The sequence below is a fragment of the Roseovarius amoyensis genome (assembly GCF_003260265.1).
Classification (GTDB): Bacteria; Pseudomonadota; Alphaproteobacteria; order Rhodobacterales; family Rhodobacteraceae; genus Roseovarius; species Roseovarius amoyensis.
The window spans coordinates 1-225371 of record NZ_QITQ01000001.1 but is presented as its reverse complement, the minus strand read 5'-3'; the positions used below and the strand labels follow the sequence as shown (position 1 = coordinate 225371).

Here is a 225371-nt window from a genome sequence, read left to right as displayed (position 1 = left end):
GGTGGTGACGCGCTCGGGCGAGCTGATGACGCTGGCCGCGTCGGAGCTGAACCTGCGTTATCGCGGTTCCGACCTGCCCGCCGGCGCGGTCGTGACTGAGGCCGTGTTCGAGGGGCCTGCCGGCGACCCGGATGCGCTGGAGCGGAAAATGGCCGACCAGTTGGCGCGCCGCGACGCCACCCAGCCCACGCGCGACCGCTCGGCCGGGTCGACCTTTCGCAACCCGGCCGGCCATTCCAGCACCGGGCGCGCCGACGACAGCCACGATCTGAAGGCGTGGAAGCTGATCGACGACGCCGGGCTGCGCGGCGCAAGGCAGGGCGGCGCGCAGATGAGCGAGAAACACCCCAACTTTCTGATCAACACCGGCACCGCCACCGCCGCCGATCTGGAGGGGCTGGGCGAGCAGGTGAGAAAAAAGGTTTTTCAATCGAGTGGAATAACGCTAGATTGGGAAATCATGAGGGTCGGTGAACCGGCCCCTGTCAGCCAATAAGGCGAAAGCACTGAAAAGGGCCGGAAAACGGCCCGGGACATTGAGGCACCAAGGTGGGTATGTCGAGCAGGACACCCCCGAAAGTGGCGGTCATCATGGGCGGCCCGTCGGCCGAGCGCGAAGTGTCGCTCTCGACGGGGCGCGAATGCGCCGCCGCATTGCGGGAAGCGGGACTGGACGTGACCGAGGTCGACGCCGGGCGCGACCTTGTTGCGCGCCTCACCGACCTTGCGCCCGATGTTGTCTTTAATGCGCTGCATGGCCGCTGGGGCGAGGATGGCTGCGTGCAGGGGCTGCTGGAATGGATGGGGCTGCCCTATACCCATTCGGGCGTCCTGGCCTCGGCTCTGGCAATGGACAAGCAGCGATCCAAGGCTGCCTTTGCCGATGCCGGGCTGCCGGTGGTGGAAAGCCTGATCGCCCCGGCCGAAGAGGTGCGCGCACGTCACGTCATGTCGCCGCCCTATGTGGTCAAGCCCAACAACGAGGGCTCCTCCGTCGGGGTCTATATCGTGCATGACGCCGCCGATGCCCCGCCGCGCCTGTCGGACAAGATGCCGGACCAGGTGATGGTCGAGGCCTACGCGCCGGGGCGCGAGCTGACCGCTTCGGTGATGGGTGACAGGGCGCTGACGGTGACCGATATCCTGACCGACGGCTGGTACAACTACGACGCCAAGTACAGCGTCGGCGGGTCGCGCCATGTGGTGCCCGCCCAGGTCCCCGACGAGATTTTCGCCGCCTGCATGGATTACGCGCTGCGGGCGCATGAGGTGCTTGGCTGTCGCGGGCTTTCGCGCACCGATTTTCGCTGGGACGAGGCCCGCGGCCTTGACGGGCTGGTGGTGCTGGAACTGAACACCCAGCCCGGCATGACGCCCACCTCGCTGAGCCCCGAACAGGCGCAGGCAGAGGGCATTTCGTTTCCCGATCTGTGTCGCTGGCTGGTGGAGGATGCCTCGTGCAACCGCTGAAGCACCGCCCGGATCCGGCGCCATCGCGGCTGGCCTATCGGCTGGAGCGGCTGATGCTGACGCCGCTCTTTCGCCGGGGACTGAAGGTCGGGCTGCCCTTTGCGCTGGCTTTTGCGGCCGGAGCAGTGGTTCTGGGCGACGCGGACCGGCAGGAACGGATCGTCGCGGCGATCGGCGATCTGCGCCGCCAGATCGAGACGCGGCCGGAATTCATGGTGCAACTGCTGGAAATCGAAGGCGCCAGCGACGCGGTCGAGGCCGAAATCCGCGAGATATTTCCCTATGACCTGCCCGCCAGCTCGTTCGAGATCGACCTCGATTATCTGCGCGAGGCGATCACGGGCCTGCCGGCGGTGGCCGACTCCGAGCTGCGCATCCGCCGCGGCGGGGTGCTGGCTGCGCAGGTGCGCGAGCGGGTGCCGGTGGCGCTGTGGCGCGATCGCGACGGGCTGAAACTGGTCGACAGGCACGGCGCGGTGGTTGCGACGCTTGCCGGGACCGAGGCCAGGCCCGCCCTGCCGCTGGTGGCGGGCGAGGGCGCAAATGCCGACATTCCCGGCGCGCTGGCGATCCTGGATGCAGCGGCGCCCCTGGGCACACGGGTCGTCGGGCTGGTGCGGATGGGAGAGCGGCGCTGGGACGTGGTGCTGCAGGACGACGCCCACATCATGCTGCCCGAGACCGACCCGGTGCGCGCGCTCGAACGGGTGATCGTGCTGAATGAGGTGCATGATGTGCTGGAACGGGACGTGGTGGCGGTCGACATGCGTCTGCCCGCCCGTCCGACGGTAAGAATGAAGGCGTACGCCGTCGATGAATGGTGGCGCGCGACGCAGATGATGGCAGGGGATAGCGAACGATGATCGAGCTTTACGATTCCCAACGGGCGATGCGGAACATGCGCAAGGCGGCGATCCAGCGGGGTGTTGTGGCGGTGCTGGATGTGGGCACATCCAAGATCGCCTGCCTGGTGTTGCGCTTTGACGGTTCCGAGCGGCTGCGCGAGGCCGACGGCATCGGCACAATGGCCGGGCAGGCGGGGTTCCGGGTGGTGGGCGCGGCGACGACGCGTTCGCGCGGGGTCCGCTTTGGCGAGGTCGCGGCGATGGCCGAGACCGAGCGCGCGATCCGCACCGCGGTGCAGGCGGCGCAAAAGATGGCCGGTATCCGCGTCGATCATGTCATCGCCTGTTTCTCAGGCGCGGCGCCGCGATCCTACGGGCTGGCCGGACAGGTGGAGGTCGCTGACAGCACCGTCAGCGAATACGACATCAGCCGGGTGCTGAGCGCCTGCGAGGTGCCCGATTACGGCGAGGGGCGCGAGGTGCTGCACGCCCAGCCGGTGAATTTCGCGCTGGATCACCGGACCGGGCTCTCGGATCCGCGCGGGCAGATCGGGCAGGTGCTGTCGACCGACCTGCACATGCTGACGGTCGATGCCGCGGCGGTGCAGAACCTGGCCCATTGCGTCAAGCGCTGCGATCTGGAACTCGCCGGTCTGGCATCGTCGGCCTATGTTTCGGGTATCTCGGCGCTGGTCGAGGACGAACAGGAACTGGGCGCGGCCTGCATCGACCTTGGCGGCGGGTCTTCCGGGATCTCGATTTTCATCAAGAAACACATGATCTATGCCGACAGCGTGCGCATGGGCGGCGAACACGTCACCGGCGACATCTCGATGGGGCTGCAGGTGCCTCGCAGCGTGGCCGAGCGGATCAAGACCTTCTATGGCGGTGCCGTGGCCACCGGCATGGACGACCGCGAGATGATCGAGATCGGCGGCGAGACCGGCGACTGGGAACATGACCGGCGCCGCATTTCGCGTGCCGAACTGATCGGCATCATGCGCCCGCGGCTGGAGGAAATACTGGAAGAGGTGCGCGCGCGCCTGGACGCGGCCGGTTTCGGCTGTCTGTCCAGCCAGCAGATCGTGCTGACCGGCGGCGGCAGCCAGGTGCCCGGCCTTGACGGGCTGGCCAGCCGTATCCTGGGCCAGCAGGTGCGGTTGGGCCGACCGCTGCGCGTGCACGGGCTGCCCCAGGCGGCGACCGGTCCGGGCTTTGCCAGCGCGGTCGGGATGTGCCTGTTCGCGGCCAACCCGCAGGATGAATGGTGGGACTTCGACCTCCCCGTCGACCGGTATCCGGCGCGCTCGCTCAGGCGGGCGGTGAAATGGTTCAAGGACAACTGGTGACCGCAATATGTACGCGCGTCGGCGAAATCCCGCGAAAATCGGCCTGAAACCGGCCATATTTTGTGTGTTTTCGGTGTTTTTTGGGTGACGAAAGGCGTTGTAAACGCTAGGATCGGTCCCACAGAGGCGCAAAAGCCCGGGGATCACGGGCAGCAACAAGCAGGCGGACAGAGCGATGACATTGAACCTCACGATGCCAGGTCATGAAGATCTGAAACCCCGGATCACCGTTTTCGGTGTTGGCGGCGCGGGCGGAAACGCGGTCAACAACATGATCGAGAAACGGCTGGACGGGGTCGACTTTGTTGTCGCCAATACCGACGCACAGGCGCTGAGCCAGTCGAACGCGCCGGCCCGCATCCAGCTGGGCGTCAAGGTGACCGAGGGGCTGGGCGCAGGCGCCAAGCCGTCGATCGGCGCCGCCGCGGCGGAAGAGAACATCGAACAGATCGTCGATCACCTGGCCGGGGCGCATATGTGTTTCATCACCGCCGGGATGGGCGGCGGCACCGGCACGGGTGCTGCACCGATCATCGCCCAGGCCGCGCGCGAACTGGGCGTGCTGACCGTCGGCGTGGTGACCAAGCCGTTCCAGTTCGAGGGCGGCAAGCGGATGCACCAGGCCGAGGACGGCGTCGATGCGTTGCAGAAGGTGGTCGATACGCTGATCATCATTCCCAACCAGAACCTGTTCCGCCTCGCCAATGAAAAGACCACCTTTACCGAGGCCTTCAGCATGGCTGACGACGTTCTGTACCAAGGCGTCAAGGGTGTGACCGATCTGATGGTGCGCCCGGGCCTGATCAACCTCGATTTCGCCGACGTCCGCGCGGTGATGGACGAGATGGGCAAGGCGATGATGGGCACCGGCGAGGATGGGGGCGAAAGCCGCGCGATCCAGGCGGCCGAAAAGGCCATTGCCAACCCGCTGCTGGACGAAATCAGCCTGCAGGGCGCCAGGGGCGTGCTGATCAACATCACCGGCGGGCACGACCTGACCCTGTTCGAACTGGATGAGGCCGCCAACCGCATCCGCGAAGAGGTGGATCCAGAGGCCAACATCATCGTCGGTTCGACGCTCGACCCCGAGATGGAAGGCGTGATGCGTGTCAGCGTCGTCGCCACCGGTATCGACGCCCGCAACGTGCACAGCGACGTTCCGGTTCCGCGCCGGTCCCTGAAAGAGCCGCTGAAACCGGCACGCGAACAGATGGTCACCGCACCGGAAGCCGCCGCCGAGGCCGAGCAGGAGACACCCGCTGTTGCCGCCTCGACCGAGAGCGAACCGACTCTTTTCACCGGCTTCGATCCGCAAAGTGCGGCTGCCGAAGATCAGATGGAAGACATCTTTGAGGCTGGCGAAGAAGCCGCCGTCCAGGATGACGGGGTTCCCCCGCCCGCCTATCAGCCCGCCGCCTACCAGGACGACGCGCAATATGTCGAGGAAACCGACGAGCGCGAAGTCTTTGTGGCGCCGCGTCCGGCCCCGCTGGGCGAGCCGTCGGCGGATGCGCTGGCCCGGTTGCAGGCTGCCGTTGGGCGCCAGCCGCAGGCGGCCGAGCCCGCCTCCGCGCCGCGCGAAACCCAGGCCGCGCAGCCGGCTGACCGTCCGCTTTCACGCATCAACTCGTTGCTCCACCGGATGACCGGCAGCAGCGGCGACAGCGCGGCCCAAGCCCCGCGTCCGGTTCGCCAGCAGCCGACCCTGCAGGCCCGCGAAGTGCGGCCTGAACTGGCGGATGACGATGATGAACAAATCGAAATTCCGGCTTTCCTGAGGCGGCAGGCAAACTGAATTTTCGAATTTAGACCGAAGAAAGGGCCGCTGAAATGTGGCCCTTTTTTCTTTGTATTCAGGATTTTGGACAATACCGCAGGGGGCGTGCGCGGATTTTTGCCGGTCTTGTGTGGGGGATGTTTCAGGACGTTGCAAAGATTGAGTTGTTAATTGCGTCCGGGAAAATTAGACAAAATCGTAACAAATGGCCCGCGAGGCGCATACCGGCATGAGTGCCGGCGCGACAGCCGGTCGCCGCCCCGTTTCGGACCGAACCCGCACTGCTTAGCGAGGAACGTCTTGCAGACAACGATCAGATCTTCAGTCCGCTTCGACGGCGTCGGCCTGCACTCGGGCGCGCCGTCGCGGGCAGTGATTCGGCCCGCCGGGCCCGGTTTCGGTATCGTATTTCGCCGCACCGACCTGGGCGTCGGGGCAGGCGACATTCCCGCCCGCTGGGACATGGTCGACCAGTCGCCGCTGTGCACGCGTCTGATCAACGGGAAAGGCGCCGATATTTCGACGGTCGAGCACCTGATGGCGGCGCTGGTGGGCTGCGGGGTGCACAACGCCCTCATCGAGGTGACGGGTCCAGAAATTCCGATCATGGACGGCAGCGCCTCGGGTTTCGTGCGCGCCATCCTGTCGGCGGGGCTGCAGGTTTCGACCGCGCCGGTGCGTGCGCTTCGCGTGCTCAAACCGGTCGAGGTGCGTCGCGGCGCCGCGATGGCGCGGCTGTCACCGCATGAAACGCTGCTGATCGAATTCAGCATAGATTTCGAGGATGCCGCCATTGGCAGCCAGCGCAAGCTGCTGAACATGTCGAATGGCAGCTTCGTGCGCGAACTCTCCACTAGCCGCACCTTCTGCCGCAAGGCCGATGTCGATGCGATGCTGGCCAACGGTCTGGCGCAGGGCGGCAATCCGGGTGAAAACGCGGTGGTGTTCGATGGCGATCGGGTGCTCAGCCCCGGCGGCCTGCGTCACGCGGATGAACCGGTGCGCCACAAGATGCTGGATGCGCTGGGCGATCTGGGCCTTGCTGGGCTGCCTGTGCTTGGCCACTACGAGGGCCGGCGTGCCGGTCACGCCCTGACCAACGATCTGTTGCGCGCGCTTTTCGCCGATGTCGACGCCTGTGAAATCGTCGAGTGCGACGCCGAAATGGCGGCGCGTTTGCCCGGTGCAGGCGTTCATGCCGGCGAAATTCCCGAGGTCGCCTGAAACGGTGACCACGAAAGCGGCCAAAGAGATTTTGCATCACGGATTTATATGCTAGGACCGGGCGCAACGCCGGGGTATCGTTCGGCATATCGAAATTGGGTGGGTGTGTGATGATGACGGCCAGGTTGCGTTGCGGGCTCGTTTTCGTGCTGCTGGCGGGGGTCGCCCTGACGGGTTGCTCTGGCGCCGACAGTGTCGATCGCGGCGACGTGAATTACGAAAAATACACCGCCAAGCAGATCTACGAGCGCGGCGAATACGATCTGGCTCGGAATGCCCCCGACAGGGCCGCGAACGTCTTTGCCGAGGTCGAAAGGCTGTACCCCTATTCGGATTGGGCCAAGCGGGCGCTGATCATGCAGTCCTTTGCCTATCACGAGGCCAAGGATTACGAGAGCAGCCGCGCCGCCGCGCAGCGGTTCGTCGATTTCTATCCCACCGACGAAGATGCCGCTTATGCCCAGTACCTGGTGGCGCTCAGCTATTACGACCAGATCGACGAGGTCGGCCGCGACCAGCGCCTTACCTTTGAGGCGCTGCAGGCCCTGCGCGAGGTGATCGAGCGTTACCCCGACAGCGAATACGCCAATGCCGCCAAGCTCAAATTTGACCTGGCCTTTGACCACCTTGCGTCAAAGGAGATGGAGGTCGGGCGCTACTATCTCAAGCGCGATCACTTTACCGCTGCCATCAACCGTTTCCGCGTGGTGGTCGAGGATTTCCAGACCACAACCCACACCGCCGAGGCGCTGCACCGTCTGGTCGAGGCGTATCTTTCGCTGGGCCTGACCAACGAGGCGCGCACCGCCGGGGCGATCCTGGGCTACAACTTCCGTGGGACCGAGTGGTACGAGGACAGCTACAAGCTGTTGACCGGGCGTGGCCTGACGCTGGAAGCGGTCGGGGACAACTGGCTGCGGCAGGTTTATCGGCAAATGCTCAAGGGCCGGTGGCTGTAGAAACCGGCGGCCTTTCCGCCGCCTGACGGATTGTCCTGATGCTGCGCGCCCTCGATATCCGTGACATCCTGATCATCGACCGGCTGGAACTGGGGTTCCAGCCGGGGCTGAACGTCCTGACGGGAGAAACCGGCGCGGGCAAGTCGATTCTGCTGGATGCGCTAGGGTTCGTCCTGGGCTGGCGCGGGCGCGCCGACCTGGTGCGCCAGGACGCCGACGAAGGCGAGGTGGTGGCCGAGTTCGACCTGCCCCACGGTCATCCGGCGCGCGACGTCCTGGCCGATGCCGGTTTGCCGGTGGACGATACGCTTTTGCTGCGGCGGGTGAATGCGCGCGAGGGGCGCAAGACGGCCTGGGTCAACGATCGCCGTGCCTCGGGCGAGGTGCTGCGCCGCCTTTCCGACACGCTGGTTGAACTGCACGGCCAGCAGGATGACCGCGGCCTGCTGAACCCGCGCGGGCACCGGGCGCTGCTGGATGCGTTCGGCGGGCTGGCGGATGAACGCGCGGCGGGGCGCGCGGCATGGGCCGCGCTGCGCGAGGCGCGACAGGGGCTGGCGGCTGCCGAGGCCGCGCTGGAAAAGGCCCGCGCCGACGAGGATTTCCTGCGCCACGCGGTGGCGGAACTGGACCAGTTGGCGCCAGAGCCGGGCGAGGAAGACGTGCTGGATCGCCGCCGCCGCATGATGCAAGCCGCCGCGCGCATCCGCGATGATGTGGCCCGCGCCCATGCTGCGCTGGGGGCGGACGGGGCCGAGGGCGCGGCGGGCGATGCGATGCGCTGGCTCGAAGGGGCGGCGGAGAGCGCCGAGGGTGCGCTTGACGAACCCATCGCCGCCATCGGCCGGGCACTGGTGGAAATCGACGAGGCGGCAAGCGGCGTGGCGCGCTTCATCGAGGCGCTGACCTTTGACCCGGTCGAGCTGGAAACAACCGAGGAGCGGTTGTTCGCCATCCGCGCACTGGCGCGCAAGCATGGCGTCGCGCCGGATGATCTGGCGGGGCTGGCCGACGATCTGCGCGCGCGCCTGGCGGCGGTCGAGCGGGGCGAAAGCGACATCAATGAGTGGCGCCGCGCAGTGGCCTCGGCAGAGGCGGATTATGACGCTACGGCCGCGGTGCTGAGCACGGCCCGTACCGAGGCCGCCGTCCGGCTGGACGCCGCCATGGCGGCGGAGCTGGCGCCGCTGAAGATGGAGCGCGCGGTTTTCGAAACCCGGTTTGAAGAGGTAGAGCCGGGACCCGAGGGGCGCGATGGCGTCACCTTTTCCGTCGCCACCAATCCCGGAGCGCCGGCGGGGCCGCTGAACCGCATTGCCTCTGGCGGGGAACTCAGCCGTTTTCTGCTGGCGCTCAAGGTCTGCCTGCGCGGCGAGGATGCCGGGGTGACGATGATCTTTGACGAGATCGACCGCGGCGTTGGCGGTGCGACCGCCGATGCCGTGGGCCGTCGGCTGGAACGGCTGGCCGAGGGCGGGCAGGTGCTGGTCGTGACCCATTCACCGCAGGTGGCCGCGCGGGCCACTCATCATTGGCAGGTGGCCAAGCAGGTCGAAGATGGCAAGACGCTGTCGCGCGTGGTGCCGCTGACCGGCCCGGCGCGGGTAGACGAGATCGCCCGCATGCTGGCCGGTGACGTTGTCACCGACGAGGCCCGCGCGGCGGCTGAAAAGCTGATGGCGGGATAGACCCATGGCGCGCGGTCTGGGGGCCGGGACCCTCTATTTCGCGGCGGTCCTTTCCCTCGGGTTCGTGCTGGGTACGCTGCGGGTGCTGGTTCTGCTGCCCCGGATGGGTGAGGTGGCGGCGGTGGCGGTCGAATTGCCGGTGATGCTGGCGCTGAGCTGGTTCATCGCCGGTGCGCTGGTCCGCCGGTGCCGCGTGCCGGCGCGGGCAGGTGCGCGGCTGATCATGGGGGGCGTGGCGCTGGTGTTGTTGCTGCTGGCCGAGGCGGTGTTGGGGGTGCTGGGTTTCGGGCAGAGCCTGGCGCAGCACCTTGGGCACTACCTTACCCTGGCGGGCGCACTCGGGCTGGCGGGGCAGGGGGGGGTGGCCTGATTCCGTGGCTGCGGCTACGGGCGCACTGTTGATAACTACAGTGTTGAGATCGCTTTATTGAAAGCAAAGGCCAGCCGAAGCCTTTTCAACATCTCGGGGCGATGACGGGCAAAACGCCATGCGCTCAGTTCCGCGGCGGCGTCATCTTGCCGGGGTTCATGATGCCGTCGGGGTCGAGCGCGGCTTTCACCTGACCCATCAGCGCCCAGGCGGGCCCGTGTTCGCGCTTCATGTACGGCAGCTTGCCGACCCCGATCCCGTGTTCGCCGGACACCGTGCCGCCCAGTGACAGCGCCAGGTCCACCAGCCGGTTCGAGGCGTCGATCACCTTTTGCTCTTCGCGGGCATCTTCGGGGTCAAAGATCAGTACCGCGTGGAAATTGCCGTCGCCGACATGGCCCAGGATCGGGCCGTCGATGCCGGCGCTTTCCAGATCGGTGCGGCACGCCTCGACCGCCTCGGCCAGGCGCGAGATCGGCACGCAGATGTCGGTGACCAGCGACCGCGCACCGGGGCGCATCGCCATGATCGCGTGAAAGGCGTTGTGCCGCACCGCCCAAAGCGTATTGCGGTCCTCGGTCTTGGTCGCCCAGTCAAAGCGCGCGCCGCTATGATCGGCGGCGATCGCGCCAAACACCTCGGCCTGTTCGGCGACGCCAGTCTCGGACCCGTGAAATTCCAGCAGCAGGTGCGGCTTTTCCGGCAGGTTCATGCCGGCATAGGCGTTGACCGCGCGCACGGTCGCGGCATCCACCAGTTCGATCCGCGCCATCGGCACGCCCATCTGGATGGTGTCGATCACGCAGTTCACGGCATCGGCGGCGGTGTCAAAGGCACAGACCGCGGCCGAGATCGCCTCGGGGATGCCGCGCAGGCGCAGCGTAAGTTCGGTGATCAGCCCAAGCGTGCCCTCGGACCCGACGAAAAGCGCCGTCAGGTCATAGCCGGCGGCGGTCTTGCGCGCGGCGGTGCCGGTGCGGATGACCTGGCCGGTGGCGGTGACCACCTCCAGCCCCATGACATTGTCGCGCATGGTGCCATAGCGCACGGCGGTGGTGCCGCTGGCGCGGGTCGAGGCCATGCCGCCGAGCGATGCGTTGGCACCGGGATCGACCGGAAAGAAAAGGCCGGTCGCGCGCAGTTCGTCGTTCAGCGCCTCGCGCGTCACGCCGGGTTGCACGCGCGCATGCATGTCGGCCTGCGACACCTCGAGAACGCGGTTCATGCGGGTGAAATCGACGCAGACCCCGCCCTGGAACGCCTGTGCCTGACCTTCGAGCGAGGTGCCCGTGCCCCAGCCCACCACCGGACAGCGATGGGCGGCGCAGATGCGCATCAGCGCGGCCACCTCTTCGGTGGTCTCGGGATAGGCCACCGCATCGGGCGGGGCGAGCGGAAAATGGGTCTCGGACGCGCCGTGCTGGGCCAGTTCGGTCTTGGAGCACGCCAGCCGTTGGCCTAAAAGGGAGGACAACTTGCCAATCGCAGCCTGGATCGTCATGCAAACCCCTTTCCCCGGTTCAGGATTCAAGACTAGAGCATGCGGCGGGGCGGGGAAAGCGGCGGCTCAGAAAATCCGTTTCCACAAATGAAACAATCCATGCGCAGATTCCTGATTGTTCAGCATAAGGCCGGAATGCGTTCGGTGCGTGCCGGCTGGGTACTGTTTCGTGCTCACTGGGCCAGGCAAGTGCGGTTCTGGCTGATCGCGCTGATGGTCGGGATCGCGTCAGGGTTTGCCGCGCTCCTGTTCCGCAAGGCGATCGCGGCGCTGGAACGCTTTGCCTATGGCGCGGGCGACATGGCCCATGTGCACAGCGCGGCCGAGGTCCTGCCCTGGTACTGGGTGCTGATCGTGCCCATTTTGGGCGGGCTGGCGGTGGGGATCATCCTGCACTACTTCACCCCTGACGCGCGCGCACGCACGGTGACCGAGGTGATCGAGGGTGCGGCGCTGTATGAGGGCCGGGTCGAGGGGCGGGCGGGGCTGGCGTCCATCGCGTCGTCAATCATCACCCTGGGCAGCGGCGGCTCCAGCGGGCGCGAGGGGCCGGTGGTGCACATGGCCAGCGTGATCGCATCCTGGGTCAGCAACCGCATCAAGGCCGATGGCGTCACCGGGCGCGACCTGTTGGGGTGCGCGGTGGCGGCGGCGGTGTCGGCGTCGTTCAACGCGCCGATTGCCGGCGCGCTGTTCGCGCTCGAAGTGGTGCTGCGGCATTTCGCGTTGCACGCCTTTGCCCCCATCGTCATCGCCAGCGTCGCGGGAACCGTCATCAACCGGCTGGAATTCGGCGACGTGACCGAGTTCGCGCTGCCCGCCGCGACCGCGTTGCAATTTTATGCCGAACTGCCCGCGTTCCTGCTGCTGGGCGTCGTTTGCGGGTTGGTGGCCGGCGCGCTGATGCATTCGATGCTGTTTGCCGAGGACATGGCCAGCTATTTCCAGCGGCGGGTGCGAATGCCGCGCTGGCTGCGGCCGGCGGCGGCGGGGGCGTTACTGGGGCTGATCGCGATCTGGTTTCCGCACATCATCGGGGTCGGATACGAGACAACCTCGCGGGCGCTCACCGGGTCGCTGCTCCTGCACGAGGCGTTTGTCTTTGCCGTGGTGAAGGTGGTGGCGGTCGCGATCACCATTGGCGGGCGCATGGGGGGCGGGGTGTTTTCGCCCTCGTTGATGGTGGGGGCGTTGACCGGGCTGGCATTCGGGCTGATTGCCACCGGGATTTTCCCTGACGTTTCCGGCGCGCATACGCTCTATGCGCTGGCGGGCATGGGCGCTGTGGCGGCGGCTGTCCTGGGGGCGCCGATTTCCACGACGCTGATCGTGTTCGAGCTGACCGGCGACTGGCAGACCGGGCTGGCGGTGATGGTGGCGGTGTCGATCTCGACCGCACTGGGCGCGCAGCTTGTGCATCGTTCCTATTTTCTGACCCAGCTCGAACGCCGCGGCGTACGGCTGGCGGCAGGGCCACAGGCCTATCTGCTGGCGATGTTCAGGGCCAGGGATGTCATGCGCCCGCTGGGCAGCGAGCGCGGCGCGCCCGAGGACCGCTGTTGGGAGATGATCGAGGAGGGCACCTATATTGACGGCAGCGCCACGCTGGAATCCGTAATGCCCGGGTTCGAGCGCAGCGGCTCGGCCTATATCCCGGTGGTCAGCTTGTCGGGTGCAGGCGCGCCGCCCGAATTGCTGGGCGCGCTATTTCATGTCGATGCGCTGCGCACCTACAATCGCGCGCTGGCGGCGGTTTCGCACGAGGAACACAGCTAGGGCGCGGTAGCTGGCCTCAGATCGTGATGGCCAGTCGCTTTTCGCGCCGGATTACCAGCCCGATCGAGACGACCGCGCCGATGGCGGTGGTGAGCATGAGTTCCAGCAGCGGAAACGCGCCCGAGCTGGGGGTCAGCATCACACCCGCCAGCGCCGACAGGCCGGCGCCAAGCCCGATCATCAGCGCGCCCGACAGGCCCGAGGCAGTACCGGCAAGATGCGGGCGCACCGACAGCGCCCCGGCGGTGGCGTTGGGGATGACCATGCCGTTGCCCAGCCCGACCAGGGTCATCAGCCCGAAAAAGGTGAAAGACGACCCATGGCCGGCGTAGAAAAGCGTGAGGTTGATGCCGATGCCGGCGACGTTGATCAGCGTGCCCCACAGCACCATGTGGTTGACGCCGATACGGACCGAAAACCGCCCCGACAGGAAGTTGCCCAGGAAATACCCTACGGCCGGCGCGCCGAAAAACAGCCCGAACGTCGCCGGGTCGAGCCCGAAAACATGATCGCCTACATAGGGCCCGCCGCCGAGATAGGCAAAGAATGCGCCCGACGACAGCCCCAGTGTCATCGAATAGCCCCAGAAACGGGGCGAGGTGAACAGCTCGGGAAAGTCGCGCGCCTGCGGGCCGGCCCCGCCACGGCTGCGCGGTGCGGTTTCGCCCAGGTCGGCCCAGGTCAGCCACAGCACCACCGCGCCGGCCACAAGCAGCGCCCAGAAACTGGCCTGCCAGCCGAATGCCGCATCAAGCGCGCCGCCGATCGCCGGGCCGACCATAGGCGCCACCGCCATGCCCATGGTGACATATCCGATCATCGACGCGGCCTGTGCCTCGGGCACCATGTCGCGGACGATGGCCCGTGACAGCGCCATGGCGGTGACGATGCTGGCCTGCATCATGCGGAACGCCAGGAAAACCCAGATATTGCCGGCAGCAAGACAGCCGAGCGTCGCCACAATGAACACCGCCAGCCCGCCCAACAGCACCGGGCGCCGCCCATAGCGGTCGGAAATCGCGCCGATGAACAGCTGCATCACTGCGTTGACCGCCAGGTAAAGCGCAACCGAAAGCTGTATTACCCGGTAATCGGTGCCGAAATGGGCGGTCATCGCCGGCAGCGAGGGCAGAAAGATGTTCATGGCCAGCGCCGCCAGCGCCGCCAAAAGGATCAGCGTGACGATATGCGGGGGGCTCTTGCGGTTGAGGAAGCGCCGCCGCGGGGTAGGGGTCGGTACGGTGGTCATCCGCGGCACTCTAGCGGCTGCGCCGGTCCTGTCCATCGGCGTGCACGGCGCACTCGACTGTGCGTGGATGCACGAAAACTGCCGGGCGGCGATGCCGGTTTGTTTGCAATTATTCATTTCGCGCGGGCTTGTCTGCTAAAGATTTGCAAATTTGCGGGATTCTGCTTTGTATCTGTCGGCTCTGGCTTTAGTTTCCGGCCAGATTGCGAAGGGGAGAGCCATGAAAGATATTCTGCAGGTGCTCGAGGACCGCCGCCATGAGGCCCGCCTCGGCGGCGGACAAAAGCGGATCGACGCCCAGCACGCCAAGGGAAAGCTGACCGCGCGCGAACGTGTCGACCTGCTGCTTGACGAGGGCAGCTTTGAAGAATTCGACATGTTCAAGACCCACCGCTGCACCGATTTCGGGATGGAAGAGCAAAAGCTCTACGGCGATGGCGTGATCACCGGGTGGGGCACGGTAAATGGCCGCCAGGTCTATGTATTCGCGCAGGATTTCACCGTTCTGGGCGGATCGGTCAGTGCCACCCACGCGCAGAAAATCTGCAAGATCATGGACATGGCGATGCAGAACGGCGCGCCCGTGATCGGGCTGAACGATTCGGGCGGCGCCCGCATCCAGGAAGGGGTCGACAGCCTTGCCGGTTATGGCGAGGTGTTCCAGCGCAATATCGAGGCGTCGGGCGTCATCCCCCAGATCAGCGTCATCATGGGGCCCTGCGCCGGCGGCGCGGTCTATTCGCCAGCGATGACCGACTTTATCTTCATGGTGCGGGATTCGTCCTATATGTTCGTGACTGGTCCCGATGTGGTGAAAACCGTCACCAACGAACAGGTCACGGCCGAGGAACTGGGCGGCGCCAGCACCCACACGCGCAAGAGCTCGGTCGCCGACGCGGCGTTTGAAAACGATGTCGAGGCGCTGGCAGAGGTCCGCCGCCTGGTTGATTTCCTGCCGCTCAACAACCGCGAAAAGCCGCCGGTTCGCCCCTTCTTCGACAGCCCCGAGCGGATCGAACCCAGCCTTGATACGCTGGTGCCCGATAACGCCAACACGCCCTATGACATGAAAGAGCTGATCGTAAAGCTGGCTGACGAGGGCGACTTTTACGAACTGCAGGCGGAGTTTGCGGGCAACATCATCACCGGCTTCATCCGGCTGGAGGGGCGTACCGTGGGGGTCGTGGCCAACCAGCCGATGGTGCTGGCCGGCTGTCTGGATATCGACAGCTCGCGCAAGGCGGCGCGATTCGTGCGCTTCTGCGACGCTTTCGAGATTCCGATCCTGACGCTGGTCGATGTGCCCGGCTTCCTGCCCGGCACCAGCCAGGAATATGGCGGCGTGATCAAACATGGCGCAAAGCTGCTGTTCGCCTATGGCGAGGCGACGGTGCCGAAGGTCACGGTGATTACCCGCAAGGCCTATGGCGGGGCCTATGACGTGATGTCGTCCAAGCACCTGCGCGGCGATTTCAACTATGCCTGGCCGACAGCGGAAATCGCGGTGATGGGCGCCAAGGGGGCGACCGAGATCCTGTATCGCAGCGAATTGGGCGATCCTGAAAAGATCGCGCAGCGGGCCCAGGATTACGAGGATCGCTTTGCCAACCCCTTTGTCGCCGCCGAACGCGGTTTCATCGACGAGGTGATCCAGCCCCACGGCACGCGGCGGCGGCTCTGCCGCGCCTTTGCGTCGCTGCGCAAAAAGGCGCATTCCGGCCCGTGGAAGAAACACGACAACATTCCGCTGTAAGGCCGGCGGGGTGCGGGGCAGGTCCCCGCACCGCCGGGAGAAGTCGGATAGATGAAAGGCTGCGGTGAGGGGATGCACGCGACATCTGGACATAGGCTGACGGGGGGCGGTGCGGCCATGATGGCCGTGTCCATGTCCGGCGTGGTCGCGGCGGAACCGGGGCGCGTGGCGCTGCCATCGGGGCTGGAGGCCATGCTGCAGGAGACCATCCGCGAAGAGGGGCCGGTGCTGCGGTTTCGGTACGTGGCTGCGGGGTTCGACGCGGCCGCGCCTCTGGACGAGGTCGCGGCCGACCTGGAGCATCTGTGTGCCGCCGACGCCGCCAAAAGGGCGGCCGCTGAAGGGATGAGCGCGGCGCGGCTGGTCGTCTCTCTGGCAGACAAACCGTCGGAATTCGGCCGCTTCAACCCGGATGTAAGGCAGGTTTTCGAGGCTTACCGGCTCGAAAACGGCATCTGTATCTGGGAGGCTTTTTGATGCGTACACAATATCTTGCGGCGCGACTCTCATGTGCGCGCGTGTTTGAGGCTTTGGAGTCACATTTCCCCGGCATGGATGTGGATAAGTACCAAAAAATCGGTGAGTCCCGTATCCTAGGGCGCGGTTGCAAAAAAGCGGCCGCAACGGTGGGAGCAGTGCAGGTGGGGCAGCCTGCGCACCGCCGCAATGTGTACACATACAGGAGACTTCAATGTCGAAAACCGTCACGAGCATACTTGCGCTTGGCCTTGTGGCCATGGTCACTGCCTGCGGCCAGCAGCAGCAGCAAGAGGAATTCGTCGTGGTCGAGCCCGAACCGATTTCGGTCGAGCCCGTCTATACCGGCAAGTACAAGTAATCCCGCAAGGGATCTCGCGGGGCGGGCCCCAGGGCCCGCCTCCACCGCCGCGCGGCGCCCCTATGGCGGAGGGCGCGCACCATGCTGAAGCATCGCGGCTTTCCCGGACGCCTGGCCAGCACCGATTTCCAGTTCACCATCCGACGCGCCAACCCCAAGGGGGCGACGCCGATCATCCGGCGCGAACGCTTCGCCGACCGCAGGCCGGCTGACCGGCGTGCCGATACCGCCTTTGTCCGTGCCCTGTGGGAACATTTCGGCGATCAGCCGTTCGAGCGCGGCAACCTTGATGCCGGGCGGCTGAGCTGGCTGTTCGGGCGCGAGGTAAAGCCCGCCGAGGACCCGTTCGACCCCGCTGATTACGGTGCGCTGCTGGTGCTGGACGTGGACGCGGCGCGCGCATCCTTCCCGGATGTCTTTGACGTCGAGCCGGGCCAATGACCCGCGCGGCCGGTCAGATGATTGCGATGGGCAGGTCTTTGCCGAAGCCGTGCACAATTGCGCGGAATGCAGCCGATCGGGGATGCGTGCGGCGCCGGCGCTTGGCTGCGCGGGCCATGGCGTGCAGCGTTAATGACGTAGTGGTGGCCCTCCCCCAAAGGGCCGGGGCACCAGAAGCCCCTACCGTTACCCTTCCCCTCATGGGCGGTTCTGCGCCGTGTTGCGCAGACCGCCCTTTTTTTTCGTTCCCCGGTTTGGCCGGCGACAGGGCGCGCGCATGGGCGCCACGGCCCGTCGCGGTGTGTGACCGGGTATCCACAATAAGGAGCAGTCGATGTTCAAGAAAATCCTGATCGCCAACCGGGGTGAGATTGCCTGCCGCGTGATCAAGACCGCGCGCAAGATGGGTATCAGTACCGTGGCGGTGCATTCCGAGGCCGACAAGAACGCGCTGCATGTTCAGATGGCCGACGAGGCGGTGCATATCGGCCCGCCGCCGGCCAATGAAAGCTATATCGTCATCGACAAGGTGATGGCCGCGATTCGCGAAACCGGCGCCGAGGCCGTGCATCCGGGCTATGGCTTCTTGTCCGAAAACCCCAAATTCGCCGACGCGCTGGAGGCCGCAGGCGTGGCATTCATCGGCCCGCCCAAGAACGCGATCGAGGCGATGGGCGACAAGATCACGTCGAAAAAGATTGCGCAGGAGGCGGATGTCAGCACCGTGCCGGGCTATATGGGCCTGATCGCCGATGCCGACGAGGCGGTGAAGATCAGCGGCGAGGTCGGCTATCCGGTGATGATCAAGGCCAGCGCCGGCGGCGGCGGCAAGGGCATGCGCGTCGCCTGGAACGACGAAGAGGCGCGCGAGGGGTTCCAGAGCTCCAAGAACGAGGCGGCCAGCAGTTTTGGCGATGACCGCATCTTTATCGAGAAATTCGTCACCCAGCCGCGTCATATCGAAATTCAGGTTCTGTGCGACAGCCACGGCAACGGCATCTACCTGGGCGAGCGGGAATGCTCGATCCAGCGGCGGAACCAGAAGGTGATCGAAGAGGCGCCCAGCCCCTTCCTGGACGAGGCGACCCGCAAGGCGATGGGCGAACAGGCCGTGGCCCTGGCGCAGGCGGTGGGCTATGCCAGCGCCGGCACGGTCGAATTCATCGTCGATGGCGACAAGAACTTCTATTTCCTCGAAATGAACACGCGCCTGCAGGTCGAACATCCGGTGACGGAACTGATCACCGGGGTGGACCTGGTCGAACAGATGATCCGCGTTGCGGCGGGTGAAAAGCTGTCGATCACGCAAGGCGACGTAAAGCTGACCGGCTGGGCCATGGAAAGCCGGCTTTACGCCGAAGACCCCTATCGCAACTTCCTGCCGTCGATCGGGCGACTTTCGCGCTATCGTCCCCCGGCCGAGGTGGCGGCCGGCCCCCTGTTGACGGCGGGCAAGTGGCAGGATGACGCCCAACCCGGCGAAACCGCAGTCAGGAACGACACCGGGGTCTATGAGGGTGGCGAGATCAGCATGTATTACGACCCGATGATCGCCAAGCTATGCACCTGGGCGCCCGACCGGGCACAGGCGATCGAGGCGATGCGTATCGCGCTCGACAGTTTCGAGATCGAGGGGATCGGCCACAACCTGCCGTTCCTGAGCGCGGTGATGGATCATCCGCGCTTTGTCTCGGGCCAGATCACCACCGCATTTATCGCCGAGGAATACCCCGAGGGGTTCGAGGGCGTGGAACTGGACGACCACACGCTGCGGCGCATCGCGGCAAGTTGCGCAGCGATGCACCGGGTGGCCGAGATCCGGCGCTCGCGGATTTCGGGGCGCATGGACAACCACGAACGCCATGTCGGCGAGGATTGGATGGTCAGCCTGCAAGGGCAGAACCACGCGGTGCGCATCAATGCCGACCGCGACGGCGCGACTGTCGCATTCGACGATGGCGGCAAGATGCGTGTCACCAGCGACTGGACGCCGGGCGATCAGCTGGCGGTGCTGGAGGTCGAAGGCACGCCGCTGGTGCTGAAGGTTGGCAAGATCCCCGGCGGTTTTCGCATCCGCTCGCGCGGTGCCGATCTGAAGGTGCATGTGCGCACCCTGCGCCAGGCCGAACTGGCCGCATTGATGCCCGAAAAGGCGCCGCCGGACACCTCGAAGATGCTGCTCTGCCCGATGCCGGGCCTGATCGTCAACGTCGCCGTGGAAGAGGGCCAGGAAGTGCAGGAAGGCCAGGCGCTGTGCACCGTCGAGGCGATGAAGATGGAAAACATCCTGCGTGCCGAACGCCGCTCCGTGGTGACCAAGATCAACGCCGGCCCCGGCGACAGCCTGGCGGTCGATGACGTGATCATGGAGTTCGAGTGAGGCGATGATGGCGCGCCCCGCCCCTGTTTCGCGGATTGCCCTGGCCGGCGCGGCGCTTGGCCTGCTGGCCGGGTGCGCGCGCGAGGACGAGTCGGCGATGCGGGCGCGTCTGGATCAGTGGTTTGCACTGGGCGAAACCGTGGCCTTTGCGACGCGGGGCGACTGTGCCGCCGGTGTCTTTGTGCTGCAGGGCGATGCCATCGCCGCGGCGATGCCGGTGGCGGGATCTGTTGGCGGGATGTTGCGTGCGCTGAACGGGCGCGGGCGGGCGCTGCTGGACGATCCCGTTCAGCCGCCCGACGCCGCGCTGGTCGAGATTGCCAATGCAAGCCGCGCCACCGGCCAGGCCATGCGCCGCGCGGCGCTGGAGGCGCGCGATTGCATGGATGATGGGGCGCTGGCGGCGGTCCATGCCGGGCTGACCGCCCCCGGTGCGATGCTGGCCTATGACGGGCAGAGCGGCACCGTGATGGTGATCGACCGTGCGGCGGGACGCCTGATTGCGCTGATGGGGGCGGGATGATGGGCGCGGTTTCAGCTATCGCCGAGCCGGTCGCGGATTTCCTGCTGGCGCAGCGGCATCTTGTCGATGACGCGGCTGATCTCGCGCACCGACCAGGGCGCCGGTTTGCGGAGGTAAACCGAGCCGTCCTTGCCGATCAGGGTCAGCATAAAGCCTCGCGGCCGCAGATTTTTGCGCAGGGCGCTGCCCGCGCGCGGGTCGGTGTCGGTCAGCACCACCACGTCGCGGCTCGCCAGTGCCTCCAGCCGGTCGGTGATGTATTGCATCTGCTGGATGTAGCGCGGGTCGTTGGGGCTGTCGGCAAAGACCACCAGCGGGCGTTTGAGCCAGATGAAATCCTCCAGCGTGGCGCTTTCGCCGGGCAGGATGATGTCGTCGGCCGCAACCCCGTTTTCGGCCTGCACGGCCGGGGCGGGGCCGAGCGCGGCAAGGATCGTCACGATGAGTATGGCGAGAATTTTGTTCATGGGTACTCCGTTGCGCCAAGATATAGGCCGCGGGGCACAAGATGCGAAGGCGCAATGGCGCTGACGGGCGAAAAAAAGGCGCCCGTCGCGCGGCGCAAGGGATGACGGAAGGACAAGTCAATGGCACCCAAGACAGACAAATGGCGTGAACTGGCAGAGGCCGAACTGCGCGGCCGCCCGCTGGAGGAACTGACCTGGAAGACGCTGGAGGGCATCGACGTCCGCCCGCTTTATACCGAGGAAGATACCAAGGGGCTGGATCACCTGGGCACCATCCCGGGCGAGGCGCCCTTTACCCGCGGGGTCAAGGCCACGATGTATGCCGGCCGACCCTGGACCATCAGGCAATATGCCGGGTTTTCCACGGCGGAGGAATCCAACGCCTTTTACCGCCGCAACCTGGCGGCGGGGCAGCAGGGGGTGTCGGTCGCCTTCGACCTGGCGACGCACCGCGGCTATGACAGCGACCACCCCCGCGTGGTGGGCGATGTGGGCAAGGCGGGCGTGGCCATCGACAGCGTCGAGGACATGAAGATCCTGTTTGACGGCATCCCGCTGGACAAGGTGTCGGTGTCGATGACCATGAACGGCGCCGTGATCCCGGTGCTGGCAAGTTTCATCGTCGCGGGCGAGGAACAGGGGCATGACCGTTCGGTGCTGTCGGGCACGATCCAGAACGACATCCTCAAGGAGTTCATGGTCCGCAACACCTATATCTATCCGCCCGAGCCGAGCATGCGGATGGTGGCCGACATCATCGAATTCACGGCAAACGAAATGCCGAAATTCAACTCGATCTCGATTTCGGGCTACCACATGCAGGAGGCGGGCGCGAACCTGGTGCAGGAGCTGGCCTTTACCCTTGCCGACGGGCGCGAATACGTGCGCACCGCGATCGCGCGGGGAATGAATGTGGACAAGTTTGCCGGGCGGCTGAGCTTTTTCTTTGCCATCGGCATGAACTTCTTCATGGAGGCGGCCAAGCTGCGCGCCGCGCGGCTGTTGTGGCACCGGGTGATGAGCGAGTTCGAGCCAAAGAACCCGCGCTCGATGATGTTGCGCACCCACTGCCAGACCTCGGGCGTCAGCCTGCAGGAACAGGACCCCTATAACAACGTTATTCGCACTGCCTATGAGGCGATGAGCGCGGTTCTGGGCGGCACGCAGTCGCTGCATACCAACGCGCTGGACGAGGCCATCGCCCTGCCCACCGATTTCAGCGCGCGGATCGCCCGCAACACCCAGCTGATCCTGCAGGAAGAAACCGGCGTGACCCATGCCGTCGATCCGCTGGCGGGGTCCTATTACGTCGAGAGCCTGACTAACGAGCTGGCCGAAAAGGCCTGGGCGCTGATGGAAGAGGTCGAGACGATGGGCGGCATGACCAAGGCTGTCGAAAGCGGCATGCCCAAGCTGCGGATCGAGGAAACCGCCGCCACCCGCCAGGCAATGATCGACCGGGGCGAAGAGGTGATCGTCGGCGTCAACAAGTACCGCAAGGAAAGCGAAGACCCCATCGACATCCTGGAAGTTGACAACAACGCTGTGCGCAAGAGCCAGATCGAGCGGCTGAAAAAGATCCGCGCCGAGCGCGACGAGGCAAGGTGCGAGGCGGCGCTGAACGAGCTGACGCAGCGCGCAAACGAGGGTGGCAACCTGCTTGAAGCGGCGATCGTGGCCGCGCGGGCGCGTGCGAGCGTAGGAGAGATTTCGATGGCGATGGAAAAGGTTTTCGGGCGCCACCGCGCCGAGGTGAAAACGCTGGCGGGTGTATACGGCGCCGCCTACGAAGGCGATGACGGTTTCGCCGATATCCAGAAGGCGGTCGAGACCTTCGCCGAGGAAGAGGGGCGGCGCCCGCGCATGCTGGTCGTCAAGATGGGCCAGGACGGGCACGACCGCGGCGCCAAGGTGATCGCCACCGCGTTCGCCGATATCGGGTTCGACGTCGATGTCGGCCCGCTTTTCCAGACGCCCGAAGAGGCGGCGCAGGACGCCATCGACAACGACGTGCACGTGATCGGCATCTCGTCGCAGGCGGCGGGGCACAAGACGCTGGCGCCGCAGCTGATCGAGGCGCTCAAGGCGCGCGATGCCGGCGACATCATCGTCATCTGCGGCGGCGTCATTCCGCAGCAGGATTACGACTACCTGACAAAGGCCGGCGTAAAGGCGATCTTCGGACCGGGCACCAATATCCCGACGGCGGCCAAGAATGTGCTGGACCTGATCCGCAAGGCGCGCGGCTAAGGCCGGCCGGGGCGGGGGCGCTGCCCCCGTCGCGCATATCGGCCGGAAAGGTGAAAGGCCGGGCATGGAAAGACGCAGGGCAATCGCAATCGGAATGGGGGCCGGGGTGCTGTGGGCCGTTGCTGTGCTGACCGTGGGCGCGATCTGGGTCAGGCTGCCGGTCTTTGCGCTGATGCCCACGATCATGACCGCCTTTCTGGCGCCGGGGCTGGTGATGGCAGCGATGGTCGGGCGGCTGGCGCAAAGGCGGTTCTTCGACGATGCCATCATCGACGGCGGGCCGCTGACCGGCGCGGCCGAGATTGACCGCCGCGTGCTGGTCAACACCACCGAACAATTGGTGCTGGCGATTTGCATCTGGCCGGCGGCGGCGGTGATGCTGGGCGAATACGGCCCTGGCGTGATCGTGACGCTGGGGGTGGCCTTTGCGCTGGCGCGGGTGGCGTTCTGGGCGGGCTATCACCTGGCACCGCCGCTCAGGGCGTTCGGCTTTGCGGCCAGTTTCTATCCCACGGTGCTGGTCGCGCTGTGGGCGCTTTGGGAGGTTGCGACATGACCCTGACGCTCGATCATTTGGCGGTGGCGGCGCAGACGCTGGAGGAAGGCACCGAGGCGGTCGAGGCGGCGCTGGGCGTTGCCCTGCAACCGGGCGGGCAGCACGCGCATTTCGGCACCCACAACCGGCTGCTGCGGCTGGCGGACGGGCTGTACCTGGAGGTGATCGCCACCGACCCGGACGCCCCCGCACCGGCATTCCCGCGCTGGTTCGACCTTGACCGCTTTGCCGGGCGCCCGCGCCCGCAGGCATGGATATGCCGGACCGACGATCTGGACGGGCTTATCGCCGCCCATCCAGGGGCCGGGCAGGCGGTGGCGCTGGCGCGTGGCGATCTGCGCTGGCGCATGGCGGTGCCTGATACCGGCGTTCTGCCCTATGACAACGCCTTTCCGGCGGTGATCGAGTGGCAGGGCGAGGCGCACCCGGCGGCAAGGCTGGCTGCGTCAGGCTGTGCGCTGCGCCGACTGGTGGTGGCCCACCCCGAGGCGGCGGCGCTGGGCGCGCTGCTGGGGCCAGAGCTGCGCGACGCAAGGGTAGTGTTCGAGCCCGGCGCCCCGGCGCTGAGGGCCGAAATCGACACGCCCAACGGGTTGCGTGTGCTGGAATGAGGGTGCGCCAAGCCATCCCCGCTGATTCCGGCGCCATTGCCGATATCTGGAACGGCTATATCCGGGATGCCGCCGTCACCTTTACCGATATTGAAAAAACCACCGAGGGCCTTACCGCGGACATCGCCGGGCGGCAGCAGGACGGGCTTTACCTTGTGGCGGAAAAGGATGGCGCGGTGCTGGGCTTTGCCACCGCGGGCACGTTTCGTGGCGGGCCCGGCTACAGGCACACGCTGGAAATCACCGTGCATGTGGCGCCGGATGCGCGCGGGCGCGGCGCGGGCCGGGCGCTGGTGACGGCGCTGGAGGATGCAGCGCGCAAGGCCGGCGCGCATGTGCTGGTGGCGGGTGTCAGCGGCGAAAACGCGGATGCGATCGCCTTTCACGCCCGGCTGGGCTTTACCCAGGTCGGGCGGTTGGCGCAGGTCGGGCGCAAGTTCGGGCGCTGGATGGATCTGGTCTTGATGCAGAAAATTCTCTGAAGCGGTCTCTGTCGCGCTGACAAGGTCGGGCGAAGCGGATAGCGTATCGGCCATGTCGATCTGGACCCGCATATCCGAGGCGCTGTCAGCCCTTGCCCAGGGCGAGCCGCTGAGCGCCGTCTTCGAACGCCTGCGCACCCCGCCCGAGCGCAGCGTCGCCTTTACCATCGCGGTGATCGCCCTTGGCGCCAAGATGGCCAAGGCCGACGGGCTGGTCACCCGCGACGAGGTGACAGCGTTCCGCGAGGTGTTCCAGATCGCCAGCAAAGACGAGGCCGGCGCGGCGCGGGTGTTCAACCTCGCACGTCAGGATGTCGCCGGGTATGACGACTATGCGCGCCGCATAAAGACGATGTTCGGCGACGATACCGGCACGCTGAGCGACCTGATGGAGGGACTGTTCCACATCGCGGTGGCCGATGGCATCTATCACCCCGACGAAGACCGATTTCTGGCCAGCGTGGCCGATATATTCGGGCTGAGCGAGGCGCAGTTTCGCGCCACGCGCGCGCGATTCGTGCCCGATGCGCAGCCTGATCCCTACAGTGTGCTGGGGGTGGACCCCGACACGCCGTTGGATGATATCCGCAAGGCCTGGCGGCGGCAGGTGCTGGACAGTCACCCTGACAAGATGATCGCTCGCGGCGTGCCCAGAGAGGCGGTGAAACTGGCCGAGCGGCGGATCATCGACCTCAACCGCGCCTGGGAGGAAATCGCCGGGGAGGAGGGCTGAGCCATGCGCCTGGCCACCTATAACGTCGAATGGTTCGACTCGCTTTTCGACGATACCGGCGATGTGCTGGATGATGACGGCCCCTCTGGCCGACAGGGGGTGTCGCGCACCGATCAGCTTGCGGCGCTGGGCATCGTCTTTTCCGCACTGGATGCCGATGCGGTGATGGTGATCGAGGCGCCGGGGCATAACGGCCGGCGGGCGACGGTGCCGGCGCTGGAAAATTTCGCGCGGCTGATGGGGCTCAGGGCGCGGCGGGCGCTGGTCGGGTTTCAGAACGACACCCAGCAGGAAATCGCGCTGCTTTACGACCCTGACAGGCTGCGGTGCCGGCATGACCCGCAGGGCGCGCCCACCGGGCAAAAGGGCGCAACCGACGCGCCGCGTTTTGACGGGGTGTTCCGGATCGATCTGGATATTGACGCGACCGAGGATCTGGTGCGTTTTTCCAAGCCGCCGCTGGAAATCGCCGCCGAGACTGCCGGCGGCGTGACGTTCCGGATCATCGGGGCGCATCTGAAATCAAAGGCCCCGCACGGGGCGCGCAACCACGACGAGATCATGCGCATGGCCATCGCCAACCGGCGCAAGCAGCAGGCGCAGGCGGTGTGGCTGCGGCGGCGCATCGTGCAGTATCTCGAGGCGGGTGAGAACCTGATCGTGATGGGCGATCTGAATGATGGTCCCGGGCTGGACGAATACGAGCGCCTGTTCGGCCGCTCGTCGGTCGAGATCGTGATGGGCGAGGGGGCCGATGATGAGCATCCCCTCTACGATCCGCACGCCCGGCGGGCGGTGACGCGGCGGGTGGGCGCGGTCAACACCACGGCGCGGTTCTATATCGCGTCAGAGGGGCGTTATCTGCAGGCGCTGCTGGACTACATCATGATTTCCGAAGGGTTGCGCGAGCTTCGGCCGCGCTGGCGGATATGGCACCCTTATGACGATCCGGCCTGTCTGCGCGTGCCGGAGTTGCGCGATGCGCTGATCGCCGCGTCGGATCATTTCCCGGTGACGCTGGACCTGGACCTGGCTTGACAGCCGTCTGGAAAGGGGACCGTTTCCCGTGTCTTTGTGCGATTTTGGCCCCGGCACAACACGCAGGCTTAAATTTTGCGCATGACGGGCTATATTGGCAGGCATGACACGGATCCTGTTCGCCTTGCCCCTGATGGCTGTCCTCGCCGCCCCCGCCGCCGCGCAGGAGGAGGGGGACGAGGCGCCTTCGCTGATGGAGCGGGGGGTCGAGATGTTCATGGAGGGGCTGCGGCAGGAGATGGGGCCGGCGCTGGAAGATCTGCAAGGCATGGCCAAAGAGGTCGGCCCGGCGCTGGGTGAGTTCCTGGGCGAGATGGGGCCGGCGCTGGCCGAGGTGCTGGGCAAAATCGACGATCTGAGCAATTACCAGATGCCCGAGATGCTGCCCAATGGCGATATCATCATTCGCCGCAAGACGCCGCTTGACCCCGAAACCGACCCTGCGCCGAATCCCGATGCGGAGTCAGAGCCCGAGCCGGGCGACAGTATCGAGCTGTAATCAGCGCGGCAGCTTGACCACAGGTTCGGCCTGAAGGGTGGCGCAGAGCGAACGAAAACGCGCCTCGGCCACCTCTCCGAACAATGGGCCGGCCTCGGCCGACAGGCGCAGTTCCAGCTGTTTTTTCTTGGGGAACCAGCGCAATTCGCCAAGGCTTGCGTCGCGCATGGGCAGCAGCATGGCGGCGAAACGCATCGCCTTTCCCAGCACCTCGGCCTGCCATTCGTCGGTTGGCGTCACGAGCGAGTTGAGATCGGCGAAACGCGTGCCTTCGCGGCTGTTGGAGTAGCGGTGCAGCAGCGCCAGCCCCAGAAACACCCGCTCGGAATGCTTGAGCCCGCCCAGGTTGGCGCGGGTGGCGTTGTCGAAACAATCCTCGGCGCGGTAGTCGGGGTGCGCGCGCCAGCTGACATCGTGCAACAGGCACGCCGCCTTGATGATACGCCGGCGCTCGGGCCCGACATTGCGAAAAAGCGGCAAGATGAATGCATACACCACCTTGCCGAAGCCCGGAACGCGGGCATCGCGCGATTCGGCGAATGCGCAGGCCTCTATCAGCGGGTCGCGGTCGCGCAGGCGCTGGGGCATCTGGCCGTAAAGCAGCCCCTCGCGGATACCATAGCTGGATACGGCGATATCGCGCGGCTTGAAGGTCTTGACCACCTCGCGCAGCACCTCGGCGGCATAGGGCACCAGCGCGATCCGGTTGGATGATACGCCGGATCGGGCGCGCAGGGTCTCGATGTCGTTCTTTTCGATGTACTTGACCGTTTCGCGCACCGATTTCGGGCTCATCCGGTATTCGTGCAGCACATGCAGCGGGTATTCGCGGCGGGCCATGTCGATCTTGGCGATGGCGCGCCAGGACCCGCCGACCAGGAACAGGCGGTTGCGCTGTTCGCCAAGCTGATAGCGGATCGCCGCCAGACGTTCGCGGATCAGCGCGCGGCGAGCCTTGTGCCCGCCCTTGATGTCGCACAGCTTGAGCGGGCCCAGCGGCGTGCTGACCCGCCGCCCGACAGTGCCGGCGTCGATCTCGGCCAGCTCCATCGACGCGCCGCCGATGTCGCAGACCAGCCCGTAGGACCCCGGCCAGCCCAGCAGAACCCCCTGGGCTGAAAGCCGGGCCTCTTCTTCGCCGTCGATGGTCCAGATGCGGATGCCGGTTTCGCGGCGGACCTCGTTGCAGAAGTCCTGGCCGTCCTCGGCCTCGCGTACGGCGGCGGTGGCGACCGCTGTCAGCGGGCCGGTGCCGATGCCCTCGGCCAGCAGGTGAAAGCGACGCATCGCCGCCAGGGCGCGCGCGCGCCCCTCGGGGTTGAGCCGCCCGGTAACCGCCAGCCCCTTGCCCAGCGCGCACATGATCTTTTCGTTGAAGAAATAGGCCGGGCTGCGCGCGGCGCCGTCAAACACGACCATCCGCACCGAGTTGGAGCCTATGTCGACCACGCCGACGCGGTTAAGCCCTTGCGCCGACGCCTCGTCAAACAGGGGGCGCCCGAACGGGCCCCATTCCTGATCGTCCGGATCGTTGCTGCGGTCCATCTGACCCTCGGGTTCCTAGCAGGCCCTTAATGCGACACCGGGGCGGGCGGGTCAATCGGTGCAGGCATCGGGATCGCTTCAGACCGGCGGCTTGCCCTTGATAGCCCTCATCAGCATGGCGACGACGAAAAGCACCAGGAAGATGACAAAGATGACCTTGGCTATCCCGGCGGAGGCGGCTGCGATGCCGCCAAAGCCCAGAACGCCCGCGATGATGGCGACGACGAGAAATGTCAGTGCCCATCCAAGCATGGAGAACCTCCTATCGTTATGGCACAGGATATAAGGTCTCTGTCCCCGGATTTCACGGCAGACGCTGAAAACAGACGTTTTCCGCCGGTGTCAGTCGCCCGTGTGGGTCAGTTTCGGCACATCTGCTGCCCCGGCAGAGCCACGACCCGACAATGACGGGTTTTCCATGAAAAAGCGGTGGCAGCTGAAAGCGAACTCGCCCTCGGGCCATTCGGCGCGGCGGAAACTGCCGTCGGACTCCATCACCCAGCTCTGGGCGATGTCGGCCATGTTGGCGGCCATGATCTGGCTGACGATCTGGGCCTTGACGGTGGCGTTCCTGATCTCGACCAGGGTTTCGACCCGGCGGTTGAGGTTGCGTTCCATCCAGTCGGCCGAACTGATGAAGACGCGCGCGCCGCGCGATGGCAGCCCGGCACCATTGCCGAAACAGACGATGCGGGAATGTTCCAAAAACCGCCCGACGATCGACTTGACGCGGATGTTTTCCGACAATCCCGTGATGCCCGGGCGCAGCCCGCAGATGCCACGCACGACCAGATTGATGCGCACGCCCGCCTGACTGGCGGCATAAAGCGCGTCGATCACGTCGGGGTCGATCAGTGCGTTCATCTTGGCCCAGATCGCGGCGGGCCGTCCCTCTGCCGCGTGGGTGGCTTCGGCCCCGATCATCTCGAGCAGCCGATCCTTGAGCCAGTGCGGCGAGATCGACAGGTTCTCCAGCCGCTCGGGCAGGGCATAACCGGAAAGGTAATTGAACACCTTGGTGGCGTCGCGCCCCAGCGCCGCATCGCAGGTGAACAGGCTGAGGTCGGTATAGATGCGGGCGGTGATGGGGTGATAGTTGCCGGTGCCGAAATGGGTATAGGTCACCAGTCTGTCGCCCTCGCGCCGGACGACGGTGGAAATCTTGGCGTGGGTCTTCCAGTCGATGAAGCCATAGACCACATGCGCGCCTGCCCGTTCCAGCCGCCGCGACTGGCGGATGTTGGCGGCCTCGTCGAAGCGGGCCTTGAGTTCGACCAGCGCGGTGACCGACTTGCCATCCTCGGCCGCCTCGCACAGCGCGCCCACGACCGGAGAGTTTTCCGACGTGCGGTAAAGCGTCTGCTTGATCGCCACCACGTCGGGGTCGCGCGCCGCCTGGGTCAGGAACCGCACCACCATGTCGAAGGTTTCGTAGGGGTGGTGCAGCAGCATGTCCTTTTGCCGGATGGCGGCGAACATGTCGCCGTCATGGTCCTGCACGCGTTCGGGCACGCGGGAGGTAAAGACAGGCCACAGCAGGTCGGGCCGGTTTTCGAGCACCAGTTCCTTGAGGTTGGCAACGCCGATCATGCCGTCGATCTCGACCACCTCTTCGGGGCGGACGTGCAGCTCGCGCATGATGGTGGCGCGCAGCCCTTCGGGCGCGCCGGCGGAAATCTTGAGGCGCACCACCTCGCCGCGGCGGCGGCGCTTGAGCGCGACCTCGAATTCGCGCACCAGGTCCTCGGCCTCTTCCTCGACCTCCAGGTCGCTGTCGCGCAGCACCCTGAAGGTGCAGTGGGCCAGGCAGCGATAGCCCGGAAAGAGGCTGTCGAGATGCAAGAGCAGCATCTCTTCCATCGGCAGGGCGCGGTGGGTGCCCTCGGCAGAGGGCAGGGTGATGAAACGGTCGATCTGGTGCGGGATCGGCAGCAGGGCGCGCAGCGCGCGGCGGTCCGACTTGCGTTCAAGTTGCAGCGCCAGGCAGAAACCCAGGTTGGGAATGAACGGAAAGGGGTGCGCGGGGTCGATCGCCAGCGGCGAGAGCACCGGAAAGACCCGGTCGAGAAACGCCTGGGCCAGGAATTCGCGATCCTCTTTCGTCAACCCGTCGCGGGTGAGGATGGCGATGCCGGCCTCTTCCATCTCGCTGCGCAGGGCGGCAAAGGTTTCCTGCTGGCTGTGCAGCAGGCGGCGGGCGTTTTCGTCGATCAGTATCAGTTGTTCGGCCGGTGTCAGCCCGTCGGCGCCCGGTGTGGTGCGCCCCTCGCGCGCCAGTTCGCGCAGACCGGCGACGCGGACGTTGTAGAATTCGTCCAGGTTGGTGGCCGAGATCGACAGGAACCGCAGACGTTCCAGCAACGGCACGCGCAGGTTCTGCGCCTCTTCCAGAACCCGCCAGTTGAAGCCCAGCCAGCTGAGTTCACGGTTGTAGAACCGCCCCGGACCGTTCTTGTCGAGGTCGGGCAGGTCCACCGGCTGTGGCATGTTGGAGTTCAGAAAATCTGCGGTTTCCATATCGGCCCTGGTCAAGAATAGCTGAAATGCGACTGCGAACGGTAAAATTCAAGGTGCCGCTCATGCACCCTACTCGTCCAGCACTTCGCGGGCCAGTGCGGGTGTGATAGCCCGGCCTTGTTCCAGTGCCAAGGCGTCAAGCCGGGCGACGATCTGGCGTGCGGCGGCAAAGGAGCGTTCGATCCGGCGCGCCAGGTAGGGCACGGTGGCGGGGCTGGGGGAAATCTGGCGGTCGGTGAACAGCTTGGTCAGCACCGCCGCCAGCAGCGCGTCGTCGGGGGGCGCGATGCGCGCCAGCGCCGTGGCTTGCATGCGGCTGGCCAGATCGGGCAGGACAAGTGGCCAGCGCCGGGGCGGCAGCGTGGCGGTGAACAGCGCCGCGTGCCCCTCGGCCAGCACCAAGTTGTGCAGATGAAAGAGCACGGTTTCCAGCGCCTTGTCACCGGCGATGCGGTCGCAATCCTCGACCGCCACCGGCGCGGCGGCGAGCGTGGGGATGTCGGCCTCGTTCAGCGTTTGGGCCGACACGATCGTGGCCCCGCTCAGCCCCGCCCAGACATGGGTAAGGTGGGTCTTGCCGGCGCCTTCGGGCCCGGTCAGCACCAGCTTGCGCTGGGGCCAGTCGCGCCATCCCTCGATCATCGCCAGCGCCGCCGCGTTGGCCTCGGAGACGAAAAAATCGCCACGGCCACGCGCCTCTCGCACGGGCAGATCAAAGCTCAGCTGCCGGGGCATGTGTTTTTGCCTTCAGAATTCGCAGGTGAACGGTGGCCGTTCCGCGGGTTGTCTGGCCTGGTGGTTCGTGGCGCCACGCAGGTTCGCGCCCGGCCCCGAGGGAGGGCGCGGCGACATGCGCGCATTGCCGAGGTCGGGCGATCCACGTCGAAAGATGCGCAAGGCGGAAGACAATTCGCGCCCGCCCTGGGGGGCGGGGTCGGGCGCGAACCGGATCGCGGGCGATCCGGGGGGCCGATGCATCCCGGTTCTTTGAAGCTCAGCTGCCGGGGCATCAGTCAGTGTCTATTCCGTCTGCGCCGCGATACAGGCGGCTGTCTTTGTATTGCGCGACGGCAAAGCGCGTGAGCACGCCTAGCGCGGCGGCGACCGGCACCGCCACCAGCATGCCGACAAAGCCAAAGAGCGCCCCGAACACGGCCAGTGCGAAGATCAGCCAGACCGGGTGCAGCCCGACCGAATTGCCCACCAGCTTGGGCGTCAGTATGTTGCCCTCGACCACCTGGCCCAGCACGAAGATGCCGCCCACCAGCCCGATGCTGACCCAGTCGCCCCAGAACTGGAACAATGCCAGGCCAATGGCCAGCACACCGCCCACCAGCGCCCCGACATAGGGAATAAAGGTGATCAGCCCCGCCACGGCCCCCACCACAAGGCCGAATTGCAGCCCCACCAGCATCAGCGCCACGGCGTAATAGGTGCCCAGGATCAGGGACACCGTACCCATGCCGCGAATGAAGCTGGCAAGCGTTTCATCTATCTCATGTGCCAGTCGGCGGATCATCGGCGCGTGTTCGCGCGGCAGCAGCGTGTCGATCTCGGCGATCATGCGGTCCCAGTCGTAAAGCAGGTAGAACGCCACCACCGGCACGATCACGAACAGCAACACCACATTGACCACCGAAGCGGCCGAACTCACCACCCCTTCGAGCAGGGTCACACCCTTGTCCTGGACCGTTTCGCCAAGCGTGATCAGCGATTTGCGCAGGGTCGAGTCCTCGTTGACCAGTTCGGGGAACCGTTCGGTCAGAAAGTTCTGCAGATCACCCAGCAGCCGGGGCACCACGTTGAACAGGTTCACTGTCTGCTCCACCAGCGTCGGGATCACCAGCAGCGCCATGATGACAAAAATCATCAGCGCCATCAGCGTGATCAGCGTGACGGCGACGGCGCGGGTGCAGCCCATTCGCTCCAGCCGGTCGGCGACGGGGTCGAGAAAATAGGCGATGGCGCCGCCCAGCACGAAGGGCAGGATGACATCGCCGAGATACCACAACGTGATCAGGAATACGGCCGCGGCGATGCCCCAGTATTTCAGTTGCGTGCCAACTGGTAGTGTCATGCGTGCCCCGCGCGATGTGACAATGAGACTTGTCGCCCATGCCGGCATCCGTTGCAAGGCTTGGAAACCGCTCGTGCGCCGGTTGGCAAGCCCGCTTGACTGCTTGTCTCACCCCGCGCGAGCGCCTAAACGGAAGCCCAACGCCATTTTGTCACGAGGTTCGCCGCCATGCGCCTGTCCCGCTATTTCCTGCCTGTGCTCAAGGAAACGCCCGCCGAGGCACAGATCGTCAGCCACCGGCTGATGCTGCGCGCGGGCATGATCAAGCAGGCCAGCGCAGGCATCTATTCGTGGTTGCCGATGGGCTTCAAGGTGTTGCGCAAGCTTGAAAACATCGTGCACGAGGAACAGGTGCGCGCGGGCCATATCCCGATGCTGATGCCGACGCTGCAATCGGCCGATCTGTGGCGCGAATCCGGCCGTTATGACGACTACGGCGAAGAGATGCTGCGCATCACCGACCGCCATGGGCGTGACATGCTCTATGGGCCGACTAACGAAGAGCTGATCACGGACATCTTCCGCTCTCACGTGTCGAGCTACAAGGACCTGCCCAAGACGCTTTATCACATCCAGTGGAAATTCCGCGACGAGATCCGCCCGCGTTTCGGCGTGATGCGGGGCCGCGAGTTCCTGATGAAGGACGGCTACAATTTCGACCTCACCAAGGAAGACGCGCTGCACGCCTACAACCGCCACCTTGTCAGCTATCTGCGCACCTATGAACGCATGGGGTTGCAGGCGATCCCGATGCGCGCCGATGGCGGGCCGATCGGGGGCGATTACACCCATGAATTCCTGGTGCTGGCCGAAACGGGCGAGTCGGAAGTGTTCTATGACAGCGAAGTCACCGATCTGACCTTTGGCGACCGCGGGATCGACTATGACGATCACGCTCAGTGTCAGGCGGTTCTAGAAGAATTCACCTCGCGTTATGCCCGCACCGACGAAACCCATGACGAGGCGGTGTTCAACGAGAATGTGCCCGAGGCCCGCCGCCGTCAGGCGCGCGGTATCGAGGTGGGGCAGATATTCTATTTCGGTACCAAGTATTCCGAACCGATGGGCGCCACCGTGCAGGGCCCCGACGGCAAGCCGGTACCGGTGCACATGGGCAGCCACGGCATCGGCGTCAGCCGCCTGGTGGGCGCGATCATCGAGGCCAGCCATGACGAGCGTGGTATCATCTGGCCCGAGGGGGTGACGCCCTTCCATGCCGGGATTGTCAACCTCAAGCAGGGTGATGCCGGCACCGACGCGGCCTGCGAAGAGATCTATCGCGCGCTTGCTGCCCGCGGGCTGGAACCGCTGTATGACGATACCGAGGACCGCGCCGGCGCCAAGTTCGCCACCATGGACCTGATCGGCCTTCCCTGGCGCGTTACCGTCGGGCCGCGGGGGCTGAAGACCGGCGTGGTCGAGCTGACCAGCCGCAGGACCGGCGAAAGCGAAGAGTTGTCGCCAGAGGCGGCGGTTGCGCGGCTGGCGGAAATCTATGCCCCGCACCAGGCCGGCTCAGCCCCCGTCTGAGCGCGGGCGATGTGCGCGTTACGCTTGGATGCCGATGGCACTGCCTTGCAGGTGTGGAATAGCCCTCGCGCTTGACCCCGGGGCGGATAAGTCGCAGTGTCCGCCGCAAAATTCGACCTGAGGAGCCGTCGTGGCAGCCACTCCCGCCCCGTTTGCCCGTTTCGAATGGATGATCGCCTGGCGCTATCTGCGCGCGCGGCGTGCCGAGGGCGGTGTCAGCACGATGACATGGATCAGCCTGGTCGGCATTACCCTGGCGGTGTTCGCGCTGATCGCGACGCTGGCGGTGCGATCGGGCTTTCGGGCCGAGTTCGTCGACACCATCCTGGGCGCCAACGCCCATGTAACCCTCTATAACGCCGGCACTGTCGATGACCAGACCGGGCGCATTGATCGCACCATCGTCGATTATGACGCCATGGCGGAACGCGTGCGCGCCGTGCCGGGGGTGGTACGGGCCGCGCCGCTGATCAAGGGGCAGGTGATGGCCAGCGCACGCGAGCGCAACGCCGGGGTCGAGGTGTTTGGCATCGCGCCCGATGATCTGCGCACCATCCCGCGCATCGCCGACCCCACCACTGCGGTCGGCGATATCGGGGCGTTCGCGTCGGGCATCGCCATCGGTTCGGGCGTGGCGCGCGAGCTGAACGTGGGTATCGGCGACCGCATCAAGCTGATCTCGCCCAATGGTGCCAAGACGGCGTTCGGCACCAGCCCGCGCATCAACGCTTACGAGGTGGTCTATATCTTTTCGGCCGGGCGCTATGACATCGACCGCGTGCGCGTCTATCTGCCCTTTGCCGAGGCGCAGAGCTTTTTCAACCGCGAGGGGCGCGCCGACGAGCTGGAAGTAATGGTCAAAACGCCAGAGACGGTGGACGAGATGACGCCGGCGCTGTTGGCGGCGGCGGGCGAGCGGGCGCAGGTCTGGACCTGGCGCGATGCCTCTGGCGGGTTCCTGCGCGCGCTCGAGGTCGAGGACAATGTGATGTTCGTGATCCTGTCGATCCTGGTGCTGATCGCGGCGATGAACATCACCTCGGGGCTGATCATGCTGGTCAAGAACAAGGGCCGCGATATCGGCATCCTGCGCACGATGGGGCTGACCGAAGGGTCGATCATGCGGGTGTTCTTTATCTGCGGCGCCTTTACCGGTGTCATCGGCACTTTGCTTGGCGTGGTTCTGGGGTGTCTCTTTGCGATTTATATCGACCCGATCTTTTCCTTCGTGAACGTGTTGATGGGCGGGCAGGTGTGGGATCCGTCGATCCGGGGCATCTATAACCTGCCGGCCAAGCTGGAGCTGCCGGATGTGCTGTCGGCGGTGATGCTGTCGCTTGGGCTCAGCTTTGTCGTCACGCTCTTTCCGGCGCGGCGGGCGGCGCGGCTCGATCCGGTTGAGGCGCTGCGCTATGAGTGAGCCGATGCTGCGTCTTGAGGGGATCGAGAAGATCTATAACAAGGGCAACACCGGCGAGGTGCAGGTGCTGCGCGGCGCAGGCCTGCAGGTGGCCGCGGGCGAGATGGTGGCGCTGGTGGCGCCCTCGGGCGCGGGCAAGTCGACGCTGCTGCATATCGCCGGGCTGCTTGATACCGCCGATGCCGGGCAGGTCGCCATCGGCGGGGCCGAGATGACCGGCCTTTCCGACCGCCGCCGCACCATCGTGCGCCGCCGCGAGGTCGGGTTCGTCTACCAGTTTCACCACCTGCTGCCCGAATTCACCGCCCGTGAAAACGTCATGCTGCCGCAACTGGCCAACGGCACGTCGCGGGCGCAGGCGGCGGCGCGGGCGGACGATCTGCTGACCCGGGTGGGTGTGGCAGAGCGCGCAGGGCACAGGCCCTCGGCGATGTCGGGGGGGGAACAACAGCGCGTGGCGTTTTGCCGGGCGCTGGCCAATTCGCCCCGGCTGCTGTTGGCGGACGAACCGACGGGGAACCTTGATCCGGCGACGTCGGACCGGGTTTTCGGCACGTTGGTGGAACTGGTGCGCGACACCGGGTTGGCGGCGCTGATCGCCACCCACAACCTGGAACTGGCTGCGCGCATGGATCGGGTTGTCAGGCTGCAGGACGGGCTGGTGGTGGCGGCCTGAGCGCAGGCCATGGCGCGGGCTTTTTTCCGAAATGTTGAACCGGCACGCGCCGGATGGGCGATTGACCCCCGGACCCCGGCCCGCCAATCTGGCTGGAACGTGGCAAGGGGAGGTGCGCCATGCAGGTGACGTTGCAGGAGATCAAGACGACAGTGGCGCGCGCGCTGGTCCGCCACGGTGCGGCGGAATGGGTGGCGTCAGAGGTTGCCGACGCCGTGGCCGAGGCCGAGGGGCTGGGGAACCGCATTTGCGGGCTCTACTACCTTGAAAGCTATTGCAAGCAACTGCGCTCGGGCCGGGTTAAGGGTGATGTCGAACCGGACGTGACCCGCCCCCGCTCGGGCGCGGTGGCGGCGGATGCGCGGTTCGGCTTTGCGCAGCCGGCCTTTGCCCGCGCCTGGCCGCAGGCGATCGAGGCGGCGCGCGACTGCGGCGTGGCAAGCCTGGCCATCGCGCATGCCCATACCTGTACCAGCCTTGGCTATTTCACCGCCCGGATCGCGCGGGAGGGGATGATCGCGCTGGGGGTCACCAACGCCACGCCGGTGGTGGCGCCGCCGGGCGGGCGGACACGGGTGATCGGCACCAACCCGATCTCTTTCGCCGTGCCGGACGGGCAGGGCGGGGTGGCGATGCTGTTTGACCAGTCGACCACGGAGGTGGCGCTGGGCAAGGTCACCATGGCCAAGGCGGCGGGTGAGGTCATCCCCGAAGGCTGGGCAGTGGATGCCGAGGCGAACCCGACGACCGACCCCGAGACAGCGCTGGCCGGATCGCTGCTGAGCACCGGCGGCCACAAGGGCTGGGGCTTTGGCCTGATGGCCGAATTGCTGGCCGCCGGCATGACCGGCAGCCGGGCCGGGCCGGATATCGGCCCGTTCAGGGCGGTCGAGGGCGCGCCGCACGACATCGGCGACTATTACCTGCTGATAGACCCGTCCCTGTCGGACGCATTCCAAGCCCGTTTCGCACGGGTGGCGGGCGTCGTGGCGCAGGACGAGGGCGCGCGCATCCCCGGTGCAGGGCGCCGGCCCGCCGACCCTGTCACGCCCGACCCTGATGCCTGGGCGCAGGCGGTGGCGCTGGCGGGCGGGTAGGGTTTCAGTCGCTGCGCTTTGCGGCCTTGATCATCTTGCGGCTTTCCGAGGCGGTGAAGCCGTCGATCAGGATGGTCCGGCCGCGCCGGATGGCGAGCTTTACCTTGTGTAGTTCGGCTGCGCTGAGGCGCTCGAATTCCTCGGGCGTGAAGCGGCGCGGGACGAAGTCGGTCGGGTTGTGTTCCTCGGTTTCCTGGGCCAGCACGGCGGCTGCGGGCAGGGCGGTAAGCCCGGCCCAGGCCAGCAGCATGCGGCGGGTAGGGTGCTTGGGCATGGCGGATATCCTCGGTGTGCGGGTGTTCCCGACAGAAATGGGATCGAATCGGCCTGGCTTCAATAGTGCCTGTGTGGGCCGGTTCAGACCTTTTGGGTCAGGAAAACCCCTGCCGTCACCAGCGCGATACCGCCGGTGCGCGTCAGCGACAGCGGTGAAATCTGTGCACCGAAAAACCCGAAATGGTCGATTATGGCGGCGCTGATGACTTGGCCCAGCAGCACGAAGAAGACGGCGTTTCCGACCCCGAAATGCGGCGCGATAAAGGTGATCGACAGCACGTAGAACGCCACCAGCAGTCCGGCCAGAAACAGATGCTTCGGCGCGCCGATTGCGCCCCGTACCGCCGTTGGACCAGTCAACGCAAGCGCCAGCAGGGTGGCGGCAAGCGCTACCACGAAGAGGATAGCAGCCGCAGCCACCGGAGAGCCGAGCCGCACACCCAGCGCGGCATTGAGCGCGGCAAGAACGGGAATGCCAATACCGGCTGCAAGCATGACGAGGGCGTAAGTGGTGTTTACGGGCATCGGGAATCCTGTTGGGTGGTGGTATGCGGCGCAAGATGACATGCTGCGGAGCAATGATCCAGATCAATGTGTGTGTGCTTCGGGCGTGGTGGTGTGGTGGCGCGCGGTCGCGTGGCCGTGGGTATCATGACTTGCAACAGTACGGATTACGGGCATGACGAGAACAAGTGCGGCAATCCTGTTGGGCGCGGCGATGATGGCGGTGCCCGCGATGGCGGCGGATGTCGAGGCCGGGCGTGAAACCTATTGGCGCTATTGTTCGGCCTGTCATGGCGAAATGGCTGAGGGCAACGGGCCGATGAACCCGGTGCTGATGATAAAGCCGGTCGACCTGACAGTGCTGAAGGCCGGGAACGGCGGTATCTTTCCGCTCGACCGGGTGATTGCGCGCATCGACGGGCGCGACCCGCTGGTTTCGCATGGCAGCGAGATGCCGGTTTACGGAGATTTCTTTCACGAAGGCGGACGCGAAACCGTCGAGGCCGAGGACGGCACCCGCGTGACCACCAGTGGCGCAGTGGCCGACCTGGTGGCCTATCTGCGCACCATCCAGGCGCATTGAACGGGGTCTGCTGAACGCAGGCTGACAACCGCCTGTCAACCCGGCGAAAGGGCCGCGCGCAACGCGCGCCGTCCTGAGCCGTAATTAACCTTGCATCCCTAATTCCCCGTTTTCGCCGGCGGCGTGCGCTCCGGCCGGATCATTGTGATGGCGTTCGGGCATGTCTTTGGCCCGGATGCGGAAAGGGGATGCGATGAACAAGGCAATCACCGACGGTATCGAATTCATGCCGCCGGCTTTCGCGGACGGGCTCGACGCCTGGTCGAGCGGCGACGGAACGCCGGGCTCGGACACCTACGAGGGGTCGCTCGACGCGGCGTTCGTGCCTTCGGATGCCGATTTCGGCGGCGCGCTGGAACTGCTCAAGACGCAGGCGACGATGAAGCTGCGCTATATGGGGCAGACGCCGATCCTGCCGGGCTGCTATCTGCGCATCTGCGCGCGGGTCAAGGCGGTAAGCGGCGCGATGCCGGATGTGCGCATCGCGGGCTGGGCCGGGGGCGCGGGCGATGTTCATGTGTCGGGGCTGATCGAGACAGGGCCCGAGGTGACGCTGACCGCCTATGGCGACGTGGTCGAGGTCAGCGCCATCGTCGGATCGGGTGCGCGCGGGGGGGTCGACATGCCCTGGGGCACCGGGCCGATCTATGGGCATTTCGGGATTGACCTGACCGGGCCGGCCGGCGGCGTGGTGCGCATCGACGATATCGAGATCGAGGATGTGACGCAGCTTTTCCTGCGCGACATGATCGGCGCGGTCGATGTGCGCGATTTCGGCGCCGTGGGGGATGGCGTTGCCGACGACCACGCCGCCTTTGTCGCCGCCGATGCCGCCGCCGCGGGGCGCGATGTGCTGGTACCCGAAGGCAGCTATTTCCTGGGCGACAGCGTGACGCTGCAATCGCGGACGCGCTTTGTCGGCACCGTGACGATGCCTGACGACAAGGTGTTGACCCTGATGCGGGATTTCGGCCTGCCGGCCTATGCGGCCGCCTTTGGCGATGCTGCGCTGGGTTTTCGCAAGGCGTTTCAGTCGCTGATCAGCAGCCCGCACCATGTGGAGCTGGACATGGAGGGGATGAAGATCGACCTGCGCGAGCCGATCGACCTGGCCACTGCCGCACCCAATGTCAGCGCATTCGCGCAGCGCCGGGTGATCAGCAACGGGCAGTTCTCGGTCGTGGCCGGTTCCAACTGGGATACCGAGAGCGTGTCCTCGCAGGCCAGCTATAGCGCCTCGAAACCCTTTGAGCTGAACAGCGTCGCCAATGTCGCCAACATCCCCGTGGGCGCGCTGGTCGAGGGGAGCGGCGTGGGCCGCGAGGTCTATGTGCGATCCAGGAACGTCGCCGCAGAAACCATCGAGCTGAGCCGCCCGCTGTATGATGCCGAGGGAACCCAGACGTTCACGTTCCACCGGTTCAAGTACATGCTGGACTTCAGCGGTTTCGACAAGATCTCGAAATTTACGCTGTCCAACCTCGATTTCCTGTGCCGCAACGAATGCAACGGGGTGATGCTGGCCACGCGCGGGGTCAGCTTTCACATCCGCGACTGCTGGTTTACGGGACCGCGTGACCGCGGCGTCACCAGCCCCGGCGAGGGCTGCCAGGGCATGATGGTGGACCGCTGCCAGTTTCTGTCCGAAGAGCAAAGCGTGCTGGTCCCCGCGCGCCAGTCGGTCGGGCTGAACACCAACGGAAACGACGTCAAGATCCGCGACAACCGCTGCGCCTATTTCCGGTATTTCGCGGTGATCGGCGGCACCAGTTCGGTGATATCGGGCAACCACATCTTTCAGGGCGATGCCGCAGATCCGGGGCCGCGTTCGGCCGGGCTGGTGATGGCGCATACCAATTCACGTGCCACCATCACCGGCAACTACATCGACAACTGTTCGATCGAGTGGACCAACGAGCACGACGAGGCGCCGGATTTCGCCAGCGAATTCTCGTTCAGCCAGATGAGCATCACCAACAACAACTTCCTGTCGCAAAGCTCGGCCCCGTCGTTCAACTACATCCTGATCAAGCCCTATGGCCCGGGGCATTTCATCACCGGGCTGAACGTCACCGGCAACAGTTTCCGGCTGATCGACGGCAATATCGACCGGGTCGAGGGGATCGACACCAGCTTTGCCGAACTCGACTACAGCCGGTTCAAGAATATCGTCTTTGCCGGAAATGCCTTCAACAACGTCAACCACCCGGTGGAAAGCCCGCTGGCGCTGCGCCACACCGAAGCCAGCGCATCGTCGACCTGGGTGGTCGAGGCCGACCCGTCGCTGCCGTTCGATGCCTGGGCGCGGACGGTGGAATCGGTCACGCCCGAGGGGGCGATCCGCACCAGCGGCGGGGCGGTGCATTACGGCATGCCCTATTGCGAGGTGCAGCAGGGCCCTGAAAATGACCAAGTGCACCTGCGCTGGGCCGAGCCGGTCAAGGGCACGGTCGTGGTGCGCCTGCGCATCGACAACCCGGTCTGAGCGGGGTCAGAACCCTTGCCACAAACCGATGCTCAGCCGGGTGTCGGAGGTGTTCACCACCCCCGCCGTCACCCCCAGCAGCAGGTGACGGCCGGGGCCTGCTGCAAACGCATAGGCCGGCGCGATCTTGACATAAGGTGAACGGTCCGAGGGCGCGGCCATCTGTAGCTGAACCAGCCACTTGTTGCCGCGCCCGTTTTCGGCGCCCAGGGTAAGGTCGGTCTCGATCCGGCCGGCGCCATCTTCGTCAAAGATCGCGGCGCGGCTTTCGAGCGCCATCCATGCCGGGCGGCCGGTCAGCGAAAACCCCCGCCCGGCCGAGATGCCGGCGCGCAGCGCCGCGTGGTCGTCGACCACGCCGACCCCGATTTCCCAGGCGCGGGGGGTGTCCGGCCCGCCCCCGCCGAAGGGGCGGCGCAGGAACAGCACCGCCTTGTCGAGACTGTCCTCGGAATGCCCCAGGTCCAGGCCCAGGACGCGCCCGGCCCCGATCCCCCGTTCGCCGTAGAGCGTGGCGTAATGACCGGTGCCTTCGGTGGGATCGGCCTCGATGCCGAGGCTGAGATGCCCCTCTCCGGCGGCCAGCGGCCAGGGACCTGCCGCCGCCGGGCCGGTCCACAGCCAAAGCAAGAGCAACAGCGCCGCACGCAGCATTCTGGCATTCCTCCCCGGCCGCAGCCTGCGCCCGGATTGGTAAACGAGTGGTTAACAAGCGGTCGCCCCCTGCGCCAGTGTCACGCGTTGCCCGCGCCGCGCAAGGTGATAGGCTGGACCCACAAGGAGGACCGCCCATGCCAACCATCAACCAGTCACACAGCTGCCAGACCATCATCGCCACCTTCGACACCAGCCCGCTGACCTGCCAGGACCTGTTGGAGGCGCTGCTGTCGGCCTATGAGGAATTCATTTCGAAACAGCCCGGGTTCATCTCGGCGGCGCTGCATGTCAACGACGCCCAGACCCGGATCGCCAACTATTCGCAATGGCAGCGGCGCGAGGATTATCAGGCGATGCTCAGGACCGATGAAATGCGCAAGCGCAACCGTGTGATCAACGAGATGTGCAAGAGCTTCGAGCCAGTGATGTACGACATCGTGGTGACCTTCGGTTGAGCAAGGACCAGCAGGACGAGACCGATCCGCAGGCGGAACTGTGCGCCGAGTTGCAGGCCCTGCGGGCAGAGTTGGTGCGCCTGAACGGACACCGGTTCCTGCGCCTGCACGCCTCGGTTCCGAAGATGCTGGCGTTCAACCTTGCCCGCGGGCTGGCCTTTGGCCTTGGCACGGTGTTGGGGGCCTCGGTCCTGCTGTCGCTGGTGGCATGGTTCCTTAGTCAGGTCGAGTTCCTGCCGATTATCGGCGAATGGGCGGCCGAGATCGTTCGGCAGATGCAATCGGCGGCCGGGAATTAGCGCAAGATCCGGGTCGCCGGAGAGGGGCAGCCGTGTCACAGAGCGGGTCATGACAAGCCCGACCATCACCCCCGTTGCCGCCGCCATGATGCTGGCGCTCGCCTCGCTCTGGGGCGGGTCGTTCTTTTTTGCCGCCGTGGCGCTGACCGAGGTGCCGCCGATGACCATCGCCCTGTTCCGGGTGGGGCTCGCGCTGCCGATGATGCTGGTCATCATCCGGCTGCGCGGTGTCGCCATTTCGCGTGCCTTGCGTGTCTGGGCCGCCTGGCTGGTGATGGGGGCGCTCAACAACGCGATACCGTTCTCGTTGATCTTCTGGGGGCAGACCCGGATAGACAGCGGGCTGGCGGCGATCCTGAACGGCACCACGGCGGTGTTTGCCGCCGTGGTCGCGGCGGTCTTTCTGCGTGACGAGCCGCTGACGGCCAGAAAGCTGGGCGGTGCCGGGCTGGGGCTGGCCGGGGTGGCGGTGATCATCGGGCCCGACCTGCTGCGTGGGCTGGACCTGACGGACCTGGCGCAGCTTGCGGTGCTGGGGGCGGCGCTCAGCTATGCTTTTGCCGGGGTCTGGGCGCGGCGCACCCTGGCGGATCAGCCGGCGGACGCCAATGCCCTTGGCATGCTGGCCGGCAGCACGGTGCTGTTGATCCCGGTGGTGCTGGCGGTCGACGGCGTGCCGTCGCTCGACCTGGCCGCGCCGGTCTGGGCGGCGCTGCTGGCGCTGGCGTTTCTGTCAACGGCGCTGGCCTATATGCTTTACTTCGGCATCCTGGCCCGGGCGGGCGCGGCAAACCTGCTGCTGGTGACACTGCTGATCCCGCCGGTGGCGGTGATCCTCGGGGCCGTTTTCCTGGATGAGCGGCTGTCGCCCGGTGCGATTTACGGGTTCGGGCTGATTGCCACCGGGCTGCTGGTGACCGACGGGCGCGTGGCGGCCCGGTTGCGCAGGGGCTGATTTGGGTCAATGTGTGGCGTGCCGGTTTATGACATAATCGCTTTGTTCAGATTTCAGGAGACGTCCAGATGTACAAACATATTCTCGTTCCCGTTTCTTTCGACGAAGGCCGCGACGCCGCCGGCGCAATTGCCGTGGCGCGTCTGCTGGCCGGCGACAAGGGGCGCATCACGATCCTGCATGTGCTCGAACAGATACCCTCTTACGCGATTTCCTACATGCCGCAGGAATACCTGACGGAAAGCCGCATCGCGATCGAAAAGGAACTGTCCGACATGGCCGGCGAAATGCCGAACGCCAAGGGGGTGGTCGTCGATGGCCATTCAGGACGCACGATCCTGGACTGGGCTGATGACAACGACGTTGACTGTATCGTCATCGCCAGCCATCGCCCGGGTATGCAAAACCTGCTGCTGGGCAGCACCGCCACCCAGGTCGTGCGCCACGCAAAATGCGCGGTGCATGTGATTCGCTGAGCGGCGGATGCGAAAGGAACGGGTGATGTTTTCACGCAGGATGATTGCCGCTGCGCTGGCGGCGGTGCTGGCCGGTGCCCTGCCGGCCGCGGCGCAGGAACTGATCGGCAGCTACACCGCCTATATCGGGCAGGCCGATCTGCACAATTCCAAGGGCGCGTGGCTGACGGAGCCTTGGCAGGTGCTGCGCCAGGACCGGGCCAACTACCACCGCTTTGGCGTCGCCCAGAACGGTGATGAATGGGACCCGTTCTTTGGCAACATCGACAACCGCGCCGCGATGGAGCGGATGATCATGAACGGCCGGATCGACCCCGGTGCGCGGCGCAACCTGTTGCAGGGTGGTGCGACGGTGTTCGTGCGCATCTATGGCTCTGGCGGGGTGGGGCGCTACGTGAACGTGACGGTGGCGCGCTGAGCACGCTCAGCGACCGCGCCAGATACGATAGCGATAGACGACAATCGCCACCCCCTCGCGCAGCCACAGCCGGCAGAGTTTCAGCCACCCGACCCCGTCGGCGTGCGGGCAGGAAAGGGTAAACGACAGCCCCGCCGCCCGCGCCACCATCGCCGCGCGCGGGGCGTGAAAGCGGTCGGTCACCAGGCAGACGCGCGTGATCTTGTGTTTGCGCAGGATCGGCAGGCTGAGACGGATATTTTCGGCGGTGGTGGCGGCACATGGCTCGACCAGGATGGCGCTGTCAGGCACGCCGGCCTTGATGCAGAGCTGGCGGATCAACTCCGCCTCGGTGGGCGAGGCGCCGGGCGGGCCGCCGCTGGCGAGGATCAGCCGCACCCGGCCTTGATCATATAGATGCGCGGCATGCAGCGCCCGGCGCCGCAGCGCCGCCGAGGGCCGCCCATCGGCATGCGCCGCTGCCCCCAGTACCAATGCCGCATCGGCAGTATCATCGACCGTGTTCCCCGTCATCGCACGAACCTAGCAGCGCGCAAGATGCAGACAAGCGCCGGCGGCAGGAAGGCGCGCCGCCCGAAAATCGGCGGGTTTGCCAAGTGCCGCACGATTTCCGTGCCGCGGGGTGCGATTTTGCCCGTGCGCGTGCTTGACGGGGCAATGCGGCGCGCATAAGAAGCGCATCACGCTCGGGCCAAGGTTCGGGCTGGCAGCGGGCGGTTGTAGCTCAGTTGGTTAGAGTACCGGCCTGTCACGCCGGGGGTCGCGGGTTCGAGTCCCGTCAACCGCGCCACCGCTGCCCAGGATATGATTGTGCGGTTGTAGCTCAGTTGGTTAGAGTACCGGCCTGTCACGCCGGGGGTCGCGGGTTCGAGTCCCGTCAACCGCGCCACTTTCCAGAAAATCCACATATTCCCTGCTCAGGGGTTTCCCGTGTCAATGCGGGCCAAGGAACCCGGCCAGCGCTGTCGTTGTCGCCTCGGGCGCGGTGTCGGGGAAGAAATGCTTGCGCCATCGCCCCCTGCGCACCGAAAGGTACCAGCGTGGGGCAGGTGACCTGCTGTCCCTGGCCGGCGAAAAGCCGTGCAGCAGCAACAGCGGCGGCCCGTTCCCGCCGGTGCTATAGCCGATTTCGATGCCGTCCAGCGTGGCGGTGCGGTCGGTGAAGCCGGGTATGTTCATCGGGATGCGGGCACGGCACTGCCGCTTACCAGCCGATATAATCCGTGAATTCGCCCAGTGCGGCTTCCCATCTCTGCATCAGCCGTTCGAAGGCGGGGCCGGTCATGCCGTCCATTCCGGCGACGAAATGCACGATATATGGGTCGGTCTCGTCGTCTAGATAGACCCGCCCCACCAGCTTGTTCTGGTTCCAGCTGTTGACCGAATCCATCGACATGCCGTCGTCCATGTCGAAACCGGCGCTGAACATCACGTCCTGGCAGGCGCGGTTGTTCTCGCAGCCGTAGAACATGATCCGATAATTCCATCCCGACGCGGCGCTCTCGATCATCGGGTCGCCGTCGCTGTCGGTGGTCACATCGGCGCGATAGCCGTTCTTGAGCAGGGCCGCTGCGATGCTTTCGGGATAGGCCGCAGAAACCGTCTGGGCCGAGGCCAAGGTTGTGGTGGCGAGCATCACAGCGGCAATAAGGAACGTGTTCTTCAGGGCCAACGGAATATCCTTTCGATAACAAGTGCGCCCGCGAGGATGCCGGCGGGCGCCGCCAGCTTAGGTTCGGCGGCTCAGCGAATCAAGCACACGCACCCAGCTGCGCATCCCCTTGTGAAAGCTCTCGACGTTGTATTTTTCGTTCGGGCTGTGGATCGCGTCATCCTCTTGCGCGAAACCGATCAGCATCGATTCAAGGCCGAGAATATCCTTGAAATGCCGCGTCACCGGGATCGACCCGCCCATCCCGGCAAAGACCGCCTCGCGGCCCCATTCATCGGACAGGGCCTGGCGGGCACGCTCGAACTCGGGGCGCGAGATGTCCATCACCGCTGCGGGCGATCCGTCCAGGTCGTTGTCCCACGTCACCCGTGCATCCACCGGCAGGCGCGCCTCGACATGGGCGCGCAGGCGTTCGCGCACGGCGTCGGGGTCCATGTCGCCCACCAGCCGGCAGGTCAGCTTGCAATGGGCCTCGGCCGGGATCACCGTCTTGCTGCCGGCGCCCTGATAGCCGCCCCAAAGCCCGTTGATTTCCAGCGTCGGACGCGCCCATTGCTGCACCAGCGTGGAATAGCCTTCTTCGCCGTGCGGGCGGCTGAGCCCGACAGAACCAAGATAGCTTTCCTCGTCGAAGCCGCAGTTCTGCCATTGGCGCAGCAATTCGTCGGGCACCTCCTCGACGCCCTCGTAAAAGCCTTCGATGGCCACCCGGCCGGTTTCGTCGTGGAAGGACGCGATGATGCGTGCGATCTCTTTCAGCGGGTTCAGCGCCGGGCCGCCGTAATGGCCCGAATGCAGGTCGATGCGTGGCCCGTGCAGGGTGAATTCATCCTTGAGCATTCCGCGCAGCTGCGACGCGATCGACGGCACACCCGGCGCCACCATCGAGGTGTCGCAGACCAGCGCGATATCGGCTGACAGCTCTTTGGCGTTGTCCTTGAGAAAGGGAATCAGCGAGGGCGAACCCGATTCCTCTTCGCCTTCGAAAAAGAACGTCAGTTGGCAGGGCAGGGTGCCGTTGACCTCTTTCCAGGCGCGGCAGGCCTCGACAAAGGTCATCAACTGGCCCTTGTCATCGGACGCGCCGCGCGCCCGGATCACCTGGCCGTTCTTTTCCGTGTCCTGCAGCACCGGCTCGAACGGGTCGGTTTCCCACAGATCCAGCGGGTCGACGGGCTGAACGTCGTAATGGCCGTAAAACAGCAGGTGCGGCCCGTCGCCCGGCACATGGCCCACCACCATCGGATGGCCCGGCGTGTCGCGCCGCTCTGCCGCGATGCCGATGCTGCGCAGATCGTTCACCAGCCAGTCGGCGGCCTGCAGGCAGGCGTCCTTGTGGGCCGGGTCGGTAGAAATCGACGGGATGCGCAGGAACGCCATCAGACGGTCCAGCGCGGGGGTGAGTTGGTCGTCTATGCGGCTCAGAACGGCGTCGGCGGTCATGTCGCGCTCCCTGCAGGATGATTGATTTCGGGGGCAAGCTATCAGCCGGCGCGCTACTGTCCAGAAGCTTGACCTAGGTCAAGGATGGCAAGCGCGACAATTTGTACCTTTGGCCCTGTTGGACCCCGGTCCGGATTGCACTGCGGGCGCGGCGGCTTTATCAAGGCCCCGTATTCCTGCAACAAGCACCGATCCCGCCGCCCGAGGCGGGGCATGTCATCGGGGCAGGGGACGTAAGGGCCGGATGCGGCCAAGGACGGCCAAGGAGGGCACGGACGTGGACTATAACGCCAAGCTGGACGAAGCGATTGCCCGGTTGCATGAGGAAGGCCGTTACCGGACCTTCATCGACATCGAACGCAAGCGCGGGCAGTTTCCGCACGCCACCTGGCGCCGCCCTGACGGCACCGAGCAGCCGATCACCGTATGGTGCGGCAACGATTACCTGGGCATGGGCCAGCATCCCGTGGTCCTTGAGGCGATGCACGAAGCGATCGACGCCACCGGCGCCGGCTCGGGCGGCACCCGCAACATTTCCGGCACGACCGTCTATCACAAGCGGCTCGAGGCAGAGCTTGCCGACCTGCACGGCAAGGAGGCGGCGCTGCTCTTTACCTCGGCCTACATCGCCAACGACGCCACGTTGTCGACGCTGCCCAAGCTGTTTCCGGGGCTGATCATCTATTCGGACGAGTTGAACCACGCCTCGATGATCGAAGGCGTGCGCCGCAATGGCGGCGCCAAGCGCGTTTTCCGCCACAACGATGTCGAGCATCTGCGCGAGCTGATGGCGGCTGACGATCCCGCCGCGCCCAAACTGGTCGCCTTTGAAAGCGTCTATTCGATGGACGGCGATTTCGGACCTATCGAGGCGATCTGCGACGCCGCCGACGAATTCGGCGCGTTGACCTATATTGACGAGGTCCACGCCGTCGGCATGTACGGCCCCCGCGGCGCTGGCGTGGCCGAGCGCGACCGCCTGATGCACCGGCTGGACATCATCAACGCAACCCTTGCAAAAGCCTTTGGTGTGATGGGCGGATATATCGCCGCAAGCGAGAAAATGTGTGACGCCATAAGGTCTTATGCGCCGGGTTTCATCTTTACCACGTCGTTGCCGCCCGCCGTTGCGGCTGGTGCCGCCGCCAGCGTGGCGCATCTCAAGCGCGATCAGGAGCGGCGCGATCTGCAACAGACCCAGGCCCGAATTCTCAAGACCCGGCTCAAGGGGATGGGCCTGCCGCTGATCGACCACGGCAGCCATATCGTGCCGGTGATCGTCGGCGACCCGGTCCATACCAAGCAGCTTTCCGACATGCTGCTCGAAGGCTATGGTATCTATGTCCAGCCGATCAATTTCCCCACCGTTCCCCGCGGCACCGAGCGGCTGCGCTTTACCCCGTCGCCGGTGCATGGACCGGACGAGATGGACAAGCTCGTTCGCGCCATGGACGAACTCTGGAGCCGCTGCGCGCTGAATCGTGCCGAACTGAGCGCCTGAATCCCGCCCCGCGTGCAAAGAAAGTTGCACTGTGGTAGGTTATCGCAAACAAAAGGGCGGGAACCGAATCACGGTTCGGTTGCAGGCGACGGGAAGCAAGGGGCAGGGTGCGCATGGCCATACGCCGCTGGAGATCGGCTGATACCCATGTAGAAACGGACAAGCCACGCGGCTTTGACGGCTACGATCTGCGCCTGGGCGACCTCATGCGCGGCGAACGCGCGACCATGGGCAAGTCTCTGCTGGACGTCGAACGCGAGATCCGCATTCGCGCCACCTATATCGCCGCAATTGAAAACGCCGATCCCGATGCCTTTGATACCCCCGGTTTCATTCCCGGTTACGTGCGGTCCTACGCGCGTTATCTCGGTATGGACCCGGATGACGCCTTTGCCGCGTTCTGCGCTGAATGCGGTTTCTCGGTGGCGCATGGCATGTCGGCGGGTGCGTCGAGCAACCGCAAGCCCGCGCCGCGCACCAAGCGGGCGACCGGGCGGGGCGCTGATCCGCTGATTTCCCCCGCGACGCCATTCCTGCCTGCCCGTGAAAGCCTGCTCAGCCGGGTCGAGCCGGGCGCGTTGGGCTCGGCCCTGGTGCTGTTGACGCTGATCGCCGGCATTGGCTATGGCGGCTGGAGCGTGATCAACGAAATCCAGCGCGTGCAGGTCGCGCCGGTCGAAAACACCCCCGACGTGCTGACCGATCTCGACCCGCTTGACGGGGTGGCGGCCACCGCCGGCTTGGCGGATGATCCGCTGCGCGGCGGCGTTACACTGGCCGGCGTCGACGCATTCGAGGGCAATGACGGTGACGGGCTTGAACGGCTCTATCGGCCCGAGGCGCTGGACATGCCGGTGATGGTGGCGCGCGATGCGCCGATCTCGACCCTCGATCCGTCCGAGATCGGAACCTTCAGCGCCAGCCTGCCCGATATTCCGCGAACCGACCGCAGTGCTATCGAAACCGCCATCGCCAGCGCCGTGAGCGGCGAAGAACCGGCAACCCCGCCCAAGGTGGTGGCCGACCCGCCGCCCGGCGTGCGCATTGTCGCGGTACGTCCGGCCTGGGTCCGGGTCAGCGATGCCGGCGGCGCCGTCGTGTTCGAGGGCATCCTGAATGGCGGCGATACCTACGACGTGCCCGCGACCGAGGAGCCGCCAGCGCTGCGCGTGGGCGAATCGGGTGCGATCTATTTCCAGGTGGCGGGGCAGCATTACGGCCCGGTCGGGCCCAAGGGCTCGGTCACCTCGGGGCTGGCGCTGGATGCCGAGGCGCTGACCGGGCGTTACGAGGTCGCCGATATCAGCGATGACCGCGACCTCGAAAGCTATGTCGCCTCGTTGGAACAGGGCGTCGCCAGCGAATAGCGCGGTCCGGGCGGAGCACGATCAGCAATCCCCATGCATATTGAACCGGCCGGTGATTGCCGTTCCGGCCCGCTGGCCCTATCTTGCCCCTGCAGAACCAGACCGCATCCCACCCAACCAGCGGAACCAGCCCCATGTCGCACAATCCCATCCGTCCCTGGCGCAATATTACCCGCCGCAAGAGCCGCCGGATCATGGTCGGGTCGGTGCCGGTGGGGGGCGATGCGCCGATCAGCGTGCAAACCATGACCAACACGCTGACCACCGACGTCGCCGCAACCGTGGCGCAGGTGCAGGCGGCAGCCGATGCCGGTGCGGATATCGTTCGCATCTCGGTGCCCGACGAGGCCAGTTCAAAGGCGCTGCGCGAGATCGTGCGCGAAAGCCCGGTGCCGATCGTGGCCGACATACATTTCCATTATCGCCGCGGCATCGAGGCAGCCGAGGCCGGTGCCGCCTGCCTGCGCATCAACCCCGGCAACATCGGCAGCGAGGACCGCGTGCGCGAGGTGATCGCGGCGGCGCGCGATCATGGCTGTTCGATGCGCATCGGGGTCAACGCCGGCAGTCTGGAAAAGCACCTGCTGGAACAATATGGCGAGCCCTGCCCGGATGCGATGGTCGCCTCGGGGATGGAGCATATGCGCATCCTGCAGGACAATGATTTCCACGACTTCAAGATTTCGGTAAAGGCGTCCGACGTGTTCATGGCCGCCGCCGCCTATAGCGAATTGGCCGACCGCTGCGACGCGCCAATCCACCTCGGCATTACCGAGGCCGGCGGGCTGATGTCGGGCACCATCAAGTCGGCGATCGGGCTGGGCAACCTGTTGTGGATGGGCATCGGTGACACCATCCGCGTCAGCCTGTCCGCCGATCCGGTCGAAGAGGTGCGAGTGGGCTATGAGATCCTGAAATCGCTGGGCCTGCGGCATCGTGGGGTCAACATCATCTCGTGCCCGTCCTGCGCGCGCCAGGGGTTCGACGTGATCCGCACGGTTGAGGCGCTGGAAAAGCGTCTGGAACACATCAAGACCCCGATGAGCCTGTCAATTATCGGCTGCGTGGTGAACGGCCCCGGCGAGGCGCTGATGACCGATGTCGGCTTCACCGGCGGCGGGGCCGGCAGCGGCATGGTTTATCTGGCGGGCAAGGCCAGCCACAAGATGAACAACGAGCAGATGATCGACCATATCGTCGAGGCGGTTGAAAAGCGTGCGGCCGAGATCGAGGCCGGAAACGCCGAACGTCCAGCGGCGGAATAGGGGCGGCCGGAGGCTGCCTGGCGTTGCTACCGGGCAAAAGCGCCGGGGTGTTTACCCTACCGGGCGAGATACCCCTCAAGCACGATGGCCGGCATGTGCCCGCGCAGCATCATGTCCTCGAACACGTAGGATGGCGCGATGTCCAATTCCAGCGCCTGAGCCAGCGCCGCGTCGGCGTCGATGTCTAACAGCGTCACGCGCAGGTCGTGGGTTTCGGCCAGCGCGCGCAGATCGGCCTCGGCGCGGGCGCAGTCGGGGCAGTCGGCAGCGGTAAACAACGCCACTGTCACCGCCGCGTCCGGGGTGCCGAAACCGGGCCGGTCGGGCGAAAACAGATCATCCCGATGCGCGGCCAGGTCGGCCAGGTCGGCCTCGATATGTTCGGCATAGATGTCCCCGGCCTCAACGGCCGGCGTGGAAATGGCGATCAGGTCCACCCCGGCCAGCAGCTCTGGCAGGCCGGCCAGAATTTCGACCATCTCGTCATGCAGTATCTCGCGGTCGGCCGGGCCGAGATTGGACAGCAGCCCGCTCGCCGTGCCAGCGCCGGCCCCGGCAGCGCCCGGCCCCCAAAGGCCGACCGCTGTTGCCAGGGCGGCGGCAATACCCGTCTTGCGCATAGTTCAGCCGTCGGCGCGGACTTGTTCTGCCAGCTCTTCCATCGCCTCGAGCGGCAGATAACCCCGCAATACGCGATCCTCCATCACAAAGGACGGCGTGCCCGAAATACCCAGGTCGCGGGCCAGGCGGTGGTTTTCGGCGATCACCTGGTTCACTTCGTCACTGTCCATCTGTGCCATGATCGCCTCGGTATCCAGCCCCAGCGTGTCGCCAAGGCGGCGCAGCGCGCCCTCGTCGAGCTCGCCGCTGAAGGCCATCAGCGCGTCATGCACCGCCTCATAGGCATTGGCGCCGGAATGCTGCAGCGTGGCGATGGCAAAGCGCGACGACAAGACGGAATCTTCGCCCAGGATCGGGAACTCCTTGACGACAAGCCGGATATTGCCGTCGCTTTCCAGCAGTTCCGCCACCTCGGGCGCGGCCCGGCGGCAATAGCCACAGCGGTAATCCATGAATTCCACCAGGGTGATGTCGCCCTCGGGATTGCCGCCGACCCAGGAATTCTGGTCATCGAAAAGCGCGGCCTCGTTGGCGGCGATCAGCGCGGTGTCGCCCTGCGCCTGTGCTTCGGCCTGGCGGCGTTCGAGCACGGCCACCGCCTCCATGATCACCTCGGGGTTTTCCAGCAGGTAGGCGCGGACCTCGGTGCGGAATGCCTGGCGTTCGGCATCGGTCATGCCGGCAAGGTCAAGCGCCTGTGCGGGCACGGCAAGGGCTGCCGTGGTGGCCAGTGCGGCCAATGCGGTTGCAAGCGGGCGTTTCATCTGTCGTGTCTCCATCTCTATTTGCGTTTCTTGCTGTCCTTTGCCGCGCGTTCGGATGCGGCCAGCACGTCCTGTGCCCGCCGCCAGCCGGTCGATCCCTGCGGCAGCAGGTCCGACGCGCGTTTGGCATGAATGCCGGCATCCCCCATCCGCCCGGTCATGGCATAGCGTTCGGCGGTGACCAGCGAGGCCATGCCGCGCTTGCCCTGCTTGGCATAGGCCTGGGCCAGATCGCGCAGCACGCGCGGATTGCGCCCGTCGCGGGCGTGGGCCTGTTCGAGGTATTTCACTGCATCTGACGTCTGGTTTACGGCCAGCAGCGCGCGGCCATAAGACCCCAGGATCAGCGCGTTCTTCGGCGCCATCCGCACGGCGCTGGCATAGACTGCTGCGGCTTGGGAAAAGCGGCGGCTTTCGAACAGGATCTGGCCTTTCAGTTCCAGGAAATAGGGGTCGTCGGGGCGGATCGCCAGCGCGCGGTCGATGGCGGCGGTGGCGCGGGTGACGTCGGATTGCCGGTGATAGGCAACCGCCTGGCGCATGGCGGCGATGTCGTCGTGCCCCGATTCGCCGATACGGGCCAGCGTCCATTTCGGGGCCCGCTGGAACGCCGACAGCTTGCCCTTGGCGCGCTGGTACCAGTAATCCGACGCGGCATCCGGTGTGGCCTGCTCCCGGTATCCCGCCGCCAACCGTTCGAGAACGCGGTAGCGGTCGCGCGACAGCGGGTGCGTGCGCGCATAAGGGTCCTGGCGGCCGACGCTCAGCAGTTCCTGGCCGCGAAAGATGTCCATCACCTCGACCATGCCCTGCGGGTCGACCCCGGCAGAGGCGAGATAGCGCATGCCGCTCTGGTCGGCGGCGTTTTCCTCGGACCTTGTGTGCACGAAGAACATACGCTGCGCGGTGCCTGCCGCCCCCAGCGCGCCGGCGGTGGCGATCCCGCCCTCGCCGGTGGCGACCGCCGCCGCCGCCGCCAGTGCCGCGCCGATACCGGCGGCGGTGCGGGCGTTGCGCATGTTGATCGGGCGCCGGGTCAGGTGGCCGTTGGTAATATGCGCGGCCTCGTGCGCGATCACCGCCTGCAGCATGGCGGCGCGGCTCATCTTGAGCAGCAGGCCGGAATGAACAAAGATATGGTTCCGGTCGACGACAAAGGCATTGAGGGTGCGATCATCGACCACCAGGATATCGACACGCGTCGCTCCCAACCCCGCGGCCTTGAGCACCGGCTGCGCCAGCCGGTCGAGCGCATACTCGATATCCGGGTCGCGCAGCAGCGAAATCGCCCGCGCCGGACCTGCCAGCGCGACCGCCAGCACCGCCGCGGACAGAAGAAATCGCAGAACATGCATTGACGCGGCGTCTCGTTTGAGGGCAACCCGGGGAAACATCTGGCGCAGTCTAGGAAGAAAATCATGCGGAACTCAAGCAGGTCGCGCGTCGATCCCTTTATCGTGATGGACGTGATGGAAGCCGCCCGCCGGGCCGAGGCCGATGGCCGCCGGATCATCCACATGGAAGTGGGCCAGCCGGGCACCCCCGCGCCCGAGGGCGCGCGCGCCGCCCTTGCCCGCGAAATGGCGGCTGGATCGCTGGGATATACCGTGGCGCTGGGCCTGCCGGCGCTGAGGGCCCGCATCGCCCGGCTCTATGGGGACTGGTACAATGTCGATCTTGACCCCGCGCGGGTGGTTGTCACCGCCGGGTCATCGGGGGCGTTCATCCTGGCCTTCACGGCGCTCTTTGACAGCGGCGAACGGGTGGGCATCGGGCGGCCCGGCTACCCCAGCTATCGTCAGATCCTGCACGCGCTGGGGCTGACGCCGGTCGAGATCGAGACCTCGGCGGAAAACCGCTATCAGCCGGTGCCGGGTGACCTGGCCGGGCTGGACCTGGCCGGGCTGATGGTGGCCAGCCCCGCCAACCCGACCGGTACGATGCTGGACCGCGACGCGCTGGCAGCGCTGATCGGGGCAGCGGATGATACCGGCGCGGCCTTTATCAGCGACGAAATCTATCATGGTGTCGAATACGAGCAAAAGGCGGTCACCGCCCTGCAGGTCACAGATGATGCCTATGTCATCAACTCGTTTTCCAAATACTTCTCGATGACAGGCTGGCGCGTGGGCTGGATGGTAGTGCCCGAGGCCCATGTGCGCGTGATCGAACGGCTGGCGCAGAACCTCTTTATCTGCCCCTCGCATGCCGGGCAGGTGGCGGCGCTGGCGGCGCTGGACTGCGGTGAGGAACTGGATACGAACCTGCAGGTCTATCGCGCCAACCGCAAGCTGATGCTCGAGGGGCTGCCGGCGGCGGGGTTCACCCGCATCGCCCCGCCGGACGGGGCGTTTTACGTCTATGCCGATGTCAGCGACATGACCGATGACAGCCGCGCGCTGGCGGCCGAGATACTGGACAAGGCCGGGGTGGCAGTGACGCCGGGGCTGGATTTCGACCCCGTTCGCGGCAAGACCACGCTGCGCTTTTCCTATGCCGCTTCGACCGAGGATATCGAGGAAGGCCTGGCGCGGCTAAAGGCATTCATGGCGCGTTAGGCGGGCAGGGGGTGTGCCACAGCGCCCCGGATCATCAAATTCTGCAGCGTAAATTGCCCCGTGCCTGACTTAGGCAAGAGAGGGAGCTATCCTCTTTGATCATCTTTGACCGGCGTGCGCCGGGAAAGCCAATGCAATACGGCTTTGTGGAGAGCTTTCACGGGCGCGTGCGGGACGGGCTTTTCAATGAGACCATGTTCCGCAACCTGGCCCACGCGCGGATCGCGATGACCGCATGGGCAACTGGCTACGTAAGTCCTGAACAAAACACGCCCCGGCAAACCCGGTGCGATTCAGCCTCAAGCCGGGTTCTCTTGACAAGACCGGTTGGCGTTATTGCGCTTGCTCCTGACAGGTCGCGCCCTCCGCCGATGCGGCGATCGGGCGCGCAATTATCCGGGCCGGCGCGCCATCCGCCCCGGCAATGTTGAGCGCGGCACAAACAAGTTCCACCGTCTTGCCGCGCAGTGGGGCCAGGTTGGTGATATGTTCAACGATCAGAACACCATGTTGCAAAAGCCGTTTGTGGATTGGAAAATCAAACTCGACGGGCCGTTTTCTGACCGGCAGTTCCGGCGTGGGCAAGTCCAGCGCCACCAGCCTGACGCGCTGTGCCAGTAGCCAGTCGGCGCACTCAAGGCTGAGCGCGGGGTGATCATTGTCATAGGCGTCACTGCCTGCGCGATTGTGCCAGCCGGTATCAAGCACCAGCGCATCGCCCGGCGCAAGGCGTCCCTCCAGCCCGGCAAGGTGATGCGGTTCGATCGACCTGGCCCCGTTCGGCAGCGTCACAGGCCAGACAATACCGCGCCCGCAAAGAAGGTTGAGCGGAATATCCTCCATTGCGGGGCCATCAAGAAAGAAATGCCGCGGCGAATCGATATGGGTGCCGATATGCACGACCATCTGCATCTCCGTGACATTGAGCGGATCGTCCGGCATGCGGCGGATCAGATCGAAAGCCGGCGCGGGAAAGGACGGCACGCGCGGCACATCGGTCGACAGGGGGTGAGACAGATCAACCCAGTCGCCGACTGGCTGCATCGGTTGCCGTGCGGGCAGATTCTGCCAGCCCTTCCAGCCGGCAACGGGAGTAGTGGGGCAGTCGCACATGGTTCAGCTCCTGGTCCGGGTGGATTGTTGACCGTCATCAGCCCCACGCAAAAGTGCGCTGATCCTGTGCAGGTCCGGGGCGTCGGGCAGGGCCATGATGGCCTGTGCCAAGTCTTCGGCCTGTTGTGGGGGCAGGGTGCGGGCGGTGTTGCGGCGATACTTGTTCAGCAACTCAGCATCGCTGAGCGGGTTGCGGGGGTCGCCCTTTGGGTAATCGAGCCCAGCCTCATGGATTTCACCGTCTTGCATGTGGACGCTGACCCGCGCCGGGAACTTTTCGGGATAAAGCGCAGTCAGGTTGTCATCAGCGATGATCTCAACCCGGTTCATCAACTGGCGGAGCGCGCTGTCGCGGAATCTGTCGGGCTGAAATTGTGCCTGCGTCACCTGCCCGTCACTCAGGGCGGCGGCGACGCAATAGGGTACTGAAAGGCGGGCCGCCATCGCGGAGTCCACATTGGTGCTGGAGAAATGGGTTTTGACCGTCGCGTAGGTTCGGACCCGGACAGCGGCAATGGCATCGGGCGACGGCGCATTGCGTGTCACAATGTCCAGCGAGGCACCGATGGGGGAATGGCTGGCCAGGATAGAGGGATAGTATTTGAACCCGTTTTCAAGAATTTCCCAGTCATGCCCCAATCCGCGCGTCAGGGCCTCTGGCCGGGGATCGGCGCTGAAGGCGGCCAGATAGCCCTTTGGATGACCCAGACTATCGGGCGGGCTGCTGAGGTCAAGCGCGGCCATACGCGCCGACAGGATGCCGTTCAGCCCGGCCTTGCCGGGGTGAATGGACTTGGTATCGGAGCCGGTTTCGAAGAACGTATTCAGTCCGGCAGCCTGCGTGGCCGCGTGGCCAAGTGCCGTTTCGGTCTGCGCGGCGTCCAGCCCCATTGCGCGGCTTGCGGCGGCGGCGGCGCCGAAGGTGCCGTTGGTGGCGGTTGAATGCCAAAACCTGTAATGCGTGGGCATCACCGCCATGCCGATACGCGCGGCCACCTCGTAACCGGCGATCATCGCGGTGATCAACTGTGGCCCGCTGCCACCGGCCTGTTCGGTGGCGGCAAGCGCGGCTGGCGCAACGACCGAGCCCACATGGATCAGCGCGCGTTTGTGGGTGTCATCGTAATCGGTGGCGTTGATCAGAATGCCATTGGCCAGAGCGGCAAGCGCGGGATCGGAGGGTGCGCCGCCTATTATGCTGGCTGAACCACTGGCATGAAACCCTGCCACAAGCTGCATCGCGCGGTTGGCCTTGGCGGGGTCTTCGGCGTGGGCAGAAATGGCGCAGCCCACGGCATCCAGCAGAAACCGGCACGCCTGATGCACCGCCTCGGGCGGCAGATCGTCAAAGCGCATATTGGCCACAAAGGCAGACAGCTGTGCAGTGGGAGTCGTAATCATTGGGTGCAGTCCTTTTCTGTCGGGCGGCGCGCCGCACAAGACTTGTGTCGCAATCACCGTGCCGTTTCCTGCGGTGCCGGGCTGGATAGCTGCAATATGTTGTCAAATTGCATGATTGACATATTGTCGGACAATATGGCCACTTCTCGCCCGACAAGGAGGATTCGATGCCACAGGCCCTGCCGCTAAACCGTGACAACGTGACCCTGAGCGCCCGGCTTGTTTTGGCCATGCGCGACGCCATTGTTGACGGTGATCTGGCCCCTGGCCAAAACCTGAGCGAACGCGCCCTGTGCGACATGTTCGGCGTCAGCCGCAGCCTTGTGCGCGAGGCCCTCAAGGCGCTGGCCGCCGAAGACCTTATTGTTCATGTCCCGCACAAGGGGCCAATGGTGGCGCGACTTGACAGCAAGCAGGCACAGGACCTGTACCGCGTGCGCGGCGCGATCGAGGGGCTGGCTTGTGTCGAGTTTATCGCGAACGCCACCCCCGACGAACGCCGAGAGCTGACACAGATCACTGACCGTCTGGCACAACTGGTGGCCGATGAGGTCTCGGAGCGGGCAATAGTGGCGGCCAAGAACGATTTCTACAGCTGCCTGATCACAGGCACCCGAAACCAGGCACTTGCCAAGATTTTCACCCAGCTAAACAACCGTGTCGTTCTGCTGCGTCGAAGGTCCCTGGCGCAAAAGGGGCGGCTGCCGAAAATGCTGAAGGAAATCCAAGACATTGTCGCGGCCATCGACCGAGGTGACGCCGCCGCTGCCCGCCACCTGGCCGAGGCGCATGTCGCCTCTGCAGCGCAGGCGGCGGATGACAGTTTTGCCGATCTGAACAACCACACCAATCCATGAAAGGATACTGCAATGGACAAGGCAACATATGAAAAGGGCCTTGAGGTTCGCCGGGCGACCTTGGGCGACGAATATGTCGACAAGGCGCTGGCCAATGCCGACGATTTCGGCCGCGATTATCAGGATCTGGTGACAACCTATTGCTGGGGCGAGATATGGGGCCGCGAGGGCCTGGATCGCAAGACGCGCTCGACCATCAATATCGCGATGATCGCATCGCTGAACCGTCAGCACGAACTGGCGGCCCATATTCGCGGGGCGATCAACAACGGGCTGACACCCGACGACATCAAGGAAATTCTGCTGCAGGTCGGCATCTATGCCGGGGTTCCGGCAATGGTCGACAGTTTCCGCGTCGCGCGCACCGTTCTGGGAGAGATGAATGAAATCTGAGATCGGCACAAAGCTGGGCTTCGTGGGAATCGGGACCATGGGTGCGCCTATGGTTCAGTGTCTGGTGCGGGCGGGCTATCGCCCGTTGCTGTTCGATATCAACCACGAGGCCGCGCAAAACGTGGCGGTCGAAACTGGGCTTGAGGTGATCGACAGCCTGCCAAATCTGGGCCGCGCCTGTGATATCGTCATCCTGATGCTGCCGCATTCGGGTATCGTGCGCCGGGTCTGTCTGGGGGAGGGCGCGGACGCGCCCGGCCTGATTGACGGGCTCAGGCCGGGCGCGATCATCGTTGATATGAGTTCATCTGACCCGATGGAAACTCGCAAGCTGGCCCCGGATCTGGCGCAGGCCGGGATCACCTTGCTGGATGCGCCGGTATCGGGTGGGCTGCGCAAGGCGATCGCGGGCACGCTGAGCATTCTACTGGGCGGTGACGATAGCGCCGCCGTGCGCCGCGTGACACCCATTCTGGAGACGATGGGCACGGCGGTGCTGACGGGGCCTCTGGCCTCTGGGCATGCGTCGAAGGCGCTGAACAACTATGTCTCGGCCGCCGGTCTGGCCGCCGCCTGCGAGGCACTGATCGTGGGACGCAGGTTTGGCCTGAACCCGGAAACGCTGGTCGATGTGCTGAATGTCTCGACCGGGCGGAACAATTCGACCGAGAACAAGCTGAAGCAATTCGTGCTGAACGGGGCGTTCCGCGAGGCTGGTTTCGCGCTGGGGCTGATGGCAAAGGATGTGGCGCTGGCCAAATCCCTGTCGAACGATCTGGGCCTTGATCTGCCGTGCCTGGACAAGGTCAGTGGCCTTTGGTCCGATGCTCGCGTGCATCTGGACAAGGAGGCCGACCATACCGAGATATTCAGCTATCTCGAAACGCTGGCGGAGCGCGATGGCGGCTGATCTGACCCGGTGGGTCGCGCGCGCGGCGGCGGACCCGGTTCTGGCCTGGCACTGTCGCGGCCTGTCGCTGCGGTTGTGCCTGCGCTGCGGGCCGGTCACTGCGGGGCTCTTGCTGTGTGATGAACCCCGGCCCCTTGCCGGCGATGACCTTCGGAACCCGGATATCGCCATAACGGGCGATACGGCGGGGTTTGACCGGTTGATGCGGCCCGACCCGCCGCCGGGCAGCCATTCGTTCGGGGCGCTGTTGCGCCATGACACCGGCCTGGCGATTACCGCCCAGCCGGTGCCGCAGGCACAGGCGCTGGCGGCACTTGAGCGATTGGTCGAACTGGCGCGGCCCGAACGGGCCGATCCTGCGGGGCACGGGTTTGCCCATGATCCTGCCACGGTGACCGGGCGGCGCGCGATGCTGCGCCGTGGCAGCGGGGCCAGGGCGATGTTGCACTGGATCGAGGCAGGAAACAGCGGGCCGACGGTGGTGTTTCTGCACACCGCCGGGGCGGACAGCCGGCAATACCTGCACCAGCTGGCCGATACCGAATTGCAGGGGCGCTATCGCATGATGGCCTTTGACCTGCCATGGCATGGGATGTCCTCGGGCGAGGATGGCCGCGAGACGACTGTTGGATATCGCCTGACCGAGGCCGCCTATCTGGACTGGTGCGTTACCTTTATCGAGCAGGTGGCGGGCGGGCCTGTCATTCTTGCAGGCTGTTCGATGGGCGCGACAATGGCGCTGACCGTGACGGCCCGGCGCCCCGATCTGGTGCGCGGCTGCATCGCGCTTGAGGCGCCGATGACGGCACCGGGCCGGCGCAGCGACCTGTTGACCGATGCGCGCATCGCCGACAGCCAGCACAACCCGGCCTATGTGCGCGCGATGCTGGGTCCGGTCTGCCCGCAGACCCAACGCGATGAGGCCTGCGCGATCTATGCACAGGCGCGGCCCGGTGTTTATATGGGCGATCTTTCCTATTACAGCGATGAATACGACGGCGCGAGCATTGCCGCGCCGCTGCGCGCGGCGGACCGTCCGCTGGCGCTGTTGACCGGCAGCTATGATTACTCTGCCTCGCCGGACAACACTCGTGCCCTGTGCCGGGCCATCGGCACGGACAAGGTGTGGTTCAGGGAAATGCAGGGGCTTGGCCATTTCCCGATGATCGAAGACCCAACCGCCTTTCGGCCCCATTTTCTGGCGGCGTTACAGCAGATAGAGAGGGGGCGGCCATGACCATGGTGCCCGAGTACGAGGTCTATGCGATTCAATATGCCCGCGCGATTCGGCCCTCATCGGATTATTTTCTGGGCACCGATCCGCATGAGGGACCAGCGCCGATTTTCTATTATGTCTGGCTGATCCGAAACGCGAACCGTTGCATTCTGGTTGATACCGGGTTTGACGCGCAGCGCGCGCAGGCGCGCGGACGAGAGTTTCAGCAATGCCCGACCGAGGGCTTGCGCAGTCTTGGGGTGGACCCGGCGGAAATCGACACGGTGGTCATCACCCATCTGCATTATGACCATGCGGGAAATCTGAACCTTTTCCCCAACGCGCGCTTTGTCTTGCAGGACGAAGAGATGCGCTTTGCCACCGGGCGGCACATGCGTCACAGCCTGATCCAAGCTCCGTTCGAGTTGTCGGATGTGCTGGACATGGTCACGCATAATTATGCGGGCCGGGTGCGGTTTGTGGATGATGCGCATGACTTGGCAAGGGGAGTGCGCCTGCATCATGTGCCGGGCCATTCGATGGGGCTTCAGGCGGTGACGGTCAACACTCGCCGCGGGCGGCTGTGTCTTGCGTCGGACGCGGCGCATTTCTTTGACAATATCGCGCTTGGCAACCCGTTCCGGATCACCACTCATGTGGCGCAGACACTGGAAGGCCATGACCGCGTGCTGGAGCTTGCCGGCGGCTATGACAGGCTGATCCCCGGCCATGACCCGAAAGTGGCAGAACTGTATCCGGCCCACCCCCGTAACGACCTGATTTTCTTGCTGCATGAGCCACCCGGCCACAGCCCGGCGCCGGCCTGATTGCCGCGTGGGCAGCAGATGGTTCAGGGTTCAAGAATGATCTTGCCGTGCGCGCGCCCCTCTTTCAGGCGTTCGAGCGCCTTTTCAAACTGCGCCAGGGGCAGGGTATCGGCGATCTGCGGCGACAGCTTGCCTTGGGACCAAAGCGCATAGATCTCCTGCTGCACGCGCTGCACCCAGACCGGGGCGCGTTCACGGTAGTCAGACCATTGCAGCCCCGAGACAGTGATATTCTTGACCAGCAGGTAATTGGCCTGGATCGTCGGAATATCGCCCGCCGCAAAACCCACCACTACCAGCCGGCCGCGCCACGCCAGGGCGCGCAGCGCAGCCTTGGTCACCGCGCCGCCCACCGGGTCAATCACGATATCCGCACCATGCCCGTCGGTGGCCGCGCGCACCTGATCGCGCATGCCGTCGCGCAGGTTGTCCATCTCAAGGTCGATCGTGGCGTCACAGCCCGCGGCGCGGGCCAGTTCCGCGTTGCGCGCGCCCTTGACCCCGCCGATGACACAGCCAGCCCCCAGCGCGCGGGCCAGTTGCACGCTGGCTGATCCAACACCGCCCGACGCGCCCAGCACCAGCACCGTGTCGCCGGGTTTCATCGCGGCGTGTTCGATCAGGGCGAAATGCGCCGTCTGATAGACGAGCCCAAGCGCCGCGCCGATGGCAAAGGGCATTTCGGCGGGCATCGGGTGGCAGTTTTGGGCGTTGACTGCGATTTGTTCCGCATAGGTGCCGTATTCGGACTGCATTGCCACATGATCACCCACGCACAGCCCGCTGACATCGGACCCAACCGCCGAAATCACTCCGGTGCCGGCCTTGCCCGGCGAAAAGGGAAGTGGGGGTTTTACCTGGTATTTTCCCTCCATCACCAGGATGTCGGGATAATTTACCTCGGTGGCGCGCAGATCAACGACAACCTCGTGCGCGGCGGGTTGGGGTGTGGGCCGCTCTTCGATCGCGGCCTGCCCGATCGGCCCGAATTCACGAACCAGAACAGCTTTCATTCCATATCTCCTTTGTGGCGGGTGGTTGCCTCGGGGGCCATGTCATTATCGGCGCCAAGCGCCGGGGCGCGGGCGGCGTGCGGCGCGGCGCGAAACTGTCCGACCACCGGCACGGGCAGGGCGATCTGGCGCACACCATCGGTGTTTTCCACCTCGTGGTCCAGCAGGCCGCGGCGTTGGAAATGGGGGTCTTGCAGCGCTTCTTGCAGGGTCTGGACAACCGTGCAGCAGCAATCAGCGCGTTCGAACACGGCGCGCCAGTGATCGGCGGGTTCACCGGCAATGCGGGTGGCAACGGCCTGTGCCGTAGCGTCAGGATCACGCCTGTCGTCGTACAGGTCGGCGGGCAGGCCGATGGCATCGATGAAGACCTGCCAGAATTTCTGCTCGATAGGGGCGGCGGCGACAAAACGGCCATCGCTGGTGGGATAAAGCCGATACCGGGGCGATCCGCCAGTGACCAACGCATCGCCATTGCCTGGCCACTGGCCGGTGGCCTGCCCCTCGCCCAAGGCCCAGTACATGAACGGAAACAGGTTGTCGGACATCGATATGTCCAGGTGTGCGCCCTTGCCGGTCCGGTCGCGGTCGCGCAGGGCCAGCAGGATGTTGAACACCGCCGGATAGGTGCCGCCCGCGATATCGGCGATCAGTGCGGGGGGCAGAACGGGGGCCTGCGGGCCGCCACAGCTGAGAGCCAGAAGACCACTGTCACCGATATAGTTCAGGTCATGCCCGGCGCGGACTGCTTTTGGCCCCGATTGCCCGTAGCCGGTGATCGAACAATAGATGATCCGGGGGTTGATGGCAGCGATATCCTCGTAGCTCAGGCCCAGACGGTCCATGACACCGGGGCGGAACTGTTCAACGATGATATCGGCCTCTTTCAGCAGCGGGACCAGGCGGGCGCGCTGATCCGGGTCTTTCAGGTCCAGCGCCAGCGATTTCTTGCCGCGGTTCAGCATGGCGAAATTGGCGCTGTCCTGACCCCATTTCGGGTCATAATCGCGCATTTCCTCGCCGCGTCCGGGGCGTTCGATCTTGATCACCTCGGCCCCGGCCTCGGCCAGAAACAGGGTGGCCATTGGACCGGGCAGCAGGGTCGAGAAATCCAGAACGCGAATATCCTTGAGAGGTGCCGTCATCGTGTCATGCCCCTGTGCTGTTCCGGCAGATTGCGTGGGCCCGCCCCCCGACAGGGACAGGCCCAATGTTTACAGACGGGTTTTCAGCCATTTTGCCAGAACGCCGACGATGCCTTCGCGGAAGACCAGCACGCAGACGATGAACACCATCCCCTGAATGATCAGCACAAGTGAACCCAGATCGGCCAGATAGTTCTGCATCGCCACGACCACCCCCGCCCCGACAATCGGCCCAAAGATCGAGCCCAGGCCGCCGATCAGGGTCATCAGGACAACCTCGCCGGACATGGTCCAATGCACATCGACCAGCGAGGCCAGATGAAACACCAGCGCCTTGGTGCCGCCTGCAAGCCCCGACAGGGCCGCCGATATGATGAACGTCACCAGCTTGTAGCGCTGTACCTGATACCCGAGCGAGATCATGCGCTGTTCGTTCTCACGGATGCCCTTCAGCACCTCGCCGAAGGGCGAATGGATTACCCGGTATACGAAAAAGATGCCGGCCATGAAGATCGCCGCGACCAGCCAGTAGAACACCCTGTCGGAAGACAGGTCCACAAGGCCGAACAGTGAATTGCGCGGGATGCTCTGCAAGCCATCCTCGCCCCCGGTGATGGGCGATTGCAGGGCATAGAAATACACCATCTGCGCAAAGGCCAGCGTGATCATGGCGAAGTAGATGCCGCGGCTCTTGATCGCCAGAAACCCAAATACCGCCCCCATCACCGCGGCGACCAGGACCGCAAAGCCGATGGCCAGTTCAGGTGGCCAGCCCCAGACCTTGGCGGCATGGCCGGTGGCATAGGCCGCACCGCCAAAGAAGGCCGCGTGCCCGAAGGACAACAAGCCGCCAAAGCCCAGCATCAGGTTGAACGCCATGGCAAACAGCGCAAAACACAGAAATTTCATCACAAAAACCGGATACAGAAACTGCGGCGCAATCACGACGAGTGCAGCGATCAGGGCAAAGACAAACATGTGATGCCGGGCCGTCCGCCTGCGGCCGCCGGTCTTACCCTGCAGCTGCGTCGGGGTTGTTGGTTCGATATGATGCGACATGATTTAGACCTCCCGCCCGAAGATGCCGCTGGGTTTCAGCAGCAGCACAAGCGCCATGATGACGAAAATGATCGTTGTGGACGCCTCGGGGTAGAAAACCTTGGTCAGGCCCTCGACCAGCCCCAGGGAAAACCCCCCGAGGATCGCACCTATGATCGACCCCATGCCGCCGATCACGATGACGGCGAACACCACGATGATGAGGTCGTTGCCCATCACCGGGTTGACCGAATAGACAGGTGCGGCCAACACCCCAGCAAAGGCGGCCAGCGCTACCCCGAACCCGTAGGTCAGCGTGATCAGCATCGGCACATTGATGCCGAAGGCGCTGACCATTTCAGGATTTTCCGTTGCCGCCCGCAGGTAAGAGCCAAGCCGGGTCTTTTCGATCAGGAACCATGTGCCAAAGCACACGATCACAGCCATCACGATGATGAAGGCGCGATAGATGGGCAGGAACATGAAACCCAGATTGATAACGCCGGTCAGTGCCGCCGGTATCGGATAGGGCTTGCCCGATACGCCATAGAAGTTCTGGAACAGCCCGGCGATGACCAGCGTCAGACCAAACGTCAGAAGCAGGCTGTAGAGATGATCGAGTTCATGCAGCGGGCGCAGCAAGGTGCGTTCGATCACCATGCCGATCCCGCCCACGATCAGCGGTGACACCACAAGCGCGGCCCAGAACGGGATGCCCAGATATGTCAGCAGCATCCAAGCAACAAAGGCCCCCATCATGTAAAGCGCACCATGCGCGAAGTTGATGATGTTCAACAGGCCAAAGATCACTGCCAGCCCAAGGCTCAGCACGGCATAGAAGGCCCCGTTGATCAGCCCAAGAAGCACTTGGCCAAACAGCGCCTGCGGCGGAATTCCCAATAGCTCGAACATGACTGATTTCCTTATATGCCAAGATAACCTTGGATCTTGCCCAGGTTGTCCGTGACCTCATCATTGCGGATTTCGTCGATGACGCGGCCTTCCTGAACGATGTAATGGCGGTCTGCGAGTTCGCGGGCGAAATGAAAATTCTGTTCGACCAGCAAAATGGTGAACCCTGCCTTTTTCAGTCGCCGCACGGTACGGCCGATCTGGTGGATGATCACCGGGGCCAGTCCCTCGGTTGGTTCGTCCATCAGCATAAAGCGCGCCCCGGTCCGCAGGATGCGCGCGATCGACAGCATCTGCTGTTCGCCGCCCGACAGCTTGTTGCCGTAACTGTCCAGCCGTTCCTTTAGGTTGGGGAACAGTTCGTAGATTGCGGGCAGCTCAAACCCGCCCTCGGCCACCTTGGGTGGCAAAAGCAGGTTTTCCATCACCGACAGACTGCCGAATATCCCGCGATCATCCGGCACATAGCCCACGCCCATTTTCGCGATGGTTCGCGCAGGCGCGTCGATAAGCTCGCTGCCCTGAAAACGAATGCTGCCGCTGCGGTTCTTGAGCAGGCCCATGATCGCCTTGAGCGTGGTGGTCTTGCCCGCGCCGTTGCGGCCCAGCAGGGTAACAACCTCGCCGGCGTCAACACGCAGGCTCACGTCATGCAGCACGTGGCTTTCGCCGTACCAGCCGTTCAGGCCCGACACCTCAAGCATGGTGCCGGATTGCGAGGCGGGCGCAATGGTGCCGGGGTGTTCAGTCGTATGTGTCATGGGGCTCTCCGATATAGGCCTCGACCACGGCGGGGTTTTGCGACACCGCGGCATAATCGCCCTCGGCCAGGATCGCCCCCTGCGCCAGCACGGTGATCTGGTCCGACAAGGTGGCGACGACAGACAGGTTGTGTTCCACCATCAGAACCGTTCTGGTCTGCGCGACCCGTTTGATCAGTTCAGTGGTGCGTCCGATATCCTCTTGCCCCATCCCGGCCAGAGGTTCATCCAGCAACAGCAGCTGCGGATCCAGCGCCAGCGTGGTCGCGATTTCCAGTGCGCGCTTGCGCCCATAGGGCAGGTCGGCGGCGCGCGCGTGCATGACATTGGCCAATCCGACCTCTTGCAGCAACGCCATGGCTTCGTCCTCAAGCGCGTGCAGGCATTTGACAGAGCGCCAGAAATCGAACGAGGGGCCATGAACGCGCCGTTGCAGGGCCAGTCGCACGTTTTCCAGCACGCTCATGCTGCCGAATACTGCCGAAATCTGGAATGACCTTACCATTCCCTTGCGCGCAATCGTCGCTGGAGACAGGTCGGTCACATCCTGACCTTCATAGGTTATGGTGCCGCTGGTTGGCGTCAGGAACTTGGTCAAAAGGCTGAAACAGGTCGTCTTGCCTGCCCCGTTCGGACCAATCAGTGCGTGTATCGTGTGACGCCGTACAGAAAAGTCCACGTTATCTACGGCTCTTATGCCCCCGAAGACCTTGGTCAAACCCTTGGCCGTGAGAACATAATCAGCCCCGTTTTCATGGCGAGATGTCATGGGATTGATTTCCTTGACCTAAGGCGGCGCCCCGGTGAAAAGGCGCCGCCGGTGTCAGACTGTCAGCCGTTCACAAGAGAGCAGGTGCTCTTTTCAAGCGGCATGTAGGCTTCTTCAGCGGGGATTTCGCGCAGCACGCGGGCCACGTCATCGTCGTTCTGGGCCTCGTCCGGCGCTTTGACCTGTGCCAGATACATCGTGTGCATCATGCGGCCATCTTCGCGAATATAGCCATCATGGGCGAAGAAATCGTTGATCGGATTCTCGCCCATCCACTTGCGTATGGTGGCCGTGTCGTCGGTGCCCGTTGCTTCGACCGCCTTCAGATAGTGGGTGACGGCGGAATAGAACCCGGCATGGATCATCGTGGGCATGCTGCCGTGACGTTCCTTGAACCGCTCAGCAAAGGCGCGGGTTTCATCGTCATGATCCCAGTAGAACCCGGTGGTGTAGGTCAAGCCCTGAGCCACATCCAGCCCAAGTGCGTAGATGTCGGTGAGAAACACCAGCATCCCCGCGATGGTCTGGCCGCCCTGCACAACGCCGAATTCGCTGGCCTGTTTCACGGCCGTACTGAAATCGGTGCCGGCATTGGCAAAGGCCACCACATCCGCACCCGAGGACTGCGCCTGAAGGATGAACGAACTGAAATCGGTGCCCTTGAACGGGTGACGCACGGTGCCCACCACATTGCCGCCAAGTTCCTGCACGACATTGGCGGTGTTTTCTTCAAGAGAATGACCAAAAGCGTAGTCGGCGGTAATGAAATACCATTCGGTCAACCCGCTCTTCACGATGGCGTTGCCGGTGCCGGTGGCCAGCGCGAAGGTGTCATAGACATAGTGAATGCCGGTCTCCGTGCATTCTGCGTTGGTCAGCGCGGTCGATGCCGACCCCGCCGCAATCGTCAGGACAGTCTTTTCCTTGCCGATGTTCTGAATGGCGATCGCAGCGGCCGAGTCGGTGGATTCGATTATCATATCGACGCCGCTCTGATCGATCCATTCCCGCGCCAGGTTCGATGCCACATCAACCCGGTTCTGATAATTGGCCGACAGCAATTCAATCGGCTTGCCGCTCACGGTGCCGCCGAAATCCTCGATCGCCATTTCCGCGGCGACCACTGCGCCCATGCCGCCATTGGCGGAATAGACACCGGTCATATCGACCATGGCGCCGATCTTGACGGTGTCGCCCGATATGTCCTGTGCCGTGGCAAACCCTGTCGACAACGCAAGTGTCGCGGTTATCCCTGTCAATAGTTTCATTCTCTGATCTCCTCCATAGGATCGGATAGTCTCGTGACCGTGTTTAGTTGGCCCACCCAAAACCACGCAACAAGCATGCCATTACCTTCTTCTTTCCAACGAATGCTCCGATTTTCCCTCGGATACAGGCAGGAAATCAGAAATACGGGCACCGATCTTTGCGACTGTGCAGATCAGAAAGTGCGCCCCGCCCAAGCAAATGCCCGCGCCGGGCAGAATGGCGGCCCCGTACGGGGCCGCGCCAGCCATGTTCATTTAACATGGAGTTATTGAGAACAGGATGCGCACGCATGTGTCTTTTTCAAGAACAGCGGCGTGCTCCGGGTCAGGCTGCCTCTAGCGTCAGCGCGATCCCTTGCCCCACGCCGATGCACATTGCGGCCAGTGCGCGCTGCCCGCCTGTCAGGTGCAGTTCAAGCGCCGCAGTGCCTGCCAGCCGCGCGCCCGACATGCCAAGGGGATGCCCCAAGGCAATCGCGCCGCCATTGGGATTGACGCGCGGGTCGTCATCCGCGATTGACAAATCACGCACCGTGGCAAGTGCCTGGCTGGCGAAGGCCTCGTTCAGTTCGATGACATCGAAATCCTTCACCGACAGCCCCAGCCGTGTCATCAGCTTTTTCGATGCGGGCGCGGGGCCAATCCCCATGATGCGCGGTGCGACACCTGTCGTCGCCCCGCCCGTGATACGGGCAAGCGGTGTCAGGCCATACGCTTTGACCGCCGCGCTTGACGCCAGCACCAGCCCTGCCGCCCCGTCATTGACGCCCGAGGCATTGCCCGCTGTCACGGTTCCGCCCTTGCGGAAGGGAGCGGGCAGTTTCGCCAGGCTCTCTGCCGTGGTGCCGGGGCGGGGGTGTTCATCTTGCTCCACGATGCGCGGATCGCCCTTGCGCTGCGGGATGGTGACCGGTGTGATCTCTTGCGCCACCCGCCCGCTGTCAATCGCGGCACCCGCACGCTGTTGCGAGCGCAGTGCGAACGCATCCTGATCTGCGCGGCTGATGACGAACTCCTCCGCCACGTTTTCGGCGGTTTCAGGCATTGAATCGGTGCCATGCGCCTCTTTCATCAGCGGGTTGACGAAGCGCCAGCCGATGGTGGTGTCGAAAATGGCGGTGTTGCGCGAAAAGGCCGTGTCGGCCTTGGGCATGACAAAGGGTGCGCGGCTCATGCTTTCGACGCCGCCCGCGAGGATCAGGTCGGCCTCGCCGGTGCGGATGGCCCGCGCCCCGGCAATCACGGCATCCATGCCCGAGCCGCAAAGGCGGTTGATCGTGGTGCCCGACACCCCCTCGGGCAGCCCCGCCAGCAACAGCGACATGCGCGCAACATTGCGGTTGTCTTCGCCGGCCTGGTTGGCACAGCCGAAAATCACGTCATCTACCGCTGCCCAATCGACTTGTGGGTTGCGGTCCATCAGCGCGCGCAAGGGCACGGCCCCCAGATCATCGGCGCGCACGGCCGATAGGGCACCGCCAAAGCGGCCGATGGGGGTACGGATATAATCGCAGATAAAGGCGTCTTGCATAGTCAACTCCTGTTTGCCGGCTCTGGGCTCGGTGATGCCCCTGATATCACGCAAATCCGGTGCCAGTCACGGGGGGGCAGGGGTCAAACTTCGGGCTGTGCCTGTGCAGCTTTCATGCGGCGGCGCACCGACGAGGGGGGGATGCGCAGCATCCGGCGGTATTTGGCGATCGTCCGGCGCGCGATGGTGATGCCTGAGCGGTCCAGCGCGCTGACGATGGCGTCATCCGACAGGATCGCGTCAGGCCGCTCTGCGTCGATCAGCGCTCTGATTCGGCTACGCACGGCAGCGCCTGACACTTGCCCGCCCCCGCCCGTGGCGGCCAGCCCTTCGGAAAACAGGGACTTAATCGCCACCAGCCCCCGTGGCCCCAGAATATACTTGTTGGCGATAGCTCGGGACACGGTGGATTGATGAACGCCCACCGCATCAGCGATATCGCGCAGGCACAAGGGCCGCAGACTGGCCGCGCCGTGCAGAAAGAAATCGCGCTGCTGCGCGACCAGTTCGGTTGCGACCCGCAGGATGGTCTGGGCGCGCATATCCAGATTGCGCACCAGCAAGGTTGCATCGCGCAGGCAATCGGCGATGAATTTTTTCTCGTACTGTTGACGGGCCTTTGGCCGGAGAAGCGCGTGATACTCGCGATCAACCAGCGCACGCGGCAGAACATCGGGGTTCAGTTCAACCCGAAAACCCCCGTCGCGCGCCCGAGACAGCACAATATCCGGCAACGCCAAAGGCACCGGGGCGCTGTCAAACTGACGGCCCGGCGCCGGGTTCAGTTGTTTCAGCCGGGCAATCATCGCTATGACATCATTCCGGTCACAGCCGCATTTGCGCGCCAGCGCGTCAAAGTCATAGGTTTCGAGCAGGGGCAGATTTGCCAGCAGGCAGGCCCGCTTGTCGGTCAGTTCACTCCGCTCTTGCAGTTGCAGGCGCAGACATTCGGCCAGATCACGGGCCGCCACTCCACACGGGTCGAACTGCTGAATGCGGGCCAGCACCTCAAGCACGGGGCGTTCGGGCAGGCCAAGGGTGCGCGCGATGTCGCTAACGGGGTGACGCAGATAGCCGCTTGGCTCGATCGCCTCGATGATTTCGGCGGCGATCACGCGGTTCTGCGGGCGCCTGAAGGTCAGCATCGCCTGATCCAGCAGATGCTCGCGCAGGGTGACGGGGCGCGCACAGGTTTCTGCGATGTCGGGCAGATCGCCGGATGCGGCCGCCCCTGCGGGGGGCAACGCGGCTGACCGCGCATAGGTGGCCTGCGCCGCCTTGCCGGGCACCGGAAAGCTGAGATCGAGCAGCGGGTTTCTTTCGGCTTCGTCGGCTAGGAATGCGTGCAGGTCCTGACTGTTCATCTGCAATATCTTGATGGACTGGATCGCCTGTTGCGACAGCTTCAGGGTTTGCGTCTGGCGCAGCTGTTGCCCGATCTGAAGTTGCATTGCGTCCTCCCCCGTTGTCGCGCGCGCCTTGGGTGCGTGACCCGCGCCGCGGGATCGACAACATGATAGTCATAATAGTCACTAAGCAAAAACCGTGCCATAGGCGCAGGCCAATTGTCCAACAGCTTCGCGCCATGGGGTGTTGTCAAGGCGGGCGATTTTCGACAGAGTTGTCCGAATTGTGGACATCGCCCGCCTGTCGCCCGGTCGGGAGGTCAGTAGGATTACAGCATGACCCGCGACAAAACGCAAAATGTCAAAGGACTGATCATCGTCGGTGATGATGGGGATGTCATCTTGCAACTGGGCGTGGGGCAGGATCGGCGGCTGATATCGATGGTCAGTGACCCCGACTGGATGACCGAGGCGATGGAACGTCGTATTGTTCCCGCGCTGCTGACGGATGCGCAGTATGTGGTGCTTGTCACGCCGGTTCAGGACGGGCGGCTGGTTTTGTTTTTCGATGCGGTGACGGATACGGTGCTGCGGTTTTTCACGCAGGTCGATTTTGCCTTTGATATCATCGATCACATCCTGAACGATCCCTATGACGCGATGGCCGTCATCGACGCCAAGGCGCGGCTGGTGTTCGTATCGCCCGTGCATGAAAAATTCTTTGGCCTGAAAACCGGCGAAGGCGTGGGCCGGAACGTGCGTGATGTTATTCAGAATACCCGGTTGCATCATGTGGTGCGCACCGGGGTTGCCGAGGTGGGCCAGATACAAAGGATGCGCGACAGCGAACGCGTCGTATCCCGCCACCCGATCAAGCATGACGGGATGGTGATGGGCGCCATCGGGCGCGTGATGTTCAAGGGACCGCAGCAGGTTGAGGCGCTGGCGCGTCGGATCAACGTGCTGGAAAAAGAGATTGCCAGCTATCGCACCGAACGCAAGGCCAGTGAACACGCCGAGGCGTTTCTGAAGGCCATCGTCGGCCAGAGCCCGGCCATCGAGGCGGTGCGCGACCAGATTCGCAAGGTCGCACCGCTGGATATTCCGGTGCTGGTCCAGGGTGAGTCCGGCACCGGCAAGGAACTGGTGGCAAAGGCGCTGCACGCGCTGAGCCCGCGCAGCAAGGGGCGGCTGATCACGGTAAATGCCGCGGCCCTGCCTGCCTCTTTGGTCGAAAGCGAGCTTTTCGGATACGAACCCGGATCGTTCACCGGGGCCGACAGCAAGGGTCGGCTTGGCAAATTCGAACAGGCCGACAGGGGCACTATCTTTCTGGATGAGATCGGGGACATGCCGCTTGAGGTGCAATCCAAGCTGCTGCGCGTGTTGCAGGACAAGATCGTCGAGCGCGTCGGCGGCGAAAACCCGCGGCAGGTCGATTTCCGGCTGATCAGCGCCACAAACCGCGACCTGGAACGCTTTATCGAGCAAGAAAAATTCCGCCTGGACCTGTTCTATCGGATCAGCCCGGTGATCATCAGGATGCCCACCCTGGCTGAACGTATCGAAGACATTCCGCTGTTGCTGGACCATTTCCTGACAGAGCTGTCAGCCCATTACGACCGCCCCATGCCCGAGGTCGAGGATGCGGTGCCTGATTTGATGATGGGGCGAGCCTGGCCGGGCAATGTGCGCGAATTGCACCATGTTATCGAACGCGCCTTTGTCTTTGCCGAGAACGGCTGGCTGCGGGTGGTGGATTTTGAACAAGCCGGCCTTGCCGCGCCGCCCCGCCGCATCGCCACCGCGTCTGCGGCGGCCCCCGACCTGGCCGATGGCGGATCTCTCAAGGATGTTCTGGGCCAACTGGAACACAAGCTGATCGCCGATGCGATGATCCGGTTCAACGGCAACAAGAAAAAGGTGGCCGAACATCTGGGGATCTCGCGCTCGTATCTCTACAAGAAACTGGAAGAGGATTTCGAGGCTTAGGCGTGCCCGCGCTGCGAACGTTATCGCGTACACTTGACCGCACCAGCGACACATGCCGCGCAACACGTGCGTGTGCAGAATTTTTTGCGGCCACTTGCCCCCTGTAAGGCCTTGCTTCTGCGAAATTGGCATGCGGTTTGCGTCACCTTTGTCAGGCTGATTTGGAAAAGGTGAAAATATGGAGAACCGCAATCCTGACGACGCGCGTGACCGGCCCGGTTTACCGTGTGATACGCTGCCGGTCTGGAAGACCGGGCAGGGGTTCAGGTTTCTTGACGGGGTGCGCGTTGTCGATCTGACGACATCCATCGCGGGCCCCTATGCCACGATGCTGTTATCCGATTTCGGCGCCGAGGTGATCAAGGTTGAACGCCCCAGCGGGGATGACGCGCGTCATTGGGGGCCGCCGTTTCTGAACGATACATCGCTGTGGTTTGCGTCGGTCAACCGCAACAAGAAAAGCGTGGCGCTTGATCTGAGTTCGGACGAGGGGCGCGCGCAGCTGATGGATCTGATCCGGTCGGCCGATGTGTTCGTCACCAACCAGCCGCCGGACGTGCAGCGCAAGTTGCGTCTGGATCATGACAGCATTCGCGAGGTGCGCGAGGATGTGGTATTCGTGTCGATCACCGGCTTCGGGCTGAGCGGCCGCCGCGCCGAGCTGACCTGTTACGACCTGATCGCCGAAGGGTATTCCGGCGTCATGGACCTTACCGGGCAAGCCGATGGCCCGCCGCAAAAGATCGGTGCGCCCGCAGCGGACATGCTGGCCGGGCAGGATGCCGCCACGGCCACGATCGCCGCGCTGTTCGACCGCGCACGCACCGGCAAGGGCCGCAAGATTGATGTCAGCCTGGTCGAAAGCATGACGCGGTTTCTCAGTTGCCGCCTGTCAGCCTATCTTGGTTCTGGCGAGGTGCCGCGCCGCTCGGGGGGCACGGATAGCGTGATCGCCGTTTACCAGTCCTTCGACACGGCTGACCGCCCGATGACGCTGGGACTTGGATCCGATGCGATCTGGGCGCGTTTCTGGAAGGCCTTGAACCAACCCGAGTTCGGCGCACGGCCTGAGTTTTCCAGCAATGCAAAACGCCAGGACCAACGCCCGCAGATCGTCGCGCACATTCAGGACATCCTGCGCGAACGGCCCCGCGCCGAATGGCTGGAAATTTTCGCCAAGGCCCGTGTGCCCGCCGGCCCAATCAACAGCCTGGACGAGGTTGCCGCCGATACCGACCTGCAGGATCGCGGCATGTTCTTTACGATTGAGGACGGTGGTAACAGCCTGCTGCCGCAGATCGGCCTGGGTATACAGGTGGACGGTGCGCCTTGTGTTCCGCGCTCGGCTCCGCCGCGCCTTGGCGAACATAACGAAGAGCTTTTACGTCAGCCCGCCGGCGCGTTGAAGGAATAGCCACCGCAGGCCCTATCGGGCCACTGCAACCCGAAATTGACAGGACAGACAGCATGACATTTTCACAGATCACCTACGAAGAAGACGGCCCCATCGGGACGATCACGCTGAACCGACCGGATCATGGCAACATGTTCACCGAAACCATGTGCCATGAAATCCGCGATTGTATCGAGGGCATCCGCCGCGAGACACGCACCCGGGTGATCGTGCTGACCGGCGCAGGGGAAAAGTTCTTTTGCATCGGTGGTCAGAAGGACGGCATGGAAAAGACCCGGCTTTACGCCGGAACTCTGCCCACGCTTGAAATGTACGAGGCCATCGACAAGCTGCAAAAGCCAGTGATTGCCAGTGTCAACGGTTATGCGGTGGGTGGCGGCAATGTCCTGCAGATGGTCTGCGATGTGACCATCGCCAAGCAAAGCGCCATGTTCCGGCAGGTCGGGCCGATGATGGGGTCGTTCGATGCGGGCTATGGCACATGGTATCTGGAGGATCTGGTCGGCAAGAAGCGAGCCAAGGAAATCTGGTATGCGAACCCCAAGATCAGCGCCGAAGAGGCGCGCGTCATGGGGCTGATCAACCGGATTGCCCCGGATGATGAACTGGCCGCGAAAACCCGTGACTTCGCACTTGAGATTGCCGATCGCGGGGCGTTTGCGCTGGCCTCGATCAAGGGGGCTTTCAATGCCCGGCATGGCGGGGTCGGGGGCTTGTCACGCGTCACCCATGATCTGTTGCTCAGCCAGTACCTGGGGACCGAAGAGTCGAAAGAAATGAAGGCCAGTTTCAATGATCGCCGCAAGCCGGACCCGTCGAAGTTCGGCCAGTGACGGAGGAAGGCATGAAACCTTTTCTGACATTGCACGATCCGGCCGCCGCGCGTGCCTTCTACAAGGCCGGGCTTTGGACCGATGACACATTCTACAGCTTGATGGCGCGGCACGCTGACGCCCGCCCTGATGCCATGGCCCTGCGCGACGGGTCCTGCTGGCTGGACTGGCGCACGCTCAAGGCGCGGGTCGATGCGCTGGCGGATGACCTGTATGAACACGGGATTCTAGCGGGCGACCGGGTGTCGCTATGGCTGTCCAACCGGGCCGAGGTGGTCATTGCCTTTCTGGCCTGCTCGCGCGAGGGGATCGCCTGCAACCCTTCACTACACCGCACCTATACCTGCGACGAGATCATTGACCTACTGAACGAACTTCAGGCAAGCGCCGTGATCACCGAGCCAGGATGGGGCGCCGACCGTGCCACGCGAGATTTTGACGCCATGCTGGCCGACCTGCCTTTCGTCAAAAAGGTCTATACGCCTGATAACTTCCCCACGCATATCACGCAGGTCGATCCGGTGCCGCACTCCAACCCCGACAGTGTCGCCTATCTGGCCTTTACCTCGGGCACGACGGGAAAGCCGAAATGCGTGATGCATTCGTCCAACACGCTGCTGGCCAACGCCCGCGATCTGGTGCGCGACTGGCGGCTGACCCATGACGATACGCTGCTGACACTCAGCCCGCTGTCGCATCATATCGCCTGGGTCGCAGTGGCGCAGTGGCTGGTTTGCGGTGCGCAGCTTGTCACCGACGATCCGCCGCCGGGGGTCAGCCGGCTGGACTGGATCATCGAAACCGGCGCCACCTATGTGCTGGGCGTGCCCACCCACGCCATGGATATTCTGGACGAACAAACCCGGCGCGGCATCCCGCAGATCGGACAGGTGCGCATATTCTACATGGCGGGCTCCCCCATCCCCGAGGTGGTGGCGAAAGCCTTTGCTGATCAGGGGATTACCCCGCAGAACATCTATGGCATGACGGAATCCTCCTCTCATCAATACACGCATCCCGACGATCCAAAGGATGTCTGGATTTCCACCTGTGGCCGGGGCGGCCCGGCCTATGAGGTGCGCATCTGGGACCGCGACAATCCCGAAAAAGAGGTGCCTCCAGGTGAAATTGGTGAAATCGGTGGGCGCGGAGCGGCGTTGATGCTGGGCTATTTCGCCAATCAGGCCGCGACCGAGAAAACCTTCAACCGGCACGGGTATCTGATGTCGGGCGATCTGGGATTGTTCGACGCCGCCGGCAACCTGCGGATCGAGGGCCGGGTCAAGGACGTGATCATTCGCGGTGGCCATAACATCTATCCCTCGCAGATCGAGGCCCGCGCCCTGACGCACCCCGACATCAGCAAGGCGGCGGCCTTTCCCGTGCCAGACGACCGGCTGGGCGAAAAGGTGTGCCTGGCCATCATCGGCAACCTGAGCGGGGCGGAGGTGCTGGAGTATCTGGCCACCGAGGGGCTGTCAAAATTCGACATGCCCGAATGGTTCATCGCGCTGGATGAGCTGCCCCTGACGGCCAGTGGCAAGATCCTCAAGCGCGCGCTGACCGAAATGGTCCGTACGGGCGCGATCATGCCCGAGCCCGTGCGTTACGCGGAAAAGAAGGTATCGACCTCATGACAATCGACCTGACCAAAACCGACGACGGCTGCGCGCTGCTTACGCTGAGCCGGCCCAAGGCGATGAATGCGCTGTCCTTTGACATCCTGCGCCGCATCGGTGCAGCGCTTGATGAGGTGGCTGGCTGGCGCGATGTTCGCGCCCTGCTGATCACCGGCGCGGGGGACAAGGCGTTTTGCGCGGGGGCCGATATCAAGGAACTGCGCAACCGGTCCCTGACCGATCAGAAACGCGGCGCCGAACTGGGACAGGCGGTGTTTGCCCGGCTTGACAGGCTGCCGGTTGCGTCGGTTGCCCTGGTCAACGGCTATGCCTTTGGCGGCGGGGCCGAACTGGCGATGGCCTGCACCTTTCGGTTGGCCAGCCCGAACGCGGTGTTCGGCTTGCCCGAAATCAAGCTGGGCCTGATCCCCGGCTATGGCGGCACGCAGCGCCTGCCCCGTCTGGTGGGCGAGGCGCGCGCGCTTGAAATCATCATGACGGGGCGCAACGTGACCGCGGACGAGGCTGAACGCATCGGCCTGATCAATGCGATTGCCGAGGGTGACCTGATACAGGCCGGCCGGGATTTTGCCGGGCGCTTTACCCGCTACAGCCTGCCGGTGCTGGAATGCGCCCGCCGCGCGGTACAACGCGCCGCCGACGCACCCCTGCACGAGGGCCTGCAAACCGAGGCTGAACTGTCCACCCTGGCCTATCGCACCCGCGATGCCGAAGAAGGCATGGCCGCCTTTGAAGGAAAACGCAAACCGGAGTTTCGCGATGAGTAAAGGACAGATCATTGTCACCGGCGCGTCCAAGGGTATCGGCCTCGCCATCGCGCAGCATCTTGAAAGTCGCGGTTTTGCGGTGGTGGGGCTGTCTCGTTCGGGCACGGGTGGTGCGGGCCGCCAAATGCGCTGCGACGTGACCGACGAAGACGCCGTGCGCGAGGTCTTTGCCGAAATCGCGGCGCAGGGGCCGGTGGCCGGGCTGGTCAACAATGCCGGGGTGCATATCGGCAGCGCCACCGCAACCCTGCGTACCGATGATTTCAACAAGACCATGGCGCTGAATGTCACCGCCGTGATGGTCGCTGCACGCGAGGCCTATCCACATCTGCGCGCCAATGGCGGCACGATCGTAAATATCGGCTCGTTCTTCGACAAGATGGGCGTGCCCGACAACCTTGCCTATTGCGCCTCAAAGGCGGCGGTGGCGGCGATGACACGCTGCATGGCGGTGGAATGGGCGCAAGATGGTATTCGCGTCATGACCGTGGCGCCGGGCTATATCGAAACGGACCTGAATCGCGCATTTCTGGCCCGCGACAAGGTGCGCGCATGGTTGCAATCACGCATTCCCACCGGCGGCCCGGGCCAGCCTGCGGATGTGGCCCGGCTGGTGGGCGCGATCTTTGTCGAGGATATCGCCTTTCTGACCGGCGAGACAATCTACATCGACGGCGCGCAAAGGATAAACCACTGATGAAACTGTATGAGAAGGTGCTGTCCGCACGCAACTGGAACGACGAGGAGCGCCAGATCCTGACCCAGGTGCAGCGCATGGTGGACGAGGTGATCGCCCCCAATGCCGAGCATATCGACGAGACCGGTGAATTCCCGTGGAAGAATGTCGAGGCGATCAATGCCTTGGGCCTGAACACGATTTTCATTCCAGAAGAATTCGGCGGGATGCCGATGTCTTACAAGCTGTATCTGGAAATCGTGTCGATCATCTCTGAGGCCTGTGCCTCGACCGGGATTATCTATGCCACGAACTACCATGGCATGAAGCCGCTGATCGACTTTGGAACGGACGAACAGCGCGCGCGCCTTCTGCCCCGCATCGCCCAGGGCGGTATGGGTGCGCTGGCCATCACCGAACCCACCGCCGGATCGGATGCCACGGGTATGAAAACCAAATTCATCCCTGATGGTGACGATATCATCGTCAAGGGTCGCAAGATCTTCATTTCCAACGGCGACGTGGCCGATCTTTACCTTGTGTTCGGAAAATGGGCGGACATCGACGACCCGAAAAAGGCGATCTCTGCGTTGATCATGGAAAAGGGCGCCGACGGGTTCGGCGTGATTTCGAAAGAACGCAAGATGGGTCACAATGGCTCGTCCACCTGTGCGCTGTCCTTCGACAATGTCCGTGTGCCGCGCGCCAACCTCTTGGGCGCGCCGGGCGAAGGGCTCGCGATCTTGCTGGCATCGCTGAACAAATCGCGTCCTTCGGTGGCGGCACACGCGCGCGGCATCGCGCGCGCGGCGTTCCGCGACATGGTCGCTTATGGCAATGACAGGGTGCAATCGGGCAAGGCTGTTCTGGATTTTCAGGGCAACCAGTTCATTCTGGCTGATCTGGCCGCAGAGCTGCTGATGGTAGAGCGCTGGCTGGATTATGTCGCCGAACTGGTCGATGGCGTCGACAACGACTTCGGGCTTGAAGCCTCGGTTGCGAAACTGCGCGCATCGGATTTGGCAATGAAGATGACCACCGAATGCGTCCAGTTTCACGGCGGCTATGGTTATTGCCGCGATTACCGCGCCGAGCGCCTGATGCGCGATGCCAAGATCACGCAAATCTGGGAAGGCACCAACCAGGTTCATCGTCAACTCATCGGAAGGAGCTTCAGAAGCAAATGACCCGAATCAGAAAGGTCGCGGTTTGCGGCGCAGGCGGCACCATGGGTGCGGGTATTGCCCTTGTGGCGGCGCGCAGCGGGTTTGAAACCATTCGCTTTGACCAGTATTCAGAGGCACTGGCCCGGTCGCGAGCAGCGGGGGAAAAGTTCTTTGATAAATCGGTGGAGCGTGGGCGCATGTCTGAAAGCCAGCGCGACGACACGCTGGCCCGTCTGCACGACAGCACCGATCTGGCCGACCTGGCCGATTGCGATCTGGTGATCGAGGCGATCTATGAGAACCTTGAGGTAAAACAGGCCCTGTTCAGAGAGCTGAACGCGATCTGCAAGCCGCAGACGATCTTTGCCTCCAACACCTCGACCCTGTCGATCACCCAGATTGCCAGTGGCTGCGGTCGCGAGGATCGGGTTGTAGGCATGCATTTCTGCCTGCCTGCCGAACTAATGAAGCTGATCGAGATGTCGCGCGGCCTGAACACCTCTGACGAGACGTTTCGCGACGCATGGGCGTGGACCGAAGCCGCCGGGCAGCTTCCGGTGGAAACCCAGGACAAGCCGGGCTTTATCCTGAATGCGCTGCTGGTGCCGTTCAACAATGACGTTATCCGCGCGATCGAGGCGGGGTTGGCCACGCCCGAAGATATCGACACCGCCATCAAAAGCGGGCTGGGTTACAAGATGGGCCCTTGCACTTTGCTGGACCTGATTGGACTGGATACGCAAGTTTTGCTGGGCGAGGCGTTCTATCCGATCACGCTGGATCGCCGCGCCTCGGTGCCGCCTTTGCTGCGCCGGATGGTGGCTGCCGGCAGGCTGGGAAAGAAATCGGGGCAGGGGCTTTTGACCGGGCAAAACCGCCCGCGTGCCGAAACCGCCCCCGATTTCACCGTGGCCTCATCAGGCGAAAGCCGCTCTTTCCCGCCCAGCGATGGGTTTGCGGACCGCGCTGCGGATCAGGGCGATGTAACGGTGCATCTGGGGGGCGGGTATGCCCCCGACCCGTCGAAAATCGCCGTGCTGGTGGAACTGGATACCGAATGTCTTGGCGTTCACACTGGCGAGGATATGGGCCGCGAAGGCTCTAACGTGGTTGGCTTTGCACGCTATCGAAACGGCAATGACGCCCCGTCGAACCTGATCGAACTGGTGCGTCAGCCCGCAACCGACCCCGCCGCGCTGGATGCGGCGCGCGCGATCTTCGAGGTGGCCGGCTTTGACGTGGTGGTCTGTGCCGATCAGCCGGGGCGCATCATCGACCGCCTTGTGCGGCCCAAATACAATGATGCGCTGCGGTTTCTTGATGAGGGGCTGGCCACTGCCGAGGATATGGACAAGACCTGCAAGCTGGGCCTTGGCTATCCTGACGGTCCGATCGAACGGGTCACGCGGGGTGGTCTCGCCCGGCATTTTGACGTGACATCGGCGCTCTATGCCATGACGGGGCTGCCCGGCTATGCGCCCGAGCGCCGTGCCGTGGTGGCCAGCGCCCGTCAGGCGCAGGCCCCTGTCGGCCCTGATTTGGTGAAAGGATAACACCCCATGCCTGCCACAGACTGGAAACGGACCATCGCGGTAATCGGTGCGGGCACGATGGGCGTGGGGATTGCGCAGCTTGCCGCCTCTCACGGCCATATCGTTCTGTTGCATGATGTCGCCCCCGATGCTGCCTGCAAGGCCAAAGCCGGGCTGTCACAGCGGCTGGACAGCCGCGTGGAGCGCGGCAAGATGACAGCCGACGACGCCAAGGCCCTGCTGGATCGCATCCGCCCGGTGGCCGATCTGGCCGATCTGGCCGAGGCCGGTCTGGTGATCGAGGCCATCGTCGAGGATCTGACGGTCAAGCAAAAGGTTTTTGCCGAACTGGAAAAGATCGTCGCCACCGATGCGATACTGGCGACAAACACGTCATCGATTTCGGTGACCTCCATCGCCCGCGTCCTTGCGGCGCCGGGACGGATGGTGGGGATGCATTTTTTCAACCCGGCGCCGGTGATGAAATTGGTCGAGGTCGTGTCGGGCCGGGCCACGGCACCCGAGGTGGCGCAAACGGTGTTCGATCTGGCGGGCAACTGGGGCAAGGTTGCGGTGCACGCTCAATCGACCCCCGGTTTTATCGTGAACCGCGTTGCCCGTCCGTTCTATGCCGAGGCACTGCGCCTTTTTGAAGAAAAGGTTGCCACCCCGGTAATGCTGGATGCGCTGATGACAGAAGGCGGCGGGTTTCGCATGGGGCCATTCGCCCTGATGGACCTGATCGGCAATGATGTGAACTATGCCGTAAGCCAGTCGGTGTTCGAAGCGTTTTACCACGATCCGCGGTTTCGCCCGTCACTGGCGCAGATGGAACTGGTGAACGCGGGGCATCTGGGGCGCAAATCGGGGCGCGGATTTTATGACTATGCCAAAGGCGCCCCCCCACCCGTGGCACAGACCCTGCCCGCCGACCCTGCCCTTGTCCAGCCAGCCCCTATCGACCCCGGTCAGCCCTGCGTGATCGAAGGCACCCATATCATCCAAAGCGACGGGCGGCTTGCACGCGAGATCGCGCGAGACCGGGGCGCGCCGGTGATGGTGCTGGACCTGCTGAACAGCGACGGGCCGGCGCAGCGTCTGGGTTTTGCCATCTCGCCGGATGTGCCGCAGGATGTCGTGGCACGGGTCACAGCTACGTTGCAGGGGCAGGGCACCGCCTGCACTCCGCTGCCTGATTGGCCGGGGCTGGTGGTGATGCGCACCGTTGCGATGCTGGCCAACGAGGGGTTCGAGGCCGTGTTGCAGGGCGTGGCCAGCGAAAGCGACGTTGACACTGCGATGCGGTTCGGCGTGAACTATCCGAATGGGCCGATCGAATGGGCCCGCGAGATTGGCCTTGGCCGGGTTCTGGCGGTGTTGGACAACCTGCACAGCCTGACAGGCGATCCGCGCTATCGTGCCTCTTTGGGGCTACGTATGGCCGCGATGGAGTGACGGGCGGTCCCCGGTCAGTACGTCAATGTCAGCCCAACGCGCTTGCGAGGTTCAGCCGGGCAGGCGGGGTGAATCGTCTCTTCGTCACAGGGCTCATCCTTTGAGTGTCCTGCTCTCCGGTAAACCCGGGGCGGTTCAGGCGTCCTCGACTAGCCCATTGGTGCTAACGTCAGGCAGATCTTGACCTTGCCGAGGGCAGAAAAGGCCTGGGCATGTGCATCAGCTACATCGCTGGATTCGCAAAGGGAATCCATGATGATAGTTGCAACAACACCGCCAGAAGGCGTCGTTTCCGCGCCCCCGGCCTGCAATTCGCCTGCAATTCAGCGCATGAGGTCCCGACATGTCTTTGCGACAACGGCCTCTTCGTTCGTGGCCAGGACCAGCACCTCGACCCCGGATCGCACGGTGCTGATGCGGGTTGCGTGCCGGTCGTTCGCCGCGTCGTCCAACTCGATGCCCAGCCAGCCCAGCCGTTCGCAGATCAGCTTGCGAACCGGCGCCGAATTCTCGCCGATGCCGGCGGTGAATACCAAAGCGTCCAGCCCGCCGATCGCGGGCACGAGCCCGGCCAGGCTGCTGGCGGCGCGATAGCAGAACAGGTCAATCGCTTCCTTCGCGTGCGGGTCGTCGCTGTCTTGCAGAACCTGCATGTCGTTGCTCAGCCCCGAGACGCCCAGCAGGCCGGACTGCTTGTAGAGCAGATGCTCGATTTCCGCCGCCTTCATGCCCCTGGCCTGCATCAGGTACAGCACGACGCCGGGGTCCAGCGCGCCGCAGCGCCGCCCCATCATCAGCCCGTCCAGCGCGGTAAAGCCCATGCTGGTGGCCACGCTTTTGCGGTCCTTCATCGCGCACATGCTGGAGCCGTTGCCGAGATGGGCGACGATCACGCGTCCCGATGCGCGGTTGCCAAGATGCCCTGGCAGGATGCCGGCGATATAGTCGTAGGACAGGCCGTGGAACCCGTAGCGGATGACCCCCTCGTCACTCAGGGCGCGGGGCAGGGCAAAGAGCTGCGCAAGCCGGTCCTGGCTGCGGTGAAAGCTGGTGTCGAAACAGGCGACTTGCGCAACATCCGGGCGCCATTTCGCAACGGCGCGGATCGCCGCGACGTTATGCGGCTGGTGCAGCGGTGCAAGGGGTTCGAGTTCGGCAAGCTGTTGCAGCACCGGCGCGGAAACCAGCGTCGGCCCGGCAAATGCCTGCCCGCCATGGACAACCCGGTGCCCCACCGCCCGAAGCGGCCGGTCGGCGGTATGGGCCGCAAGCCAGGGCAGCAGGAGCGAGATCACCGCCTCGTGGCCGGCCGATACATCCAGCGACGCCAACGCGCCGGCATCCAGCGCCGTGCCGCCCGCGTCGCGGGCGGAAAAGGCTGGCGTCCGCCCGACCCCCGCGACCGCGCCCTTGATCCGCGGGGTCGTGGTTTCCGTGTCGGCGTCGAAGACGGCGAACTTGATGCTCGACGATCCGGCGTTCAGGGCCAGGAACACGCCGCTCATGACATGTCGCCCATCAGCCTGCGGTGGAAAAAGAGCTGCGCCATCGCCGCCGAGGCCAGCCGCGACATGACGCCGTCTGCCCGGCTGGTCAGCACGATCGGGATGCGCGCACCCAGGACGATCCCGGCCGCATCCGCGCCGGCGAGATAGATCAGCTGTTTCGCCACCATGTTTCCCGCCTCCAGGTCCGGAACGATCAGGATATCGGCCTGGCCGGCAACTTCCGAGTGGATGCCTTTTGCCTCGGCGGCCGATCTGGAAACGGCATTATCAAAGGCAAGCGGCCCGTCAAGCGCACCCCCGGTGATCTGGCCCCGGTCCGCCATCTTGCACAGCGCGGCGGCATCGACAGTCGAAGGGATGCTTGCGGTCACGTTCTCGACCGCCGACAGCAACGCGACCCTGGGCAGTTCGATGCCCAGGGCGAGGGCCAGGTCAATGGCGTTCTGAACGATATCGCGCTTGGTTTGCAGGTCGGGAAAGATGTTGATCGCCGCGTCGCTGATCAACAGCGGCTTGGGATAGTCGGGCACGTCAAGCGCAAAGACATGGCTCATCCGGCGTTCGGTGCGCAGGCCGGTTTCCTTGTTCATCACCGGTTTCAGCAATTCATCGGTGTGGATATTGCCCTTCATCAGCATGTCGACCTTGCCCGCGCGCGCCAGCGCAACGGCGGTTTCGGCGGCGGCATGGCTGTGCGGCACGTCGACGATCTCGATCCCGCTCAGGTCGCAGCCGGTCTCAGCGGCGGCGGCCTCGATCTTGGCCCTGGGGCCGACCAGAACGGGCACGATCAACCCCTTGGCCCCGGCCTGAATCGCCCCTTCTAGCGACAGGGAATCGCAGGGGTGAACGACCGCTGTGCGTACTGGCGTCAGCGCGGCGGTGGCCCTGATCAGATCGTTGAACCGCGCCCCCCGTTCATGAATGTGGACCTCGGGCAGGGGAACACGCGGGCGGCGAACCTTTTTCGTCGGGGCGATCACCAGTGCCTGCCCCTCGATGACGGTCTTGCCGTCCTGGTTGATACACTCGCAGTCCAGCGTGACGTGGTGGTGCTTGTCGTTCTTTTCCCTGACCGTCACGCGGATGGTCACCGTATCCCCCACGCCGACCGGCGCGCGAAAGCTGATGCTCTGGTTCAGGTAGATCGTCCCCGGGCCGGGAAGCTCGGTTCCCAGGACGGCGGAAATCAGCGCGCCGCCCCACATGCCGTGGGCGATGACGCGGTGAAACATGTCTGAGCTGGCGTATTCCTGATCGACATGCGCCGGGTTCACGTCGCCGGAGACAGCGGCGAACAGCTCGATGTCCTGGGGGCGGAGCGTGCGGGTCAGCTCGGCCGTGTCGCCGATCTGCAGCTCGTCATAGGTTCTGTTCTCGATGAATTGCATGGATGCCTGCCTTGTCCTGAAATGATGTGCGGCGGATGGGTGTTCCGGTGTTCGTTGCAGCCCCCGAGTGCCGGCCGGATAACGCTGCCTGTGGTCAACGCGCGTATGCGGCTAGGCCTGTACGTGGTAGCCGCCATCGACATAGGCAATGTTGCCTGTGACCTTGCACGACAGATCGCTGACCAATCCGACAGCGATATGTCCCACGTCCTCGATACTGACGAGGCTTCGTTCCGGTGCCCGTTTCTGCGCGGCATCCACCAGTTCGTCGAAATGATCGATGCCCGATCCGGCGCGTGTCCTGAGGGGGCCGGGCGAGATCGCATTCACCCGTATCTGCCTGGGGCCAAGCTCTGCCGCCAGGTAGCGAACGGTCCCCTCCAGCGCGGATTTGACCGGGCCCATGATGTTGTAATGATCGACGACCTTTTCAGCGCCGTAATAGCTCATCGTCAGGATGCTGCCGCCTTTGGGCATCAGGGGGATGGCCAGCCGCGTCATGCGGATCAGCGAATGCACCGATATGTCCATCGCCTGCGCAAAGCCGGCCTTGGAGCATTCGCTGACCGGACCGTGCAGGTCGTTCTTCGGACAGTAGGCGATAGAATGCACGACAAAGTCCAGCACGTCCCATTTCGACCTGATCGCCTCGAACACGGCCTCCATCTGGCCGTCTGCCTCGACATCCAGCGGCAGGAACAGGGAGGCATCCAGTTGCTCTGCCACCGGGGTGACATAGGGCCTGGATTTTTCATTGGCATAGGTAACCGCAACCTCGGCCCCGGCCGCGCGAAAGGCGAAGGCGCAACCGGCGGCAATGGAATGCTCGTTCGCGATGCCGACAACCAGCCCGCGTTTGCCCTTCAGAAGTGCTTCCAGCATGTCTGTCACTCCTGAAAGACATATGTGCCGGGGGCGTCGCAAAGCGGCGCGTATCCCTTTGCCTTCGCTCCGAGAGAGGGCGGCTTGACCGGATCGCCCGACCGTTGCGCCAGCCATCCGACAAGGGCGGGCCACCACGAGCCCTCGGTCGTTTCCGTCTCGGCCAGCCAGGTGTCGGGGTCGGTATAGGGCGCGTCCTTGGTCCTGGACTGGATCCGGTAGTGCCGGCGCGGGTGGCCAGGTTCCGAGACGATGCCGGCATTGTGCCCGCCGCTGGTCAGCACGAATGTCACGTCGGTGTCCGATAGCAGGTTGAACTTGTAGACCGAATGCCACGGCGCGACGTGGTCGCGCTCGGTGCCGACCATGAAGACCGGCGCGCGGATGTCCGAGATCACGACCGGGCGGCCCTCGACCAGATAGCGCCCCTCGGCCAGGTCGTTCTTCAGGAACAGTTTCCGCAGGTATTCCGAATGCATCCTGTAGGGCATCCGCGTGGCGTCTGCATTCCAGGCCATGAGGTCGATCATCTCGGACCGTTCGCCCATCAGGTAGTCATGGATCACCCGCGACCAGATCAGATCGTTGGAACGCAACAACTGAAACGCCCCGGCCATCTGCTTGGTGTCCAGATAGCCCTGGTCCCACATCAGGTCTTCGAGATAGGTCAACTGGCTTTCATTGATGAACAGCGTCAGTTCCCCGGCCTCGGTGAAATCGACCTGTGCCGCCAGCAATGTCATGCTTTGCAGGCGCTCATCCCCGTCCCTTGCCATCGAGGCGGCGGCAATGGACAGCAGCGTGCCGCCAAGGCAATAGCCCAGTGCGTGAACCTTCTGCCCTTTCGTGACCGTGCTCACAGCGTCAAGGGCGTCCATGACGCCCAGGGAAAGATAGTCGTTCATCCCCAGGTCGCGGTCGTCGGTATCGGGGTTCTTCCACGAGACCATGAAGACCGTGAAGCCCTGATCGGTGAGATACCGCACCAGCGAGTTATGTTCGCTGAGGTCGAGGATATAGTATTTCATGATCCAGGCCGGAACGATCAGGATGGGTTCCGGGCGGACCTTGTCGGTGGTCGGCGCGTACTGGATCAGCTCGATCAGGCGGTTGCGGTAGATCACTTTGCCAGGTGCGGTCGCCAAGTTTTCCCCGACCTTGAACGCCTCGGCCCCGACCGGTTGTTGCCCGGTGTTCAACCGCGTCACGTCTTCGACGAAATTCTGCGCGCCGCGCATGAGGTTCCAACCGCCCTCGGCAACGGTCTTGGCAAGAACCTCCGGGTTGGTCAGGGCGAAATTCGAGGGCGAGAACACGTCAAGCACCTGCCGCGCCGCGAAGGTGGCAACGTTTTCGTGCTGCTTGGTCACGCCCTCGACGCCGGTCGTTGCGTTGTGCCACCATTGCTGGTTCAGCAAGAACGCCTGCGACATGACGTTAAAGGGCCATTTCTGCCAGGCTTCGCCCCGGAAACGCCGGTCCTGCGGTAACGGCTCGATGCAGGTTCGGCTGGTTTCGGGATGGGTCGCGCAGAACGTGGCATAGTTGGCGAGTTTCCACGCCTTGCGGCCTGCCTTTTCAAGCAGTTCCAATTGCTTGCCCGGAGCCGACGCAAGATGAAGCGCCCAGTCCGAATAGGTCGCCATCAGGGCGATCGGCGACAGCCCGCCGGTAAGGCGCGCCTGCGCCGCCTTCAGCGACTTGTCCAGGGCCTGTTCCATGGTGACATGCGTGTGCGACGGGTTGTCTGTGCCGTCCGTTTGCGGCGCGCCTGCCTGACCGGCGCGGGCGGCTGCGGCAGGCTTTTTTGCGGTCGGTGGCTTCTGCTGGTGAAGCGAGGTGACGTCCGCCATTGTCCGAATCTTTCCTGAAATGATTACATCTCGATAAATATATGTATTTGAACGGCAGTGATTGACCTGCATCAATCAACACTACGTCAGGCGGTACGAGAGCATACGAAAAGGGGGCGGGCGCCTGCGGTCGCGCACGCATTCCGCTGCCTGTCTGCCGCCCGACTTCGACACTTTGCATGTTCTCCGCCGTCATGCTGCTGGTCATCTTTTCGCAAATTGATGCACGTCAATCATGGACGCATTCAAAAGTTCTAACATTTGCATGGGACGCACCCGCTTGGTGCCGGCCCCTTGGGACCGACACCAAGGCAAACGTAGGGGAGAAAACCAATGCAAGACGACAGCCAACAAGGCCTGAGCCGGGTGGAACATTCAACGGCCCGGTTTCCGACCGCTTACACGATCCTGTTTCTGCTGATCGTGGTGATGGCGGCGCTGACATGGGTCATGCCCGCCGGCCAGTATGACCAGGCCATGAACGAGGCGTTGGGAAAAGACGCCCCGGTGCCCGGAACCTTCCACACGGTCGAGGCCGAACCACAAGGGCTGATCGACGTGCTGCTGGCGCCGATCGCCGGTTTCTATGACCCGTCGGAATACGTTGCCAACGCGATTGACGTGTCGCTGTTCGTCCTGGTGATCGGTGGCTTTCTCGGCGTCGTGAACGCGACGGGCGCGGTGAACACCGGCATCGAGCGGTCCATCGTCGGGCTGAAGGGCCGGGAAAAGTGGATGATCCCGGTGATGATGGCGCTGTTCGCGCTGGGCGGCACGACCTATGGCATGGCCGAAGAAACGCTGGCCTTCTATCCGTTGCTGATCCCGGTGATGATCGCGGCGGGGTATGACGCGGTCACCGGCGTGGCGATCATCATGCTGGGCGCCGGTGTTGGTGTGCTTGGCTCGACGATCAACCCGTTCTCGACCGCCATCGCCTCCAACGCGGCGGGAATTCCCTTTACCCAGGGCATGGGGCTGCGCCTGGCCATTCTCGCACTCAGCTGGCTGGCGGCCGTCATCTTCGTGATGCGCTATGCCGAACGGGTGCGCAAGGATCCGCAGCGCTCGGTCGTGGCGGACAGGAAGGACTCGAACGAGGCGCATTTCCTGCAAGGTCACGACGCCACCCGCATCGCCAGCTTTACCGGCAAGCAAAAGATCATCCTGATCGTGTTCGGCGTGACATTTGCGGTGATGATCTGGGGCGTGTCCTCGCAGGGGTGGTGGATGGCCGAAATGTCGGCGCTGTTCCTGGGGTCCTCCATCCTGATCGGCCTGATCGGCTGGATGGGCGAAAAGACCATGACGACCGCGTTTGTGGACGGCGCCCGCGACCTGTTGGGCGTGGCGCTGGTGATCGGGCTGGCGCGTGGCATCGTCGTCGTCATGGACAACGGCATGATCACGGCCACGATCCTCAATTTCTTCGAGGGAAAGATCACGGGCATGTCGAGCATCGCCTACGTCAACGCCATGTTCGGGACCGAAGCGTTGCTGAGCTTTATCGTGCCCTCGACCTCGGGCCTTGCGGTGTTGTCCATGCCGATCCTTGCGCCGCTGTCGGATTTCGCCGGTGTCGGGCGTGAACTGGCCGTGACCTCGTTTCAGACGGCGATCGGCATCACCAACCTCATCGCTCCGACCTACGCGGTGGTGGTCGGCGGGCTGGCGATCGGCCGCGTGCCCTATGACCGCTGGCTGGTCTTCATCTGGCCGCTGCTGGTTGTCCTGGTGGTTCTGTGCTGCGCCGCGATCAGTATCGCAGCCGCTCTTTGAGAGCCCGGAAAGGAGAAGAAGATGACTGAACGATCGCTCGGAGTTCACTCCGAAACCGGTGTGCTGCGGCAGGTCGTCGTGTGCCGTCCCGGCCTTGCCCACCGCCGCCTGACGCCGCGAAACTGCGAAGAGCTGCTCTTCGACGACGTGTTCTGGGTCAAGCAGGCGCAGAAGGACCACGACGTTTTCGCCGACACGATGCGCGAACAGGGGGCCGAGGTTCTGGACGTCAATGACCTGCTGGCCGAGACGCTGGATATTCCCGACGGGCGGGACTGGGTGCTCGATCACCGGATCACGCCCGACCATATCGGCGTCGGCATGATGTCCGATCTGCGCGCCTGGATGGATGAGCTGCCTGGTGCGCAGCTGGCCGAGTATCTGCTGGGCGGGCTGGCCGCCGATGACCTGCCGTTCAAGCCCTCGGGCCTGTTCGGCAGCTACCTGGGCCAGCATGGCTTTATCCTGCCGCCGCTGCCCAACGCCTTGTTCACCCGTGACAATTCCGCGTGGATCTATGAGGGCGTCACCGTCAACCCGATGCATTGGGCGGCACGGCGCCCCGAAACACTGCTGAACACCGCGATCTACAAGTTCCATCCGAACTTTGCGGGCAGAACGACGGTCCACTGGGGCGACCCGACCGTTGATCACGGGCTGGCGACCCTGGAAGGGGGCGACATCATGCCGGTGGGCAACGGCACGGTTCTGGTCGGCATGGGCGAGCGGTCATCGCCCCAGGGTGTCGGGCAAATGGCTGAGGCGCTTTTCGATACGGGCGCCGCACAACGGGTTCTGGCCTTTGCCATCCCGAAATCGCGGGCGGCGATGCATCTCGATACCGTCTTTACCCTCTGCGGAGGCCCTGTCGTCACGACCTTCAAGGAGGTCGCCGACGAACTGGTCTGCTATGATATTCGCCCGGGCGAGGGGACGGCTCCGCTGCAGTTCCGTCACGACCCGCGCCCGATCTTCGACATCGTGGCCGAGGTGCTTGGCTACAAGAAGCTCGATATCGTGCCCACCGGCGGCGAGACCGAGGAAGAGCGTGCGCGCGAACAGTGGAATGACGGCAACAACGTGCTGGCGCTGCGCCCCGGCGTTGTCATCGGCTACGACCGCAACGACGACACCAACGCCGCCCTCAAGGCCGCAGGCATAGAGGTGCTGGCCATCCCCGGCGCCGAGCTTGGGCGCGGGCGTGGCGGTGGCCATTGCATGAGCTGTCCCACCGTGCGCGACCCGGTCTGACCTGAAAGGCAAACCAGATGGCTTACAACCTGAAAAACAGGCATTTCCTGACCCTGCGGGATTATTCCCCGCGCGAAATCGGCTTTCTGCTGACACTGGCCGCCGACCTGAAGGCGGCGAAATATGCCGGCACCGAGGTGCCAAGGCTGCAGGGCAAGGACATCGCCCTGATATTCGAAAAGGACAGCACCCGCACGCGCGTGGGCTTCGAGGTGGCAGCCTATGACCAGGGCGCACGCGTCACCTATCTGGGGCCGACGGGCACGCATATCGGTCACAAGGAATCGGTCAAGGACACGGCGCGGGTGCTGGGGCGTATCTATGACGCCATCGAATATCGCGGATTTGGTCAGGATGTGGTGGATCAACTGGCGCGCTATTCCGGCGTGCCCGTCTACAACGGGCTGACCGATGAGTTTCACCCGACCCAGATCCTTGCCGATCTGTTGACCATGCGGGAGCATGTCGAAAAGCCCCTGCACCAGGTCGCCTATGCCTTTCTTGGTGATGCGGGTAACAACATGGGCGACAGCCTGCTGATCGGCGGGGCCAAGATGGGCATGGATGTGCGCCTTTGCGCGCCCAGGGCCTGCTGGCCGGCCGACGCCATCATTGACGAGGCGCGCGCGATCGCCGCCGAGACGGGTGCGCGGGTGAACATCACCGAAGATGTCGGCACGGCCGTCAAGGGGGTGGATTTCATCTATACCGATGTCTGGGTGTCGATGGGAGAACCCAAGGAAAAATGGGCCGAGCGCATCAAGCTGCTCAAGCCCTACCAGGTGACGGCGGATGTGATGGCGAAAACCGGCAATTCGCGCGCGCGGTTCATGCATTGCCTGCCGGCGTTCCACAACACCGAGACAACCGTCGGCGCCGAGATCCAGGCCGAGTTCGGGCTGGACGCCATGGAAGTGACCGAAGAGGTGTTCGAAAGCGAGGCCTCGATCGTCTTTGATCAGGCCGAGAACCGGATGCACACCATCAAGGCGGTTCTCGTCGCCACGCTGGGGGCCTGAGATGCTGGTCGTCGCAGCGGTAGGGGGCAATGCGCTGTTGCGGCGGGGGCAACCCCTGACCGCGCAAACGCAGCGCGCCAATGTCAGGATGGCGGCAGAGGCACTGGCGCGGATCGTGCGCGCCGGGCACCAGTTGATCATCACCCACGGCAACGGCCCGCAGGTGGGGTTGCTGGCGCTGCAGGGCGCCGCCTACAAGCCCGACGAGGCCTATCCACTGGATGTGCTGGGGGCCGAGACCGAGGGCATGATCGGCTACCTGATCGAGCAGGAGCTGGAAAACGCGCTCGGCCATGACCACGCGGTTGCAACCCTTCTGACCCAGGTCGTGGTGGATGCGCATGACCCCGCCTTTGCGAGGCCGACCAAGTTCGTCGGCCCCGTCTATTCTAGGGAAGAGGCCGAGGCGCGCGCCAAGGCGGCGGGCTGGACCATCGCGCAGGATGGCAAGTATTGGCGCCGCGTGGTGCCGTCGCCCAGGCCCGTCGAAATTCCCGACCTGCGGCTGGTGCGCCTGCTGCTGGATCAGGGCGTGATCGTGATATGTGCGGGCGGCGGCGGCATCCCGGTGCTGCGCCGGCCCGATGGCAGCATGATCGGCATAGAGGCGGTTATCGACAAGGACGCGGCCAGCGCCCTGCTGGCGGCTGATATCGGCGCCGATGCGCTGCTGCTGCTGACCGATGTCGACGCGGTCTATCAGGACTTCGGCACCGACGCCGCCACGCCATTGCGCCTCCTGACACCGGATGAGGGCTGCGCGCTGGACTTGCCCAAGGGCTCGATGGGCCCCAAGTTGACGGCAGCTTGCGATTTCGCGGAGCTGGGCGGCATCGCGGGCATTGGCCGGCTGGCCGATGCGCTGGCGATCCTCGATGGCACGGCCGGCACCCGCGTGTCCAAACAGGGGTGAGGCAGAGAGGTGAGCACGCAAACCGCGACAGTTGCCGAAACGACCACCGATGGCCGCATTGTCGCCATTCACGGCGGGGTTGTCGACGTGGCCTTCGACGGTGCGGTGCCCCGCATCCATGACCTGCTTTACGCGGGCGATGTGGCGTTGGAGGTGTCGGGCCTTGTCGGCCACGGCGTGGTGCGCGCCATGGCGCTGGCCCCGGTGCGCGGCCTTGGCCTTGGCATGACGGTCCGCGCCACCGGAGGGCCGATCCGGGTACCCGTGGGCGATGGCGTGCTGGGGCGGATGCTGGATGTCTTCGGCGCGCCAATCGACGGCCGCCCCGAACCGGTGGCGGTCGAGCATCGCTCGATCCACCGTCCGCCGCCGGCGCTGAACGACCGCGTCCTGCATTCGCAGATACTGGAAACCGGGATCAAGGCCATCGACCTGCTGTCGCCCATCGAACGGGGCGGCAAGACCGGGCTGTTTGGCGGGGCAGGGGTGGGCAAGACCGTCCTGATCACCGAGCTGATCAACAACACCGTCCAGCACCACAAGGGCGTCAGTCTGTTCTGCGGCATCGGCGAACGCTCGCGCGAGGCAGAGGAACTTTTCCGCGAGATGGGCGAGGCCGGCGTGCGCGACAAGACGGTCATGCTGTTCGGCCAGATGAACGAGGCCCCCGGCGTGCGCTTTCTGGTGGGCAACACCGCGCTGACGATGGCCGAGTATTTCCGCGACGACAAGGGGCAGGACGTGCTGCTGCTGATCGACAACATCTTTCGCTTTGTCCAGGCCGGGTCAGAGGTGTCGGGCCTGCTGGGGCGGATGCCCTCGCGCGTGGGCTATCAGCCGACGCTGGCGACGGAACTGGCCGGGCTGGAGGAACGCATCACCTCGACCCGGCGGGGGGCGATCACCTCGATCCAGGCGGTCTATGTGCCCGCCGACGATTTCACCGACCCGGCGGCGGCGCATATCTTTTCTCACCTGTCGGCCTCGGTCGTGCTGTCGCGCAAACGGGCGAGCGAGGGGCTCTATCCGGCGGTCGATCCGCTGGCGTCGGCCTCGGTGATGCTGACGCCATCGGTCGTGGGCCAACGCCACTATGACATCGCCCGCGCGGTGCGCCGGACGCTGGCCGAATACGAGGAACTGCGCGACATCATCGCCATGCTGGGGCTGGAAGAGCTGTCATCGGCCGACCGCGCCACCGTGGCCCGCGCCCGCCGGCTGGAAAGGTTCCTGACCCAGCCGTTCTATACCACCGGCTCTTTCAGCGGGATGGAGGGCAAGGCGGTGCCGATTGCCGACACCCTGGAAGGCTGTGAAAGGATACTCGAACAGACCCGTTTCGACCTGCCCGAAAGCGCCTATTACATGATCGGCAGCCTGGACGATCTGGAGGCAAAATCATGAGCCTGGCCGCCGATATGAATGTCACCCTGCGCCTGCCGACCCGCACGCTTTTTCAGGGGCGCGCCACGCGGATGACGGCGGTGGCGCCAAACGGGGCGTTCGGGATATTGCCGAACCATGTCGATTTTGTCACCGTGCTCGTTCCCTCGGTGATGACGCTGCGCATGGCCGACGGGTCCGAGGAAATTTTCGGTATCGACGAGGGGTTGCTGGTCAAGAAGGGGCACGAGGTCGCTGTTGCCGCCCTTCGCGGGGTCCGGGGGGACGATCTGGGCAGCCTCAGAGACACCGTCGAGGCAAGTTTCGTCCAGATGGACGAAGAGGAACGCCAGGCCCGCGCCGCCCTGTCGCGGCTTGAGGCGGACATGGTCCGGCGTTTCGCGGAATTGCGAAGGCCGCAGCCATGACAAGAGACCCCGAAAAGCCCGCCGACAAGATCGCGCGCCAGGCAAAGCGGATGAAATCGACCCGCGATCATCCGGGGCCAAGCCCGCTGCGCGGGATCGGCACCTTCGGCATGATCGGCTGGTCCATCGCCGTGCCCACGGTGGGCGGGGCGTTTCTGGGGCTTTGGCTGGACCGGGTGGCGCCGCAGGCGTTTTCCTGGACCATCGCGCTGATCCTGGCCGGGGTTGTGCTGGGTGCCTTCATAGCCGCCGTCTGGATCAGCAAGGAAGGGGGTGACAGATGATTCCTGTCGACTGGACCGCCATGATGGTGGGGCTTGGCGTTGGCCTTGTGATGGGGGCCGTCTATTTCGTCGGGCTGGCCCTTGGCATACGGCTTGTCCTGCGCCGCAACAACCTTGTCGGCCTGCTGTCGCTGAGCGCGGCGTTGCGGATCGCGGCGCTGTTGTGGGTCGGCTGGGTCATCGCCCGGCAGGGCGGGCCCTGGGCCGCGCTGGGATACGCCATCGCGTTCCTTGTCGCGCGCTTTGTCGCCACGACGCTTGCCCGCGCCGGCGCGGATGCAGCGGATGCAAGGGGGGCGTCGTCATGAACCTGTCGCCGGACCAGACCATCATCCTGCATCTCTGGGGCGTGCCCATCAACGCGACCATCTTTTACACCTGGGTCGTGATGGCGCTGCTGACCGTCGTGTCGATGCTGATCACGCACAACCTGCGCCCTGACGTGCCGCCCAACCGCTGGCGTACGACGCTGGAGGTGATCGTTCAGGGCATACAGGGCCAGATCGAGGAAATCGCCCAGGGGCCCTCGCGCCGGCTGCTGTATTTCTCGGGCACGCTGTTTCTGTTCGTGGCGATGTCGAACCTGCTGCTGGTGGTGCCGGGGTTCGAGCCGCCGACATCCTCTCTTTCGACGACGACCGCGCTGGCGATCTCGGTGCTGATCGCGGTGCCGCTTTTCGGGGTCAGCAGCCGGGGCGTCGTCGGGTATCTCAAGACCTATCTGCAGCCGTCTTTCGTGATGCTGCCCTTCAACATCATATCCGAATTCTCGCGCGGCATTTCCCTGGCGATCCGCCTTTACGGAAACATCATGAGCGGCGCGGTAATCGCCGCCATCCTGCTGGGCATCGCGCCCTTCTTCTTTCCGGTGGTGATGGATGTGCTCGGCCTGCTGACCGGCATGATCCAGGCCTACATCTTTGCCATCCTGGCAACGGTCTACATCTCCAGCGCCACCGCCCCCAGAACCCGGAACCAGCACGACAAGGATACACCATGACAGATATTGCCATCATCGCTGCCGTTTCCATCTTTACCGCGGGTCTGACCGTGTCGTTCGGTGCCATCGGTCCGGCACTGGGCGAAGGGCGTGCCAGCGCCACCGCGCTGAGCGCGATCGCGCAACAGCCCGACGCGGCGCCGACCATTTCGCGCACGCTGTTCGTCAGCCTTGCCATGATCGAGTCGACGGCGATCTACTGTTTCGTCGTCGCGATGATCCTGATCTTTGCCAACCCGTTCTGGACCGCCGCGCTGGACGCGGCACAGGCCGCGGGCGGCTGAGCCATGTCGATAGACTGGATCACCGTCGCGGCCCAGATCGCCAACTTTCTGGTGCTGGTCTGGCTGTTGAAGCGGTTCCTCTACCGTCCCATCCTGGATGGCATCGACGCCCGCGAGGCCGAGATCACTGCCCGGATGCAGGAGGCGGCGCAGCAAAAAGCCGAGGCGGCGGCGGTCGAGGCGGAGTACCAGCAAAAGCTGCGCGCCCTGCATGTCGCGCAGTCCGAAATGCAGGAAAAGGTTCGCAAAGAGGCCGAGGCACAGCGCGACGCGTTGCTGGCCGAAGCACAGCAGCGGATGGAGCACGAGCACGAGAACTGGCAGGCCCATCTGGACGATGAGGCGCGCAAATATGCCGCCAGGCTGCATGCCGCCGGGGCCGACGCGCTGTTGTCGCTGACCCGCAAGGCCCTGAGCGACCTCGCGGACGAGACGCTGGAGGCGCGCATGGCGCATCAGCTTGTTCGCAAGATCCGCCCGATGACCGAAGAACTGCGCCGCGCGGCAGGGCAGGCCGGGGCGGCAACGATCACCAGCCGCGACCCCTTGCCGCCGAAGGTGCAAGAGACGCTGACAGCGGACCTGACGGCCCTGTTCCCCGGCACCTCGGTCGGGTTCGAGACCGACACCGAGCAGGCGCCGGGGCTGGTGCTGCGGATGGGGGGTGCGCAAGTGGCCTGGAGCATCGATTCATATATCGACGGGCTCGATGCATTGATCTCTGATCAGCTTGCCAGGGGGGCCGATCTGAAGGTGCAGGGCAATGGGCACTGAGGCGGGCCGCATCGACACCGGCCCAGAGTGGCTGTTGCAGGCGCTGCTTGACAGCCCCGCCCCCGCGCCGCGCGTCAGCGAGATCGGGCAAGTGGCCGAGGTGGCGGATGGCATCGCCATCGTGACCGGCCTGGAACGCGCCCTGTCGGACGAGTTGCTGCGCTTTGAAAGCGGGGTGCAGGGTGTCGTGCTGGACCTGGAGCCGGGGCGCATGGGCGTAGCCCTGCTGGGGGCGTCCGACGGCGTTGCCGTTGGCGAAGGCGTGATGCGCACCCGCAGGGTTGTCAGCACCAGGGTCGGCCCCGGGCTGTTGGGGCGTGTTGTCGGGCCTCTGGGTGATGCGCGCGACGGCAAGGGCGCGATCAAGGCCGAGGCGGTGCGCCCGGTCGAGGCCGAAGCCCCAAAGATACTGGAGCGCAAGGCAATCACGCGCCCGCTGGCCACGGGGATCACGGCGATCGACGCGGCGGTTCCCATCGGGCTGGGCCAGCGGCAACTGGTGATCGGTGACCGCCAGACCGGCAAGACATCGGTGGCGGTGGATGCGATCCTCAACCAGAAATCCACCGACGTGATCTGCATCTACTGCGCCATTGGCCAGCGTGGCGATGCGGTGGCCAAGGTGATCGGCGCGATCCGCGATGGCGGGATGATGCCGCGCACTATCATCATGTCCGCCGGCGACGAGGATGCCGCGGGCCTGGCCTATGTCGCGCCCTATGCGGCGATGACCATGGCCGAGTATTTTGCCGGGCAGGGGCGCGATGTGCTGGTGGTTCTGGATGACCTGACCCATCACGCGCGGTCCTACCGGGAATTGTCGCTGTTGCTGCGCCGCCCGCCGGGGCGCGAGGCGTTCCCCGGCGACATCTTCTATATCCATGCCCGGCTGCTGGAACGCGCCGGTCAGTTCTCCGACGCGGTCGGTGGCGGGTCCATCACCGTGCTGCCGGTCGTCGAGACGCAGGCTGAAAACCTGTCGGCCTATATTCCGACCAACCTCATCTCGATCACCGACGGGCAGATCTATCTGTCGCCCCGTCTAGTTCGCAAGAACCAGTTTCCTGCGGTCGATCTGGGCGTGTCGGTCAGCCGGGTGGGCGGCAAGGCGCAGAGCAAGGCGTTCCGCTCGGTCGCCGGCAATCTGCGCGTAACCCTGTCGCAGTTCGAGGAGTTGGAGGATTTCGCCCGTTTCGGCACCCGCCTTGACGACGCGACGCGCGCGCGGCTGACCCGCGGTGCGGCGGTTCGTGCCTCCCTGCGCCAGCCAGAGCGCGACCCGATCCCGGTAGTCGAACAACTGGCGGTGCTGGTCGCGGCGATGGGGGGGCAGCTCGACGGGTTGGGCGAACACGACACCTTCGCCGTCATGGCGGCCATCAGGAAAGCCGCCGCCGGGGAACTGGGCGACCTGGCGCAGCAAATCGCGCAAGGCGAAAACCTGGACGAAGACGCGCGCGAACGCATGGGGGAAATCGCCCGGCAGGCGCGCGATACAGTGGTGGGGCACGATGGCGCAAACGCTTGAAACGCTTGCCCGGCGTACGGCCAGCATGCAGGGCATCCGCAGCGTGGTTCACACGATGAAAACGCTGTCCGTCATCAACGCCGCCCCCTACGAACACGCGGCCCGCGCCATCGAGGCCTATCACGACACGGTTCTGCTGGGGTTGCACGCCTTCCTGTCGCAATCCGGGCCGATGACCGCGCCCAGGCCCGATGGCGGCGCGCGGGTGATGGTCGTCTTTGGCTCGGATCACGGGCTTTGCGGGAACTACAACGAAACGCTTGCCGCGCATGTCGCGCAGGCTGTCAACGCCGATGACGGTGCGCAAACGACTGTCCTGTGTGTGGGCGCCCAGATGGCGGATGCGCTGGCGGATCAGGGGATCGGCGTCGGAAAGCCGTTCTTTCCCCCTGCCTCGGTTGACGGGATCGGGCGGCTTGCGAACCTTCTCACGCAGAAGCTGGACGAGATCCGGCGCGACAGCCTCGCCCATGACGTGTCTGTCTCACTGGCCTATTTCGCGCGGGGCGAGGGCGGGGCGCAGGCGCCGAAAATTACGGTGCTTTTGCCGCTCGACCCCGCGCTTGTGGCCGAGCTGCAGGCGCGGCCCTGGGCGTCGCGCAGCCTGCCGGGCTTTTCGATGCCGCGTGAAGAGCTGTTCATGTCGCTGGTTCGGGGGCACCTGTTCGCCAGCCTGTTCCGGGCCTCTGCCGAGGCGATGGTTACGGAAAACGCCGCCCGCCTGGCGCTGATGCAGCAAGCGGAAAACTCGGTCGATGACCGGCTGGAAGAGCTGCAATCCGACATGCGCGCCCTGCGTCAGAGCGAGATCACCACCGAACTGCTTGATGTCATAATCGGGTTCGAGGCGCTGAAGAAAAGGGCGTCTCAAGCCGGGGGTGCCGACGGGCAAAAAACACTCGCCGGGCCCTGATGGCGCATGAACCTTGCTGGTTCGCGGTATCAGGCTGCCTGGATCAGGGCGGGCTTGCGCCTTGTCCGGCCGGGTCGCTGATCCGGTATTTTTCCGGGGTCAAAAGCTCGATCAGACCTTTGCGCCTCAGATTGCCGAAGGCGCGGCTTACGGTTTCCGGCGTCAGACCCAGATGGTCTGCGATGTCGCGCCGGCACATCGGCAGGGTGACATGCCCGCCGTTGGGTCTGGAGGCGGCGAATTCGCGCAGGAACTGGTACAGGCGGTCCGTGGCGTTGGTGCTGACGAGGGTAAGCAACTGGCGATCACGGGTTTTGAGAAGGTCTCGAAAATAGGTTCGCAGTTCACTTTGTAGGGCGCAGTTTTCGGATAGTTCACGTTCGAACGTGGCGCAGGGAATGGATTTCACGATCACATGATCTGCGGCCTCAGCGGTGAAATGCCAACGATCAATGTCGGAAAGTCCGAAAAAATCCCCTTTTCTTGAAAAGCGAAAGATCTGTCGGCAGCCATCGGCATTGATGCTGCATCCGCGCACGGTGCCCGAAACGATCATATAGACAGCATTGGCCGGTTCGCCATGCAGCAGGATCGTGCTGTCGGGTTGGAAATGCTGCTCGAATGGCCGCGTGTTGAAAAGCGCGATCAGGTTGCGAAATTTCTGTGCAGCGCTGTCTTCGGCGGCGGCCTTTTCCTTGCCTTGCAGGGGGGACAGGGCGCTGCGATCTGAACTTGCAACCGGTGCCAACGGCCTGCAGTACAGGTGCTTTAGGTCCGAAAACTCCGTCGACTGAAGCGTCAAGGTGTCACTCCTGTTGTTAAACAGGTCGGGTCACGCCCTTTCATGGTGGAACCCGCTCAGGACCAAAGTTATGCTCCATCCACGGCATGACCTGCCGATAACATCACAGCTAGGCGCTGATGCCGGCCCTTGAAAGTGACTCACGGTGAGGGCGAAAAGCCAACGAGGCGCCAAAGCTGCTCAACGCGGACAACGGGTGGGGTGGTGCGATCAGGTTGACGACATCATTGCCCAAGGAAGTGGTCGAGAAACAACTGGCCCGGATCATCGGGAGCAGACAGTTTCGCAATGCCCCGCGCCTGTGCCGTTTCCTGTCATATGTCGTGCAAGAGGGCATCGCCGGGCGTCCGGACCGGCTCAAGGGCTATACGATCGGGTTGGAAGTGTTCGACAAGCCAGAGGATTTCGACCCCCAGACCGATACGATCGTGCGTGTTCAGGCGCGCGCCCTGCGCCAGAAGCTGGAACAGTATTATGCACAGGACGGCCGCGACGACCCGGTGCGCATCACGATTGCCAAGGGTTCTTATGCAGCGGCGTTTTTTCTGTCTTGGGACAGGAAACAGGCGGCGGTTGCGGACGAGCCCGCAACGGCAGTTCCGTCAAACAAGCCGTCCATCGCAGTGCTGCCGTTCGATAATTTCAGCCGGGAGGATGGCTATGACTTCTTTTCCCACGGCCTGACAGAAGAGACCATCGCCAACCTGTCACGATTCAGGGAACTGACCGTTCTTTCCAGGCGGACAACCGCACAGGCAAGGCAGGACAACCTGAGCATACGCCAGATCCATGACCAGTTTCACCCCGACTTTGTTCTTGAGGGCAGTTTCCGTATCGACAGCCAGTTCGTACAGATCACCATCAACCTGGTCGAGACCTCGGGCGGTGAGATAATCCTGACCCAGCATTTCAGCCACGAGGCGACCCCAAAGGCGATGTATGACATACAGGACGAGATGGCCTTGGCCATAGCCGCCCACATCGCCGATCGGTTCGGGCCGCTTGGGCAGTATGCACGGCGCAGCGCGCGAATGGGCCCTTCGCTGAAATGGGATACCTACTGCTGGATATCGCGGTATCACCAGTACGCATTCCAGCTTGCCACTGTGGAACGGCAGGAAATTCACGATGGGCTGCGCAAGGCTCTTGAAAGTGATCCGACCTCATCTGACGCCCATGCCGTTCTGGCCCTGACGACGGTCGATCAGTACCGGATGTCGTTCGACGACAATACCAATATCCGCTTGCTGGATCGCGCTCTCTACAAGGCTGAGAAGGCGGTGGAATACGACCCCGAAAACGCTACAGCCCACATGGCGCTGGCCATCGTGCGGTTCCACCGCCGCGAATTCGACCTTTTCGACGCATCTGCCAGCCGCGCGCTGGCGCTCAACCCCGGCCACCCCGACATATTCGCCATGCTGGGTATCTGTTACTGCATGCGGGCGAAGTGGGATGTCGCCATGCCGCTGATGGACAAGGCCACCGCGATAGGCCCGCCACGGCCGGAATGGTACCATACGGCCAGGGCATTCGGTCTTTTGATGACGCGCTCGGCGCAGGAGGCGGTCGCGGAAATGCACATGGCCCCGTTACCCGGTGCGTTCTTCTATCACTGCCATCTGCTGTGGTTTTTCGTCGAAGCTGGCGACATGGATGCCGCGCAGGCAGAAAAGACGCAGTTGCTGAAGGTGTTGCCGGATTTCGAACGTGTCATACATGCGTCATGTGCAGGCATGGTGCCTGCATGAGACGATGATCACCCGCGCGGTTGCGGCGTGGCGCAAGGCCGGGCTGGATATTTCCCTTTAGGGTGGGCATGCGGGCATGGGGCAGGTGCCGGTTGCGGCCCCCTCGCGGGTTGCAAAGCGCGCATGGCTGATCCAGATCAGACCGCCAGGGCGCGCGGGCGTTTATCCGGTGGCAGAGAAACATGATCAGAGGTTTTCAGTGACACAGAGGCGCCGCACTGACAGCTCAGCGCAGTCCGCGTCGGCGCGCACTCTGCATGACCTGCTGCGTCCTGGCCGCCGGGCGCAGGCGCGTTCGGCGTGGCTGTCGGTGGCGGCACAGCTGATCTGGCCGGTGCAGGCGGCGCTGGTGGCCCATGCCCTGGGCGGGCTGCTGACGGGGGTGGATGTCTCGGCCCTTTGGGCGGGGCTGGGGTTTGCGGCGCTGGGCGGGCTGCGGGTCTGGCTGGGGCTCCTGGCCGAGCAACAGGCCGAGGCCGCGGCGGAAGCCGTCGTTCACACCGCGCGCGCGCGCATCCTGGCGGCCGAGACGGGCCGGGCCGAGGACAGCCCCTTTGGCGGGGCGGGCGCCATTTCGGCCCTTGCGGGTGAAAAGCTGGACATGCTGGCGCCCTATGTCACGCGCTTTGCCCCGGCCAGGGCGCGGGTAATGGTGGTGCCGCTGGTGATATTGGCGCTGGCGCTGTGGCAGTCCTGGGCGGTGGCGCTGGTGCTGGTGGTCGCGGGGCCGCTGATCCCGGTCTTCATGGCGCTGGTGGGGTTCGCCGCCAAGGAGGCGAGCCAGCGCCAGATGGCCGAGATCGGCAGCCTGAACGACATTCTGGTCGAACGCCTGTCCGCCCTCGTCGATATCCGCCTGCTGGGCGCTGAACAGGCGGTCATGGCGGGGTTTGCCGACAAGGCGGGCGATCTGCGCGGCCGCACGATGGCGGTGCTGCGGGTGGCGTTCCTGTCCTCGACGGTGCTGGAACTCTTTGCCGCGATCGGCGTGGCGATGGTGGCGGTCTATGTCGGATTTTCGCTGCTGGGCGCGCTTGAATTCGGCGCATGGGGCGGGGGGCTGAGCGCCCCGGCGGGGATATTCCTGCTGCTGCTGGCGCCGGAGTATTTCCAGCCGCTGCGCGACCTGTCCGCCGCCTGGCACGACAAGGCCGGGGCCGAGGCCGTCGCCGCCGAACTGGCCCAATGGCAGGCGGCCGAAACCGCCAGCCTGCTGGGGCAGGGGGCGGGGGCCGCGCCGCTGGACGGGCCGGCGGGCATATCCCTGCGCGGATGCGTCCTGCCGGGCGGGCGGGTTCTGGACGACATCGACATCGCGCCGGGGGAAAGCGTGGCGCTGGTCGGCCCCAGCGGCGTGGGCAAGACGACCACCCTGCGCCTGATGGCGGGTCTTCTGGCGCCTGAGGGGGGCGGTGTCATCGTGGCTGGTCAGCCGCTTGACGAACGGACAGCGGATGCCTGGCGGGCGCGGATCGGGTGGATGCCGCAAGCGCCGCATTTCCTGAATGCCAGCCTGCTGCACAACCTGACGCTCGGGCGCGATGGCGACCTGGCGAAGGCGCTTGAACAGGCGGCGGTTGCCGATGTGGTGGCGGCGCTGCCCCGGGGGCTGCACACGCGGCTGGGCGAAACCGGCGGTGGGCTGTCGGGGGGCGAGGCGCGCCGCCTGACCCTTGCCCGCGCCATTCATGCCGCGCCCGACGTGATCATCGCGGACGAGCCGACCGCCGATCTTGACCCCGAAACCGCCCGGCTGGTGGCCGAGGGGCTGTTGGCCCAGGCGGCGCAGGGCGCGACGCTGATCGTGGCAACCCATGACAGCGGTCTTGCCGCGCGAATGGACCGGGTCATCCGGCTGGAGGGCGCCGCGTGACCGCGCTGTGGCACATCTTTCGGCTGATCTTGCGGGAACAGCCCGCTGCACTGTGGCGGGGGGCATTGCTCAGCCTGGTGGTGCTGCTGATGGGGGTGGCGCTGCTCGGGCTGTCGGGCTGGTTCATCACTGCCGCCGCCGCTGCCGGGCTGGCGGGGCTGGGGGCGGTGTTCGATGTTTTTCGTCCCTCTGCGATGGTGCGCTTTCTCGCCCTTGGCCGGGCGGCGGCGCGCTATGGTGAACGGGTGCTGACCCACGACGCCACGCTGCGCGCGCTGGAGGTTCTGCGCCTGCGCCTGCTGGCCGGTTTCATGGCGGCGTCCCATGCGCGGATGATCCGCATACGGGGGGCACAGGCGCTGAACCGGCTGACAGCGGATATCGACGCGCTGGACGGCGTGCCGCTGCGCCTGATCCTGCCGGTCACGGCCGGGGTTCTGACCCAGCTGGTGGCTTTTGCCGTGCTGTGGTGGCTGGTGGGGCTGCCGGTCGCCGCATGGATACTGGTTGGCTACGTCGCTGGCACCGCGCTGGTCTTCTGGCGCACGGTCCGGCACACCGCCGCCCTGTCGCGCCGGGCCGAGGCGGCGGCGCAGGCGTTCAGGTCGCGGCTGATCGACCTGGTGCGCGCGCGCAGCGATCTGGCGATCTATGGGCGGCTGGCGGCGCAGGCGCAACATGTCCAGGCGGCGGATGACAGGCGCCGCGACCTGCGCCACCGCCAGGACCGGGCCGAGCGCCGCGCAGGGGCGGCCTTGCAGGCGGTCGGCGCGCTGGTTGCAGGGGGTGCGCTGTGGATCGGGGTTGCCCTGGCACAGGTCGGCGACATCACGCCGGCGCTGGCGGCGTTGGGTTTTTTCGCGGCGCTGGCCCTGGCCGAAACCGTTCTGCCGCTGCGCCGCGCCGCCAGCGACCTTGGCCGCATGATCGAGGCGGCCCGCCGCGTGTCCCGCGATATCGCCACGCCGCTGCCGGCGGCCCGGGCCGCCGGGTCGGCCGAGGGTGATCTGCAGATCGAGGACGTGACCCTGCACCGCCCGATGACCCGAACGCCCATCGTCAGCACCCTGTCGCTGAGCGTCGCGCCGGGCGAGTGCATCGCCATCACCGGCCCCAGCGGCAAGGGCAAGTCGACGCTGCTGCTGGCCGTGGCCGGGCTGCATCCCGTGGCCGCAGGCCGTATCGCCCTGGGCGGCCTGCCGATCACGGACTGGGGCGAAACTGCGCTGCGCCGGCATGTGACCCTGCTGCCCCAGCGCAGCGCCCTGATGGCGGGAACGGTGGCCGAAACATTGCGACTGGCCGCGCCGGAGGCCGGTGATGAAACGCTCTGGCAGGTGCTGGAGGCGGTGCGCCTTGCGCCCGTGCTGCGGGCACGGGATGGGCTGGAGACAAAAATCGGCACGCGCGGCGCGGGGCTGTCGGGCGGCGAGGGCCGCAGGCTGGCGCTGGCCCGCGCCTTGCTGCGCAGGCCGAAGCTGTTGTTGCTGGATGAGCCGACCGAGGGGCTGGACGACCCCACCGCCGGGGCGGTGCTGGAGGGCATCCGAGGGTGGCTGCCACGCGCGGCGATCCTGATTGCCGCGCATCGAGGCGTCGAAAAGGCGTTTGCGGACCGGGTTGTCGGGCTCGAATAAGATTCATGCTGGACGAGCATCTTGACGCAGATCAATGATGGAAGCGGTTCAATGGTATTCATATTCTGAGTAATGAATTTGAAATCGGGGGATTCGTCCCCGATATCAGGAGCAAATCAAATGGAGCTGGGAATCGTCGAGCTGTCGCGCCTGCAATTTGCGATGACAGCCATGTATCACTTCCTCTTCGTGCCGCTGACGCTGGGTCTGTCAATCCTCGTCGCGATCATGGAGACCGTCTATGTCATGACGAACCGCCCGATCTGGCGGCAGATGACCAAGTTCTGGGGCCTGCTGTTCGGGATCAACTTTGCTCTCGGCGTGGCCACGGGCATCACCATGGAATTCCAGTTCGGCATGAACTGGAGCTATTACAGCCACTATGTCGGCGACATCTTCGGTGCGCCGCTGGCGATCGAGGGGCTGATGGCCTTTTTCCTCGAGGCCACTTTTGTGGGGCTGTTCTTCTTCGGATGGGACAAGCTGAGCAAGGTCGCGCACCTGACGGTCGCCTGGCTGGTTGCCATCGGGTCGAACTTTTCCGCGCTCTGGATCCTGATCGCCAATGGCTGGATGCAGAACCCGGTCGGCGCCGAATTCAACCCGATGACCATGCGCATGGAGATGACGGATTTCTTCGAGGTGCTGTTCAACGAGGTGGCGCAGGCGAAATTCGTGCACACTGTCTCGGCGGGTTATGTGACGGCCTCGGTCTTTGTTATAGGCGTGTCGGCCTGGTATCTGCTGCGCGGGCGCCACGTCGAGCTGGCCCGGCGGTCTGTCACCGTGGGGGCGGCCTTTGGGCTGGCGTCCGCGCTGTCGGTCGTGCTGCTGGGGGACGAGTCCGGCTATTCGGCGACCCACAGCCAGAAGATGAAGCTGGCCGCGATCGAGGGTATGTGGGAAACCCACGACGCGCCCGCGCCGTTCAACCTGATCGGCATGCCTGACCAGGAGGCGCGCGAAACCCATTACGCCATTGAAATCCCCTGGGCCATGGGCCTGATCGGCACCCGGTCGCTGACGACCGAGATCCCCGGCATCAATGACCTGGTGGCACAGGCCGAACAGCGCATCAGGTCCGGCATGATCGCCTATGCGGCGCTGCTGGAGGTGCGGGAGCAACGCGATGCCGCCTCGCCCGAGGCGATGGCGACATTCGAGGAACATTCCGCCGATCTGGGCTTTGCCTTTTTGCTCAGGAAATACGTCGACAACCCGCTGGACGCGACAGAGGAACAGATCATCGCGGCTGCCAATGACACCGTGCCGACGGTCTGGCCGCTGTTCTGGGCGTTCCGCCTGATGGTCGCGCTTGGCTTTGGCTTTATCGGGACGATGCTGTATTTCTTCTATCGCGCTTCGTTCAAGGGCATGAACTTTCCCCGCCCGGCGTTGCACCTGGCGGTTTGGATGATCCCCGCGCCCTGGATCGCGGCCGAGCTGGGCTGGTTCGTCGCCGAATTCGGCCGCCAGCCCTGGACGGTGGACGGTGTGCTGCCCACGGCGATGTCGGTCAGCGCGTTGTCGGTGACCGAGGTCACGCTGACCCTGCTGGGTTTCGTGATCTTCTACACCGTCCTGTTCATCATCGAGATGGGCCTGATGCTGAAATACATCCGCAAGGGTCCGTTCGAGGATGTCGAGGAAACCGAGGCCTGGATGACCCGTCATCGGGATATCCTGGCCGGCCGGCGTAATGCCGACGCCACTTCCATGCCTGCGGAGTAAGACAGATGATCCTTCATGAACTCATGAGTTACGACCTGCTGCGCGTCATCTGGTGGGTGCTGCTGGGCGTATTGCTGATCGGCTTTGCCATGACGGACGGCTTTGACATGGGGGTCGGCGCGCTGCTGCCCTTCGTGGGGCGGAGCGATGTCGAACGCCGCGTGGCGATCAACACCGTCGGCCCCGTCTGGGAGGGCAACCAGGTGTGGTTCATCCTGGGCGGCGGCGCGATCTTTGCCGCCTGGCCGCCGCTCTACGCGGTCAGCTTTTCGGGCTTCTACCTGGCGATGTTCGTCGTCCTCGCAGCATTCATCGTGCGGCCGGTAGCGTTCAAGTACCGCTCCAAACGCGAAGACCCGCGCTGGCGCAACGGCTGGGACTGGGCGCTGTTCGCCAGCAGCGCGGTGCCTGCGCTGCTGTTCGGGGTGGCGGTCGGCAACGTCATCCAGGGCGTGCCGTTTCACCTGACCGACGATCTGCACACGATCTACGAAGGCGTCTGGTACATGAAATTCATCGGTCTGCTTGATCCGTTCTCGATCCTGGCCGGTGTCGTGTCGCTGGCCATGCTGGTGATGCATGGCGGCGCGTGGCTGACGCTCAAGGCCGAAGGCGCGGTTCAGCGCCGCGCCCGTGCCTATGGGTCGGTCGCCGCCCTCGTCGCCGTGGGCGCCTATGTGCTGGCCGGTCTGTGGCTGGCGGTGGGAATCGAAGGGTTCCGCACCGTCGGGGATCATGTCGCCAACGGCCCCTCGAACCCGCTGCATTTCGAGGTGGAGCGCACGGCGAGCTGGCTGTCGGCCTATGGCGACCGTCCCTGGATCGCCGTCGCACCGGTGATGGGCATCCTTGGCGGTCTGCTGACCCTTTTGGGGCTGCGGGCGGGGCGCGAGGTCTCGACACTGCTGTTTTCCAAGATGGCGATCCTTGGCGTGATCTCGTCGGTGGGGCTGACGATGTTCCCGTTCATCATGCCGTCCTCCAGCGACCCGCAGTCGTCGCTGACGGTCTGGAACAGTTCCTCGTCGCACCTGACGCTGTTCATCATGCTGGTGATGACGGTGATCTTCATGCCGATGATCATGGCCTACACCGCCTGGGTGTACAAAGTGCTCTGGGGCAAGGTCACCGAGGCCGAGATCACCGACGGCGGCCATTCCTCATACTGACGAAAGGAAGACCCAATGTGGTATTTTGCCTGGCTTCTCGGTCTGCCGCTGGCGGCGATCTTTGCCGTGATGAACGCGATGTGGCTTGAGATAAAAGAGGACGAGCGCGCCATTGCCCACGGTCACGATGCGCCACCCTCTGACCCGCGCGACTGATCCCCGGCCGGTTTGCGGCCCCTGCGGCGGCGGCGCCCTGGCGTTCGCCGCCGTATCCCGTTCCTGCGCACCATTCAGGCAACGCTGTTGCCCTCACTTGCGGGGGTTGTCATAGCTGGCTTGCGGGCCGACCTTTCCCCGCGGCCGGATGCGCCACCCGGCAACCCGTTCGGAGACCCTGATATGGACAAGCAGAAACAGTTTAACTGGACCTTCTGGATCATCGCCGCCCTTGTCTGGCTGGCGCTGCAGGTCTGGCTTGGGTATCGCAGCGTGCTGCCGCTGCAATACAGCGAATTCCTGTCCCACCTGGAAAAGGGCGATATCGCGGAACTGACCGTCACCGAAACCCGGATCGAGGGGCGCTTTGCCGAACCCGTGGACGGCAAGGAGTTCTTCATCGCGCAACGGGTCGACCCGGACTTTGCCGCCGACCTGGAACAGTATGACATTCCCTTTACCGGCGGGTCTGATCAGAACTGGCTGACCGACCTGCTGTCCTGGGTCGTGCCGGTGCTGTTCTTCTTCGGCATGTGGATGCTGCTGACCCGGCGCATGACCGGTGGGCAGGGAATGGGCGGGCTGGTGAACATCGGCAAGTCCAAGGCCAAGGTCTATCTGGAAACCAAGACCGGCGTGACCTTCGATGACGTGGCCGGCGTTGACGAGGCAAAGGCGGAACTGCAGGAAATCGTGTCGTTCCTGCAGGACAAGGAAAAATACGGGCGCCTGGGCGCGCATATCCCCAAGGGTATCCTGCTGGTCGGCCCGCCGGGCACCGGCAAGACCCTGCTGGCGCGTGCGGTTGCGGGTGAGGCCGGCGTTCCGTTCTTTTCCATCTCGGGGTCCGAATTCGTCGAGATGTTCGTGGGTGTCGGCGCGGCACGCGTGCGCGACCTGTTCGAACAGGCACGCAAGGCCGCGCCCTGCATCATCTTCATCGACGAACTCGACGCGCTGGGGCGGGCGCGTTCGGCCGTCTCGGGCTTTGGCGGCGGCGATGAAAAGGAACAGACCCTCAACCAGTTGCTGGCGGAACTCGATGGGTTCGACCCGCGAACCGGTATCGTGCTGCTGGCCGCGACCAACCGTCCCGAGATACTGGATGCCGCCCTGCTGCGGGCGGGCCGCTTTGACCGGCAGGTCGTGGTCGACCGGCCGGAACGCAAGGGGCGTGAGGCGATCCTCAGGGTACATGCGAAAAAGGTCGTGCTGGATGATGACGTCGATCTGGGACAGGTCGCGGCCATCACGCCCGGCTTTACGGGTGCGGACCTCGCCAATCTCGTCAACGAGGCCGCGATCATTGCCACAAGGCGCAATGGCGACAAGGTGACGATGGCCGATCTGACCGCGGCGGTCGAGCGGATCATCGCGGGCGTTGAACGCAAGTCCCGCGTGCTGGGCCCCGAGGAACGCGCGCGCGTTGCGCATCACGAGATGGGGCATGCGCTGGTGGCGGCGAATGTCGATCACGCCGACCCGGTGCACAAGGTTTCGATCATTCCGCGCTCGATCGGGGCGCTTGGCTATACCATGCAGCGCCCGACCGAGGACCGGTTCCTGATCTCGGTGTCGGAACTCAAGGACAGGATGACCGTGCTGATGGCGGGCCGCGCGGCAGAGGACCTGGTCTTCGGCGAGGTTTCCACCGGGGCGTCGGACGACCTGGCCAAGGCGACCGACATTGCGCGGGAATATGTCACCCGCTTCGGGATGGCGCCCGAGATCGGGCAGGCGGTGCTGGAACGCAAGGCGGGGCAATACCTTGATCAGCACGCGCCCGGCATGGCGGCCCGGGACTATTCCGAGGAAACCGCGCGCGAGGTCGACATCGCGATCCGCACGTTGCTGGAAGAGGCCTATGAACGCGCCAAGACTATCCTGACCGAACATGACGCGGAACTGAAGTCCGGCGCGGCGCTGCTGCTGGACCGGGAAACGATCACGCCCGAGGATTTTCCGCCCTTGGTCCGCGCCGGGCAGACGCCCGAACCGGCGGCGGATGGGACCAAGAAAAACGCCGGGTAAGGGCAGGGGGCAGCTGCGCCCCTGCTTGCGCCTGTGGCACGGTCATTTCGTGCCCGAACCACCGGTTTCAAACCCTGGAAAAGCGCACGTCTGTCGTCCCGAGTGCCGCCTCAAGGCCACACTGACCAAGGATGTGTTGCCGCCGCCATAATTTCTCCCAGATATCAGTATATCAACCGCAGGCTTCGAAACGCATGTCAGTGGGTTGACCAAGAAGCATAAGATCAGGAAACGCTAGAAAAAGGCGGCACGAGCAGTGGGTTACAATATCAGCGAGGTTTCTGGTGCTACCGGCGGCGGAAGCAGCAGTCTGGACACGTGGACATTCGACGTCACCCTCAATGGGACTGGGGTTACCACGGTCTCGGGCGATTTCGACGAGATTCCGATCGGCGGAGGCACGGCCAGCGAGGCGAGCGACGGCTATGATTTCTCGGTCACCAGCGGCGGTGCGTATGGCGATCTCACCTTTGACGCGACCACCGGCGAATTCACCTTTGCCATTGACCGGGATGCGGTCTTTGCATCCGGGTCCGACCAGACGGTGGTCATCTCTGTCACCGGCACCGACGGTGGCAACACCGACACCGACACGATCTATATCAACCTGACGATCTGCGTTGCCCGCGGCACCATGATCGAAACCGAAACCGGCCCCGTCCCGGTCGAGGATCTGCGCGCCGGCGACATGGTGAAGACGGTCGACGGCCCGGCCCAGCCGGTGCGCTGGATCGGTTGCAGCAGCGTTTCCCGCGCCAAGCTGGGCGCTGACCCCTCGCTCAGGCCGATCCGCATTGCGGCGGGCGCCTTTGGCAAGGGCCGCCCCGCGCGCGAACTGACTGTGTCGCCCCAACACCGGATCCTTGTGAACGACTGGCGCGCCGAGCTGTTCTTTGGCGAGCGAGAGGTGCTTGTGCCGGCCAAGGGGCTGGTCAACGACACCACCATCCGCATCGACCACGCCGCCGATGGCGTCGATTATTTTCACGTCCTTTTCGACCGTCATGAGATCATGCTGACCGAGGGGCTGCCGACTGAGAGTTTCCACCCCGGCGACTACACCCTGCGCGAGATCGACGGCCCGGCGCGCAACGAGCTTGCCAAGCTCTTTCCGGATATGTTCGAGGGGGACGGCACAATAGACACTGCGCGCATGGCCCTGCGCCCGTGGGAGGGCACGCTATTGCATGATTGCCTGCATGTGCATGGCGCGCCTGATATCCAGGCCGCCGCATGACAGCGCGCCACGACGCAACGGGCCGTGCCCTGCCGGAAAGTGAATGCCCCAGCCCTGAACGCCTGCGGGCCTATGGCGACATGGCGTTCCTGGCTTTTCGCAGCCCCCGGCACGCGCGGATGACGGTGGCCCAGCTGCGCAGCTATCTGGAACCGCCTTTACTGCTGGGGCAGTTCAGGCTGTTTCGTTTCGATGGGGTGGCGCGGGGCATGTATACTTGGGGCCATCTCAGCCCCGATGCCGAGCGGCGGCTGATCACCGGCCAGCAACTGATGCCCGAGGACTGGAACAGCGGTGAGCGGCTCTGGATCGTGGACATCATGGCGCCCTACAAGGGCATGACCTTTTCCATGGTCCGCTGGATCATGGAAAAGGGGCATTTCACCGACAAGGATTTCTTTTTCCGCCGGGTCGGGGACGACAATCGCACCCGCCGTATCGTGCATATCGATTTCCGGCGAAAGGAACTGTCCAAGGTGTATTCCGAGGCCGATTTTCTGAAAGCACCGGACTAGCCCGGCCCGAACCGGCGTCCCGCGCGGCTTTTCGCGCAGACGGCCCGGGCGCGGTTGCCCTTGGCCCTGTCGCGGCTTAAAAACATCGCAGATGCGAACGGGCTTTCTGATCCTTGTCTTGTGCCTGGTCGCGCCTCTGGCGCGGGCGCATCCGCATGTCTTTGTCGATGTCGGGCTGGAACTGCAGACCGACGATCAGGACCGGCTGGCGGGGGTTGAGGTGACATGGGCCTATGACCCGCTTTTCTCGATGTTGATCCTGTCGGATCGCGGGCTGGATGCCGATGGCGACATGGTGCTGGCCGACGACGAAAAGGCGCAATTGCTGGGCTTCGATCTGGCCGACTGGCCAGAGGGGTTCGACGGTGCGCTGTTCGTTGACACGCCCGACGGTCGGTTGGCGCTGGGCGCGCCACGGGCACTGTCGGTCGAGATGCGCGATGACCAGTTGGTGACGCGCCATTTCCGCCCGATTGCCGCACCTGCACCCATGCCCGAACGGCTGCAACTGCGCCCCTATGACCCGTTCTATTACGCAGCGCTGGAACTGGCCGGCGCGGTGCGCCTGCCCGAGGGCTGCACCGGCGAGGTTGCCGAGCCCGACCGCGCGCGGGCCGAGGAAAAGCTCGACAGTCTGACCGAAGCGGATGACGAGTCGATCTTTGACGAGGTCAGGATCGGCATTTTCTTTGCCTACACGTTGGAGGTGACATGCGCACCGCGCTCTTGATTGCCGCGCTGGCGGTGGTGGCCGCCGCCGTTTGGCTGTGGGGCGCGGGCGGGGCCGACTGGGTCGTGGCGCAGGCCACCGAGGGCCAGCGCGCCGCGCAGGAGGCGATGGCGTCGGGGCTGCGCGCGCTCAGGGCGGGTGAGCCCGGCGCGCTGGCTGGCCTGCTGGGCATCTGCTTTTCCTATGGCGTACTGCATGCGGCGGGGCCGGGACATGGCAAGATGCTGATCGGCGGCTACGGCGTGGGCGTGCGGGTGCCGGTGGTGCGGCTGGGCCTGCTGGCGCTGGCGTCCAGCCTGGCGCAGGCCGCGGCGGCGGTGGTGCTGGTCTATGCCGGGGTGCTGGTACTGGGGCTGACGCGCCCGGCAATGACCGGCTTTGCCGACAGGGTGATGGCGCCGGCCAGCTATGGCGCAATCGCGCTGGTGGGGCTGTGGCTGGTGCTGCGCGGGGCACGGCGGCTGTGGCGGGGGCGGGCAGGGGCCACGCATGCCCATAGCCACGCCCATGCCCACGCCCCGGATGCCGACGGCGTGTGCGCCAGTTGCGGCCATCGCCACGGGCCAAGCGTGGAAGAGGCCGCCGCCGTCCGGTCGTGGCGCGACGCGCTGATGCTGGTCGCGGCGGTGGCGGTCAGGCCCTGCACCGGGGCGCTGTTCCTGCTGATCCTGACATGGCGTTTCGGGCTGGTATCGGCGGGCATCGCCGGGGCATTCGCGATGGGGCTGGGCACCGCCACCGTCACCATCGCCGTGGCCATCGCCGCCGTCACCTTTCGCGAGGGGCTGGTCTGGCGGCTGGCGCAGGGCAGCGGCGCCGCCCGTGCGCTGCCGCTGGTCGAGATGGCGGCGGGTGGCCTTGTCGCTGCCATCTCGCTGCAACTGCTGGTGGGCGCGATCTGAGGCTTGCGGCACGCCCGGGCCGGCAGTAGGCCGATGGCATGAAACAGCCGTCTTCATACCGCGACCACGCGCGCGCCACCCTTTACCTTGGCCTGCCGCTGATCGGCAGCCATGTGGCGCAGTTCGCGATCACGCTGACCGACGCGCTGATGCTGGGATGGTATTCGGTCGACGCGCTGGCGGCAGAGGTGCTGGGCGGCACGCTGTTCTTTGTCATCTTCATCATGGGGTCGGGCTTTGCCTTTGCGGTGATGCCGATGGTCGCCTCGGCCCAGGCCGCGGGCGAAGAGGTGCAGGTGCGGCGCGTCACCCGCATGGGCGCGTGGGCGTCGATGCTGTTCGGGCTGGCGGTGCTGCCCATGTTCATCTGGTCAGAGCCGCTGTTCCTGGCCATCGGGCAAGAGGCGGCGGTTTCGGCGCAGGCCGGGCAGTACCTTGGCATCGCCGGTTACGCCATTTTGCCGGCGCTTTTGGTGATGGTGCTGAAATCCTATCTCGCGGCGCTGGAGCGCACGCAGGTGGTGCTGTGGATGACGCTGGCGGCGGTGGGGCTGAACGTGGCCGTCAACTGGTTGCTGATCTTCGGCAACTGGGGTTTTCCCGAGCTGGGCATTCGCGGGGCGGCGATAGCGTCGCTGAGCGTCAACATCGCCTCGGGCATCGCGCTGGCGCTCTATGCAGCGCTCGCCACGCCGGAACACACGCTGTTTCAGCGGGTCTGGCGCCCGGATTGGGAGGCCTTCGGCCGCGTCTTTCGCCTGGGCTGGCCCATCGGCATGACGAACCTGGCCGAGGTCGGGCTGTTCGCCGCCGCCACGGCGATGATGGGCTGGCTGGGCACGCTGCCGCTGGCGGCGCACGGGATCGCGCTGCAGGTGGCCTCGGTCGTGTTCATGGTGCATCTGGGCCTGTCCAACGCCGCCACGGTGCGCGCGGGCCAGGCATTTGGGCGGGGCGACGGGCCGGGGCTGCGCGCGGGCGCGCTGGTGGCGCTGGCGATATCGGGGGCGGTGTCGCTGGTGGCGGTGGTGCTGTTTCTGGCGGTGCCGGAATTCCTGGTCGGCCTCTTTCTTAGCCCGGCCGAGCCCGACCGCGCCGGGGTGATCGCGCTGGGCGTGGGGCTGTTGGCGGCGGCGGCGCTGTTTCAGGTGGTCGATGCGGCGCAGGTGATGGCGCTGGGGCTGTTGCGGGGCGTCCAGGACACAAGCGTCCCCCTGGCCATCGCGGTGTTCAGCTATTGGGGCATTGGCGTGCCGGCCAGCTATGTCCTGGGCTTCATGCTGGGCCTCGGCGGGGTCGGGGTATGGCTGGGGCTGGCGCTGGGGCTGGCCTGTGCCGGCGTGCTGTTGCTGGTGCGTTTCTGGCGCTGGTCGGCGCGAAACGTGGCGGCGCGGGCGGGCTGAACCGCGCCGCGCCTATGTCAAACTTGACCGGGGTCATTCCCGCTCTTCGCCGATGCGGCCGCTGGTCAGGATGTCGCCGACCTCGGGCAGGGCCGCCAGTGCCTCGGGCAGGAGGTCGTCGGTGGCGGGTGCGGGCCCTTCCCATCCGGGGTCGCCGGGGCGGCCCACGACGATGCGGCCGACCATCGCGGCCATCTCGTGCGGGATGCAAAAATAGTCATAGACCCCCGGCACCTTGAGCGTGACCTCGAACGTATCGCCCGGCAACAGGAAATCGCTGTCCCACGGTTCTGCCGCCGCCGGTATCCGGCGCGCGCGGTCATGGTTCGCGGGGTGATAGGCGGTGGCGGTGTGGCTGTTGCCGGGGTCGTTGTTGACAAAGCGCAGCGTGGTTCCCGGCGCCACGGCCAGCCCGCGCGGAGAGAACCAGATGCGTTCGCCGCGCGCGGTGCCGCGCATTTCGATCACCTCGACCGGCCCGGCCTGTGCGGCGCGCCCGATGAGGAGGGTGGCGCAAAGACCACCCCCCAGCGCAAGAAACCGGCGGCGTGCCGGTCTCATTTCGCCAACCGATCTTTGGCGGCGGCGTCGTGATACAGCACCACATGCGCGTGCGGCTTGTCCACGCCGGGGTGGCCGGCGTTGTAGTAGATGTCGACGCCGCTGACGGTGTGCGACCCGACACCCAGCCCGTCATAGGCGGTGCCGTTCTGCAGGTCGGCCAGCGGGGTCATGTAGACGGTGGCCGACAGCCGCCCGTCATGGTCGTAGGCCAGGAACGGGCCGGCGGGCAGGGATGCCGGATCGACGAACAGTGTGCCCAGCCCGGGGATGAATTCGGGCAGCGGCAGCGCATCGCTGACCTGGATGAAGGGCTCGCCCGGAGGCGCGGCTTTCAGGGCCTCTTCGTCATGGGCCAGGGCCGGCGCGGCAACAAGAAGGGCGGCAACAGCCGCCAGCGAGTGGGTAATCCTCATGTCGTGTCCTTTTCCATTGATCAGAGTGCCTTTCAAAGGCGCTCGACCCATTGGATGCAGCAGCACGCAAAAGGTTCCCGGATTTTTCAGTGGGGTGTTCGCGGCCGGGCTCAGCCCTTGGTTTGCCGGATCAGGCGTTCGGCCTTCTTGCGCACCAGCACCGCCCGCAAATCGTGCATCGACAGCAACAGCGCGTCCGTCACCGCCTCTAGCTGGTCATCGGTGGCGCGGGATTGTGCCCAGTGGGCGGTCTGGTTCAGGTGATCGACCGCGCGGCGGATGTCGTCGATATCGCGTTCGGCAAGGACCTGAACCCGTTCATCCATCCATTCCCGGATGGCGGTCATGTCCTGTTCGGTCAGTTCATAGTCACCCTGGGGCTTGATCTGGCCATTGCGGATATTGACCACGGCGATCTGGTCCAACTCGATCCGGCGCTGGCGGTTCTCGGTATCGACGAGAAACACGAAGGCGCCGTTATCGCGCACCCGAAAATAGTATTCCGGCAACTCGTCCGACATGGTTCCCCGTTCAACCGCCCCCGTTTACCTGAGCGCGGCGCAGAAATCGGTGATCCGCGCGCAGGCCTCTTTCAGCGCCGCGTCCGACGTAGCGTAGCTGACGCGGAAGCACGGGGAAAGCCCGAATGCCGCGCCAAAGACCACCGCGACGCCGGCCTCTTCCAGCAGGGCGGTGGCAAAGGCCTCGTCGGTGTCGATGCTGCGGCCCGCCGCGGTCTTACGCCCGATCAGCCCGGCGATGGAGGGAAAGACATAGAACGCCCCCTGCGGGGTGGGGCAGTCGATGCCGTCGATATCGCGCAGGGCCGACAGCACCAGGTCGCGGCGCCGCGCAAAGGTGCGGTTGTTCTCGGCGATGAAATGCTGCGGGCCGGTCAGCGCCTCTATCGCCGCCCACTGGCTGATGGTGCAGGGGTTCGAGGTCGACTGCGACTGCAGCTTGCGTATCGCCGCGATCAACGGCTCAGGCCCGGCGCCATAGCCGATGCGCCAGCCGGTCATGGCATAGGCCTTGGACACGCCGTTCATCGTCAGGGTGCGGTCGATCAGCCCGGGTTCGACCTGCGCGGGGGTACAGAATTCGAACCCGTCATAGGTGAGGCGTTCATAGATGTCGTCGGTCAGCACCCAGACATGGGGGTGCTGCATCAGCACATCGGTCAGCGCCCGCATCGCCGCGCGGTCATAGCCCGCGCCGGTGGGGTTGGAGGGCGAATTCAGGATCACCCAGCGGGTTTTCGGCGTGATCGCCGCATCCAGCGCCCCGGGGTCCAGGCGATAGCCATCCTCGGCCCGGGTGGGCACAATCACCGGCTCGGCCCCGGCAAGGCGCACCATGTCGGGATAGCTGACCCAGTAGGGCGCGGGGATCACCACCTCGTCGCCGGGGTTCAGCGTCGCCATCAGCGCGTTGTAAAGCACCTGTTTGCCACCCGACCCGATCGTGACCTGCGCGGGGGTGTAGTTCAGCCCGTTTTCGCGGTGGAACTTGGCGCAGACCGCCTCTTTCAACTCGATCAGCCCGTCGGCGGCGGTATAGCGGGTGTGGCCATCCTCTATGGCGCGGATACCGGCGGCGCGGATGTTCTCGGGCGTCGGGAAATCGGGCTCGCCCGCGCCGAGGCCGATCACGTCGCGGCCGGCGGCGCGCAGCTCGGCCGCCAGCGCGGTGACCGCCATGGTGGGGGAGGGGCGAACGCGGGAAAGTGTCGCGGAAAGGGGAATCATGTCGCGCTCCGGTTGGAATGCGGACCCTGACCGCCTATAATCGCGGCCCGAGCGCCAGTGTCACATGTCAAACCCGAACGGCCGTAGGTTGTAAAGACCATCCGTGCCAGATCGATACAGAAAGGACGTCCGATGAACGCCGAGACCACAGATGGCTGGTTCGATCCCGATGCAACCACCTTTGGCGATCGCGTCGCCGGTGCGCGCGAACGCGCGGGGATGAGCCAGTCGGAACTGGCCAAGCGGCTGGGTGTGAAACTGAAGACGCTGAAGGGGTGGGAAAACGACCTGAGCGAGCCACGCGCCAACAAGCTGTCGATGATGGCCGGGCTGCTGAATGTTTCGCTTTTGTGGCTGCTGAGCGGCGAGGGCGACGGCCCCACATCCCCCGAGGACGAGGGCGAGCTGTCGCGCGACGTGGCCGATCTGTTGACCGAGATCCGCGATATCCGGGCGCAGTTGTCGCGCTCGACCGACCGGCTGGGCCGGCTGGAAAAATCGCTGCGCCAGCAATTGAAGGAAGAAGCGGTTGCCTGAACCGCACATCGGGGGCGAGAGCGTCGAGAACCGGCTGAAACGGCTGCGCATGCGGTCGATCCGCCGGGGCATCCGCGAGATGGATATGATCCTCGGCCGCTTTTCCGAGATCGCGCTGAGCGACCTCTCGGATGACGAGCTGCGGCTCTATGATGACCTGTTGTCGGAAAACGACCACGATCTTTACCAGTGGGTCACCGGGCAGGCCGCCGCGCCGGACCGTTTTACGGCCCTGATCGACCGCATCGCGCGCATCGCCACCCCGGCGGGCTGAACCGGTATCGGCGGCCCTCGCGGCCGTTTACCCATTCTTGGGCATTTGCAGGCTATCACGGACGTCAAAGCCGAACCTGACGGAGCCGAGAATGAGCCTGCACACCCACCCCGCGCCCCTGGCCGCACCCGTGGCCGAACAACAAAGCTTCATGTCGGGCTACCTGGATGCGCTGGCGCTGGTGGAACGCCTGCATCGCCTGCTGCTGGATGTGATCAAGGATGAATTTGAACGCCTCGGCGTGATCGAGGTTAACGCCGTGCAGGCGCTGCTGTTGTTCAATGTCGGCGAGAACGAGGTTACCGCAGGCGAGCTGAAGACGCGCGGCTATTATCAGGGCAGCAATGTCAGCTACAACCTGAAAAAGCTGGTGGACATGGGCTATATGCACCACCAGCGGTGCGAGATCGACCGCCGCTCGGTGCGGGTGCGGCTGACCGAAAAGGGCCGCAAGGTCCGCGAAATCGTCGCCCGCCTGTTCGCGGGGCATGCCAAGGGTCTGCAGGACAATGGCGTTCTGGGGGTTGACGGGCTGGACCGGATCAACACCTCGCTGCGCCGGGTCGAACGCTATTGGAGTGATCAGATCAGGTATATCTACTGATCGGCGGGGGCAGGGCGGGCATACCCCAGGACGATGTCGTTGACCTCTCGGAACAGTTTGCGCGTCATCGCCTCGCGGAACCCGGCGTAACCGGCCGCCACCACCAGGAATGCGCCGGTTCCGTGCAGAACCTCGGCGGCATAATAGGCCGGCACCCCGGGGTCGCCGTCATAGATCACCAGCCCGTTCACCGTGACCTCGTCCAGGGGAAAGTGGCGGTACGCCTGACGCGGGCCATAGCGATAGTTGTTGATGCCGTCGCCCGATAGGTCGATCACCTGCCGGTCGCAGCGCGGCCCGCGTCCCAGCAGCCCGGAGGCATAGCCCAGCGCCGGGCCGATCGAGGTGGGAAAGTTGCTGTGGCTGCGGACCATGGCGCGCAGCGTTACGGCGGCGCGGTCGATGTCGGCGGGCGTGCGCAGCGCCGTCCAGTCGAGCTGCAGTTTGTGCTGGTGAAAGCCGCTCCACTCAAAGGCCGACAACGCGACATGGCCGCCGGTTCCGGCCAGGATTGCGCGGCGCACATCCGGGTCCAGCAGGGCCGCCGCCAGCCCCGTGCGCTGCAGGTCGTATTCCGCCGCGTCGACCGATGACGATACGTCGAGCGCCAGCACCAGCGCCAATCGGCAGCGCCCGGCGGGCTGGGCCGCCGCCGCGCCCGCCAGCCCCAACACCAGCGCGGCCAGGCAGGTGGCCCGCCTCACCAATGGCCGGTGTTTTCCATGCTTGCCCAAGGTTCCTGCGGCGCCAGCGCGTCGCCCTCTTGCAGCAGTTCGACCGAAATGTTGTCGGGGCTGCGGACAAAGGCCATGCGCCCGTCGCGCGGCGGGCGGTTGATGGTCACGCCGTTGTCCATCAGGTGCTGGCACATGTCATGGATGTTTTCGACCGAATAGGCGAGGTGGCCAAAATGCCGGCTGTCGGATGGCAGCGCATCGTCGCCGTCCCAGTTCCAGGTCAGTTCGACGGGGCATTCCTCCTGCCCCTCGGGCGCCATGAAGATCAGCGAAAAGCGGCCGGCCTCGCTGTCGATGCGGCGGGTTTCCCTGAGCCCCAGGAGCTCGAAAAATCGCATGGTCTTGTCCAGGTCCTTGACCCGGACCATGGTGTGCAGATAGCGCACGCGCATTGGCTCTCTCCTTGTTGACGGTTCGGGTCAGAGGATAGGCGCGGCGCGGGTGTTGTCGAGGCCGCGACGGCCCGCGGGGATCAGAATTCCGAGCGGATGCCAAGTGATACCGCGGTCTGATCGACGTCAAAGCGGCTGATGTTGGACCGGCTGCGTTCGGCCGTCAGCGACAGTTCCGGAACAAAGCCCATATAGCTCCACCCGGAAAAGCTGGCGGTGGCGCCGCCGAACCAGGATTCATCGACCCGCCCGCCGGGCACCGGGGTGATGACCCAGTATTCGTCATAGTCCAGCGTGCTGCGCCCCAGGGTAAAGCTGATGTCGGCCGGTCCGACCGCGCGGCCCATCGCATAGTTCACCTGCGCCGACCATTGCCGCGAGGTGCGGTTGACGCCGTCGCTGTCGACATCGCGATACAGCAGATCGGTGCGCAGCCGCCCGCCCCCGGGCAGCCCCCAGCCCAGCCCGGCAAAGGCCGACCAGACGCTGGCGTCGCGCCCTCCGCCGCTGCTGCGGCCCTGCTGTTCCTCAAGCTGGGTGCCGATGCTGAGGCTCAGCTTTTCGCCCAGCTTCTGCACCCGGCTGACGCCGACCCCGGCGAAATCGTAGAACGGCGAGCGCCCGTACCAGGTCCGCCCGCCATTGACCTCGAACCGCCAATAGCCATCCTTGCCGGGCGCCCACAGATGCGTCAGCCCGATCTGCGCGCGCAGGGACGACAGGTCGCTGCCGCTGATACCCGGCACCGGGTTGTTCAGCCGCACTTCGTTCGACAATACCCGCCCGGTCAGCCGGGTTTCGTGCCCCTCGGCCTGGTGGATGCGGTAGGAGCCGGTCAGATCGGTCTTGGCGACAACGCCCGAAATGGCCTGGGCGCTGGGGCTGAGCGCGCCGATCAGCGGCGAGCCCTCGATCAGGTTGTAGGGGCTGTTGGCGCCGTTGTTGACGTTGTCCGAGGGCGTGACCGAGAACCGCAGGTTAAAGCTGAGCGGGTTGCGATGACGCACGTTGCGGAAGGCGACGACATAGTCGTCGCGGACCTCGTCGCTGGGCGCGTAATGCACCGCGCGGCGCAGCCACAGCTGGGATGGGGTGAATCGCTTGTCGGCAAAGGCCAGCTCTGCCGCCAGTTTCGCCGCCTCGAACCGCTGCACGTCGGTCTTGGCGATGCGATAGGCCGTTGCTGCGGCCTGCTGGCCGGTGCGGTACTGGGCCAGCTGGCCCAACGCGTGCGCGCGGATGAAATGGGCGTGCCCGTTGTCGGGTTCGGCCTTGATCAGCCCCTCTGACAGGGTCAGCGCGGTTTTGGGCTGTCCTTTGGCCAATGCCTGCTGCGCCAGCGCCTGGGCTTGTGGCAGCGACAGGCGCACCGCCGGTTCCTGCGCCGGCTGCTGCGGTTCGGCCGTGGCCGTGCCGGCAGCACCGGCAAGGGCGATCAGACAGACCAGGAGTGCCGGCAGCGCCGCAGCGCGGCGTCGCCGGTTACGGCGTGCCGGCATCGGGATTGACGCTGGCGCAGATAGGCGAACTGCTCGCGATCCCGCACTGGTCGAGCACAAAGATGCCGCTTTCCGCATCTGCTTCGAACCCGAGATTGTCGCCGACTCCGTCGAACTGTTCCAACTGCACGCCACCGGCGACGCTGTCAGCGCTTTCGCCGCCGAAGACGCCGGCGTAGGTGCCGATCTGGGTATGGTCGGTGGCGCCTGACAGCGGATCGCTGATGTCATACTCCACCGTGCCCGCAAAGGTGCCGTCGGCCGTGATATTGGTTGCCATCAGAACGATCGAGGGCAGGTCCGAAATCGGGTTGAGGTTGGTATCCAGAAGCTCGCGGTTGAAGATGTTGCCTTCGACCGAGTTGTCGGCGAAATCGGCATTGATGAAGGCGTCGCCGTGGATGATCAGCGCCTGCGGCACCACCAGTTCGGGGTCGCCAGAAACGGGGGGCAAGAGGTCGCTGCCGTTGGGGTCGCCGACATTGGTGACGCCGATATAGCTGCCGGCATAGGTGACCAGCCCGCTGTCAGAGGTTACCTCAGGCGGGGTATAGGCACCGTCGCGTTCGAAATACGCGCCCATGATCGAGGCGTTGCGTGGGCCGGGGCTGGAAACAACACCGGCACGCGCCGCGCCGCTGGTGCTTTGCCCGGCATAGGCGGTGAAATGCCGGTCGCCCGCATCCTCCTGCACGGTAAAGGCAATATAGCCATCCTGGTCGAGCGTCGGCGCGCGCTGATAGGTGGCGCTGTAGGGCACTTCATCAAGGCTGACACCCTCGACCAGCAGCATACCGGCGCCCGAGTCATACGCGATCCTCGAGACGGCGCCGGCGATGCCGTCGGGTACGGTGATGGCGCTCGTGCCGCCGCCCCCGCCTGTCCCGGTGCCGCCACCCGTGCCGTCATCGTCACTGGCGAACGGGTTGCTGCCGGACGAACACGCCGCAAGAACGGCGCAAACCAGCAGGCCTGCCACTTTTTGTGCCATGATGTTACTGCCCTCAATCGTGTTTTTGTGTTTTGAATGAAATTCAGGGCATTACCGGGCGAAGTCAATGTTTGTGTGGCATCAATGCACGGGAAAGTTGTCGGTGTTGCAGCCTCGCCTATACAGGGTGTCGATGTTTGTAAGATTGCCGTCGCAAGATATAGTGGGCGGCGACTCACTCTTGTGGAAAGGACGACCCAAATGCCCCTCACCCCAGAGCAGCGGGCCGAAATAGAGGCACAGCGTGCCGCCCCCCGGCAGACCCTGCGCGCCGTGTCAGACGGGATGGAGGCGCATCTTTACACCGCCTACCCGGTGCTGGATCACGGCTTTATCCGGGTGATTGACTATATGGGCGACGATGCAGCCATCTGCCAGGCGGCGCGGGTCAGCTATGGCAAGGGCACAAAGTCGGTATCGAACGACGAGGGGCTGATCCGCTACCTGATGCGGCACTGGCATTCGACCCCGTTCGAGATGTGCGAGATCAAGCTGCACGTCAAGCTGCCGGTCTTTGTCGCGCGCCAGTGGATCAGGCACCGCACCGCCAACGTCAACGAATACTCGGCCCGCTATTCGATCCTGGACCGCGAATTCTATATCCCCGCGCCCGAACACATCGCGGCGCAGTCGGAGGTCAACAACCAAGGTCGGGGCGAGACCCTGACAGGGCAAGAGGCCGCGCGCGTGCTGGATATCCTCAAATCCGACGCGGCGCGTTGCTATGACAATTACGAGGCGATGATCAGCCAGGAGGGGCAGCAGGGCCTGGCGCGCGAACTGGCGCGGATGAACCTGCCCGCCAACATCTATACCCAGTGGTACTGGAAGACCGACCTGCACAACCTGCTGCATTTCCTGCGCCTGCGCGCCGATGCGCACGCCCAGTACGAGATCCGCGTCTATGCCGAGGAAATCTGCAAGGTGGTCGCCGACTGGGTGCCGTTCGCCTGGCGCGCATTCGAGGATTACCGCTTGGGCGGCGCGGCGCTGTCGGGCAAGGCGCTGGACTGCGTGCGGCGAATGATCCGGGGCGAAGGGGTGACGCAGGAAAATTCCGGCATGTCCAAGGGGGAATGGCGGGAGTTCCAGCAGATGATCGAGGGGTGAATGTGAAACCCGCCCCGCCCGGCGGCAACGCCGGGCAGCGCCGGCCCGCCCCCCTCGGGGCGGCGCTGTTGGCGGTGGTGGTGAAACAGGCGCAACGCCGGGGCCTTCTGGCGATACAGGCGCGCAGCCCGGCCCCGCCCCGACGGGCCGGCGCTGCCCGGTTTCCCTGATCGGACGTTCCTCCGCCAGACATGGCATCACGCGCTCTCGGCCCTGCGCTTCCCGGCCTTCTGATCGGTCTTTACACCCCGAAACCCTTTGACAGCCGCCCTTCAGCCGGTACCATCCCGGCCAGTGGCCGTTGATACCACCAGACAGTTCAAGAGGTTCCCATGCGTATTCAGACACTTCTCGCCGCTGCCGTTGCCGCCGCCACCGCGTTGCCCGCTCTGGCCGACGGGCCGCGGCTTTACCCGGTGCCCACGACCGAGAATTATTGCCCGGCCGGGCTGCAGCCGGTGTCCATCAACGGCGCGATATGCTGTGGCAAGCCCAATACCAGCGTTACCTGGTACGATATGAAGCGCCACCCGGTGCAGCGCGCCCGTTACACACCCGCCGTGACCTGCGCCGAGGGGCAAAAGGGCTGTAGCTGACCGGCAAGGTCAGTCTGAAAACCCCGTCAAGGCGGCCCGCGTTGCGGATCGCGCCATTTTCCTGCGTATGAGTGGCCGTGGCCGGCGGTGCCGGCCGGGGCGTCAGAGCAGCTTCAGCTCGCCCGCCATCTGCCGCCCGTCGCGCCCGTCCTGCAGCTCGTAACCGATCTTCTGGTCGTCGGCGAGCCCGGTCAGACCGGCGCGTTCCACCGCCGAGATATGCACGAACACGTCCTTGCCGCCATCGTCGGGGGCGATGAACCCGTAACCCTTGCTGGTGTTGAACCACTTCACGGTGCCTGTCGGCATGCCGCACTCCTTCCTTGTCGTCCAGTCCCCGGGTGATGCCGGGCCATACCGCGCCCGGCCCGGGCGGGTCCGGCCTTGCTGTGCCGGAGACAAGCCAGGGAATGACGTGGCAGCCCGATGATTGCATCAGTGATGTAAAAATCAAGCAAAACCGGCGTGATTTATGCCGCGCGACACGGTAAGAGGCAGGCAGGGCAAGGGAATGCTGCGATGATCCTGTATGGGCTAAAGACCTGCGATACCTGCCGTAAGGCATTGAAGTCGCTGCCAAATGCACGGTTTTTGGACGTTCGCGCCGACGGGGTGCCGGACGATGTGCTGGCTGCCGCCCATGCCCGGTTCGGCGCGGCGCTGGTCAACACGCGCTCGACCACGTGGCGGGGGCTGGATGCGGGCGAACGGGCAGAGCTACCGCTCGACCTGATCCGCCGCCACCCGACGCTGATGAAACGACCGCTCATCGTCGATGGCGAGGCGATGCACCTGGGCTGGGGCCCTGATGTGCGCGCCGCGCTGACGGGGCAGCAAGGCTAGGAGGATGGGATGCGAAACGCGGCGTTGCTGCTGGGGGTGATCGGCGGGCTTTTGGCCCTGCTGGTCGGGTTCTTCACCTACGGCTATACAGAGTTCATAGACCGCTATGGCGAGGTGCGCGGACTGGCCGAACAGGTTGACCGTGTGGGCCTGATCCGCGCCGTCAGCTTTGTCGCGCCGCTGCTGGCCATTGCCGGGGGCGGGATGGCCCGGGTGCGCGCGCTGTGGGGCGGTATCCTGATGCTGATCTCGACGGGGCTGATGCTCTACGCGTTCGATTTCGGAGTGTTCACCATGTTCCCGATCGGCATGACGGGGCTGGGCGGCCTGCTGGCCATCGCCGCCGGTCGCCCGGATGAACCCAAGTCGCATTTCTGAGGGGGGTGCGCCTGAAATCCTGAAAAGATTTCGGATTTCTTTCTTTTCAAGAAAGCGGCTGTTTTGCGGATGATAGCAGCCGGTCGAGCGAGGCAGGACCCGCCCCCTTGACCACCAGCACCAGCAGCAGGAACACCCACAACGCCCGCTGATCCAGGATGACGCTGCCGGACGCGGTGTCGAACCATGCCCCGACCGTTGCCGGTTCGGAAATCGCGCCGTGCCCGTAAAGGTCGGTCAGCGTTTGCAGCGCCACAAAGCCGATCATCCCCAAGGCCGACAGCCGCGTCAGCAGGCCCAGCACGATCAGCGCCGGCAGCACGAATTCGGCCCAGGTTCCGGCCGTCACCACCGCCCAGTGAAAGAACGTCAGCTGGCTGGTGTCATAGCCTGCAGAGTCCATCGCGCGCGGAAAAATTTGTGTATAAGCGCCAGCCGAAGGTTGGAAAAGTCCAAGAATTCCGTCACCCAGCTTGGTCTTTGCCGAGGCCCAGTAATAGCCGGTCAGGATCGCGGCAAAGAGGAAACGCGCCAGCGTCGGCAGCAGCCAGTCGACCTGCAAAAGACGGGTGAAAGCGGTGTCGTGGATGGAAATCAGGCGTTGCATGAAATGTCCCCGGCGGGCTGGATTTTGGAAATGGCACTGCCGCCCAGCAACAATGACAGGGCGGGGGCAAGGTCGAAATCTGCCGCCGCACCGGTCGTGCGTTGATGGGCCGTGCCCAGCGTTTCGCCGTTGATCAGCGCGGCGACGAATTCGGCGGTGCCCGCGCCGGTCACCGTCATCAGCGGGTCGAGCGCGGGGCGGGTGATCAGCACGTCTTGTGCGTCGGGCTGTGGCTTGGGGCCGTCTTCCATGTTGAAGGCCCAGATCGCGTGCACAGGCCAGTTCGAGCGCACCAGCCGCACCGCCGGGGCCAGTTCCATCCGCGTGTCGGCCAGTGCCTCGGGCGGGATGCGGGCAAGCTGTTCGGCATCGGCAGGGGCGGCGTCGGCGGCGTGATAGGACAGCCGCAGCGCCTGTTCCAGCCGGGCCACGTCGGGCAGATAGCCCAGGTGCGATAGCGGCTCGAACCCTTCCAGGAAGGTGGGGAAATCGGCGCCGTATTGCATCAGCATCGGCGTGCGCGGCGGGTGGCGGCGCAGGAACACGCCGGCGACCCGTTTGAAATTCTCCTCGCCGATCAGCCGCCGGACGCAGGGAAAGCTCAGCTCCAGCGCCTCGGTCAGGCTGACGGCGACGTTGTTGCGGTAGATGTCAAAGCGCTTGCCGGCAGGGCGCCCGTGCCCGTCGGTCAGCCCCTTTGGCACCGGGCGTTCGGCGTCAAGCAGCGCGTCGTGAAAACCGGATTGATCGACACTCATGCCGGCACCTTGGCCAAGACGTCCAGCGCGGCGCCGGCGCGGGCGGCCTCGGCGGCCAGCACGGGCCAGTCGGGGATATTGGCATCCCATTCGATCAGGATCGGTTTCGGCCCCGAGCGCGCCAGCGTGTGATCAAGCAGCGCCCAGACCGGGTCTGCGACCTTGCGCCCGTGGCTATCGATCAACAGCGGCGCACCGTGGTCGTCGGCGTCGCTGTCATGGCCGCCAAGGTGGATCTCGCCCACCCGTTCCAGCGCGAAGGCGTCGATATAGGCGCGCGCGTCGAGGCCCAGATTGGTGGCTGAGACAAAGACGTTGTTGACGTCCAGCAGCAGCCCGCAACCGGTGCGGCGCGCCACTTCGTCCAGGAAATCGGTTTCCGACCAGGTGCTTTCGGCAAAGGCCAGATAGCTGGACGGATTTTCCAGCAGCATCGGGCGGCCGATGGCCCGTTGCAGCTCGTCGATATGGTCGGCGACGCGGGTCAGCGTGGCGTTGGTATAGGGCAGGGGCAGCAGGTCGTTCAGGAAATGGCCGTCATGGGTGGACCATGCCAGGTGTTCGGAAAAGCTGGCCGGGTTCAGCCAGTCGCACAGGTGGGCAAGCCGCGCCAGGTGGTCGGGGTCAAGCCGCCCTTCGCCGCCGATGGACAGGCCGACGCCGTGGACCGAGATCGGAAAGCGTTCAGCCAGTGCGCGCAGTTGCGCCAGCGGTCGCCCGCCCGCGCCCACATAGTTCTCGGCGTGGATTTCCAGCCACTCGACGGGGCTGGCATCCTCAATGATGGCGGTGAAATGCTGCGGCTTGTAGCCCACGCCGGGGGCGGGTGGCAGCTGGTCGAAAAGGGCTGAACTGTCGGGCATGGCTCACCTGCTGGAACGTGTGGCGGGGCATGTGCGGACGGCGGTGCCGCGCATGCCCCGGTCAGAGTCACATTTGCGGCAGATCGCGGTCGAGCGGCTCGAGGCTGCCCATGCGGTCGCCCGGCAGTTCCATCTCGGCGCAGGTGCCGGCCTCGACCAGCGTCCAGGCGTTGCCCTGGTAATCGACCGTCGAGGTGCCCGCGCAGGTGGTGCCGGCGCCGGCCTTGCAGTCGTTTTCACCGGCCAGCGAGACGCCATAGCATTTTTCCTGCTCGGCGGCGGTGGCGGTGGTCGAATGTGCGGCCAGCGCGGCGGTGACGGCGCCGGCGAGGGCTGCGATTTTCAGCGTGTTGGACATCAGAGGTCTCCCTAAAGAAATGGCTTTCGGTTCCCCTGTCCGGTGGCCGGCGGGTTTGCCCGCACACCCGACCTGGGATGCCCAGAAGGTAGACGTCCACGCCGATCAACTGCGACTCACGAGGACGTGACGCACGCACCTGTCATGTCAGGTCATCTGCGTGAACATGACATCGCATTGAAATAAAATGGAAATATGCCATGATCCGGCAATTCGGCGGCGGAATGTTTCAGTGTTCCGCCGCCGATTGCAACAGATGTTACAGCAGGTCCGGCGGCGTTGCCTCGCGCGCCAGTTCGGCGCTGACGTCGTCGAGAGCACGGACTTCAGTACGTTTCTCGCCCAGGCGGCGCAGGGTGACGGTGCGGTCCTCGACCTCGCGCGCGCCGCAGGCCAGGATGATCGGCACCTTGCCGACCGAATGTTCGCGGACCTTGTAGTTGATCTTTTCGTTGCGGGTGTCGGCCTCGGCCCGCACGCCGGCGGCGACCAGTTTCTCGGTGACTTCGCGCACGTAATCGTCGGCCTCAGACACGATCGAGGCCACCACCACCTGACGCGGGGCCAGCCAGAACGGCAGCTTGCCGGCGTGTTCCTCGATCAATATGCCGATGAAGCGTTCGAAACTGCCCAGCGTGGCGCGGTGCAGCATCACCGGACGATGCTTGGCGCCGTCCTCGCCGATATAGTTGGCATCCAGCCGCTCGGGCAGGACGAAATCGACCTGCAGCGTGCCGCATTGCCAGTCGCGCCCGATGGCGTCGGTCAGCACGAATTCCAGCTTGGGCCCATAGAACGCACCTTCGCCGGGGTTGAGCGTGAATTCGCAGCCCGCGGCGATGGTGGCGGCCTTCAGCGCGGCCTCTGACTTGTCCCAGACTTCGTCCGATCCGGCGCGCTTTTCCGGCCGGTCGGAAAACTTGACGGCGAAATCGGCAAAACCGAGATCGCGGTAGATATCCGACAGGAACGCGATGAAGCGGCGGGTTTCGGCCTCGATCTGGTCTTCGCGGCAAAAGATGTGCGCGTCGTCCTGGGTAAAGCCGCGCACCCGCATCAGCCCGTGCAGCGCACCCGAGGGTTCATAGCGGTTACACGATCCGAATTCGGCCATCCGCAGCGGCAGGTCGCGATAGGATTTGAGCCCCTGATTGTAGATCTGCACATGGCAGGGACAGTTCATCGGCTTGAGCGCGTTGATGGATTTCTCGCGTGCGTGTTCCTCGTCGACCTCGACGATGAACATGTGCTCCTGGTATTTGTCCCAGTGGCCGCTTTGTTCCCACAGCTTGCGGTCGACCACCTGCGGGGTGTTGACCTCGACATAGCCGCCGCGCCGCTGCTGGCGGCGCATGTAATCCTGCAGCATGGTGTAGACGGTCCAGCCCGCCGGGTGCCAGAAGATCTGGCCGGGGGCCTCTTCCTGAAAATGGAACAGATTCATCTCGCGGCCAAGGCGGCGGTGGTCGCGCTTTTCGGCCTCTTCGAGAAAGTTCAGGTATGCCTTGAGCTTGTCACGCCCGGTAAAGGCGACGCCGTAGATGCGTTGCAGCATCTCGCGATCGGAATCTCCGCGCCAGTATGCACCGGCAATCGACATCAGCTTGAAGGCATCCGCCGGCACCTGGCCGGTGTGCTGCAGGTGCGGGCCACGGCACAGGTCCTGCCAGTCGCCGTGCCAGTACATGCGCACGGCCTCGCCCTGGGGGATCGCCTCGACCAGCTCGACCTTGAAGTTCTCGCCGCGCTCCTTGTAGTGGCGGATGGCGCGGTCGCGTTCCCATACCTCGGTCCTGACCGGGTCGCGCGCGGCGATGATCTGTTTCATCCGCGCCTCGATCAGGCCCAGATCCTCGGGCGTAAAGCTTTCTTCGCGGTCAAAGTCGTAATACCAGCCGTTCTCGATCACCGGGCCGATGGTGACCTTGGTGTCGGGCCACAGCTCCTGCACCGCGCGGGCCATGATGTGGGCCAGGTCGTGGCGGATCAGCTCGTTCGCGGGCGCCTCGTCCTTCATCGTGTTGATGGCGATGCTGGCGTCGTGTTCGATGGGCCATTGCAGGTCGAAATGCTGGCCGTCGACATAGGCCGAAATCGCCTTTTTCGCCAGCGAGTTCGAGATCGAGGCGGCCACCTCGGCCGGGGTCACGCCACGGTCGAATTCGCGTGCATTGCCATCGGGAAATGTCAGGGATATCTGGGCCATCGGCCGGTCTCCTCGTCGGTTTGGCGCCCACGGAACGCCCGGTTGCGGGTTTTGGATAACGCCCTATCTGGTCGGTCACGCCAATTTTGTCAACGCGGAAAGGCCCATGGCCGAGAACCGATCCAACCTGACCGAAACCGCCTTCAAGGCCGTCACCGGCGACGGGGCGGCCAAACAAGGCGCGCCAGAGGGTGAGGCGGGCAACTTCTTTCGTCACGTGCTGTCGCTGGCGATGACCAAGAGCGGCGATGGGCTGATCGACCCCAAGCTGGTCCTGTCGTGGCTGCTGACCAATGCCGGCGTGCCCTCGGTTCTGATCGGGCTGCTCGTGCCCATCCGCGAGGCCGGCGCGCTGTTACCGCAGATCGTCATTTCCAACCGGATCATGGCCTGGCAACGGCGCAAATGGGCCTGGGCGGGGGGCAGCGTGGTGCAGGGGCTGGCGGTGGCGGCGATCCTGGGCGCGGCGTTGCTGATGTCGGGCTGGCCGCTGGGCCTGGCGGTTTGCGCGGCGCTGGCGGTCTTTGCCGTCGCGCGCAGCTTTTGCTCTGTCTCCTACAAGGATGTGCTGGGCCGCACGGTTGCCAAATCGCGGCGCGGAACAGCGGCGGGGCTGGGGGCGTCGGTGGCGTCTGCCGGCGTGATCGCGTTCGGTGCTGTGCTGCTGTCGGGCGTGGCCGAACGCGCGTTGGTGGTGCATCTGGCCCTTGCGCTGGCGGCACTGCTATGGCTCGGGGCGGGCGCGGTCTTTGCCGGGATGAACGAACCCCGCGCCGAACCCGAAGCGCCAAGGCCCAATCCGTTTCGCCAGTTCGGCGTTCTGCGCGAGGACCGCCAGCTCTTGCGTTTTGTTCTGGTGCGCGGCTGCCTCGTGGCCACCGCCCTGGCGCCGCCCTATCTGATCCTGATGGCGTCGGACCAGGGCGAGTCCGGTTTCCGGCATCTCGGGCTGCTGTTGTTTTCCTCTGCCCTTGCTTCGCTGATTTCGTCCTATGCCTGGGGACGCTTCGCCGATATCTCCAGCCGGCGCGTGCTGATTGCGGCGGGGGTCATCGCGGGTGTCGTTCTGTCGGCGGCGGCCCTTGCCGGCTGGGCCGGGGTGGTGGGAACGCTTTGGGTTCTGCCCGCGCTCATGTTCGCCTTGATGGTTGCCTATCACGGTGTCAGGAACGCGCGCTCGACCTATCTGGTCGACATGGCGCCCGAGGACAGGCGCGCCACCTACACGGCGGTCGCCAATACCGCCATCGGTCTTATCCTCTTTGGCGGTGGTGTTTTCGGCCTGATCGCGTCCGCGCTGGGGACCGTCGTCGTGGTGGCCGGTTTCGCGGTGTTGAGCTTTGCCGGAGCGGCCCTGGCCTGGGGCCTGGGTGAGGTTGAGACCTGTGCAGGGTGATTGCTTTCGCCGAAAGAGCGGTTAGGACAGGACGCGGACCTAGTATAAAGGAGCGCCCGCCATGCCTGACCACCTGACCACCGCCGCCGGTCGCAAGATAGCCTATCACCGGCGGCAGGGCAGCGCGCCGGGGGTGGTGTTCCTTGGCGGCTTCAAGTCCGACATGGAGGGCACCAAGGCGGTGCATCTGGATGAGTGGACCCGCCGGACCGGGCGCGCCTTTCTGCGGTTCGACTATTCCGGGCACGGGCAATCCTCTGGCGAATTCACCGAAGGGGCCATTGGGGATTGGGCCGAAGACGCGATGGCGGCGGTTTCGGAACTGACCGAGGGGCCGCAGGTGCTGGTGGGCTCGTCGATGGGGGGCTGGATTTCGCTGCTCCTGGCCCGCGCCATGCCGGACCGTATCGCCGGGCTGGTCACGATCGCCGCCGCGCCGGATTTCACCGAGGATTCGATGTGGGCGGGCTTTGACGCCGAACAGCGCCGGGCGCTGGCCGACGCGGGGCAGGTGGCGCTGCCCAGCGAATATGGCGAGCCCTACATCATCACCCGCCGCCTGATCGAGGACGGGCGCAACCATCTGGTTCTGCGCTCACCGCTGAACCTGCCGTTTCCGGTGCGCCTCCTGCAGGGCACAGCCGACCGCGATGTCGAGATGTCGGTGGCGCTGCGGCTGCTAGAGCACGCGCAGGGTGACGACATGCGCCTGACCCTTGTTTCGGGCGCCGATCACCGCTTTTCCGACCCTGATTGCCTGGCGCTGATCGTCGCCTCGGTCGAGGATGTGATCGCGCGCGCCGGGCGGGGCTGATGTTCATGCAGCGGCGCAGGCGCTGGCCCCGGCGGCTGGCGCTGGGGCTTGGCTCGGCGCTGGGGGCGCTGTTCCTGTTGGGGCCTTACGAGCAGGTCGAGATGCCTGGTCGGTTCGATGCCAGCCAGTTGCGGGGCGGGGTCGGCCCCTACCTGGCGGCGCAGGAGGCGCGCTTTGACGACATCCGACCCGGCGCCGAAAAGCGCGTGATCTGGTACGGGCTCGACGAGGTGCCGACGCCGCTGTCGGTTGTCTATGTTCACGGCTTTTCCGCCACCTCGCACGATCTTGCCCCGGTGCCGGAACGCGTGGCGCAGGCGCTGGGGGCAAACCTGGTGCTGACCCGGCTGACAGGCCACGGCCGCGACGGCGCGGCGCTGGGGCGGGTTCGCGCCGGAGACTGGATGCGCGACATGGCCGAGGCGCTGGCCGTCGCCCGCGCGATAGGGCACGAGGTGGTCGTGATCGCCACCTCGACCGGTGGTACGCTGGCGGCGGTTGCGGCGCTCGACCCCGAGATGATGCGCGACGTCAAGGGCATCGTCCTGGTGTCGCCCAATTTCGGCATCAACCATCCCGCCGCGCCGCTGCTGCGCCTGCCGGCCGCGCGCTATTGGCTGCCGCTTGTTGCCGGGCGCACCCACACAACGCCGCAGCGAAGTGAGGCACAGGCGCGTCACTGGACGCTCAGCTATCCCACCACGGCCCTTTTGCCGGTGGCGGCGCTGGCGGCCCATGCGCGGGGGCTGGACTATGGCCGGGCAACGGTGCCGGCGCTGTTCCATTATTCGCCGCAGGACCGGATCGTGCGCACCGACCGGACCGACCGAGTCGCCGCGGCCTGGGGCGGGCCTGTCACCCGCGTGGCGCCCGGGCTGGGCGAAGGTGTCGATCCGGCGGCGCACATGGTCGCCGGCGATGCGCTGTCGCCCGCCAATAGCGGCGCGGCTGTGGCGACGATCCTCGACTGGGTGCGCGCGCTGGAATGACGCGGCTGGGCGCATGGGCGGTTGATTCCCGACGCTGCAATCGTCAGTCTCGGGGCGTAACGGGAAAAAAGGGGCCATAGATGCAGGAACCACTCGTCTTTCTGCCGGGCATGATGTGCGATGCACGGCTGTTCGCGCCGCAGCTTGCCGAATTCAGCCGCGACCGGGCGGTGACGGTGGCGCCGGTGACCGGCGGCGACCGGATGGAAGAGATCGCATCCAGCCTGCTCGACGTGCTGCCGCGGCGCTTTGCGCTGGCGGGGCTGTCGATGGGTGGGATCGTGGCGATGGAGCTGTTGCGCCGCGCGCCCGAACGCATCACGCGTCTGGCCCTGATGGGCACCAATGCGTTGTCGGAAACCCCGCAAAGCGCCGCGGGCTATGAGCCGCTGATCATCAAGCTCAGGGCTGGGGCGGTGGACGAGGCGGTGCAGGCCGTGATCGGGCCGGAAACGCTGGCCCCCGGGGCGGGACGGATGGCGGTTCTGGCGCGGATGGCAGAGATGGCGCATGCGGTGGGGGCAGAGGCAACCATCAGGCAGGTGCGCGCGCTTCAGCGGCGACGCGACTACCAGGCGGTGCTCAGGCGCTGCCGGGTGCCGGCGCTAGTGCTGTGCGGGGCCCATGACCGGCTGACGCCCGTCCGCCGGCACGAGCTGATGGCCGGGCTGATCCCCGATGCCGAGTTGCTGGTAATCGACGAGGCCGGCCACCTGCCAGTGCTGGAGACGCCCGAGGCGGTAAACGCGGCGCTGGCCGGCTGGTTTGCCCGCCCGCAAGCGGCAACAATACCCGCGGCGGATGACTGAACAGGAGTATTCGCTGCGCGGCCGCATCCGGCACACGCGCCGACGGGTTCAGGTCTGGGCCAGGCGCAACCTGCCCCCCGGTGTGCGGCTGCTGGCCGGCATCCTGCTGATGTTTGGCGGGGTGGTCGGGTTCCTGCCAGTGGTTGGATTCTGGATGCTGCCGCTGGGCCTGGCGGTGGCGGCGCTGGACATCGCGCCGCTGTGGCGCTGGATCACGGGGCGCCAGCGCTGGCGCGAACGCTAGGCGCTGTCGCTTCCGGTCAGACGGCGCTCAGATGGGCGCCCTTGGCGGCCTTGCTCTTGCGCGGCTTGGTGCGGTGGCGCGGCGCAGGGGCTTCGGAGTTGGCGTCGATGAATTCCAGCACCAGCGGGCGGATGTTCTCGCGCCATGCCCGACCGGCGAAAATGCCGTAATGGCCGGCATTTGGTTCGACATAGCTGGCTTTCTTTGCGTCCGGCAGGCCGGTCAGCAGGTCAAGTGCGGCAACGCATTGACCGGGGGCGGAAATATCATCCTTGCCGCCCTCGACGGTCTTGACCGCGACGCGGGTAATGGCGCCGATATCGACCTTGTGCCCGTCCACCACGAATTCGTTGCGCGCGATTTCACGCCCCTTGAAGATGCGCTCGACGGTCGACAGGTAGAACTCTGCCGTCATGTCCATCACTGACAGGTATTCGTCGTAGAACTTGTTGTGGGGGTCGCGGTCACTGGCTTCGCCTTGGGCCACGCGCGAAATCTGGTTGGCGAATGCGTGGCCATGGCGATCGGCGTTCATCGAGATAAAAGAGGCCAGTTGCAGCAGGCCGGGATAGACCTGACGCCCGACGCCCTTGTACTTGTACCCGACCCGCTGGATCATGGTTTCCTCAAGCTGGCCCATCGTCACCCGGCGGCCGAAATCGGTGACGTCGGTCGCCGCGGCATCGGGGTCGATGGGCCCCCCGATCAGGGTCATCGAACGCGGCTGCGCGTCGGGGTCCAGCTCGGCCAGGTAGGCGGTGGCGGCCAGTGTCAGCGGCGCCGGCTGGCAGACCGCGATCACGTGCAGGTCGCTGCCCAGTTCGCGCATGAAATCGACCAGGTAGAGCGTGTAATCCTCGATATCGAACTTGCCGGCCGATACGGGGATGTCACGGGCGTTGTGCCAGTCAGTGATATAGACTTCGCAGTCGGGCAGCAGCGAGCGCACGGTTGAACGCAGCAGCGTGGCATAATGCCCCGACATCGGCGCGACCAGCAGAACCCTGCGATCCATGTCGTCGCGGCCCTGCACGTCGAAATGGATGAGGTCTCCGAACGGGCGCTCAAGCACCGTCTCGACGCTGATCAGGTGGTCGCGTCCGTCCTCGCCGGTGATCGATTCGATTCCCCAGTCGGGCTTGCAGACCATCCGTTCGAAGGTGCGTTCGGTGACTTCGCCCCATGCGGCCATCCACTGGAAAGCGGGGTTTGGCACCATGCTGAAAACCGGGTAAGATGCCATCGACAATGCCGTGGCACCAAGCCATTGGTTGGTATTTCGGAGGGTTTCCATTAGGTCGTAGGTCATCATGTAGCGCATCGCTATCTCCGGTTGCCGGCCCTGCCGGTTCAAAAACGGCACTGCCCCTCCGATCAGGCGGCGCCATGCTGCAAAGCAGAAACTTAGGGGAAATATTGGAAAATGGCAACGCACGACAACGTGTCGGCCCAAAACCTGGAAAAGCTCAACCGTAATCTTGAACGGGTGGAAGAGCTGTCGCAGCGCCTTGTGCAGGCGTTATCGGCGCGCAATCCCGCCAACCCCACGCTGAACGGACCCTCGCCCGAATTGATCACCAGGGCGGCGACGTCCTACTGGCAGGAGATGTTCGAGAACCCTGGCCGGATCTACGAGCACCAGCTTGAATACTGGGGCAGGTCGGTGCGCCATTTCCTGGAGGCACAGCAGGCGCTGGCCCAGGGCAAGCCGCCCGAAGCGGCCGAGGAAGAGACCGACCCGCTGCACGATGACAAGCGGTTTTCAAACCCGCTTTGGAACACGCATCCCTATTTCCGCTATATCAAGGCGCAATACGCGCTTAACAGGCAGGCGATCGAGGATGCGGTCTCTGCGCTCGACGACCTGGACGACAAGGAAAAGCGCCGGCTGGAGTACTTTTCAGGCCAGATCGTCGACATGATGAGCCCGACCAATTTCCTGGGCACGAACCCCGACGCGCTGGAAAAGGCGGTCGAAACCGAAGGCGAAAGCCTGGTCAAGGGGCTTGAGAACCTCATCAACGATCTCGAGTCCAATCGCGGCGAAATGGTCGTGCGGCTGGCCGATGACAGTGCCTTTGAGCTGGGTGAGAACATCGCCACCGCCCCCGGCGAGGTGGTCTATCGCAACCGGATGTTGGAGCTGATCCAGTACGCGCCGACGACCGAAACCGTCCATGCCACGCCGCTGATCATCTTTCCGCCCTGGATCAACAAGTTCTACATTCTCGACCTCAAGGAAAAGAACAGCCTGATCCGCTGGATCACCGATCAGGGCTATACGCTGTTCGTGGTGTCCTGGGTCAATCCCGACAGCACCTATGCCGACACCGGGCTTGAGGACTATGTCGAGGACGGGTTCCTGGCCGCGATCCGCGAGGTCAAGGCGATCACCGGCCAGAAACAGGTCAATACCATCGGCTATTGCATCGCCGGCACGACGCTGCACCTGACGCTGGCGCTGTTGGCCAAACGCGGCGACAAGTCGGTGAAGTCGGCCACGTTCTTTACCGCGCTCACCGATTTCTCGGACCATGGCGAGTTCATGCCGTTCCTGCAGGACGATTTCGTTGACGGGATCGAAGAGGAGGTTGCCGCGCAGGGCATTCTGCGGTCCTTCATCATGGCGCGGACGATGTCGTTCCTGCGCTCCAACGACCTGATCTATCAGCCGGCGGTGCGCAGCTACATGATGGGGGAAACCCCGCCCGCCTTTGACCTGCTTTACTGGAACGGCGACGGCACCAACCTGCCGGGGCGCATGACGGTGGAATATCTGCGCGGGCTCTGCCAGCGCAACGAATTCGTCGAGGGCGGGTACGAGCTGTTTGGCGAAAAGCTGCATATAAGCGATGTGAAGGTGCCGCTTTGCTCGGTGACCTGCCAGAACGACCACATTGCCGCGTGGAAGGATTGCTATCGCGGCTTTCAGCAGACCGGCGCGAAGAACCGAACTTTCATTCTGTCGGAATCGGGCCATATCGCCGGTATCGTCAACCCGCCCGGGCGCAAGAAGTACGGCCACTACACCAATGACGACCTGAGCCTTGACAACGATGGCTGGCTGGGCGGCGCGAGCTTTCACGAGGGGTCATGGTGGCCGCGATGGGAAAGCTGGCTGCGCAAGCGGTCCGGCAGCATGATTCCGGCGCGTCAGCCGGGCGATTCGGAGCATCCGCCCATCGCCCCGGCGCCCGGTACCTATGTGCGCAAGAAGGCAACCACCTGAAAATACGCCAATTCCGGTTTGCAATGGGCGGGTTTTGCTGCACTGCAGAAAAAACCTTGAAATGCTGCAGTGCAGCATGTATATATCTTGCAGACGCATAAAAGACGGGCATCGGCCCGCGGAACCCAACAAACCAAGGATACCGAAAATGGCCAAGACCCAAGACTTCAACACCGTGATGAAAGACATCATGGGCGCATTCCCCGTCGACACCAAAGCGATGGAAGATGCTTTCAAGAACCAGGCTGCCCTGAACGAAAAGCTTTCGGGCGTCGCCCTGAGTGCTGCCGAGAAATCGGCCGAGATCTCCAGCAAATGGACCAAGGAAGCCCTTGCCAAGCTGGCTGAATTCTCGAAAGCCAAGGCGGAGCCGGCCGATTACGCCAAGGCCATGACCGACTTTGCGTCGGCCAACGCCGAAGCGGCCGCCGAAAACATGGCTGCCTTTGCCGAGGTCGCCAAGAAGGTTCAGATGGACACCGTCGAACTGATGATGGCCGCCGGCAAGGACCTGCAGGAAGACGCCAGCAAGGCCGTCAAGAAAGCCACCGACGAGGTGACTGCTGCTGCCAAGAAAGCCACCACCGCAGCCAAGTAAGGCCGGTGTGAAACGGACGGATCATCCTGCCTCCTCCTCCTCCCTGGCAGGAATGGTTCGGGACTGGGCGAGCGCATTGCGCTCGCCCTTTCTTTTTGCGCCGCAGCGGTCTAAGCTTCGCTGCAGCGCTGCATGATGGGAGGTACCGCCATGGCCCAATCCGAAAAACCGCTTCTTATCAAACGGTACGCCAGCCGGCGGCTCTATAACACCGAGACGTCCGATTACGTCACGCTTGAGGATATCGCCGAGTTCATCCGCGATGGCCGCAACGTGCAGATCATCGACCTCAAATCGGGCGACGACCTGACCCGGCAATACCTGCTGCAGATCATCGCCGAACACGAAAGCCGGGGCGAAAACATGCTGCCGGTCAACGTGCTCAACGACCTTGTGCGCAGCTATGCCACGCAGGCCACCTCGATGGTGCCTGAATTCCTGGCCTCCAGCTTTGATATGCTGCGCGAGAGCCAGGCCCAAATGATGGAAAAGATGACCAAGGCCAACCCACTGGCGACGATGCCGGGGATGGAGGCGATGCGCGCCCAGCAAGAGGCGTTTCTGAAGGCGATGACCGGACAGATGGCCGGCATGGGCACGACCCCCGCCACCTCCGCAGACGAGGACGGCGACGTCGGTGGCGAGGATCTGGACGAAATCAAGCGCCAGCTGGCCGAATTGCAGCAGAAACTCTCGAAACTGGGGAAATAGCAGGGGCCGGCGGATGGTCGACAGCCCCGGGCGCATAACCCTTTGGGGGATAGAGGTGTTCATGGCGGCTGCCGATGAACGCTCGATTTCCGCCGCGGCCAAGCGGCTGGGCGCCAGCCCCTCGGCCGTCAGCCAGCAATTGACCAACCTCGAAAGCGCGGTGGGCGCGACGCTGCTGCAGCGCAACGCGCGCCCGGTGCGCCTGACGCCGGCGGGTGAAATCCTGAAACGGCGGGCGCAGGTCATCCTGAACGAGGCCGCGCAGGCGCGCGCCGAGTTGGCGATGTCGCACCTGTCGATGCTCACCCGGTTTCGCCTGGGCATGATCGAGGATTTCGAGGCCGACGTGACCCCCTCGCTGCTGACCCACATGGCGGGTGAGCTGAAAAGCTGCCAGTTCCTGCTGGAAACCGGTGCCAGCCATTACCTTTATGACCTGCTTGAGGCGCGCGAACTGGACGTGATCGTCGCCGCCGAACTGGGCACCGCGCATGACTGGGTCGAGGTGCATCCGTTGCTGCGCGAGGGCTTTGTCGCCGCAGCGCCGCGCGGAAAGATCGACCAGGGCGGCGATGTGCTGCGTCAGCTCAAGCGGCTGCCGCTGATCCAGTACACCCAGCGCCATTACATGGGGCGGCTGCTGACCGCGCATCTGGTGCGCCAGAATTTCAACCTGCCGCACCGGTTCGAGCTGGACAGCTATCACGCCATCTTGGCGCTGGTGGGGCAGGGCGAAGGCTGGACCATCCTGCCGCCGCTGGCGCTGATGCGGGCCAATCGCCTGGCCGGCAAGATCGACGTGATGGAACTGCCGTTGGAACCGCTTTACCGGACCATCAGCCTGACCGCGCGCAAGGACATCCTGCAGGACATGCCCGCCCAGGTCGCCGACACGCTGCGCCCGATCCTGTCGGAACGCATCGTCGGCCCCGCCATCGCGCAATATCCGTTTCTTGAGGGTGAACTGACGCTGTTGTGACGCCTGATGCAAGCCGGTGGGGGGGCGCGACCGGCGCGTGGGGGCAAGTGCCCTCAGGTGCCGTAAACGCGCGCCTCGCCCATCACCTCGGCAGCGGCATCGACCAGCGTCCCGGCGATGAAATCCAGCTCTTCGCGGCCCAGCCGCGCCGGCAGGCGGGTGTCGCAGGCGCGCATCAGCATCGCCCGCGTGCGCGGCAATTCGGGCGTTCCGCCGGGCAGGAACTGCCAGTTCCAAAAGGCGCGGGCATTGTCGGTGGACTGGCCAAAGACCTGCACGTTGACCCCGCGCGCGGCCGCCGCGCGGGCAAAGGCGCGGGTGTCGTCCTCGTCCATGCCGACAAGGTTGAACTGGATCGAATCCGGTGCGCGCTCTTCACGCTCCAGCTTTTGCGGCACCTCCAGCCACGGGCTGGCGTTGAGCCGCGCCGCGACGTGGTCGTGATTGGCGCGGCCCTGGCGCACCCGGCGCGGGATCTCGGCTATCTGCGGGCGGATGATAGCAGCCGACAGGTTGTTCATCCGCATGTTGTAGAGCGGCAGTTGGTTCTGACAGCGGGCGAACGCGGCCTCCAGGTCGGGGTCGGTCAGATGCTTGGCCCAGTTGTGTTCATAGGCGCCCGACATGATCACCGCCCGCGCGATCAGGTCGGGATCGTTGCTGATCATGATCCCGCCCTCGCCGCCATTGACCAGCTTGTAGGACTGAAAGCTGAAGCAACCGATGCGCCCGATGGTGCCGATGTTGCGCCCGCCCCAGGTGGTGCCCAGCGAATGCGCGGCATCCTCGATCACCGGGATGTTGCGGGCGTCGCAGGCGGCCATGATCCGATCCATGTCCGAGGTATGCCCGCGCATGTGGCTGACGATCACGGCGTCGATGCCGGTGTCGATCCGGGGCTCGAAATCATCCATGTCGATGCGGTAATTCTCGCCCACCTCGCACAGCACCGGCACGCAATCGGCATGCACCACGGACGAGGGCACCGCCGCAAAGGTAAAGGCCGGGATCAGCACCCGCGCATCGCGCGGCAGGTCCAGCGCCTTGAGCGACAGGAAAAGCGCCGCCGAACAGCTGCTGACAGCCAGCGCATAGCGCGCGCCGATGAAGTCGGCAAAGTCGCGCTCCAGCAACGTGACGGGCGCATCCTGTGGCGCGGTATAGCGGAACAGGTCGCCGTTGCCGAGCATCCGGTCGATCTCGGCCCGGGCGGCATCGGGGATCGGTTCGGCGTCATAAACGTTGGGGGCAAGGGCCATGTTCACATTTCCTGAATAGTCTCTTCGGATTTTCCGAAAACCTACACCGGATCACCGACGCTCAAAAGCGGATTTTTTGCGTGTGTGCCTGTTCGGCAAGGCCCCGCCGTGTCAGACACCCAGCCGGTCGCGCAGCGAAAACCACGTCATCGCCAGCACCAGCAACGGCGTGCGCAGCCCCGCGCCACCGGGGAAGGGGCGGGTGGGGATGCGCGCCATGGTGTCGAACCCCTCGGCCTGGCCGGCGATGGCGTCTGCCATCAGCTTGCCCGCATGGGTGGCGGTGCCCAGCCCGTGGCCGGAATAGCCCGACGCGTTCAGTATGTTGGGTGCCAGCCGCGCCAGGTAGGGCAGCCGTCTCATGGTGATCGCCAGCGTGCCGCCCCAGGCATGGTCGATGCGCACGTCGCGCAGGTGCGGAAAGATCTCGGTCATCGGCTTGCGCACCGTGGCGGCGATGTCGCGGGGAAAGCGGTAGCCATAGCTTTCGCCGCCGCCGAACAGCAGCCGCTTGTCGGGGCTGAGGCGGAAATAGTTGATGACGAAACGGGTATCGGCCACGGCGACGTCGCGGGTCAGCACGCGGTCGGCATCATTGCCCAGCGGCTCGGTGGCGACGACGAAATTGTTGATCGGCATCACCCGCGCCGCCACGCCACCGTCGAGCCCGCCGAGATAGCCGTTGCAGGCCAGAACGACATGATTTGCCGTCACGCGCCCCTGGCCGGTGCGCACCGTTGCCGGATCGCCCCGGTCGATATGGTGCACCTCGGTCATCTCGTGGATGCGCACGCCGGCCTTTTGCGCCGCGCGCGCCAGGCCAAAGGCAAAGGCCAGCGGGTTGAGATGCGCCGCCCCCATATCCAGCGTGCCGCCGACATATTTGGGCGACGGGCACAGCGCCTGTGCCGCGTCGCGGTCGAGTTTCTCGATCTGGTCATAGCCATACCGCCCGGTCAGGAGTTCGGCATACCGCTGCTCGTCCACCGCCTCGCGGCGGGTGAAACCCAGATGGGCGATGCCGGGGCGCAGGTCGCAGTCGATGCCGTGACGCGCGATCAGGTCCTTGACCAGCGCCTTGGCGTCCTCTGCCAGCGTCCACAGCTTGTCGGCATCCTCGCGCCCGACCAGCTTTTCGATCTCCGTCTGCTCGATGCGCTGGCCGCTGCCCAACTGCCCGCCATTGCGCCCCGAGGCGCCGAAACCAACGCGGTGCGCCTCTAGCAGCACCACGTCGTACCCGCGCCCGGCCAGGTGCAGCGCCGCCGACAGCCCGGTAAAGCCCCCGCCGATCACGCAGACATCGGCGCGTGTTTCGCCCTTCAGCGGCGCGCAAGGCTCGGGCGCGGGCGTGGTGGCGGCGTACCAGCTGGGGGGGTAGGTCCCCGGCCGGTCGTTGGAATAGAGCAGGTTCATGCTGTCATCCTTCCCCGAATGGTCTCGCCGGGGGCCGACCGCCGCCCGGCCATGTGACCTAGACGTTGAGCAGCAGGTGCTCGCGCTCCCACGGGCTGATCACCTGCAGGAATTCCTCGTATTCGGCGCGCTTGACGGCGGAATAGACGCGGGCAAAGTCCGGCCCCAGCAGCGCGTGCAGGTCGCTGGCCTGTTCGAACAGGTCCAGTGCGGTGCCCTGCACGTTGGGGATGTCCAGCTCTCCAGCATAGGCGTCGCCGTGGAATTCCGGCTCTGGTTCTATCGCGCCCGCCAGCCCCAGCAGACCGCAGGCCAGGCTGGCGGCGATGCCCAGGTAGGGGTTGCAATCCATTCCCGCCAGGCGGTTTTCAACCCGCCTTGCATCGGGTGGCGACAGCGGGATGCGCAGCCCCGTGGTGCGGTTGTCGCGCGCCCATGCCAGGTTGATCGGCGCGGCGTTGTCGCGCACGTAGCGACGGTAGGAATTGACGTAGGGCGCCAGCACCGCGATGACCGAGGGCAGGTGTTTTTGCAGCCCGCCGATGAAGTGGCGAAGGGAATCCGTTTCCTCGTCATCGGGACCGGCAAAGACGTTCCTGCCCGTTTGCATGTCCAGAACCGAGTGATGGATATGCATGGCGCTGCCGGGTTCGTCGGCGATGGGCTTGGCCATGAAGGTGGCGAAACAATCGTGCCGGATCGCCGCCTCGCGGATCATCCGTTTGAAATAGAACACCTCGTCGGCCAGCTTGACGGGGTCGCCGTGGCGCAGGTTGATTTCCAGCTGCCCGGCGCCGCCTTCCTGGGTGATGCCGTCGATCTCGAACCCCATCGCCTCGGCGAAGTCGTAGATATCGTCGATCACCGGGCCGAATTCGTCGACCGCGGTCATCGAATAGGCCTGGCGCGCGGCGGCGGGGCGGCCGGAGCGGCCCACCATCGGCGCGATTTCGCGCGCGGGGTCGAGGTTGCGCGCGATCAGGTAGAATTCCATCTCGGGGGCGACCACGGGTTCCAGCCCGCGTTCGCGGTACATCTCGACCACGCGCTTGAGCACGTTGCGCGGGCAGCAGGCGATCGGGCCGCCGTTGCGGTCGGCGGCGTCGTGGATGACCTGTAGCGTCCAGTCGCCGGTCCAGGGCGCGGCGGTGGCGGTGCTCAGATCCGGGGTCAGCACCATGTCGCGTTCGATAAAGCCCTCTTCGCCGGCGGCCTCTGCCCAGTCGCCCGTTATGGTCTGGAAAAAGATCGAGTCGGGCAGGTGGAAATGCTTTTGCCGGGCGAACTTGCTGGCCGGCACCGCCTTGCCGCGGGCAATGCCGGGCAGGTCGGCGATGATGCATTCCACCTCGTCCAGCCGGCGCCCCTCCAGATAGGTCTGCGCGGCCTCGGGCAGGGTTTCGATCCACTCGGACATCTCAGCGCTCCTTGAGCAAGAATTCCGCCATCCGGTCGGCGAACCGGTCCGCGTCTGTGGGGGTGTCAAGCCGGGCTTCGGCGTTTGCCAGCAGGTCATCGGGCACCACGCCGCGCCCGCGCAGGCGGATCAGGTCAGCCAGGATCGGGGCGGCGAATTCGGGGTGCGGCTGTATCGTCAGGATGGTGTCGCCATAGATCAGCGCGGCGTTGGCGCAAAAATCGGACGAGCCGATCACGCGCGCGCCCTCGGGCACCTCGACCACTTGGTCCTGGTGCCAGGCGTTGAGCGCCATGTCCTGGCCGTCGATGCGGTATTCCTTGCGGCCCACCGACCAACCGCCGGGATATTTCACCACCTTGCCACCCAGGGCCTGCGCGACGATCTGGTGCCCGAAACAGACACCGATCAGCGGCCGGCCCGCGGCATGGACGGCGCGGATGAATTCCTCCAGCGGTTTGATCCAGCGGTGATCCTCGTAAACGCCGTGCTTCGAGCCGGTGATCAGCCAGCCATCGCATTCCTCGGGGCTCTTGGGCAACTGCCCGCCTTCCACGTCGTAGTTGACGAATTCAAGGCCGTGCCCGTCCAGCAGGCGGGCGAACATGGCGTCGTAATCGCCATGCGTTTCGTGAATAGCGTCGGCGGCGTGGCCAGTCATCAGGATGCCGATTTTCATTCATCACCTGAAATTTGATCAAATTAACGATACCGCAGGTCCGGTCCCCTGGGCAAGTTCCCTCATGCGCAGTCTATACCGTGCCGAGATAGGTTTTCCACTGCTCGGCCAGTGGCACCCCCTGCATCAGCTGCATTTCCTGGCGCTTTGTCATGACCAGGTTGCGGATCATGCCGGGGGAAAAGATGCGCGTGACGGCGGGGTCGGTTTCGAACAGGTCGATCGCCTCGGCCCAGCTGGGGGCCAGTTGGGGCAGGTCCGCCTCGTAGGCGTTGCCGGTGATCGGGGCAGGGGGGGCAAGGTTGTCGTCGACCCCGGTGATCGCCGCGCCCAGAACGGCCGCGAACATCAGGTAGGGGTTGATGTCACCACCCGCCACGCGATGTTCGATCCGCCGCGCGGCCGGCGGGCCGCCGGGAATGCGCAGCGCCGCGGTGCGGTTCTCATAGGCCCAGCAGATCTTGGTGGGGGCATGCTGTCCCGGCACCAGCCGGGCATAGCTGTTGGCGTGGGGGGCAAAGATCAGCGTCGTCGCCGTCATCGCCGACAGACAGCCCGCAACGGCGGCATGCAGCGTGGCCGTCCCGCCGGGGCCGCCATCGTCGAAAACGTTGCGCCCATCCGCGTCGAGGACCGAAAAATGCATGTGCATCCCGTTGCCGGCGTCGTCGTCAAACGGCTTGGCCATGAAGGTAGCCGCCATTCCCTGGCGCCGGGCAAGCCCGCGCACGAGCGCCTTGAACAGCCAGGTGTCGTCGGCGGCGCGCATCGCGTCCTGGTGGTGGAGCGTCACCTCGAACTGGCCGATCCCGGCCTCGCTGGTGATGGTCTGGGCGGGGATGCCCATCGTCGCGCAGCCGTCATAAAGCGCCGACAGGAACCCGTCAAAGGCGTCCATGTGGTTCATCGACAGGATGCCCGGCGCGGAGCTGCGCCGCCCGGTCTGGGGGTTGCGCACCGGCGCCAGCGCGTCGCCGCTGTCATCGACCAGGGTGAATTCCAGCTCGGTCGCGGCCTGCACCTGCCAGCCGCGAGTGGCGTAGCGCTCCAGCACGGCCGCCAGCGCATGGCGCGGATCGCCGTCGAAGGGGGTGCCGTTGTCCAGGTGCATCACCATTGGCAGCAGTGGTTGCGCCACCTCCAGCCAGGGCAGTGGCACCGGGCAGCGCCCCGTGGGCCGCAGCACCCCGTCGGCATCGCCGGTTTCGAACACCAGCGGCGAGTTTTCGATATCGGCCCCGGTTATGTCGAGGTTGAGCGCCGAAAGCGGCATCCTGACCGCGCCCTCATCCAGCTTTTCGGCATAGCTGCCGGGCACCCGTTTGCCGCGCATCTGCCCGTTAATGTCGCAGGCCGCGACACGAATTGTCTGGTATTCTGCAAGCTCCATGACCTGCCCCGCCGCCGGTTTCGTTCTGGTTCGGCATCAGTCTATGGTCAAATCGGGATTGCCGCCAGTATGATTTGATCAAATTCCAGGGCCGTGGCCCCGCACGGGGACGAACGAGATGGCCAGCCTGCACCGGTCCTGCGGGGGCATCATCATTGACACCCCCGCAGTGATTGCCGCTATCCCGCTGGGGTCAACTCCGGTCGGCGTATCAAAGACCCGCTCAGATGAATGCAAAGATGCTTCGGACACGACAGCGCTTGCGCCTCTCGCCCGGGGTATCGCCAGCAAACAGCTTGATAGCCTGCTCGCCGCGCATTTGCCGGCCGATCCGCATGTAATAATCAGTATCGATAGAGCCATCAGGGCGGTATTTGATCGCGTCGGTCATAGTCTCGTCCTTTCATTGACAGCAACCATCGAAACATGAACCGGCCTGCACCGCTTGAAGGTGGCCTTGCGAAACCCTTGTGATTCCCTTGTCATTTCACTGTGAGACTGATTTTTCTTGCGGACAGGGTGGGAACACGCCTTAGCTGGTGCATGATCCACCGTTTCGCAGATTGCGTCCTGGACACTTCGCGGCACGAATTATCCCGTGGGGGCAAGCCGGTGCATTTGGAGCCGCAGGTCTTTCGACTGCTGGCGGTCCTGGCCGGTTCCGGCGGGGCGGTTATCAGCAAGGACGAACTGATCGACGAGGTCTGGGACGGGCTGAACGTTTCCGATGCAACGGTCAGCGCCCGGATAAGCGCCGCAAGGCGCGCCGTGGGTGATGACGGCCAGGCGCAAAGGATCATCCGGACAATCCCGAAGCGCGGCATCCAGATGGTCGCCGAGACCGAGACAGGGGATAGCGCGCAAACTGCTGGTGCGGTGGCTTGCCATGCTGCGCCGGCGATCCGTTTCACGAAGTCATCGGATGGCGAATTGATCGCATATTCCCATCACGGGGAAGGCCCGCCGCTGGTCCGCGTCAGTCACTGGCTCTCGCACTTGGAACTGGACTGGGACAGCCCCGTCTGGGCGCCATTGCTTTCCCGGTTGGGGCAGAGTTCCACGCTCTATCGTTACGACCAGCGGGGCACGGGGTTGTCTACCCGTGACGTGAGCAACCTGACCCTCGATGCGTTTGTCGACGACCTGAAGGCGGTGATGGATGCGAACGAGTTGGAAAGGCCCGCCATCTTCGCCGCATCGCAGGCGGTGCCGGTGGCGATCCGATTTGCCGCGCGTTACCCCGACAGGGTCAGCCGCATGGTGCTGTATGGCGGTTTTGCCGTGGGGCGCATTCATCGGCAAGCGGGTCCGGGTGAGATCGATGAAGAGACCATTCTGGGACTCATCCGTGCCGGTTGGGGGCAGGAGGACGGAGCCTTCCTGAATGCCTTCAGCGCGCTTTTCATACCGGATGCGACGCCAGAACAGGTGCAGAGCTTTGTCCGGATTCAGAACAAGTCGATTTCGCCGGAAAACGCGGCCCTGCAACGTATGGCGGTGGATCGGTTCGTGGTGGAAGACGACTTGCCGAAGGTCACCGTGCCGGTGCTCTTGGCGCATGCGCACGCAGATGCGATCAACCCGGTATCGCAAAGCCGGATGATGGCGGCGCGCCTGCCGGATGCACGGTTCATGTTGCTCGACTCGCGTAATCACGCGCCGCTGCCGCAGGAAAAAAGCTGGGGCAAACTGGTGGATGCCGTGATTTCGTTCTGTGCCGAAGGGGCGGGGCCGGGGCTTTAGCCTGACGTTTTCCGCACCGGGCTGCGGTCGGGCAACGCGATGTTGGCCACCTGTTCGGAAATCGGATCGTTCGACAGCGGGTGCAGCCGGGTGTGGTAATCGGCCGGGTCGCGCATCTTTTCCCATTCGCCGCCGGCATAGACCTCGAGCCCGGCAAAGGAGGCCTTGTAGCCCATCTTGGGGCTGTCGGGCACCCAGTAGCCCAGGTAGACAAAGGGCAGCCCCGCCTCGCGCGCCATCTCGACATGGTCGAGGATGATATGGGTTCCCAGCGACTGGCGCGGCAGGCCGGGCTCGTAAAACGAATAGACCATGCTGACGCCGTCATCCAGCACGTCGGTCAGGCACACCGCCTGCAGCGATCCGGTCTCGCGGTTGGTGTATTCCACCACCCGGGTGCGGATCGGGCTTTCCTCGATCATGGCGGCAAATTCGAAGGCATCCATGTCGACCATACCGCCATTGGCGTGACGCGCGGCGAGATAGCGGCGAAAGAGCGCGTATTGTTCCTCGGTAGCCCAGGCCGAGTTGGCGCGCCGGTCAAGATGGCTGTTGCGCCTGAGCGTGCGCCGCTGGCCCTTGGACGGGGAAAACGCCGCCACGTCGATACGCGCCGACAGGCATGCCGAGCAATCGGCGCAAGAGGGCCGGTAAAGCACGTTCTGCGACCGCCGAAAGCCCTGTTTCGACAGGCTGTCGTTCAGGCGCTTGGCCTCGGGCCCCTGCAGAGCCGTGAACAGCTTTCGCTCCATCCGCCCCTCAAGATAGGGGCAGGGCTGGGGCGCGGTCACGTAGAACTGCGGCGCGATCGGCAGGGTGTGGCGCATAAAGCCTCGTCAAATTCGCTTTCATCAAAAGATAACAACGATGCCCGCACCCGCCAAGTAGGAAAGCGGTGCGAAATCAGGTCGCGGCGCGACGATTGAGCGCGACCGTTCCCAGTATGTGGTCGCTCAGGCCCTGGCCGCGGGCGGTGGTCAGCATCAGCACGATGGACACGACCTGCAGCAGAAAGAACGCGCAGGACACGGTAAAGCCCAGCGTGTGCAGGAACGCCATGCCCAGGTCGAACCGCGCCCCCGAAACGGTGCGGAACTCTATCGCCACCAGCCGCATCCCCCAGGTGGCCGAGCCGCGCGCCAGCGTCACCACGCGATAGGCAAAGCCCACCACCAGCATCAGCACGGGAAAGAAGAAGATGCCCGTGAACGCGGTGAAGGGCAGGATCAAAAGACAGATAACCGCCACCAGGATGGTGTCGGCGACCCAGGCGATCAGCCGCTTGGCGGGGACGTCGGCGTAGAATTCCGCCTGCGTCACCGGATCGGGGATATGCCAGCTGTAATCGCTCATGATCCTGTCCATAAAAGCCGGGACCGGCCCGGGCAAGCCCGGACCGGCGGCGGTGTCCGGCTCAGCCGGCCCTGGGGGTGTCGGCGCCGGTTTCGGCGTCGCCCTGAGGTTCGGCAGCGGCGGCGCTGGCGCGGTCGTCCATGAACTGGTCGAACTCGGCCTTGTCGCGGGCATCCCGCAGGCGTTGCAGAAAGGCCTCGAAATCGGCTTGTTCGTGTTCGAGACGGGCCAGCGTCTCGGTCCGGTAGGCGTCGAACGCGGAGTTGCCGGTGGTGCGGTCCAGGCCGGCGCCACGATGGCCGCAGCGGCGGCGATGGGATGAACAGATCATTTTCTTGCCCCAGATCATGTAGGCGAGAAGGGCAAGGCCGAGCGGCCAGAACAGGATGAAGGCGACGACCATGGCCGCGATCCAGGCGCCCTTGCCCTTGCGGTCGAGCCACGCCTCGGCACGGGAAAGCCAGCCGGAAAAGCCCGTGGCATGGGGAGAGGAAGAGGCGAGCGTGTTCATGCAGTGGTCCTTTCGAGAGTTGCGGATCAAATGTAAATGTCTTTCACATTACATCAGATCGGAACTGCCCGGCCGGTTTGCAAGGGGGAATGTGAAGGTTTTTTACATTAAGAAGGCAAAGCCACGTTTCTCAGTGGAAATACGGGGGCTCCGCCCCCGCGCCCCCGGGGTATTTCCAACCAGAAAGAAGCAGGATCAGGCGATGAAATTCGCCTCTTGCGCCCCGGAAAGGCGCAGCAGGTCGGCCGGGGCGGCGGGAAAGACGTGCCGCGGCGTGCCGGCGGCGGCCCAGACGGTGTCGAATTCCATGAGCCGCGGGTCGAAGAAGGTGCGCGGCGGGGTCAGGTGGCCGATGGGGGCCACACCGCCGATCACGAAACCGGTCTGCGCCCGGATCAGTGCGGCGTCGGCCTTGTCCAGCGCCTCGCCTGCCAGCGCCGATGCCTTGGCTGGGTCGACCCGGTTGCCGCCGGCGGTGATGAACAGGATCGCCGCGCCGCTGTCCTGCCCGCGAAAGATGATCGACTTGGCGATCTGGTCCAGCGTGCAGCCGATCAGGTCGGCCGCCGCCTGCGCCGTCGCCGCCTGGCCGACCTCTCGGGGGATGCTGTCGAGGCCGCCATCGGCAAGCGCGCGGATGACTCGTTTGAGACTTTTGGACATGTGGGCCGCTCCTTTCTCGTCATGGTCTTTGCCTGGACCGAACCGGTGGCATTGACCAGCCCGGCCGCTCTTGTATCACTGGCGAAATGAAATTCGTACCCCGCATGACCCGCTGTCCCCGCCCGTATGACCCCGAACAGGGGGACGAGGCGCGCGCGCTGGCCGCAGGGCTGGCGCCGGAACTGGCCGATCTGATCGAGGGCGCGGCCGGATGCAGCCCCTTTCTGAAAGGGCTGGTCGAGGGGGAACGTGACTGGCTGGAAGAGGCGCTGTCCGACCCAGAGGCGGCGTTCGATGCGGTGCTGGCAGAGGCGGGCGAGGCAGCGCCGGACGCGGCGCCCGTGGCGCTGAGGCAGGCCAAGCGGCGGGTGGCGCTGCTGCTTGCGCTGGCCGATCTGGCGGGCGTCTGGCCGCTGGAAGAGGTGACAGGCCGGCTGACCCAATTCGCCGACCTGGCAGTGGGCGTGGCGCTGCGAGCGGGGCTGGAGCCCGAGATACGGCGCGGCAAGCTGCCCGGCATGGGCGAGGCCGACCTGGCCGAGGCCGGTGGCATGGTGGTGCTTGCGATGGGCAAGATGGGCGCGGGAGAGCTGAACTACAGCTCGGACATCGACCTGATCTGCCTGTTTGATGAAACCCGGTTCGAGCGTGACGATTTTCACGATGCGCGGTCGGCCTTCGTGCGGGCAACGCGCAAGATGGCTGCCCATCTGGGTGACCGCACGCCCGAGGGCTATGTCTTTCGCACCGATCTGCGGCTGCGTCCCGACCCTTCGGTCACGCCGGTCTGCATGGCGATGGCGGCGGCGGAAACCTATTACGAAAGCCTTGGGCGCACATGGGAACGCGCCGCCTATATCAAGGCGCGTCCCGCCGCCGGCGACATCGCGGCCGGTGAACGGTTTCTCGACGTGTTGCGGCCGTTCGTGTGGCGCAAGCACCTGGATTTCGCCGCCATCGAGGACGCCCACAACATGCGCCTGCGCATCCGTGCCCACAAGGGCGTGGGCGGGGCGCTGAACCTGCCCGGCCATGACATGAAGCTGGGCCGGGGCGGCATCCGCGAGATCGAGTTCTTTACCCAGACACGGCAGTTGATCGCGGGCGGGCGCGACCCCGATCTGCGGGTGCGCGGCACCTGCGAGGGGCTGGAACGGCTGGCCGAACAGGGCTGGGTGCCGGGGGATGTGGCCGGGATGCTGGCCGGGCATTACCGCTTTCACCGCGAGGTCGAGCACCGCTTGCAGATGCTGCGCGACGAGCAGACCCACAAGCTGCCCACGACGGACGAAGAGTTCGCGCGCCTTGCGGCCTTCATGGACCGCGACCAAGGCGGGCTGGAGGCAGACCTGCGTGACCGACTGTCAGAGGTGCATGACACGATCGAGAGTTTTTTCGCCCCTTGCGATGCCCAAGGGGGCGCATCGGACCCGGCGCCCGCGCCCGATGCCGGGCTGGACCCAGAGATCATCGCGCGCTGGCCCGACTACCCGGCGCTGCGTTCGACCCGGGCTGTGGAGATATTCAACCGCCTCAGGCCCGAGATTCTGTCCCGGCTGGCCCGGGCGGTGGAACCCGCGCAGGCGCTGCTGACGTTTGACAGCTTTCTCAGGGGGTTGCCGGCCGGAGTTCAGGTTCTTTCCCTGTTCGAAGCCAATCCGCACCTGGTCGATCTGCTGATCGACGTCGCCGGCACTTCGCCCCGGCTGGCGGAATATCTGTCGCAGAATGCGGGGGTTCTGGACGCGGTTATCGCGGGGGATTTCTTTGCCCCCTGGCCGGGCGATGCCGTCTTGCAGGCGGATCTGGCAGAGCGGCTGGCGCATGAAGAGGATTACGAACGCAAGCTCGACACCGCACGGCGCTGGGCCAAGGAATGGCATTTCCGCATCGGCGTGCATCATCTGCGCGGGCTGACCGGCACGGCCGAGACCGGCGCGCAATATGCCGATCTTGCGGCGGCGGTGATCGGGGCGCTGTGGCCGGTGGTCGTCGCGCAGTTCGCAACCAAGCATGGCACCCCGCCGGGGCGCGGCGCGGTGGTGGTCGGAATGGGCTCGCTGGGCGCCGGGCGGCTGAATGCGGGCTCCGACCTGGACCTGATCGTGATCTACGATGCTGATGGCGTCGAGGCGTCAGAGGGCCGCCGCCCGCTGGCGTCGCGCACCTATTACGCCCGCCTCACCCAGGCGCTGATCACCGCGCTCAGCGTGCCGATGGCCGAGGGGCGCCTTTACGAGGTCGACATGCGGCTGCGGCCGTCGGGCAACCAGGGGCCGGTTGCGACAGGCTGGGGCGCGTTCCGGGACTATCAGCGCAACGAGGCGTGGGTGTGGGAACATCTGGCGCTGACCCGCGCCCGCGTGCTGGCGGGGCCGGATGATCTGGCCCGCGATGTCGAGGAGTTCCGCCGTGCCCTGCTGGCGGAAAAGGGCGCGCGGGACCGCGTGCTGCCGGGGGTGGCCGACATGCGCCGCCGCGTCGCCGAGGCCAAGCACCCGGCGGGGCCGTGGGATACCAAGCTCGGCCCCGGCCGGTTGCAGGAGATCGAGCTGGTGGCGCAGGCCGGCAGCCTGATGGCGGCCGAACCGGCCCGCGACGTGATGGCCGGACTTGACGCATGTGTCGCTTGTGGGTGGCTGGATGACGCCGGCAGGGACGCGTTGGCGCGCGCCTTTCGGCTTTGCCGGGCCGTGTTGCAGGCGGCGCGTCTGCTGTCCGACCGGCCGCTTGACCCCAAGGGCATGGGCGAGGGCGCGCTGGCGTTCCTGCTGCGCGCCACGGGCGCGGAAACGCTGGCCGATGCGCAGGTGGAACTGGAAGAGGCGACAGGCCGGGCGGCGGCGGTGATCGACGCCGCGCTGGCAGGGTATGAAGGGAAGCAGGAATGAGCAGGACACGCGATCCGCTGGATGCCAAGGGGCTCATACACGAGGCCTATCGTATCGACGGCATTCCCGAGGCAGAGTGCCGGTCGATCTTTCTGGACTGGGCGCTGTCGCTGCCCGACGGGCAGGATGTGGGCACGGCGATCAACATCTACCTGTCCCGGCACGCGGCGGATTTCCCCGACCACCCGATGACTTCGGTTCTGCGCCAGGGGCTGGAACGCGCCGAAACTCCGCGTCGTCGCGGCGGCTGGCGGTCGCGCAACCGCGACTGACCGGGCGCCCGCGCGGGGACGCGGTAAAGAACGGCTTTTGCCTAAAATGCGTCAGAATGCCGGACGATCCTGTTCGCCGATCAAGGGATCGTGCGCGCGGCACTCGTCTGCGCGCCGCTCCGCAAGCCCGGGATACGGGCAGGGCCGAACGGAGGTCGGGACAATGAGGACATTTGCAACCATCGCCGCGCTGGCGGCTGGCCTGGCGCTGAGCGCCTGTGCCGGCGCGCCGGTCGAACAGGCATCGCGCAACGCGCCGGTGCCGGGGCAGGGAACAGCGGACGAGGCGTCGCAGCCGGGCCGGCTGATCGCGCCGGAGGCCATGCACATCGCGTCGGTGCGCGTCCGCGTGCCACGAGAGCTGACAGTATCAGAGGCCAACCGCTTCTATCCCGGTGGCGATATCGTCTGGCGCGAAGACCCCAAGGGCGACCGCCATGAACAGGTGCGCCGCGTCGTCGAGGCGGGCATCATGGAGGGCGTGCGCGGGCTGGGCGATACCGGCCGCGCGGCCGTGCTCGATATCGAAGTCTCACGCTTTCACGCCCTGACTGAAAAGGCTCGCCGCAGCACAGGCGGGGTGCATGCGATCCAGTTCACCATGCAGATGCGCGACGCCGAGACCGGTGCGCCGCTGGGTGAACCCAAATTCGTCAAGGCGGATTTCAAGGCGCTGGGCGGACAGGAGGCAGCCCGCGCCGAGGCGCAGGGCCTGACCCAAAAGGTGCGCATCACCCGCCACCTGGCGCAGGTGATCCGGACCGAGCTGGCCGACCCCCAAGGTTATCACGCGGCCAATCTGGGCCTGATCGGGGCGCTCAACCAACTCTGATCTTTTCCGCGGCGGGCAAACCCCGTAAGGGGGCGGCATGACGCTGCCTTCTTCATCCTTGCCCGTGATCCGCCTGCGGCCCAGAACCGACGCCCGTGCCATCCGCCACGGGCGGCCGTGGATTTATGACAACGAACTGGTCACCGACCGGCGCACCAAGGCGCTTGCCCCCGGCACCATTGCCGTGCTCGAGGACGCCGGACGAGAGCCGATGGCGGTGGTGGCGGTCAATCCCGCCTCAAAGATCATGGCGCGGGTGCTAGATCTTGATGCCGGCGCGGAGATCGCGCTGCCCTGGCTGGTGGACCGGCTCGGCGCGGCGCTGGCGCTGCGGGAACGGCTTTACGACGCGCCGTTCTATCGCCTTGTCCATGCCGAGGGTGATGGCCTGCCCGGCGTGGTGATCGACCGTTTCGGCGACGTGGCGGTGATCCAGCCCAACGCCGCCTGGGCGGACCGGATGCTGCCCGACCTTGTGGCGGCGCTCAGGCAGGTAACTGGGGTCGAAACCGTGCTCAAGAACGCCGCCGGGCGTGCCCGCGCGCTGGAAGGGCTGGACGATGTCAGCGCCGTGCTGGCGGGAACGGCGCCGGAGGGCGCGGTGCCGGTGCCGATGAACGGGGCGGTCTACATGGCCGACCTGACCGGCGGGCAAAAGACCGGCCTTTTTTATGACCAGCGGCCCAACCATGCCTTTGCGGCGCGGGCGGCGAATGGCGCACGGGTGCTGGATGTGTTCGCCCATGTCGGCGGCTTTTCCCTGGCGGCGCTGGCCGCCGGCGCCCAAAGCGCGCTGGCGGTTGACGGATCGGCCCCGGCGCTGGAACTGGCGTGCGAAGGCGCGGCGCGCAGCGGTGTCGCGGACCGGTTCGAGACCCGCCGCGCGGATGCCTTTGACGCGCTTTCCGCACTGGGCGAAGAGGGCGCGCGTTTCGACGTGGTGATCTGCGATCCGCCGGCATTCGCGTCCAACAAGCCCGCGCTCGAGGCCGGGCTGAGGGCGTATGAGCGGCTGGCGCGGCTGGCCGCGCCGCTGGTGGCCGAGGGCGGCATCCTGGGGCTGTGTTCGTGTTCGCACGCGGCCGACCTGGGGCGTTTTCGCACTGCGTCATTGCGCGGGATCGGGCGGGCCGGGCGCAAGGGGCCGCTGATCCATACCGGCTTTGCCGGGCCGGACCATCCCCAGCATCCCTATCTGGCCGAGAGCGCGTATCTCAAGGCGCTGTTCTTTCGGCTGTGAGCGGGGTCATGAAGGCGCTGCTGGATGCCTGCGTGATCTATCCAACCGTGATGCGGCAGATGCTGCTGGGCGTGGCGGCGCGCGGGGCGTTCACGCCGCTGTGGTCGGCGCGCATCGTGGCCGAGTGGCAGCACGCCGCCCGCAAGCTGGGCCCCGACGCCGTAGCGCAGGCCGAGGCTGAGGCGGTGCTGTTAAGGCGCGACTGGCCACGGGCAGAGGTTGCGGTGCCGCGATCGCTGGAATCCCGCCTGTGGCTGCCCGACCCGGCCGACATCCACGTGTTGGCGGCGGCAGTGGCGGGGTCGGCCGACCTGATCATCACGCTGAACGCGCGCGATTTTCCCCGTGGCGTGCTGGCCGAAGAGGGGCTTTCGCGGGCCGATCCTGATGCGTTCCTGCTGGGCCTGTGGAAGGCCGCGCCGGCCCCGGTCGAGGAAACCGCGCAGGCCGTTCTGGCCGAGGCGCGGCGCCTGTCGGAGGGCGGCTGGACAATGCGCGCGCTGCTGAAAAAGGCGAAAATGCCGCGCTTGGGCAAGGCGCTGGAGGGCGGCGGTTAGGGTAATCCCTTTGTGCATGCGCCCCGGGCTTGACCCGGGGCCCCACTGTCGCCGGTTGAGCCGAGGCCCCGGGTCAAGCCCGGGGCGGGTTAAACCCGGTCGCATGCGATGCGCATGGCAACGGTTTGACCCGGGGGCGTCGAGCAGGGAAACCTGACCGGATTGCGATCAGCCCCGAACCCTGCTCAGGTGCCCCATTTTGCCTCAAGCGCCTCTATCGCGGCGATGCGTTCTTGCGTCTTGGGGTGGCTCATCAGCCAGGCGGGTGCCGCGCCGGATCGGGCATGGGTAAGTGCATCGAGCTTGGTGAACAGCGATTTCTGCGCCCCGGTGCCGATGCCCGCCTTGGTCAGCAGCGCGGCGGCGTATTCGTCGGCCTCGTATTCGTCGCCGCGCGACAGCCGCGCCGCCAGCAGCGTGGTCAGGCCATTGGCGATCCAGATGCCGATGCCGGGCAGGAACCGCGACAGCACCATTGCCAGCGCCGTGCGCAGCGCGTTCTGCCCGGAAAAGTCGATCATCCGCCGCCGCGCATGGCCCAGCGCCACATGGCCCATCTCGTGCGCGATCACGCTGGCCATCTCCTCGGCGCTGATCTCGCCCTGCTGGAACTTGCGGTAAAAGCCACGGGTGATGAAGATGCGCCCGTCGGGGTCGGCCAGGCCGTTCACCGGGTCGATCTCGTAGATCATGACGGGAATGCGCGGCAGATCAAGCACGCGCGCCAGCCTGTCGACCACCTGCTTGAGGCGCGGATCGGCCAGCTCGGTCGAGCGCGCGTTCAACTCGCCCCGCGTGCGCCAGACCGAAAAACGGTACATGGCGAGGGCATACAACAGGGCCAGCAGGATCGGGGTAAACTTGAGCATCCCCCGAATATGGGGCAGGGGACCCGGCCCGGCAAGCCGCCGCAAAGGGGCGTAAGAGGTGCAGTTGGGGGGGGGAACCGGAAATTCCCGCGCGGGGCTGGGGGCCTTGGGATATGTCTGCCCCGCGCGGGCAACTCTTCAATCGAATGTACTCGTAACTGACATCTGACAATCTGCCATCTGATCCGAGCGGGAATAGGGCGCCGGCGCGGTCATAAAGGGAAGGAATTTCCGCAATTCTGCCCAGGATTCCCCTAAAACGTGTGGCGAACATTCACCTTTGTCCCTGGGGGCGGTGTGGGGCGCGTTCAGGGCATATCTTGGCGGTGGGCCAGGGTGTTTCGGGGCACGAAAGTTTCGGTGCACAAAAAAGGGGGCGCCCGAAACGGGCGCCCCCCAACTAGTTAACCAAAGCGCGGCCGCGCTTACTCTTGCATAAGTTCTGGGTTTTCCGCCAGCACCCGTGCCTCGCGCACCTTCAGCGTCGGGCGCACCGGCTTGGAATAGGCGGTGGCGTCCTCGCGCAGTTCGGGGAACAGCGCCAGGATTTCGTCGCGCGCGCCCTCGGCAAAGGCGCCCAGACCGACATGGCCGGGGTGGAAGCTTTCCGAGGGGATGCCCTCGGCATAGATCAGCTCGTGCTGGTCGAAGAGGATGTGGAAATAGTCCACGTTGCCGCCTTCGAGCTGGAACACCGTCTTGTCGTTGATCAGCGCCTTGGCGGGCACCAGCGCCTCTTGCCGGCCGAACATCAGTTCGACATGCCATCCGCGTACCAGCATCCGGTGCTGGGGCGACACGCGCAGGTCGCGCTCATTGCCCATGGCGCCGCGACGGATCACCACCGGGGCCAGACGGCCCGTGGCGGGCACCGTGGTGGAGCCGATCCAGCGGATCTTCTGGAAACCGTGATCCATGGTGATCACTTCGTCGCCAACCTTGAGTTCCTCAACCGGGACAGAGCCGTGCCGTGTGGCAATCAGCGTGCCGCCGACGAAACAGGGGACGTTGGTGTTGTCATAGGTCAGGTCCGACCCGGTGACGGCCCCGCCGCTGCCATCCTGCAAGGTCACGTCGACCTCGCCGATCTGGGCGGAATAGTCGGTGCCGCCGATCTCACCATCGATATGGCCATCCTCGGCGTCGGCGCGCAGCATTTCCAGCGCGCTGTCAAAGTCGCCGCCGGCGGCGTTGACGTCGGCCAGGGTAGAGCTGTTGTAGAACCCGTGCAGGTTGATGAAGTCGTTGTTGGTCTGGTCGCCGTCATTGATCGGCCCGGTATCGCCGACGCCGAAATCGGTGACGGTGTCGGCGCCGTCGTTGCCGAATTCGACAAAGACGTCATTGCCGTCGCCGCCGGTCATGACGTCGTCATCGCGCCCGCCGGTCAGACTGTCGTCGCCCTGGCCGCCGATCAGCGTGTCTTCGCCCTCGCCGCCGTGGATGGTGTCGTCGTCGATCCCGCCATCCAGGTAGTCGTTGCCGCCCTGGCCGTGGATTTCGTCGTCGTCATCCTCGCCATAGACCACGTCGTCGCCCAGGCCGGCAAAGATGGTGTCCATGCCGTTGTTGGTCACCTGGTCGGGGCTGGGAAGCCCGGTGTCGTCGTCGGTGATGTTCAGTTCGTCGGGATAGCTGGGCCCGAGACCGCCATAGATGGTGTCGTTGCCGCTGCCGCCCTCGACGAAATCCGACCCCTCGCCCGAGGTGATCAGGTCATCGCCGCGGCCGCCGTAAATCTCGTCGGCGTCGATACCGGCGTTGATGGTGTCGTTGCCGCCGCCCGACACGATGGTGTCGGCGTCGTCGCCCGTGGTGATGTGGTCGTTGCCAGAACCGGTGGTCACCGAATCGCGGTCGTCATCGGGGTCGCCATCGGCAGGGAAGAGCCCCGGATAGCCCAGGTCGGGCAGGGCCGAGGTGCCGGCGTCAGACGAGGTGTCGATGACGTTGTCGCCATCCATGTCCACGACCACGTCATTTCCGTCGCCGCCGGTGATGGTGTCATCGCCCTGTCCGCCGGTCAGGGTGTCGTCGCCCGGCCCGCCATCGACCACGTCGTTGCCGGTGCCGCCGTCGATGACGTCGTCGCCCTCGTTGCCGCTCAGCGTGTCGTCGCCGCCTTCGCCATAGATGGTGTCGTCGCCGATGTTGCCGTCGATGACGTCATTGCCGTCGCTGCCGCCCGAGGAAGGATCGGAGGTATAGGTGACATGACAGTTGTCGAGCGAGGCGCCCGAGGTGCCCAGGTCGACGGTGACGATGACGTCGTCGAAATCCGAGTCGCCCAGGTTGTCGCGGTCCTCGAACCCCAATGTGACCGCGCCGTCAGGCGCCTGATCGATCAGGCCGGTATGCGGCAGGCCATCGGTGTTGAGCCCGACATTGGCGCCGTAGCCTGACGAATAATACGTGCCTTCGGGGCTGATGATGCCGACACCGATCACCGCGCCGGGGGCGGCGTCATAGGTGAATGTGGTGCCGAGGTCGTCCTTGACGTTGGCCGACAGCAGCTGCTGGTTGGAAATGGCCCCGGTGACCGGGTCAATCGTGTAGACGAAGAGCTGGTTGTCGAACGCCGCTTCGCTTTCATCAACGGTGATGGTGATGGGCGAGGTTTCGCCGCCGCCGCTGCCGCCATAGATCAGGTCGTCGCCGCCGGCACCGTCGATGGTGTCATCGCCGCCGTTGCCGTAGATGGTATCGTCGCCATCGGTGATCTGGTCGCCGCCCTGGTCGGTGGGCGGGTTGGAGTCGTCGTAGCCGAGACCCATGTCTTCGCCGGTGTTCTCACCGTCGACGATGCCGGGGTTGTTGGTCGGGGCCATGATGCATTCCTTTATACTGATGATCGGCCAGCCTGGCGGCGGCGCGTTACTCATATGACGCGATCTTAGTAGCCGAGAGTCGCGCCAGAAACAAACGCGTCATTCCGTATAATGAAATCAGTTGGTGATTGTGGCGAGATTTGGAAACATTTCAGGCAGGGTATGCCCCATTTCACGCACAATCTCGACACAATCGCGCTGCCGCAGCCGGGCGGTTCCGCGTGCGAACAGCCGAATCGCCACCGCCCGTTCGGGCTCTGTGTTCAGGCGGACGCAGAGCGTGCCCTCGGGGCCGTTCCACAGGTAGCCCTGGTAATGGGCCTGTCGGTAACGGTCGAGAAATTCTGACCCGACCCGCGCCGCGCCGCCGGTATCGCGCAGCGTCCGGGCGGTTATGCGGGTGACGTCGACGGGTTCGAAATGCGCCAGCAGCACCGACACCAGGTCGCTTTCGAAAAAGTCGGTCTCGGGAATTTCGCCGGGGGCGGTGGTTTCGACCAGGGCAACCTCGCCATCGCGCGGCAGCACCGCGATGTCGCACTGCGTTCGCCGACCCTTGAGCGCCGCATCCACGGCCCTGGATATCGCGTCGATGCCGGGCGGGCTGAAGAACGCGCCTTGCACCCGGTCGCGCATCCCGGCGGTGCCGATGACGTGCATCTTGCCCAGCTGGTAACGGACGAAGCCGCCTTCGATCAGGGCGTGGATGGCGCGGTGCACGGCGGTGCGGCTCAGGCCGCTCAGCTCGGTCAGCCGTTGTGGCGAAACGGGGCCATGTTCCAGCACCAGCCGCAGCACCAGCAGCGCCCTGCCGGCCGATCCCGTGACCGGGGCGGGGGGGCGGCCCTTGCCGCTGTCGTCGCTCATTTGCCGGCCCTGCTTTGCGCGGCTGCCCCGGCATCGCGCGGCAGCGTTGCGGGCAAGGTCCCGTCATAGGTGCGTTCGGCCAGGCTGGCGGCGGCGATCCCGCGCTTGAGCACGTTGATAAACTTGGCCTCGGCCCGGCTTAACCGGCTGGCGGGGTTCGTCACCAGGTGAATGTCGACCGCGGGCGGCGATGCGTAGGGCGGCAGCCGCCACAGCGTGCCCGCCGTGATGTCCTGGCGCACGACATGCAGTGGCAGCGGGCCGATGCCCAGCCCGCAGGCGATCATGCGGCGCACCTCTTCCAGGTGGCTGGAGCTGCCGACGATATTCTGGTCCAGCTCGTTGTCGCGGCGAAAGATCGCCACGGGGCGCAGGGCGTCATCCATGCTGTCGGTGTCGAACGACACCGCCGCAAGGCCGCGCAAATCGCCGATTTCCAGCTCTTTGCGCCCATACAGCGGGTGCGGCGGGCCGCAGAAGAACCCGAAATATTCGCGGTAGATATGATCGACGTTCAGGCGGGCGGGGTGGCGGTTCAGCAGGCAGATGCCCAACGGCGCGGTCTTGTCCATCACGCCGCTCAGCACCTCGCGGCTGGTCTCGACGCGGATCTCGAACGTCACGTCCGGATAGATGCGGTGAAAATCCGCCAGCGTGCGGTCGAGAATCGGAGTGACGACATAGCTGGCCAGCAGGATCTGGACATGGCCGGTCAGGTACTTGGTGGCGGCCTGCGTCAAATCGCCCAGCCGCGCCACCGCGCCGTATATCTCGGTGCATTCGCGGTAGAGCGCGCGCCCCGCCGTCGTCAGCCGAAAGGTGCCGCCGCCACGTTCGATCAGCCGGTTGCCAAGATGTGCCTCGAGCCGCGCCAGCGCCGCCGAAACCGTGGGCTGGCGGCGCAACAGCCGGGTCGCCGCGGCGGTGATGCCCCCCTCTTCGACGATCACCACGAAGGTGCGCAGCAAATTCCAGTCGAGGTTGGTGACGAACTTGTCGGGCACTCTCGTCAAGGGGGCATCATTCCTGTCTATGTGTCGGATAGGTATTATCAATTTGGGGGATTTCGCCCGGCACTGCAATAGTTTGTCATGTGAGGCCCCGGCGGAAGAGGGCCAGAACCAACGGGAGAGAACTAGATGACAACCTTCAGATTGCTGGCCGCCACCGCGGCCGGTGCGCTTTTGGCGACGGGTGCCTATGCGGTGGACTGCCCCATCAAGATCGGCGGCATCGCGCCGCTGTCGGCCCCCGGCACCGTGGTCGGCGGAGAGGCAATGCGCGAGGCGATGCTGATCGCCGAGGAAGACATCAACGCGGCCGGCGGCGTGCTGGGCTGCGACATCAAGGTGGTGATCGGCGATTCCGAAGGTCTGCCGGAAAAAGCCACCGCGATCATGGAAAAGCTGATCGCGCAGGATGGCGTCGCGGCTGTCGGCGGGGGCTATCACAGCTCGGTCGGCGTGGCGTCCAAGGACGTGGCCGACGCCCGTGGCGTGCCGGTCGTCTTTGCCGAGACCTGGAACGACACCATTACCGGCGACAAGCAGAAATACATTTTCCGCATCGCGCCGCTCAGTTCCTGGGCCTCGGCCACGATCTGGCAATTCGCCCTGACCGTGCCGGACGTCAAGAAGGTCGCGATCCTGACCGAGAACACCGACTATGGCATTCCCGCCTCGCAGGAAACCGCGCGCGGGCTGGAAACCGGGGGCGTTGAAAGCGTGACCTTCTCGGTCGATATCGGCACCCAGGACTATGCCGGCATCGTCCAGCGGATCAAGGCCGAGAACCCCGACATGATCATCACCCTGGTCACGGGCGAGGCGGCCTACAACTTTACCCAACAGGCGGCGGATGCCGGTATCGGGCCGCTCGACATGCCATTCGTCACCGGGCAGGACGCGCTGGAATCAGGCGCCTACTGGCAGAACGTACCCGACGGGCAATATGCCTTTGTCCAGCGTATCGGCGTGCCCGAAACCCAGTTCAGCGACAAGGGCCGCGCCTTTGCCGCCAAGTACAAAGAGCGGATGGGCAAGTCGGACGTGGAAAGCTATGCGATGGAGGCATATGACTCCATCGCCGTCATCGCGCAGGCGATCGGCGAGGCCGGATCGACCGACGGCGACGCCATCGTCGCGGCGCTGGAAGGGATCGTGCACGAAGGCACGCTGGGGCGGATCTATTTCCCCTACGGCACGCAGAAAGACCCCTCTGAGGATGGCAAGGGCGACGAGTGGTGGCACCAGTGGCCCGACCCGGCGCTGACCATGATCCAGTACCAGGACGAGGGACAGGATTCGACATCGGCCGCGATCGTCTATCCGGATGCCTACAAGACGACCGAACCGGTCTTTGTCCACCAGTGACCTGATACCGATCACGCCCGGGCGCCGCTGACAGCGCCCGGGCGCACCGACATACGAGGCCGGGATATGAACCCGGTTCATTCGAGGGGGTGACCTTGGAATTTCCTGTGCTCTTCTGGGGCGTTCTGGGCTGGATGATATTCTGGGGCGTGTCCGGAAGCATCCTGATCCGGCGCCGCTATCTGGCCCGCGACCTCGACACATCGAACGCAACCTTCATTGGCACCATGGCTGGCGCTGCGCTGGGGCCGGTGGGCATAGCCGCGGTCTGGGCCGGCACGCCGCGCGCGTCGGGATACCTGAGCACCGCACTGGCGCTGCTGGCGGTGTTGATCATCGCGGTCACGTTCAGCTTTGCCGATCCCGACAATATCTGCGTCACCTCGGGCGGCTTCGTGGCCAGCCAGGTGGTGAACGGGCTGATCATCGGCATTATCTACGGGTTCATGGCGCTGGGGCTGTCGTTGATCTTTTCGATCCTCGGCGTCGTCAGCTTTGCGCATGGCGAATTCTACATGATCGGCGGCATGCTGGTTTACTGGATCACCGAGGTATTGATGCCCGGGGTCAACCCGCTGATCGGGGTGCTGGGCGCCTGCGCCGTGGCCTTTGTTATCGGCGCGGTGTTCGAGCGGCTGATGCTGACGCCGATGTATCACGGCAAGATCGACCGCCCGGTCGAATACGGTATCCTCGTCACCTTCGGCCTGGCCTTTACCCTGCAATACTTTGTGCAGGCGGTCGCCGGTGCGAGCCCGGTCAAGGTGCAGCGCTATGTCGAATTCCCGCGCTTTCGCTTTCCGGCCGAGGCTGATCTGGTCTGGATCAAGACCAGCCGCGGCAGCATGACGCTGTTCGAGCAGGTCACCATATCCAGCCCCCGCCTGAGCGCCGCCGTCACCTGTATCCTGGTGCTGCTGGCGCTCTTGTACTTCATGCACCGCACCTGGACCGGCAAGGCGCTGCGCGCCGTCAGCCAGGACCGCGAGGCCGCCGCCATCGCCGGCATCAGCCCCGACCGCATGAACATGCTGGCATTCGCGCTGGGCGGCATGATTGCCGCGCTGGCGGGGGCGCTGCTGGTGCAGGCGTTTTCCTGGCTGCCGCAGGTCGGTGCGATCCCGGCGATGCGGTCTTTCGTGATCGTGGTGCTGGGGGGGCTGGGCTCGCTGCCCGGCGCCTTCGTCGGCGGCATCATGGTGGGTCTGGTCGAGGCCGCCGGCACCGGCTGCATCCCCGACGCGCAAAAGGCGGCAAGTTACATCCCCGCCTACGGGATGATCGTGCTGACGCTGACGCTGCTGTTGCGCCCGACCGGCATGTTCGGCCGCCGCTTCGCCAGCGGCTCACACGGCCAGCTTTGAGGGGGATGTGATGACAGGTATCGTCAATATTTCATCTCGCTTCACCGGAGCAAAGCAGGCCGGGATGCTCTTGCCGGGCGATCATTCACATGACGTGCGGCGCTTTCGCCTCTCCCCTGAGGGTAGCCTCCGACCGCGGGTGGGGGTGAAGCCCCCGCCCGGGGGGGCGGTCGGGGGCTGCCCGGCGGTGCCGTCGGGCGGAACGAGGATTAGTAGCGATCAAGGTTTTCGGGCTGCCGCATCAGAGGTGAACCCATGAAACGGCAGATACCCAACATCGCCGGCGCCGCCTTTCTGCTGCTGCTCGCGGTCTTTCCGCTGACCTATGGCGGGGCGGATTACGACTATGTCATGCACATCCTCATCACCGGCTTTTTCTACGCCATCCTGGCGGCCAGCTGGTCGATGCTGTCGGGCTATGCCGGGCAGTTTTCCTTTGGGCACATGGGGTTCATGGCGATCGGGGCCTATTCCGCCGGGCTTTTTCGTCACTACATCTATCTCTCGCCCGAGCCCACGGGCCTGTGCGCCGAAACGCAGTTCTTCGGCCAGTGGCTGGTGGTGGTCAATCCCATCGGGGTCACATCAACCACGCTGACCCAGGACTGTCTGCGCCAGGCGATGGATGCCTGGGCCGGCAGCGTCGAGGTGACGGCGATGCCGGTGCTGCTGGGCGTCGTCCTTGGCACCCTGATGGGGGCGCTGGCGGGGTTCCTGGTGGGGATGCTGGTGCTCAGGCTGCGGGCGGCTTACCTGGCGCTTTTCACGCTGGGTTTTTCGGAAATCCTCAAGGCCACGATCTCGGCCGAGATCGACATCACCCGCGGGCAGGCGGGGCTGGAGCTGCCGGCGCTCTATCCCAGCGGTATCACGCTGTTTGGCAGATTTTACGAACCCACTGACAAGCTGCCGCCCTATTACACCATGCTGGGGCTGCTGCTGATCTGCCTGATCATCCTCGGCTGGCTGGCGCATTCGCGCTTTGGCCTTTTCGTGCGCGCCCTGCGCGAGGATCAGGACGCCGCCGCCGCGCTGGGCGTGAACACCACGAAATACAAGGTGCTGGTCTTTTCCGTCACCTGTTCAATGGCCGCCGCGGCGGGCGCGGTGCAGGGGCACTATGTCCAGATCATCACCCCCAACATGCTGTTCCTGCTGCAGATGAGCCTGGTCGTGGCGATGGCCGTGATCGGCGGGATCGAGAACTTCGTCGCTGCCGCCATCGGCGCCATAATCCTGCAGGTGCTGCTGGAAATGCTGCGCAACAGCTTTGTCATCGGCGGTGTCGAGGTCGACATGACGATCTGGCGGCTGGTGTTCTTCGGCATCCTGCTGATGATCACGCTCAGGTTCTTCCGCAACGGTCTGATCGCGCCGATGATCGCCTATTTCCGGCGCCAGGGCGTGGCCGAGGAAACCGTGGCCAAGCGCGCCTCTACCGTCACCGGCCCCGAGGGCGGCCCCCACCGAACGGAGGCACCGGATTGATACATCTCAAGGTCACAAACCTGCACAAGCGTTTCGGCGGCAACCATGTGCTCAAGGGCGTCAGCTTCGAGGTCAACGGCCCCGAACTGATCGGCCTGATCGGCCCCAACGGGGCCGGCAAGACGACGCTGACCAACATCCTCGACGGGGCGATCAAGCCCACCAGCGGCACGGTCTACCTCGGCGAACGGCGCATCGACCAGTTTCCGCCATTCGAGGTGGCGCGCGCGGGGCTGGGGCGCACGTTCCAGGTCACGCGCTCGTTCCGGCGGATGACGGTGCTGGAAAACCTCTTTGTCCCGGCGCTGGCGCTGGGGCATTCCCGTGGCCGGGCCGAACTGACCGAACAGGCGATGGAGGTGCTGGAATTCCTGACCATCGACCATCTGCGCAACGAACACGCGCAGGCGCTGTCGGGCGGGCAGCAAAAGCTGCTGGAACTTGGCCGCCTCCTGATGCTCGACCCCGACGTCATCATCCTGGACGAGCCCTTTGCCGGCGTGCACCCCAGGCTGATGGAGGTGATCTATGCCTATATCCGCCGCGTCAACGACGCCGGCAAGGCGATCATCCTTATCAGCCACCAGATGGATTCGATCTTTTCGCTCAGCGAACGCCTGCTTGTGCTCAACTTCGGTGACCTCATCGCCGATGGCCCGCCCGACGAGGTCAAGAACGACCCCGCGGTGATCGAGGCCTATCTCGGCGCCGAAGAGGAGGAGACGGCATGACCGAACCCGCCACCGTTCTGGAAATGAGGGATCTCTCGGTCGGCTATTACCGCGATCTGAACATTCTGTCCGACCTCTTCATCAAGGCGCGCAAGGGCCAGATCACCACCATCCTGGGCGCCAACGGCGTGGGCAAGTCCACCGCGCTCAAGGCCGCGTTCGGCTTTCTGACCCCCAACAAGGGCGACATCCTGATGGAGGGGGAGTCGATCCTAGATATCCCCCCGCAGGAAAAGATCCTCAAGGGGCTGGCCTACATCCCGCAGCAGCCCGGCGTGTTCAAGGACATGACGGTCGAGGAAAACCTCGAACTGGGCGGCTGGACCTTCCGCCGCGACCGCCGCCAGGTGCGTGACAAGATCGAGGCCAACTATGAACGTTTCCCCGCCCTGCGCGACAAGCGCCGCCAGGTCACGGGCGAGCTGTCGGGCGGCCAGCAACGCATGGTCGAGATCGGCCGCACGCTGATGTCGGAGCCGCGGATGCTGTTGGTGGACGAACCCACCGCCGGCCTGTCCAAAATGCTGGCCGAGGAGGTCTATTCCATGCTGGTCGATCTGTCGCGGATCGACGGGCTGACCATCCTGCTGGTCGATCAGGAAATCCGGCACGCGCTCAAGATCGCCGATTATGTCTATGTGCTCGAACTGGGGCGCAACAAGTTCGAGGGCCCGGCGAGCGAGTTCACCGACCTCGAAAAGGCGTTCTGGGTGGCCTGAGGCAGCAGCTATGAACGCAAACGCCAGGAGCCATCTTTTCTACCAGTCCCGCACGCGCCGCCCCCGACTGGCGCGGGCCGAGGGCGTTTATCTGTGGGATGTGGACGGCAAGCGCTATCTCGATGGTTCGTCGGCCGCGATGGTGTGCAATATCGGCTATTCCAACCCCCGGGTGCTGGCGGCGATGCGCCGGCAGATGGAGGTTTCGACCTTCGGCTACCGGCTGCATTTCGAAACCGAACCGGCCGAGGCGCTGGCGGCCCGGGTGGCGGGGCTGGCGCCCGAGGGGCTGGAGCGGGTCTTTTTCGTCTCCGGCGGGTCCGAGGCGGTGGAAACCGCGATCAAACTGGCGCGCCAGTATGCGCTGGCGCAGGGGCAGGCGCAGCGGTTCAAGGTGATCTCGCGCTATCCGTCCTATCACGGCGCGACACTGGGGGCGCTGGCGCTGACCGGCTATGCGCCGATGACCGCGCCCTTCGATCCGATGATGCGAAGGATGCCGAAAATCCCGGCGCCGCGCGCCTATCTCGACGGGCTTGACGCCTCTGACCCGGAAACCGGCCGCCACTATGCCGACATGCTCGAGGATTGCCTGCTTGAGGAAGGCCCCGAAACGGTGCTGGCCTTCATCGTCGAGCCGGTGGGCGGTGCATCGACCGGCTGCCTGGTGCCGCCTGCGGGCTACATGGCGCGCATCCGCGAGATTTGCGACCGCTACGGCATCCTGCTGATCCATGACGAAGTGCTGTCCGGCGGCGGGCGAACCGGCACCTTTTTCGCGGCTGACACATGGGGCGTCGCGCCCGACATCGTGGCGCTGTCAAAGGGGTTCGGCGCGGGTTACATGCCGCTTGGCGCGGTGGTGGCGCATGATCGCGTGGTTGATGCTGTGATGGGCGCGGGCGGCTTTGTCCACGGTTTTACCTATGCCGGCAACCCGCTTGCCTGCGCCGCCGGGCTGGCCGTGATCGACGAGATCGAAGACCAGGGGCTGATGGCGAACGCGCTAGACGTCGGCACCCGGCTTGGCCAGCGGCTGCGCGCGCTGATGAACCGATACCCAATGATCGGCGATGTGCGCGGCCTCGGCATGCTGCAGGCGTTCGAACTGGTCGCCGACCGCACCACGATGGCGCCGCTGCCGGCAGAGCTGAACGCCTATGAGCGGCTGGTCGAGGCCGCCTATGCCGAGGGCCTGATCCTCTATTCCCGCCGCACGCGCGGGGGGTATTCGGGCGATCACTTCATCCTCGCCCCGCCGATGATCGCCACGCCCGCCCATGTGGATGAAATCATCGAGAAACTCACTTGCGCGCTCGACCGCTTCGCGGCCGAGGCGGGGCTCTGACATGCACCCCATCCGTTGCCACCCATGCCCGCACCACGGCGCTGACATCAGCCGCCGGTCGCCTCCGGCGGGGATATTTTCAAACAGAAGAAGCAGGCAGGGCCGCGCCCCCCTTCTTCTGTTTCGCAAATATCCCGGGGGAGGCGCGCGCGCAGCGCGCGGCGGGGGCAGCGCCCCCGTGTCGCGCGGGGGCCGGGCCTGATGTCCAGGGTCATCATCACCTGCGCTGTCACCGGCTCGATCCACACGCCGAGCCTGTCGCGGCACCTGCCGTTCGCAGCAAGGGATATCGAGGATCAGGCGGTGGCGGCGGCCGAGGCCGGCGCGGCAATCCTGCATCTGCATGCCCGCGATCCGCAGAACGGGCGGCCATCGGCACGGGTGGAGCATTTCATGGGCTTCCTGCCCGGTATCGCGCGGCGCTGCGACGCGGTGATCAACATTTCTACCGGCGGCAGCGCGGTGATGCCGCTGGAGGAACGCCTGGCAGGCGCGCTGGCCGCGCGGCCGGAGATGTGTTCGCTCAACATGGGCAGCATGAATTTCGCGCTCTACCCGCTGGCCGCGCGCGAGCGCGACTGGCGCTTTGACTGGGAAAAGCCGTTTCTCGAGGGCACCGACGATCTGGTGTTCAAGAACACCCCGCGCGATATCACGCACATCCTGCACGAGATGGGCGAGGTGCGCGGCGCGCGCTTTGAATTCGAGTGCTACGACATGGGCCACCTGGCGATGCTGCGCCATTTCGTGCAATCGGGGCAGGTCCGCCCTCCCTTCTTTGTCCAGTTCGTGTTCGGCGTGCTGGGCGGCATGGCCGCCGAGCCGGAGAACCTGCGCCACATGAAGCACCTCGCAGACAGCTATTTCGGTAACGATTACATGTTTTCGGCCCTTGCGGCCGGTCGGGCACAGATGCCATTTGCCGAGATGGCCGCCGGAATGGGCGGGCATGTGCGGGTGGGGCTGGAGGACAGCCTTTACATCGACCGCGGCGTGCTGGCGGTCTCGAACGCCCAGCAGGTGGAAAAGGTGCGCGCGCTGGTCGAGGCACAGGGCCGGCAGGTGGCGACCCCGGACGAGGCGCGCGAGATGCTGGGGCTGAAGGGGGCGGCGGATGTCGGTTTCTGAGATTGTCATTGCCCCGGCTGGCCCGGCCGACATGAACGCGCTGGCGGTGGCGCTGACGGCGCTGTCGTCGGACCTCGGCGACACCCACCGCGCGACGGCAGACGACATCGCGCGCGCCTGCCTGGGCCCCGATCCCGCCTGTCATGGCCTCTTGGCGCGTGCCGGGGCCGAGGTGGCGGGTGCGGCGCTCGTCTCGCCGATCTTTTCGACCATGCAGGGGGCCGCCGGGGTCTATGTGTCCGACCTGTGGGTGGCTGAGGCGTTTCGCCGCCGCAAGCTGGGGCAGTCCCTGCTGCGCGAGGCGGCAATGCTGGGCGCGCGCCGCTGGCGGGCGCGGTTTCTCAAGCTGGCGGTCTATACCGACAATGCCCGCGCGCTGAACTTCTACGACCGCCTCGGCTTTCGTCTGGCCGGGCGCGAGCGCGCCTGCCTGCTTGCCTCGCCCGCCTTTGACACCCTTATCGGAGACCCGGGATGAAAGCCTTTCTCGACGAGCGCCAGCGCGCCCATGACCCAAAGCATTTCATGGCCAACGGCACGCGCCTGCCCAACCCCGAGGTGCCCGCGCGGGTCGGCATCCTGCGTGCGGGGGCCGAGGCGGCGGGCTATGAATTCGCCGCGCCGTCCGATGCCGGGATGGGCCCCATCGCGGCGCTGCACACGGCCGAATACCTGGCCTTCCTGCGAACCATCCACACCCGCTGGCTGCGGATCGAGGGGGCATCGGACGAGGTGATCCCGAACGTGCATCCCGCCAGCCGCACCGACAGCTATCCCAAATCCGCCATCGGGCAGGCCGGCTATCACCAGGCCGATACCGCCTGTCCGATTTCGGCCGCGACATGGGAGGCCGCCTATTGGTCGGCGCAGACTGCGGTGGCGGGGGCGGGTGCGCTGGCGGCGGGGGCGCGTGCGGCATATGCGCTGTGCCGCCCGCCGGGGCATCATGCCTTTGCCGATCTCGCCGGGGGGTTTTGTTTTCTCAACAACTCCGGCATCGCGGCCGAACGGCTGCGCGTGCAGGGGCTGCGCCCGGCGATCCTGGATGTGGATGTGCATCACGGCAACGGCACGCAAGGCATGTTCTATGCCCGTGGCGATGTGCTGACGGTGTCGATCCATGCCGACCCGGCGCGGTTCTATCCGTTCTTCTGGGGGCACGCGCAGGAACGCGGCACCGGTGCGGGGCTGGGGGCGAACCTGAACCTGCCCTTGCCGCGCGGCACCGGTGATGATGAATACCTGCGCATGCTCGATCGCGCGCTTGATCAGATCGCCGCCTTTGGCGCGGATGTCATCGTCGTCGCGCTGGGTCTGGACGCCCATGTCGACGACCCGTTCAAGGGCCTCGCGGTCACGACCGGGGGCTTTACACGGATCGGCGCCGCCATCGCGCGAACCGGGCTGCCGGTGCTGTGTGTTCAGGAAGGTGGCTATGTATCCAAGGCGCTGGGCGCCAATCTGAGGGCATTTCTGACAGGCATCGGGCAAGGGGGCTGACATGGCTGAAATCGGGTTTCGCACGATCTACATGAAAAAGCGGTTTCCGCTGGCGATCAGCAGAGGCGTGATCGAGGGGGCCGAGGCCCTGTTCATCAGCGTCACCGAGGATGGCCTGACCGGGTGGGGAGAGGTCGCGCCGGGCGCCACCGAGGGCGCGGCCAGCGCGGCCGAGGCCGAGGCGATGCTGACGCAGTTCTGCGCCGGGGGCGTGGATACGGACGCGATCCACGACACCTGGCAGCGCGCGCATGCGGCAGGGGTTGCGCCCTGCGCGTTGGCCGGGCTGGACATGGCGCTGTGGGATCTCAAGGCGAAACGCGCGGGCATGCCGCTTTACCGCCTGCTGGGGTTGGCGCGGCGGGGGGTGCCCAGCTCGCTGACCGTGGGCATCAACCCGCCACAGGTGGTACTGGACCGGGTGCCGATGCTGCTGCAACGCGGGGCAAAGGCGCTGAAGATCAAGCTTGGCTCGCCAGAGGGGATCGAGGCCGACAAGGCGATGTATTCCGCCGTTCTGCAGGCGGCGGGCGACAGGGACGTGGCGCTGCGGGTCGATGCCAATGGCGGCTGGTCGCCCGAGGGCGCGCGCGAGATGATGCACTGGCTGGCGGAACGGCGCGCCGAATATGTCGAACAACCCTTGGTGCGCGGGGCAGAGGACGATCTGCCCGCGCTATTTCGCGACCGTCCGCTGCCGATCTTTGTCGATGAAAGCTGCCGGATGTCATCGGACATTCCCGGTTTCGCCGACCGGGTCGATGGTGTGAACCTCAAGCTGATGAAATGCGGCGGCATCACCGAGGCGCTGAGGATCGTCGCCACCGTGCGGGCGCATGGGCTCAAGACCATGATCGGCTGCATGGGGGAAAGCTCTGTCTCGATTGCCGCCGGGGCATCATTGGGGGCGCTGTTTGACCATATCGACCTTGATTCCCACCTCAACCTCGACCCCGATCCCGCCACCGGCGCGCCGTTCGAAGAGGGCGTTACCCTGCCGCAGGACCGGCCCGGCCACGGAGGCGCGCTGCGCGATGCTTGATCCGAACCGAAAGATCGCGCTTTTCGCCGAGGGGACGCTGGGCCTTATCAACGCCAAGATGGCCGAGGGGATCATCCGCTACGGGTGCAACCCCGTTGCCTGCGTGATCGACAGCCACGCCGCCGGCCGGTCGCTGCGCGATCTGTGCAAGATCGACAGCGACATTCCCGTCGTCGCCACGCTGGACGAGGCTATCGCGCTGGGGGCCGAGGTGCTGGTGCTGGGCACCACGCCATCGGGCGGGCGGGTGTCGCCGGAATGGATGACGGTGCTGGAACAGGCGCTGGGGGCGGGGCTGTCCATCGTCAACGGGCTGCATGACCGGCTGAACGACGTGCTGGGCGACCGGCTGGCGCCGGGGCAGTGGATATGGGACATCCGCACACCGGTCGATGCGATGCCGCCCATCGCCATGGCCCGCGCCGCCGCCCTGCCCAATATCCGCGCGCTTATGGTGGGCACCGACATGGCGGTGGGCAAGAAAACCGCCGGGCTGGAAATCTGCCGGTCGCTGGTAAAGGCCGGGCATGATGCGCGGTTCCTGGCCACCGGGCAGAGCGGTATCGCCATTACCGGCGCGGGCATTCCGCTGGATGCCTTTCGGGTCGATCACGCCGCCGGGGCGGTCGAACGCATGGTGTTGGAACATGCCAATCACGAGGTGCTGATCATCGAGGGGCAGGGCTCGCTCCTGCATCCGGGCAGCACGGCGACGCTGCCGCTGATGCGCGGCAGTTGCGCCAACGCGCTGGTGCTGTGCCACCGGGCGCGGATGACGCGGCTGGATGCCTCCGAGGTCGAGGTTCGCATTCCGCCGCTGCGCGAGGTGATCGCGCTGAACGAGGCGGTGGCGGCTGCCGCCGGTGCGCTGACGCCTGCGCGGGTGGTGGGGGTCGCGCTCAACACCCGCGACCTGGACGAGGACGATGCCAGGGCCGAGATCGCGGCGACTGCCGCCGAGACGGGCCTGCCGGTGACCGACCCGGTGCGCTTCGATGCCGCACCATTGGCGCAGGCAGTGGCGGCGGCGCGGGGCTGAGGCGGATTCATCGGTTTGTGGTATGCCATATGTAGGCCGGGCTGAAGCCCGGCCTACGGGCGCATACTCCGGGTTGCAGCGGCACATCGCGCCGTTGCGGACCGAACGGGCGATGCACTAGATTGGCGCCATGAGGGGGATGATCCGCACTCGCTGGCTGTTGATCGCGCTGTTCCTGCTGGCCGTGGCGGCCAGTGCGGGCGGCATCTGGCGCTATGCCTGGCTGCAGGGGCTGGAACAGCTTGACCGGCAGGGGCGGGCCAACCTGGCGCTGGCCTCTGACCGGCTGACGGGCGAGCTGCGCCGTTTCCGCGAACTGGCGGTGTTGCTGGCGGCTCATCCGGCCTTTGCCGGGGCCGGGGCGGGTAACGCCGGCGCGCGCGCCGACGAGGCGCTGCTTGCCGCCGCCGACCGCAGCGGGGCGCTGGCGCTGCTCTATACCGATGCGCAGGGCGAGGTGCGTGCGCGCGCAGGCGATGTCAGCCTCGACCCCGCCGGCAGCCGGTACTTCCGCCGCGCCATGAACGGCGCGCTGGGCAGGTTCTATGGCCGCCTCGGCCCGGACGGGCGGCGCGTCTTTGCCTATGCCGCCCCGGCGTTCGGCCCTGAGGGGGTGCGCGGGGCGGTGATCGTCCTGGTCGATATCGCCGAGGTCGAATGGGACTGGATCGGCGGGCATCCCGCGGTCTTTTTTACCGACGACGAACAGCGCGTATTCCTGTCCAACCGGGCCGAGATACTGGGCTGGCAGCGCGGGGCCGACGGGGCCGTGCTGGTGCCCCCGGCCGGGCCCGCGCCCCGGTTTCGCGCCGCGCGTTATGGCGAATTCGAAGTCTGGCGGATGAACTGGGGCGGCTACCTGCCCGGTGCGGCGCTGCACCTGGCGCGTGATCTGCCGGTGGTCGGGATGACGGGGCATGCGCTGCTGGATACCAGCCCGGCGCGGCGGGTCGCCTGGCTGCAGGCGGCGGTGTTCTCGGCCATCTGCCTGGGCTTCGGGGCGGTGCTGCTGCTGCTGGCCGAACGGCGGCGCACGCTGGCGCGCGCCAATGCCGAACTGGAAACCCGCGTCGCTGCGCGCACGGCGGAACTGTCGGCCGCCAACGTCGCGCTGCGCCGCGAGGTGGCCGAGCGGCAAGAGGCCGAGGCCGCGCTCAAGCGCGCGCAGGATGACCTGGTGCAGGCCGGCAAGCTGTCGGCGTTGGGGGAGATGAGTGCCGGGATCAGCCACGAATTGAACCAGCCGCTGATGGCGATCCGGCAATTCGCCGACAACGGCGCGGCGTTTCTGGACAAGGGTCGCCCGCAGGCGGCCGGTGCGAATTTCAAGCGCATCTCGGACCTTGCGGCGCGGGCGGCGCGGATCATCCGCAACCTGCGCGCCTTTGCCCGCAATGAAAGCGAACCGATGGGACGGGTTGACCTCGTGCAGGTGATCGACACCGCCGTCGAACTGACCGAGCCGCGGCTCCGGCAGGCCGGCGTGACGGTCGACTGGCGCCGCCCGGCGCATCCCGTCCACGTTCTGGGTGGCGAGGTGCGGCTGGGGCAGGTGTTTGTCAACCTGATCAACAACGCCACTGACGCGATGGCAGGAAGTGACAAAAAACGTATTGAAATTAACATCGAAACCGCTCCGTCCCTGATGGTGACGGTGCGTGACACCGGCCCCGGCATCGCCGAGCCCGATCGCATGTTCGACCCGTTCTATTCGACCAAGGAAACCGGTGGTGAAGACGGGATGGGGCTGGGCCTGTCGATCTCTTACGGGCTGGTGCAAAGCTTTGGCGGCAACATCCGCGGCGCCAACGCGCCCGGCGGCGGCGCGGTGATGACGGTCGAGCTGGAACCCTGGTCGGAAGAGGCGGCGGCATGAGCGTGGACGTGCTGATCGTCGATGATGACGCCGCCGTGCGCGAGGCGCTGGTGCAGTCGCTGGAACTGGCCGAACTCAACGCTCGCGCCGTAGGGTCGTTCGTGGCCGCCAAGGACCAGATCACCCCCGATTTTCCCGGCGTGATCCTGTCTGACATCCGCATGCCGGGGCGCGACGGTTTCTACCTGCTAAAATACACCATGGGCATCGACCCAGACCTGCCGGTGATCCTGCTGACGGGCGAGGGCGACATCCCGATGGCGGTCGAGGCGATGGGGCAGGGGGCATTCGATTTCCTGGAAAAGCCCTGCGCGCCTGACGATTTGGTGGCGGTGCTGCAAAGGGCGCTGACCAATCGCCGGCTGGTGCTGGAAAACCGCCGCCTCAAGGCCCGGCTCGAGGCGGGCGACCCGGCGTCGCGGCTGATCCACGGCAATTCGGCCCCGGCAGAGGCGTTGCGCGCGCGGATACGGGCGGTGGCGGGCATGGATGTCGAGGTGCTGGTCACCGGCCCGCCCGGTGCCGGTGTGTCCAAGGTGGCAGAGGTTGTCCACCTGATGTCGCCAGCCGCCGCCGGCCCATTCGTGAAACGCCATGCCGCCGGGCTTGAGGCGGGCGCGCTGGACGATGCCTTTGATGCGGCGGCGGGTGGCACGCTTTTTCTGGATGACGTGCACGCGTTGGCGGCGAATGCGCAATATGCCCTGCTCGACCGGCTGGAAGGGGGCGCGCGCGCGCGGCTGATCGCGGGGTCCACCGCTGACCTGGGGGCCGAGGTCGCGGAGGGGCGCTTCAACGCCGAGCTTTACTGGCGCCTTGATGTGACGCCGGTGCGCATCCCGTCCCTGGCCGAGCGGCCAGAGGACATCCCGGTGCTTTTCACGCGTTACGTCGCCCAGGCCGCCGAACAGGCCGGGCTGCCGGCGCCCGAGGTGACGACCGACCACATGGCGCGGCTGATGGCGCGTGACTGGCCGGGCAATGCCCGGTCGCTGATGTCGGCGGCGATGCGGTTCGTGCTGGGCATGCCGGACGAGGCGATGGCGGGGGCCGACCTGGGCCTGGCCGACCAGATGGCGCGGGTCGAACGCTCGTTGCTGATCGCGGCGCTGTCGCGACAGAACGGCCATGCCTCGGCCGCTGCAAAGGCGCTCAAGCTGCCGCGCAAGACGTTTTACGACAAACTGGCGCGCTACGGGATTCGGCCAGAGGATTATCGCCGCTGATTTGTGTGAAATCCCGCACAGGCGCACCCGGGGCGTGTGCGGAATTTCGCACACGCCCCTGTCGAAATGGCCTGCAGGCATTGCCGGGTGCGCCGGTAAACCCCTGACAAAAATGCGAAATCATGACAGGTTTACGGCCCGGCGAGAAACCCTTGAGCGATTCATCGGGAATCGAAGAAAATGCGCATCGCAGCGCCTCTTTCGGGGGGCGCGCGTGAATGCAACGTCTCGATAATGGGAGGAGACACCGAAATGAAATTCCTGACCGCTGCCGCCACTGCATTGGCGCTGAGCGTCTCGGCCACCGCCGTTTCCGCCGCCTGCGACGATGGTGAAATCGTCGTCAAGTTCAGCCACGTCACCAACACCGACAAGCACCCCAAGGGCATCGCCGCATCGCTGCTGGAACAGCGCGTGAACGACGAGATGGACGGAACCATGTGCATGGAGGTCTATCCGAACTCCACGCTTTACGACGACAACAAGGTGCTTGAGGCCCTGCTGCAGGGCGATGTGCAACTGGCCGCGCCGAGCCTGTCGAAATTCGAGAAATTCACCAAGCAGTTCCGCATCTTCGACCTGCCTTTCATGTTCAAGGACATCAATGCGGTCGATGCGTTCCAGTCGTCTGACGCCGGTCAGGCGTTGCTGGACAGCATGCAGCGCCGTGGCCTGCAGGGGCTGGCCTATTGGCACAACGGGATGAAGCAGATGTCGGCCAACAAGCCGCTGCTTGTGCCCACCGACGCCAACGGGCTGAAATTCCGCGTGCAATCGTCAGACGTGCTGGTCGCGCAGATGGAGGCCATCGGCGGCAGCCCGCAGAAAATGGCCTTTTCCGAAGTCTATGGCGCGCTGCAACAGGGTGTTGTCGACGGGCAGGAAAATACCTGGTCGAACATCTACGGGAAGAAGTTCTTCGAGGTGCAGGACGGCATCACCGAAACCAACCACGGCGTGATCGACTACCTGGTCGTGACCAGCGTTGATTGGCTCGACAGCCTCGACCCGGAGGTGCGTGACCAGTTCCTGACCATCGTGCAGGAAGTCAGCCAAACCCGGAACACCGAATCCACCGCCGTCAATGCGGCCGCCCGTCAGGCGATCATCGACGCCGGCGGTGTCGTGCGCGAACTGACCCCCGAGCAGCGCGCCGAGTGGGTCGAAACGATGAAGCCGGTCTGGGAACAGTTCCGCGACGACGTCGGGCAGGAAAACATCGACGCGGCGCAGGAAATCAACGCCAGCATGTAATGGTGTGCGGGTGCGCCTGACGGGCGCATCCCAAGGGGGCGGGCCTTTTTGCGGGGCCCGCCCCAACCGCAAATTCGCGGCGGGGAGGGGGACAGACAATGCACGTGAAAGGTCACGGAGCGAACCTCGTGGACCATGTCGAGGAAACGGTGATCGCCGTGCTTCTCGGTCTGATGACGGCGATCACCTTTGCCAATGTGATCGCGCGTTATGTCTTCAATTCCAACATCCTGTGGGCGCTGGAACTGACGGTTTTCATGTTCGGCTGGCTGGTGCTGCTGGGCGCATCCTATGCGGTCAAGAAGCACAGCCACCTGGGCGTTGACGCAATCATCAACATGGTATCGCCACCCGTGCGCCGGGTGATGGCGCTGTTTTCGGTTGCCTGCTGCCTGATCTTTTCGCTGCTGCTGCTCAAGGGCGCGTGGGATTACTGGGCGCCCTATGGCGAACTGCCCCCCACCACCGGACGTTGGTTCCCCACGGGGCTGGATTTCGGCGCCCGCGGGCAGGGCTGGTACGAGGTGCAGGACATCCCGATGCCGGGCATCCTGCGCTTCGTCGAGGACTGGATCAACTATGGCGAGGAATACGAAAAAATCCCCCGCGCGATCCCCTATCTGGTGCTGCCGGTGTCGCTGCTGCTGCTGACATTCCGTTTTTGCCAGGCCGCAGTGGCGATCTGGCGGGGTGACATCGACCGGCTGGTGGCCAGCCACGAGGTCGAGGACGAGCTTGCGGAACTGAACGCACAGACGGGCCAGAGCGGGGGGAATGACTGATGGAGGTTGTCCTTCTCTTCGTGATGGTGGTGGGGCTGCTGCTGGTCGGCGTGCCCATCGCGGTGTCGCTGGGGCTCAGCTCGACGCTGTTCCTGTTGTGGTTCTCTTCCAGTTCGCTGGGGTCGATCGCGCAGACGCTGTTTTCGGCCTTCGAGGGGCATTTCACCCTGCTGGCGATCCCGTTTTTCATCCTGGCCTCGTCGTTCATGACCACGGGCGGCGTGGCGCAGCGGATCATCCGCTTTTCTATTGCGTGCGTGGGCCATCTGCGCGGCGGGCTGGCCATCGCCGGGGTCTTTGCCTGCATGCTGTTCGCGGCACTGTCGGGGTCGTCCCCGGCCACGGTGGTGGCCATCGGTTCCATCGTCATCGCGGGTATGCGGCAGGCGGGCTATAGCCGCGATTTCGCCGCCGGCGTGATCTGTAACGCCGGTACGCTGGGCATCCTGATCCCGCCGTCGATCGTGATGGTGGTCTATGCCGCCGCGGTCGAGGTGTCGGTCGGCCGGATGTTCCTGGCCGGGGTCATTCCGGGCATCCTGGCCGGGGTGATGTTGATGGTGGCGATCTATGTCATGGCGCGGCTGCGTGACATGCCCAAGGGCGAATGGCGCGGTTTTGGCGAAATCCTGGCCTCAGGGCGCGATGCAGCCTGGGGGCTATTCCTGATCGTGATCATCCTGGGCGGCATCTATGGCGGTATCTTCACCCCGACCGAGGCCGCGGCGGTGGCTGCCGTCTATGCCTTTTTCATCGCCAGCTTCGTCTACAAGGATATGGGGCCGCTGGCGGCGCCGGACGGCACCAGCATCGCGCTGACAAGCCGGCCTCTGGCGCTGGTGACGGTGTTCTTTCACCGCGACACGCGCGACACGCTGTTCGAGGCGGGCAAGCTGACGGTGACGTTGATGTTCGTCATCGCCAACGCGCTGATCCTCAAGCACGTTCTGACGGATGAACAGATCCCCCAGCAGATCGCCAACGCGATGCTGGATGCGGGTTTCGGCCCGGTGATGTTCCTGATCATCGTCAACGTGATCCTGCTGATCGGCGGACAGTTCATGGAACCCAGCGGGTTGCTGGTGATCGTCGCGCCGCTGGTCTTTCCCATCGCGATCGAACTGGGAATCGACCCGATCCATCTGGGCGTCATCATGGTGGTGAACATGGAAATCGGCATGATCACCCCGCCGGTGGGGCTGAACCTGTTCGTCACCTCGGGCGTGGCGGGGATGTCGATGATGGCGGTGGTGCGCGCGGCGCTGCCGTTCCTGGCGGTTCTCTTTGTCTTCCTGATCCTCGTGACCTATGTGCCGTGGATTTCGACGGTGCTGCCCAACACCTTCATGGGGCCGGAGATCATCACCAAGTAGGGGATGTATCGGGCTGTCGCGCTTGATTGGGCGACCTTCGCCCGGCCCCTAGCGGGCCGGGCGGGCGTGTTTTACCCGCCGGGACGGATTTCGCGCGAATCCAGCAGCGGGGCCACGTCCAGGTCGGCGGCGTTCAGCATCAGGGCCACCCGTTCCAGCGACGCCACCAGCATCGACTGTTCCCAGTCCTCCAGCGCCTCGAACCGCTTGACGAACTGCTGTTGCAGCGGGTCGGGGGCGTTGTCGACGGTGGCGCGGCCCAGCTCGGTCAGGATGATGTTGGTTTGGCGGCGGTCGGTGCTCGATTTTTCGCGCGTTACCAGACCCTTGCGCACCAGCTTGTCGACCAGCGCCGTCACCGTCGCCTGGCTGATCAGCATGCGCTGGGCAATCCGCGTGGCGGTTATCTGGCCGGTTTCAGCAATCAGCTGCAATGCGCGAAACTGCACCGCCGTCAATCCGGCAGATTGCGCCAACTCGCGCGCATAGGCATCTGTCGCGCGCAGGATTCGGCGCAGGGCGATCAGGCAGACGTCGATACGTTCCATGGCGGTACCGGGGGCTATGGGGTGGGATTCGGCACGGCATCCAGCAGATGCCGCCCGATTGTACCTCAAGGCTCGAAATTCGGCAATCTGGCAAAAGCTTTGCAAAGCTAAGGAGTGATGCCGCAATATATGGTCTGATAGCGGTTTTTTGGCGCAAGAATGCGACATATTGCCTGAATTTTCTTAGACGGTTGAAGTTTTGGCGCCAGTCCATTACTTAGGCAATCAAAGTATTGCAGGAGAGGTGCGACTGATGAGACATTTGATGGACCTGACCGCCAGGGCCACCCCCACGCTGCGCAAGCCCGTGGCCGAGGATGGGGCCGACATCTGGGCGCTGGTCCGCGAGTGCAAGCCGCTCGACGAAAATTCGATGTATTGCAACCTCATTCAGTGCGACCATTTCCGCGATACCTGTGTGCTGGCTGAACTGGACGATACACCGGCGGGCTGGGTTTCGGCCTATGTCATGCCCAACGACCCCGAGACGCTGTTCGTCTGGCAGGTGGCGGTTTCCGAGCGGGCGCGCGGCACCGGGCTGGGCGGGCTGATGTTGCAACACCTGATGGGGCGCGATGAATGCCGCGGCACGACCCGGCTGCAAACCACCATCACGCGGTCGAACGCCGCATCCTGGGGCCTTTTCCGCAAGTTCGCCCGCCGTCACGGGCGCAGTCTGGATGCGCAGGCCCATTTCGGGCAGGCACAGCATTTCCGCGGCCAGCATGACACCGAATACATGGTCACCATCGAACTGGCCGAGGCGCTGCGCAAGGCGGCGTGAGCCGGTTCGAGGCGTCCGGCCGGAATGGCCGGGCCCGGCGACCGTTTTAATCAAAGGAGTTCCCATGCCGACTGACACGTCAGCCGACAAGACCATTTTCACCCGCCGCGAATCCGAGGTGCGCAGCTATTGCCGCGGCATCGACCGCGTATTCACTCGCGCAAGCGGGTCAGAGATGACCGATGCGGGCGGGCGCAGCTATATCGACTTTCTTGCCGGGTGTTCGTCACTGAACTACGGCCACAACGACCCCGACATGAAGGCGGCGCTGATCGACCACATCGCCGGTGACGGGGTGGCACACGGGCTGGACCTGCACACCGACATCAAGGCGCGCTTTCTGGAGGCGTTCGAACGCCACATCCTGCAGCCGCGCGACATGGACCACAAGGTGATGTTCACCGGCCCGACCGGCGCCAACGCCGTCGAGGCGGCGCTGAAACTGGCGCGCAAGGCCACCGGGCGGCGCAACGTCATCGCGTTCACGAACGGCTTTCACGGGGTGTCCCTGGGGGCGCTTGCCGCCACCGCCAACGCCTATCACCGCGCCGGCGCGGGCACTACGCTGGACGGGGTGACGCGGATGCCGTTCGACGGCTACATGGGCGCCAGCTTTGACACCGCCGACCTGATCGACGCGATGCTGAGCGACCGTTCGGGCGGTGTCGACGCGCCGGCGGCGATCCTGCTGGAAACCGTGCAGGGCGAGGGCGGGCTGAACGCCGCGCGTCCCGAATGGGTGCGCCGGGTGGCCGAGCTGGCCAAAAAGCACGGTGCGCTGCTGATCGTCGATGACATCCAGGCCGGTTGCGGCCGCGCGGGGACGTTCTTTTCCTTTGAGGAAATGGGCGTCGTGCCCGACATCGTGACGCTGGCGAAATCGGTTTCGGGCTTCGGCCTGCCGATGGCGCTGGCGCTGGTGCGACCCGAATACGACATCTTTGGCCCGGCCGAGCATAACGGCACGTTTCGCGGCAACACCCACGCCTTTGTCACCGCCCGCGTGGCGATAGAAAAGTTCTGGGCCGATGACCGGTTCCAGGCTGAAATCGCCGCCAAATCGGTGCTGCTGACCACCGCGCTCGCCGAGATAGCGGAAATGATCCCTGATGCCCGGCTCAAGGGGCGGGGGATGATGCAGGGGGTCGATGTCGGCTCTGGTGAACTGGCCGCGTCGATCTGCGCGCAGGCCTATCAGAACGGCCTGATCATCGAGACCTCTGGCCCCGACGACCAGGTGGTCAAGGTGCTCGCGCCGCTGACCACGCCCGAGGCCACGTTCCGCAAGGGGCTGGGCATCCTGCGTGACGCGGTGCGCGACGTCACCACCTCGACCAAGATGGCAGCGGAGTAAGCCCATGATCGTTCGTGATTTCAATGACATCGTCGAAAAAGAGCGCGACCGCGTCGTGAGCGATGCGAAATGGTCCTCGGTGCGGATGCTGCTGGCCTCTGACGGGATGGGATTTTCCTTTCACATCACCTTTCTCGAACCCGGGTCCGAGCATGTGTTCGAGTACAAGAACCATTTTGAGAGCGTCTATTGCATGTCTGGCACCGGCTCGATCACCGATCACGCCACGGGCGAGACCCACGCCATCCGGCCGGGGGTGATGTATGCGCTTGACCAGCACGACCGCCACACCCTGCGCGCCGAGCAAGAGCTGGTAATGGCCTGCGTCTTCAACCCGCCGGTGACCGGCAACGAGGTACACCGCGCCGACGGTTCCTACGCGCTGGAAGATAGCTGAAGCGCCCGAAAGGCACAGATAAGATGGATTTTCCCAGGCACACCGTCGAAAAGATCGGCGGCACGTCGATGAGTCGCGTGAACGAGTTGGTTGGCCCACTTATCGTGGGCGACCGCGAAGGGCCGGCGCTTTATGGTCGCATCTTCGTTGTTTCGGCCTTTGGCGGCATCACCGACCTGCTGCTTGAGCACAAGAAATCGGGTCAGCCCGGTGTCTATGCTCTTTTCGCCAATGACGACGACGATCACGGCTGGCTTGATGCGCTCAGCCGCGTCGGCGCGGCGATGCGCGATGCCCACGGTGCGGTGCTGGATCATCCCGGTGATCTGGGCACGGCAGACGAGTTCGTGCGCGACCGCATCGAGGGCGCGCGGTCATGCCTGTTCGACCTGCAAAGGCTGTGTTCGTTCGGGCATTTCCGCCTGTCTGACCAGATGCTGGTGATCCGCGAGCTGCTGTCCGGGCTGGGCGAGGCGCATTCGGCCTTTGTCACCTCGCTGCTGTTGCAGCGCCACGGCGTCGATGCGCGGTTTGTCGACCTTAGCGGCTGGCGGGACGAGGCCGATCTGAACCTCGAGGAACGGATCACCGCCGGGCTGAAGGATATCGACCTGACCGCCGAACTGCCCATCGTCACTGGCTATGCACAGTGCGCCGAAGGCCTGATGCGCGAATACGACCGCGGCTATTCCGAGGTGACGTTTTCGAACATCGCCGCGCTGACCGGTGCGCAAGAGGCGATCATTCACAAGGAATTTCATCTGTCTTCGGCCGATCCGGGGCTGGTGGGCGAAGGCAAGGCGCGCAAGATCGGTCATACCAATTATGACGTGGCCGACCAGCTGGCCAATATGGGTATGGAGGCAATTCACCCCAACGCCGCCAAGATCCTGCGCCGTGCCGGCGTGCCGCTGCGGGTGACAAATGCCTTTGAGCCCGGCGATCCGGGCACCCGTATAGACGATGCCCCGGCCGACGCCCCCGGCGTCGAGATCGTCACCGGGCTGGGCGTGGTGGCGCTGGATCTGTTCGAACAGGACATGGTCGGCGTCAAGGGATATGACGCCACCGCGCTTGAGGCGCTGAAGCGTCACAACGTCTGGATCGTGTCCAAGACCTCGAACGCCAATACCATCACACACTACGTCAAGGCCTCGCTCAAGACCGCGCGGCGGGTGATCGCCGATATCGAGGCGGTCTATCCGCAGGCAGAGGTGGGCGCGCGCCAGGTGGCGCTGGTGGCGGTGATCGGGCGCGACCTGAGCGACCAGCGTGTGCTGTGCCGTGGCCTGCAGGCGCTGCACGAGGCCGATATCGAGGTCATCGCCGCACAACAAGGCCCGCGCAATGTCGAGGTGCAGTTCGCCCTGCCGCGCGAGGCAGGCGACAAGGCCGTGCGCTGCCTGCATGATGTCTTTGTCGCGCAAGATCGCGCCGGGCTGGCCGCGGTGGCCTGATCCACCCGCCTGTGGTTTACCACTTGGTAAAACCGCGCTACCACCCTCCGCATATCGGTACGGAGAGGCGGGATGCAGACCTATTGGCAGAATTTCATCGATGCTGACTGGGCCGATGGCGGCGCCGGGCGGGCAGGGGTGGTCAACCCCGCCACCGGCGCGGTACTAGCGGAACAGGCGATGGCCGATGCCGCGGATGTCGACCGCGCGGTGCAGGCGGCGCGCCGCGTGCACGAATCGGGCGTTCTGACCGATCTGCGCCCGGTCGAGCGTGGCCGCATGGTGCAGGCGATGGGCCGCTACTTGCTGGAAAATCGCGACGAGGTGGCCGAGACCCTGACACTGGAACAGGGCAAACCGCTGTGGGAGGCGCGCCGCGAGATCGAAAACGCCGCGCGCTATTTCGAATATTACGGCAACCAGGCCGAAACGCTGGAGGGCCGGTCGATCCCGCTGGGCGGGGGCTATGTCGATTTCACCCAGTTGGAGCCCTATGGCGTGTCGGCCCAGGTCATCCCGTGGAACTTTCCGCTCGAAATCGCCGCGCGCTCGATCGCGGCGGGGGTGGCGGCGGGCAATGCCTGCGTGGTCAAGACGTCTGAACTGACGCCGCTTTCCAGCGCCTACCTTGCACGGGCGGCAATGGCGGCGGGGCTGCCCGCCGGCACGGTCAACATCCTGTGCGGCTGGGGGCACGAGGCGGGCGCCGCGCTAGTGTCGCATCCCGGCATCAATCAGGCCGTCTTTACCGGCTCGGTCGAAACCGGCATCGCCATCGCCCGCGCGGCCGCCGAAAACGTGGTGCCCTGCGTGCTGGAACTGGGAGGCAAATCGGCGGCAATCGTGCACGAGGATGCCGACCTGGACGCCTTTGAGGGCGATATTCGTCGCGGCATCTATACCAATGCGGGCCAGGTCTGTTCGGCCATGAGCCGGGTTCTGGTGCATGAAAGCCTGCATGACGAGGTCATCGCGCGCGCATGCGCCGTTGCCGGGGCGCTGTCGGTGGGGCCGGGGGTTGACCGGACCGAGCCGGGCCAGGGCATGGGCCCGATGGTCAGCGAGGCCCAGCGCGACCGCGCCGCCGCGATGGTCGCCGAGGCCGAGCGCGCCGGCGCCCGCGCTGCCACCGGCGGGCGGGCGATGAACATTCCCGGTGCGTTCCTGGAACCCACGGTGATGGCAGACGTCACCCCCGACATGGCCATCGCCCAGGACGAGGTGTTCGGCCCGGTCCTGTCGGTCATCCCCTTTCGGGACGAGGCGCAGGCGATCGAGATCGCCAACGGCACCCGCTATGGGCTGGTGGCGGGGGTGTTCACCCGTGATCTCGACCGGGCGACGCGGGCCGCGCGGCGCTTGCGCGCGGGGCAGGTATTCGTCAACGAATGGTTCGCCGGCGGGGTCGAGACACCCTTTGGCGGCTACGGACGGTCGGGCTATGGGCGTGAAAAGGGGCGCGAGGCGCTGCTGAACTACGTGCAGACCAAGAACGTGGCGATCAGGACCAGGTAGGCGGAAAAGGTAGGGATATAGTGACCGAGACATTCGACGAAGATATGTTTTTCAAGGGGCTGGAATGCTTCCGCGCCGCAAAGAAGGTGCTCGAGGAACGCGGGCTATAGGCGGCATGGTTGCCGGGCGGCGCCAATTCTGCAAGCATTCCCGCGACCAAGGAGAGTGACAATGCCCGACCCCTGCATCATCTGCGTGGCGATCACCGGCTCGGTGCCGCAGAAAAGCGACAACCCGGCAGTGCCGATCAGCATTTCCGAACAGATCGAATCGACGCATGAGGCGTACGAGGCCGGCGCCGCCATTGCTCATTGCCATGTGCGGATGGAAGACGGCACGCCGACGTCAGACCCCGACCGCTTTGCCCGGCTCAAGGAAGGGCTGAACGCCCATTGCCCCGGCATGATCGTTCAGTTCTCGACCGGCGGGCGGTCTGGCGCGGGGCAGGCGCGCGGCGGCATGCTGCCGCTCGGGCCCGACATGGCGTCGCTGTCGGTGGGGTCCAACAACTTTCCCACCCGCGTCTATGAAAACCCGCCCGACCTGGTGGCGTGGCTGGCTGGCGAGATGCGTACGCACAAAGTGGTGCCGGAGATCGAGGCGTTTGACCTGTCGCATATCCTGCAGGCGATCCGCATGCATAAGGAAGGGCTGCTTTACGGCCCGCTCTACGTGCAGTTCGTCATGGGGGTAAGGAACGCGATGCCGGTCGACCGCGAGGTGCTCGACTTCTACGTCAAGATCATGCGCGAACGCGCGCCGGACGCGCAATGGTGCGCCGCCGGCATCGGGGCGGGGCAGGCCACCGTCAACGAATGGGCCATCGCTGCGGGCGGGCATACACGCACCGGGCTGGAGGACAACATCCGCCTGGACCGCGACACCCTTGCGCCATCGAATGCGGCACTGGTCAGCCGCGCGGCAGAGCTGTGCGTGAAATATGATCGTCCGGTTGCAACCCCGGCGCAGGCACGCGCCATACTGGGGCTCAGGGCGGCGTGATGACAGGCGCGCCCGCACCAGGCGGCTGGCTGCAGGCGGTCGCGGGCGACGCCGCCACTGCCGCGCGGCTGAGTGAGGCGCGCCAGATCAAGGACATGCTGCGGGTCGAGGCCGCCTATTCCTGTGCGCTGGGCGCAGTGGGCCATGTGCCTGCCGACATGGCAGAGGCCGCGGCACGGGCGATCGAGGGCGCGCGGATCGACACCGACGCGCTGGCGCGCGACGCGGCCATGGATGGCATGCCGGTGCCGGGGTTGGTGCGCCAGCTGCACGCGGCCTTGCCCGAAACGCTGCACCCCGCCCTGCATGACGGGCTGACCTCTCAGGACGTGATGGATACCGCGCTGGTGCTGGCGTTGGCGGAAATTCTGGTGGATTTCGAGGCCCGTATCGGCCGGGTCGAGGCCGTGCTGGCGCGGCTGAAGGCGCGCTTTGACACCGCGCCGCTGATGGCGCGCACGCGGATGCAGGCGGCGCTGCCGATGACCGCAGGGGCGCGCATTGCTGCCTGGGCGCGCCCATTGGCAGTGCATCGCACGCGGCTGGCCGAGCTGCGCCCGCGGCTGTTGCGGCTGCAACTGGGTGGGCCCATCGGCACGCGCCACAGCCTGCACGGGCAGGGCGGCGCGATTGCGCGGCACATGGCGGTGGCGCTGAACCTGCAAGAGCCGGGAGTGGCCTGGCACAGTGACCGCAGCGCGCTGGCCGAACTTGCCGGCTGGCTGTCTATGCTGGCCGGCAGTCTGGGAAAGATTGGCCATGACATCGCGCTGATGGCCCAGCAGGGGGTCGATGCGGCGCAGATCGCGGGGGGCGGCGGGTCCTCTGCCATGGCGCACAAGGAAAACCCCGTCGGTGCCGAAATCCTGGTGGCGCTGGCGCGCCATGCGGCGGTGCTGGTTTCGGGAATACACCTGGCGCTGGATCACGAGCAGGAACGCTCTGGCGCCTCATGGACGCTGGAATGGCTGGTCCTGCCGGGGTTGCTGACATCCGCCGGGGCGGCGCTGGGGCGGGCCGAGGGCCTGCTGGAAGGGGTCGAAAGCCTGGGCGATGGCCCCGCTGTCCGGGCGCCTTGAAATGGCAGGAATCGGTGTGCACGACGGCTGCTTAGATGGCTTGCGAGGTGGCGAATCCCTGCTTTGCCCCATCCCCGGCCCAACCCGGCAGTTGGCCGGGAAATCACAAAAAATCGGGGATTTCGACGATTCCAGGCCGGTTTCCTGCCGGGCGGGCGGAAACTGTGTGATCAATACGACACAGGCGGGGCAACAAGCGTCGCCCGAACTGGGGCCGCGTTGACAGTGACAGGGCATTTGGCCCATTCCATTCCCAAGCCGTGTCATGTTCTGGTGCGGTGGAAATTGAAATTCTTCTGCTTGACCTAGGAGGGATAACCTTGAAAAAGCAACTTCTCTGCACCAGCGCGATCGCCCTTGGCGTTGCCGCTGCGCCCGCAGCAGCCCAGGACTGGAACCTGGACTGGGGCGGGTTCTTTAACACCCACGTCGCCGTCGGTGACATCTCGACCAATCTGACCGCGCTTGGCGCCCCGGGCGGCACACTTCCGGGCACCGTCGGGGGACAGAGCTGGGACGGCGACGGTGTCGACGTTTTCACCAACCCCGAAATCATCTTCTCGCCGAGCGTCACGCTCGACAACGGGATGACCTTCGGCATCAACATCCAGATGGAAGGCACCACCAGCGGCGGCCCGAACATCGACGAATCCTATGCGTCGATGAGCAGCGACACCTTCGGTCGTCTGGATGTGGGTAACGAGAACTCGGCCGGTTACAAGCTGATGACCGCCGCGCCCGAAGTGACCTCGCTGGGGATCAACTCGCCGTCGACCTCGGCTTTCATTCCCTTCACCGGTGTTGATGCCGCGATTTCGGCCGGTATGAGGTTGAATGCTCCGGGCCTTGGTAACGCCTTTACCGCGTCGCTGACCGCTCTGCCGTTCCGTCAGGCCAGCCTCTCGGCGTTTACCGAAGTTGGCGGCAACAACGACGTCAGCCGGATCACCTACTACACGCCGGACTTCAACGGCCTGACCGTGGGTCTTTCGTACGCGCCGACCGCCGCCATCAACGCCGGTAACAGCTTTAGTATCAACCGGAACGCGGTTATATCGGACGTGTTCGACATCGGTGTGAACTACTCCAACACTTTCGGCTCGACCGACATTACGCTGTCGGCCCGTTGGGGTACCGGTGACACGCCGAGCGTCGCTGCTGGTGCGTCGGATCCGGAAACTTGGGGCGTTGGCTTCCAGGTCGGTTTCGGCAACTTCACCGTCGGCGGCAGCTACACCGAGAACGACAACGACGAGACCTTGATCGGTCGCGCGATTGCGGCTCCGACAGTCGGTGGAGCCGCCATTCCCGGCGCTACCGGCGCCCCCGCCGGGACCATCGGCTTCGGCGACTCGGAAGGCTGGAGCCTTGGTGTGACCTACGACACCGCCGGCCCGTGGTCGTTCGAGGCCGTGACCTACCAATCGGAAACTGATCTCGTTAACGCCGGTGCAGTTATTCCGGGTGCCAAGACCGATCGCGAACTCTATCGCATCGGTGCCAGCCGGACGCTTGGACCGGGCGTTGACTGGGACATTTACGTCATTCACGAAACCCGCGATGCCACTCTTCTCGGGATTCTGCCGGGCGATGAGGTCGAGGGCACCCTCCTCGGCACCGCGATCAACCTGAGCTTCTAAGTTCCGGTCTGATTGTTCGAACAGGCGGGGGGGCGAAAGCCCCCCCGTTTTCTTTGCGGCTTGATGCGACCTGTGAGGAACCGGTCCCACCGTGTCACGTGGGCTTGCCCCGCGCCGGTCGAACGGATAGGCAAGGTCGGAACTGACAATTCGGATATCTGGAATGAGCGCGCCCAAGAGCATTGTCTGGCTCGCGTCCTACCCCAAATCGGGGAACACTTGGACGCGGATATTCATGGCGAACTATTTTGCCAATCAGAAAACGCCGCTGTCCATCAATCAGGTGAACAAATTCGGATTTGGTGACTCTGGTGCATCTATGTATAGCAGGATCGCCGGACGGGAGGTTGATCCGAAAGATAAGAAAGAAATTCTAAGTTTACGCCCCCGTGTTCTTAGCGCCATCGCCAATAATGGCGCATCAATCAATTATATCAAGACACACAACGCGAATGCAGTTGCATTCAGGGATGATCTTATCCCGCCACAGTTGACTCGATGTGCAATCTACATCATCCGAAATCCGCTCGACGTCTCGTTGTCGTTTGCGAAGCATTTTGGCCATACGGTTGAGCGAGCAGTGGAGCTCATGTCACGCGACGATTTCCTAATAAGGGCGACAAATGAATATGCAACGGAATTTGTGGGATCATGGTCTGGGCATGCTGCGAGTTGGTGCGCGCGGAGTCGAATTCCCGTGCGTGCATTCCGTTACGAGGACATGTTAGCAAGGCCGCACGATAGTTTTGCCGCAATGTTAAAACACGCAGGTATTCCTGTAGATCCGGATAGACTGGACAAGGCCGTGCGCTTCGCGAGCTTCGATGAGGTTTCCAAGCAGGAGGAGGAAGAGGGCTTTGTGGAGAGGTCCGAAAACGCGGATCGGTTCTTCGCATATGGCAAAGTTGGCCGCTGGAAGACTGAGCTTGCGTCTAAGCTGGCGAAGCGGATACGCAGGGATCACCGCGATGTCATGAAGAAATTCGGATACTTGGAATGAACGCGCCCAAGAGCATTGTCTGGCTCGCGTCCTACCCCAAGTCGGGGAATACCTGGACGCGGATCTTCCTGGCCAACTACCTGATGAATGCCGACCGTCCGGTGCCCATCAACCAGGTACATCGGTTCGGCATGGGCGACTCCATTGCCAAGACGTATCATATGGTTGCCGGTCGGCAGATCGACGTCAGCGACTATCGCCTGACGCTCAGCTTGCGTGAACGCGTGCTGGGTGCAATCGTGGCCAACAAGGCCGACATCAACTTCGTCAAGACCCACAACATAAACGGCGCGGCGCTCGGCGTGCCGCTGATCCCAGAAAAATTCACTCGCGCGGCGATCTATATCATCCGCAACCCGCTGGACATGCTGTTGTCCTATGCGCGTCACTACGGCATGAGCCACGAGGAAACCGTTACCGCACTGACGCGGATCGAGCATTCCAACGCCGCCGATGAAACCACCGTCACCCAGTTCCTGGGCACCTGGTCGGGGCATGTGCAAAGCTGGACCGCAAGATTGCCCTATCCGGTGCTGACGGTGCGGTACGAGGACATGCTGGAAAAGCCGCAGGAAAGCTTCGGTGCCATGCTGGAACATATCGGCATGCCGGTCGATCCTGCGCGGCTAGAAAAGGCGATCCGTTTTTCCAGCTTCGATGAGTTGTCGAGCCAAGAGAAAAAAGGCGGTTTTGTCGAAAGCTCGCCCAAGAACGAACGCTTCTTTTCCCGCGGCAGCAGCGGCCAGTGGCACACCGAATTGGCGCCCAAGCTGGTAAAGCAGGTCAAGCGTGATCACCGTAAGGTCATGAAAAAATACGGATATCTTGATGACTAGCCCCATGCCTAACCTGCGCCGCATCATCTGGCTGGCCTCTTATCCCAAGTCCGGAAACACTTGGATGCGCAGCCTGCTGGCGCACTATTTCATGCCGCCGGGGCAGGCGCCCGACATTAACAACCTGCGCCGTTTCACCACCGCCGATGTGCGGCAGGATTTCTTTGACGCCGCCGCCGGTCGCCCCTTTGCCTCCAAAAGCGTGAAAGAGTGGCTGCAGGTGCGCGACAAGGCGGTGCGCCTGATCGCCGCCTCGAAACCGGGGACGCATTTCGTCAAGACCCATTGCCAGGCGGTGCAGTACATGGGCCATGACCTGATCCCGCCGGCGGTGACCGCCGGCGCGGTCTATATCCTGCGCAACCCGTTCGACCTGGCGCCGTCATTCGCCCGCCACCAGAGCGCCGATATCGACACCGCCATCGAACGGATGACGAACCCCGAAACGATGATGGGCACAGATACCGGCATCCGAGACGCGATGGGCCGCTGGGACGACCATGTGCGCACCTGGACTTCGGCGCCGGGGCTGCCCTGCCACGTCGTGCGGTACGAGGATCTGCTGAAAAAGCCGGCCAAGGTGATGCGCGGTCTGCTGGATTTCCTCAGCGTCAAGCCCGATGCCGCCAAGCTGGCGCGCGCGATCAAGGCGACGACCTTCGAGGCGATGAAAAAGCAGGAAGAAAAGCACGGCTTTCTCGAACGCCCCGCCGGGATGTCGGCCTTCTTTGCCAAGGGGCAGGCTGGCGTCTGGCGCGAGGATCTGAGCCCGGCGCAGGTGGCGCGCCTGCGCGATGCGTTCATGCCCACGCTGCGGCAATGGTACCCAGAACTGCTGGATGAGACCGCCGACTTCGCCGCCGCCAGCGACAAGGGGTGAAGTTAAGGCACCGAAATCGTTAATAGATTTCGGAACGCTTTCTATTCAGCAAAGCCGTTTCACGGTCGGGCCCGGCGGGCCCGTGTTCTGTCAGAGCGCCGGCAGCCGGTACATCCCGCAGGGCGAAAAGGCGATTGAGCTGCCATCGGCGATTTCACTGGAAAACCGCGCGGCGATGATCCTCAGCGCGGTCTGCCTGCCCTTTTGCACCAAGGCGCGGCGCGGCGGCAGATGTGTCGTGGCCCCGGGCGCCAGCAATGTCTGTGACCAGATCAGCGGATGCAGTTCCTGCAGGTGGTCGGACAGGATCCAGCCCAGGCAGTCATGCAGTTGCGCGCGGGTTGCTTCGGCCCTGCGCGACAGGGGGTTCTTGCGCTGGCAGGGGGCCATGGTGATGGCACAGAATGCGGCGATCTGGTTGACGATGTGCTGGTTGCGCTGCCGATTGATGATGTTGCGCATGCCTTCGATGAAAAAGTCGCTGTCCAGCATCTCGATCACTTCCGGTTCCGCCGCCAGCGCGTCGAAATAGACCCAAGCATAGGCGCCCGCCTGCCAGATATCTTCCGTCTGCATCGCGGTGCGGCGGGCCTCGACCTCCAGCACGCCGGGTTCCTGGCGCCGCAACGGCAGCATGTTCCGCCCTAACGAGCGCATGTGGCGATGGCTTTCGGGGTCGAGCGCGATCAGCGTGGCATAGTCATCGGCCAGCCGGCGGCCGCGATTTTCGCTGGTGGCATTGAGCGCGCAACGGGCAGCCAGGACCGATGGCGCGTCCAGCGCGACACCATCATGGGGCGCCAGCAGCACCTCGGCGCGGGCAAGGTGTTCATGGGCGCGGGTCAGGCTTTCCTCTGGTGCCTTGGCAAAGGCGATGCTGTGCCAGGCCCAGGCGATGTCGAGATGCGCCAGTGCCACCACCAGCGCACAGGCGTAATCGTCGGGCATCTCTTCCAGCACCTCGTCCAGTGCCGCCATGCCCTCGGGGTCGGGCGTGGCCCCGTCATGCAGCGCGTCCTCGGCCGCCGAAACCACGTCTGAGCGCGCGCCGAACGCCAGCAGCAGCGACGCGGTTTCGCCGCCGGGGGTGGTCAGGCGCGTGGCATCGGCATTGCGGATGCGTTGCGACAGTTCGGGCCAGCGATCCTGCCGGGCCAGGCGCTGCCCCTCGTCCTGATGGGTGGCGCGGGCGATCTCTTCGTCCGAGACGGGCAGGGATGGCAGAATGATGCGCTTGGTCAGGGCGTCAAGCTCGCGTTCGGACATCAGGGGCATGCCGCCGGTGCGACCGTGCCCACCCGGTGATCGCGCCAGCATCGTGCGCAGTTTTGCAAAGGCGCCGTTGTGTGAACGCGACCGAAACCCGGATTTAATCATGACCTACCCGCCGATTTTTTAAAAAATAGAAGCTCTAGTGGATGCGGATGTTCTGCCAGCGTATTCAGCCCAAAATGGGGCACGCCGGGGGAGATGGCAGGGAAAAGATGCGACGCGGGCCCCTGCCGGGGCAGGGGCTCTCGCAATGCGTGTGTTGTGCGCGGGGGCCACCCGCCAGGCGCTTGTCTGCGAGCGATTCAGACAGCGCGGATTCGCCCCGCGATCTCGGTCATGTCACGGCTAAGGCCGGGCGTGGCGAGGATTCGGTCAAGCTGCGCCGCGATCAGGTTCTGGCGGCCCTTGTCATAGCGTCGCCATGTCTCGAACGTGGTGCACATGCGCGCCGCCGTCTGCGGGTTCAGCGGGTCCAGCCGAATCAGCCAGTCCGCCAACAGCGCATAGCCCTTGCCCGAGGCATGGTGGAATCCGGCCGGGTTGGCGGCCAGCGCACCCAGAGCCGCGCGGAAACGGTTGGGGTTTTTCATCGTGAAGTCGGGGTGTACGGTCAACGCCTCGGTCAGCGCTGCCGCCTCATCGGGCCGGGCGTTGACGATCTGCAGCGTGAACCACTTGTCCAGCACCAGCCGGTCACCGCGCCACTGATCATAAAACGCCTGCGCCGCCTCGTCGCCCGTGCCGGCCCGCAGCAGGCAGGACAGCGCGGAAAGCTGCAGCGTCATGTTGTCGGCGCTTGCGAACTGATCCGCTGCCGCTGCGCCGCCATCCAGCCGGGTGAGGATGGCCAGCGCGGCATTCGCCAGCGCGCGCGATCCCGACTGTTCGGCGTCCGGGCTGTAGGAGGCGGTGACCTGGTGGCGGGCGAACAGGGTTGGCGCGAGGGTTTTCATCGCCTCGGCGCGGGCGTCGCGCAGCCCTTCCAGCGCTTCCCAGATCGCCTGCGGGTCGGGGGTTTCGCCGGCCTCATGCAGGGCGTGCGCCAACTCGTCCTCGCCCGGCAGGCCAAGCGCCAGCGCGCGGAACGCCGGGTCGAGCGTTTCGTCGCCGGTCAGGCGGGTGATGGCGTCGAGATAGCGCTGATCGGGTGCCGCGCCCTTGCGCAGCGTCGCCAGCAGGCCGGAACGGGCCAGTGCGCGCCCGGCCTCCCACCGGTTGAAGGGGTCGGTGTCGTGGGCCAGCAGAAAGGCGCGCTCGGCATCGTCGGTTTCGCGCTCGACGATCACCGGGGCGGAAAAGCCGCGCAGGATCGACGGAACCGGTCGTGCGCCCAGCCCGTCAAAGGTAAAGCTCTGGCGCGCCTCGGTCATTTCCAGAACGGTGGTTTCCACCACCTCGTCGCCATTTGGCCCCAGCAGCCCCACCGCGATCGGGATGACGCGGGGCGGCTTTTCGTCCTGACCGGGTGTTGGCGGTGTTTTCTGTTCGAAATGAAGGGTATATCGCCCGTCCTTCCAGTCCTCTGTCACCGTCAGGCGGGGCGTGCCGGCGTCGGTGTACCAGCGCTTGAACTGGCTCAGGTCGCGCCCGGTCGTGTCCTCGAACACCTTCAGCCAGTCCTCGACCGTCGCGGCGTCGCCGTCATGGCGGGTGAAATACAGGTCGAGCGCGCGGTAATAATCCTCGTCCCCCACCAGCGTCTTGAGCATGCCGATCAGTTCGGCCCCCTTTTCATAGACGGTAGCGGTGTAGAAGTTGTTGATCTCGACAAAGCTGGCCGGGCGGACCGGATGCGCCAGCGGTCCGGCATCCTCGCGGAACTGGCGGGCGCGCAGGGTGATCACGTCCGCGATGCGTTTCACTGCGGCCGAGCGCATGTCGGCGGTGAACTGGGCGTCGCGGAACACCGTCAGCCCCTCTTTCAGGCACAGCTGGAACCAGTCGCGGCAGGTGATGCGGTTGCCGGTCCAGTTGTGGAAATACTCGTGCGCGATGATGCTCTCGATGCGCTCGAAATTGGCGTCGGTCGCGGTTTCGGGGCTGGCCAGAACGGCGGCCGAGTTGAAAATGTTCAACCCCTTGTTCTCCATCGCGCCCATATTGAAGTCATCGACGGCGACGATGTTGAAAATGTCCAAGTCGTATTCGCGGCCATAAACCTGTTCGTCCCACGCCATCGCCTTTTTCAGGCTTTCCAGGGCAAAGGCGCATTTGCCCTCGTCGCCCGGTCGCACCCAGATGTTCAGCGCCACCTTGCGGCCCGAGCGGGTGGTGAATTCGCCCGGATGCGCCACCAGGTCACCCGCGACCAGCGCGAACAGATAGGCCGGCTTGGGCCAGGGGTCGTGCCATTCGGCAAAACCGGGGCCCGTGGCGCCGGGGTTGCCGTTGGACAGCAGCACCTTTGCGTCGCCCTCAATGCGCACGTCAAAGGGCGCCATCACATCGGGGCGGTCGGGGTAATAGGTGATCTTGCGAAAGCCCTCGGCCTCGCACTGGGTGCAGTACATGCCAGATGACATGTAGAGCCCTTCGAGCGCGGTATTGGCGGCGGGATCGATCTCGACCTCGGCCTGCCAGACAAAGGGGGCGTCGGGCACGGTGCAGGTCAGCCCCTCGGGGGTGATCTCTGGCGTCACCGGCTGCCCGTCGATCATGGCCGAGATCAGGCGCAGCCCCTCGCCATGCAGGAAAAAGCGGCGGTCCGCCGTGTCCGGGTTGGGGCGGAACTCGATGTGCGAGATCACCCGTGTGGCGTGCGGGGCGAGGCGAAAGGTCAGCGCCACCTTGTCGATGCGATAGCCGAAGGGCGAATAATCTGTCAGATGGATCGTCTGCGGTGCGGCGTCGCGCATTGCTCTGGCCTCCGTTGGTTTGCCCGCAGGTGTAGAGCGCAACCGCGCCGGGCTGCAAGAGGGCCGGGGCCGGGTTCTGCAACCGCGCGCGGATGGTTGTGCAACTTTGGATGTTTTCGGCGGGCCTGCGGAAGAGTATGTGAGTAGCTGAAATAGAACAGCAAGAGACCGGCATGACCCGCCCCGTTATCGGAATTATCTCGAACAGTTACGTGATAAATGATGACTATCCCGTCCACGCGGGTGGCAAGATGAATACCGATGCGGTTGCGCAAGTGGCAGGATGCCTTCCGCTGCTTGTTCCCTGCGATCCGCGTTTCGTCACGGTCGAAGAGCTGCTTGAGGTCTGCGACGGCTTCCTGCTGACCGGCGGGCGGCCCAACGTCCACCCCGAGGAATACGGCGATACGCCAAGCCCGGCGCATGGCCAGTTCGACCGTGACCGCGATGCCATTACCCTGCCGCTGGTGCGCGCCTGCGTGGCGCGCGGCCAGCCCATCCTGGGCGTCTGCCGTGGCTTTCAGGAGGTCAACGTTGCACTGGGCGGCACGCTGCACCCCGAGATCCGCGAATTGCCCGGGCGCGATAACCACCGCATGCCGCCCGACGGCACGCTGGAGGAAAAATTCGCCCTGCGCCATTGCGTGCGTTTTACCGATGGCGGCGTCTTTCACCGGCTGATGGGTGAACGCGAGGTGATGACCAACACCCTGCACGGGCAGGGCGTGGTCGAGCCGGGACGCGGCGTGGTGATCGACGGATACGCCCCCGATTGCACGCCAGAGGCGCTGTATGTCGAGGGGGCGCCGGGCTTTACCCTGTCGGTGCAATGGCACCCCGAATATAACGCCGCCGCCGACCCCGTCAGCCGGGCGCTGTTCGGGGCCTTCGGCCAGGCCGCACGTGACTGGCGGGAAGGGCGGGTTGCGCCGGCGCGGCATTCGGCCTGAGGGCTCTGGGGCGCGCTGCGGGTACGCCGTGCCGGCCTAGCCCGGCGCGATCCCCAGTTCCGCCCGCTGCGCCCGTGTCAGCTTGCGCGTGACCATATCGTAGGAGGCCGCGATATGGTCGTGCAGCGCGTCGTCGGACAGGCCGGGCGGCCCGTAAACCTGCAACCATTTCATCCCGCGCGAGGCAAGATAGGGCGCGGGGCGGATGCCGGGCTGGTCCTGCAGCACCTCGTAGGCGATGTCGGAAGCCTTGAAAACAAAGGCATCTGCACCGTCGTTCCAGCCGCAGATGGCAAATATCTTGGGCCCCACCTTCCATACATCCGCATTGCCCCATTGCACGACGTGGTTGCTGCCGGTGAAGGTGGCGCAGAAGGTGTTGAATTCGTCCCGGGTCATGGGGCCTGCACCGGATACGTCTGTGCGGGATCAAGGCGCGCCGCCGCGCGCCGCCAATCATGCAAGCATGTGCCGCACATTCGTTTTCCTTCAGGCATTCCTGTTTCCCTGCCGGTTCGCGGCCAGACTAGCCGACCCGTGCGTGCGCACAAGCCACGCGCGTCGCTTCATTTCGCGTGGACAGGGATTCGCCGGACGGGCATAAGCTGAACCCATGCTGAAATGGATCGACATACCCCCGGTTTGGCTGGCGGCATTCGCCGCGCTGGCCTGGTGGCAAAGCAGGTACCTGGCAATGGGCCTTGGTTTTGGCGGTGCATGGGCCGATTTCGCCGGCGGCGTGCTGGTTGGGGGCGGTGTGCTGTTGATGCTGCTGGCCGCGGCCGAGATGCGCCGCCAGCGCACCACCATCGTGCCGCACCGCGACGCCGGGCGTCTGGTGCAAAGCGGCATCTTCAGCCGCACGCGCAATCCGATCTATCTGGGCGATGTCATGATTTTGGCGGGGCTGATCCTGTCATGGGACGCGGTGCTGTCGCTGCCGCTGCTGCCGATCCTTCTGTGGGTGCTCGAACGCCGCTTCGTCATCCCCGAAGAAAACCGCCTGCGGCGCAAGTTTCGCGCCGATTTCGCGCGCTACTGCGAGAAGGTGCGCCGCTGGGTCTGAACAGCTTGCGCATGCAGATGAAATCCGCTGCAAACAGGGGTGTGACATCCCCTTTGCTATGGGCTAGCTTGCGCGCGGCGGTCGCCGGGGGGGCGACCAAGATCCTGAAGAACCTGAAATGGAGGGATGACGACTTGAAGATCGGAACGCCAAAGGAAATCCTTGAAGGCGAAAACCGCGTTGCAATGACACCGGATTCGGCCAAGGCCCTGCAAAAGCTGGGCTATGACTGCGTTATAGAGACAGGCGCAGGGGTGGGTGCGGGCTTTCGTGATGCCGATTACGAGGCCGCAGGCGTCGAAATCGTCAAGACAGCCGCCGCACTCTTTAAAGAGGCGGACATTGTCGCCAAGGTGCGCGTGCCAACCGAGGCCGAGTTGAAGCGCCTGCGCAAGGGCCAAACGCTGATCACATTCTTCAACCCGGCCGAGAACGAGACCGGGCTTGAACTGGCGGCCAAGAAGGGCGCCAGCGTCATCGCCATGGAGATGGTGCCGCGGATCAGCCGCGCGCAAAAGATGGATGCGCTGTCGTCGATGGCCAACATCGCCGGCTATCGGGCGGTGATCGAGGCGGGCAACAATTTCGGCCGTTTCTTTACCGGCCAAGTGACGGCTGCGGGCAAGGTGCCGCCGGCCAAGGTGCTGGTGGTGGGCGCGGGCGTTGCCGGGCTGGCGGCGATCGGCACCGCGACTTCGCTGGGCGCGATCACCTATGCCTTTGACGTGCGTCCCGAGGTGGCCGAGCAGATCGAATCGATGGGCGCCGAATTCGTCTATCTCGATTTCGAGGAAACCGGCCAGGATTCAGCCGCCACCGGCGGCTATGCTGCGCCGTCCAGCCCCGAGTTCCGCGAAAAGCAGCTTGAAAAGTTCCGCGAACTCGCCCCGGACATGGATATCGTCATCACCACGGCGCTGATCCCGGGCCGCCCGGCCCCCAAGCTGTGGACCGAAGACATGGTCGCGGCGATGAAGCCCGGCTCGGTGATCGTCGACCTGGCCGCCGAACGGGGCGGCAACTGCGACCTGACCAAGCCCGATGAACGCATCGTCACCGACAACGGTGTCACCATCATCGGCTATACCGATTTCCCGTCGCGCATGGCGGCGCAGGCATCGACGCTTTATGCCAACAACATCCGCCACATGATGGACGACCTGACGCCCGAAAAAGACGGCAAGCCGGTCCACAACATGGAGGATGACGTCATCCGCGGTGCGACCGTGACCCATGGCGGCGAGGTGACCTATCCACCGCCACCGCCCAAGGTAAAAGCCATTGCCGCGCCCGCGAAAAAGCCTGCGGAAAAGGAACTGACGCCCGAGGAACGCAAGGCGCGCGAGCTGGCCGAATTCCAGGCCCAGACCAAACGTCAGGTGACGTTGCTGGCCATTGGCGCCGCGCTGGTGCTGGGGGTGGGGCTGATCGCGCCGGCCAGCTTCATGCAGCACCTCATCGTTTTCGTCCTGTCGGTCTTTATTGGCTTCCAGGTGATCTGGAACGTCAGCCACAGCCTGCACACGCCGCTGATGGCGGTCACCAACGCGATCTCGTCGATCATCATCGTCGGCGCGCTGTTGCAGATCGGATCGGGGGCGTGGCTGGTGGTGCTGCTAGCGGCGCTGTCCGTGTTCATGGCCGGGATAAACATCTTCGGCGGTTTCCTCGTCACCCGGCGCATGCTCGCCATGTTCCAGAAATCCTGAGGAGGGCGAGATCATGGAATTGGGATTCACAACTGCCGCCTATGTTGTCGCGGCTGTCCTCTTCATCCTGTCTTTGGGCGGGCTTTCGGGCCAGGAAAGCGCCAAGCGCGCGGTCTGGTATGGCATCGTCGGCATGGGGCTGGCGGTCTTCGCCACGCTGATCGGCCCCGGTTCGGGACTGTGGCTGCTGTCGCTTCTGCTGCTTGCGGGCGGGGGCGCCATCGGCGTTGTCGTGGCGCAGCGGGTGCAGATGACCGAGATGCCGCAACTGGTGGCGGCGATGCATTCGCTGGTCGGCCTGGCGGCGGTCTTCGTGGGCTTCAACGCCCATATCGAGGCCGCACGCGTGGCCGCGATGTCGGCCGTGGATCGGGCCGCGCTCAGCGGTTTTGCCGCGGTGCTGGCGCACAAGACCCCGGTCGAGCTGTCGATCCTGCAGGTCGAGCTGTTCCTCGGCGTCTTCATCGGGGCGGTGACGTTCACCGGCTCTGTGGTGGCGTTCGGCAAGCTGGCCGGCAAGATCACCTCAAAGGCCACCAAGCTGCCGGGCGGGCACATGCTGAATGCCGGCGCGGCAGCGCTGTCGGTCATCCTGTTGCTGGTCTATCTGAACGGTGCGCCGCTCTGGGCGCTGGTGCTGATGACGCTGCTGGCGTTCTTTATCGGCTATCACCTGATCATGGGCATCGGCGGTGCCGACATGCCGGTGGTGGTGTCGATGCTCAACAGCTATTCCGGCTGGGCGGCGGCGGCGATCGGGTTCAGCCTTGGCAATGACCTGCTGATCGTGGTCGGGGCGCTGGTGGGCTCGTCGGGTGCGATCCTGAGCTACATCATGTGCAAGGCGATGAACCGCTCCTTCATCAGCGTGATCCTGGGCGGCTTTGGTGGCGATGGCGGGCCCGCGGCCGAGATCGAGGGTGAGATGGTCGCCATCGAGGCCGAGGGCGTGGCGCAGGCGCTGAACGACGCCGACAGCGTGATCATCGTGCCGGGCTACGGCATGGCGGTGGCGCAGGCCCAGCAGGCGGTGAGCGAGCTGACCGCGCGGCTGCGCGCCAAGGGCAAGACAGTGCGTTTCGGCATCCACCCCGTCGCCGGTCGCCTGCCGGGGCACATGAATGTGCTGCTGGCCGAGGCCAGGGTGCCCTATGACATCGTGCTGGAGATGGACGAGATCAACGACGATTTCCCCCAAACGGATGTGGCGATCGTCATCGGCTCGAACGACATCGTCAACCCGGCGGCGCAGGAAGACCCCAACAGCCCCATCGCCGGCATGCCGGTGCTGGAGGTGTGGAAAGCGCACGACGTGTTTGTGATGAAACGTGGGCAGGGGACCGGTTATTCCGGCATCGAGAACCCGCTGTTCTACAAGGAAAACACGCGCATGTTCTATGGCGACGCCAAGGAAAGCATCACGAAACTGCTTAGCCTGGTCGACTGATCACGGCGCGGCCCCGGCTGCTTGTCATGACCCCCTGGCGCCACCGGCGGCAGGGGATTTTCGTTGCAACGGGGGCGCGTGACGGGCGCGGCGGCAGGCATGCCCCGCGCTCGGCATACCGTTGCATTCATCTAACCCATTGACGAGACAAGATTAATTTCTTTGCATATGCGTGCCGGGGGGCTAGTCTGCCCAAGAATCGCGGGACATCTGACACCATGGCGCCCATCGAAGATCATCCTCTGCGCTATCGGCTGGCCAACGAGCTGCACGCGCGCCCGTTTCCGTCGGTGACACCGCCGGCCACGGCGGCCGTTCTGGCGGTCAAGCGCGAACACGGCGCCGCCGCACGTGATCGCTCGGCGGACCTGGCGCATCTGGCCGCGCTGCTTGACCGTCACGGCGCCCAGCATCCCCAGCCCGGCGCGACGCATTATTCCGGCCGGATCGGGCGGCACATGCTGAAATGGGAAAGCCATACCGAGTTCGTCACCTACACCGCGATGTCCGATGGGCTGAGCGCGCGGCCTTTTGATCCGGCCGATTTCGGTGCCTTCCCCGATGATTGGCTGGCCGAGGCGCCGGGGGTGCGCATGACTTCGGCCCTGATCCGGATCGAACAGACGCAGGACGAAGAGGCGCTTGCCGCGGCGATTTCCGAGTGGTTCGTGCCCGATAGCGTGGCGGTGGCGCGGGTGCTGGACAATGGCGCCATCATCGCCGGCGATTTCCGCATCGACCCGGCCGGGCACCAGCGGTTCCTGATCGCGGTGGCGCGGGGCACCGGGCCGCGCCGGGTGGGCCGGATCATGCAGCGCCTGTGCGAGATCGAGACCTACAAGTCGATGTCGATGCTGGGCTTTGCGAGGGTGCGCGACCTCAGCCCGCGCATGGGCGTGCTGGAAACCCGAATGCGCGCGATGATCGGTGACATGACCGGGGGTGAAAAGCCGGCCGAGGAAACGCTGCCCGACCTGCTGGACATTTCGGCCGAGCTGGAGGCGATGGCGGCGCAGGCCTCGTTCCGCTTTGGCGCGACCGAAGCCTATGACCGGATCGTCGCGCAACGCATCGAGGTACTGCGCGAGGAACGCTTTCATGGCCGCCAGACCTTTGGCGAGTTCATGATGCGCCGGTATGAGCCGGCGATGCGCACCGTGCGCTCGGGCGAGGCGCGTCTGCAGGCGCTGGCCGACCGGGCACAGCGCGCGGCGGAACTGTTGCGCACCCGCGTCGATGTGGAATGCAGCGCCCAGAACCAGGCGCTGCTGGCCAGCATGGACCGGCGCGCCGACCTGCAACTGCGGCTGCAAAAGACGGTCGAGGGGCTTAGCGTCGTGGCGATCAGCTACTACGCGGTGTCGCTGGCGGGGTATCTGCTTTATCCGTTGACGGATGTGCTGGGCATCAGCAAGGGCATGATCACGGCGGCGGTCACGCTGCCGGTGGTGGCACTGGTGTGGTTCCTGGTGCGCCGGATCAGGGCGAAGTTCCACTAGGCATCGGGTTTCTGGGGGCCAGCCCCCAGACCCCCGGGGTACTTGCAACCAGAAAGAAGCGTGTCGCCTTCTGGCTTCTTTCTGGTTGGCAATACCCCGGCCGGAGGCAGCCCGCGCCGGCGCCGGGTCATTGCCGCCGCTGCGCCACCCATTTCGCCCATTGGGCCCGGGTGCCGCCAAAGGCGTTAAGGTCGACATCGCCGCCGATGCCGCGCACGATGCCGGTGCCGCTGTATTGCCAGAAATGCCAGTGCTGGCCGGGATAGACCTCGGCCAGCGGCTTGGCGACCGAGCGCAGCCAGAATTCGGCCCTGACCCGGCCCAGGGCGTTTTCACGATAGAATTGCGGTGTGGTATAGACGATCGGGCGCTGGCCGTAATGGCGTTCCAACCGGTTCAGGAAGACGTTCATCTCCCGGCGCACCACCGCCGGTGCGGGGCGTTTCTGGCAGGTGGGCGAATGCGGGTTCCATTCCATGTCCAGGACCGGCGGCAGGGCACCCGCCCCGCGCGGCACGTTGCGGATGAACCAGCGCGCCTGCGTCCGGGCGTCGGTGCAGAAGTAATAGAAATGATAGGCCCCCCGCAGCACGCCCGCCCGCGCCGCTGCCCGCCAGTTGGGGCCGAATGCCGGGTCGATCAGGTCGCCGCCCTCGGTCGCCTTGATGAAGGCAAAGTTCACGCCCGCGCGTGCCGCCGCGTGCCAGTCGATATCGCCCTGAAAGCGCGACACGTCGATGCCGTGGACCGGCAGGCGATGCGGGACATCGCGGCCGAAATCCACCGGGTCACGATCGTCGAAGGCCGCGGCGCGGGTCGAAAGATGCATCTCTTGCGCGGTGGCGGGGGGCGCTGCCCAAGCCGACGCCATCGTCAGCAACAGGGCCAGACGGGCGAGGGCGGTGCGTGGCATGGGGCTTATCCCCCTGGTGGGCGCTGCGATACGAAGGCGAGGTTGTTGGCGGGCATTTCCGCCACCTCGACGGGCCGCAGCCCTGCGGCCTGCAACCAGTCTACGACATCGGCGTCGTTCTTGTATCCAACCTCAGGGTCGGCGGCCTGCAAACTGGCGTGAAACCGCGCATCGCCATCAGATGTGGCGACGTCGCCGCGCAGGAACGGGCCATAGAGCACGCACAGCCCGCCGGGGGCCAGCGCCGCCGGCAGTTCCGCCACCAGCGTGCGCGCCTCTGCCTCGCTGATGAGGTGCAGCAGGTTGACCAGCACGATCAGGTCGTGCCCGGCGTGATCTGCGCCCCAGCCCGGCTTGCTGGCGTCGAGGGGCCGCGCCGGGTGCAGGTTTGGCAGGTTCTTCGTGGCCGCCCACGCGTCGATACTGGCCAGCCGTTCGGGGGCCACGTCCGTTGGTTGCCATGTCAGGTTGGGAAAGGCCGCGGCAAAGGCAATCACATGCTCGCCCGTGCCGCTGGCCAGTTCGAGCGCCCGGCCCGAGGGCGGGGCGTGACGGCGCAGCAACTCGGTGATGGGCCCGATGTTGCGCGCCGCCGAGGGAGCCGACAGCCGCGTCCCGTCCGCGTTCGGAAACGCGACAGAAGCGGTTTCGGCAGGCACAGGGCGGCGCGTCATCGGTGTCTTACTGCGGGATTTCGCCGGTGATGCCCTCGACATAGAAATCCATGCCCAGCAGGGTGCCATCATCGGCAATCTCGCCCTCGGCCAGCCAGTCGCTGCCGTCCTGGCGCTTCAGCGGGCCGGTGAAGGGATGATATTCGCCCGATGCGATCGCCGTCTTGAGCGCCAGCGCCTCTTCCTTCACCTCGGCGGGCACAGCGTCTGATATCTCGCCGATCTCGACCATGCCCTCATCTATACCGTGCCAGACCTGCTGCGATTCCCAGGTGCCGTCGATCACCGCGCGGGTGCGGGCGACGTAGTAGGGGCCCCAGCTGTCGATGATCGAGCTGACGCGCGGCATCGGCGCATATTCGGCCATGTCAGAGGCCTGGCCGAAGGTGATGATGTCGCCCGCCTTTTCAGCCGCGGCCTGCGGCGCGGTGGAATCGGTGTGCTGCAGGATCACGTCGGCGCCCTGTTCGATCAGCGCCTGGGCGGCGTCGGCCTCTTTCGCCGGGTCGAACCAGGTAAAGGCCCAGATGATCTTGAACTCGACATCGGGGTTGACCTTGCGGGCATGGATATAGGCCGCGTTGATGCCGCGAATGACCTCGGGGATGGGGTAGGAAGCGATGTAGCCGACGATGTTCGACTTGGTCATACGGCCGGCGATGTGGCCCTGCACCGCGCGGCCCTCGTAAAAGCGGGCCGAATAGGTCGAGACATTGTCGGCGGTCTTGTAGCCGGTGGCGTGCTCGAACCGCACGTTCGGGAACTTTTTGGCCACCGCCAGCGTCGCATCCATGAAGCCGAACGAGGTGGTAAAGATCAGGTCCGCGCCCTTGAGCGCCATCTCGGTGATGGCGCGTTCGGCGTCGGCGCCTTCGGGCACGCTTTCGCGGTAGACGGTTTCGACGGCGTCGCCGAATTCGGCTTCGACTGCTTGCCGCCCCCGGTCGTGTTCATAGGTCCAGCCGCCATCGCCGACCGGGCCGACATAGATGAAACCGACGCGGGTCTTTTCGGCCGCGCCCGCCGCGCCTGCCAGCCCGAGCCCCAGCGCAACGGCCGCGCCGGCAAGGAATTTGGTGATGGTCATGGATGGTCCCCCTGTCATCGAAGAGATGTGGATGATGCGCCTCAGCCCGAGGCATGGAATACGCGCCCCAAAGAGCCGGGCGCGCGCGAGCGGTTGGCCGACATGATGACCAGCACGAGGATGGTGATCAAGTAGGGCGACATGGAAAGATATTCGACCGGGATGGCGACGCCCGCGGCCTGCAGGTTCAGCTGCAGTACGCTGACCCCGCCGAATAGCCACGCCCCCAGCACGACGCGCCCCGCCCGCCACGAGGCAAAGACCACCAGCGCCAGCGCGATCCAGCCGGCGCCGGCGGTCATGCCCTCGGTCCATTGCGGCACCCGCACGAGGCTGACATAGGCCCCGCCAAGCCCGGCGCAGGCCCCGCCAAAGAGGATGGCCAGGATGCGCACCCGCACAACCTTGTAGCCCAGCGCATGAGCGGCGTCGTGGTTCTCGCCCACCGCGCGCAGGATCCGACCCGAGCGGGTGTATTTCAGCCCCGCCCACACCGCGACGACCAGCGCCAGGCCGAGATAGACAACGATGTCGTGGGAAAAGAGCACCGTACCGAAAAAGGGCAGATCGCCCAGCGGACCAAGGTCGAGATGCGGCGTCGGCGGCGGCTTGATGCCGACATAGCCCTGGCCCAGCAGCGATGACAGCCCCAGGCCGAAAAGCGTCAGCGCCAGCCCGCTGGCGACCTGGTTGGCCAGCGCGAACTGCGTCAGCCCGGCAAAGAGCAGCGCCAGCACCGCTCCCCCGCCGGCGGCGGCCAGAAAGCCCAGTCCGGGCGATCCGGTCTCGACGGCCGCTGCAAAGCCGCAGATGGCGCCGGTGATCATCATCCCCTCGACCCCGAGGTTCAGAACCCCGGCGCGTTCGACCACCAGTTCGCCGATGGCGGCCAGCAGGATTGGCGTCGCCGCCACCAGCAGCGCCGCCAACAGCAGCGCGGGGTCGATGTGGCCCAGGTTCATGGTGCCACCTCGGGCGTGCGCAGGCGCAGCCGGTAATTGGTCAGCAGGTCGACCGCCAGCAGAAAGAACAGCAGCATGCCCTGGAACACCTGGATCGCCGCCGCCGGCAGGCCGAGGTCGGATTGCGCGATCTCGCCACCGATATAGGTCAGCGCCATCAGCAGCCCCGCCAACAGGATGCCTAGCGGATTGAGCCGGCCGAGAAAGGCCACGATAATGGCGGTGAAACCGTAGCCCACGTTGAAGTCGATGCTGACCTGCCCCGAGGGGCCGGAAACCTCGAACATGCCCGCCATGCCGGCCAGCGCCCCGGCGGTGCCAAGGCAAAAGAGCACCAGTCGCGCCGGGCTGACCCCGGCAAAGCGCGCCGCGCGGGGCGCCTGGCCGGTCAGGCGGACGCGAAAGCCCAGGATGTGGCGTTGCAACAGCACATGCGCCGCGATCACCGCGCCAAGCGCGGCGACCACGCCCCAGTGCATGCCGGTGCCGGCAATGATCTCGGCGTTATGGGCGGCGGCGTAGTCCTGCAGGTTGCGCGAGCCGGGAAACCCGAAGCCATCGGGGTTCTTGAGCAGGCCCAGCGACATCTGCGCCAGCAGTTGCTCGGCGACATAGACCAGCATCAGCGACACGAGGATCTCGTTGGTGCCGAACCGGATCTTCAGCAGTGCCGGGATCATCGCCCAGGCCCAGCCGCCCAGCGCCCCCGCGACCACCATCAGCGGAAAGATGTACCAGGCGTCGAGCGGGTAAAAGGCAAGCCCCACGCCGGCCCCGGTCAGTGCGCCGATGATGTATTGCCCCTCGGCGCCGATGTTCCAGATGCCGGCGCGAAACCCCAGGCTGAGGCCGACCGCGATCAGGATCAGCGGCGCGCCCTTCATCAGCATCTGCGGGCGGTAGTAAAAGGCGAACTCGCCGAAAAGCGGCTCCCAGAATATGGTGCGTATCGCCGCGACGGGGTTTTCACCCAGCGCCGCGAACAGCGCGCCGCCCGCGATCATGGTGATCGCCACCGCCAGCGGCGGGGTGAGCCAGGTCCAGAACCGCGAGGGTTGGGGGCGCCGTTCGACCCTCAGCATGGGGTCGACCCCCAGTGATCTGGGTATTTGTGACCAGAAAGAAGCGGGTGGGGGTCAGACATGCGCCACCTCCATGCCGTGGGCGCCGCCCATCATCAGGCCGATTTCCTCGGGCGTCAGGCTGGCGGCGTCGCGGATGTCAGACAATCGCCCCTCGTTCAGCACCCCCAGCCGGTCGGAGATTTCCATCAGCTCATCCAGGTCCTGACTGATGCAGATCACCGCCGCGCCCTTGGCGGCGAGGTCGATCAGCGCCTGCCGGATTGCGGCGGCGGCGGCGGCGTCGACGCCCCAAGTGGGTTGATTGACGACCAGAACCTCGGGGCGTTGCAGCACCTCGCGGCCGATGACGAATTTCTGCAGGTTGCCGCCCGACAGTGCCCGGGCCGCCGTGTCGGGGCCGGGCGTGCGGACGTCGAAACGCTCGATGATGCGGCTGGCAAAGGCGCGCATCCGTTCGCGGCGCAGGAACCCGCGCGCGACCAGCCCCTCGCGCTGGGCGGCGCTCAGCAGGGTGTTTTCGGACAGGCTCATCTCGGGGGCGGCGGCGTGGCCCAGGCGTTCCTCGGGCGCGCTGAGCAGCCCCAGCCGCCGCCGCGCCGCCGGCCCCAAGCGGCCGATGGGGCGCCCCTGCAGGCGGATGGCGTCGGCGGGCGTGCGCAGTTCGCCCGACAGCGCGGCCAGCAATTCGTCCTGGCCGTTGCCCGCCACCCCACCGATGCCGAGGATTTCACCCTTGCGCACGCTCAGATGGATGTTGCGCAGGCTGGTGCCGAACGCGGCGGGCGAGGCCACCGACAGCCCGGACAGGTCAAGCGCCACATCCCCCGGCGTGCCGGCCAGGCGGGCAGGGGCGGCAAAGGCGGCCCCGACCATCGTTTCGGCCATTTCCCGGGCCGAGGTTTCCGCCGGGCGGCAGGTGCCCACGACGCGCCCGCGCCGCAGGATCGTGGCGGTGTCGCACAGAGCGCGGATTTCGTGCAGCTTGTGCGAGATATAAAGGATCGCCACCCCTTCGTCCCTGAGCTTGCGCAGGGTCTGAAAAAGGATCTCGACCTCCTGCGGGGTCAGCACCGAGGTGGGTTCGTCCATGATCAGCAGGCGCGGGTCCTGCAACAGGCAGCGCACGATCTCGACCCGCTGGCGTTCGCCCGCCGACAGGTCGCCGATGATGCGGCCGGGATCGAGCGGCAGGCCATAGCTTTCCGATACCGCGCGGATGCGCGCGGCCAGATCGCGCAGGCGGGGCGGGCGTTCCATCCCCAGCGCCACGTTCTCGGCCACGCTCATCGCCTCGAACAGCGAAAAATGCTGGAACACCATCGCCACCCCGGCGGCGCGCGCGGCGCGTGGTTCGGCCGGGGCATAGGGCTGCCCGTCCAGCGCCATGTGGCCGCTGTCGGGTTTCACCAAGCCATAGATCATCTTGACCAGGGTCGATTTGCCGGCGCCGTTCTCGCCCAGCAGGGCGTGTACCTCGCCGGCGCGGATGCCCATCGACACGCCGTCATTGGCCAGCACGCCGGGATAGGCCTTGCTGAGGTCCGTCAATGTTAGCAGGTCGGCTGGCACCCGGTTGTGATCCGATCGCATACTCTGTCCCTTGTCATCTCTCCCTAGCCCAGTGGCGCGGGGGTGGGCAATGGCCTAACGACCGGTGCGGGGCCGCTTGCGCGGCGCGGCGGGTGGCGTATGGTTGCGGGCATGTTCAATCCCGCCCGATTCATCCACCTGCGCGTGCATACCGAATATTCCCTGCTCGAAGGGGCGGTGCGGCTGAAAAAGCTGTCCGAGCTGTGCCGCAAGGCGCGGATGCCGGCGGTGGCCGTGACCGACACCAACAACATGTTCGCGGCGCTGGAATTCTCGGTGACGGCGCGTGAGGCGGGGTTGCAGCCGATCATGGGCTGCCAGGTCGATGTCAGGTACCGCGAGCCCGAGCCGGGCCAGATGCCCACGGCACCCGCGCCCGTGGTCCTGCTGGCGCAGAACGAGGCGGGTTACGGCAACCTGATGAAGCTCAACTCGTGCCTCTATCTGCGCGGCGACGGACAGGTTGCGCATGTCACCCCGGAAGAGTTGGAGCACCACGCCGAGGGCGTGATCTGCCTGACCGGCGGCCCCGACGGGCCGGTGGGGCGGCTGTTGCAGGCCGGCCAGCACCCGGCGGCCGAGGCCCTGATGGCGCATTTGCACCGCGCCTTTGGCAATCGGCTATACGTCGAGCTGCAGCGCCACCCCGGTGACGGTGGCGCGCCGCAGGCCGAACGCCAGACCGAGCGCGGCTTTGTCGAAATGGCCTATGGCATGGGCCTGCCGCTGGTGGCCACCAACGATGTCTATTTCCCCGACGCCGGCATGTACGAGGCGCACGATGCCTTGCTGTGCGTGGCCGATGGCGCCTATGTCGATCAGAGCGCCCCGCGCCGCCGGCTGACGCCGCAGCACTATTTCAAAACCCCCGAGGAAATGGCGGCGCTGTTCGCTGACCTGCCCGAAGCGATTGAAAACACCGTCGAAATTGCCAGGCGCTGTGCTTACGGGGCGCAGACGCGCGACCCGATCCTGCCGCGTTTCGCCGATGACGAGGTCGAGGAACTGCGCCGCCAGGCACGCGAGGGGCTGGAGGCGCGGCTGGCCGTGGTGCAGCCCGCGGCCCCGGTCGAGGACTACAACGCGAGACTGGATTTCGAGCTGGGCATCATCGAGGGGATGGGCTTTCCCGGCTATTTCCTGATCGTTGCCGACTTCATCAAGTGGGCCAAGGATCAGGGCATCCCGGTCGGCCCCGGCCGGGGGTCGGGCGCGGGCAGCCTTGTGGCCTGGGCGCTGACCATCACCGACCTTGACCCGCTGCGTTATCAGTTGCTGTTCGAACGGTTCCTGAACCCAGAACGGGTCAGCATGCCCGACTTCGACATCGACTTCTGCATGGACCGCCGCGAAGAGGTGATCCGCTATGTGCAGCAGAAATACGGGCGCGAGAAGGTGGCGCAGATCATCACCTTCGGTGCGTTGCTCAGCAAGGCGGCGGTGCGCGACATCGGGCGCGTGCTGCAGATGCCCTATGGCCAGGTCGACAAGCTGTCCAAGCTGATCCCGGTCGAGGGGGTCAAGCCGGTCAGCATCGAACAGGCCCTGAGCCAGGAGGAACGCCTGCGCGAGGCCGCCCGCGCCGAAGAGGTGGTCGACCGCCTGCTGACCTATGGCCAGCAGGTCGAGGGGCTGCTGAGAAACGCCTCGACCCACGCTGCGGGCGTGGTGATCGGTGATCGCCCGCTGGACGAGTTGGTGCCGCTGTTCCAGGACCCGCGTTCGGAAATGCCGGCCACGCAGTTCAACATGAAATGGGTGGAAAAGGCCGGGCTGGTAAAGTTCGACTTTCTGGGCCTCAAGACGCTGACGGTGATCCAGAACGCCATCGCGCAGATCCACCGTTCGGGCCGGTCGCTGCATGTCGCCGCCGATGGCCAAACCATCTATGAGCCCAAGGACGGGGCAGAGGACGATATCGGGCAGATACCGCTCGATGACGAAAAGACCTATGCGCTCTATTCCTCGGCGCGCACGGTCGCGGTGTTCCAGGTTGAAAGCTCGGGCATGATGGATGCGCTCAAGCGCATGAAACCCACCTGCATCGAGGATATCGTCGCGCTGGTGGCGCTTTATCGTCCCGGCCCGATGGAAAACATTCCGAAATACTGCGAGGTCAAGAACGGCCTGTCAGAGCGCGACCGCCTGCACCCGCTGATCGACCATATCCTGGACGAAACCCAGGGCATCATCGTCTACCAGGAACAGGTGATGCAGATCGCGCAGGAAATGGCCGGCTACACGCTGGGCGGCGCCGACCTGCTGCGCCGGGCCATGGGCAAGAAGATCAAGGAGGCGATGGACGCCGAACGACCCAAGTTCATCGAGGGCGCGCGCGGCAACGGCGTCGATGACGCCAAGGCGCTGGAAGTCTGGAACCTGCTGGAAAAGTTCGCCAACTACGGTTTCAACAAGTCCCACGCCGCTGCCTATGCGGTGGTCAGCTATCAGACCGCGTGGCTCAAGGCCAATCACCCGCTGGAATTCATGGCGGGCGTGATGAATTGCGACATCCACCTGACCGACAAGCTGGCCACCTATTTCGAAGAGGTCCGCCACGGGCTGGGCCTGCCCTTCGTGCCGCCCTGCGTGAACCGGTCAGAGGCGACATTCGTCACCCGTGACGGCGCGCTGGTCTATGCGTTGGGCGCGCTCAAGAACGTCGGCGTCGAGGCGATGCGCCTGATCGTGGCGGCGCGCCGCGAAGGGGCCGAGCCGGATGACGAGAGTGCCGAGCGCCCGTTCGTGACGCTGTTCGATTTCGCCCGCCGGGTCGATCTGAAACGCGTCGGCAAGCGGCCGCTGGAAATGCTGGCGCGCGCGGGGGCGTTCGATGCGCTTGACCGCAACCGCCGGCGGGTGTTCGACAATATCGAGCGGCTGATGACCTATTCCGCCGCCGTGAACGAACAAAAGGGATCGGCGCAGGTGTCGCTGTTCGGCGAGGCGGGCGAGGATCTGCCAGAACCGCGCCTCGTGCCGGTCGAGGACTGGTTGCCCGCCGAACGCCTGCGCGAGGAATTCCAGGCGGTCGGGTTCTACCTGTCGGGGCATCCGCTGGACGACTATGTCGGCGCGCTGAAAAAGCAGCGGGTGCAGACCCTTGCCGAGGTGAAAGAGGCCGCCCGCCGCGACCCGTCGGCGGTGCGCCTGGCCGGGGTGGTGGCTGGCCGGCAGGAACGGCGCTCGGCCCGCGGCAACCGCTTTGCCTTTGTCCAGCTATCCGACACCACCGGCAGCTATGAGGTGACGGTGTTTTCCGACACGCTGGAGGCCGCGCGCGAACATCTTGACCCCGGCTCGATGGTGGTGCTGACCGTCGAAGCGACGATGGAGGAAGACCAGCTGAAACTGCTGGCGCGCGGGGTGCAGCCGGTCGAAGGGGTGGTGGCAGGCGCCGGTGGCACCGGCCTGCGGGTCTTTGTCGAGGCGCCCGAGGCAGTTGAAACGGCGGCGACGGTGCTGCGCGGGGCGGCAGATGCCAAGGGCGGGCGCGGGCCGATCCGGCTGTGCCTGATGGCCAGCGGCCTGCCCGGCGAGGTCGAGATAGAACTGGGTGACAACTTCCCCGTCTCGCCCCAGATCAGGGGCGCATTGCGCAGCCTGCCCGGCGTGGCGATGGTCGAGGAATTCTGACCCCTACCAGTGCGGCGGGCGTTCATCCGCGATGAACACGCCGCCGCTGCCTTCGTCCTGGCGGCGCGCCTCGCGTTCGAGCAACATCTGCACCCGGCGGGAAAGGGTCTCGATCTCTTTCTCCTGGCGGGCGACGACGTCTGACAACTCGTCCAGGGTGCGGGTCAGATGGGCGATATGTTCTTCGAGCTTACGCATGCGTGCGATCTAGGCGCGCCGGCGCGCGCGGTCAAGCGCGGCCCGCCGTCTGCGCCCACGCTTGCCCCTTGCGCGCCCTTGGGCTAGACCCCGCGGCAATTGCCAGCGCCGGGAAGCAAAGACATGGCCAAGACGAAAAAAGAGCGGCGGCCAAGGGCCGAGACGCCAAAGGGGTTCCGCGATTATTTCGGGGCGGAGGTCGGCGAACGCACCGAGATGCTGACCGCCATCGCCGAGGTCTATCACCGCTACGGGTTCGAGGCGCTGGAATCGAGCGCGGTCGAGACGGTCGAGGCGCTGGGAAAATTCCTGCCCGATGTCGAGCGGCCCAACGCCGGCGTGTTCGCCTGGCAAGAGGACGAGGGCGAAGGCGACTGGCTGGCCCTGCGCTATGACCTGACGGCGCCGCTGGCGCGGGTCTATGCCCAGCACCGCAACGACCTGCCAACCCCCTATCGCCGCTATGCGATGGGGCCGGTCTGGCGGAATGAAAAGCCGGGGCCGGGGCGGTTTCGCCAGTTTTATCAATGTGATGCCGACACGGTGGGCAGCGCGTCGATGGCCGCGGACGCCGAGATATGCGCCATGCTGGCCGACACGCTGGAGGCGGTGGGCATCCCGCGCGGCGACTACCTGATCCGGATCAACAACCGCAAGGTTCTGAACGGCGTGCTGGAAACCATGGGGTTGGCCGACGACGAGGACCGCAGCGCCGCCGTGATGCGCACCATCGACAAGTTCGACAAGGTCGGCGAGGCCGGCGTGCGCGAGCTGCTGGGCAAGGGGCGGCTGGATGCCTCGGGCGCCTATATCGACGGGGTGGGGCTGTCGGATGAACAGGCTGAAGTTGTTCTTTCGTTTCTGAACTCAAAGACGATCGTGGAACAAGAGCTTCGCGATGGCCCGCCACAACCCGACGAGAGAATTCCAGGTGGTATGGGCATCACGCTGGAAGATCCTAAAGAGCATAGCGAAAATGCAGGGCGTGCGTGGAACTGGGCGGTAGTGGATCACCTAATGCGCTTGGTGGGAAACACAGAGATTGGGCTTCAAGGACTAAAAGAACTGGGCGAAATATCCGACTTCCTCGCCGCCCAGGGCTATGGCCCCGACCGTATCGTCATCGACCCTTCGGTCGTCCGTGGCCTTGGCTATTACACCGGCCCCGTCTTCGAGGCCGAACTGACCTTTGAAATCCTCGATGAAAAGGGTCGCCCGCGCCAGTTCGGCAGCGTGGCGGGGGGCGGGCGCTATGACGATCTCGTCAAGCGCTTCACCGGCCAGGCCGTGCCCGCGACGGGCATCTCTATCGGGGTTGATCGCCTGCTGGCGGCGCTGCGCGAAAAGGGCCGCATGGGCGGCGTGGAAACCGGCCCGGTGGTGGTGACGGTGATGGATCGCGCCCGCATGGCCGACTACATGGCCATGGTGGGCGAGCTGCGGCAGGCGGGCATCCGGGCCGAGGTATATCTTGGCAATCCCAAGAACTTCGGCAACCAGATGAAATATGCCGACCGCCGCAACGCCCCGCTGGCGGTGATCGAGGGCGAGGATGAAAAGGCCCGTGGCGTGGTGCAGGTCAAGGACCTGGTTCTTGGCGCGAAAATCGCCGAAAACGCCACGCTGGAGGAATGGAAGGAACGCCCCGCCCAGGTCGAGGTGCCGCGCACTGAACTGGTGGCGCGCATCCGCGAGATGCTGGACGGGCAGGGTTGATGGCAGACCCTGCCGCCACACGGGCCGAGGCGATGCGCCTGCGCGGCCTTTTCGAGGCCGAGGGCGCAACCCCCGTCGAAACCACGATCCTGCAACCGGCCGAGGTGCTGCTGGACCTTTACGGCGAGGATATTCGCGCGCGCGCCTATGTCACATCCGACGCGCTGCGAGGCGAACAGATGCTGCGCCCCGATTTCACCGTGCCGGTGGTGCAGATGCACATGGCCGAAGGGGCCGAGCCCGCCTGCTATGCCTATGCCGGAGAGGTCTTTCGCCGGCAGGAGGATGACCCCGACCGCGCCAACGAGTATTTCCAGGCCGGGTTCGAGGTGTTCGACCGCGAAAACCCCGCCGCCGCCGATGCCCGTGTCTTTGCCCTGTTTCACCGGGTTCTGGCGCCGCTGAAGCTGCGCGCGGCCACAGGCGATATCGGCATCCTGATGGCGGCCGTCGACGGGCTGCGCACGACCGAGCGGCGCCGCGCCGCGCTGCGGCGGCACATCTGGCGCCCGCGCCGGTTTCGCGCCCTGATCGAGCGTTACTCGGGCCGTGCCCCGGTGCCCGAAAGCCGCGCCGCGCTGCTGGCCTCGGCCGACCCGATGGCGGATGCCGGGCCGGTGATCGGCCTGCGCAGCGAGGCCGAGATCCGTGCCCGCATCGAGGTGCTGCGAGAGGATGCCGCCGCGCCACCGATTTCCGCCGACGAGGTGGCGTTGCTCGACGCGATCCTGGCGGTGCGTGAAACCTGCCCCTACGCGCTGGAGCGGTTGCGCGACATCGCCGTGGACATGCCGCTGATAGCGCCGGCTGTTGACCGGCTGGGGCAGCGGCTGGATGCGCTGGCGGGACAGGGGATCGACATCGACGCGCTTGAATTCGAGGCCAGCTATGGCCGCACCCAGATGGAGTATTACGACGGCTTCGTCTTTGGTTTCTACGCTGATGGCCGGCCCGACCTGCCGCCGGTGGCCAGTGGCGGGCGCTATGATGCGCTGACCCGCCAGCTTGGCGGCGGGCGCGAGATACCGGCGGTGGGCGGCGTGATCCGCCCCGGCATGGTGCTGGAACTGGCGTCGCGGGCGGGGGCAGGACGATGAGCGTCAAGCTGGGTGTGCCGTCCAAGGGGCGGCTGATGGACAAGACCTTTGACTGGTTCGGCGCTCGTGGCGTGCGGCTGGGCAGGGCCGGGTCCGAGCGCGAATATGCGGGCCGGGTCGAGGGGATCGACAACCTGGAACTGGTGCTGCTTTCGGCGGGGGAAATCCCGCGCGAACTGGCCGCCGGGCGCATCCACTTGGGCGTGACCGGCACCGACCTGGTGCGCGAAAAGCTGGGCCGCTGGCAGCAGCGGGTCGAGGAAATTGCCGGGCTGGGCTTTGGCCACGCCGACCTGGTGCTGGCGGTGCCGCGCGCCTGGGTCGATGTCAGTACGTTGGATGATCTCGACGCGGCGGCGGCGGCGTTTCGCGCCGCCCACGGTTTCCGGCTGCGGATCGCGACCAAGTATCACCGGCTTGTGCGCGATTTCCTGCGCGATGCGGGGGTGGCCGATTACCGGCTGGTCGACAGCCAGGGCGCGACCGAGGGCACCGTCAAGAACGAAACCGCCGAGGCGATCGCCGACATCACTTCGACCGGCGACACGCTCAGGGCGAACCACCTCAAGCTGCTTGATGACGGGTTGATCCTGCGCAGCCAAGCGACGTTGTTTCGCACCCGCGCCGTGGCCCTGGAAGGCGCGGACCGCGATACGATGGTGGAACTGCTGAAACAGCTGGGCGTCGACTGACGCGGATTGCATGAAAGCGGCCGCGACCGGGGTGTCCGGTCGCGGCCTGTCGACGCCTGACAGGCGTCTTGGGGGGATAACACCGCGCGCCTGTCAGGCGCGCGCCTTCATTTTCAGAACCGGAACGTCCCGCGCACCTGCACCGTGGTCGCCTCGACATCGGTTGACGGGAAGGTGTTGAAGCCGTCGAACTCGTGCCACAGAACCTCGCCGCCGACCGAGAACTGGTCGGAGATCAGGTGCTCGTAGCCCGCGCCGATGAAATAGCCATCCTCGTCGCCCAGCGTGCTGGTGTCGGCGTTGGCATAGCCGCCGGTGCCGTAGATCAGGCCGTTGCCGACCTTGTAGCCGCCGCGCAGCTTGGCGCGAAAGATGTTGTCGACGCTCAGACCCGGCGCGAGGCCGATATCGGCCCAGTCGTAATCAAGCCCGGCGCCGATGACCCAGTCGCCCAGATCGTGGTCATAACCGAACGTCAGGCCGCCGATCATGTCGTCGCCGCTGACACCGGGTACGTTGGTGTCGACATCACCCCAACCCACCTGGGCACCACCATAGAACCCGGTCCAGTCGGGGCCATAGTTGGGGGCCGGAACGGCGGCGGCGATGGTGTTATCCTGCGGCGCAGGTGCGGGGCTGCCGGCCAATGCCGGGGTTACACCCAGCGTGGTCGCGGCAAGCGCGGTCAGTATCTTTCTCATCTCCGGTCTCCTTGTCCTTGCTGGAGCTTGTTTTCCATGTCCCCGCCGCGTGTCCTGCAATGTGATGCAATCAATCGCGGGCAGAGTGCGCCGGGGCCTGCTCGCGTAAACCGCCGGCGTATGCGGGACAGTTAAGCACCCCACGCGCCACTACAAGGGGGCTGTCGGGCAGGGTAAAATGTTCGTGACCGGATGCGCTGTAAAACGGCGCTTAATCGCCGCCGGAACGGGTGTTTCGGCCATCTTCCGCCGATGACGTCGGGTCACCCTGAGGCGGCGACGGAATTCAGAGAACGCCGATATCAGCCAGCGCCGCCGACAGTTCGGGCGGCAGCGCGTCGTCATTGCCACGCATTTCGGGCAGGTCCGGTGGGGCGTCGCCCGGCGCCAGATAGCGCCAGCCCTGGAACGGACGCTTGCGCGCCGAGGTCGTGCGCACCAGTTCGGGGTCGAGCACAAAGGCGCAGCGGCGGATGCCATCCTCGCCGATGACCTCGTCAAGGCGCAGCAGCCGCTGGCGGCACTGCACGAACCCCTGGATCACCCAATAGATCGACCCGCCCTTCAGCAACTCGGCCTCGCGCCGGGGCCACATTCGGGTGACATGGCGCGGCAACCCGTCCTCGGCCTGGGCGCGACGCGTGGCCTGCCATGCGGCCAGACTTTCAACGCTTTCCGAGCCGACGCTGAGCTTGATGAGGTGCAGGCTGGCCAAAATAGAATCCCCCGATGCGCGTGACATATATCGTAGAGGGCTAGGATCGGACTTCAATAGGTGGTATCGTGGAGGGCCCTCCACGAAAACCGCGTATCAACAGTATGTCGCGTTCAATCGGAAATACCCGCCCCGGGCTTGCCCCGGGGCCTCGCCCCACCAGCACAGAGGCCCCGGCTCGGGGGCCGGGGCGTGAAACGGGTCTGATCTGGCGCGACACGCCACAACCCCGGACCACGCCGCCATGAGCCGTTTTGCCGCCCCCATCGCCGAATCGATCTGGGACCTGAAATACCGTTTCAAGGCCGCCGACGGCACGCCCCGCGACCGCACGGTCGAGGATAGCTGGCGCCGGGTGGCGCGCGCGCTGGCCGCGCCCGAGGCCAAGCCGCAGTTTTGGGAAGACCGGTTCTATGCCGCGCTGGAGGATTTCCGCTTTCTGCCCGCGGGCCGCATCCTGGCGGGCGCCGGCACCGGGCGCGATGTGACGCTGTTCAACTGCTTTGTCATGGGCACCATCCCCGACAGCCTGGACGGCATCTTCAACGCGCTGCGCGAGGCGGCGCTGACGATGCAGCAGGGCGGCGGCATCGGCTATGATTTCTCGACCATCCGGCCGCGCGGGGCCGAGGTGACAGGCGTTGCCGCCGACGCCAGCGGGCCCTTGTCGTTCATGGATGTGTGGGACGCGATGTGCCGCACGATCATGAGCGCGGGATCGCGGCGCGGCGCGATGATGGCGACGATGCGCTGCGATCACCCCGACATCGAGGATTTCATCGCCGTCAAGGCCGACCCGGCGCGGCTGCGGATGTTCAACCTGTCGGTGCTGGTGACCGATGCCTTCATGGCCGCGGTGCGCGATGACGGCCCGTGGGAGCTGCAGTTCGGCGGCAAGGTCTATCACACCGTGCAGGCGCGCGACCTGTGGAACCGGATCATGCAGGCGACCTATGATTTCGCCGAGCCGGGGGTGATCTTCATCGACCGCATCAACGCGATGAACAACCTGTCTTATTGCGAACAGATCGCGGCGACCAACCCGTGTGGCGAACAACCCCTGCCGCCCTATGGCGCCTGCCTGCTGGGGTCGATCAACCTGGCGCGGCTGGTGCGTCAGCCGTTCGATGACGGCGCGCATGTCGACGATGACGAGCTGGACAACCTCGTCGCCACCGCCGTGCGGATGATGGACAACGTGGTCGATGCCTCGCGCTTTCCGCTGGAGGCGCAGCAGCAAGAGGCGCAGGCCAAGCGCCGTATCGGGCTGGGGGTGACGGGGCTGGCGGATGCGCTGCTGATGAAGGGGCTGCGCTATGGCTCCGAACAGGCGGCGGCGCAGACCGAGGTCTGGCTGCACCGGATCGCGCGCGCGGCCTATCGCGCGTCGGTCGAACTGGCGCGCGAAAAGGGCGCGTTTCCGCTGTTCGATGCAAAGGCGTATCTGTCCAGCGGTACCATGCAGGGTATGGATGACGACATTCGCGAAGCGATCGCCCGCGACGGCATCCGCAACGCGCTGCTGACCTCGATCGCGCCCACCGGCACGATCAGCCTTTACGCCGGCAATGTCAGCTCGGGGATCGAGCCGGTGTTCGCCTACAAATACACCCGCAAGGTGCTGCAAAAGGATGGCAGCCGCACCGAAGAGGAGGTGACGGATTACGCCGTCAACCTGTGGCGCGAACGTTTCGGCGATGCCGATCTGCCCGACTATTTCGTCAACGCACAGACGCTGGACCCGCAGGACCACATCCGCATGCAGGCGGCGGCGCAGAAATGGATCGACAGCTCGATCTCCAAGACCATCAACGTGCCGGCGGATATCAGCTTCGAGGCGTTCAAGGACGTGTACCTGCAAGCCTGGGAAACGGGTTGCAAGGGCTGCACGACCTATCGCCCGAACGACGTGACGGGGAGTGTGCTGAGTGTTGAAAGCGAGAAGGAATTTGTTTCAAATGACTATCGCGAAACCCTTGCTTCTCTCATCAAGGAGCGGGGAACGACGATGCGGCAGGTATCGTTGGATGCTGGTTTAAGTCACGGTTATCTCCACGGAATTATCAAAGAAGGAAAAGAGCCGACAATTGATCGCCTTTCCAAAATCACCAATGTCTTGGGAGTGTCTTTGAGTGAAATCATTGGGTCGAATTCTTCGGTTCCTGAAGTAGTCGCCACCAGTAACGCCGAACCCCAGACGCCCCACGGTGATGTCATCTACATGGCCGAGCCGCTCGACCGGCCCGGAGAGCTGGAAGGCCGCACCTACAAGCTGAAATGGCCCGACAGCAACCACGCCATCTATGTCACCGTCAACGACATCATTCTGAACGGCCATCGCCGCCCCTTCGAGGTGTTCATCAATTCCAAGAACATGGAACACTACGCCTGGACGGTGGCGCTGACGCGGATGATCTCGGCCGTGTTCCGGCGCGGCGGCGATGTCAGCTTTGTCGTCGAGGAACTCAAGGCCGTGTTCGACCCGCGCGGCGGCGCCTGGATGAACGGCAAATATGTGCCCTCGATCCTGGCCGCCATCGGCGGGGTGCTGGAACGACACCTGATCGAGATCGGCTTCATGGAAGGCGAGGGGCTGGGCCTGAAATCCGACCCCACCGCGCAGGTGGTCGGCCTCGACGCCCCCCGCGGCCCGGCCTGCCCGGCCTGCGGCGGCTATGAGATGCGCATGATTGAAGGCTGCATGACCTGCGCCTCCTGCGGCCATTCCAAGTGCGGCTAGGGCAAGGCGCGTTCAAATGTCCTGACTACCAATACTTGGCCATTGGCGGGCTTGGAATGTCCATTTTGCAAGCAAATAAGGTCAATCGGGCGTAAGTGCTCGATTTTCCGATATTTATGCCATTCATAGCATGCGTCGCGGATTGACGCGATGATGCCTTGTTTGACGCGTGAGAAAAGGTTCTGAGGGTCTTGTTGCGGGGCCGTGTTCTGACCTGTGTGCCAGGTTCAGCCCGTCCGGCTTATGGGCATGAAAAAAGGGCGGCTTTCGCCACCCTGATACGATGAACCTGTTGTTTCTTCATGTCGATCGCCAGTGCCGCAGCGCTTCTTCGATGCGCGCGTAGGCCTGGATTGCCTCGTGCCTCCAGTAATGGTCGTTGCAGAGCAGTCCCCTGTAGGTATTCGCGCCGGTACTCATGATCGAGTAGTCGAGCGCCTGAAATGCCAGGCGAGCGACCTCGGCCAGTCGCGCCGGGTGCCTCGGCGCGGTCATGATTGTAATCCCGGCGATTTGCCGGCCTGCATGCGCACAGTGCCGAGAGATATGAATGGGGGGCAGCTTCCTTTCCGTTGGTTTCGAGAGCTGGTCTTCGGTGCTGGTATCGAGAATATTGTCCGTTCTTTCCGAGCGGGAAGAAAAAACTTGGCCGCCACGTGATTATTTCGCCGGCCTTTTACCCGCCCCGCCGCAGATGTTCCGCGGCGGGACAGGACCAGGTTTCAGGCGGCGCGGTCTTCCGAGATTGCGGATTTTCCTGCGGCTCCCAGGTGGGCCATCTGATGCCCGGCGTCGACCCGGGCCGCCAGAAGGTCCCGCATCGCCAGGATAGTCCGGAAGCGCTGCTGCAATGCGTCGAGAGCGACGCCCTTCCTCGACAGGACCGGAACCGCCAGGACACGGCCGATGGCGCCATGGTCCGGGTCATTGGTTCCGTCAAAGACGTTCCGAAACCCGAGTGTTTCCCGTGCGATGGCATCAACGAGAAGATCTTCGATGCGACCGATCTCGCGGGCGGCCGCATCCGAGAGGGGCCCGTCCGAGCGCAGGATGCAGAGCGCTTTCGACAGGGTGTTGAGATCCGATGCAGACATCCCCGCATCATTGCGTTGGACGTCATCGTGCAGGAAATCGAGTCCTTGCAAGGTCCGGGTCCAAAGATCCCGAAGGCTCAATTGGTCGACATATTTCATGACAGTGTCCTCATGTCGTTGTTGGGGGGAGGTGCGGGCACGCCGGCCGTTCAGCTTGTGCATGGCCGGCGTGCGGTATCAGGCCGCGTGCTGCGCCTGCAGGGCGAGCGCGTCCCGCTCGTCGTCCAGTTCACCGATTTCAACCAGAAGGTCATAGAGACGGTCGGTGAGCAGACAGAGCTTCTCCACTTCGGGGCTTGCGGGGTCGAGATCAGTCCAGAACGACAGGTCCGGCTCGAACGCGTCCACCACAAGATCGAGCGACAGAAGCCGGTGCAAATCGACCAGCCGACGCCGCAAGGCGCGGTCGAGGCGAGAGGCCTCGCGCAGCGCCGACATGAGGCGCAGAACGCGGGCCGTTCCGGCCTCGCCGCCGATCAGCGCCGCGGCATTGCACAGCGCTGTGCCGTGTTCGGCGAAATGCGCACGGACGGCGGCGAGTTGCAGTTCTGCGGACAGCGTCGTTGTGGGTAGGTTGCGCAGCATGTTGGTCCTCCTGTTTGTTGCGCGTCTGCCGTTCGTGGCAGCATCAAGCCTGTCCGCATGTCGTTTCGGGTGCGTCTCTCCTTTTTTCCGCTTCGGCTGCACGGTCGTTGCTATCGGTATCGACATAGAGATTGGCCAAGGGCCGACGAGATGAGCTACCCCCCGAAATTCGGACAGTGACGTAAGCTACGATTTGCAGTCTGCTGATCTTCGACGAGAAGGAGATCAGAGATGTCGAAACGCAAACAACATGCGCCCGAGTTCAAGGCGAAGGTCGC

At 65.1% G+C, this 225371-nt stretch carries 216 protein-coding genes, 2 tRNA genes and 1 pseudogene (1 of these 219 running past the window's edge); 140 read left to right on the top strand and 79 right to left on the bottom strand.

Annotated features, from left to right (window positions below; all coding sequences use genetic code 11):
* The 9 genes from murB to DL899_RS01040 all read left to right on the top strand — a co-directional run.
* Positions 1-496, top strand: partial view of a UDP-N-acetylmuramate dehydrogenase gene (murB, locus tag DL899_RS01080; protein ID WP_111731914.1) — the 3' portion only. Its footprint begins 437 nt before the window's first position; the window shows 496 of its 933 coding nt (coding positions 438-933); its start codon lies off the left edge, out of view; its stop codon occupies positions 494-496.
* Positions 497-591: 95 nt separating this feature from the next.
* Entirely contained in the window at positions 592-1470 is an 879-nt protein-coding gene (locus tag DL899_RS01075; RefSeq protein ID WP_239494568.1) for a D-alanine--D-alanine ligase, read from the top strand.
* On the top strand, positions 1458-2333 hold the full coding sequence (locus tag DL899_RS01070; protein ID WP_239494555.1) for a cell division protein FtsQ/DivIB: 876 nt from the start codon (positions 1458-1460) through the stop codon (positions 2331-2333). The genes DL899_RS01075 and DL899_RS01070 overlap by 13 nt, the downstream gene beginning before the upstream one ends.
* Positions 2330-3664 (top strand): cell division protein FtsA, encoded by a 1335-nt coding sequence (gene ftsA / locus DL899_RS01065; protein ID WP_111731912.1) that lies wholly within the window; start codon positions 2330-2332, stop codon positions 3662-3664. Before DL899_RS01070 ends, ftsA begins: the two co-directional genes overlap by 4 nt.
* A 193-nt stretch (positions 3665-3857) precedes the next feature.
* Positions 3858-5459, top strand: coding sequence for a cell division protein FtsZ (gene ftsZ, locus DL899_RS01060; protein ID WP_239494554.1), 1602 nt, complete (start codon positions 3858-3860; stop codon positions 5457-5459).
* Positions 5460-5741: 282 nt separating this feature from the next.
* Positions 5742-6665 (top strand): UDP-3-O-acyl-N-acetylglucosamine deacetylase, encoded by a 924-nt coding sequence (gene lpxC / locus DL899_RS01055; protein ID WP_111731910.1) that lies wholly within the window; start codon positions 5742-5744, stop codon positions 6663-6665.
* Positions 6666-6775: 110 nt separating this feature from the next.
* Complete coding sequence (locus DL899_RS01050; RefSeq protein WP_162685450.1) at positions 6776-7624, top strand: outer membrane protein assembly factor BamD; 849 nt, start codon at positions 6776-6778, stop codon at positions 7622-7624.
* A gap of 38 nt (positions 7625-7662) precedes the next feature.
* Positions 7663-9312, top strand: coding sequence for a DNA repair protein RecN (gene recN / locus DL899_RS01045; protein WP_111731909.1), 1650 nt, complete (start codon positions 7663-7665; stop codon positions 9310-9312).
* A 4-nt stretch (positions 9313-9316) separates the two neighbouring features.
* Positions 9317-9682, top strand: coding sequence for a hypothetical protein (locus tag DL899_RS01040; RefSeq protein WP_111731908.1), 366 nt, complete (start codon positions 9317-9319; stop codon positions 9680-9682).
* 124 nt (positions 9683-9806) lie between these two features.
* On the opposite strand, the gene DL899_RS01035 is transcribed toward DL899_RS01040, so the two are convergent.
* Complete coding sequence (locus DL899_RS01035) at positions 9807-11183, bottom strand: FAD-binding oxidoreductase (protein WP_111731907.1); 1377 nt, start codon at positions 11181-11183, stop codon at positions 9807-9809.
* An 87-nt stretch (positions 11184-11270) separates the two neighbouring features.
* On the opposite strand from DL899_RS01035, the gene DL899_RS01030 reads away from it, so the two are divergent.
* Positions 11271-12959, top strand: a complete 1689-nt coding sequence (locus tag DL899_RS01030) for a chloride channel protein (RefSeq protein WP_111732069.1) — start codon at positions 11271-11273, stop codon at positions 12957-12959.
* A gap of 16 nt (positions 12960-12975) precedes the next feature.
* Here DL899_RS01030 and DL899_RS01025 read toward each other — a convergent pair whose 3' ends face one another.
* Positions 12976-14208: a multidrug effflux MFS transporter gene (locus tag DL899_RS01025; RefSeq protein WP_111731906.1), complete on the bottom strand. Its 1233-nt coding sequence runs from the start codon at positions 14206-14208 to the stop codon at positions 12976-12978.
* Positions 14209-14428: 220 nt separating this feature from the next.
* On the opposite strand from DL899_RS01025, the gene DL899_RS01020 reads away from it, so the two are divergent.
* The 6 genes from DL899_RS01020 to DL899_RS01000 all read left to right on the top strand — a co-directional run bounded on the left by DL899_RS01020 (position 14429) and on the right by DL899_RS01000 (position 20143).
* A complete protein-coding gene (locus DL899_RS01020; RefSeq protein ID WP_111731905.1) occupies positions 14429-15961 on the top strand; it encodes an acyl-CoA carboxylase subunit beta in 1533 nt (510 codons plus the stop codon).
* Between the two features lie 117 nt (positions 15962-16078).
* Positions 16079-16438, top strand: coding sequence for a DUF6497 family protein (locus DL899_RS01015; RefSeq protein ID WP_111731904.1), 360 nt, complete (start codon positions 16079-16081; stop codon positions 16436-16438).
* 214 nt (positions 16439-16652) lie between these two features.
* Positions 16653-16799 (top strand): hypothetical protein, encoded by a 147-nt coding sequence (locus DL899_RS19560; RefSeq protein ID WP_204355223.1) that lies wholly within the window; start codon positions 16653-16655, stop codon positions 16797-16799.
* An 81-nt stretch (positions 16800-16880) separates the two neighbouring features.
* Positions 16881-17240 carry a hypothetical protein gene (locus DL899_RS01010; protein WP_111731903.1) on the top strand — a complete coding sequence of 120 codons (360 nt, stop codon included), beginning with the start codon at positions 16881-16883 and terminating at the stop codon, positions 17238-17240.
* Positions 17241-17574: 334 nt separating this feature from the next.
* Positions 17575-19620 (top strand): acetyl-CoA carboxylase biotin carboxylase subunit, encoded by a 2046-nt coding sequence (locus tag DL899_RS01005; RefSeq protein ID WP_111731902.1) that lies wholly within the window; start codon positions 17575-17577, stop codon positions 19618-19620.
* A 4-nt stretch (positions 19621-19624) separates the two neighbouring features.
* The gene (locus tag DL899_RS01000; RefSeq protein WP_111731901.1) at positions 19625-20143 is read left to right on the top strand and encodes a hypothetical protein; all 519 of its coding nucleotides are present in this window, start codon (positions 19625-19627) and stop codon (positions 20141-20143) included.
* Positions 20144-20154: 11 nt separating this feature from the next.
* On the opposite strand, the gene DL899_RS00995 is transcribed toward DL899_RS01000, so the two are convergent.
* Positions 20155-20610, bottom strand: coding sequence for a DUF4174 domain-containing protein (locus DL899_RS00995; RefSeq protein ID WP_111731900.1), 456 nt, complete (start codon positions 20608-20610; stop codon positions 20155-20157).
* A 120-nt stretch (positions 20611-20730) separates the two neighbouring features.
* Between DL899_RS00995 and scpA the strand changes: the two genes are divergently transcribed.
* From scpA to DL899_RS00960, 7 genes are all read left to right on the top strand, one after another.
* Positions 20731-22860: a methylmalonyl-CoA mutase gene (scpA, locus tag DL899_RS00990; protein ID WP_111731899.1), complete on the top strand. Its 2130-nt coding sequence runs from the start codon at positions 20731-20733 to the stop codon at positions 22858-22860.
* Positions 22861-22924: 64 nt separating this feature from the next.
* On the top strand, positions 22925-23416 hold the full coding sequence (locus tag DL899_RS00985) for an MAPEG family protein (RefSeq protein ID WP_111731898.1): 492 nt from the start codon (positions 22925-22927) through the stop codon (positions 23414-23416).
* Positions 23413-24027: a VOC family protein gene (locus tag DL899_RS00980; RefSeq protein ID WP_111731897.1), complete on the top strand. Its 615-nt coding sequence runs from the start codon at positions 23413-23415 to the stop codon at positions 24025-24027. The genes DL899_RS00985 and DL899_RS00980 overlap by 4 nt, the downstream gene beginning before the upstream one ends.
* The gene (locus DL899_RS00975; RefSeq protein ID WP_111731896.1) at positions 24024-24509 is read left to right on the top strand and encodes a GNAT family N-acetyltransferase; all 486 of its coding nucleotides are present in this window, start codon (positions 24024-24026) and stop codon (positions 24507-24509) included. The genes DL899_RS00980 and DL899_RS00975 overlap by 4 nt, the downstream gene beginning before the upstream one ends.
* Before the next feature lie 52 nt (positions 24510-24561).
* Positions 24562-25242: a molecular chaperone DjiA gene (locus tag DL899_RS00970; RefSeq protein WP_111731895.1), complete on the top strand. Its 681-nt coding sequence runs from the start codon at positions 24562-24564 to the stop codon at positions 25240-25242.
* Between the two features lie 3 nt (positions 25243-25245).
* Positions 25246-26280, top strand: coding sequence for an endonuclease/exonuclease/phosphatase family protein (locus tag DL899_RS00965; RefSeq protein WP_111731894.1), 1035 nt, complete (start codon positions 25246-25248; stop codon positions 26278-26280).
* A 103-nt stretch (positions 26281-26383) separates the two neighbouring features.
* Complete coding sequence (locus DL899_RS00960; RefSeq protein WP_111731893.1) at positions 26384-26779, top strand: hypothetical protein; 396 nt, start codon at positions 26384-26386, stop codon at positions 26777-26779.
* Here the strand turns inward: DL899_RS00960 and DL899_RS00955 are convergent, their stop codons facing one another.
* The 5 genes from DL899_RS00955 to DL899_RS00935 form a co-directional block, all read right to left on the bottom strand.
* Positions 26780-28324, bottom strand: coding sequence for a Ppx/GppA family phosphatase (locus tag DL899_RS00955; protein WP_111731892.1), 1545 nt, complete (start codon positions 28322-28324; stop codon positions 26780-26782). It abuts the gene before it with no gap.
* A gap of 78 nt (positions 28325-28402) precedes the next feature.
* Positions 28403-28576, bottom strand: a complete 174-nt coding sequence (locus tag DL899_RS00950; RefSeq protein WP_111731891.1) for a DUF1328 domain-containing protein — start codon at positions 28574-28576, stop codon at positions 28403-28405.
* Positions 28577-28666: 90 nt separating this feature from the next.
* The gene (locus DL899_RS00945) at positions 28667-30841 is read right to left on the bottom strand and encodes an RNA degradosome polyphosphate kinase (protein ID WP_111731890.1); all 2175 of its coding nucleotides are present in this window, start codon (positions 30839-30841) and stop codon (positions 28667-28669) included.
* A 69-nt stretch (positions 30842-30910) separates the two neighbouring features.
* Positions 30911-31576, bottom strand: coding sequence for a P-loop NTPase family protein (locus DL899_RS00940; protein WP_111731889.1), 666 nt, complete (start codon positions 31574-31576; stop codon positions 30911-30913).
* A 274-nt stretch (positions 31577-31850) separates the two neighbouring features.
* Complete coding sequence (locus DL899_RS00935) at positions 31851-32918, bottom strand: AI-2E family transporter (RefSeq protein WP_111731888.1); 1068 nt, start codon at positions 32916-32918, stop codon at positions 31851-31853.
* A 168-nt stretch (positions 32919-33086) separates the two neighbouring features.
* On the opposite strand from DL899_RS00935, the gene proS reads away from it, so the two are divergent.
* The 4 genes from proS (at position 33087) to DL899_RS00915 (ending at position 37641) form a co-directional block, all read left to right on the top strand.
* Positions 33087-34448 (top strand): proline--tRNA ligase, encoded by a 1362-nt coding sequence (gene proS, locus DL899_RS00930; RefSeq protein WP_111731887.1) that lies wholly within the window; start codon positions 33087-33089, stop codon positions 34446-34448.
* A gap of 130 nt (positions 34449-34578) precedes the next feature.
* Positions 34579-35868, top strand: a complete 1290-nt coding sequence (locus DL899_RS00925; RefSeq protein WP_111731886.1) for a lipoprotein-releasing ABC transporter permease subunit — start codon at positions 34579-34581, stop codon at positions 35866-35868.
* Positions 35861-36544, top strand: a complete 684-nt coding sequence (locus DL899_RS00920; protein WP_111731885.1) for an ABC transporter ATP-binding protein — start codon at positions 35861-35863, stop codon at positions 36542-36544. The genes DL899_RS00925 and DL899_RS00920 overlap by 8 nt, the downstream gene beginning before the upstream one ends.
* A gap of 119 nt (positions 36545-36663) precedes the next feature.
* A complete protein-coding gene (locus tag DL899_RS00915; RefSeq protein WP_111731884.1) occupies positions 36664-37641 on the top strand; it encodes an Ldh family oxidoreductase in 978 nt (325 codons plus the stop codon).
* Between the two features lie 4 nt (positions 37642-37645).
* Here the strand turns inward: DL899_RS00915 and DL899_RS00910 are convergent, their stop codons facing one another.
* Together DL899_RS00910 and DL899_RS00905 are read right to left on the bottom strand one after the other, a co-directional pair.
* Positions 37646-37915 carry a hypothetical protein gene (locus tag DL899_RS00910; RefSeq protein ID WP_111731883.1) on the bottom strand — a complete coding sequence of 90 codons (270 nt, stop codon included), beginning with the start codon at positions 37913-37915 and terminating at the stop codon, positions 37646-37648.
* Positions 37916-37998: 83 nt separating this feature from the next.
* Positions 37999-38442, bottom strand: coding sequence for a DMT family transporter (locus DL899_RS00905; RefSeq protein ID WP_111731882.1), 444 nt, complete (start codon positions 38440-38442; stop codon positions 37999-38001).
* Positions 38443-38596: 154 nt separating this feature from the next.
* Between DL899_RS00905 and DL899_RS00900 the strand changes: the two genes are divergently transcribed.
* Positions 38597-39004 carry a c-type cytochrome gene (locus tag DL899_RS00900; RefSeq protein ID WP_111731881.1) on the top strand — a complete coding sequence of 136 codons (408 nt, stop codon included), beginning with the start codon at positions 38597-38599 and terminating at the stop codon, positions 39002-39004.
* A 193-nt stretch (positions 39005-39197) separates the two neighbouring features.
* Entirely contained in the window at positions 39198-41489 is a 2292-nt protein-coding gene (locus DL899_RS00895; protein ID WP_111731880.1) for a right-handed parallel beta-helix repeat-containing protein, read from the top strand.
* Positions 41490-41495: 6 nt separating this feature from the next.
* On the opposite strand, the gene DL899_RS00890 is transcribed toward DL899_RS00895, so the two are convergent.
* Entirely contained in the window at positions 41496-42143 is a 648-nt protein-coding gene (locus DL899_RS00890) for a hypothetical protein (RefSeq protein ID WP_111731879.1), read from the bottom strand.
* Between the two features lie 137 nt (positions 42144-42280).
* Between DL899_RS00890 and DL899_RS00885 the strand changes: the two genes are divergently transcribed.
* The 5 genes from DL899_RS00885 to DL899_RS00865 all read left to right on the top strand — a co-directional run bounded on the left by DL899_RS00885 (position 42281) and on the right by DL899_RS00865 (position 44749).
* Positions 42281-42601 (top strand): antibiotic biosynthesis monooxygenase family protein, encoded by a 321-nt coding sequence (locus DL899_RS00885; RefSeq protein ID WP_111731878.1) that lies wholly within the window; start codon positions 42281-42283, stop codon positions 42599-42601.
* A complete protein-coding gene (locus DL899_RS00880; protein WP_111731877.1) occupies positions 42598-42900 on the top strand; it encodes a DUF5665 domain-containing protein in 303 nt (100 codons plus the stop codon). Before DL899_RS00885 ends, DL899_RS00880 begins: the two co-directional genes overlap by 4 nt.
* Before the next feature lie 49 nt (positions 42901-42949).
* Positions 42950-43855 (top strand): DMT family transporter, encoded by a 906-nt coding sequence (locus tag DL899_RS00875; protein WP_111731876.1) that lies wholly within the window; start codon positions 42950-42952, stop codon positions 43853-43855.
* A gap of 68 nt (positions 43856-43923) precedes the next feature.
* Entirely contained in the window at positions 43924-44331 is a 408-nt protein-coding gene (locus tag DL899_RS00870) for a universal stress protein (RefSeq protein ID WP_111731875.1), read from the top strand.
* A 25-nt stretch (positions 44332-44356) separates the two neighbouring features.
* On the top strand, positions 44357-44749 hold the full coding sequence (locus tag DL899_RS00865; protein ID WP_111732068.1) for a hypothetical protein: 393 nt from the start codon (positions 44357-44359) through the stop codon (positions 44747-44749).
* Between the two features lie 6 nt (positions 44750-44755).
* Here DL899_RS00865 and DL899_RS00860 read toward each other — a convergent pair whose 3' ends face one another.
* Positions 44756-45262 carry a YdcF family protein gene (locus DL899_RS00860; RefSeq protein WP_111731874.1) on the bottom strand — a complete coding sequence of 169 codons (507 nt, stop codon included), beginning with the start codon at positions 45260-45262 and terminating at the stop codon, positions 44756-44758.
* A 200-nt stretch (positions 45263-45462) separates the two neighbouring features.
* On the opposite strand from DL899_RS00860, the gene DL899_RS00855 reads away from it, so the two are divergent.
* Together DL899_RS00855 and DL899_RS00850 are read left to right on the top strand one after the other, a co-directional pair.
* Positions 45463-45539, top strand: a tRNA-Asp gene (locus DL899_RS00855).
* A gap of 22 nt (positions 45540-45561) precedes the next feature.
* A tRNA-Asp gene (locus tag DL899_RS00850) sits at positions 45562-45638 on the top strand.
* Positions 45639-45682: 44 nt separating this feature from the next.
* Here DL899_RS00850 and DL899_RS00845 read toward each other — a convergent pair.
* Genes DL899_RS00845 through DL899_RS00835 form a run of 3 tightly spaced genes read right to left on the bottom strand, consistent with a single transcriptional unit; the run spans position 45683 to position 47864 of the window.
* On the bottom strand, positions 45683-45928 hold the full coding sequence (locus DL899_RS00845) for an alpha/beta fold hydrolase (RefSeq protein WP_111731873.1): 246 nt from the start codon (positions 45926-45928) through the stop codon (positions 45683-45685).
* A gap of 25 nt (positions 45929-45953) precedes the next feature.
* The gene (locus tag DL899_RS00840; RefSeq protein WP_111731872.1) at positions 45954-46421 is read right to left on the bottom strand and encodes a YbjN domain-containing protein; all 468 of its coding nucleotides are present in this window, start codon (positions 46419-46421) and stop codon (positions 45954-45956) included.
* A 57-nt stretch (positions 46422-46478) separates the two neighbouring features.
* The gene (locus DL899_RS00835; protein ID WP_111731871.1) at positions 46479-47864 is read right to left on the bottom strand and encodes a dipeptidase; all 1386 of its coding nucleotides are present in this window, start codon (positions 47862-47864) and stop codon (positions 46479-46481) included.
* A 277-nt stretch (positions 47865-48141) separates the two neighbouring features.
* On the opposite strand from DL899_RS00835, the gene hemA reads away from it, so the two are divergent.
* From hemA to ispG, 3 genes are all read left to right on the top strand, one after another.
* Positions 48142-49365 (top strand): 5-aminolevulinate synthase, encoded by a 1224-nt coding sequence (gene hemA / locus DL899_RS00830; RefSeq protein ID WP_111732067.1) that lies wholly within the window; start codon positions 48142-48144, stop codon positions 49363-49365.
* Positions 49366-49478: 113 nt separating this feature from the next.
* The gene (locus tag DL899_RS00825) at positions 49479-50732 is read left to right on the top strand and encodes a helix-turn-helix domain-containing protein (protein WP_111731870.1); all 1254 of its coding nucleotides are present in this window, start codon (positions 49479-49481) and stop codon (positions 50730-50732) included.
* 134 nt (positions 50733-50866) lie between these two features.
* A complete protein-coding gene (gene ispG, locus DL899_RS00820; RefSeq protein WP_111731869.1) occupies positions 50867-51997 on the top strand; it encodes a flavodoxin-dependent (E)-4-hydroxy-3-methylbut-2-enyl-diphosphate synthase in 1131 nt (376 codons plus the stop codon).
* Positions 51998-52053: 56 nt separating this feature from the next.
* Here ispG and DL899_RS00815 read toward each other — a convergent pair whose 3' ends face one another.
* Genes DL899_RS00815 through DL899_RS00805 form a run of 3 tightly spaced genes read right to left on the bottom strand, consistent with a single transcriptional unit; the run spans position 52054 to position 54737 of the window.
* Positions 52054-52617 (bottom strand): hypothetical protein, encoded by a 564-nt coding sequence (locus tag DL899_RS00815; RefSeq protein ID WP_111731868.1) that lies wholly within the window; start codon positions 52615-52617, stop codon positions 52054-52056.
* A 3-nt stretch (positions 52618-52620) separates the two neighbouring features.
* Complete coding sequence (locus DL899_RS00810; RefSeq protein ID WP_239494553.1) at positions 52621-53382, bottom strand: DsbA family protein; 762 nt, start codon at positions 53380-53382, stop codon at positions 52621-52623.
* 17 nt (positions 53383-53399) lie between these two features.
* Positions 53400-54737, bottom strand: a complete 1338-nt coding sequence (locus tag DL899_RS00805; RefSeq protein WP_111731866.1) for a M48 family metalloprotease — start codon at positions 54735-54737, stop codon at positions 53400-53402.
* 63 nt (positions 54738-54800) lie between these two features.
* Between DL899_RS00805 and DL899_RS00800 the strand changes: the two genes are divergently transcribed.
* The gene (locus DL899_RS00800) at positions 54801-55940 is read left to right on the top strand and encodes a pyridoxal phosphate-dependent aminotransferase (protein ID WP_111731865.1); all 1140 of its coding nucleotides are present in this window, start codon (positions 54801-54803) and stop codon (positions 55938-55940) included.
* A gap of 116 nt (positions 55941-56056) precedes the next feature.
* Positions 56057-56191, top strand: a pseudogene (locus tag DL899_RS00795) (integrase core domain-containing protein); the annotation flags it as partial.
* Positions 56192-56273: 82 nt separating this feature from the next.
* Here DL899_RS00795 and DL899_RS00790 read toward each other — a convergent pair.
* Together DL899_RS00790 and DL899_RS00785 are read right to left on the bottom strand one after the other, a co-directional pair.
* Positions 56274-56984, bottom strand: coding sequence for a cyclase family protein (locus tag DL899_RS00790; RefSeq protein ID WP_162685449.1), 711 nt, complete (start codon positions 56982-56984; stop codon positions 56274-56276).
* A gap of 72 nt (positions 56985-57056) precedes the next feature.
* Positions 57057-58454 carry an MmgE/PrpD family protein gene (locus tag DL899_RS00785; RefSeq protein ID WP_111731863.1) on the bottom strand — a complete coding sequence of 466 codons (1398 nt, stop codon included), beginning with the start codon at positions 58452-58454 and terminating at the stop codon, positions 57057-57059.
* A gap of 167 nt (positions 58455-58621) precedes the next feature.
* Here DL899_RS00785 and DL899_RS00780 point away from each other — a divergent pair, with 167 nt between their 5' ends.
* Genes DL899_RS00780 through DL899_RS00760 form a run of 5 tightly spaced genes read left to right on the top strand, consistent with a single transcriptional unit; the run spans position 58622 to position 62657 of the window.
* Positions 58622-59311 carry a GntR family transcriptional regulator gene (locus DL899_RS00780; RefSeq protein ID WP_111731862.1) on the top strand — a complete coding sequence of 230 codons (690 nt, stop codon included), beginning with the start codon at positions 58622-58624 and terminating at the stop codon, positions 59309-59311.
* Positions 59312-59323: 12 nt separating this feature from the next.
* Positions 59324-59704, top strand: coding sequence for a carboxymuconolactone decarboxylase family protein (locus tag DL899_RS00775; protein ID WP_111731861.1), 381 nt, complete (start codon positions 59324-59326; stop codon positions 59702-59704).
* Positions 59694-60614, top strand: coding sequence for an NAD(P)-dependent oxidoreductase (locus DL899_RS00770; RefSeq protein WP_111731860.1), 921 nt, complete (start codon positions 59694-59696; stop codon positions 60612-60614). The genes DL899_RS00775 and DL899_RS00770 overlap by 11 nt, the downstream gene beginning before the upstream one ends.
* The gene (locus tag DL899_RS00765; protein ID WP_162685448.1) at positions 60604-61851 is read left to right on the top strand and encodes an alpha/beta fold hydrolase; all 1248 of its coding nucleotides are present in this window, start codon (positions 60604-60606) and stop codon (positions 61849-61851) included. The genes DL899_RS00770 and DL899_RS00765 overlap by 11 nt, the downstream gene beginning before the upstream one ends.
* On the top strand, positions 61848-62657 hold the full coding sequence (locus tag DL899_RS00760) for an N-acyl homoserine lactonase family protein (RefSeq protein ID WP_204355222.1): 810 nt from the start codon (positions 61848-61850) through the stop codon (positions 62655-62657). Before DL899_RS00765 ends, DL899_RS00760 begins: the two co-directional genes overlap by 4 nt.
* A gap of 23 nt (positions 62658-62680) precedes the next feature.
* On the opposite strand, the gene DL899_RS00755 is transcribed toward DL899_RS00760, so the two are convergent.
* From DL899_RS00755 to rpoN, 9 genes are all read right to left on the bottom strand, one after another.
* Positions 62681-63670 carry an NADPH:quinone oxidoreductase family protein gene (locus DL899_RS00755; protein ID WP_111731858.1) on the bottom strand — a complete coding sequence of 330 codons (990 nt, stop codon included), beginning with the start codon at positions 63668-63670 and terminating at the stop codon, positions 62681-62683.
* A complete protein-coding gene (locus tag DL899_RS00750; protein ID WP_111731857.1) occupies positions 63667-64815 on the bottom strand; it encodes a CaiB/BaiF CoA transferase family protein in 1149 nt (382 codons plus the stop codon). The genes DL899_RS00755 and DL899_RS00750 overlap by 4 nt, the downstream gene beginning before the upstream one ends.
* Before the next feature lie 69 nt (positions 64816-64884).
* Entirely contained in the window at positions 64885-65724 is an 840-nt protein-coding gene (locus DL899_RS00745; protein WP_338049638.1) for a branched-chain amino acid ABC transporter permease, read from the bottom strand.
* Positions 65725-65877: 153 nt separating this feature from the next.
* On the bottom strand, positions 65878-66765 hold the full coding sequence (locus tag DL899_RS00740) for a branched-chain amino acid ABC transporter permease (RefSeq protein ID WP_111731855.1): 888 nt from the start codon (positions 66763-66765) through the stop codon (positions 65878-65880).
* An 11-nt stretch (positions 66766-66776) separates the two neighbouring features.
* A complete protein-coding gene (locus DL899_RS00735; protein ID WP_111731854.1) occupies positions 66777-67526 on the bottom strand; it encodes an ABC transporter ATP-binding protein in 750 nt (249 codons plus the stop codon).
* The gene (locus tag DL899_RS00730; RefSeq protein WP_111731853.1) at positions 67510-68295 is read right to left on the bottom strand and encodes an ABC transporter ATP-binding protein; all 786 of its coding nucleotides are present in this window, start codon (positions 68293-68295) and stop codon (positions 67510-67512) included. The genes DL899_RS00735 and DL899_RS00730 overlap by 17 nt, the downstream gene beginning before the upstream one ends.
* Before the next feature lie 62 nt (positions 68296-68357).
* Positions 68358-69563: an ABC transporter substrate-binding protein gene (locus tag DL899_RS00725; RefSeq protein WP_111731852.1), complete on the bottom strand. Its 1206-nt coding sequence runs from the start codon at positions 69561-69563 to the stop codon at positions 68358-68360.
* A 325-nt stretch (positions 69564-69888) separates the two neighbouring features.
* A complete protein-coding gene (gene pcaF, locus DL899_RS00720; protein WP_111731851.1) occupies positions 69889-71094 on the bottom strand; it encodes a 3-oxoadipyl-CoA thiolase in 1206 nt (401 codons plus the stop codon).
* An 83-nt stretch (positions 71095-71177) separates the two neighbouring features.
* Complete coding sequence (gene rpoN / locus DL899_RS00715; protein WP_111731850.1) at positions 71178-72545, bottom strand: RNA polymerase factor sigma-54; 1368 nt, start codon at positions 72543-72545, stop codon at positions 71178-71180.
* Between the two features lie 231 nt (positions 72546-72776).
* Between rpoN and DL899_RS00710 the strand changes: the two genes are divergently transcribed.
* The 9 genes from DL899_RS00710 to DL899_RS00670 all read left to right on the top strand — a co-directional run bounded on the left by DL899_RS00710 (position 72777) and on the right by DL899_RS00670 (position 83915).
* Entirely contained in the window at positions 72777-74432 is a 1656-nt protein-coding gene (locus tag DL899_RS00710; protein ID WP_111731849.1) for a sigma-54 interaction domain-containing protein, read from the top strand.
* A 178-nt stretch (positions 74433-74610) separates the two neighbouring features.
* Positions 74611-75846, top strand: a complete 1236-nt coding sequence (locus DL899_RS00705) for a CaiB/BaiF CoA transferase family protein (protein ID WP_111731848.1) — start codon at positions 74611-74613, stop codon at positions 75844-75846.
* 53 nt (positions 75847-75899) lie between these two features.
* A complete protein-coding gene (locus DL899_RS00700; RefSeq protein ID WP_111731847.1) occupies positions 75900-76679 on the top strand; it encodes an enoyl-CoA hydratase-related protein in 780 nt (259 codons plus the stop codon).
* Between the two features lie 11 nt (positions 76680-76690).
* On the top strand, positions 76691-78316 hold the full coding sequence (locus DL899_RS00695; protein WP_111732065.1) for a class I adenylate-forming enzyme family protein: 1626 nt from the start codon (positions 76691-76693) through the stop codon (positions 78314-78316).
* Complete coding sequence (locus DL899_RS00690; RefSeq protein ID WP_111731846.1) at positions 78313-79086, top strand: enoyl-CoA hydratase/isomerase family protein; 774 nt, start codon at positions 78313-78315, stop codon at positions 79084-79086. The genes DL899_RS00695 and DL899_RS00690 overlap by 4 nt, the downstream gene beginning before the upstream one ends.
* Positions 79079-79783 carry an SDR family NAD(P)-dependent oxidoreductase gene (locus DL899_RS00685; RefSeq protein WP_111731845.1) on the top strand — a complete coding sequence of 235 codons (705 nt, stop codon included), beginning with the start codon at positions 79079-79081 and terminating at the stop codon, positions 79781-79783. The genes DL899_RS00690 and DL899_RS00685 overlap by 8 nt, the downstream gene beginning before the upstream one ends.
* A complete protein-coding gene (locus tag DL899_RS00680; protein ID WP_111731844.1) occupies positions 79783-80949 on the top strand; it encodes an acyl-CoA dehydrogenase family protein in 1167 nt (388 codons plus the stop codon). Before DL899_RS00685 ends, DL899_RS00680 begins: the two co-directional genes overlap by 1 nt.
* Positions 80946-82481 carry a 3-hydroxyacyl-CoA dehydrogenase family protein gene (locus DL899_RS00675; protein WP_111731843.1) on the top strand — a complete coding sequence of 512 codons (1536 nt, stop codon included), beginning with the start codon at positions 80946-80948 and terminating at the stop codon, positions 82479-82481. The genes DL899_RS00680 and DL899_RS00675 overlap by 4 nt, the downstream gene beginning before the upstream one ends.
* Before the next feature lie 6 nt (positions 82482-82487).
* On the top strand, positions 82488-83915 hold the full coding sequence (locus DL899_RS00670) for a 3-hydroxyacyl-CoA dehydrogenase NAD-binding domain-containing protein (RefSeq protein WP_111731842.1): 1428 nt from the start codon (positions 82488-82490) through the stop codon (positions 83913-83915).
* Between the two features lie 323 nt (positions 83916-84238).
* Here the strand turns inward: DL899_RS00670 and DL899_RS00665 are convergent, their stop codons facing one another.
* The 4 genes from DL899_RS00665 to DL899_RS00650 form a co-directional block, all read right to left on the bottom strand.
* The gene (locus DL899_RS00665) at positions 84239-85420 is read right to left on the bottom strand and encodes an acetate/propionate family kinase (RefSeq protein ID WP_111731841.1); all 1182 of its coding nucleotides are present in this window, start codon (positions 85418-85420) and stop codon (positions 84239-84241) included.
* A complete protein-coding gene (locus tag DL899_RS00660; protein ID WP_111731840.1) occupies positions 85417-86814 on the bottom strand; it encodes a bifunctional enoyl-CoA hydratase/phosphate acetyltransferase in 1398 nt (465 codons plus the stop codon). The genes DL899_RS00665 and DL899_RS00660 overlap by 4 nt, the downstream gene beginning before the upstream one ends.
* A gap of 111 nt (positions 86815-86925) precedes the next feature.
* Positions 86926-87696: an enoyl-ACP reductase FabI gene (gene fabI / locus DL899_RS00655; RefSeq protein ID WP_111731839.1), complete on the bottom strand. Its 771-nt coding sequence runs from the start codon at positions 87694-87696 to the stop codon at positions 86926-86928.
* Positions 87697-87701: 5 nt separating this feature from the next.
* Positions 87702-89549 carry a PHA/PHB synthase family protein gene (locus DL899_RS00650; protein ID WP_111731838.1) on the bottom strand — a complete coding sequence of 616 codons (1848 nt, stop codon included), beginning with the start codon at positions 89547-89549 and terminating at the stop codon, positions 87702-87704.
* A 333-nt stretch (positions 89550-89882) separates the two neighbouring features.
* Here DL899_RS00650 and DL899_RS00645 point away from each other — a divergent pair, with 333 nt between their 5' ends.
* From DL899_RS00645 to DL899_RS00585, 13 genes are read left to right on the top strand one after another with little or no spacing between them, the layout of a single operon-like run.
* Positions 89883-91328: a YfcC family protein gene (locus DL899_RS00645; protein WP_111731837.1), complete on the top strand. Its 1446-nt coding sequence runs from the start codon at positions 89883-89885 to the stop codon at positions 91326-91328.
* A gap of 21 nt (positions 91329-91349) precedes the next feature.
* Complete coding sequence (locus DL899_RS00640; protein ID WP_111731836.1) at positions 91350-92579, top strand: arginine deiminase; 1230 nt, start codon at positions 91350-91352, stop codon at positions 92577-92579.
* A 17-nt stretch (positions 92580-92596) separates the two neighbouring features.
* Positions 92597-93598, top strand: coding sequence for an ornithine carbamoyltransferase (argF, locus tag DL899_RS00635; RefSeq protein ID WP_111731835.1), 1002 nt, complete (start codon positions 92597-92599; stop codon positions 93596-93598).
* Position 93599: 1 nt separating this feature from the next.
* The gene (arcC, locus tag DL899_RS00630) at positions 93600-94511 is read left to right on the top strand and encodes a carbamate kinase (protein WP_111731834.1); all 912 of its coding nucleotides are present in this window, start codon (positions 93600-93602) and stop codon (positions 94509-94511) included.
* 9 nt (positions 94512-94520) lie between these two features.
* A complete protein-coding gene (gene atpD, locus DL899_RS00625; RefSeq protein WP_111731833.1) occupies positions 94521-95915 on the top strand; it encodes a F0F1 ATP synthase subunit beta in 1395 nt (464 codons plus the stop codon).
* Complete coding sequence (locus DL899_RS00620) at positions 95912-96322, top strand: ATPase (RefSeq protein WP_111731832.1); 411 nt, start codon at positions 95912-95914, stop codon at positions 96320-96322. The genes atpD and DL899_RS00620 overlap by 4 nt, the downstream gene beginning before the upstream one ends.
* Positions 96319-96606: an AtpZ/AtpI family protein gene (locus DL899_RS00615; protein ID WP_111731831.1), complete on the top strand. Its 288-nt coding sequence runs from the start codon at positions 96319-96321 to the stop codon at positions 96604-96606. The genes DL899_RS00620 and DL899_RS00615 overlap by 4 nt, the downstream gene beginning before the upstream one ends.
* Complete coding sequence (locus DL899_RS00610) at positions 96603-96914, top strand: N-ATPase subunit AtpR (RefSeq protein WP_111731830.1); 312 nt, start codon at positions 96603-96605, stop codon at positions 96912-96914. The genes DL899_RS00615 and DL899_RS00610 overlap by 4 nt, the downstream gene beginning before the upstream one ends.
* Positions 96911-97606, top strand: coding sequence for a F0F1 ATP synthase subunit A (locus tag DL899_RS00605; RefSeq protein WP_111731829.1), 696 nt, complete (start codon positions 96911-96913; stop codon positions 97604-97606). Before DL899_RS00610 ends, DL899_RS00605 begins: the two co-directional genes overlap by 4 nt.
* Positions 97603-97890 (top strand): F0F1 ATP synthase subunit C, encoded by a 288-nt coding sequence (locus tag DL899_RS00600; RefSeq protein ID WP_111731828.1) that lies wholly within the window; start codon positions 97603-97605, stop codon positions 97888-97890. The genes DL899_RS00605 and DL899_RS00600 overlap by 4 nt, the downstream gene beginning before the upstream one ends.
* 3 nt (positions 97891-97893) lie before the next feature.
* A complete protein-coding gene (locus DL899_RS00595; RefSeq protein WP_111731827.1) occupies positions 97894-98664 on the top strand; it encodes a F0F1 ATP synthase subunit B family protein in 771 nt (256 codons plus the stop codon).
* Positions 98654-100192: a F0F1 ATP synthase subunit alpha gene (locus DL899_RS00590; RefSeq protein ID WP_111731826.1), complete on the top strand. Its 1539-nt coding sequence runs from the start codon at positions 98654-98656 to the stop codon at positions 100190-100192. The genes DL899_RS00595 and DL899_RS00590 overlap by 11 nt, the downstream gene beginning before the upstream one ends.
* Positions 100176-101105 (top strand): F0F1 ATP synthase subunit gamma, encoded by a 930-nt coding sequence (locus tag DL899_RS00585; protein WP_111731825.1) that lies wholly within the window; start codon positions 100176-100178, stop codon positions 101103-101105. The genes DL899_RS00590 and DL899_RS00585 overlap by 17 nt, the downstream gene beginning before the upstream one ends.
* 43 nt (positions 101106-101148) lie before the next feature.
* Here DL899_RS00585 and DL899_RS00580 read toward each other — a convergent pair whose 3' ends face one another.
* Complete coding sequence (locus DL899_RS00580; RefSeq protein ID WP_239494552.1) at positions 101149-101661, bottom strand: Crp/Fnr family transcriptional regulator; 513 nt, start codon at positions 101659-101661, stop codon at positions 101149-101151.
* Positions 101662-101685: 24 nt separating this feature from the next.
* On the opposite strand from DL899_RS00580, the gene DL899_RS19790 reads away from it, so the two are divergent.
* From DL899_RS19790 to DL899_RS00520, 13 genes are all read left to right on the top strand, one after another.
* Complete coding sequence (locus tag DL899_RS19790) at positions 101686-101835, top strand: hypothetical protein (RefSeq protein WP_239494551.1); 150 nt, start codon at positions 101686-101688, stop codon at positions 101833-101835.
* A 287-nt stretch (positions 101836-102122) separates the two neighbouring features.
* Positions 102123-103658 carry a hypothetical protein gene (locus tag DL899_RS00575; RefSeq protein WP_162685447.1) on the top strand — a complete coding sequence of 512 codons (1536 nt, stop codon included), beginning with the start codon at positions 102123-102125 and terminating at the stop codon, positions 103656-103658.
* Between the two features lie 199 nt (positions 103659-103857).
* Positions 103858-105531, top strand: a complete 1674-nt coding sequence (gene cydD, locus DL899_RS00570; protein WP_239494550.1) for a thiol reductant ABC exporter subunit CydD — start codon at positions 103858-103860, stop codon at positions 105529-105531.
* Positions 105528-107168: a thiol reductant ABC exporter subunit CydC gene (cydC, locus tag DL899_RS00565; protein WP_111731821.1), complete on the top strand. Its 1641-nt coding sequence runs from the start codon at positions 105528-105530 to the stop codon at positions 107166-107168. The genes cydD and cydC overlap by 4 nt, the downstream gene beginning before the upstream one ends.
* Positions 107169-107288: 120 nt before the next feature.
* Entirely contained in the window at positions 107289-108899 is a 1611-nt protein-coding gene (locus DL899_RS00560; protein ID WP_111731820.1) for a cytochrome ubiquinol oxidase subunit I, read from the top strand.
* A gap of 5 nt (positions 108900-108904) precedes the next feature.
* On the top strand, positions 108905-110068 hold the full coding sequence (cydB, locus tag DL899_RS00555) for a cytochrome d ubiquinol oxidase subunit II (protein WP_111731819.1): 1164 nt from the start codon (positions 108905-108907) through the stop codon (positions 110066-110068).
* A gap of 15 nt (positions 110069-110083) precedes the next feature.
* On the top strand, positions 110084-110224 hold the full coding sequence (cydX, locus tag DL899_RS00550) for a cytochrome bd-I oxidase subunit CydX (RefSeq protein WP_111731818.1): 141 nt from the start codon (positions 110084-110086) through the stop codon (positions 110222-110224).
* Positions 110225-110407: 183 nt separating this feature from the next.
* A complete protein-coding gene (ftsH, locus tag DL899_RS00545; protein WP_111731817.1) occupies positions 110408-112255 on the top strand; it encodes an ATP-dependent zinc metalloprotease FtsH in 1848 nt (615 codons plus the stop codon).
* 256 nt (positions 112256-112511) lie between these two features.
* The gene (locus DL899_RS00540; RefSeq protein ID WP_111731816.1) at positions 112512-113492 is read left to right on the top strand and encodes a Hint domain-containing protein; all 981 of its coding nucleotides are present in this window, start codon (positions 112512-112514) and stop codon (positions 113490-113492) included.
* Entirely contained in the window at positions 113489-114007 is a 519-nt protein-coding gene (locus DL899_RS00535) for a toxin-activating lysine-acyltransferase (protein ID WP_111731815.1), read from the top strand. The genes DL899_RS00540 and DL899_RS00535 overlap by 4 nt, the downstream gene beginning before the upstream one ends.
* A gap of 91 nt (positions 114008-114098) precedes the next feature.
* Positions 114099-114737 carry a DUF1007 family protein gene (locus DL899_RS00530; RefSeq protein ID WP_111731814.1) on the top strand — a complete coding sequence of 213 codons (639 nt, stop codon included), beginning with the start codon at positions 114099-114101 and terminating at the stop codon, positions 114735-114737.
* Positions 114719-115639, top strand: a complete 921-nt coding sequence (locus DL899_RS00525) for a nickel/cobalt transporter (protein ID WP_111731813.1) — start codon at positions 114719-114721, stop codon at positions 115637-115639. The genes DL899_RS00530 and DL899_RS00525 overlap by 19 nt, the downstream gene beginning before the upstream one ends.
* Before the next feature lie 38 nt (positions 115640-115677).
* Positions 115678-117042, top strand: a complete 1365-nt coding sequence (locus DL899_RS00520; RefSeq protein ID WP_111731812.1) for an MATE family efflux transporter — start codon at positions 115678-115680, stop codon at positions 117040-117042.
* 33 nt (positions 117043-117075) lie between these two features.
* On the opposite strand, the gene DL899_RS00515 is transcribed toward DL899_RS00520, so the two are convergent.
* The 4 genes from DL899_RS00515 to DL899_RS00500 all read right to left on the bottom strand — a co-directional run bounded on the left by DL899_RS00515 (position 117076) and on the right by DL899_RS00500 (position 119767).
* A complete protein-coding gene (locus DL899_RS00515; protein ID WP_111731811.1) occupies positions 117076-117603 on the bottom strand; it encodes a cupredoxin domain-containing protein in 528 nt (175 codons plus the stop codon).
* Entirely contained in the window at positions 117600-118019 is a 420-nt protein-coding gene (locus DL899_RS00510; protein WP_111731810.1) for a hypothetical protein, read from the bottom strand. Before DL899_RS00510 ends, DL899_RS00515 begins: the two co-directional genes overlap by 4 nt.
* A 110-nt stretch (positions 118020-118129) precedes the next feature.
* Positions 118130-118540, bottom strand: a complete 411-nt coding sequence (locus DL899_RS00505) for a hypothetical protein (protein WP_111731809.1) — start codon at positions 118538-118540, stop codon at positions 118130-118132.
* 24 nt (positions 118541-118564) lie between these two features.
* Positions 118565-119767: a pyridoxal phosphate-dependent aminotransferase gene (locus DL899_RS00500; protein WP_111731808.1), complete on the bottom strand. Its 1203-nt coding sequence runs from the start codon at positions 119765-119767 to the stop codon at positions 118565-118567.
* A gap of 132 nt (positions 119768-119899) precedes the next feature.
* On the opposite strand from DL899_RS00500, the gene DL899_RS00495 reads away from it, so the two are divergent.
* The 3 genes from DL899_RS00495 (at position 119900) to DL899_RS00485 (ending at position 121182) form a co-directional block, all read left to right on the top strand.
* On the top strand, positions 119900-120304 hold the full coding sequence (locus tag DL899_RS00495; protein ID WP_111731807.1) for a helix-turn-helix domain-containing protein: 405 nt from the start codon (positions 119900-119902) through the stop codon (positions 120302-120304).
* A 49-nt stretch (positions 120305-120353) separates the two neighbouring features.
* A complete protein-coding gene (locus DL899_RS00490; protein ID WP_111732064.1) occupies positions 120354-120578 on the top strand; it encodes a succinate dehydrogenase assembly factor 2 in 225 nt (74 codons plus the stop codon).
* Positions 120579-120669: 91 nt separating this feature from the next.
* Positions 120670-121182, top strand: a complete 513-nt coding sequence (locus DL899_RS00485) for a MarR family winged helix-turn-helix transcriptional regulator (RefSeq protein WP_111731806.1) — start codon at positions 120670-120672, stop codon at positions 121180-121182.
* On the opposite strand, the gene DL899_RS00480 is transcribed toward DL899_RS00485, so the two are convergent.
* From DL899_RS00480 to DL899_RS00465, 4 genes are all read right to left on the bottom strand, one after another.
* Positions 121176-121886, bottom strand: a complete 711-nt coding sequence (locus DL899_RS00480) for a DUF1194 domain-containing protein (protein WP_338049639.1) — start codon at positions 121884-121886, stop codon at positions 121176-121178. The genes DL899_RS00485 and DL899_RS00480 overlap by 7 nt on opposite strands.
* Positions 121883-122311 (bottom strand): VOC family protein, encoded by a 429-nt coding sequence (locus DL899_RS00475; protein WP_111731804.1) that lies wholly within the window; start codon positions 122309-122311, stop codon positions 121883-121885. The genes DL899_RS00480 and DL899_RS00475 overlap by 4 nt, the downstream gene beginning before the upstream one ends.
* An 80-nt stretch (positions 122312-122391) precedes the next feature.
* Entirely contained in the window at positions 122392-123810 is a 1419-nt protein-coding gene (locus DL899_RS00470; RefSeq protein ID WP_111731803.1) for a hypothetical protein, read from the bottom strand.
* A complete protein-coding gene (locus DL899_RS00465) occupies positions 123794-124801 on the bottom strand; it encodes a thymidylate synthase (RefSeq protein ID WP_111731802.1) in 1008 nt (335 codons plus the stop codon). The genes DL899_RS00470 and DL899_RS00465 overlap by 17 nt, the downstream gene beginning before the upstream one ends.
* 201 nt (positions 124802-125002) lie before the next feature.
* Between DL899_RS00465 and thyX the strand changes: the two genes are divergently transcribed.
* Positions 125003-125911, top strand: coding sequence for an FAD-dependent thymidylate synthase (thyX, locus tag DL899_RS00460; protein WP_111731801.1), 909 nt, complete (start codon positions 125003-125005; stop codon positions 125909-125911).
* Between the two features lie 332 nt (positions 125912-126243).
* Positions 126244-126507, top strand: a complete 264-nt coding sequence (locus tag DL899_RS00455) for a hypothetical protein (RefSeq protein ID WP_111731800.1) — start codon at positions 126244-126246, stop codon at positions 126505-126507.
* Positions 126508-126609: 102 nt separating this feature from the next.
* Here the strand turns inward: DL899_RS00455 and DL899_RS00450 are convergent, their stop codons facing one another.
* The gene (locus DL899_RS00450; RefSeq protein ID WP_111731799.1) at positions 126610-126816 is read right to left on the bottom strand and encodes a cold-shock protein; all 207 of its coding nucleotides are present in this window, start codon (positions 126814-126816) and stop codon (positions 126610-126612) included.
* Positions 126817-127026: 210 nt separating this feature from the next.
* On the opposite strand from DL899_RS00450, the gene DL899_RS00445 reads away from it, so the two are divergent.
* Together DL899_RS00445 and DL899_RS00440 are read left to right on the top strand one after the other, a co-directional pair.
* Entirely contained in the window at positions 127027-127350 is a 324-nt protein-coding gene (locus DL899_RS00445; RefSeq protein ID WP_111731798.1) for an ArsC/Spx/MgsR family protein, read from the top strand.
* A gap of 9 nt (positions 127351-127359) precedes the next feature.
* On the top strand, positions 127360-127728 hold the full coding sequence (locus DL899_RS00440) for a hypothetical protein (protein ID WP_111731797.1): 369 nt from the start codon (positions 127360-127362) through the stop codon (positions 127726-127728).
* A gap of 46 nt (positions 127729-127774) precedes the next feature.
* On the opposite strand, the gene DL899_RS00435 is transcribed toward DL899_RS00440, so the two are convergent.
* The 5 genes from DL899_RS00435 to thrS all read right to left on the bottom strand — a co-directional run bounded on the left by DL899_RS00435 (position 127775) and on the right by thrS (position 132520).
* Positions 127775-128335 carry a DoxX family membrane protein gene (locus tag DL899_RS00435; RefSeq protein WP_111731796.1) on the bottom strand — a complete coding sequence of 187 codons (561 nt, stop codon included), beginning with the start codon at positions 128333-128335 and terminating at the stop codon, positions 127775-127777.
* Positions 128323-129093 (bottom strand): HvfC/BufC N-terminal domain-containing protein, encoded by a 771-nt coding sequence (locus DL899_RS00430; protein ID WP_111731795.1) that lies wholly within the window; start codon positions 129091-129093, stop codon positions 128323-128325. The genes DL899_RS00435 and DL899_RS00430 overlap by 13 nt, the downstream gene beginning before the upstream one ends.
* Positions 129090-129956 (bottom strand): MNIO family bufferin maturase, encoded by an 867-nt coding sequence (gene bufB, locus DL899_RS00425; RefSeq protein WP_111731794.1) that lies wholly within the window; start codon positions 129954-129956, stop codon positions 129090-129092. Before bufB ends, DL899_RS00430 begins: the two co-directional genes overlap by 4 nt.
* A gap of 67 nt (positions 129957-130023) precedes the next feature.
* Entirely contained in the window at positions 130024-130314 is a 291-nt protein-coding gene (locus tag DL899_RS00420; protein WP_111731793.1) for a BufA1 family periplasmic bufferin-type metallophore, read from the bottom strand.
* Between the two features lie 259 nt (positions 130315-130573).
* On the bottom strand, positions 130574-132520 hold the full coding sequence (gene thrS, locus DL899_RS00415; protein ID WP_111731792.1) for a threonine--tRNA ligase: 1947 nt from the start codon (positions 132518-132520) through the stop codon (positions 130574-130576).
* Between the two features lie 106 nt (positions 132521-132626).
* On the opposite strand from thrS, the gene DL899_RS00410 reads away from it, so the two are divergent.
* The 5 genes from DL899_RS00410 to DL899_RS00390 all read left to right on the top strand — a co-directional run bounded on the left by DL899_RS00410 (position 132627) and on the right by DL899_RS00390 (position 136772).
* Positions 132627-133916: an MFS transporter gene (locus DL899_RS00410; RefSeq protein ID WP_111731791.1), complete on the top strand. Its 1290-nt coding sequence runs from the start codon at positions 132627-132629 to the stop codon at positions 133914-133916.
* 61 nt (positions 133917-133977) lie between these two features.
* On the top strand, positions 133978-134730 hold the full coding sequence (locus DL899_RS00405; protein ID WP_111731790.1) for an alpha/beta hydrolase: 753 nt from the start codon (positions 133978-133980) through the stop codon (positions 134728-134730).
* A gap of 5 nt (positions 134731-134735) precedes the next feature.
* On the top strand, positions 134736-135719 hold the full coding sequence (locus tag DL899_RS00400; protein ID WP_111732063.1) for an alpha/beta hydrolase: 984 nt from the start codon (positions 134736-134738) through the stop codon (positions 135717-135719).
* An 80-nt stretch (positions 135720-135799) separates the two neighbouring features.
* Positions 135800-136528 carry an alpha/beta fold hydrolase gene (locus tag DL899_RS00395; RefSeq protein WP_111731789.1) on the top strand — a complete coding sequence of 243 codons (729 nt, stop codon included), beginning with the start codon at positions 135800-135802 and terminating at the stop codon, positions 136526-136528.
* Complete coding sequence (locus DL899_RS00390; RefSeq protein WP_239494548.1) at positions 136521-136772, top strand: hypothetical protein; 252 nt, start codon at positions 136521-136523, stop codon at positions 136770-136772. Before DL899_RS00395 ends, DL899_RS00390 begins: the two co-directional genes overlap by 8 nt.
* 16 nt (positions 136773-136788) lie before the next feature.
* Here DL899_RS00390 and phaZ read toward each other — a convergent pair whose 3' ends face one another.
* Positions 136789-138093, bottom strand: a complete 1305-nt coding sequence (phaZ, locus tag DL899_RS00385) for a polyhydroxyalkanoate depolymerase (RefSeq protein ID WP_111731788.1) — start codon at positions 138091-138093, stop codon at positions 136789-136791.
* Between the two features lie 102 nt (positions 138094-138195).
* On the opposite strand from phaZ, the gene phaC reads away from it, so the two are divergent.
* The 4 genes from phaC (at position 138196) to DL899_RS00365 (ending at position 142289) form a co-directional block, all read left to right on the top strand.
* Entirely contained in the window at positions 138196-140001 is a 1806-nt protein-coding gene (phaC, locus tag DL899_RS00380) for a class I poly(R)-hydroxyalkanoic acid synthase (protein WP_111731787.1), read from the top strand.
* Between the two features lie 148 nt (positions 140002-140149).
* Positions 140150-140599 (top strand): phasin, PhaP, encoded by a 450-nt coding sequence (locus DL899_RS00375; RefSeq protein WP_111731786.1) that lies wholly within the window; start codon positions 140150-140152, stop codon positions 140597-140599.
* Positions 140600-140749: 150 nt separating this feature from the next.
* Entirely contained in the window at positions 140750-141310 is a 561-nt protein-coding gene (gene phaR, locus DL899_RS00370; protein ID WP_111731785.1) for a polyhydroxyalkanoate synthesis repressor PhaR, read from the top strand.
* Positions 141311-141323: 13 nt separating this feature from the next.
* Positions 141324-142289 (top strand): LysR family transcriptional regulator, encoded by a 966-nt coding sequence (locus DL899_RS00365; RefSeq protein WP_111731784.1) that lies wholly within the window; start codon positions 141324-141326, stop codon positions 142287-142289.
* Between the two features lie 53 nt (positions 142290-142342).
* On the opposite strand, the gene DL899_RS00360 is transcribed toward DL899_RS00365, so the two are convergent.
* The 6 genes from DL899_RS00360 to DL899_RS19265 form a co-directional block, all read right to left on the bottom strand.
* Positions 142343-143548 carry a DegT/DnrJ/EryC1/StrS family aminotransferase gene (locus tag DL899_RS00360; RefSeq protein WP_111731783.1) on the bottom strand — a complete coding sequence of 402 codons (1206 nt, stop codon included), beginning with the start codon at positions 143546-143548 and terminating at the stop codon, positions 142343-142345.
* Between the two features lie 111 nt (positions 143549-143659).
* Positions 143660-144964, bottom strand: a complete 1305-nt coding sequence (locus DL899_RS00355; protein ID WP_111731782.1) for an NAD(P)/FAD-dependent oxidoreductase — start codon at positions 144962-144964, stop codon at positions 143660-143662.
* A gap of 58 nt (positions 144965-145022) precedes the next feature.
* Positions 145023-146381: a glutamine synthetase family protein gene (locus tag DL899_RS00350; RefSeq protein ID WP_111731781.1), complete on the bottom strand. Its 1359-nt coding sequence runs from the start codon at positions 146379-146381 to the stop codon at positions 145023-145025.
* A 1-nt stretch (position 146382) separates the two neighbouring features.
* Positions 146383-147060, bottom strand: coding sequence for a type 1 glutamine amidotransferase (locus DL899_RS00345; RefSeq protein WP_111731780.1), 678 nt, complete (start codon positions 147058-147060; stop codon positions 146383-146385).
* A 73-nt stretch (positions 147061-147133) separates the two neighbouring features.
* Positions 147134-148450: a glutamine synthetase family protein gene (locus DL899_RS00340; protein ID WP_111731779.1), complete on the bottom strand. Its 1317-nt coding sequence runs from the start codon at positions 148448-148450 to the stop codon at positions 147134-147136.
* Positions 148451-148673: 223 nt separating this feature from the next.
* Entirely contained in the window at positions 148674-148841 is a 168-nt protein-coding gene (locus DL899_RS19265) for a hypothetical protein (RefSeq protein ID WP_162685446.1), read from the bottom strand.
* 221 nt (positions 148842-149062) lie between these two features.
* On the opposite strand from DL899_RS19265, the gene DL899_RS00335 reads away from it, so the two are divergent.
* Positions 149063-150193, top strand: coding sequence for an alpha/beta hydrolase (locus DL899_RS00335; protein ID WP_162685445.1), 1131 nt, complete (start codon positions 149063-149065; stop codon positions 150191-150193).
* On the opposite strand, the gene DL899_RS00330 is transcribed toward DL899_RS00335, so the two are convergent.
* From DL899_RS00330 to DL899_RS00315, 4 genes are all read right to left on the bottom strand, one after another.
* Positions 150190-151020: an arginyltransferase gene (locus DL899_RS00330; RefSeq protein WP_111731777.1), complete on the bottom strand. Its 831-nt coding sequence runs from the start codon at positions 151018-151020 to the stop codon at positions 150190-150192. The genes DL899_RS00335 and DL899_RS00330 overlap by 4 nt on opposite strands.
* Positions 151021-151096: 76 nt before the next feature.
* A complete protein-coding gene (locus DL899_RS00325) occupies positions 151097-151546 on the bottom strand; it encodes an RDD family protein (RefSeq protein ID WP_111732061.1) in 450 nt (149 codons plus the stop codon).
* A 61-nt stretch (positions 151547-151607) separates the two neighbouring features.
* On the bottom strand, positions 151608-152057 hold the full coding sequence (locus tag DL899_RS00320; RefSeq protein WP_111731776.1) for a DUF2852 domain-containing protein: 450 nt from the start codon (positions 152055-152057) through the stop codon (positions 151608-151610).
* A 195-nt stretch (positions 152058-152252) separates the two neighbouring features.
* The gene (locus DL899_RS00315; protein ID WP_111731775.1) at positions 152253-152720 is read right to left on the bottom strand and encodes a YbaK/EbsC family protein; all 468 of its coding nucleotides are present in this window, start codon (positions 152718-152720) and stop codon (positions 152253-152255) included.
* An 86-nt stretch (positions 152721-152806) separates the two neighbouring features.
* On the opposite strand from DL899_RS00315, the gene DL899_RS00310 reads away from it, so the two are divergent.
* The 5 genes from DL899_RS00310 to DL899_RS00290 all read left to right on the top strand — a co-directional run bounded on the left by DL899_RS00310 (position 152807) and on the right by DL899_RS00290 (position 158512).
* Positions 152807-155611 (top strand): [protein-PII] uridylyltransferase family protein, encoded by a 2805-nt coding sequence (locus tag DL899_RS00310; protein WP_111731774.1) that lies wholly within the window; start codon positions 152807-152809, stop codon positions 155609-155611.
* Positions 155608-155883, top strand: a complete 276-nt coding sequence (locus DL899_RS00305) for a hypothetical protein (protein ID WP_111731773.1) — start codon at positions 155608-155610, stop codon at positions 155881-155883. Before DL899_RS00310 ends, DL899_RS00305 begins: the two co-directional genes overlap by 4 nt.
* 163 nt (positions 155884-156046) lie before the next feature.
* The gene (locus DL899_RS00300; protein ID WP_111731772.1) at positions 156047-156715 is read left to right on the top strand and encodes a DUF6778 family protein; all 669 of its coding nucleotides are present in this window, start codon (positions 156047-156049) and stop codon (positions 156713-156715) included.
* Positions 156716-156752: 37 nt separating this feature from the next.
* The gene (locus tag DL899_RS00295; RefSeq protein ID WP_111731771.1) at positions 156753-157955 is read left to right on the top strand and encodes an RSP_2647 family RNA methyltransferase; all 1203 of its coding nucleotides are present in this window, start codon (positions 156753-156755) and stop codon (positions 157953-157955) included.
* 8 nt (positions 157956-157963) lie between these two features.
* On the top strand, positions 157964-158512 hold the full coding sequence (locus tag DL899_RS00290) for an RSP_2648 family PIN domain-containing protein (RefSeq protein ID WP_111731770.1): 549 nt from the start codon (positions 157964-157966) through the stop codon (positions 158510-158512).
* A 185-nt stretch (positions 158513-158697) separates the two neighbouring features.
* Here DL899_RS00290 and DL899_RS00285 read toward each other — a convergent pair whose 3' ends face one another.
* From DL899_RS00285 to DL899_RS00270, 4 genes are all read right to left on the bottom strand, one after another.
* Positions 158698-159381 (bottom strand): M48 family metallopeptidase, encoded by a 684-nt coding sequence (locus DL899_RS00285; RefSeq protein WP_111731769.1) that lies wholly within the window; start codon positions 159379-159381, stop codon positions 158698-158700.
* Positions 159382-159806: 425 nt separating this feature from the next.
* A complete protein-coding gene (locus DL899_RS00280; RefSeq protein ID WP_162685444.1) occupies positions 159807-162209 on the bottom strand; it encodes a Hint domain-containing protein in 2403 nt (800 codons plus the stop codon).
* Positions 162210-162326: 117 nt separating this feature from the next.
* On the bottom strand, positions 162327-163076 hold the full coding sequence (locus DL899_RS00275) for a helix-turn-helix domain-containing protein (RefSeq protein ID WP_111731767.1): 750 nt from the start codon (positions 163074-163076) through the stop codon (positions 162327-162329).
* Complete coding sequence (locus tag DL899_RS00270; protein ID WP_239494566.1) at positions 163073-164080, bottom strand: LysR family transcriptional regulator; 1008 nt, start codon at positions 164078-164080, stop codon at positions 163073-163075. Before DL899_RS00270 ends, DL899_RS00275 begins: the two co-directional genes overlap by 4 nt.
* Before the next feature lie 135 nt (positions 164081-164215).
* Between DL899_RS00270 and DL899_RS00265 the strand changes: the two genes are divergently transcribed.
* From DL899_RS00265 to DL899_RS00190, 16 genes are all read left to right on the top strand, one after another.
* Positions 164216-165448: an ABC transporter substrate-binding protein gene (locus tag DL899_RS00265; protein ID WP_111731765.1), complete on the top strand. Its 1233-nt coding sequence runs from the start codon at positions 164216-164218 to the stop codon at positions 165446-165448.
* A gap of 95 nt (positions 165449-165543) precedes the next feature.
* A complete protein-coding gene (locus tag DL899_RS00260; protein WP_111731764.1) occupies positions 165544-166812 on the top strand; it encodes a branched-chain amino acid ABC transporter permease in 1269 nt (422 codons plus the stop codon).
* A gap of 255 nt (positions 166813-167067) precedes the next feature.
* Positions 167068-168300 (top strand): branched-chain amino acid ABC transporter permease, encoded by a 1233-nt coding sequence (locus DL899_RS00255; protein WP_111731763.1) that lies wholly within the window; start codon positions 167068-167070, stop codon positions 168298-168300.
* Entirely contained in the window at positions 168297-169031 is a 735-nt protein-coding gene (locus DL899_RS00250) for an ABC transporter ATP-binding protein (RefSeq protein ID WP_111731762.1), read from the top strand. Before DL899_RS00255 ends, DL899_RS00250 begins: the two co-directional genes overlap by 4 nt.
* The gene (locus DL899_RS00245; RefSeq protein WP_111731761.1) at positions 169028-169750 is read left to right on the top strand and encodes a branched-chain amino acid ABC transporter ATP-binding protein; all 723 of its coding nucleotides are present in this window, start codon (positions 169028-169030) and stop codon (positions 169748-169750) included. The genes DL899_RS00250 and DL899_RS00245 overlap by 4 nt, the downstream gene beginning before the upstream one ends.
* 10 nt (positions 169751-169760) lie before the next feature.
* Positions 169761-171098, top strand: coding sequence for an aminotransferase family protein (locus tag DL899_RS00240; protein ID WP_111731760.1), 1338 nt, complete (start codon positions 169761-169763; stop codon positions 171096-171098).
* A gap of 201 nt (positions 171099-171299) precedes the next feature.
* On the top strand, positions 171300-172226 hold the full coding sequence (kce, locus tag DL899_RS00235; RefSeq protein WP_111731759.1) for a 3,5-dioxohexanoate:acetyl-CoA acetone transferase: 927 nt from the start codon (positions 171300-171302) through the stop codon (positions 172224-172226).
* The gene (locus DL899_RS00230) at positions 172213-172704 is read left to right on the top strand and encodes a GNAT family N-acetyltransferase (RefSeq protein ID WP_111731758.1); all 492 of its coding nucleotides are present in this window, start codon (positions 172213-172215) and stop codon (positions 172702-172704) included. Before kce ends, DL899_RS00230 begins: the two co-directional genes overlap by 14 nt.
* Positions 172701-173726, top strand: a complete 1026-nt coding sequence (locus DL899_RS00225) for a histone deacetylase family protein (RefSeq protein WP_111731757.1) — start codon at positions 172701-172703, stop codon at positions 173724-173726. The genes DL899_RS00230 and DL899_RS00225 overlap by 4 nt, the downstream gene beginning before the upstream one ends.
* Before the next feature lies 1 nt (position 173727).
* Positions 173728-174768: a dipeptide epimerase gene (locus DL899_RS00220; protein WP_111731756.1), complete on the top strand. Its 1041-nt coding sequence runs from the start codon at positions 173728-173730 to the stop codon at positions 174766-174768.
* The gene (locus DL899_RS00215) at positions 174761-175807 is read left to right on the top strand and encodes an N-acetyltransferase DgcN family protein (RefSeq protein ID WP_111731755.1); all 1047 of its coding nucleotides are present in this window, start codon (positions 174761-174763) and stop codon (positions 175805-175807) included. Before DL899_RS00220 ends, DL899_RS00215 begins: the two co-directional genes overlap by 8 nt.
* A gap of 139 nt (positions 175808-175946) precedes the next feature.
* Positions 175947-177683 (top strand): sensor histidine kinase, encoded by a 1737-nt coding sequence (locus DL899_RS00210; RefSeq protein WP_338049637.1) that lies wholly within the window; start codon positions 175947-175949, stop codon positions 177681-177683.
* Positions 177680-178909 (top strand): sigma-54-dependent transcriptional regulator, encoded by a 1230-nt coding sequence (locus tag DL899_RS00205; protein ID WP_111731753.1) that lies wholly within the window; start codon positions 177680-177682, stop codon positions 178907-178909. Before DL899_RS00210 ends, DL899_RS00205 begins: the two co-directional genes overlap by 4 nt.
* 252 nt (positions 178910-179161) lie before the next feature.
* Positions 179162-180163, top strand: a complete 1002-nt coding sequence (locus DL899_RS00200) for a DctP family TRAP transporter solute-binding subunit (protein ID WP_111731752.1) — start codon at positions 179162-179164, stop codon at positions 180161-180163.
* A 98-nt stretch (positions 180164-180261) separates the two neighbouring features.
* Positions 180262-180945: a TRAP transporter small permease gene (locus DL899_RS00195; protein ID WP_111731751.1), complete on the top strand. Its 684-nt coding sequence runs from the start codon at positions 180262-180264 to the stop codon at positions 180943-180945.
* The gene (locus DL899_RS00190) at positions 180945-182318 is read left to right on the top strand and encodes a TRAP transporter large permease (RefSeq protein WP_111731750.1); all 1374 of its coding nucleotides are present in this window, start codon (positions 180945-180947) and stop codon (positions 182316-182318) included. The genes DL899_RS00195 and DL899_RS00190 overlap by 1 nt, the downstream gene beginning before the upstream one ends.
* Before the next feature lie 71 nt (positions 182319-182389).
* Here the strand turns inward: DL899_RS00190 and DL899_RS00185 are convergent, their stop codons facing one another.
* Positions 182390-182866 (bottom strand): MarR family winged helix-turn-helix transcriptional regulator, encoded by a 477-nt coding sequence (locus DL899_RS00185; RefSeq protein ID WP_111731749.1) that lies wholly within the window; start codon positions 182864-182866, stop codon positions 182390-182392.
* 253 nt (positions 182867-183119) lie between these two features.
* Between DL899_RS00185 and ectA the strand changes: the two genes are divergently transcribed.
* From ectA to DL899_RS00130, 11 genes are all read left to right on the top strand, one after another.
* Positions 183120-183650, top strand: a complete 531-nt coding sequence (gene ectA / locus DL899_RS00180) for a diaminobutyrate acetyltransferase (protein ID WP_239494547.1) — start codon at positions 183120-183122, stop codon at positions 183648-183650.
* 64 nt (positions 183651-183714) lie between these two features.
* The gene (gene ectB, locus DL899_RS00175) at positions 183715-185004 is read left to right on the top strand and encodes a diaminobutyrate--2-oxoglutarate transaminase (protein ID WP_111731747.1); all 1290 of its coding nucleotides are present in this window, start codon (positions 183715-183717) and stop codon (positions 185002-185004) included.
* 4 nt (positions 185005-185008) lie between these two features.
* Entirely contained in the window at positions 185009-185401 is a 393-nt protein-coding gene (locus tag DL899_RS00170) for an ectoine synthase (RefSeq protein ID WP_111731746.1), read from the top strand.
* Between the two features lie 23 nt (positions 185402-185424).
* On the top strand, positions 185425-186858 hold the full coding sequence (locus tag DL899_RS00165; RefSeq protein WP_111731745.1) for an aspartate kinase: 1434 nt from the start codon (positions 185425-185427) through the stop codon (positions 186856-186858).
* Between the two features lie 72 nt (positions 186859-186930).
* Positions 186931-188373, top strand: a complete 1443-nt coding sequence (locus tag DL899_RS00160) for an aldehyde dehydrogenase family protein (RefSeq protein ID WP_111731744.1) — start codon at positions 186931-186933, stop codon at positions 188371-188373.
* 171 nt (positions 188374-188544) lie between these two features.
* Positions 188545-189375: a 3-oxoadipate:acetyl-CoA acetyltransferase gene (locus DL899_RS00155; RefSeq protein ID WP_111731743.1), complete on the top strand. Its 831-nt coding sequence runs from the start codon at positions 188545-188547 to the stop codon at positions 189373-189375.
* Positions 189375-190454, top strand: coding sequence for a 3-carboxy-cis,cis-muconate cycloisomerase (locus DL899_RS00150; protein ID WP_111731742.1), 1080 nt, complete (start codon positions 189375-189377; stop codon positions 190452-190454). Before DL899_RS00155 ends, DL899_RS00150 begins: the two co-directional genes overlap by 1 nt.
* 320 nt (positions 190455-190774) lie before the next feature.
* On the top strand, positions 190775-192094 hold the full coding sequence (locus DL899_RS00145) for a porin (protein WP_111731741.1): 1320 nt from the start codon (positions 190775-190777) through the stop codon (positions 192092-192094).
* Positions 192095-192257: 163 nt separating this feature from the next.
* Positions 192258-193094, top strand: a complete 837-nt coding sequence (locus DL899_RS00140; RefSeq protein WP_111731740.1) for a sulfotransferase domain-containing protein — start codon at positions 192258-192260, stop codon at positions 193092-193094.
* Positions 193091-193930: a sulfotransferase domain-containing protein gene (locus DL899_RS00135; protein WP_111731739.1), complete on the top strand. Its 840-nt coding sequence runs from the start codon at positions 193091-193093 to the stop codon at positions 193928-193930. Before DL899_RS00140 ends, DL899_RS00135 begins: the two co-directional genes overlap by 4 nt.
* A complete protein-coding gene (locus DL899_RS00130; RefSeq protein ID WP_239494546.1) occupies positions 193923-194810 on the top strand; it encodes a sulfotransferase domain-containing protein in 888 nt (295 codons plus the stop codon). The genes DL899_RS00135 and DL899_RS00130 overlap by 8 nt, the downstream gene beginning before the upstream one ends.
* Positions 194811-194900: 90 nt before the next feature.
* Here DL899_RS00130 and DL899_RS00125 read toward each other — a convergent pair whose 3' ends face one another.
* Entirely contained in the window at positions 194901-196076 is a 1176-nt protein-coding gene (locus tag DL899_RS00125) for a hypothetical protein (protein WP_162685443.1), read from the bottom strand.
* Positions 196077-196384: 308 nt separating this feature from the next.
* Positions 196385-198937, bottom strand: coding sequence for an aminopeptidase N (pepN, locus tag DL899_RS00120; RefSeq protein ID WP_111731736.1), 2553 nt, complete (start codon positions 198935-198937; stop codon positions 196385-196387).
* A gap of 173 nt (positions 198938-199110) precedes the next feature.
* Here pepN and DL899_RS00115 point away from each other — a divergent pair, with 173 nt between their 5' ends.
* Positions 199111-199887, top strand: coding sequence for a gamma-glutamyl-gamma-aminobutyrate hydrolase family protein (locus DL899_RS00115; RefSeq protein WP_111731735.1), 777 nt, complete (start codon positions 199111-199113; stop codon positions 199885-199887).
* 36 nt (positions 199888-199923) lie between these two features.
* On the opposite strand, the gene DL899_RS00110 is transcribed toward DL899_RS00115, so the two are convergent.
* Positions 199924-200286, bottom strand: coding sequence for an MmcQ/YjbR family DNA-binding protein (locus tag DL899_RS00110; protein WP_111731734.1), 363 nt, complete (start codon positions 200284-200286; stop codon positions 199924-199926).
* Positions 200287-200503: 217 nt separating this feature from the next.
* On the opposite strand from DL899_RS00110, the gene DL899_RS00105 reads away from it, so the two are divergent.
* From DL899_RS00105 to DL899_RS00090, 4 genes are all read left to right on the top strand, one after another.
* Positions 200504-200953: a methyltransferase family protein gene (locus tag DL899_RS00105; protein ID WP_111732060.1), complete on the top strand. Its 450-nt coding sequence runs from the start codon at positions 200504-200506 to the stop codon at positions 200951-200953.
* 134 nt (positions 200954-201087) lie between these two features.
* The gene (locus DL899_RS00100) at positions 201088-202662 is read left to right on the top strand and encodes a Re/Si-specific NAD(P)(+) transhydrogenase subunit alpha (RefSeq protein WP_111732059.1); all 1575 of its coding nucleotides are present in this window, start codon (positions 201088-201090) and stop codon (positions 202660-202662) included.
* Between the two features lie 13 nt (positions 202663-202675).
* Entirely contained in the window at positions 202676-204109 is a 1434-nt protein-coding gene (locus DL899_RS00095; RefSeq protein ID WP_111731733.1) for an NAD(P)(+) transhydrogenase (Re/Si-specific) subunit beta, read from the top strand.
* Between the two features lie 218 nt (positions 204110-204327).
* Positions 204328-205608: a DUF3422 family protein gene (locus tag DL899_RS00090; RefSeq protein ID WP_111731732.1), complete on the top strand. Its 1281-nt coding sequence runs from the start codon at positions 204328-204330 to the stop codon at positions 205606-205608.
* 127 nt (positions 205609-205735) lie between these two features.
* Here DL899_RS00090 and DL899_RS00085 read toward each other — a convergent pair whose 3' ends face one another.
* From DL899_RS00085 to DL899_RS00060, 6 genes are read right to left on the bottom strand one after another with little or no spacing between them, the layout of a single operon-like run.
* Entirely contained in the window at positions 205736-206521 is a 786-nt protein-coding gene (locus DL899_RS00085) for a glycoside hydrolase family 25 protein (protein ID WP_111731731.1), read from the bottom strand.
* 5 nt (positions 206522-206526) lie between these two features.
* Positions 206527-207195, bottom strand: a complete 669-nt coding sequence (locus DL899_RS00080) for a DUF938 domain-containing protein (RefSeq protein ID WP_111731730.1) — start codon at positions 207193-207195, stop codon at positions 206527-206529.
* A gap of 7 nt (positions 207196-207202) precedes the next feature.
* Complete coding sequence (locus DL899_RS00075; protein ID WP_111731729.1) at positions 207203-208282, bottom strand: BMP family ABC transporter substrate-binding protein; 1080 nt, start codon at positions 208280-208282, stop codon at positions 207203-207205.
* A gap of 41 nt (positions 208283-208323) precedes the next feature.
* Positions 208324-209244 carry an ABC transporter permease gene (locus tag DL899_RS00070; RefSeq protein ID WP_111731728.1) on the bottom strand — a complete coding sequence of 307 codons (921 nt, stop codon included), beginning with the start codon at positions 209242-209244 and terminating at the stop codon, positions 208324-208326.
* Positions 209241-210326 (bottom strand): ABC transporter permease, encoded by a 1086-nt coding sequence (locus DL899_RS00065; protein WP_111731727.1) that lies wholly within the window; start codon positions 210324-210326, stop codon positions 209241-209243. Before DL899_RS00065 ends, DL899_RS00070 begins: the two co-directional genes overlap by 4 nt.
* A gap of 54 nt (positions 210327-210380) precedes the next feature.
* Positions 210381-211919, bottom strand: coding sequence for an ABC transporter ATP-binding protein (locus tag DL899_RS00060; RefSeq protein WP_420820946.1), 1539 nt, complete (start codon positions 211917-211919; stop codon positions 210381-210383).
* 111 nt (positions 211920-212030) lie between these two features.
* On the opposite strand from DL899_RS00060, the gene dnaE reads away from it, so the two are divergent.
* Entirely contained in the window at positions 212031-215555 is a 3525-nt protein-coding gene (gene dnaE, locus DL899_RS00055) for a DNA polymerase III subunit alpha (protein WP_111732057.1), read from the top strand.
* 3 nt (positions 215556-215558) lie between these two features.
* Here dnaE and DL899_RS00050 read toward each other — a convergent pair whose 3' ends face one another.
* Complete coding sequence (locus tag DL899_RS00050) at positions 215559-215753, bottom strand: SlyX family protein (RefSeq protein WP_111731726.1); 195 nt, start codon at positions 215751-215753, stop codon at positions 215559-215561.
* 123 nt (positions 215754-215876) lie between these two features.
* Between DL899_RS00050 and hisS the strand changes: the two genes are divergently transcribed.
* Genes hisS through hisG form a run of 3 tightly spaced genes read left to right on the top strand, consistent with a single transcriptional unit; the run spans position 215877 to position 219258 of the window.
* Positions 215877-217469, top strand: coding sequence for a histidine--tRNA ligase (gene hisS, locus DL899_RS00045; RefSeq protein WP_111731725.1), 1593 nt, complete (start codon positions 215877-215879; stop codon positions 217467-217469).
* The gene (locus tag DL899_RS00040; protein WP_111731724.1) at positions 217469-218566 is read left to right on the top strand and encodes an ATP phosphoribosyltransferase regulatory subunit; all 1098 of its coding nucleotides are present in this window, start codon (positions 217469-217471) and stop codon (positions 218564-218566) included. Before hisS ends, DL899_RS00040 begins: the two co-directional genes overlap by 1 nt.
* Entirely contained in the window at positions 218563-219258 is a 696-nt protein-coding gene (gene hisG / locus DL899_RS00035) for an ATP phosphoribosyltransferase (RefSeq protein ID WP_111731723.1), read from the top strand. The genes DL899_RS00040 and hisG overlap by 4 nt, the downstream gene beginning before the upstream one ends.
* A gap of 113 nt (positions 219259-219371) precedes the next feature.
* Here the strand turns inward: hisG and DL899_RS00030 are convergent, their stop codons facing one another.
* The gene (locus tag DL899_RS00030; protein ID WP_111731722.1) at positions 219372-219959 is read right to left on the bottom strand and encodes an outer membrane protein; all 588 of its coding nucleotides are present in this window, start codon (positions 219957-219959) and stop codon (positions 219372-219374) included.
* A gap of 286 nt (positions 219960-220245) precedes the next feature.
* Positions 220246-220701 (bottom strand): DUF1489 family protein, encoded by a 456-nt coding sequence (locus DL899_RS00025; protein WP_111731721.1) that lies wholly within the window; start codon positions 220699-220701, stop codon positions 220246-220248.
* A gap of 217 nt (positions 220702-220918) precedes the next feature.
* Here DL899_RS00025 and DL899_RS00020 point away from each other — a divergent pair, with 217 nt between their 5' ends.
* Positions 220919-223414: an adenosylcobalamin-dependent ribonucleoside-diphosphate reductase gene (locus DL899_RS00020; protein WP_111731720.1), complete on the top strand. Its 2496-nt coding sequence runs from the start codon at positions 220919-220921 to the stop codon at positions 223412-223414.
* A 300-nt stretch (positions 223415-223714) separates the two neighbouring features.
* Here the strand turns inward: DL899_RS00020 and DL899_RS00015 are convergent, their stop codons facing one another.
* The 3 genes from DL899_RS00015 to DL899_RS00005 all read right to left on the bottom strand — a co-directional run bounded on the left by DL899_RS00015 (position 223715) and on the right by DL899_RS00005 (position 225093).
* Positions 223715-223909 carry a hypothetical protein gene (locus DL899_RS00015; protein ID WP_111731719.1) on the bottom strand — a complete coding sequence of 65 codons (195 nt, stop codon included), beginning with the start codon at positions 223907-223909 and terminating at the stop codon, positions 223715-223717.
* A gap of 227 nt (positions 223910-224136) precedes the next feature.
* Positions 224137-224607, bottom strand: coding sequence for a hypothetical protein (locus DL899_RS00010; protein WP_111731718.1), 471 nt, complete (start codon positions 224605-224607; stop codon positions 224137-224139).
* 78 nt (positions 224608-224685) lie between these two features.
* Positions 224686-225093, bottom strand: coding sequence for a hypothetical protein (locus DL899_RS00005; RefSeq protein ID WP_111731717.1), 408 nt, complete (start codon positions 225091-225093; stop codon positions 224686-224688).
* Positions 225094-225371 lie beyond the last annotated feature (278 nt).

What these genes read in the sequence shown, in the direction of transcription:
- DL899_RS01075 (WP_239494568.1), top strand. Translation starts at nt 592, where the DNA reads ATGGGCGGCCCGTCGGCCGAGCGCGAAGTGTCGCTCTCGACGGGGCGC.
- ftsA (WP_111731912.1), top strand. Translation starts at nt 2,330, where the DNA reads ATGATCGAGCTTTACGATTCCCAACGGGCGATGCGGAACATGCGCAAG.
- ftsZ (WP_239494554.1), top strand. Translation starts at nt 3,858, where the DNA reads ATGCCAGGTCATGAAGATCTGAAACCCCGGATCACCGTTTTCGGTGTT.
- DL899_RS01050 (WP_162685450.1), top strand. Translation starts at nt 6,776, where the DNA reads ATGATGACGGCCAGGTTGCGTTGCGGGCTCGTTTTCGTGCTGCTGGCG.
- recN (WP_111731909.1), top strand. Translation starts at nt 7,663, where the DNA reads ATGCTGCGCGCCCTCGATATCCGTGACATCCTGATCATCGACCGGCTG.
- DL899_RS01040 (WP_111731908.1), top strand. Translation starts at nt 9,317, where the DNA reads ATGGCGCGCGGTCTGGGGGCCGGGACCCTCTATTTCGCGGCGGTCCTT.
- DL899_RS01035 (WP_111731907.1), bottom strand. Translation starts at nt 11,183, where the DNA reads ATGACGATCCAGGCTGCGATTGGCAAGTTGTCCTCCCTTTTAGGCCAA.
- DL899_RS01030 (WP_111732069.1), top strand. Translation starts at nt 11,271, where the DNA reads ATGAAACAATCCATGCGCAGATTCCTGATTGTTCAGCATAAGGCCGGA.
- DL899_RS01025 (WP_111731906.1), bottom strand. Translation starts at nt 14,208, where the DNA reads ATGACCACCGTACCGACCCCTACCCCGCGGCGGCGCTTCCTCAACCGC.
- DL899_RS01020 (WP_111731905.1), top strand. Translation starts at nt 14,429, where the DNA reads ATGAAAGATATTCTGCAGGTGCTCGAGGACCGCCGCCATGAGGCCCGC.
- DL899_RS01015 (WP_111731904.1), top strand. Translation starts at nt 16,079, where the DNA reads ATGATGGCCGTGTCCATGTCCGGCGTGGTCGCGGCGGAACCGGGGCGC.
- DL899_RS19560 (WP_204355223.1), top strand. Translation starts at nt 16,653, where the DNA reads ATGTCGAAAACCGTCACGAGCATACTTGCGCTTGGCCTTGTGGCCATG.
- DL899_RS01010 (WP_111731903.1), top strand. Translation starts at nt 16,881, where the DNA reads ATGCTGAAGCATCGCGGCTTTCCCGGACGCCTGGCCAGCACCGATTTC.
- DL899_RS01005 (WP_111731902.1), top strand. Translation starts at nt 17,575, where the DNA reads ATGTTCAAGAAAATCCTGATCGCCAACCGGGGTGAGATTGCCTGCCGC.
- DL899_RS01000 (WP_111731901.1), top strand. Translation starts at nt 19,625, where the DNA reads ATGATGGCGCGCCCCGCCCCTGTTTCGCGGATTGCCCTGGCCGGCGCG.
- DL899_RS00995 (WP_111731900.1), bottom strand. Translation starts at nt 20,610, where the DNA reads ATGAACAAAATTCTCGCCATACTCATCGTGACGATCCTTGCCGCGCTC.
- scpA (WP_111731899.1), top strand. Translation starts at nt 20,731, where the DNA reads ATGGCACCCAAGACAGACAAATGGCGTGAACTGGCAGAGGCCGAACTG.
- DL899_RS00985 (WP_111731898.1), top strand. Translation starts at nt 22,925, where the DNA reads ATGGAAAGACGCAGGGCAATCGCAATCGGAATGGGGGCCGGGGTGCTG.
- DL899_RS00980 (WP_111731897.1), top strand. Translation starts at nt 23,413, where the DNA reads ATGACCCTGACGCTCGATCATTTGGCGGTGGCGGCGCAGACGCTGGAG.
- DL899_RS00975 (WP_111731896.1), top strand. Translation starts at nt 24,024, where the DNA reads ATGAGGGTGCGCCAAGCCATCCCCGCTGATTCCGGCGCCATTGCCGAT.
- DL899_RS00970 (WP_111731895.1), top strand. Translation starts at nt 24,562, where the DNA reads ATGTCGATCTGGACCCGCATATCCGAGGCGCTGTCAGCCCTTGCCCAG.
- DL899_RS00965 (WP_111731894.1), top strand. Translation starts at nt 25,246, where the DNA reads ATGCGCCTGGCCACCTATAACGTCGAATGGTTCGACTCGCTTTTCGAC.
- DL899_RS00960 (WP_111731893.1), top strand. Translation starts at nt 26,384, where the DNA reads ATGACACGGATCCTGTTCGCCTTGCCCCTGATGGCTGTCCTCGCCGCC.
- DL899_RS00955 (WP_111731892.1), bottom strand. Translation starts at nt 28,324, where the DNA reads ATGGACCGCAGCAACGATCCGGACGATCAGGAATGGGGCCCGTTCGGG.
- DL899_RS00950 (WP_111731891.1), bottom strand. Translation starts at nt 28,576, where the DNA reads ATGCTTGGATGGGCACTGACATTTCTCGTCGTCGCCATCATCGCGGGC.
- DL899_RS00945 (WP_111731890.1), bottom strand. Translation starts at nt 30,841, where the DNA reads ATGGAAACCGCAGATTTTCTGAACTCCAACATGCCACAGCCGGTGGAC.
- DL899_RS00940 (WP_111731889.1), bottom strand. Translation starts at nt 31,576, where the DNA reads ATGCCCCGGCAGCTGAGCTTTGATCTGCCCGTGCGAGAGGCGCGTGGC.
- DL899_RS00935 (WP_111731888.1), bottom strand. Translation starts at nt 32,918, where the DNA reads ATGACACTACCAGTTGGCACGCAACTGAAATACTGGGGCATCGCCGCG.
- proS (WP_111731887.1), top strand. Translation starts at nt 33,087, where the DNA reads ATGCGCCTGTCCCGCTATTTCCTGCCTGTGCTCAAGGAAACGCCCGCC.
- DL899_RS00920 (WP_111731885.1), top strand. Translation starts at nt 35,861, where the DNA reads ATGAGTGAGCCGATGCTGCGTCTTGAGGGGATCGAGAAGATCTATAAC.
- DL899_RS00915 (WP_111731884.1), top strand. Translation starts at nt 36,664, where the DNA reads ATGCAGGTGACGTTGCAGGAGATCAAGACGACAGTGGCGCGCGCGCTG.
- DL899_RS00910 (WP_111731883.1), bottom strand. Translation starts at nt 37,915, where the DNA reads ATGCCCAAGCACCCTACCCGCCGCATGCTGCTGGCCTGGGCCGGGCTT.
- DL899_RS00905 (WP_111731882.1), bottom strand. Translation starts at nt 38,442, where the DNA reads ATGCCCGTAAACACCACTTACGCCCTCGTCATGCTTGCAGCCGGTATT.
- DL899_RS00900 (WP_111731881.1), top strand. Translation starts at nt 38,597, where the DNA reads ATGACGAGAACAAGTGCGGCAATCCTGTTGGGCGCGGCGATGATGGCG.
- DL899_RS00895 (WP_111731880.1), top strand. Translation starts at nt 39,198, where the DNA reads ATGAACAAGGCAATCACCGACGGTATCGAATTCATGCCGCCGGCTTTC.
- DL899_RS00890 (WP_111731879.1), bottom strand. Translation starts at nt 42,143, where the DNA reads ATGCTGCGTGCGGCGCTGTTGCTCTTGCTTTGGCTGTGGACCGGCCCG.
- DL899_RS00885 (WP_111731878.1), top strand. Translation starts at nt 42,281, where the DNA reads ATGCCAACCATCAACCAGTCACACAGCTGCCAGACCATCATCGCCACC.
- DL899_RS00875 (WP_111731876.1), top strand. Translation starts at nt 42,950, where the DNA reads ATGACAAGCCCGACCATCACCCCCGTTGCCGCCGCCATGATGCTGGCG.
- DL899_RS00870 (WP_111731875.1), top strand. Translation starts at nt 43,924, where the DNA reads ATGTACAAACATATTCTCGTTCCCGTTTCTTTCGACGAAGGCCGCGAC.
- DL899_RS00865 (WP_111732068.1), top strand. Translation starts at nt 44,357, where the DNA reads ATGTTTTCACGCAGGATGATTGCCGCTGCGCTGGCGGCGGTGCTGGCC.
- DL899_RS00860 (WP_111731874.1), bottom strand. Translation starts at nt 45,262, where the DNA reads ATGACGGGGAACACGGTCGATGATACTGCCGATGCGGCATTGGTACTG.
- DL899_RS00845 (WP_111731873.1), bottom strand. Translation starts at nt 45,928, where the DNA reads ATGAACATACCCGGCTTCACCGACCGCACCGCCACGCTGGACGGCATC.
- DL899_RS00835 (WP_111731871.1), bottom strand. Translation starts at nt 47,864, where the DNA reads ATGACCGCCGACGCCGTTCTGAGCCGCATAGACGACCAACTCACCCCC.
- DL899_RS00825 (WP_111731870.1), top strand. Translation starts at nt 49,479, where the DNA reads ATGGCCATACGCCGCTGGAGATCGGCTGATACCCATGTAGAAACGGAC.
- ispG (WP_111731869.1), top strand. Translation starts at nt 50,867, where the DNA reads ATGTCGCACAATCCCATCCGTCCCTGGCGCAATATTACCCGCCGCAAG.
- DL899_RS00815 (WP_111731868.1), bottom strand. Translation starts at nt 52,617, where the DNA reads ATGCGCAAGACGGGTATTGCCGCCGCCCTGGCAACAGCGGTCGGCCTT.
- DL899_RS00810 (WP_239494553.1), bottom strand. Translation starts at nt 53,382, where the DNA reads ATGAAACGCCCGCTTGCAACCGCATTGGCCGCACTGGCCACCACGGCA.
- DL899_RS00805 (WP_111731866.1), bottom strand. Translation starts at nt 54,737, where the DNA reads ATGCATGTTCTGCGATTTCTTCTGTCCGCGGCGGTGCTGGCGGTCGCG.
- DL899_RS00800 (WP_111731865.1), top strand. Translation starts at nt 54,801, where the DNA reads ATGCGGAACTCAAGCAGGTCGCGCGTCGATCCCTTTATCGTGATGGAC.
- DL899_RS00790 (WP_162685449.1), bottom strand. Translation starts at nt 56,984, where the DNA reads ATGCAGCCAGTCGGCGACTGGGTTGATCTGTCTCACCCCCTGTCGACC.
- DL899_RS00785 (WP_111731863.1), bottom strand. Translation starts at nt 58,454, where the DNA reads ATGATTACGACTCCCACTGCACAGCTGTCTGCCTTTGTGGCCAATATG.
- DL899_RS00780 (WP_111731862.1), top strand. Translation starts at nt 58,622, where the DNA reads ATGCCACAGGCCCTGCCGCTAAACCGTGACAACGTGACCCTGAGCGCC.
- DL899_RS00775 (WP_111731861.1), top strand. Translation starts at nt 59,324, where the DNA reads ATGGACAAGGCAACATATGAAAAGGGCCTTGAGGTTCGCCGGGCGACC.
- DL899_RS00770 (WP_111731860.1), top strand. Translation starts at nt 59,694, where the DNA reads ATGAAATCTGAGATCGGCACAAAGCTGGGCTTCGTGGGAATCGGGACC.
- DL899_RS00765 (WP_162685448.1), top strand. Translation starts at nt 60,604, where the DNA reads ATGGCGGCTGATCTGACCCGGTGGGTCGCGCGCGCGGCGGCGGACCCG.
- DL899_RS00760 (WP_204355222.1), top strand. Translation starts at nt 61,848, where the DNA reads ATGACCATGGTGCCCGAGTACGAGGTCTATGCGATTCAATATGCCCGC.
- DL899_RS00755 (WP_111731858.1), bottom strand. Translation starts at nt 63,670, where the DNA reads ATGAAAGCTGTTCTGGTTCGTGAATTCGGGCCGATCGGGCAGGCCGCG.
- DL899_RS00750 (WP_111731857.1), bottom strand. Translation starts at nt 64,815, where the DNA reads ATGACGGCACCTCTCAAGGATATTCGCGTTCTGGATTTCTCGACCCTG.
- DL899_RS00745 (WP_338049638.1), bottom strand. Translation starts at nt 65,724, where the DNA reads ATGAAATTTCTGTGTTTTGCGCTGTTTGCCATGGCGTTCAACCTGATG.
- DL899_RS00740 (WP_111731855.1), bottom strand. Translation starts at nt 66,765, where the DNA reads ATGTTCGAGCTATTGGGAATTCCGCCGCAGGCGCTGTTTGGCCAAGTG.
- DL899_RS00735 (WP_111731854.1), bottom strand. Translation starts at nt 67,526, where the DNA reads ATGACACATACGACTGAACACCCCGGCACCATTGCGCCCGCCTCGCAA.
- DL899_RS00730 (WP_111731853.1), bottom strand. Translation starts at nt 68,295, where the DNA reads ATGACATCTCGCCATGAAAACGGGGCTGATTATGTTCTCACGGCCAAG.
- DL899_RS00725 (WP_111731852.1), bottom strand. Translation starts at nt 69,563, where the DNA reads ATGAAACTATTGACAGGGATAACCGCGACACTTGCGTTGTCGACAGGG.
- pcaF (WP_111731851.1), bottom strand. Translation starts at nt 71,094, where the DNA reads ATGCAAGACGCCTTTATCTGCGATTATATCCGTACCCCCATCGGCCGC.
- rpoN (WP_111731850.1), bottom strand. Translation starts at nt 72,545, where the DNA reads ATGCAACTTCAGATCGGGCAACAGCTGCGCCAGACGCAAACCCTGAAG.
- DL899_RS00710 (WP_111731849.1), top strand. Translation starts at nt 72,777, where the DNA reads ATGACCCGCGACAAAACGCAAAATGTCAAAGGACTGATCATCGTCGGT.
- DL899_RS00705 (WP_111731848.1), top strand. Translation starts at nt 74,611, where the DNA reads ATGGAGAACCGCAATCCTGACGACGCGCGTGACCGGCCCGGTTTACCG.
- DL899_RS00700 (WP_111731847.1), top strand. Translation starts at nt 75,900, where the DNA reads ATGACATTTTCACAGATCACCTACGAAGAAGACGGCCCCATCGGGACG.
- DL899_RS00695 (WP_111732065.1), top strand. Translation starts at nt 76,691, where the DNA reads ATGAAACCTTTTCTGACATTGCACGATCCGGCCGCCGCGCGTGCCTTC.
- DL899_RS00690 (WP_111731846.1), top strand. Translation starts at nt 78,313, where the DNA reads ATGACAATCGACCTGACCAAAACCGACGACGGCTGCGCGCTGCTTACG.
- DL899_RS00685 (WP_111731845.1), top strand. Translation starts at nt 79,079, where the DNA reads ATGAGTAAAGGACAGATCATTGTCACCGGCGCGTCCAAGGGTATCGGC.
- DL899_RS00680 (WP_111731844.1), top strand. Translation starts at nt 79,783, where the DNA reads ATGAAACTGTATGAGAAGGTGCTGTCCGCACGCAACTGGAACGACGAG.
- DL899_RS00675 (WP_111731843.1), top strand. Translation starts at nt 80,946, where the DNA reads ATGACCCGAATCAGAAAGGTCGCGGTTTGCGGCGCAGGCGGCACCATG.
- DL899_RS00670 (WP_111731842.1), top strand. Translation starts at nt 82,488, where the DNA reads ATGCCTGCCACAGACTGGAAACGGACCATCGCGGTAATCGGTGCGGGC.
- DL899_RS00665 (WP_111731841.1), bottom strand. Translation starts at nt 85,420, where the DNA reads ATGAGCGGCGTGTTCCTGGCCCTGAACGCCGGATCGTCGAGCATCAAG.
- DL899_RS00660 (WP_111731840.1), bottom strand. Translation starts at nt 86,814, where the DNA reads ATGCAATTCATCGAGAACAGAACCTATGACGAGCTGCAGATCGGCGAC.
- fabI (WP_111731839.1), bottom strand. Translation starts at nt 87,696, where the DNA reads ATGCTGGAAGCACTTCTGAAGGGCAAACGCGGGCTGGTTGTCGGCATC.
- DL899_RS00650 (WP_111731838.1), bottom strand. Translation starts at nt 89,549, where the DNA reads ATGGCGGACGTCACCTCGCTTCACCAGCAGAAGCCACCGACCGCAAAA.
- DL899_RS00645 (WP_111731837.1), top strand. Translation starts at nt 89,883, where the DNA reads ATGCAAGACGACAGCCAACAAGGCCTGAGCCGGGTGGAACATTCAACG.
- DL899_RS00640 (WP_111731836.1), top strand. Translation starts at nt 91,350, where the DNA reads ATGACTGAACGATCGCTCGGAGTTCACTCCGAAACCGGTGTGCTGCGG.
- argF (WP_111731835.1), top strand. Translation starts at nt 92,597, where the DNA reads ATGGCTTACAACCTGAAAAACAGGCATTTCCTGACCCTGCGGGATTAT.
- arcC (WP_111731834.1), top strand. Translation starts at nt 93,600, where the DNA reads ATGCTGGTCGTCGCAGCGGTAGGGGGCAATGCGCTGTTGCGGCGGGGG.
- DL899_RS00620 (WP_111731832.1), top strand. Translation starts at nt 95,912, where the DNA reads ATGAGCCTGGCCGCCGATATGAATGTCACCCTGCGCCTGCCGACCCGC.
- DL899_RS00615 (WP_111731831.1), top strand. Translation starts at nt 96,319, where the DNA reads ATGACAAGAGACCCCGAAAAGCCCGCCGACAAGATCGCGCGCCAGGCA.
- DL899_RS00610 (WP_111731830.1), top strand. Translation starts at nt 96,603, where the DNA reads ATGATTCCTGTCGACTGGACCGCCATGATGGTGGGGCTTGGCGTTGGC.
- DL899_RS00605 (WP_111731829.1), top strand. Translation starts at nt 96,911, where the DNA reads ATGAACCTGTCGCCGGACCAGACCATCATCCTGCATCTCTGGGGCGTG.
- DL899_RS00600 (WP_111731828.1), top strand. Translation starts at nt 97,603, where the DNA reads ATGACAGATATTGCCATCATCGCTGCCGTTTCCATCTTTACCGCGGGT.
- DL899_RS00595 (WP_111731827.1), top strand. Translation starts at nt 97,894, where the DNA reads ATGTCGATAGACTGGATCACCGTCGCGGCCCAGATCGCCAACTTTCTG.
- DL899_RS00590 (WP_111731826.1), top strand. Translation starts at nt 98,654, where the DNA reads ATGGGCACTGAGGCGGGCCGCATCGACACCGGCCCAGAGTGGCTGTTG.
- DL899_RS00585 (WP_111731825.1), top strand. Translation starts at nt 100,176, where the DNA reads ATGGCGCAAACGCTTGAAACGCTTGCCCGGCGTACGGCCAGCATGCAG.
- DL899_RS00580 (WP_239494552.1), bottom strand. Translation starts at nt 101,661, where the DNA reads ATGATCGTTTCGGGCACCGTGCGCGGATGCAGCATCAATGCCGATGGC.
- DL899_RS19790 (WP_239494551.1), top strand. Translation starts at nt 101,686, where the DNA reads ATGCAGCAGGATCGTGCTGTCGGGTTGGAAATGCTGCTCGAATGGCCG.
- DL899_RS00560 (WP_111731820.1), top strand. Translation starts at nt 107,289, where the DNA reads ATGGAGCTGGGAATCGTCGAGCTGTCGCGCCTGCAATTTGCGATGACA.
- cydB (WP_111731819.1), top strand. Translation starts at nt 108,905, where the DNA reads ATGATCCTTCATGAACTCATGAGTTACGACCTGCTGCGCGTCATCTGG.
- cydX (WP_111731818.1), top strand. Translation starts at nt 110,084, where the DNA reads ATGTGGTATTTTGCCTGGCTTCTCGGTCTGCCGCTGGCGGCGATCTTT.
- ftsH (WP_111731817.1), top strand. Translation starts at nt 110,408, where the DNA reads ATGGACAAGCAGAAACAGTTTAACTGGACCTTCTGGATCATCGCCGCC.
- DL899_RS00535 (WP_111731815.1), top strand. Translation starts at nt 113,489, where the DNA reads ATGACAGCGCGCCACGACGCAACGGGCCGTGCCCTGCCGGAAAGTGAA.
- DL899_RS00530 (WP_111731814.1), top strand. Translation starts at nt 114,099, where the DNA reads ATGCGAACGGGCTTTCTGATCCTTGTCTTGTGCCTGGTCGCGCCTCTG.
- DL899_RS00525 (WP_111731813.1), top strand. Translation starts at nt 114,719, where the DNA reads ATGCGCACCGCGCTCTTGATTGCCGCGCTGGCGGTGGTGGCCGCCGCC.
- DL899_RS00520 (WP_111731812.1), top strand. Translation starts at nt 115,678, where the DNA reads ATGAAACAGCCGTCTTCATACCGCGACCACGCGCGCGCCACCCTTTAC.
- DL899_RS00515 (WP_111731811.1), bottom strand. Translation starts at nt 117,603, where the DNA reads ATGAGACCGGCACGCCGCCGGTTTCTTGCGCTGGGGGGTGGTCTTTGC.
- DL899_RS00510 (WP_111731810.1), bottom strand. Translation starts at nt 118,019, where the DNA reads ATGAGGATTACCCACTCGCTGGCGGCTGTTGCCGCCCTTCTTGTTGCC.
- DL899_RS00505 (WP_111731809.1), bottom strand. Translation starts at nt 118,540, where the DNA reads ATGTCGGACGAGTTGCCGGAATACTATTTTCGGGTGCGCGATAACGGC.
- DL899_RS00500 (WP_111731808.1), bottom strand. Translation starts at nt 119,767, where the DNA reads ATGATTCCCCTTTCCGCGACACTTTCCCGCGTTCGCCCCTCCCCCACC.
- DL899_RS00495 (WP_111731807.1), top strand. Translation starts at nt 119,900, where the DNA reads ATGAACGCCGAGACCACAGATGGCTGGTTCGATCCCGATGCAACCACC.
- DL899_RS00490 (WP_111732064.1), top strand. Translation starts at nt 120,354, where the DNA reads ATGCGGTCGATCCGCCGGGGCATCCGCGAGATGGATATGATCCTCGGC.
- DL899_RS00485 (WP_111731806.1), top strand. Translation starts at nt 120,670, where the DNA reads ATGAGCCTGCACACCCACCCCGCGCCCCTGGCCGCACCCGTGGCCGAA.
- DL899_RS00475 (WP_111731804.1), bottom strand. Translation starts at nt 122,311, where the DNA reads ATGCGCGTGCGCTATCTGCACACCATGGTCCGGGTCAAGGACCTGGAC.
- DL899_RS00470 (WP_111731803.1), bottom strand. Translation starts at nt 123,810, where the DNA reads ATGCCGGCACGCCGTAACCGGCGACGCCGCGCTGCGGCGCTGCCGGCA.
- DL899_RS00465 (WP_111731802.1), bottom strand. Translation starts at nt 124,801, where the DNA reads ATGGCACAAAAAGTGGCAGGCCTGCTGGTTTGCGCCGTTCTTGCGGCG.
- thyX (WP_111731801.1), top strand. Translation starts at nt 125,003, where the DNA reads ATGCCCCTCACCCCAGAGCAGCGGGCCGAAATAGAGGCACAGCGTGCC.
- DL899_RS00455 (WP_111731800.1), top strand. Translation starts at nt 126,244, where the DNA reads ATGCGTATTCAGACACTTCTCGCCGCTGCCGTTGCCGCCGCCACCGCG.
- DL899_RS00450 (WP_111731799.1), bottom strand. Translation starts at nt 126,816, where the DNA reads ATGCCGACAGGCACCGTGAAGTGGTTCAACACCAGCAAGGGTTACGGG.
- DL899_RS00445 (WP_111731798.1), top strand. Translation starts at nt 127,027, where the DNA reads ATGATCCTGTATGGGCTAAAGACCTGCGATACCTGCCGTAAGGCATTG.
- DL899_RS00440 (WP_111731797.1), top strand. Translation starts at nt 127,360, where the DNA reads ATGCGAAACGCGGCGTTGCTGCTGGGGGTGATCGGCGGGCTTTTGGCC.
- DL899_RS00435 (WP_111731796.1), bottom strand. Translation starts at nt 128,335, where the DNA reads ATGCAACGCCTGATTTCCATCCACGACACCGCTTTCACCCGTCTTTTG.
- DL899_RS00430 (WP_111731795.1), bottom strand. Translation starts at nt 129,093, where the DNA reads ATGAGTGTCGATCAATCCGGTTTTCACGACGCGCTGCTTGACGCCGAA.
- bufB (WP_111731794.1), bottom strand. Translation starts at nt 129,956, where the DNA reads ATGCCCGACAGTTCAGCCCTTTTCGACCAGCTGCCACCCGCCCCCGGC.
- DL899_RS00420 (WP_111731793.1), bottom strand. Translation starts at nt 130,314, where the DNA reads ATGTCCAACACGCTGAAAATCGCAGCCCTCGCCGGCGCCGTCACCGCC.
- thrS (WP_111731792.1), bottom strand. Translation starts at nt 132,520, where the DNA reads ATGGCCCAGATATCCCTGACATTTCCCGATGGCAATGCACGCGAATTC.
- DL899_RS00410 (WP_111731791.1), top strand. Translation starts at nt 132,627, where the DNA reads ATGGCCGAGAACCGATCCAACCTGACCGAAACCGCCTTCAAGGCCGTC.
- DL899_RS00405 (WP_111731790.1), top strand. Translation starts at nt 133,978, where the DNA reads ATGCCTGACCACCTGACCACCGCCGCCGGTCGCAAGATAGCCTATCAC.
- DL899_RS00400 (WP_111732063.1), top strand. Translation starts at nt 134,736, where the DNA reads ATGCAGCGGCGCAGGCGCTGGCCCCGGCGGCTGGCGCTGGGGCTTGGC.
- DL899_RS00395 (WP_111731789.1), top strand. Translation starts at nt 135,800, where the DNA reads ATGCAGGAACCACTCGTCTTTCTGCCGGGCATGATGTGCGATGCACGG.
- DL899_RS00390 (WP_239494548.1), top strand. Translation starts at nt 136,521, where the DNA reads ATGACTGAACAGGAGTATTCGCTGCGCGGCCGCATCCGGCACACGCGC.
- phaZ (WP_111731788.1), bottom strand. Translation starts at nt 138,093, where the DNA reads ATGCGCTACATGATGACCTACGACCTAATGGAAACCCTCCGAAATACC.
- phaC (WP_111731787.1), top strand. Translation starts at nt 138,196, where the DNA reads ATGGCAACGCACGACAACGTGTCGGCCCAAAACCTGGAAAAGCTCAAC.
- DL899_RS00375 (WP_111731786.1), top strand. Translation starts at nt 140,150, where the DNA reads ATGGCCAAGACCCAAGACTTCAACACCGTGATGAAAGACATCATGGGC.
- phaR (WP_111731785.1), top strand. Translation starts at nt 140,750, where the DNA reads ATGGCCCAATCCGAAAAACCGCTTCTTATCAAACGGTACGCCAGCCGG.
- DL899_RS00365 (WP_111731784.1), top strand. Translation starts at nt 141,324, where the DNA reads ATGGTCGACAGCCCCGGGCGCATAACCCTTTGGGGGATAGAGGTGTTC.
- DL899_RS00360 (WP_111731783.1), bottom strand. Translation starts at nt 143,548, where the DNA reads ATGGCCCTTGCCCCCAACGTTTATGACGCCGAACCGATCCCCGATGCC.
- DL899_RS00355 (WP_111731782.1), bottom strand. Translation starts at nt 144,964, where the DNA reads ATGAACCTGCTCTATTCCAACGACCGGCCGGGGACCTACCCCCCCAGC.
- DL899_RS00350 (WP_111731781.1), bottom strand. Translation starts at nt 146,381, where the DNA reads ATGTCCGAGTGGATCGAAACCCTGCCCGAGGCCGCGCAGACCTATCTG.
- DL899_RS00345 (WP_111731780.1), bottom strand. Translation starts at nt 147,060, where the DNA reads ATGAAAATCGGCATCCTGATGACTGGCCACGCCGCCGACGCTATTCAC.
- DL899_RS00340 (WP_111731779.1), bottom strand. Translation starts at nt 148,450, where the DNA reads ATGGAGCTTGCAGAATACCAGACAATTCGTGTCGCGGCCTGCGACATT.
- DL899_RS19265 (WP_162685446.1), bottom strand. Translation starts at nt 148,841, where the DNA reads ATGACCGACGCGATCAAATACCGCCCTGATGGCTCTATCGATACTGAT.
- DL899_RS00330 (WP_111731777.1), bottom strand. Translation starts at nt 151,020, where the DNA reads ATGCGCCACACCCTGCCGATCGCGCCGCAGTTCTACGTGACCGCGCCC.
- DL899_RS00325 (WP_111732061.1), bottom strand. Translation starts at nt 151,546, where the DNA reads ATGAGCGATTACAGCTGGCATATCCCCGATCCGGTGACGCAGGCGGAA.
- DL899_RS00320 (WP_111731776.1), bottom strand. Translation starts at nt 152,057, where the DNA reads ATGAACACGCTCGCCTCTTCCTCTCCCCATGCCACGGGCTTTTCCGGC.
- DL899_RS00315 (WP_111731775.1), bottom strand. Translation starts at nt 152,720, where the DNA reads ATGTCCAAAAGTCTCAAACGAGTCATCCGCGCGCTTGCCGATGGCGGC.
- DL899_RS00310 (WP_111731774.1), top strand. Translation starts at nt 152,807, where the DNA reads ATGAAATTCGTACCCCGCATGACCCGCTGTCCCCGCCCGTATGACCCC.
- DL899_RS00305 (WP_111731773.1), top strand. Translation starts at nt 155,608, where the DNA reads ATGAGCAGGACACGCGATCCGCTGGATGCCAAGGGGCTCATACACGAG.
- DL899_RS00300 (WP_111731772.1), top strand. Translation starts at nt 156,047, where the DNA reads ATGAGGACATTTGCAACCATCGCCGCGCTGGCGGCTGGCCTGGCGCTG.
- DL899_RS00295 (WP_111731771.1), top strand. Translation starts at nt 156,753, where the DNA reads ATGACGCTGCCTTCTTCATCCTTGCCCGTGATCCGCCTGCGGCCCAGA.
- DL899_RS00290 (WP_111731770.1), top strand. Translation starts at nt 157,964, where the DNA reads ATGAAGGCGCTGCTGGATGCCTGCGTGATCTATCCAACCGTGATGCGG.
- DL899_RS00285 (WP_111731769.1), bottom strand. Translation starts at nt 159,381, where the DNA reads ATGCTCAAGTTTACCCCGATCCTGCTGGCCCTGTTGTATGCCCTCGCC.
- DL899_RS00280 (WP_162685444.1), bottom strand. Translation starts at nt 162,209, where the DNA reads ATGGCCCCGACCAACAACCCCGGCATCGTCGACGGTGAGAACACCGGC.
- DL899_RS00275 (WP_111731767.1), bottom strand. Translation starts at nt 163,076, where the DNA reads ATGAGCGACGACAGCGGCAAGGGCCGCCCCCCCGCCCCGGTCACGGGA.
- DL899_RS00265 (WP_111731765.1), top strand. Translation starts at nt 164,216, where the DNA reads ATGACAACCTTCAGATTGCTGGCCGCCACCGCGGCCGGTGCGCTTTTG.
- DL899_RS00255 (WP_111731763.1), top strand. Translation starts at nt 167,068, where the DNA reads ATGAAACGGCAGATACCCAACATCGCCGGCGCCGCCTTTCTGCTGCTG.
- DL899_RS00245 (WP_111731761.1), top strand. Translation starts at nt 169,028, where the DNA reads ATGACCGAACCCGCCACCGTTCTGGAAATGAGGGATCTCTCGGTCGGC.
- DL899_RS00240 (WP_111731760.1), top strand. Translation starts at nt 169,761, where the DNA reads ATGAACGCAAACGCCAGGAGCCATCTTTTCTACCAGTCCCGCACGCGC.
- kce (WP_111731759.1), top strand. Translation starts at nt 171,300, where the DNA reads ATGTCCAGGGTCATCATCACCTGCGCTGTCACCGGCTCGATCCACACG.
- DL899_RS00230 (WP_111731758.1), top strand. Translation starts at nt 172,213, where the DNA reads ATGTCGGTTTCTGAGATTGTCATTGCCCCGGCTGGCCCGGCCGACATG.
- DL899_RS00225 (WP_111731757.1), top strand. Translation starts at nt 172,701, where the DNA reads ATGAAAGCCTTTCTCGACGAGCGCCAGCGCGCCCATGACCCAAAGCAT.
- DL899_RS00220 (WP_111731756.1), top strand. Translation starts at nt 173,728, where the DNA reads ATGGCTGAAATCGGGTTTCGCACGATCTACATGAAAAAGCGGTTTCCG.
- DL899_RS00215 (WP_111731755.1), top strand. Translation starts at nt 174,761, where the DNA reads ATGCTTGATCCGAACCGAAAGATCGCGCTTTTCGCCGAGGGGACGCTG.
- DL899_RS00210 (WP_338049637.1), top strand. Translation starts at nt 175,947, where the DNA reads ATGATCCGCACTCGCTGGCTGTTGATCGCGCTGTTCCTGCTGGCCGTG.
- DL899_RS00205 (WP_111731753.1), top strand. Translation starts at nt 177,680, where the DNA reads ATGAGCGTGGACGTGCTGATCGTCGATGATGACGCCGCCGTGCGCGAG.
- DL899_RS00200 (WP_111731752.1), top strand. Translation starts at nt 179,162, where the DNA reads ATGAAATTCCTGACCGCTGCCGCCACTGCATTGGCGCTGAGCGTCTCG.
- DL899_RS00195 (WP_111731751.1), top strand. Translation starts at nt 180,262, where the DNA reads ATGCACGTGAAAGGTCACGGAGCGAACCTCGTGGACCATGTCGAGGAA.
- DL899_RS00190 (WP_111731750.1), top strand. Translation starts at nt 180,945, where the DNA reads ATGGAGGTTGTCCTTCTCTTCGTGATGGTGGTGGGGCTGCTGCTGGTC.
- DL899_RS00185 (WP_111731749.1), bottom strand. Translation starts at nt 182,866, where the DNA reads ATGGAACGTATCGACGTCTGCCTGATCGCCCTGCGCCGAATCCTGCGC.
- ectA (WP_239494547.1), top strand. Translation starts at nt 183,120, where the DNA reads ATGAGACATTTGATGGACCTGACCGCCAGGGCCACCCCCACGCTGCGC.
- ectB (WP_111731747.1), top strand. Translation starts at nt 183,715, where the DNA reads ATGCCGACTGACACGTCAGCCGACAAGACCATTTTCACCCGCCGCGAA.
- DL899_RS00170 (WP_111731746.1), top strand. Translation starts at nt 185,009, where the DNA reads ATGATCGTTCGTGATTTCAATGACATCGTCGAAAAAGAGCGCGACCGC.
- DL899_RS00165 (WP_111731745.1), top strand. Translation starts at nt 185,425, where the DNA reads ATGGATTTTCCCAGGCACACCGTCGAAAAGATCGGCGGCACGTCGATG.
- DL899_RS00160 (WP_111731744.1), top strand. Translation starts at nt 186,931, where the DNA reads ATGCAGACCTATTGGCAGAATTTCATCGATGCTGACTGGGCCGATGGC.
- DL899_RS00155 (WP_111731743.1), top strand. Translation starts at nt 188,545, where the DNA reads ATGCCCGACCCCTGCATCATCTGCGTGGCGATCACCGGCTCGGTGCCG.
- DL899_RS00150 (WP_111731742.1), top strand. Translation starts at nt 189,375, where the DNA reads ATGACAGGCGCGCCCGCACCAGGCGGCTGGCTGCAGGCGGTCGCGGGC.
- DL899_RS00140 (WP_111731740.1), top strand. Translation starts at nt 192,258, where the DNA reads ATGAGCGCGCCCAAGAGCATTGTCTGGCTCGCGTCCTACCCCAAATCG.
- DL899_RS00135 (WP_111731739.1), top strand. Translation starts at nt 193,091, where the DNA reads ATGAACGCGCCCAAGAGCATTGTCTGGCTCGCGTCCTACCCCAAGTCG.
- DL899_RS00130 (WP_239494546.1), top strand. Translation starts at nt 193,923, where the DNA reads ATGACTAGCCCCATGCCTAACCTGCGCCGCATCATCTGGCTGGCCTCT.
- DL899_RS00125 (WP_162685443.1), bottom strand. Translation starts at nt 196,076, where the DNA reads ATGTCCGAACGCGAGCTTGACGCCCTGACCAAGCGCATCATTCTGCCA.
- pepN (WP_111731736.1), bottom strand. Translation starts at nt 198,937, where the DNA reads ATGCGCGACGCCGCACCGCAGACGATCCATCTGACAGATTATTCGCCC.
- DL899_RS00115 (WP_111731735.1), top strand. Translation starts at nt 199,111, where the DNA reads ATGACCCGCCCCGTTATCGGAATTATCTCGAACAGTTACGTGATAAAT.
- DL899_RS00110 (WP_111731734.1), bottom strand. Translation starts at nt 200,286, where the DNA reads ATGACCCGGGACGAATTCAACACCTTCTGCGCCACCTTCACCGGCAGC.
- DL899_RS00095 (WP_111731733.1), top strand. Translation starts at nt 202,676, where the DNA reads ATGGAATTGGGATTCACAACTGCCGCCTATGTTGTCGCGGCTGTCCTC.
- DL899_RS00090 (WP_111731732.1), top strand. Translation starts at nt 204,328, where the DNA reads ATGGCGCCCATCGAAGATCATCCTCTGCGCTATCGGCTGGCCAACGAG.
- DL899_RS00085 (WP_111731731.1), bottom strand. Translation starts at nt 206,521, where the DNA reads ATGCCACGCACCGCCCTCGCCCGTCTGGCCCTGTTGCTGACGATGGCG.
- DL899_RS00080 (WP_111731730.1), bottom strand. Translation starts at nt 207,195, where the DNA reads ATGACGCGCCGCCCTGTGCCTGCCGAAACCGCTTCTGTCGCGTTTCCG.
- DL899_RS00075 (WP_111731729.1), bottom strand. Translation starts at nt 208,282, where the DNA reads ATGACCATCACCAAATTCCTTGCCGGCGCGGCCGTTGCGCTGGGGCTC.
- DL899_RS00070 (WP_111731728.1), bottom strand. Translation starts at nt 209,244, where the DNA reads ATGAACCTGGGCCACATCGACCCCGCGCTGCTGTTGGCGGCGCTGCTG.
- DL899_RS00065 (WP_111731727.1), bottom strand. Translation starts at nt 210,326, where the DNA reads ATGCTGAGGGTCGAACGGCGCCCCCAACCCTCGCGGTTCTGGACCTGG.
- DL899_RS00060 (WP_420820946.1), bottom strand. Translation starts at nt 211,919, where the DNA reads ATGCGATCGGATCACAACCGGGTGCCAGCCGACCTGCTAACATTGACG.
- dnaE (WP_111732057.1), top strand. Translation starts at nt 212,031, where the DNA reads ATGTTCAATCCCGCCCGATTCATCCACCTGCGCGTGCATACCGAATAT.
- DL899_RS00050 (WP_111731726.1), bottom strand. Translation starts at nt 215,753, where the DNA reads ATGCGTAAGCTCGAAGAACATATCGCCCATCTGACCCGCACCCTGGAC.
- hisS (WP_111731725.1), top strand. Translation starts at nt 215,877, where the DNA reads ATGGCCAAGACGAAAAAAGAGCGGCGGCCAAGGGCCGAGACGCCAAAG.
- DL899_RS00040 (WP_111731724.1), top strand. Translation starts at nt 217,469, where the DNA reads ATGGCAGACCCTGCCGCCACACGGGCCGAGGCGATGCGCCTGCGCGGC.
- hisG (WP_111731723.1), top strand. Translation starts at nt 218,563, where the DNA reads ATGAGCGTCAAGCTGGGTGTGCCGTCCAAGGGGCGGCTGATGGACAAG.
- DL899_RS00030 (WP_111731722.1), bottom strand. Translation starts at nt 219,959, where the DNA reads ATGAGAAAGATACTGACCGCGCTTGCCGCGACCACGCTGGGTGTAACC.
- DL899_RS00025 (WP_111731721.1), bottom strand. Translation starts at nt 220,701, where the DNA reads ATGTCACGCGCATCGGGGGATTCTATTTTGGCCAGCCTGCACCTCATC.
- DL899_RS00020 (WP_111731720.1), top strand. Translation starts at nt 220,919, where the DNA reads ATGAGCCGTTTTGCCGCCCCCATCGCCGAATCGATCTGGGACCTGAAA.
- DL899_RS00015 (WP_111731719.1), bottom strand. Translation starts at nt 223,909, where the DNA reads ATGACCGCGCCGAGGCACCCGGCGCGACTGGCCGAGGTCGCTCGCCTG.
- DL899_RS00010 (WP_111731718.1), bottom strand. Translation starts at nt 224,607, where the DNA reads ATGAAATATGTCGACCAATTGAGCCTTCGGGATCTTTGGACCCGGACC.
- DL899_RS00005 (WP_111731717.1), bottom strand. Translation starts at nt 225,093, where the DNA reads ATGCTGCGCAACCTACCCACAACGACGCTGTCCGCAGAACTGCAACTC.